General features: G+C 59.6%; 217 protein-coding genes, 2 tRNA genes, 5 pseudogenes and 1 riboswitch (2 of these 225 running past the window's edge). Of the genes and pseudogenes, 137 read left to right on the plus strand and 87 right to left on the minus strand.

What is annotated here, in order from left to right:
* The 4 genes in view from ctaD to PFAS1_RS18360 are tightly spaced (at most 13 nt apart) and all read left to right on the plus strand, a layout consistent with a single transcriptional unit that may run on beyond the window.
* Nucleotides 1–277, plus strand: partial view of a cytochrome c oxidase subunit I gene (ctaD, locus tag PFAS1_RS18345; RefSeq protein WP_076030041.1) — the 3' portion only. 1499 nt of this gene lie to the left of the window's left edge; the window shows 277 of its 1776 coding nt (coding positions 1500–1776); its start codon lies off the left edge, out of view; its stop codon occupies nt 275–277.
* A complete protein-coding gene (locus PFAS1_RS18350) occupies nt 274–966 on the plus strand; it encodes a cytochrome c oxidase subunit 3 (RefSeq protein WP_076030042.1) in 693 nt (230 codons plus the stop codon). Before ctaD ends, PFAS1_RS18350 begins: the two co-directional genes overlap by 4 nt.
* 6 nt (nt 967–972) lie before the next feature.
* Entirely contained in the window at nt 973–1686 is a 714-nt protein-coding gene (locus PFAS1_RS18355) for a heme-copper oxidase subunit III family protein (protein ID WP_076030043.1), read from the plus strand.
* 13 nt (nt 1687–1699) lie between these two features.
* Nucleotides 1700–2017, plus strand: a complete 318-nt coding sequence (locus tag PFAS1_RS18360) for a cytochrome C oxidase subunit IV family protein (RefSeq protein ID WP_076030044.1) — start codon at nt 1700–1702, stop codon at nt 2015–2017.
* Nucleotides 2018–2049: 32 nt separating this feature from the next.
* Here the strand turns inward: PFAS1_RS18360 and PFAS1_RS18365 are convergent, their stop codons facing one another.
* The 12 genes from PFAS1_RS18365 to PFAS1_RS18420 form a co-directional block, all read right to left on the minus strand.
* Nucleotides 2050–2610 (minus strand): NAD/FAD-utilizing enzyme apparently involved in cell division, encoded by a 561-nt coding sequence (locus PFAS1_RS18365; protein WP_076030045.1) that lies wholly within the window; start codon nt 2608–2610, stop codon nt 2050–2052.
* A 290-nt stretch (nt 2611–2900) separates the two neighbouring features.
* Nucleotides 2901–2974: transfer RNA gene (locus PFAS1_RS18370), tRNA-Gly, on the minus strand.
* A 179-nt stretch (nt 2975–3153) separates the two neighbouring features.
* Entirely contained in the window at nt 3154–4038 is an 885-nt protein-coding gene (locus PFAS1_RS18375) for an alpha/beta fold hydrolase (protein ID WP_076030046.1), read from the minus strand.
* Nucleotides 4039–4351: 313 nt separating this feature from the next.
* A complete protein-coding gene (locus tag PFAS1_RS18380) occupies nt 4352–5044 on the minus strand; it encodes a pseudouridine synthase (protein ID WP_076030047.1) in 693 nt (230 codons plus the stop codon).
* Between the two features lie 56 nt (nt 5045–5100).
* A complete protein-coding gene (locus PFAS1_RS18385) occupies nt 5101–5295 on the minus strand; it encodes a cysteine-rich CWC family protein (RefSeq protein WP_008153014.1) in 195 nt (64 codons plus the stop codon).
* Between the two features lie 254 nt (nt 5296–5549).
* Nucleotides 5550–7322 carry an allophanate hydrolase gene (gene atzF, locus PFAS1_RS18390; protein WP_076030048.1) on the minus strand — a complete coding sequence of 591 codons (1773 nt, stop codon included), beginning with the start codon at nt 7320–7322 and terminating at the stop codon, nt 5550–5552.
* A gap of 25 nt (nt 7323–7347) precedes the next feature.
* Nucleotides 7348–10995, minus strand: a complete 3648-nt coding sequence (gene uca, locus PFAS1_RS18395; protein ID WP_076030049.1) for an urea carboxylase — start codon at nt 10993–10995, stop codon at nt 7348–7350.
* Nucleotides 10996–11303: 308 nt separating this feature from the next.
* On the minus strand, nt 11304–11945 hold the full coding sequence (locus PFAS1_RS18400) for an urea amidolyase associated protein UAAP2 (RefSeq protein ID WP_076030050.1): 642 nt from the start codon (nt 11943–11945) through the stop codon (nt 11304–11306).
* Between the two features lie 11 nt (nt 11946–11956).
* Complete coding sequence (locus PFAS1_RS18405; RefSeq protein WP_076030051.1) at nt 11957–12682, minus strand: urea amidolyase associated protein UAAP1; 726 nt, start codon at nt 12680–12682, stop codon at nt 11957–11959.
* Between the two features lie 13 nt (nt 12683–12695).
* Nucleotides 12696–13484 carry an ABC transporter ATP-binding protein gene (locus tag PFAS1_RS18410; RefSeq protein WP_076030052.1) on the minus strand — a complete coding sequence of 263 codons (789 nt, stop codon included), beginning with the start codon at nt 13482–13484 and terminating at the stop codon, nt 12696–12698.
* Nucleotides 13481–14296, minus strand: coding sequence for an ABC transporter permease (locus tag PFAS1_RS18415; RefSeq protein WP_074874262.1), 816 nt, complete (start codon nt 14294–14296; stop codon nt 13481–13483). Before PFAS1_RS18415 ends, PFAS1_RS18410 begins: the two co-directional genes overlap by 4 nt.
* 16 nt (nt 14297–14312) lie before the next feature.
* The gene (locus tag PFAS1_RS18420; RefSeq protein WP_076030053.1) at nt 14313–15380 is read right to left on the minus strand and encodes a putative urea ABC transporter substrate-binding protein; all 1068 of its coding nucleotides are present in this window, start codon (nt 15378–15380) and stop codon (nt 14313–14315) included.
* Between the two features lie 62 nt (nt 15381–15442).
* Nucleotides 15443–15543: riboswitch (guanidine-I (ykkC/yxkD leader) on the minus strand.
* Between the two features lie 276 nt (nt 15544–15819).
* Between PFAS1_RS18420 and PFAS1_RS18425 the strand changes: the two genes are divergently transcribed.
* Both PFAS1_RS18425 and PFAS1_RS18430 read left to right on the plus strand, forming a co-directional pair.
* Nucleotides 15820–16062 carry a hypothetical protein gene (locus PFAS1_RS18425; RefSeq protein WP_074874264.1) on the plus strand — a complete coding sequence of 81 codons (243 nt, stop codon included), beginning with the start codon at nt 15820–15822 and terminating at the stop codon, nt 16060–16062.
* A gap of 167 nt (nt 16063–16229) precedes the next feature.
* Entirely contained in the window at nt 16230–16688 is a 459-nt protein-coding gene (locus PFAS1_RS18430; RefSeq protein ID WP_074874265.1) for a hypothetical protein, read from the plus strand.
* A gap of 59 nt (nt 16689–16747) precedes the next feature.
* On the opposite strand, the gene PFAS1_RS18435 is transcribed toward PFAS1_RS18430, so the two are convergent.
* On the minus strand, nt 16748–17851 hold the full coding sequence (locus tag PFAS1_RS18435) for an enoyl-CoA hydratase/isomerase family protein (RefSeq protein WP_076030054.1): 1104 nt from the start codon (nt 17849–17851) through the stop codon (nt 16748–16750).
* Between the two features lie 132 nt (nt 17852–17983).
* Between PFAS1_RS18435 and ung the strand changes: the two genes are divergently transcribed.
* Nucleotides 17984–18679, plus strand: a complete 696-nt coding sequence (gene ung, locus PFAS1_RS18440; RefSeq protein ID WP_074874267.1) for a uracil-DNA glycosylase — start codon at nt 17984–17986, stop codon at nt 18677–18679.
* A gap of 115 nt (nt 18680–18794) precedes the next feature.
* Here ung and PFAS1_RS18445 read toward each other — a convergent pair whose 3' ends face one another.
* From PFAS1_RS18445 to PFAS1_RS18465, 5 genes are read right to left on the minus strand one after another with little or no spacing between them, the layout of a single operon-like run.
* Nucleotides 18795–19835 carry an AbrB family transcriptional regulator gene (locus PFAS1_RS18445; protein ID WP_076030055.1) on the minus strand — a complete coding sequence of 347 codons (1041 nt, stop codon included), beginning with the start codon at nt 19833–19835 and terminating at the stop codon, nt 18795–18797.
* Nucleotides 19828–21342 (minus strand): tripartite tricarboxylate transporter permease, encoded by a 1515-nt coding sequence (locus tag PFAS1_RS18450; protein ID WP_074874269.1) that lies wholly within the window; start codon nt 21340–21342, stop codon nt 19828–19830. Before PFAS1_RS18450 ends, PFAS1_RS18445 begins: the two co-directional genes overlap by 8 nt.
* A gap of 1 nt (nt 21343) precedes the next feature.
* The gene (locus PFAS1_RS18455; protein ID WP_076030056.1) at nt 21344–21802 is read right to left on the minus strand and encodes a tripartite tricarboxylate transporter TctB family protein; all 459 of its coding nucleotides are present in this window, start codon (nt 21800–21802) and stop codon (nt 21344–21346) included.
* Nucleotides 21803–21861: 59 nt separating this feature from the next.
* Nucleotides 21862–22839, minus strand: coding sequence for a Bug family tripartite tricarboxylate transporter substrate binding protein (locus PFAS1_RS18460; protein WP_076030057.1), 978 nt, complete (start codon nt 22837–22839; stop codon nt 21862–21864).
* Between the two features lie 38 nt (nt 22840–22877).
* Entirely contained in the window at nt 22878–24170 is a 1293-nt protein-coding gene (locus PFAS1_RS18465; RefSeq protein ID WP_076030058.1) for an OprD family porin, read from the minus strand.
* Nucleotides 24171–24405: 235 nt separating this feature from the next.
* Between PFAS1_RS18465 and PFAS1_RS18470 the strand changes: the two genes are divergently transcribed.
* Nucleotides 24406–25077, plus strand: coding sequence for a response regulator (locus PFAS1_RS18470; protein WP_074874273.1), 672 nt, complete (start codon nt 24406–24408; stop codon nt 25075–25077).
* Complete coding sequence (locus PFAS1_RS18475) at nt 25070–26455, plus strand: sensor histidine kinase (protein WP_074874274.1); 1386 nt, start codon at nt 25070–25072, stop codon at nt 26453–26455. The genes PFAS1_RS18470 and PFAS1_RS18475 overlap by 8 nt, the downstream gene beginning before the upstream one ends.
* Nucleotides 26456–26575: 120 nt before the next feature.
* Here the strand turns inward: PFAS1_RS18475 and PFAS1_RS18480 are convergent, their stop codons facing one another.
* Both PFAS1_RS18480 and ygfZ read right to left on the minus strand, forming a co-directional pair.
* Nucleotides 26576–27397 (minus strand): HDOD domain-containing protein, encoded by an 822-nt coding sequence (locus PFAS1_RS18480; protein WP_076030059.1) that lies wholly within the window; start codon nt 27395–27397, stop codon nt 26576–26578.
* Nucleotides 27398–27431: 34 nt separating this feature from the next.
* Nucleotides 27432–28373: a CAF17-like 4Fe-4S cluster assembly/insertion protein YgfZ gene (ygfZ, locus tag PFAS1_RS18485; protein WP_076030060.1), complete on the minus strand. Its 942-nt coding sequence runs from the start codon at nt 28371–28373 to the stop codon at nt 27432–27434.
* 149 nt (nt 28374–28522) lie between these two features.
* Between ygfZ and PFAS1_RS18490 the strand changes: the two genes are divergently transcribed.
* A complete protein-coding gene (locus PFAS1_RS18490; RefSeq protein ID WP_007944081.1) occupies nt 28523–28777 on the plus strand; it encodes an FAD assembly factor SdhE in 255 nt (84 codons plus the stop codon).
* Nucleotides 28761–29213, plus strand: a complete 453-nt coding sequence (locus tag PFAS1_RS18495; RefSeq protein WP_076030061.1) for a protein YgfX — start codon at nt 28761–28763, stop codon at nt 29211–29213. Before PFAS1_RS18490 ends, PFAS1_RS18495 begins: the two co-directional genes overlap by 17 nt.
* Here the strand turns inward: PFAS1_RS18495 and nadB are convergent.
* On the minus strand, nt 29182–30798 hold the full coding sequence (nadB, locus tag PFAS1_RS18500) for an L-aspartate oxidase (protein ID WP_074874278.1): 1617 nt from the start codon (nt 30796–30798) through the stop codon (nt 29182–29184). The genes PFAS1_RS18495 and nadB overlap by 32 nt on opposite strands.
* Nucleotides 30799–31358: 560 nt before the next feature.
* On the opposite strand from nadB, the gene rpoE reads away from it, so the two are divergent.
* The 4 genes from rpoE (at nt 31359) to PFAS1_RS18520 (ending at nt 35132) form a co-directional block, all read left to right on the plus strand.
* Nucleotides 31359–31940 carry an RNA polymerase sigma factor RpoE/AlgU gene (gene rpoE, locus PFAS1_RS18505; RefSeq protein WP_076030062.1) on the plus strand — a complete coding sequence of 194 codons (582 nt, stop codon included), beginning with the start codon at nt 31359–31361 and terminating at the stop codon, nt 31938–31940.
* Nucleotides 31941–31970: 30 nt separating this feature from the next.
* A complete protein-coding gene (locus tag PFAS1_RS18510) occupies nt 31971–32558 on the plus strand; it encodes a sigma-E factor negative regulatory protein (RefSeq protein ID WP_076030063.1) in 588 nt (195 codons plus the stop codon).
* Between the two features lie 8 nt (nt 32559–32566).
* Nucleotides 32567–33523 (plus strand): MucB/RseB C-terminal domain-containing protein, encoded by a 957-nt coding sequence (locus PFAS1_RS18515; RefSeq protein WP_074874280.1) that lies wholly within the window; start codon nt 32567–32569, stop codon nt 33521–33523.
* A 181-nt stretch (nt 33524–33704) separates the two neighbouring features.
* Nucleotides 33705–35132 carry a DegQ family serine endoprotease gene (locus PFAS1_RS18520; protein ID WP_076030064.1) on the plus strand — a complete coding sequence of 476 codons (1428 nt, stop codon included), beginning with the start codon at nt 33705–33707 and terminating at the stop codon, nt 35130–35132.
* A 78-nt stretch (nt 35133–35210) separates the two neighbouring features.
* On the opposite strand, the gene PFAS1_RS18525 is transcribed toward PFAS1_RS18520, so the two are convergent.
* Nucleotides 35211–36644, minus strand: coding sequence for a M48 family metalloprotease (locus tag PFAS1_RS18525; RefSeq protein ID WP_076030065.1), 1434 nt, complete (start codon nt 36642–36644; stop codon nt 35211–35213).
* Between the two features lie 98 nt (nt 36645–36742).
* Between PFAS1_RS18525 and PFAS1_RS18530 the strand changes: the two genes are divergently transcribed.
* On the plus strand, nt 36743–36982 hold the full coding sequence (locus PFAS1_RS18530) for a sulfurtransferase TusA family protein (RefSeq protein ID WP_076030066.1): 240 nt from the start codon (nt 36743–36745) through the stop codon (nt 36980–36982).
* Nucleotides 36983–37013: 31 nt separating this feature from the next.
* On the plus strand, nt 37014–38084 hold the full coding sequence (locus tag PFAS1_RS18535; protein WP_076030067.1) for an AI-2E family transporter: 1071 nt from the start codon (nt 37014–37016) through the stop codon (nt 38082–38084).
* A gap of 141 nt (nt 38085–38225) precedes the next feature.
* On the opposite strand, the gene PFAS1_RS18540 is transcribed toward PFAS1_RS18535, so the two are convergent.
* Nucleotides 38226–38699, minus strand: coding sequence for a peroxiredoxin (locus PFAS1_RS18540; protein ID WP_076030068.1), 474 nt, complete (start codon nt 38697–38699; stop codon nt 38226–38228).
* 10 nt (nt 38700–38709) lie between these two features.
* The gene (locus tag PFAS1_RS18545; RefSeq protein WP_046055714.1) at nt 38710–39270 is read right to left on the minus strand and encodes a glycine cleavage system transcriptional repressor; all 561 of its coding nucleotides are present in this window, start codon (nt 39268–39270) and stop codon (nt 38710–38712) included.
* Between the two features lie 327 nt (nt 39271–39597).
* On the opposite strand from PFAS1_RS18545, the gene dapA reads away from it, so the two are divergent.
* The 5 genes from dapA to PFAS1_RS18575 all read left to right on the plus strand — a co-directional run bounded on the left by dapA (nt 39598) and on the right by PFAS1_RS18575 (nt 43287).
* Entirely contained in the window at nt 39598–40476 is an 879-nt protein-coding gene (dapA, locus tag PFAS1_RS18555; RefSeq protein WP_074874285.1) for a 4-hydroxy-tetrahydrodipicolinate synthase, read from the plus strand.
* 17 nt (nt 40477–40493) lie between these two features.
* On the plus strand, nt 40494–41609 hold the full coding sequence (gene bamC / locus PFAS1_RS18560; protein ID WP_074874286.1) for an outer membrane protein assembly factor BamC: 1116 nt from the start codon (nt 40494–40496) through the stop codon (nt 41607–41609).
* A gap of 4 nt (nt 41610–41613) precedes the next feature.
* Nucleotides 41614–42372 (plus strand): MBL fold metallo-hydrolase, encoded by a 759-nt coding sequence (locus tag PFAS1_RS18565; protein WP_008153089.1) that lies wholly within the window; start codon nt 41614–41616, stop codon nt 42370–42372.
* 28 nt (nt 42373–42400) lie between these two features.
* Nucleotides 42401–43114: a phosphoribosylaminoimidazolesuccinocarboxamide synthase gene (purC, locus tag PFAS1_RS18570; RefSeq protein ID WP_008034929.1), complete on the plus strand. Its 714-nt coding sequence runs from the start codon at nt 42401–42403 to the stop codon at nt 43112–43114.
* Nucleotides 43115–43197: 83 nt separating this feature from the next.
* Nucleotides 43198–43287 (plus strand) — tRNA-Ser (locus PFAS1_RS18575).
* A gap of 97 nt (nt 43288–43384) precedes the next feature.
* Here the strand turns inward: PFAS1_RS18575 and PFAS1_RS18580 are convergent.
* Nucleotides 43385–44632, minus strand: coding sequence for an MFS transporter (locus PFAS1_RS18580; RefSeq protein WP_076030069.1), 1248 nt, complete (start codon nt 44630–44632; stop codon nt 43385–43387).
* 217 nt (nt 44633–44849) lie between these two features.
* Between PFAS1_RS18580 and PFAS1_RS18585 the strand changes: the two genes are divergently transcribed.
* Nucleotides 44850–45176, plus strand: a complete 327-nt coding sequence (locus PFAS1_RS18585) for a hypothetical protein (protein ID WP_076030070.1) — start codon at nt 44850–44852, stop codon at nt 45174–45176.
* A gap of 290 nt (nt 45177–45466) precedes the next feature.
* Nucleotides 45467–45658, plus strand: a complete 192-nt coding sequence (locus tag PFAS1_RS18590) for a YegP family protein (protein WP_074874292.1) — start codon at nt 45467–45469, stop codon at nt 45656–45658.
* 58 nt (nt 45659–45716) lie between these two features.
* On the opposite strand, the gene PFAS1_RS18595 is transcribed toward PFAS1_RS18590, so the two are convergent.
* Nucleotides 45717–45923 (minus strand): hypothetical protein, encoded by a 207-nt coding sequence (locus PFAS1_RS18595; protein ID WP_076030071.1) that lies wholly within the window; start codon nt 45921–45923, stop codon nt 45717–45719.
* A gap of 233 nt (nt 45924–46156) precedes the next feature.
* Between PFAS1_RS18595 and PFAS1_RS18600 the strand changes: the two genes are divergently transcribed.
* Both PFAS1_RS18600 and PFAS1_RS18605 read left to right on the plus strand, forming a co-directional pair.
* On the plus strand, nt 46157–47080 hold the full coding sequence (locus tag PFAS1_RS18600) for a LysR substrate-binding domain-containing protein (protein ID WP_076030072.1): 924 nt from the start codon (nt 46157–46159) through the stop codon (nt 47078–47080).
* A 57-nt stretch (nt 47081–47137) separates the two neighbouring features.
* Entirely contained in the window at nt 47138–47503 is a 366-nt protein-coding gene (locus tag PFAS1_RS18605; protein WP_076030073.1) for a 5-carboxymethyl-2-hydroxymuconate Delta-isomerase, read from the plus strand.
* A gap of 3 nt (nt 47504–47506) precedes the next feature.
* On the opposite strand, the gene PFAS1_RS18610 is transcribed toward PFAS1_RS18605, so the two are convergent.
* The 3 genes from PFAS1_RS18610 to PFAS1_RS18620 form a co-directional block, all read right to left on the minus strand.
* Nucleotides 47507–48442: a LysR family transcriptional regulator gene (locus tag PFAS1_RS18610; RefSeq protein ID WP_076030074.1), complete on the minus strand. Its 936-nt coding sequence runs from the start codon at nt 48440–48442 to the stop codon at nt 47507–47509.
* Nucleotides 48443–48574: 132 nt separating this feature from the next.
* Nucleotides 48575–49492, minus strand: a complete 918-nt coding sequence (locus PFAS1_RS18615; protein ID WP_076030075.1) for a DMT family transporter — start codon at nt 49490–49492, stop codon at nt 48575–48577.
* 16 nt (nt 49493–49508) lie between these two features.
* Entirely contained in the window at nt 49509–50693 is a 1185-nt protein-coding gene (locus PFAS1_RS18620; RefSeq protein ID WP_076030076.1) for a cyanate transporter, read from the minus strand.
* A gap of 513 nt (nt 50694–51206) precedes the next feature.
* Between PFAS1_RS18620 and PFAS1_RS18625 the strand changes: the two genes are divergently transcribed.
* From PFAS1_RS18625 to PFAS1_RS18650, 6 genes and pseudogenes are all read left to right on the plus strand, one after another.
* A complete protein-coding gene (locus tag PFAS1_RS18625) occupies nt 51207–52589 on the plus strand; it encodes a glutamine synthetase family protein (protein WP_076030077.1) in 1383 nt (460 codons plus the stop codon).
* A gap of 179 nt (nt 52590–52768) precedes the next feature.
* The gene (locus PFAS1_RS18630; protein ID WP_076030078.1) at nt 52769–54418 is read left to right on the plus strand and encodes a phosphoethanolamine transferase; all 1650 of its coding nucleotides are present in this window, start codon (nt 52769–52771) and stop codon (nt 54416–54418) included.
* A gap of 10 nt (nt 54419–54428) precedes the next feature.
* A pseudogene (locus tag PFAS1_RS18635) lies at nt 54429–54704 on the plus strand (class I SAM-dependent methyltransferase); the annotation flags it as partial.
* A 123-nt stretch (nt 54705–54827) separates the two neighbouring features.
* The gene (gene rnd, locus PFAS1_RS18640) at nt 54828–55961 is read left to right on the plus strand and encodes a ribonuclease D (protein WP_076030079.1); all 1134 of its coding nucleotides are present in this window, start codon (nt 54828–54830) and stop codon (nt 55959–55961) included.
* Complete coding sequence (locus PFAS1_RS18645; protein WP_007898694.1) at nt 55958–56251, plus strand: YcgL domain-containing protein; 294 nt, start codon at nt 55958–55960, stop codon at nt 56249–56251. Before rnd ends, PFAS1_RS18645 begins: the two co-directional genes overlap by 4 nt.
* Before the next feature lie 120 nt (nt 56252–56371).
* Nucleotides 56372–57304, plus strand: a complete 933-nt coding sequence (locus PFAS1_RS18650) for a D-2-hydroxyacid dehydrogenase (RefSeq protein WP_076030080.1) — start codon at nt 56372–56374, stop codon at nt 57302–57304.
* 136 nt (nt 57305–57440) lie between these two features.
* Here the strand turns inward: PFAS1_RS18650 and PFAS1_RS18655 are convergent, their stop codons facing one another.
* Nucleotides 57441–58034, minus strand: coding sequence for a nitroreductase family protein (locus PFAS1_RS18655; protein WP_008153118.1), 594 nt, complete (start codon nt 58032–58034; stop codon nt 57441–57443).
* Between the two features lie 166 nt (nt 58035–58200).
* Between PFAS1_RS18655 and PFAS1_RS18660 the strand changes: the two genes are divergently transcribed.
* Together PFAS1_RS18660 and PFAS1_RS18665 are read left to right on the plus strand one after the other, a co-directional pair.
* Complete coding sequence (locus PFAS1_RS18660; RefSeq protein ID WP_076030081.1) at nt 58201–58650, plus strand: YcgN family cysteine cluster protein; 450 nt, start codon at nt 58201–58203, stop codon at nt 58648–58650.
* 88 nt (nt 58651–58738) lie between these two features.
* Nucleotides 58739–59968, plus strand: coding sequence for a hypothetical protein (locus PFAS1_RS18665; protein ID WP_076030082.1), 1230 nt, complete (start codon nt 58739–58741; stop codon nt 59966–59968).
* 119 nt (nt 59969–60087) lie between these two features.
* Here PFAS1_RS18665 and PFAS1_RS18670 read toward each other — a convergent pair whose 3' ends face one another.
* The 4 genes from PFAS1_RS18670 to PFAS1_RS18685 all read right to left on the minus strand — a co-directional run bounded on the left by PFAS1_RS18670 (nt 60088) and on the right by PFAS1_RS18685 (nt 62319).
* On the minus strand, nt 60088–60465 hold the full coding sequence (locus tag PFAS1_RS18670) for a YgaP family membrane protein (RefSeq protein ID WP_074874306.1): 378 nt from the start codon (nt 60463–60465) through the stop codon (nt 60088–60090).
* Nucleotides 60466–60556: 91 nt separating this feature from the next.
* Nucleotides 60557–61027: an RNA methyltransferase gene (locus PFAS1_RS18675; protein ID WP_007944014.1), complete on the minus strand. Its 471-nt coding sequence runs from the start codon at nt 61025–61027 to the stop codon at nt 60557–60559.
* A 185-nt stretch (nt 61028–61212) separates the two neighbouring features.
* On the minus strand, nt 61213–61584 hold the full coding sequence (locus tag PFAS1_RS18680; RefSeq protein WP_076030083.1) for a YajD family HNH nuclease: 372 nt from the start codon (nt 61582–61584) through the stop codon (nt 61213–61215).
* A 48-nt stretch (nt 61585–61632) separates the two neighbouring features.
* Nucleotides 61633–62319 (minus strand): spermidine synthase, encoded by a 687-nt coding sequence (locus PFAS1_RS18685; protein ID WP_076030084.1) that lies wholly within the window; start codon nt 62317–62319, stop codon nt 61633–61635.
* Nucleotides 62320–62417: 98 nt separating this feature from the next.
* Between PFAS1_RS18685 and PFAS1_RS18690 the strand changes: the two genes are divergently transcribed.
* Entirely contained in the window at nt 62418–62708 is a 291-nt protein-coding gene (locus PFAS1_RS18690; RefSeq protein ID WP_076030085.1) for a hypothetical protein, read from the plus strand.
* Here the strand turns inward: PFAS1_RS18690 and PFAS1_RS18695 are convergent.
* A complete protein-coding gene (locus tag PFAS1_RS18695; RefSeq protein WP_076031549.1) occupies nt 62705–63178 on the minus strand; it encodes a cyclic nucleotide-binding domain-containing protein in 474 nt (157 codons plus the stop codon). The two genes, PFAS1_RS18690 and PFAS1_RS18695, sit on opposite strands and share 4 nt — an antisense overlap.
* 210 nt (nt 63179–63388) lie before the next feature.
* Entirely contained in the window at nt 63389–65443 is a 2055-nt protein-coding gene (locus tag PFAS1_RS18700; RefSeq protein WP_076030086.1) for a S9 family peptidase, read from the minus strand.
* Nucleotides 65444–65658: 215 nt separating this feature from the next.
* Here PFAS1_RS18700 and PFAS1_RS18710 point away from each other — a divergent pair, with 215 nt between their 5' ends.
* Genes PFAS1_RS18710 through PFAS1_RS18720 form a run of 3 tightly spaced genes read left to right on the plus strand, consistent with a single transcriptional unit; the run spans nt 65659 to nt 67519 of the window.
* Nucleotides 65659–66156 carry an MFS transporter gene (locus tag PFAS1_RS18710; protein WP_074874310.1) on the plus strand — a complete coding sequence of 166 codons (498 nt, stop codon included), beginning with the start codon at nt 65659–65661 and terminating at the stop codon, nt 66154–66156.
* 31 nt (nt 66157–66187) lie between these two features.
* Nucleotides 66188–66964 carry a class II glutamine amidotransferase gene (locus PFAS1_RS18715; protein WP_074874311.1) on the plus strand — a complete coding sequence of 259 codons (777 nt, stop codon included), beginning with the start codon at nt 66188–66190 and terminating at the stop codon, nt 66962–66964.
* A 12-nt stretch (nt 66965–66976) separates the two neighbouring features.
* Nucleotides 66977–67519 carry a DUF2937 family protein gene (locus PFAS1_RS18720; RefSeq protein WP_074874312.1) on the plus strand — a complete coding sequence of 181 codons (543 nt, stop codon included), beginning with the start codon at nt 66977–66979 and terminating at the stop codon, nt 67517–67519.
* A gap of 137 nt (nt 67520–67656) precedes the next feature.
* On the opposite strand, the pseudogene PFAS1_RS18730 reads toward PFAS1_RS18720, so the two are convergent.
* Nucleotides 67657–68582, minus strand: a pseudogene (locus PFAS1_RS18730) (LysR family transcriptional regulator).
* Nucleotides 68583–68756: 174 nt separating this feature from the next.
* Between PFAS1_RS18730 and PFAS1_RS18735 the strand changes: the two are divergent.
* From PFAS1_RS18735 to PFAS1_RS18750, 4 genes are read left to right on the plus strand one after another with little or no spacing between them, the layout of a single operon-like run.
* Nucleotides 68757–70043 carry an MFS transporter gene (locus PFAS1_RS18735; protein ID WP_076030088.1) on the plus strand — a complete coding sequence of 429 codons (1287 nt, stop codon included), beginning with the start codon at nt 68757–68759 and terminating at the stop codon, nt 70041–70043.
* Nucleotides 70044–70103: 60 nt separating this feature from the next.
* A complete protein-coding gene (locus PFAS1_RS18740; RefSeq protein ID WP_076030089.1) occupies nt 70104–70856 on the plus strand; it encodes a 5-oxoprolinase subunit PxpA in 753 nt (250 codons plus the stop codon).
* Entirely contained in the window at nt 70853–71557 is a 705-nt protein-coding gene (locus PFAS1_RS18745; RefSeq protein WP_076030090.1) for a 5-oxoprolinase subunit B family protein, read from the plus strand. The genes PFAS1_RS18740 and PFAS1_RS18745 overlap by 4 nt, the downstream gene beginning before the upstream one ends.
* Nucleotides 71554–72480, plus strand: a complete 927-nt coding sequence (locus tag PFAS1_RS18750; protein ID WP_076030091.1) for a 5-oxoprolinase subunit C family protein — start codon at nt 71554–71556, stop codon at nt 72478–72480. Before PFAS1_RS18745 ends, PFAS1_RS18750 begins: the two co-directional genes overlap by 4 nt.
* A gap of 132 nt (nt 72481–72612) precedes the next feature.
* Here the strand turns inward: PFAS1_RS18750 and PFAS1_RS18755 are convergent, their stop codons facing one another.
* Both PFAS1_RS18755 and PFAS1_RS18760 read right to left on the minus strand, forming a co-directional pair.
* Nucleotides 72613–73791 (minus strand): vWA domain-containing protein, encoded by a 1179-nt coding sequence (locus PFAS1_RS18755; RefSeq protein WP_074874318.1) that lies wholly within the window; start codon nt 73789–73791, stop codon nt 72613–72615.
* Nucleotides 73792–73824: 33 nt separating this feature from the next.
* Entirely contained in the window at nt 73825–74670 is an 846-nt protein-coding gene (locus PFAS1_RS18760) for an AAA family ATPase (protein WP_076030092.1), read from the minus strand.
* Between the two features lie 204 nt (nt 74671–74874).
* On the opposite strand from PFAS1_RS18760, the gene PFAS1_RS18765 reads away from it, so the two are divergent.
* Both PFAS1_RS18765 and PFAS1_RS18770 read left to right on the plus strand, forming a co-directional pair.
* Complete coding sequence (locus PFAS1_RS18765) at nt 74875–75105, plus strand: DUF4160 domain-containing protein (protein ID WP_076030093.1); 231 nt, start codon at nt 74875–74877, stop codon at nt 75103–75105.
* Nucleotides 75093–75596, plus strand: coding sequence for a DUF2442 domain-containing protein (locus tag PFAS1_RS18770; RefSeq protein ID WP_076030094.1), 504 nt, complete (start codon nt 75093–75095; stop codon nt 75594–75596). Before PFAS1_RS18765 ends, PFAS1_RS18770 begins: the two co-directional genes overlap by 13 nt.
* Here PFAS1_RS18770 and PFAS1_RS18775 read toward each other — a convergent pair.
* Nucleotides 75593–76668, minus strand: a pseudogene (locus tag PFAS1_RS18775) (DUF748 domain-containing protein). The gene PFAS1_RS18770 and the pseudogene PFAS1_RS18775 sit on opposite strands and share 4 nt — an antisense overlap.
* 126 nt (nt 76669–76794) lie before the next feature.
* Between PFAS1_RS18775 and cysK the strand changes: the two are divergent.
* From cysK to PFAS1_RS18790, 3 genes are all read left to right on the plus strand, one after another.
* Complete coding sequence (gene cysK, locus PFAS1_RS18780; protein WP_074874323.1) at nt 76795–77769, plus strand: cysteine synthase A; 975 nt, start codon at nt 76795–76797, stop codon at nt 77767–77769.
* Nucleotides 77770–77980: 211 nt separating this feature from the next.
* Nucleotides 77981–78919 (plus strand): aspartyl/asparaginyl beta-hydroxylase domain-containing protein, encoded by a 939-nt coding sequence (locus PFAS1_RS18785; RefSeq protein ID WP_076030095.1) that lies wholly within the window; start codon nt 77981–77983, stop codon nt 78917–78919.
* 463 nt (nt 78920–79382) lie between these two features.
* Entirely contained in the window at nt 79383–80246 is an 864-nt protein-coding gene (locus PFAS1_RS18790) for a DMT family transporter (protein WP_076030096.1), read from the plus strand.
* Nucleotides 80247–80433: 187 nt separating this feature from the next.
* Here the strand turns inward: PFAS1_RS18790 and PFAS1_RS18795 are convergent, their stop codons facing one another.
* On the minus strand, nt 80434–81342 hold the full coding sequence (locus tag PFAS1_RS18795; RefSeq protein ID WP_076030097.1) for a DMT family transporter: 909 nt from the start codon (nt 81340–81342) through the stop codon (nt 80434–80436).
* Nucleotides 81343–81471: 129 nt separating this feature from the next.
* On the opposite strand from PFAS1_RS18795, the gene aceK reads away from it, so the two are divergent.
* From aceK to PFAS1_RS18815, 3 genes are all read left to right on the plus strand, one after another.
* Complete coding sequence (aceK, locus tag PFAS1_RS18800; RefSeq protein ID WP_074874327.1) at nt 81472–83190, plus strand: bifunctional isocitrate dehydrogenase kinase/phosphatase; 1719 nt, start codon at nt 81472–81474, stop codon at nt 83188–83190.
* A gap of 195 nt (nt 83191–83385) precedes the next feature.
* Complete coding sequence (gene hrpA / locus PFAS1_RS18810) at nt 83386–87297, plus strand: ATP-dependent RNA helicase HrpA (RefSeq protein WP_076030099.1); 3912 nt, start codon at nt 83386–83388, stop codon at nt 87295–87297.
* A gap of 344 nt (nt 87298–87641) precedes the next feature.
* Complete coding sequence (locus PFAS1_RS18815) at nt 87642–88763, plus strand: beta-ketoacyl-ACP synthase III (protein WP_076030100.1); 1122 nt, start codon at nt 87642–87644, stop codon at nt 88761–88763.
* 303 nt (nt 88764–89066) lie between these two features.
* Here PFAS1_RS18815 and PFAS1_RS18820 read toward each other — a convergent pair whose 3' ends face one another.
* Nucleotides 89067–90383, minus strand: a complete 1317-nt coding sequence (locus tag PFAS1_RS18820; protein ID WP_074874331.1) for a putative porin — start codon at nt 90381–90383, stop codon at nt 89067–89069.
* A 282-nt stretch (nt 90384–90665) separates the two neighbouring features.
* Between PFAS1_RS18820 and PFAS1_RS18825 the strand changes: the two genes are divergently transcribed.
* Nucleotides 90666–91790 (plus strand): GNAT family N-acetyltransferase, encoded by a 1125-nt coding sequence (locus PFAS1_RS18825; protein WP_076030101.1) that lies wholly within the window; start codon nt 90666–90668, stop codon nt 91788–91790.
* A 15-nt stretch (nt 91791–91805) separates the two neighbouring features.
* Here the strand turns inward: PFAS1_RS18825 and aqpZ are convergent, their stop codons facing one another.
* The 5 genes and pseudogenes from aqpZ to PFAS1_RS18850 all read right to left on the minus strand — a co-directional run bounded on the left by aqpZ (nt 91806) and on the right by PFAS1_RS18850 (nt 96982).
* Nucleotides 91806–92501 (minus strand): aquaporin Z, encoded by a 696-nt coding sequence (gene aqpZ, locus PFAS1_RS18830; RefSeq protein ID WP_076030102.1) that lies wholly within the window; start codon nt 92499–92501, stop codon nt 91806–91808.
* Between the two features lie 261 nt (nt 92502–92762).
* Complete coding sequence (locus tag PFAS1_RS18835; protein ID WP_076030103.1) at nt 92763–94595, minus strand: ABC transporter ATP-binding protein; 1833 nt, start codon at nt 94593–94595, stop codon at nt 92763–92765.
* Nucleotides 94596–94677: 82 nt separating this feature from the next.
* A complete protein-coding gene (locus PFAS1_RS18840; RefSeq protein WP_008153188.1) occupies nt 94678–95235 on the minus strand; it encodes a peptidylprolyl isomerase A in 558 nt (185 codons plus the stop codon).
* A 3-nt stretch (nt 95236–95238) separates the two neighbouring features.
* A pseudogene (locus PFAS1_RS18845) lies at nt 95239–96044 on the minus strand (alpha/beta fold hydrolase).
* A gap of 14 nt (nt 96045–96058) precedes the next feature.
* The gene (locus PFAS1_RS18850; RefSeq protein WP_074874335.1) at nt 96059–96982 is read right to left on the minus strand and encodes a LysR family transcriptional regulator; all 924 of its coding nucleotides are present in this window, start codon (nt 96980–96982) and stop codon (nt 96059–96061) included.
* Nucleotides 96983–97031: 49 nt separating this feature from the next.
* On the opposite strand from PFAS1_RS18850, the gene PFAS1_RS18855 reads away from it, so the two are divergent.
* From PFAS1_RS18855 to PFAS1_RS18870, 4 genes are all read left to right on the plus strand, one after another.
* Nucleotides 97032–97361, plus strand: coding sequence for a 3-phosphoglycerate kinase (locus tag PFAS1_RS18855; RefSeq protein WP_076030105.1), 330 nt, complete (start codon nt 97032–97034; stop codon nt 97359–97361).
* Nucleotides 97362–97631: 270 nt separating this feature from the next.
* Nucleotides 97632–98231, plus strand: a complete 600-nt coding sequence (locus PFAS1_RS18860; protein ID WP_076030106.1) for an FMN-dependent NADH-azoreductase — start codon at nt 97632–97634, stop codon at nt 98229–98231.
* Between the two features lie 343 nt (nt 98232–98574).
* Nucleotides 98575–99453 carry a carboxylate/amino acid/amine transporter gene (locus tag PFAS1_RS18865; protein WP_076030107.1) on the plus strand — a complete coding sequence of 293 codons (879 nt, stop codon included), beginning with the start codon at nt 98575–98577 and terminating at the stop codon, nt 99451–99453.
* Complete coding sequence (locus PFAS1_RS18870; RefSeq protein WP_076030108.1) at nt 99450–99950, plus strand: MepB family protein; 501 nt, start codon at nt 99450–99452, stop codon at nt 99948–99950. The genes PFAS1_RS18865 and PFAS1_RS18870 overlap by 4 nt, the downstream gene beginning before the upstream one ends.
* Nucleotides 99951–100061: 111 nt before the next feature.
* Here the strand turns inward: PFAS1_RS18870 and PFAS1_RS18875 are convergent, their stop codons facing one another.
* Complete coding sequence (locus PFAS1_RS18875; RefSeq protein ID WP_076030109.1) at nt 100062–101360, minus strand: mechanosensitive ion channel family protein; 1299 nt, start codon at nt 101358–101360, stop codon at nt 100062–100064.
* A 193-nt stretch (nt 101361–101553) separates the two neighbouring features.
* On the opposite strand from PFAS1_RS18875, the gene PFAS1_RS18880 reads away from it, so the two are divergent.
* On the plus strand, nt 101554–102900 hold the full coding sequence (locus PFAS1_RS18880; RefSeq protein WP_008153197.1) for a DEAD/DEAH box helicase: 1347 nt from the start codon (nt 101554–101556) through the stop codon (nt 102898–102900).
* Nucleotides 102901–102969: 69 nt separating this feature from the next.
* Here PFAS1_RS18880 and PFAS1_RS18885 read toward each other — a convergent pair whose 3' ends face one another.
* A complete protein-coding gene (locus PFAS1_RS18885) occupies nt 102970–103245 on the minus strand; it encodes a hypothetical protein (RefSeq protein ID WP_076030110.1) in 276 nt (91 codons plus the stop codon).
* Nucleotides 103246–103542: 297 nt separating this feature from the next.
* On the minus strand, nt 103543–104277 hold the full coding sequence (locus tag PFAS1_RS18890; protein WP_076030111.1) for a DUF899 domain-containing protein: 735 nt from the start codon (nt 104275–104277) through the stop codon (nt 103543–103545).
* 177 nt (nt 104278–104454) lie between these two features.
* Between PFAS1_RS18890 and PFAS1_RS18895 the strand changes: the two genes are divergently transcribed.
* Complete coding sequence (locus tag PFAS1_RS18895) at nt 104455–104847, plus strand: transcriptional regulator (protein WP_076030112.1); 393 nt, start codon at nt 104455–104457, stop codon at nt 104845–104847.
* Nucleotides 104848–104971: 124 nt separating this feature from the next.
* Here PFAS1_RS18895 and PFAS1_RS18900 read toward each other — a convergent pair whose 3' ends face one another.
* The 3 genes from PFAS1_RS18900 to PFAS1_RS18910 form a co-directional block, all read right to left on the minus strand.
* Nucleotides 104972–105841, minus strand: coding sequence for a DUF6279 family lipoprotein (locus PFAS1_RS18900; protein ID WP_076030113.1), 870 nt, complete (start codon nt 105839–105841; stop codon nt 104972–104974).
* Nucleotides 105842–105921: 80 nt separating this feature from the next.
* Nucleotides 105922–106638, minus strand: a complete 717-nt coding sequence (locus PFAS1_RS18905; protein ID WP_076030114.1) for a TorF family putative porin — start codon at nt 106636–106638, stop codon at nt 105922–105924.
* 219 nt (nt 106639–106857) lie between these two features.
* On the minus strand, nt 106858–107046 hold the full coding sequence (locus tag PFAS1_RS18910; protein ID WP_017337097.1) for a hypothetical protein: 189 nt from the start codon (nt 107044–107046) through the stop codon (nt 106858–106860).
* 351 nt (nt 107047–107397) lie between these two features.
* Here PFAS1_RS18910 and PFAS1_RS18915 point away from each other — a divergent pair, with 351 nt between their 5' ends.
* Nucleotides 107398–108234, plus strand: a complete 837-nt coding sequence (locus PFAS1_RS18915) for a CvfB family protein (RefSeq protein WP_008153208.1) — start codon at nt 107398–107400, stop codon at nt 108232–108234.
* A gap of 208 nt (nt 108235–108442) precedes the next feature.
* Nucleotides 108443–109375 (plus strand): DMT family transporter, encoded by a 933-nt coding sequence (locus PFAS1_RS18920; protein ID WP_076030115.1) that lies wholly within the window; start codon nt 108443–108445, stop codon nt 109373–109375.
* Here the strand turns inward: PFAS1_RS18920 and PFAS1_RS18925 are convergent.
* Nucleotides 109320–110501, minus strand: coding sequence for an MFS transporter (locus PFAS1_RS18925; RefSeq protein WP_076030116.1), 1182 nt, complete (start codon nt 110499–110501; stop codon nt 109320–109322). The genes PFAS1_RS18920 and PFAS1_RS18925 overlap by 56 nt on opposite strands.
* 103 nt (nt 110502–110604) lie before the next feature.
* Between PFAS1_RS18925 and ptrR the strand changes: the two genes are divergently transcribed.
* Both ptrR and PFAS1_RS30165 read left to right on the plus strand, forming a co-directional pair.
* Nucleotides 110605–111498: a putrescine utilization regulator PtrR gene (gene ptrR / locus PFAS1_RS18930; protein WP_076030117.1), complete on the plus strand. Its 894-nt coding sequence runs from the start codon at nt 110605–110607 to the stop codon at nt 111496–111498.
* Nucleotides 111499–111637: 139 nt separating this feature from the next.
* On the plus strand, nt 111638–111766 hold the full coding sequence (locus PFAS1_RS30165; RefSeq protein ID WP_007914492.1) for a PA1414 family protein: 129 nt from the start codon (nt 111638–111640) through the stop codon (nt 111764–111766).
* A 198-nt stretch (nt 111767–111964) separates the two neighbouring features.
* On the opposite strand, the gene PFAS1_RS18935 is transcribed toward PFAS1_RS30165, so the two are convergent.
* From PFAS1_RS18935 to speB, 5 genes are all read right to left on the minus strand, one after another.
* Entirely contained in the window at nt 111965–112690 is a 726-nt protein-coding gene (locus PFAS1_RS18935; RefSeq protein ID WP_076030118.1) for an MBL fold metallo-hydrolase, read from the minus strand.
* Nucleotides 112691–112775: 85 nt separating this feature from the next.
* Nucleotides 112776–114155: a sodium:solute symporter family protein gene (locus PFAS1_RS18940; RefSeq protein ID WP_076030119.1), complete on the minus strand. Its 1380-nt coding sequence runs from the start codon at nt 114153–114155 to the stop codon at nt 112776–112778.
* 168 nt (nt 114156–114323) lie between these two features.
* Nucleotides 114324–115835, minus strand: a complete 1512-nt coding sequence (locus PFAS1_RS18945) for a purine-cytosine permease family protein (protein ID WP_076030120.1) — start codon at nt 115833–115835, stop codon at nt 114324–114326.
* A gap of 54 nt (nt 115836–115889) precedes the next feature.
* Nucleotides 115890–116297, minus strand: a complete 408-nt coding sequence (locus PFAS1_RS18950; RefSeq protein WP_076030121.1) for a YybH family protein — start codon at nt 116295–116297, stop codon at nt 115890–115892.
* A gap of 9 nt (nt 116298–116306) precedes the next feature.
* Nucleotides 116307–117257, minus strand: a complete 951-nt coding sequence (speB, locus tag PFAS1_RS18955) for an agmatinase (protein WP_076030122.1) — start codon at nt 117255–117257, stop codon at nt 116307–116309.
* Between the two features lie 312 nt (nt 117258–117569).
* Here speB and PFAS1_RS18960 point away from each other — a divergent pair, with 312 nt between their 5' ends.
* Entirely contained in the window at nt 117570–118466 is an 897-nt protein-coding gene (locus PFAS1_RS18960) for a LysR family transcriptional regulator (protein WP_008153227.1), read from the plus strand.
* Nucleotides 118467–118480: 14 nt separating this feature from the next.
* Nucleotides 118481–119077: a tRNA-uridine aminocarboxypropyltransferase gene (locus tag PFAS1_RS18965; protein WP_076030123.1), complete on the plus strand. Its 597-nt coding sequence runs from the start codon at nt 118481–118483 to the stop codon at nt 119075–119077.
* Between the two features lie 154 nt (nt 119078–119231).
* Here PFAS1_RS18965 and PFAS1_RS18970 read toward each other — a convergent pair whose 3' ends face one another.
* Genes PFAS1_RS18970 through PFAS1_RS18980 form a run of 3 tightly spaced genes read right to left on the minus strand, consistent with a single transcriptional unit; the run spans nt 119232 to nt 124154 of the window.
* Nucleotides 119232–120608: an HlyD family type I secretion periplasmic adaptor subunit gene (locus tag PFAS1_RS18970; protein ID WP_074874415.1), complete on the minus strand. Its 1377-nt coding sequence runs from the start codon at nt 120606–120608 to the stop codon at nt 119232–119234.
* 9 nt (nt 120609–120617) lie between these two features.
* Nucleotides 120618–122777: a type I secretion system permease/ATPase gene (locus tag PFAS1_RS18975; RefSeq protein ID WP_076030124.1), complete on the minus strand. Its 2160-nt coding sequence runs from the start codon at nt 122775–122777 to the stop codon at nt 120618–120620.
* 18 nt (nt 122778–122795) lie between these two features.
* Complete coding sequence (locus PFAS1_RS18980) at nt 122796–124154, minus strand: TolC family outer membrane protein (protein ID WP_074874419.1); 1359 nt, start codon at nt 124152–124154, stop codon at nt 122796–122798.
* A gap of 591 nt (nt 124155–124745) precedes the next feature.
* Between PFAS1_RS18980 and PFAS1_RS18985 the strand changes: the two genes are divergently transcribed.
* Entirely contained in the window at nt 124746–130601 is a 5856-nt protein-coding gene (locus PFAS1_RS18985) for a retention module-containing protein (RefSeq protein WP_076030125.1), read from the plus strand.
* A gap of 183 nt (nt 130602–130784) precedes the next feature.
* On the opposite strand, the gene lapD is transcribed toward PFAS1_RS18985, so the two are convergent.
* The 4 genes from lapD to PFAS1_RS19005 form a co-directional block, all read right to left on the minus strand.
* The gene (gene lapD, locus PFAS1_RS18990; RefSeq protein WP_076030126.1) at nt 130785–132725 is read right to left on the minus strand and encodes a cyclic di-GMP receptor LapD; all 1941 of its coding nucleotides are present in this window, start codon (nt 132723–132725) and stop codon (nt 130785–130787) included.
* A 22-nt stretch (nt 132726–132747) separates the two neighbouring features.
* Nucleotides 132748–133455 carry a cysteine protease LapG gene (lapG, locus tag PFAS1_RS18995; RefSeq protein WP_076030127.1) on the minus strand — a complete coding sequence of 236 codons (708 nt, stop codon included), beginning with the start codon at nt 133453–133455 and terminating at the stop codon, nt 132748–132750.
* A 200-nt stretch (nt 133456–133655) separates the two neighbouring features.
* The gene (locus PFAS1_RS19000; protein WP_076030128.1) at nt 133656–134051 is read right to left on the minus strand and encodes a YbaN family protein; all 396 of its coding nucleotides are present in this window, start codon (nt 134049–134051) and stop codon (nt 133656–133658) included.
* A 10-nt stretch (nt 134052–134061) separates the two neighbouring features.
* Entirely contained in the window at nt 134062–134649 is a 588-nt protein-coding gene (locus tag PFAS1_RS19005; RefSeq protein ID WP_074874434.1) for a UPF0149 family protein, read from the minus strand.
* Nucleotides 134650–135000: 351 nt separating this feature from the next.
* Between PFAS1_RS19005 and recQ the strand changes: the two genes are divergently transcribed.
* The 4 genes from recQ (at nt 135001) to PFAS1_RS19025 (ending at nt 139908) form a co-directional block, all read left to right on the plus strand.
* On the plus strand, nt 135001–137127 hold the full coding sequence (recQ, locus tag PFAS1_RS19010; protein WP_076030129.1) for a DNA helicase RecQ: 2127 nt from the start codon (nt 135001–135003) through the stop codon (nt 137125–137127).
* Nucleotides 137128–137246: 119 nt separating this feature from the next.
* Entirely contained in the window at nt 137247–137681 is a 435-nt protein-coding gene (locus PFAS1_RS19015) for a MarR family transcriptional regulator (protein ID WP_074874439.1), read from the plus strand.
* A gap of 128 nt (nt 137682–137809) precedes the next feature.
* A complete protein-coding gene (locus tag PFAS1_RS19020; protein WP_076031550.1) occupies nt 137810–139588 on the plus strand; it encodes a type IV pilus assembly protein FimV in 1779 nt (592 codons plus the stop codon).
* Nucleotides 139589–139620: 32 nt separating this feature from the next.
* Nucleotides 139621–139908, plus strand: coding sequence for an Rdx family protein (locus tag PFAS1_RS19025; protein WP_076030130.1), 288 nt, complete (start codon nt 139621–139623; stop codon nt 139906–139908).
* On the opposite strand, the gene PFAS1_RS19030 is transcribed toward PFAS1_RS19025, so the two are convergent.
* Together PFAS1_RS19030 and PFAS1_RS19035 are read right to left on the minus strand one after the other, a co-directional pair.
* Nucleotides 139902–140795, minus strand: a complete 894-nt coding sequence (locus PFAS1_RS19030; protein WP_076030131.1) for a DMT family transporter — start codon at nt 140793–140795, stop codon at nt 139902–139904. The genes PFAS1_RS19025 and PFAS1_RS19030 overlap by 7 nt on opposite strands.
* 32 nt (nt 140796–140827) lie before the next feature.
* Entirely contained in the window at nt 140828–141634 is an 807-nt protein-coding gene (locus PFAS1_RS19035; protein ID WP_076030132.1) for a helix-turn-helix transcriptional regulator, read from the minus strand.
* A 127-nt stretch (nt 141635–141761) separates the two neighbouring features.
* On the opposite strand from PFAS1_RS19035, the gene PFAS1_RS19040 reads away from it, so the two are divergent.
* Complete coding sequence (locus tag PFAS1_RS19040) at nt 141762–142577, plus strand: UDP-2,3-diacylglucosamine diphosphatase (RefSeq protein ID WP_076030133.1); 816 nt, start codon at nt 141762–141764, stop codon at nt 142575–142577.
* A gap of 135 nt (nt 142578–142712) precedes the next feature.
* Here the strand turns inward: PFAS1_RS19040 and PFAS1_RS19045 are convergent, their stop codons facing one another.
* On the minus strand, nt 142713–143303 hold the full coding sequence (locus PFAS1_RS19045) for an HD domain-containing protein (RefSeq protein WP_076030134.1): 591 nt from the start codon (nt 143301–143303) through the stop codon (nt 142713–142715).
* A gap of 27 nt (nt 143304–143330) precedes the next feature.
* On the minus strand, nt 143331–143642 hold the full coding sequence (locus PFAS1_RS19050; RefSeq protein WP_076030135.1) for an Mpo1-like protein: 312 nt from the start codon (nt 143640–143642) through the stop codon (nt 143331–143333).
* A 161-nt stretch (nt 143643–143803) separates the two neighbouring features.
* Here PFAS1_RS19050 and PFAS1_RS19055 point away from each other — a divergent pair, with 161 nt between their 5' ends.
* Nucleotides 143804–144865 (plus strand): AraC family transcriptional regulator, encoded by a 1062-nt coding sequence (locus PFAS1_RS19055; RefSeq protein WP_198044919.1) that lies wholly within the window; start codon nt 143804–143806, stop codon nt 144863–144865.
* On the opposite strand, the gene PFAS1_RS19060 is transcribed toward PFAS1_RS19055, so the two are convergent.
* On the minus strand, nt 144822–146276 hold the full coding sequence (locus tag PFAS1_RS19060) for a TrkH family potassium uptake protein (RefSeq protein WP_076030137.1): 1455 nt from the start codon (nt 146274–146276) through the stop codon (nt 144822–144824). The genes PFAS1_RS19055 and PFAS1_RS19060 overlap by 44 nt on opposite strands.
* Before the next feature lie 122 nt (nt 146277–146398).
* Between PFAS1_RS19060 and PFAS1_RS19065 the strand changes: the two genes are divergently transcribed.
* Complete coding sequence (locus PFAS1_RS19065; RefSeq protein ID WP_076030138.1) at nt 146399–146962, plus strand: NAD(P)H nitroreductase; 564 nt, start codon at nt 146399–146401, stop codon at nt 146960–146962.
* Nucleotides 146963–147070: 108 nt separating this feature from the next.
* Here the strand turns inward: PFAS1_RS19065 and PFAS1_RS19070 are convergent, their stop codons facing one another.
* From PFAS1_RS19070 to PFAS1_RS19095, 6 genes are all read right to left on the minus strand, one after another.
* Entirely contained in the window at nt 147071–148405 is a 1335-nt protein-coding gene (locus PFAS1_RS19070) for a sensor histidine kinase (RefSeq protein WP_076030139.1), read from the minus strand.
* A 66-nt stretch (nt 148406–148471) separates the two neighbouring features.
* Nucleotides 148472–148909 carry a Spy/CpxP family protein refolding chaperone gene (locus tag PFAS1_RS19075; protein WP_076030140.1) on the minus strand — a complete coding sequence of 146 codons (438 nt, stop codon included), beginning with the start codon at nt 148907–148909 and terminating at the stop codon, nt 148472–148474.
* A gap of 219 nt (nt 148910–149128) precedes the next feature.
* Nucleotides 149129–149806, minus strand: a complete 678-nt coding sequence (locus PFAS1_RS19080; protein ID WP_027922300.1) for a response regulator transcription factor — start codon at nt 149804–149806, stop codon at nt 149129–149131.
* A 7-nt stretch (nt 149807–149813) separates the two neighbouring features.
* A complete protein-coding gene (locus tag PFAS1_RS19085) occupies nt 149814–150227 on the minus strand; it encodes an SH3 domain-containing protein (RefSeq protein ID WP_076030141.1) in 414 nt (137 codons plus the stop codon).
* 109 nt (nt 150228–150336) lie between these two features.
* Entirely contained in the window at nt 150337–150636 is a 300-nt protein-coding gene (locus PFAS1_RS19090; protein WP_076030142.1) for a YciI family protein, read from the minus strand.
* A gap of 1 nt (nt 150637) precedes the next feature.
* On the minus strand, nt 150638–151234 hold the full coding sequence (locus tag PFAS1_RS19095; RefSeq protein WP_076030143.1) for a septation protein A: 597 nt from the start codon (nt 151232–151234) through the stop codon (nt 150638–150640).
* An 87-nt stretch (nt 151235–151321) separates the two neighbouring features.
* On the opposite strand from PFAS1_RS19095, the gene PFAS1_RS19100 reads away from it, so the two are divergent.
* The 6 genes from PFAS1_RS19100 to rluB all read left to right on the plus strand — a co-directional run bounded on the left by PFAS1_RS19100 (nt 151322) and on the right by rluB (nt 156408).
* On the plus strand, nt 151322–152185 hold the full coding sequence (locus PFAS1_RS19100; RefSeq protein WP_033053481.1) for a PHP domain-containing protein: 864 nt from the start codon (nt 151322–151324) through the stop codon (nt 152183–152185).
* Nucleotides 152186–152198: 13 nt separating this feature from the next.
* Nucleotides 152199–152828 (plus strand): L-threonylcarbamoyladenylate synthase, encoded by a 630-nt coding sequence (locus PFAS1_RS19105; RefSeq protein ID WP_102616520.1) that lies wholly within the window; start codon nt 152199–152201, stop codon nt 152826–152828.
* Nucleotides 152829–153650, plus strand: a complete 822-nt coding sequence (locus PFAS1_RS19110) for a segregation and condensation protein A (RefSeq protein WP_076030144.1) — start codon at nt 152829–152831, stop codon at nt 153648–153650. It begins immediately after the preceding gene.
* A gap of 11 nt (nt 153651–153661) precedes the next feature.
* On the plus strand, nt 153662–154648 hold the full coding sequence (scpB, locus tag PFAS1_RS19115; RefSeq protein ID WP_076030145.1) for an SMC-Scp complex subunit ScpB: 987 nt from the start codon (nt 153662–153664) through the stop codon (nt 154646–154648).
* A 149-nt stretch (nt 154649–154797) separates the two neighbouring features.
* Nucleotides 154798–154989, plus strand: coding sequence for a DUF1289 domain-containing protein (locus PFAS1_RS19120; RefSeq protein WP_076030146.1), 192 nt, complete (start codon nt 154798–154800; stop codon nt 154987–154989).
* Between the two features lie 120 nt (nt 154990–155109).
* Nucleotides 155110–156408 (plus strand): 23S rRNA pseudouridine(2605) synthase RluB, encoded by a 1299-nt coding sequence (rluB, locus tag PFAS1_RS19125; protein ID WP_074874473.1) that lies wholly within the window; start codon nt 155110–155112, stop codon nt 156406–156408.
* Between the two features lie 184 nt (nt 156409–156592).
* On the opposite strand, the gene PFAS1_RS19130 is transcribed toward rluB, so the two are convergent.
* Together PFAS1_RS19130 and PFAS1_RS29760 are read right to left on the minus strand one after the other, a co-directional pair.
* Nucleotides 156593–157558, minus strand: a complete 966-nt coding sequence (locus PFAS1_RS19130) for a M29 family metallopeptidase (RefSeq protein WP_076030147.1) — start codon at nt 157556–157558, stop codon at nt 156593–156595.
* 69 nt (nt 157559–157627) lie between these two features.
* Nucleotides 157628–157765, minus strand: a complete 138-nt coding sequence (locus tag PFAS1_RS29760; protein WP_008156111.1) for a hypothetical protein — start codon at nt 157763–157765, stop codon at nt 157628–157630.
* Between the two features lie 929 nt (nt 157766–158694).
* Between PFAS1_RS29760 and PFAS1_RS19135 the strand changes: the two genes are divergently transcribed.
* Together PFAS1_RS19135 and arfB are read left to right on the plus strand one after the other, a co-directional pair.
* On the plus strand, nt 158695–160116 hold the full coding sequence (locus PFAS1_RS19135; RefSeq protein ID WP_076030148.1) for an amino acid permease: 1422 nt from the start codon (nt 158695–158697) through the stop codon (nt 160114–160116).
* Between the two features lie 221 nt (nt 160117–160337).
* Nucleotides 160338–160751: an alternative ribosome rescue aminoacyl-tRNA hydrolase ArfB gene (gene arfB, locus PFAS1_RS19140; protein WP_008010994.1), complete on the plus strand. Its 414-nt coding sequence runs from the start codon at nt 160338–160340 to the stop codon at nt 160749–160751.
* Here the strand turns inward: arfB and PFAS1_RS19145 are convergent.
* From PFAS1_RS19145 to phhA, 6 genes are all read right to left on the minus strand, one after another.
* Nucleotides 160748–161962, minus strand: a complete 1215-nt coding sequence (locus PFAS1_RS19145; RefSeq protein ID WP_076030149.1) for an MFS transporter — start codon at nt 161960–161962, stop codon at nt 160748–160750. The genes arfB and PFAS1_RS19145 overlap by 4 nt on opposite strands.
* A gap of 105 nt (nt 161963–162067) precedes the next feature.
* Nucleotides 162068–162250, minus strand: a complete 183-nt coding sequence (locus PFAS1_RS19150) for a hypothetical protein (RefSeq protein WP_076030150.1) — start codon at nt 162248–162250, stop codon at nt 162068–162070.
* A 75-nt stretch (nt 162251–162325) separates the two neighbouring features.
* Nucleotides 162326–162457 (minus strand): hypothetical protein, encoded by a 132-nt coding sequence (locus PFAS1_RS30170; RefSeq protein WP_008156098.1) that lies wholly within the window; start codon nt 162455–162457, stop codon nt 162326–162328.
* A 282-nt stretch (nt 162458–162739) separates the two neighbouring features.
* Nucleotides 162740–163933: an amino acid aminotransferase gene (locus tag PFAS1_RS19160; protein WP_076030151.1), complete on the minus strand. Its 1194-nt coding sequence runs from the start codon at nt 163931–163933 to the stop codon at nt 162740–162742.
* A complete protein-coding gene (locus tag PFAS1_RS19165; protein ID WP_008030478.1) occupies nt 163933–164289 on the minus strand; it encodes a 4a-hydroxytetrahydrobiopterin dehydratase in 357 nt (118 codons plus the stop codon). Before PFAS1_RS19165 ends, PFAS1_RS19160 begins: the two co-directional genes overlap by 1 nt.
* Nucleotides 164290–164393: 104 nt before the next feature.
* Nucleotides 164394–165179, minus strand: a complete 786-nt coding sequence (gene phhA / locus PFAS1_RS19170) for a phenylalanine 4-monooxygenase (protein WP_076030152.1) — start codon at nt 165177–165179, stop codon at nt 164394–164396.
* 280 nt (nt 165180–165459) lie between these two features.
* Between phhA and PFAS1_RS19175 the strand changes: the two genes are divergently transcribed.
* The 49 genes and pseudogenes from PFAS1_RS19175 (at nt 165460) to PFAS1_RS19415 (ending at nt 215992) form a co-directional block, all read left to right on the plus strand.
* Nucleotides 165460–167019 carry a sigma-54-dependent transcriptional regulator gene (locus PFAS1_RS19175; RefSeq protein ID WP_076030153.1) on the plus strand — a complete coding sequence of 520 codons (1560 nt, stop codon included), beginning with the start codon at nt 165460–165462 and terminating at the stop codon, nt 167017–167019.
* Nucleotides 167020–167379: 360 nt separating this feature from the next.
* Complete coding sequence (locus PFAS1_RS19180; RefSeq protein ID WP_074874487.1) at nt 167380–168120, plus strand: flagellar basal body rod protein FlgF; 741 nt, start codon at nt 167380–167382, stop codon at nt 168118–168120.
* 45 nt (nt 168121–168165) lie between these two features.
* The gene (flgG, locus tag PFAS1_RS19185) at nt 168166–168951 is read left to right on the plus strand and encodes a flagellar basal-body rod protein FlgG (protein WP_076030154.1); all 786 of its coding nucleotides are present in this window, start codon (nt 168166–168168) and stop codon (nt 168949–168951) included.
* A 52-nt stretch (nt 168952–169003) separates the two neighbouring features.
* Complete coding sequence (gene flgH, locus PFAS1_RS19190; protein ID WP_074874489.1) at nt 169004–169699, plus strand: flagellar basal body L-ring protein FlgH; 696 nt, start codon at nt 169004–169006, stop codon at nt 169697–169699.
* Nucleotides 169700–169726: 27 nt separating this feature from the next.
* Nucleotides 169727–170815 (plus strand): flagellar basal body P-ring protein FlgI, encoded by a 1089-nt coding sequence (locus PFAS1_RS19195; protein ID WP_056742131.1) that lies wholly within the window; start codon nt 169727–169729, stop codon nt 170813–170815.
* Nucleotides 170816–170826: 11 nt separating this feature from the next.
* A complete protein-coding gene (gene flgJ, locus PFAS1_RS19200) occupies nt 170827–172128 on the plus strand; it encodes a flagellar assembly peptidoglycan hydrolase FlgJ (RefSeq protein WP_076030155.1) in 1302 nt (433 codons plus the stop codon).
* A gap of 23 nt (nt 172129–172151) precedes the next feature.
* Nucleotides 172152–174161 (plus strand): flagellar hook-associated protein FlgK, encoded by a 2010-nt coding sequence (flgK, locus tag PFAS1_RS19205; protein WP_076030156.1) that lies wholly within the window; start codon nt 172152–172154, stop codon nt 174159–174161.
* A gap of 13 nt (nt 174162–174174) precedes the next feature.
* Nucleotides 174175–175749, plus strand: a complete 1575-nt coding sequence (locus PFAS1_RS19210; RefSeq protein ID WP_076030157.1) for a flagellar hook-associated protein 3 — start codon at nt 174175–174177, stop codon at nt 175747–175749.
* A gap of 311 nt (nt 175750–176060) precedes the next feature.
* On the plus strand, nt 176061–176990 hold the full coding sequence (locus tag PFAS1_RS19215; protein ID WP_076030158.1) for a ketoacyl-ACP synthase III: 930 nt from the start codon (nt 176061–176063) through the stop codon (nt 176988–176990).
* A gap of 254 nt (nt 176991–177244) precedes the next feature.
* A complete protein-coding gene (locus PFAS1_RS19220; protein ID WP_076030159.1) occupies nt 177245–178684 on the plus strand; it encodes a flagellin N-terminal helical domain-containing protein in 1440 nt (479 codons plus the stop codon).
* Between the two features lie 74 nt (nt 178685–178758).
* Entirely contained in the window at nt 178759–179115 is a 357-nt protein-coding gene (locus PFAS1_RS19225) for a flagellar protein FlaG (RefSeq protein ID WP_076030160.1), read from the plus strand.
* An 82-nt stretch (nt 179116–179197) separates the two neighbouring features.
* Nucleotides 179198–180553, plus strand: a complete 1356-nt coding sequence (fliD, locus tag PFAS1_RS19230; protein WP_076030161.1) for a flagellar filament capping protein FliD — start codon at nt 179198–179200, stop codon at nt 180551–180553.
* 155 nt (nt 180554–180708) lie between these two features.
* Nucleotides 180709–181101 carry a flagellar export chaperone FliS gene (gene fliS, locus PFAS1_RS19235; protein ID WP_076030162.1) on the plus strand — a complete coding sequence of 131 codons (393 nt, stop codon included), beginning with the start codon at nt 180709–180711 and terminating at the stop codon, nt 181099–181101.
* Between the two features lie 25 nt (nt 181102–181126).
* Entirely contained in the window at nt 181127–181420 is a 294-nt protein-coding gene (gene fliT / locus PFAS1_RS19240; protein ID WP_076030163.1) for a flagellar protein FliT, read from the plus strand.
* Between the two features lie 173 nt (nt 181421–181593).
* On the plus strand, nt 181594–183069 hold the full coding sequence (locus tag PFAS1_RS19245) for a sigma-54 dependent transcriptional regulator (RefSeq protein ID WP_076030164.1): 1476 nt from the start codon (nt 181594–181596) through the stop codon (nt 183067–183069).
* 110 nt (nt 183070–183179) lie between these two features.
* Nucleotides 183180–184403 (plus strand): sensor histidine kinase, encoded by a 1224-nt coding sequence (locus PFAS1_RS19250; protein WP_076030165.1) that lies wholly within the window; start codon nt 183180–183182, stop codon nt 184401–184403.
* 5 nt (nt 184404–184408) lie between these two features.
* Nucleotides 184409–185794, plus strand: a complete 1386-nt coding sequence (gene fleR, locus PFAS1_RS19255; protein ID WP_076030166.1) for a sigma-54-dependent response regulator transcription factor FleR — start codon at nt 184409–184411, stop codon at nt 185792–185794.
* A 260-nt stretch (nt 185795–186054) separates the two neighbouring features.
* Nucleotides 186055–186384: a flagellar hook-basal body complex protein FliE gene (fliE, locus tag PFAS1_RS19260; protein ID WP_076030167.1), complete on the plus strand. Its 330-nt coding sequence runs from the start codon at nt 186055–186057 to the stop codon at nt 186382–186384.
* 14 nt (nt 186385–186398) lie between these two features.
* Nucleotides 186399–188183, plus strand: a complete 1785-nt coding sequence (gene fliF, locus PFAS1_RS19265; RefSeq protein ID WP_076030168.1) for a flagellar basal-body MS-ring/collar protein FliF — start codon at nt 186399–186401, stop codon at nt 188181–188183.
* Nucleotides 188176–189195 carry a flagellar motor switch protein FliG gene (gene fliG, locus PFAS1_RS19270; RefSeq protein ID WP_007894195.1) on the plus strand — a complete coding sequence of 340 codons (1020 nt, stop codon included), beginning with the start codon at nt 188176–188178 and terminating at the stop codon, nt 189193–189195. Before fliF ends, fliG begins: the two co-directional genes overlap by 8 nt.
* A gap of 7 nt (nt 189196–189202) precedes the next feature.
* Nucleotides 189203–190012, plus strand: a complete 810-nt coding sequence (gene fliH, locus PFAS1_RS19275; RefSeq protein WP_076030169.1) for a flagellar assembly protein FliH — start codon at nt 189203–189205, stop codon at nt 190010–190012.
* Complete coding sequence (fliI, locus tag PFAS1_RS19280; protein WP_074874549.1) at nt 190002–191360, plus strand: flagellar protein export ATPase FliI; 1359 nt, start codon at nt 190002–190004, stop codon at nt 191358–191360. The genes fliH and fliI overlap by 11 nt, the downstream gene beginning before the upstream one ends.
* Before the next feature lie 6 nt (nt 191361–191366).
* Entirely contained in the window at nt 191367–191816 is a 450-nt protein-coding gene (fliJ, locus tag PFAS1_RS19285) for a flagellar export protein FliJ (RefSeq protein WP_033055981.1), read from the plus strand.
* 193 nt (nt 191817–192009) lie between these two features.
* A complete protein-coding gene (locus PFAS1_RS19290) occupies nt 192010–192309 on the plus strand; it encodes an STAS domain-containing protein (protein WP_074874554.1) in 300 nt (99 codons plus the stop codon).
* Between the two features lie 5 nt (nt 192310–192314).
* A complete protein-coding gene (locus PFAS1_RS19295) occupies nt 192315–194021 on the plus strand; it encodes an ATP-binding SpoIIE family protein phosphatase (RefSeq protein WP_076030170.1) in 1707 nt (568 codons plus the stop codon).
* Nucleotides 194022–194051: 30 nt separating this feature from the next.
* Nucleotides 194052–194420: an Hpt domain-containing protein gene (locus tag PFAS1_RS19300; protein ID WP_074874558.1), complete on the plus strand. Its 369-nt coding sequence runs from the start codon at nt 194052–194054 to the stop codon at nt 194418–194420.
* An 83-nt stretch (nt 194421–194503) separates the two neighbouring features.
* Nucleotides 194504–195856 (plus strand): flagellar hook-length control protein FliK, encoded by a 1353-nt coding sequence (locus PFAS1_RS19305; RefSeq protein ID WP_076030171.1) that lies wholly within the window; start codon nt 194504–194506, stop codon nt 195854–195856.
* Nucleotides 195857–196085: 229 nt separating this feature from the next.
* Entirely contained in the window at nt 196086–196586 is a 501-nt protein-coding gene (fliL, locus tag PFAS1_RS19310; RefSeq protein ID WP_076030172.1) for a flagellar basal body-associated protein FliL, read from the plus strand.
* A gap of 9 nt (nt 196587–196595) precedes the next feature.
* Entirely contained in the window at nt 196596–197564 is a 969-nt protein-coding gene (gene fliM / locus PFAS1_RS19315) for a flagellar motor switch protein FliM (protein WP_076030173.1), read from the plus strand.
* A 72-nt stretch (nt 197565–197636) separates the two neighbouring features.
* A complete protein-coding gene (gene fliN, locus PFAS1_RS19320; protein ID WP_076031551.1) occupies nt 197637–198095 on the plus strand; it encodes a flagellar motor switch protein FliN in 459 nt (152 codons plus the stop codon).
* 59 nt (nt 198096–198154) lie between these two features.
* Nucleotides 198155–198556, plus strand: a complete 402-nt coding sequence (fliO, locus tag PFAS1_RS19325) for a flagellar biosynthetic protein FliO (RefSeq protein ID WP_076031552.1) — start codon at nt 198155–198157, stop codon at nt 198554–198556.
* A complete protein-coding gene (fliP, locus tag PFAS1_RS19330; protein WP_074874566.1) occupies nt 198556–199314 on the plus strand; it encodes a flagellar type III secretion system pore protein FliP in 759 nt (252 codons plus the stop codon). Before fliO ends, fliP begins: the two co-directional genes overlap by 1 nt.
* A complete protein-coding gene (gene fliQ, locus PFAS1_RS19335) occupies nt 199311–199580 on the plus strand; it encodes a flagellar biosynthesis protein FliQ (protein ID WP_007948918.1) in 270 nt (89 codons plus the stop codon). The genes fliP and fliQ overlap by 4 nt, the downstream gene beginning before the upstream one ends.
* Nucleotides 199581–199583: 3 nt before the next feature.
* On the plus strand, nt 199584–200366 hold the full coding sequence (gene fliR, locus PFAS1_RS19340; protein WP_074874568.1) for a flagellar biosynthetic protein FliR: 783 nt from the start codon (nt 199584–199586) through the stop codon (nt 200364–200366).
* A gap of 3 nt (nt 200367–200369) precedes the next feature.
* Nucleotides 200370–201508: pseudogene (gene flhB / locus PFAS1_RS19345) on the plus strand (flagellar biosynthesis protein FlhB).
* A 179-nt stretch (nt 201509–201687) separates the two neighbouring features.
* Nucleotides 201688–203817 carry a flagellar biosynthesis protein FlhA gene (gene flhA, locus PFAS1_RS19350; RefSeq protein ID WP_074874572.1) on the plus strand — a complete coding sequence of 710 codons (2130 nt, stop codon included), beginning with the start codon at nt 201688–201690 and terminating at the stop codon, nt 203815–203817.
* An 11-nt stretch (nt 203818–203828) separates the two neighbouring features.
* On the plus strand, nt 203829–205157 hold the full coding sequence (flhF, locus tag PFAS1_RS19355) for a flagellar biosynthesis protein FlhF (protein WP_076030174.1): 1329 nt from the start codon (nt 203829–203831) through the stop codon (nt 205155–205157).
* Between the two features lie 114 nt (nt 205158–205271).
* Nucleotides 205272–206102, plus strand: a complete 831-nt coding sequence (gene fleN / locus PFAS1_RS19360) for a flagellar synthesis regulator FleN (protein ID WP_008001746.1) — start codon at nt 205272–205274, stop codon at nt 206100–206102.
* The gene (fliA, locus tag PFAS1_RS19365; RefSeq protein WP_074874576.1) at nt 206099–206839 is read left to right on the plus strand and encodes an RNA polymerase sigma factor FliA; all 741 of its coding nucleotides are present in this window, start codon (nt 206099–206101) and stop codon (nt 206837–206839) included. Before fleN ends, fliA begins: the two co-directional genes overlap by 4 nt.
* Before the next feature lie 167 nt (nt 206840–207006).
* Nucleotides 207007–207378, plus strand: coding sequence for a chemotaxis response regulator CheY (locus tag PFAS1_RS19370; protein WP_003183998.1), 372 nt, complete (start codon nt 207007–207009; stop codon nt 207376–207378).
* Between the two features lie 30 nt (nt 207379–207408).
* Complete coding sequence (locus PFAS1_RS19375) at nt 207409–208197, plus strand: protein phosphatase CheZ (RefSeq protein WP_074874578.1); 789 nt, start codon at nt 207409–207411, stop codon at nt 208195–208197.
* Between the two features lie 14 nt (nt 208198–208211).
* Entirely contained in the window at nt 208212–210449 is a 2238-nt protein-coding gene (locus PFAS1_RS19380) for a chemotaxis protein CheA (protein WP_076030175.1), read from the plus strand.
* 49 nt (nt 210450–210498) lie between these two features.
* Nucleotides 210499–211635, plus strand: a complete 1137-nt coding sequence (locus PFAS1_RS19385) for a protein-glutamate methylesterase/protein-glutamine glutaminase (protein WP_076030176.1) — start codon at nt 210499–210501, stop codon at nt 211633–211635.
* Nucleotides 211635–212375: a flagellar motor protein gene (locus tag PFAS1_RS19390; RefSeq protein ID WP_074874584.1), complete on the plus strand. Its 741-nt coding sequence runs from the start codon at nt 211635–211637 to the stop codon at nt 212373–212375. Before PFAS1_RS19385 ends, PFAS1_RS19390 begins: the two co-directional genes overlap by 1 nt.
* A 15-nt stretch (nt 212376–212390) precedes the next feature.
* Nucleotides 212391–213281 (plus strand): flagellar motor protein MotD, encoded by an 891-nt coding sequence (gene motD, locus PFAS1_RS19395; protein ID WP_076030177.1) that lies wholly within the window; start codon nt 212391–212393, stop codon nt 213279–213281.
* A 42-nt stretch (nt 213282–213323) separates the two neighbouring features.
* Entirely contained in the window at nt 213324–214112 is a 789-nt protein-coding gene (locus tag PFAS1_RS19400) for a ParA family protein (protein ID WP_076030178.1), read from the plus strand.
* Nucleotides 214113–214140: 28 nt separating this feature from the next.
* Nucleotides 214141–215025 (plus strand): CheW domain-containing protein, encoded by an 885-nt coding sequence (locus tag PFAS1_RS19405; RefSeq protein ID WP_076030179.1) that lies wholly within the window; start codon nt 214141–214143, stop codon nt 215023–215025.
* An 88-nt stretch (nt 215026–215113) separates the two neighbouring features.
* Complete coding sequence (locus PFAS1_RS19410) at nt 215114–215599, plus strand: chemotaxis protein CheW (RefSeq protein ID WP_008155806.1); 486 nt, start codon at nt 215114–215116, stop codon at nt 215597–215599.
* Nucleotides 215600–215992, plus strand: coding sequence for a DUF2802 domain-containing protein (locus tag PFAS1_RS19415; protein WP_056742068.1), 393 nt, complete (start codon nt 215600–215602; stop codon nt 215990–215992).
* A gap of 121 nt (nt 215993–216113) precedes the next feature.
* Here PFAS1_RS19415 and PFAS1_RS19420 read toward each other — a convergent pair whose 3' ends face one another.
* On the minus strand, nt 216114–216443 hold the full coding sequence (locus PFAS1_RS19420; RefSeq protein WP_076030180.1) for an EscU/YscU/HrcU family type III secretion system export apparatus switch protein: 330 nt from the start codon (nt 216441–216443) through the stop codon (nt 216114–216116).
* Nucleotides 216440–218014, minus strand: coding sequence for a flagellar hook-length control protein FliK (gene fliK / locus PFAS1_RS19425; RefSeq protein ID WP_076030181.1), 1575 nt, complete (start codon nt 218012–218014; stop codon nt 216440–216442). Before fliK ends, PFAS1_RS19420 begins: the two co-directional genes overlap by 4 nt.
* A gap of 197 nt (nt 218015–218211) precedes the next feature.
* Here fliK and ccmA point away from each other — a divergent pair, with 197 nt between their 5' ends.
* The 9 genes from ccmA to ccmI all read left to right on the plus strand — a co-directional run.
* Complete coding sequence (gene ccmA / locus PFAS1_RS19430; RefSeq protein WP_076030182.1) at nt 218212–218847, plus strand: cytochrome c biogenesis heme-transporting ATPase CcmA; 636 nt, start codon at nt 218212–218214, stop codon at nt 218845–218847.
* Entirely contained in the window at nt 218844–219512 is a 669-nt protein-coding gene (gene ccmB / locus PFAS1_RS19435; protein ID WP_076030183.1) for a heme exporter protein CcmB, read from the plus strand. The genes ccmA and ccmB overlap by 4 nt, the downstream gene beginning before the upstream one ends.
* A gap of 82 nt (nt 219513–219594) precedes the next feature.
* A complete protein-coding gene (locus PFAS1_RS19440; RefSeq protein ID WP_074874599.1) occupies nt 219595–220350 on the plus strand; it encodes a heme ABC transporter permease in 756 nt (251 codons plus the stop codon).
* A complete protein-coding gene (gene ccmD / locus PFAS1_RS19445) occupies nt 220347–220523 on the plus strand; it encodes a heme exporter protein CcmD (RefSeq protein ID WP_007894243.1) in 177 nt (58 codons plus the stop codon). Before PFAS1_RS19440 ends, ccmD begins: the two co-directional genes overlap by 4 nt.
* Nucleotides 220520–220975, plus strand: coding sequence for a cytochrome c maturation protein CcmE (gene ccmE / locus PFAS1_RS19450; RefSeq protein WP_074874600.1), 456 nt, complete (start codon nt 220520–220522; stop codon nt 220973–220975). The genes ccmD and ccmE overlap by 4 nt, the downstream gene beginning before the upstream one ends.
* 3 nt (nt 220976–220978) lie before the next feature.
* Nucleotides 220979–222967 (plus strand): heme lyase CcmF/NrfE family subunit, encoded by a 1989-nt coding sequence (locus tag PFAS1_RS19455; RefSeq protein WP_076030184.1) that lies wholly within the window; start codon nt 220979–220981, stop codon nt 222965–222967.
* Nucleotides 222964–223500 (plus strand): DsbE family thiol:disulfide interchange protein, encoded by a 537-nt coding sequence (locus PFAS1_RS19460; RefSeq protein ID WP_074874602.1) that lies wholly within the window; start codon nt 222964–222966, stop codon nt 223498–223500. Before PFAS1_RS19455 ends, PFAS1_RS19460 begins: the two co-directional genes overlap by 4 nt.
* Complete coding sequence (locus PFAS1_RS19465) at nt 223497–223970, plus strand: cytochrome c-type biogenesis protein (protein WP_076030185.1); 474 nt, start codon at nt 223497–223499, stop codon at nt 223968–223970. Before PFAS1_RS19460 ends, PFAS1_RS19465 begins: the two co-directional genes overlap by 4 nt.
* Nucleotides 223963–224840, plus strand: partial view of a c-type cytochrome biogenesis protein CcmI gene (ccmI, locus tag PFAS1_RS19470; protein ID WP_076030186.1) — the 5' portion only. Its footprint extends 325 nt past the window's final position; 878 of the gene's 1203 nt are visible here — the first part of the coding sequence; it begins with the start codon at nt 223963–223965; its stop codon lies off the right edge, out of view. Before PFAS1_RS19465 ends, ccmI begins: the two co-directional genes overlap by 8 nt.

The following is a 224840-nucleotide window of genomic DNA, read 5'->3' on the forward strand; positions in this document are numbered from 1 at the left end:
GTTGCTGTTCCTGTTCAACCTGGCCTGGAGTGCATTCAAGGGCAAGCCCGCAGGCAGTAATCCCTGGGGCGCGGCCAGTCTGGAATGGCAAACGCCGAATACCCCGCCGATACACGGTAATTGGGGCGCGAAGCTGCCGGTCGTGCATCGTTGGGCCTATGACTACAGCGTGCCGGGAATAGAGCAGGATTTCGTTCCGCAAACAGTCTCCGCCGAGGAGTTGGAGCAGATGCGGCAACAGAGTGCCGGAACCAGGATAGCGGACGTTAAAACATGAGCAGGTTGCTATTGAGAAACGCCGATGGCGCTGACCCCGGCGGCAGCTGGAATCGCGATCCGGAGGGTATTCAGGCGGGTGAAGGTGCCGATCGAAACCAAATCGCAAGAACCGGCCTGCGCTTATTCCTGGTCGTGGTGAGTTCGTTATTCTTTCTCTTCTTGCTCGCCTTTATCGCCCGTTCACAAATGAATGATTGGTTACCCCTGACAGAGCCCATGGCACCGTTAGCCAATCTTTCGCAGCTATGGCTGAACTCGGCTTTTCTGGTATTCAGTTGCGTCGCACTGCAGTGGTCGCGTATGGCCGCGCGACGGGCGCAACCGGGTGCAGCTGTGACTGGTTTTGCGTTGGCGGGCGTATTCGCCATTGCTTTTCTGGTGGGGCAACTCTGGGTCTGGCAGCAGTTTGTCGCCTGGGGTTACTTTCTCGCCAGCAATCCGGCCAACAGCTTCTTCTACCTGTTGACCGGCCTGCATGCGCTCCACCTGCTGGGCGGGTTGATAGCGTGGGGCATAATCGTTGCTAAATTCCTGCAGCGCGTACCATTGCCGCAACTCAGCGCCAGCGTAGAGTTGTGTGCCATCTATTGGCATTACTTACTGGGCCTTTGGTTCGTGCTCTTCGCTTTGCTGGCCAGCACGCCGCAAACCTACGAAGCGATCGCCAGATTCTGCGGCCTGAGGTGAACAGCCATGGCATCGCATCCACTTGCCCCAGGCGAGTCCAGTTCATCCAATCCATCCGGCTTGTCGCCTGTAGCCGGGTGGCAGGGCATCGCCAACGACTGGTCCTCGGATAAGGAGGCTTTCAAGCAGGTGCCTTGGGGCAAGGCGATGATGTGGATATTCCTGCTCAGCGATACTTTTATATTCACCTGTTTTTTAACCGGCTACATGTCGGTACGCATGACCATCACCACCGCCTGGCCGAACCCCAGCGAAGTGTTCGCATTGACGATCGGCGGTCAGTCGATCCCACTTATTCTGATCGCCATCATGACTTTTGTGCTGATCAGTAGCAGCGGCACCATGGCCATGGCCGTCAATTTCGCCTACCGCCGTGATCGCGCGAAAACCGCTGCCCTGATGCTGGCGACCGCTGCCTTGGGTGTGACCTTCGTCGGCATGCAGGCATTCGAATGGACCAAGCTCATCGCAGAAGGCGTGCGTCCCTGGGGGAACCCCATGGGGGCGGCGCAGTTTGGCGCCAGCTTTTTCATGATTACCGGTTTTCACGGACTGCACGTGTCAATCGGTGCCCTCTATCTCGGCATTGTGGCGCTGAAAGTATGGCGGGGAGATTATGAGCGCTCCGGAAACTATCAGAACGTCGAGATAGCCGGGCTTTACTGGCACTTCGTGGATTTGGTATGGGTGTTTATTTTTGCTTTCTTCTATTTATGGTAGAGGAGCACGGGTGATGGCACACGCTCAAGGTCAGCAACATCCAATCAGCTTGTACCTTAAAATCTGGGGGCTGTTATTCGTCCTCAGCACGCTGTCGTACCTTGTCGACTATTTCCAGTTCCATGGTTACCTTCGGTGGTCCCTGATTATCACTTTCATGTTGTTGAAGGCAGGTTTAATTGTCTCCATCTTCATGCATATGGCCTGGGAACGGTTGGCGATGGTCTACTCCATATTGGTGCCACCTTTGTGTTTGCTGGTACTCGTCGGACTGATGGCCACCGAAGCGGATTATGTTTTCCTCAGTCGGGTCATTTCCTTCGGCCAATAAGCAGCTTCCGGGTGGCCATCAGTCTCCAGGAGCTAACCCGATATCACTCGCTTGAACTGATGCCATTTGTGCTGCCAGGCGACTGTCCAGTGGGGGGCAGCCGTTCCTGTGCCAGCAATCTCCAGCGCGGGGTGATGTTCGATAACCCCGTCCAATACCGACTCCTGAGCCGGCTCGACATCTACGAAGAAAATATGTTTCCCCTCTTCTACCACCTGTTTAAAACTGCGGAAGTGAGTGTTTGGCACCTGAATACCAAAAAAACCGCCTTCCCAGATGCAGAAGCCGCATACAACAACGGCAAGAAAGACAAAAGGCGTCCAGCCGGCGGCGGATTCGGTCCAGCCCTGCCAATAGGCGACGCCAAGAACCAGCGCCGCGAGGGGCACACCGATCACTGCACCAATTTCGCCAGAGTGGACAACATCCTGTTCCATTAACGAGTTGATTTCGTGAAGGTGATGTTGTTCAACTTCGGCAACGTGTTGACTGAGCACATGAATTTGCTCGGAATTGATGCCGCTGGCTTCCAGCTCATTTTCAACGGCTTCAAGATCGTCGAGATTGTTGCTGATGTAATAGTGTCGATTCATGCCACACCTCCCATCTCGTGCTTGCCGTAGACCTCCTTAGTCTTGCAGCGCCAATCGAGATTTGCAGTCGGTATCAACCCCCGTGGGCAACGCTGTACGCTTCATTCAAAACCATAAAAAGTATAGCACTGCATATCATTGGGGCATGGGGACGGGAAGCATGCGTTCTGCGCTCCTGGCATTTCCCCGGCAACCCAAATCCAGGGCACAAAAAAACCGGTCACAACGGACCGGTTTTTGTGTTCTTGCGTCTCCCGTCAAAAACATCCTGACGTGAGACAAAATTCGGTTGGAGCGGGTGAAGGGAATCGAACCCTCGTTATCAGCTTGGGAAGCTGGAGTAATGCCATTATACGACACCCGCTGAGCGGCTGACTTTGTACCAGATGTGGCCGTGGAAATGAAGTTTTTCTTTGCGTGGGACGGCTTTAGCGCAAAAGAAACAAAAGCAGAGACCGCATGACGGTCTATCGCGGGCAAGCCTCGCTGCTACAGGAATGCATTCAACACCGTAGGGCGAAGCTTGCTCGCGATGACACTGTTTCAGATGGCCAATGCATGTTGGTCCTGGACGTAGTGATAACGCGGTCGACTTTCGTGTTGTGAAGGTTTCAGGAAGCCCAGCAATGCGTTGCGGCTATCTCGGCAAGCTGCTTTGTGTTCCATGTCGAGAAAGTGGCCGGTGGCCTGCAGGGTGGTGAAAGTCGCGTGTTGCACATGATTGGCGAACAGTTGGGCACCGTCGGCAGCGGTGTACTCGTCCCATTCGCCGTTCATGAACAGCACTGGCACGTTGACTTTCTCCGCGGCCTTGAGGAAGCACTGGCGATCACTGTGCAGCAGATCGCTGATGTGGAAGTGCATCTGCCCGTATTCATGCTCGGCCAGGGAACTGACGTGCCGATAATTGAAGCGCTTGAACAGGGTCGGCAGGTGTTTGCCGATGGTGCTGTTCACCAGGTTGCCCACCCGGTCACCGTCCCGGCTGCCGAGGTAATCGATGCCGCGCTCGAGGTAGTCGAGCATGTGCGCGTTGATCTCCGGAGAGAACGAGCTGATCACGGCTTTTTCGATGCGCCGTGGCTGGTGGGCCAGGGCGACCAGGGTCGCGGCGCCACCCCAGGAAAACGACAGCACGTGTTCGGCGGCGAAGTGGTCGATCAGCTCCAGGAGGATCTGCCCTTCGATTTCCTTGGTCAGCAATTTCTCGTGCAGGTTGTGGGCTTTCGACTTGCCCGCGTAGGGCTGGTCGTAGCAGACCACATTGAATTGCGGGTGAAGGTTTTTCACGGTCTGTGCAAACGACGCAGTCGTGGCCATCGAGCCGTTGACCAGAATAATGGTCTTCTCTGCGGCGTCTGCGCGATAGAACTCCGTGTAAACCCGATACTGACCCTGTATATCCAGCACAGCGATTTCTGGCCTCATGTCATAAGACTCCAAGCAAGCGGGTATGCGCGCAAATGAGATTGCACGAGTTTTGTGACAGGTAGGCATACGCCTGGAATTTGAGAGGCCCATGTCGATCCAATGCAGTCCGGTCGACGGGTATTGTTATTGGCGGGCAGTCTGCCGGGGGAAAGCGGAACCTGAGGGTTCTCTACCGGCAAAAAGTTTCTTAGAAGTATGTTGTGACTCGTCGGTCACATTTCGGCCGACGTCCTGATTCAAGCAGGGGTCACGTCATCGCGCAAGTATCTTTGGAAAATTGTTCGACAACTTCTGCTGAGCGGTCGTCTGCTTAGATCAATTGAATCTCTTCGGTGCGTAATGCGCGGTACTCGCCCGGTTTCAGGGCACTGTCGAGCACCAGCGGGCCCATGCTTTCGCGGTGCAGGCGCAGCACCTTGTTGTCGAAATGGCCGAACATCCGCTTCACCTGATGATAACGACCCTCGACGATGCTCAGTCGTGCGCAGGTTGGACCGAGTACGGCCAGCTCGGCGGGCTGAGTGGTGAGGTCTTCGAAGGCGAAGTACAGGCCTTCGGTGAATTTCAATGCGTATTGCGGGCCAATCTCTTGCTCGGTCTCGACGTAGTAGACCTTGGGCAGTTTGGTTTGCGGCTGGGTCAGGCGTCGCGACCAACTGCCGTCGTTGGTGATCAGCATCAGGCCGGTGGTGTTGAAGTCCAGGCGCCCGGCGATGTGCAGGTCTTCCTTGTCCGGCTCATGGATCAGGTCGAGCACGGTCGGGTGTTGCGGATCGCGGGTGGCACTGACGCAGCCAGTCGGTTTGTGCAGCATGAAGTAGCGTGCAGGCTTGCCGACTTGCAGCAGCTCATCGTCGAGTTCCACGCGGCTGAATTCCAGTACGTCGGCGTGAGGGTCGCTGACGACTTTTCCGTCGATCCTGACACGCTTTTCCACCAGCAACAGACGTACCTGCTTACGGTTGAAGCGCGGCAGGTTGCTGAGGAAGCGGTCGATGCGCATGGCGAGGGATCGGCTGGAAAGGAGGGCGTATCTTACGTGATCGGTTGTGCGGTTGCTTACAGCTGCGCCTCGACTTGCGCGCAGCGTGGGCACAAGCAGGATTTGTCGCGCAGTTCGGGCGGCAGTGCTTCGAGCACCGCCGGGTCGATGCTGACGCCGTAGCACCAGCAGGCCCGATCGGCGGTTCGCGGGTCGGCCAGGGTACAGTCGTTGGAGGCGCCGCAGGCCGGGCAGAAATCTGGCTTATTCATGTAGGGTTATTCATAACTGGAGTGAGGCATTTCCACGCAGGTGCGGTTACGGCCGGCTTGCTTGGCCCGGTACATCGCATGATCCGTTCTCGACAGCAGCGTGTGCAAGGTGTCATCGGTCAGCAGGCAGGCATTCTAAAGGCACTGCCGGGAAATAACTGCTCGATGTGCTGGGCGAATGATCGTTCACACGTCCCTGAGTCGATCGTTCCCACGCTCTGCGTGGGAATGCCGCCCGGGACGCTCCGCGTCCCTTATTGAGCGAGGTAACGCCGCCATCCGCCTAAATGGCTGATATTGGCTGCTCCCTCCAACCCATACGCCTCACAAATAAACCCGCTTTCCCAACGCCCATCCGCCAATTGCACCTTGCCCAATCCCAACGGCGCCGGAATTCCGGTCAGAAAAGAACCCAACTCACTGCTTGGCAACTCCCACACTTCCACCGCAATCGCCACACCCCCGTCCTTCACGCGAACCATTCCGGGACGAAACGGCGGGCCGCCGGCCAAGGCATACAGTTGATAGTCCGGCGAGCTGAACGTCGTCTCCACCAGTCGAGCTCCGCGCTGCTTCAATTGCCAATTCAGCGCCAGCCCATCCAGATGCGCACCACACACCACCAATCGCGCCCGGTCATTACGTGCGACAGCCGACGGAACCGGTGTCGCCAAACCTTGCTGGCGCTGCAACGCATCCGCCACACCCAACAAATACTGATCAGTAAACGCCCGCCCGAACAACGTCACACCCCACGGCAAACCATTGCCCATGAAACCGCTGGGCACGGCGACGGCGGCGTAATCGAGCAGGTTCATGAAGTTGGTGTAGTAGCCCAGTTCCGAATTGCGCAGCACCGGCTCGGCGTCCAGTTCCGCCAGTGTGACGGGGCGGCCAATGGTGGGGGTGAGCACGCAGTCGAGGCCGTCCAGCGCCTGGTCGCACAGGGCTTTCAGCGCTTGCAGGCGGTACTGGGCGCGGAAGGTTTGCACGCCGTTCACCGCTGGCGCCTTGGCCAGCACCGCGCGAATCACCGGCAGTACGGCTTCAGGGTTTTGCTCCATCAATTCGCCGGCGACGCTGTAGCGCTCAGCCACCCAGGGGCCTTCATAGAGCAAGCGTGCCGCTTCGAGAAACGGCGACAAATCCAGTTCCACGGCATCACCGCCCAAGGCTTTGAGCTGATCGATGGCGTCGCCGAACAACAACGGGCCTTCAGGGCAACCGAAGAACGCCAGATCCTGAGCACGGGGCACGCCGAAGCGGAAGGGGCGAGGTGCACCAAACGCCGAGCCGTCATTCCACAACGGATTACTGCGGCTGTATTCATCGCGCGGATCAAGGTGCGCAGTGAGCGCGAGCAACTGACTGGCTTCCCGAGCCGTCGCGGTGAACGTGGTCACGCAATCGAGGGTGCGGCAGGCCGGCACGACACCGGCCGTGGAGATCAACCCTTTGCTGGCTTTCAACCCCACCAGATTGTTCAGCGCCGCCGGCACACGGCCGGAGCCCGCCGTGTCCGTGCCCAAGGAAAAACTCGCCACGCCGAGCGCCACCGCCAGCGACGACCCGGCGCTGGAGCCGCCCGACGGATACTCCGGCAACACGCTGTTTGGGCACGCACCATACGGTGAGCGACTGCCGTTAAGGCCGGTGGCGAATTGATCAAGATTGGTCTTGCCCAACGGTATCGCCCCCAGCGCCAGCAACTGCTCGACGATGGTCGCCGAACGCTCCGGCACGTAGGCAAATGCCGGGCACGCCGAGGTCGTCGGAATGCCCGCCAGATCAATGTTGTCCTTGATCGCGAATGGCACGCCGAACAGCGGCAAGCTGTCGAGGTCGCGACCGTCGAGTGCGGCGAGGTACGGTTCCAGTTCTTCAACACTGAGCAAGTGGATGAACAGGTGATAGTCCGGGTTCAATGCCGCGGCTTTATCGCGCAGGCTCAGCAGCAGTTCACGGGGCGTGATGTTGCCGAGGCGATAAGCGCCGCGCAGGGCGTCGAGTTGCAGGTTGATGTTCATCGCGTTAGTCCTTTTCAAAATGGGTTCACTCAAGTTCCAGCACCACGACGCGCTGTCCGGCGCGCACGGCCGAACCCGGCTGCACGCGAATCTCGCGTACCACTCCGGCCACGGGCGCGAGCAATGGGATTTCCATCTTCATCGACTCCAGAATCACCAGCACATCACCCGCGGCAACCCGGCTACCGGTTTCAACCTGAACCTGCCAAAGGTTGCCGGCGATGTGGCTGTCGACGCTCTGTTGACCGCTGGCCAGCGGCGCGTCGTCGGTGATTTCCGGTACCAGTTCTTCACTGTCGAAATGCGCCTGACCGCTGGCGATCCAGCGCTCGCGCTCGGCGTTGAACGCACCTTTTTGCTGGTCGCGAAACGCGGCAATGCTCTTGGCTTCCTTCGTCAGGAAGGATTGGTAATCCGCCAGATTCAGCTGACTGTGCTCGATGTTCAGATCGAAGCGCCCGAGGGGGAAATCCCGTCGAATGCGCAGCAGTTCATCGGCACTGACCGGGTAGAAACGGATCTGATCAAAGAAGCGCAGCAGCCACGGTTTGCCATCGAATGCGGCGACCTCGCGATAACGATTCCACATCTGCAACGTGCGGCCGACGAACTGATATCCGCCAGGGCCTTCCATGCCGTACACGCACATGTAAGCGCCACCAATGCCCACCGAGTTTTCTGCGGTCCAGGTACGGGCCGGGTTGTATTTGGTGGTCACCAAGCGATGCCGCGGATCGAGCGGCGTGGCCACCGGCGCACCGAGGTAGACGTCGCCCAGGCCCATCACCAGGTAGCTGGCGTCGAACACCGTGCGCTGCACTTCGTCGAGGTTCGGCAGGTCGTTGATGCGGCGGATGAACTCCAGATTGCTCGGGCACCACGGGGCGTCCTTGCGCACGGTGGTTATGTATTTTTCGATCGCCAACTGGCAGGCCGGGTCGTCCCAGGACAACGGCAGATGGACGATGCGCGAGGGCACTTGCAGGTCCTTGGCAGCGCACACGGCGTCCCACTCGCCAGCGACGATGCCGAGCAGATCGGCCAGCGGCAGTTGTTCGGGCTGGTAGTGCACTTGCAGCGAGCGGATGCCGGGGGTGAGGTCGATGACGCCGTGCAGGTTTTGGCTTTCCAGGGCTTGCATCAGTGCGTGGGCGCGGAAGCGCAGGACCAGGTCCAACTCAGGTGCGCCGATTTCCAAAAGCAAATGTGTGTCGCCGGACAGTCTCGCCACCAGTCGAGTACTTCCCTGACCCAAATCCAACACCACCGGCGACACAATCCCTTGTGGGAGCAGGCTTGCTCGCGAAGAGGGTGTGTCAGTCGACATTGATGTATCTGACATACCGCTTTCGCGAGCAAGCCCGCTCCCACAGGGGGTATTCCATTTCAGGGCGAGGGTGCGGGCGGTCTTGAGATCGACGGGGAGGAACTGAACCTTGTCCCCAGCCTTGAGTTGCCCAAGCTGCCAAAGATCCGCCTCGATCACCGTCACCGGGCAGACAAACCCGCCGAGGCTAGGGCCGTCGGGACCGAGGATGACCGGCATGTCCCCGGTGAAATCCACCGCACCAATGGCATACGGATTGTCATGGATATTCGACGGATGCAGACCCGCCTCGCCACCATCGGCGCGCACCCATTCAGGCTTCGGCCCGATCAACCGCACGCCGGTTCGGCTGGAGTTGAAATGCACTTCCCACTGGGTGGCGAAGAAGGTGCCCATGTAGTTTTCGGTGAAATATTCCGGCGCACCATGAGGGCCGTAGATCACCCGGATTTGCCGCACGATGGGCAGCTCGCTGACGTGTTCTTCAGGCAGTTGAAGACCGCTGCTGCGATCGCTCAAAGCAAGGGCGTGCAACACGTCCCCGGCTCGCAACGCGCGCCCGCCATGCCCACCAAATTGACCGAGGGTGAAGGTGCTTTTGCTGCCCAGATAATCTGGTACTTGCACGCCGCCGCGCAGGCACAGATAGCTGCGGGCGCCTGCACCGGCAATCGTGCCAAGGCTCAACGTAGCACCCGCCGGTACCAGCAAAGACGTGTTCATCGGCACCACATCACCATTAAGGCTGAGTGGAATCACGGCCCCGGTCACCGCCACCACCGCGTCACAATTGAAGCGCAGCAGCGGCCCGCTCATGGTGATTTCCAGCGCAGCGGCGCCTTCGTCGTTGCCTAGCAAAAGGTTGCCCAAACGCAACGCACGACTGTCCATCGGCCCCGACGGTGGCACGCCCACGGCCCAGTAACCGAGACGGCCGGGATAGTCCTGAACGCTGGTTTGAGTGCCGGCGCTGAGTACCTCAAACGTGTTGGCCTGATAGACCAAACCTTCCAGGCAACGGGTCCACGGCTGGCCGCTGGCGAAGGGCACATCGAGCAGAATCTGCCGCAAGTAATCGCGGTTGGTTTCTACCCCGTAGAGGAGGCTGTCGCCCAGCGCTTGATGCAGATCGGCAGCGGCTTCTTCGCGGGTCGGCGCCCAACTGATGACCTTGGCGATCATCGGATCGAAGTACGGCGGGATCTCGCAACCGGCCTCGACCCAGGTGTCGATACGCAGGTGTTTGCCATCGGCGGCAGGGAAGTTCACGGCGGTCAGCAAGCCTGGGCTTGGCTGAAAATCCCGGCCCGGATCTTCCGCGTAAAGCCGTGCCTGAATCGCATGGCCGCAGGCTTTCAAACCTTGGCTCAACGTGCTCAACGGTGGCAAATCACCCGCCGCCAGTTCGACCATCCAGCGCACCAGGTCCACGCCCCAGACTTGCTCGGTGACGCCGTGCTCCACCTGCAAACGGGTGTTCACTTCGAGAAAGTAGAAACGCTGAGCCTCGCTGTCGAAGACGAATTCGACGGTGCCGGCGCTGCGGTAATTCACCGCTTTCGCCAGTTTGATCGCCGCCGCGCAGAGCTCTTCGGCCATGCCCTCGGGGAGGTTCGGTGCCGGGGTTTCTTCTAGGACTTTCTGGTTGCGCCGCTGCACCGAGCAGTCGCGCACGCCGAGGGCAATCACTTCGCCCAGGCCGTCGCCGAACACCTGGACTTCCAGATGGCGGGCGCGCTGGATGTACTTTTCGATGAACACCCCGGCGTCGCTGAAGTTGTTCTGGCCGAGGCGTTTGACGGCTTCAAAGGACTCGCTCAACTCGGCCGCACTGCGACACACGCGCATGCCGATGCCGCCACCGCCGGCGGTGCTTTTGAGCATCACCGGGTAGCCGACCTGTTCGCCAGCCATCAGCGCCGCGTCGAGGCTGTCGAGCAACTCGGTGCCTTCGAGCATCGGCACGCCGTGTTGCTTGGCCAAGGCACGGGCGGTGTGCTTGAGGCCGAACACCCGCAGCTGCTCTGGTGTCGGGCCGATGAAGGCGATGTTGGCGGCTTCGCACGCTTCGGCGAACGCGGCGTTTTCCGAGAGAAAACCGTAGCCGGGATGGATCGCCGTGGTGCCGGTGGATTTGGCGATATTGAGGATTTTTTCGACAGCCAGATAGGTACCGGCGGCTGCGCCTTCACCGAGGCTGTGGGCTTCATCGGCCTGCAAGATATGCAAACTGGCGGCATCGGCTTCGGAGTAAACGGCAACGCCCCGGACCTGCAACTCACGCAGGGTGCGCAGGATGCGGCAGGCAATGGCGCCACGGTTGGCAATCAGGACTTTTTCGAACATGGCATAACCCCTGGAGGCGATAGCGCATCAGCCTCGACCTGGGATGCGGGCCGTCCCGCAGTTTTTCGATAAGCGCCGAGGTCGTCCCCGACGGCAGAATCAATTCACTCAAAAACACCACCGTCCCCCCTGTGGGAGCGGGCTTGCTCGCGAAGGGGCCAGCACATTCAACATTGATGTCGACTGACACTCCGCCTTCGCGAGCAAGCCCGCTCCCACAGTTGATTAATGGTGTTTGGGCTGTTTGAGGCACTGGCCTGAACGGGCCTGACAAAGGGCAAACAACCATCGACGCAACCGCGCGAATTTCAGTTCCATACCAGCAGCTCCGCAGGGGTCGGGTTGTAGGCGTTGCACGGGTTGTTCAGTTGCGGGCAATTGGAGATCAGCACGATCACGTCCATCTCGGCCCGCAGGTCGACGTATTTGCCCGGCGCCGAAATCCCGTCCTCAAACGTCAGCCCGCCATCCGCCGTGACCGGCACGTTCATGAAGAAGTTGATGTTCGGTCCGATGTCGCCCTTGCCCAATCGCCCGTCGTGGACGCAGGCTCGCAGGTAGTTGTCGCGGCAGCTGTGCATGTAGCGTTTCTCCAACGCATAACGCACGGTGTTGCTCTCTTGCGCGCAAGCGCCGCCGAGGGTGTCGTGACGGCCGCAGGTGTCGGCAACGATGGTCAGCATCGGCTTGCCGAGGTTGGAATAGAGCACGCTGCCGGTGCTCAGGTAGACGCTGTTCTGTCGGCGCAAGGTGCGTTGCACGTCGTAGCGCTCCTTTGGGTTGGCGACGCTGTAGAACAAGGTGTCGACCGCCTGGTTGCCTTCCAGGTCGAGGATGCGCAAGGTCTGGCCGGCCTTGACCTCCATCAGCCATGGTTCCCCGGCGGGGATGGTGGCGCGGTAGATCGCGGTTTCGGGCAGCTGTTGAGCGGTAGCGATTGCGAGTGACATGGCAGCGATCCTCAGGCGAACAGACGGTCGGTGTTGATGAAGCCGCGCTCGTTTTCCGGGCGCGAGGTGCGGCAGTGTTCGGCGACGCTGGCGTCAGCGTTCATCCAGCTGAGTTTCAGCGGTTTCGGCGCGTATTCAGGCGAAGGGTCCATCGGATGTTGCAGCGCGGTGAGCACCACCAGCGTGTCCATCGGCGCATACAACTCGATGTAGTCGCCGGCCTTGGAATTGCCTTCGACGAAGTGGAAATGTCCGGCTTCATCGACATTCACGCGACTGAACAGGTTGAGGGTCATCAGCAAATCGGACAGGCCCAGCCCCCACTTGCCCAATTCCACCAACAGGTTGTCGGTGCCGTTGCGGAAGAAGCCGTTGCGCAGTTCCTGATAGCGCCCCGCGCCGTATTTTTCCGCGACCTCTTCAGCGCAGAGCACACCGCCGAGGCTGTCGCTCCAGCCGCAGGTGTCAGCGGTAATGGCGGCCAGCACGCGGCCCATGTCCGAATACAGGCAATGGCCGGTGGTGAGCTTGGCGGTGTGTTGGCATTTGAGGCTGTCGGGCAGGTTCAGGCGTTCGGTTTTTTCGTTGGCGTTGAGCAGCGTCAGGCTGACGTTGGCACCGCCACGCAGGTCGGTCAGGCGCAGCAGTTGACCGCGTTTCAGGACGAAGGAACGATGGCCGCCGCCGGGGAGCATTTCTTCGGCGAAGGGCGGGAACAGTTGAGTCGAATCAGTCATATGAAAAGTCCTCTTAAGCGGTACGAAGCGTACCTGCCAGGTCAGCCGGCAAGGCGTCGACGGCGGCGCGATGGGCGCGGCGGTCGCTGTTCAAAGGGATGTCGTAAGTGATGCGCGCGCCATAGGCGCCGGGGGCGTGCGGGTCGAGACGGACCTTGTCGAACACCAGCAGGCGAGTGCCGAGGCTGAAGCCTTCGGACAGGTCATGGGTGACCATGAACACCGTCAGTTGCGTCTCGCGCCACAGCTCCAGCAGCAAAGCGTGCATGTCCTTGCGGATGCCCGGATCGAGGGCGCCGAACGGTTCGTCGAGCAGCAACACCCGAGGTTTCATGATCAGTGCCTGGGCAATCGCCAGTCGTTGTTGCATGCCACCGGAGAGCTGCGCCGGGTACTTGTCCAGCGAGTGGCCGAGGCCGACTTTGTGCAGCAGCACTGAGGCTTGTTCGCGTGCATCTTTTTTAGCGCTGCCGAACAACCGCCCGAGCAGCGGCGAGCGCGGCAGTTCGAGGCCCAGGGCGACGTTGTCCAGCACCGTTAAATGCGGGAACACCGAGTAGCGCTGGAACACCACGCCACGACTGGCATCTGGCTCGCCGGCCAAGGCCTGGCCATCCAACAAAATCTCGCCGCGACTGGCGCGTTCCTGGCCCAGCAATAGCCGCAGGAAGGTCGACTTGCCGCAACCCGACGCACCGACCAAGGTGCAGAATTCACCTTCGTTGACGTTCAGGTTCAGCCCTTCGAGCACCACCTGATCGGCGTATTGCTGCCAGACATTTTTCACTGTGATGAAGCTCATGCGCGGGCCCCCTCATACCAAGGGAACGCCCGTTGGGTCAGGCGTTTCAGGCCCCAATCCATCAGCCAGGCGAGCAGGGTGATCCACACCACGTAGGGCAGAATCACGTCCATCGCCAGGTAGCGGCGCACCAGGAAAATCCGGTAACCGAGGCCGTCGGTGGAGGCGATGGCTTCGGCGGCGATCAGGAACAACCACGCCGAGCCAAGCATCAGTCGCAGCGAGATCAACAAGCGTGGCAACAGTTGCGGCAGCACCACGCGCAGCATCAGCGTCCAGGTCGAAGCGCCGAGGGTCTGGGCCTTGATCAGCAGCTCGACGGGAATTTCCCGGGCGCGTTGCTCCAGATCACGGGCCAGGCACGGGGTGATGCCGATCACGATCAGCATCACTTTCGACAATTCCCCCAAGCCGAACACGATGAACAGAATCGGCAGGATCGCCAGCGGCGGCACCATCGACAGCACTGTCAGTAACGGCGACAACGGCGCGCCAAACAGTGGCAGCGTACCGGCGGCGATGCCCAGGCACAGCCCGGCCAGCGCGCTGATGCCAAGGCCGATGGCCAGGCGCCGCAGGCTGGAGGCGGTGTCTTGCCAAAGTAAATAGTCGCCAGTGCGGGAGTCGGCGGTGAACGCCAGGCGTTTCACCGCGTCGGTCATCTGCACGGCGCTCGGCAGCAGCTTGTCATTGGGGTTGTCCGTCAGCCGCTCAGCCGAGCCCATGAAGTAGGCGAACAGCACCAGGGCGAACGGCAGGATCACCAACAGCAGGCGACTCGGGCGATCCGGGTGGCGATTGATCAGGCGCATGGCCAGGTCCTCCTGATTACAGCTTCGCGTCGGCGGCCATCTGCACGTAGGTCGGGTCGAAGCGCAGCTTGAGGTTGGTCTTGTCGCCGCTGGTCACGCCGTTGGCGAAGGCCATGCCGACTGCGCTGGTGTCCTTGGCGCCTTCACCGAGCAAGCCGTGCTGGAACGAAAACTCGGCGACTTTGCGCATGGTTTCCGGCAATTGCTTGCTGGTGGTGAACGCCAGGGCTTCTTTGGGGGTGGCGAACAGTTTGGTGGTGTCCAGTTGCGACTGGAAGCCGGCCAGATCGGTGCCCGAGGCTTTGGCCATGTGTTCGAGGGCGGCTTTGCTGGCGGCGTTTTTCGCGTTCATCAACTCGACCACTTCGAACCAGGCGCCGGTCAGGGCTTTGCCCAGGGCCGGGTTGTCTTTGAGGGTGGCGCTGTTGACCACCATCATGTCCATGATTTCGCCGGGGATCTGACTGGAGTTGAACACTTCGGTCACCGCAGGCTTGGCCTTGATGTCCGAAAGCATCGGGTTCCAGGTGGTGACGGCGTTGACCTGATCGGTGTTGAAGGCCGCCGAGATGTCGGCGTCGGAGGTGTTGACCACTTTCAGGTCTTTCTCGGTGAGATCAACCGAATCCAGCGCCCGGGCCAGCAGGTAGTGGGAAACCGAGAGTTCCACCAGATTGACGTCCATACCTTTGAGGTCGGTGACTTTCTTGCCGTCACCCTTGAGCACAATGCCGTCGTTGCCGTTGGAGAAGTCGCTGACGATCAGCGCGGTGCTGTCGACGCCACCGGCCGCCGGAATGGTCAGCGCATCCATGTTGGTCATGGTGCAGCCATCGAACTGGCCGGCGGTGTATTGGTTGATGGATTCGACGTAGTCATTGAGCTGCACCACATCAATCTTGATGCCGTACTTCTTCGCCCATTTATCGACGATGCCTTGGCTGCCGGCGTATTCCCAGGGCATCCAACCGGCGTAGATGGTCCAGCAGACGCTGAAGTGGTCTTTCTGTGCGGCCTGGGACGAGACGCTCACGAAGGCTGCGAAAGCAGCGGCGAGCAGGGCGGGTAAACGAAGCTTGAGCATGGGTGGTTCTCCAGTTGATCAAGGGCGGGCAGGAGTCAACGCGGCACCGTGAACGGTGGCTTGTCTCCCGGGCTTTTATCCCGCCGTGTAACCTCAACTGGAGGTCGCCAACTCTCGGACCAGCCACTCGCCTTAGCGAGCCGGAACCCTAGTCAGCCATTGCAAATTGTGGTGCTGCGAACCTGTGATGACTCCTGCACGTCTTTGTTAAAGCGAGAGCCGTGCCAACTCCGCTCGAGCGCTCTAGCGTGGGCGTTTACGCAATTGGCGCGCTCGCAAGAGGTGGCGGCGTTGCCTTGTGATGGTGCATGGGTGCACCGCAATGGATCGGGCCGGCCGCTGATCTGAAGGTCCAGGCGGTTCGGTACTCGGCGCAGCGTTGCCAGTCAAAACAGGTGTCAGCCGGCGTGTTCCGGCTGTGGTCTTTCAGGAGGCCGCCATGTTTCGTCGACTGTTGTTCGGTGTTGTACTCGGTCTGGGATTGTCCGGCTGCTACTACTACTCCGGGGGCTACGATGTGTATTCCGCGCCTTATTACTATCCCGGCTATTCGCCCTATCCCTACTATTACGGCCCGCGCCACTACCACGGCCCGCGCTTTTATGGTGGCTATCGTTACTACTATTGGGGTGGGCATTCGCCACGTCATTACCGAGGTGGATATCGTGGTGGCCACCATTAATCAGCGGATGAATGGATGAAAAACCTTTCATCGGTGACTTGTTTCAATCTGTTTCGCGAACGCACCAGATTTGGAAAACGATGTCTGATCTTTCGACAGTCACCGAATAATTGACTGTCGCCTGCCAGCGTCGCTGGTGTGGCTCACTCGCGGTCCAGGAGGCCGCCATGTATCTGCGAATTCTTCTGATTGCTGTATTGGGATTGTCTCTTGGTGCATGCGTGCCCTATTCCGATGGAGGAGCCAGCTATTACCGTTCCGAGGTCTATACCTCGCCAGCCTATTATTCCGGTGGCGGGCCTTACTACTCAGGTGGCGGCGGTTACTACACGCAACCTCGCCGGTACTACGCACCGCCAGCGCGGTATTACCAGCCAACGCCGCGGTATTACCATCAGCCGCGGGTTTATCAACCGGCACCACGCTATTACCAGTCGTCGCCACGAGCCGATTACCGGGCTCATCAGAATCGCGGCTGGGATGGCCATAACCGTGGCGGTTGGGATGGCCGCAACCGCGGTGGACGGAGCAACGACTATCGCGGACATGGCGGACGCGACAACCGTGGTGGACGAGGCGACCACAACAGTCGCGGCGAGCACAATGGACGAGGCGGCCACCGTTAAACACTCATAAAAAAGCGGCGCACGAAGCGCCGCTTTTTTATGCCCAGATTTCAGTATTCCTACAGATCGGCCAGAGGATGCCGGCCTTCCCAGGCCTTGTGGAAATGCGCTTCTACCACTGCATCCGGCAGGGTATTGATGTCTGGCCAGTGCCAATGGGGTTTTTGATCCTTGTCGATCAACCGTGCGCGCACCCCTTCGCTGAACTCAGGATGACGGCAGCAGTTGAGGCTCATGGTGTATTCCATCTGAAAGACCTGCGCCAGCGACATGTGCCGGGCGCGGGCGATCTGCTCCCACACCAGATGCGCGGTCAGGGGTGAGCCTTCGCTCATGGTTTTCGCGGCACGGCTGAGCAGCAGATCGGTGCAGTCACGCAACTGGCTGATGGCCTTCCAGGCGCAGCGCACGTCACTGACATCCAGCAGCTCATCGATCTGTTGGCGACGTGGCAGCCACTGGGCTTCGGGCATTTGCGCGATGGCTTCCTGCTGCAAGGCCTTGAGCAGGCTGTTCAGCTGCATTGGCGTCTGTTCCTGCCAATTCAACTGCAGCAGGCCTTCCATCAGATCTTCCTGTTGTTCATCGAGCAGAAAACGGTCGGCCAGGTCGAGATCGATCGCATCGCGACCGTTCATATGGGCGCCGGTCAGGCCGAGAAACAATCCGAGCTTGCCAGGCAGCCGCGACAGGAACCAGCTGGCCCCGACATCCGGGTACAAACCGATACTGATCTCCGGCATCGCCATGCGGGTGCTCGGCGTGACAATCCGGATGCCCGCCCCTTGCAACAGCCCCATGCCGCCGCCGAGCACATAGCCATGCCCCCAGCAGATCAGCGGTTTAGGATAGGTGTGCAGATTGAAGTCCAGGCGATATTCCGCCGCAAAGAAAAGCGCGGCCAGCGGCTGCACCTCGCCGGGATGGGCACGACAGGCTTCCACCAGGCTGCGGACTTCGCCGCCGGCGCAAAAGGCTTTGGTACCTTTGCCGCGCAGTACGACGCAGACGATTTGTGGCTCTTTGGCCCAGACGTCCAGTTGATCGCGCAAGGCGTTGATCATCGGCAAGGACAGGGCATTCAGGGACTTTTCGGCATCCAGGCTGGCGACTCCGATGCGTGCGCCGTCGGTGCCAGTGAGTTCTTCGAAGTGCAGATTCATCGTGACCTCGATCGGGAATTTGAGCGTTCAGTATGATCGTTATGTAGGAAAGTGCCGGATCTGCGTCAGATCAATTGACAAGCGTGATGGGCTTTCCTAGGGTTCGCCCCATTGTTTTTGCCGGATGTAACCATGACTGCAGACGACCGTATCAAACTCGAACCGAGCTGGAAGGAGGCACTGCGTGCCGAATTCGACCAGCCCTACATGGCAGAGTTGCGCAATTTCCTGCAAGAGGAGCGCGCGGCAGGCAAGGAAATCTACCCGCCAGGACCGATGATTTTCAACGCGCTCAATTCGACGCCGCTGGATAAAGTCAAAGTCGTCATCCTTGGCCAGGACCCGTACCACGGTCCGGGGCAGGCCCACGGCTTGTGCTTTTCGGTGCAACCAGGCGTACCGGCGCCGCCGTCGCTGGTGAACATCTATAAAGAGTTGAAACGCGATCTGAACATCGACATCCCGACCCACGGTTGCCTGCAAAGCTGGGCTGACCAGGGCGTGCTGATGATCAATACCACCATGACCGTGGAGCGCGCCAACGCCAATGCGCACAAGGACAAGGGCTGGCAGTTTTTCACCGATCGGATCATCGAAGTGGTCAGTGAACATCAGCCGCATCTGGTGTTTATGCTGTGGGGCGCCCATGCCCAGAGCAAGCAGAAACTGATCGATGCCACCAAACACCTGGTGCTGACGTCGGTGCATCCATCACCGCTGTCCGCCTATCGCGGCTTCCTTGGGTGCGGGCACTTCAGTCGAACCAATAAATATCTTGAGCAGAATGGCGAGACGCCGATCGAATGGCGGTTACCACCGGTCGCGTAATGATCGTTCCCACGCTCTGCGTGGGAATGCAGCCCGGGACGCTCTGCGTCCCATCCAAAGCCGAACGCGGAGCGTCCGTTGAGGCATTCCCACGCGGAGCGTGGGAACGATCAGGTTAGGGGGAGTCGGGCACCCGATTCCAATACTTGAACAACGGCTCCGCCAGAAACAACACAAACAACAGCCGCATCACCTGCATCGCCGTCACCAGTGGCACCGACAACTGCAATGTCTCTGCCGTCAGGCTCATCTCCGCAATCCCGCCGGGCATCATGCCTAACGTCAGCGAACGCAAATCCAGATGCGTCAGCGCACTCAACCCCAATGCTGCCAGCGTGGCGATCAACATGCTCAGCACCGTGCCGATCAAGGTCCGCCCCATAAAAGAAGGCGCCCGCCGGAAGAACTGCCGATTGAAATGACACCCCAACCCGCTGCCAATCAGCCATTGGCCGATCTGGCTGCCGCCATTGGGCAAACTGATGTGCAGATCCCAGCCAATACTCACCGCCGCACTCACCAGCAACGGCCCGAACAGCCACGGATTGGGTTGACGCAGACGCTCCCAGAGCCAGGCGGCGAGGGCGCCCGCCGGGAATAGAAGTGCCAGCCAGCGCCAGTCAACGGAAGTGGCATGGGACAGCGGTGCACCGTCACCCAGCCAATACTTGAACGCCGCCGGCACACACAGCACTACCACCAACACCCGCAGACTTTGCCCCGCCGCCACACGACTGAGCACTGCGCCGTTACGCGCGCCGAGGTTGACCATCTCCCCGGAGCCGCCGGGCATGCTGGAAAAGAACGCGGTGGCGCGATCTTCACCGGTACGCCGCATCAACCAGACCCCGACCACCGCCGAGAGGCTGGTGACCAAAGCACCGAAGAAGATCAGGCCGAAGTGGCTCAGGACCTGCTCCATCACCACCGGGGTGAAGTGCAGGCCGATGCCGATGCCGACAATCCACTGGCCGCACTTGCGGCCGCCAGGGATTTCCGCCAATTGCCAAGGTGTCAGGCAACGCACCAGGATGATCGCCAGCAACGAGCCGACCATCCACGGCAGTGGCCAGCCGATCTGGCTGGCCAGGTAACCGCCCAGCAGACCGACCAGCGGGGTTCCCCACCAGGCTTTGAAGGGTGTTCGATCAGACATCGGCGATAACGCGCCGGGCGACCGAACGTTTGCGCCAGATTCGCAGGATCGGCATGAACAGCATGATTGCGGTCAGTACCCAGACACCGAAGGTGATCGGGCTCGACCAGAGGATTTCCAATGCGCCATTGGAGATCGACAGGGCGCGACGCAGGTTCTGCTCCATCAGGCCGCCAAGGATGAAGCCCAACAGAACCGGCGACAACGGGAAGTCCAGCTTGCGCAGGATGTAACCGAAGATGCCGATGCCGATCATCAGGAACAGGTCGAAGGTAGTGGCATGCACCGCGTAGACGCCGATCCCGGTGATGATCGCAATCACGGGCACCAGCGCCCAGTTCGGCACGGCCAGGATGCGCGTGAAGATGCGAATCATCGGGATGTTGAGGATCACCAACATGATGTTGGCGACGAACAACGAAGCGATCAGGCCCCAGACAATGTCCGGTTGCTGTTGGAACAACAGCGGGCCCGGGGTGATGTTGTACAGCGACAGCGCGCCGATCATCACCGCCGTGGTACCGGAACCCGGAACGCCGAGCGTCAGCATCGGCACCAGGGCACCGCAGGCTGCGCCGCCGATGGCGGTTTCCGGCGCCGCGAGGCCACGCATGTCGCCTTGGCCGAAGGTGCCATTGGCGCCGGCGATACGTTTTTCGGTCATGTAGGCCACAGCGCTGGCCAACGTGGCGCCGGCACCCGGCAACACGCCCATGATGAAACCGAGCAGACCGCAACGGATGTTCACCAAAAAGACAGCCGAGGCTTCCTTGAAGTTGAACATCATCCGGCCGGTCGCTTTCACCGCTTCCTGGCCGCGATGGGTTTTTTCCAGCAGCAGAAGGATTTCACTGATGGAGAACAAGCCGAGAACCAGCACAACGAACTGAATGCCGTCGGTCAAGTGGATGTTGTCCCCGGTGAAACGGTACACGCCGCTGTTGGCATCGATCCCGACAGTCGACAAAAACAAACCGATCAGCGCGGCGATAAAAGTCTTCAGTGGTCGATCGCCGGCCATGCCACCAAGACAGACAATCGCGAACACCATCAGCACGAAATACTCTGCCGGTCCAAAGGCAATCGCCCATTTCGCCAGCAGCGGGGCGAACAGCACCATGCCGCAAGTGGCGATGAACGCGCCGATGAACGAACTCCACGCCGACAGCGACAACGCTACACCGGCCAGACCCTTGCGGGCCATCGGGTAACCGTCGAGGGTGGTCATGACGGTGGACGCTTCGCCTGGAATGTTCAGCAGGATCGAACTGATCCGGCCGCCGTATTCGCAACCCAGGTACACCGCCGCCAGCAGGATCAGCGCCGATTCCGGCGGCAGACCGAGGGCGAACGCAATCGGAATCAGCAACGCCACGCCGTTGATCGGGCCCAGGCCTGGCAACAGCCCGACGACGGTGCCGATCAGGGTGCCGCACAGCGCGGTCACCAGGTTGTACGGGCTCAGCGCGACGCCGAAACCCTGACCCAAATAGCCAAGAGTATCCATATCAGTTCTCCAGAACGTCGAGCACGCCCAGTGGCAGTGGCACGTCCATCACCTTGTCGAACAGCAGATAAAGACCGATAGCCATCAGGCTGATGATCACCGTGCTGGGTAGCCAGCGGCCGCCATACAGGCGTGCCATGGGGATTCCAATCAGAATGCTGGCGACGATGAAACCAAGGGGTTCGAAGGCCCCGGCGAACACCAGCAACAGCAGTACGCAGATGCCGATCTTGATCAGGGTTTCACGGTCCAGTTTCGGGTCATCGTCACTGTGCACAATCGGTGTCGGACGAAACGCCATGTACAGCAAACCAAGGCCCATCAGGCCGAGCATCAATAGCGGGAAGGCTCGCGGCCCCACCGGTTCGTAGGAAAAAGACGCTTGATACGGCCACGCCATCAGCGCCAGGCCAACACAGACCAGCAACAGCGCTGAAGCAAAAATGCGTTGTAAGAGCATAGGAAACTCCTGTGCTGCGGCCCCGCAGAACGGGGACCGTAGCCGCTAGACAGAGGCGATCACTGAATCAGGCCGAACTCTTTGGCCAGCACTTTGTAGTCCGTGACCTGCTTCTTCACGTAGGTGTCCAGCTCCGGGCCGGTCATGGCGAACGGGAACAGTTCACGCTGATCGCGCAACGTGGCGAACTCCTCGGAAGCCAGCAGCTTGTCGAACGCGTCTTTCCACCAGGCGTAGTCTTCGTCGCTGACCTTTGGCCCGAGGTAGAAGCCGCGAACCACTGGCCAGACGATGTCGTAGCCTTGCTCTTTGGCGGTCGGAATATCTTTCATTTCCGGCTCGTCCAGACGCTTCTCGGAGAACACGGCCAGCAGGCGCATGTCGCCGCTCTGGATGTGCGGCATGGAGTCGGAGATGTCGGTGCTGCCGACCTGGATGTGGCCGCCGAGTAGCGCAGTGGCGATTTCACCGCCGCCTTCGAGGGCGACGTAACGCAGGTCGCGCGGGTTGATCCCGGCTGCCTTGGCGATCAGGGCGGTTTGCATCCAGTCCTGGCTGCCGACGGTGCCGCCGGAGCCGATCACCACTTTGCTCGGATCTTTCTTCAATGCCTGAACCAGATCGTCCAGGGTCTTGTAAGGCGAATCGCTTTTTACCGCGATGGCGCCATAGCTTGTGCCGACGGCGGCAAGCCAGCGGACGTTGGTTTCATCGAAACGGCCGAATTTGCCTTGGGCCAGGTTCAGCAGCGAACCGCTGGACCACGCCACCAGCGTGCCGGCATCGGCCGGACGCTGGGCGACCACCGCGTTGTACGCGACCGCGCCGACACCGCCGGGCATGTAGGTCACGCGCATCGGCTTGGTCAGCAATTTCTGATTCACCAGCGCGCTTTGCGCCAGTTTGCAGGTCAGGTCGAAACCGCCGCCTGGCGAGGCCGGGGCGATGCATTCCGGGCGTTTGGGTTCGGCGAGCAATTGGCCGGCGAAAAGCAGGGCGCTGGCGGTGAGAGCAACTTTACGCAGTGACAGGTTCATTCAAGTCTCCTTGGAGTTTTTGTTATGGACGTACTGAATTACCAAAGGGCAACGCTATAGCTCACCAGCAGACGCACTTCATCGGCATCGCGAGCGGAATAGTTGGAACGGTAAGTGGCATTGCGCAGGCGCACAGCGACATCCTTGAGCGCGCCGCTTTGTACGACGTATTTGATTTCGGTGTTGCGTTCCCACTCTTTGCCTTCGTCGCCGTTCTTGAGCTTGATGTTGTCACCGCTCAGGTAACGACTCATGAAACTCAGGCCGGGAATGCCGAGTTTGGCAAAGTCATAGTCGTAGCGAGCCTGCCAGGAACGTTCTTCGGCGCCGGCAAAGTCGTTGATCTGCACGAAGTTGACGAGGTACGGGTCACTGCCATCGACATAAGGGAAGGCACTGTCGCCGGACATGTGCTGATAGCCAGCGCTGAATTTATGTCCGCTCAAGGCGTAGCTCACCAGGCCGTTGAGGGATTTGTTGTCGATCTTGCCGCCACGGGCTGCGCCTTCGTCGTCACTGATAGCCAGGCGCAGATCGGTGCCGAACGTGCCGGGGCCGAACGGTTGCGAGGCGACCACGCCAAGGAAATGCTGGTTATAGACTTCATCGAGTTGGGCGAAGTGGTAGCTGCCGATGATTTTGTCGGTGAACTTGTAATCCACGCCGCCAAAATCAAAGTGCTTGCCGGCCACGGTGCCGGCGAAACGGCTGTTCTTGTTGTTGAGGGCGATGTCCTCGAAGTCGGTGCTGTCGCGGTCCTTGGCTTTCTCCAGGCGCCCGCCGGTGAAGGTCAGGTTCTTGATCTCTTTGGAGGTCAGCAGGCCGCCTTCAAAGGTCTGCGGCAGAATGCGCCCGTCGTTGGCTTTGAGAATCGGCAATTCCGGAATCAGGCTGCCGATTTTCAGTTCCGTGGCGGAGATTTTCATTTTGCCGGTCAGGCCGAGCTTGGAATATTCATCCGCCGCGCGCCCGTCGTCATGGGTCGGCAACAGACCGGTGCCTGTGCGATCCGGACTCGAATCGAGTTTCACCCCCAGCATGCCCAGCGCATCGACACCGAACCCCACGGTGCCGTCGGTGTAACCCGATTGCAGGTTGAGCATGAACCCCTGGGCCCATTCGTCCCGCTTGGATTGCTGGGCGCTGGTACCGTCGCGAAAGTCGCGGTTGAAATACATGTTGCGGGTTTCGAAGGTTGCCGTACTGTCTTCGAAGAAGGCAGCCTGGCTCAACGGCGAAAAGCCGGCGAGGGCGGCGGCGCTGGCAAGGGCGGTATGGCTGAGACGGGAAAAGCGAGCAGGCGGGCAAGCCTGGAGCTGCATGGACAGCATCTTGAAGTACTCCGTTTTATTGTTCTTATTGGCGAAAACGCTTCGAGGCGTTTTTCGTAGCGCTATTGCGGTAGCGCACGGCAGTCGAAACTGTCCGTGGCTGGACTCTAACCGGCCAACCTTTCGCTAACCTTTCAGAAGACTTTCACGGTTTTCGGGCTTCACAGCGGCGGTTGCGGCTGTAAACTCCGCGCCAAAGAATGGCGTCGGCCATCCCTGAATGAGGTAAGGATCCATGCGTGTTCTGCTCGTCGAAGACCATCTGCAGCTCGCCGAAAGTGTCGCCCAGGCGCTCAAGAGCACGGGGCTGACCGTGGATGTGCTGCACGACGGCGTGGCGGCCGACCTGGCGTTGAGCAGCGAGGAATACGCGGTGGCGATCCTCGACGTCGGCCTGCCGCGCATGGATGGTTTCGAAGTGCTGGCGCGCCTGCGAGCGCGGGGCAAGAACCTGCCGGTGTTGATGTTGACCGCCCGCAGCGACGTCAAGGATCGGGTCCATGGCCTGAACCTGGGCGCTGACGATTACCTGGCCAAACCTTTCGAACTGACCGAACTCGAAGCCCGGGTCAAAGCCTTGCTGCGCCGCAGTGTGCTCGGCGGCGAACGCTTGCAGCGCTGCGGCGTGCTGGCCTATGACCTGGACACCAGGCGCTTCACCCTCGGCGAAGAGTTGCTGACCCTGACCTCCCGCGAGCAGGCGGTGCTCGAAGCGCTGATCGCCCGTCCGGGCCGGGTGATGAGCAAGGAGCAATTGGCCTCGCAAGTCTTCGGACTGGACGAAGAGGCCAGCCCTGACGCCATCGAGATCTATGTCCATCGCCTGCGCAAAAAGCTCGACGGCCAACCGGTCGTCATCGTCACCTTCCGCGGTCTCGGCTACTTGCTGGAAAGCCGCGATGCATAAGCCCAGCAGCCTGCGTTGGCGGTTGCTGTGGAATCTGGCGTTGTTGCTGGTGGTGTTGATGCTGGCCAGTGGTTTGAGCGCTTACTGGAACGGTCGCGAAGCGGCCGACACCGCCTATGACCGGACCTTGCTGGCCTCGGCGCGGACCATTGCGGCGGGCGTCTCCCAGCGTGACGGTACGCTGAGCGCCGACGTGCCCTACGTGGCCCTCGACACCTTCGCCTACGACAGCGCGGGACGGATTTTTTACCTGGTCAATGACATCAATCAGAAGCTGATCTCCGGTTACGAAAACCTTCCGCCACCGCCGCCGGGAACGCCGCGCACCGATGATTACCCGGCGCTGGCGCGTTTCTATAACGCCAAGTACCAGGGGCAGAACGTCCGTGTGGTGAGCCTGCTCAAACCGGTGAGCGAGCCGAACATGAACGGCATGGCGGAAATCCGCGTGGCGGAAACCGATGAGGCGCGGGTCAGCATGGCCCGCAGCCTGGCGGCGGACACGTTGTTGCGTCTGGGCATGCTGGCGGTGGGTGCGTTGTTGTTGGTGTGGTTTGCGGTCAGCGCCGCGTTGCGTCCGCTGGAACGCTTGCGCACCGCGGTGGAAGAGCGTCAGCCGGACGATCTGCGGCCATTACCGTTAGTGGAAGTGCAGCACGAGTTGTGGCCCTTGGTGCGTGCGCTCAATCACTTTACCGAGCGCCTGCGCGGGCAGTTCGAGCGTCAGGCGCAGTTCATCGCCGATGCCGCCCATGAACTGCGTACTCCCCTGGCGGCGCTGAAGGCGCGACTGGAGCTGGGGTTGCGCTCGACCGAACCCGAAACCTGGCGCAGTACATTGGAAACCGTCGCCCAAGGCACGGACCGTTTGACCCACCTTGCCAATCAATTGCTCTCGCTGGCACGGGTCGAAAATGGCGCCCGGGCCATCGCCGAGGGCGGCGCGCAGTTACTTGACCTCAGTCAGTTGGCTCGCGAACTCGGCATGGCCATGGCGCCGCTGGCCCACGCACGTGGTGTGGCGCTGGCGCTGGAAGCGGATGAACCGGTGTGGTTACGCGGCGAGCCAACGCTGTTGAACGAACTGTTGAGCAATCTGGTGGATAACGCGCTGGCCCATACACCGTCGGGGGGCAACGTGATTCTTCGGGTCACGGCACCGGCCGTGCTGGAGGTCGAGGACGACGGCCCAGGCATTCCTCTTGAAGAACGCGATCGGGTCTTCGAGCGCTTTTACCGACGCAACCAGCAGGTGGCCGGTTCGGGGTTGGGGCTGGCGATTGTTGGCGAGATCTGCCGCGCACACCTGGCTCAAATCAGCCTGCACGATGGCGAGCAGGCGGGGTTGAAGGTGCGGGTCAGTTTTATCGCCGGGTAGGTTTGTAATGTCTGGACTGGCCTCATCGCGAGCAGGCTCGCTCCCACACTGAATCTTTGTAACACCGAAGTTCCCTGTGGGAGTGAGCCTGCTCGCGATGAGGCCGCTGCAATTCCTCGATCAGTAAAACATCGACCGCGACTCTTCCAGGTCGCGGCACATCGCCTCGTTCTCCGGATCAATTCCCAGCTTTTTAAACGCCGGCACGCTGAATGCATCGATACGGGCGAGAGGATGGTCGGTGTCCTTGTGGCAATACAGGCTGGCCACTTGCACCAGATCGACATAGTCGACCCGCTCTGACTGTCGATTGAAGTCCAGATAAAGCCCCGGCACCTGTACCAGCATCTCCGGAAACTCCCAGACCCTGAGCAGCTTGTCGCCGAGCAGTGGATGAATGTGGTCGATCACATGGTTGAGGCTGACCGGGTCAGCCAGCAGTTCATAGTGATCTTCGGCGTAGGTCAGGATCGGCAATACACCGATCTGATGCACCAGTCCGCCAAGGGCTGCCTGGTCGGGCTTGAGTTGCGTGTAGCGGCGGCACAATGCATAGCTGATCCCGGCGATTTCCAGGCTTTTGCGCCAGACATCGCGCATTTTGTGTTCCACCACCTCGGAGCGGGCATGGAAAATCTGTTCCATGACCAGGCCGATGGCCAGGTTGCTGCTGTAATTGATGCCCAGTCGAGTGATTGCCGTGTGCAGGTCAGTGACTTCCTGGGTCGCACGCAACAGCGGGCTATTGACCACCTTGATCAGACGCGCCGACAGCGCGGTATCGCGGCCGATCACTTTGCTCAGGGTGCTGACACTGATTTCCGGGTCTTCGGCGGCCTTGCGAATCTGCAGGGCCACTTCCGGTAACGTTGGCAGAACCAGGTCATCGTTATCGATGGCCTCAACCAAATCCTGTTGGACCTTTTCCGCCAGCTCGCTCATTTCGTTTCTCTAGGTATTGCGACAAATGCTGCTGTTAACGCTGGATTTCGCGATCGCGATCCAGTTCGTAAGGCAGGTCGAGCAGGTGCAGGGCTGGCCCTTCGAGCGCGTCCAGATGGATATCACCTCCTTCTGCTGCTTCGGCTTGCAGCACGGCCAGGAGTTCAATGTTTTGCCCGGCGTTAGCGGCCAGCACCACTTCGCCGATAGAGCTGCCGTGGGTAGGGGAAAACAATTGGGTGCCAGGTTCAGGCAACTCGTTGGCGTCCAGTGCCAGGCGATACAAGCGACGCTTGAGTTTGCCCAGATACTGCATGCGCGCGACGATTTCCTGGCCGGTGTAGCAACCTTTCTTGAAGCTCACGCCTCCCACGGCTTGGAGGTTGAGCATCTGCGGGATGAACAACTCGCGAGTGCTCGGCATGACCTGACCGATCCCGGCGCGAATCTGGCCCAGCAGCCATTGATTCAGAGCGCCTTCGGTCAATACGGCGGACAGCTTGCCCTTGATAAGGTCGGCCTGGTCGGCTTTGATCCAGAGTTCGGCGCGTTCCGGCGAGACGCGAATGGCGATCAGGCCGTCATTGCGCGCGACGCTATCGGTGTCAGCAGGAAGATCAAGACCGAGGCTGATCAGTGCCGCATCGCCATGGTCGATGCCGAAGCGGACCCAGGCTGCGCTTTCGTCGGTCAGTTTGGATTTGGAAAATACGGCGTACTTTTTCAGGTCCGCCAGCTGCGGTTCCAGCAGTTCGCTGGCCATGGCCATCAGAACGCCATCGCCTTCGAGCAGGATGCGGAAACTCGACTGCATCCGGCCTTTCTGCGTGCAGCGGGCGCCGAGGCTGGCCTGGGTGTCACTCAGGTAATTGAGGTTGCAGGTCAATTGGCCTTGCAGGAATTTGCCGGCATCCGCGCCGCGTACTGCGAGAACGCCTTCGTGAGACAGGGTGCAGAAAAAAGCAGAATCGGCCATGGGTCATCGCAGGGTAAAGAGTCTGGGGGACATCATAAGGGGGCGCTCTTGAAATGGGTAGTTCACAAAGGTTCATTGGTGGCCGACCAAAGCCGAGTGTTCGACTGCGCCTGGGGCTGTATACTTGCCGCCTATTTGAGGAGCGCTCCATGGTCGAAGATGTTGAACTGAATCGCCTCTACTGGCACAGCCGCCGCGGCATGCTTGAGCTTGACGTGTTGCTGGTACCGTTCGTGAAAGAGGTCTATCCGCACCTCAATGATGTCGACCGCGATTGCTACCGCAAGCTGCTCGAATGCGAAGATCAGGACATGTTCGGCTGGTTCATGGAGCGCGCCGAATCGGAAGATCCGGAGCTTCAGCGCATGGTTCGCATGATTCTGGATCGTGTCCAGCCCAAGTAATGCGTTCGAATGCCGCTGGCATGCCTCACGGCAATTGCTGGCGGCGTATCTTCTGGCCCAGCTGTTCGCGCTGGGCTCGCTGTGTCTTCTCTCTCTCCCGGTCTGGGCCAGTCTGCTCGGCGCTTTTTGCTGTCTGGCTCACGGCGCCTGGGCGTTACCGCGACAGATTCTGCTGACACACCCAAGGGCATTTCGCGGCTTGCGTCGCAATGCCGATGGCTGGCAGTTGTGGAATCAGGAGGCGGGTTGGCAATCGGTGCAGCTACGACCGGACAGCCTGGCGCTACCTTTGCTGGTTGTGCTGCGTTTTCGCCTGCGGGGTGAACGACGGGGCAGGGCGATTTGTGTGCCCCGTGACTCGCAGGCGGCGGATCTGCATCGGCGCCTGCGGGTTCGGTTGACGTTCAGTCGACGTAGGTGGGCGGCACCAGAATAGTGTCCAGGGCAATCGGCAGCATGTTCGGGTAGTCGAGGGTGTAATGCAGGCCGCGACTCTCCTTGCGTTCCATGGCTGACTGGATCATCAGTTCGGCCACTTGGGCCAGGTTACGCAGTTCGATCAAGTCCCGACTGACCTTGTAGTTACTGTAGAACTCGTCGATTTCATCCAGCAACAGACGCACGCGGTGCTGTGCCCGTTGCAAGCGCTTGTTGGTGCGCACAATGCCGACGTAGTCCCACATGAATCGCCGCAGTTCGTCCCAGTTGTGCGCAATGATCACGTCCTCATCGGAGTCGGTGACCTGGCTCGCATCCCAGACGGGCAGGGCAACCGGAATCGAAACCTGCGGCAGCTGCTCAAGAATGTCCGCCGCCGCCGAGCGCGCGTAAACGAAACACTCCAGTAACGAGTTGCTGGCCATGCGGTTGGCACCGTGCAGGCCGGTGAAGCTGGTTTCGCCAATGGCATATAGCCCGGGCACGTCGGTGCGACCCTGCTGATCGACCATCACGCCGCCGCACGTGTAGTGCGCCGCCGGCACCACTGGAATCGGTTGTTTGGTGATGTCGATGGAGAATTCGAGGCAGCGTTCGTACACCGTCGGGAAGTGAGTCTTGATGAACGCTTCCGGTTTGTGGCTGATGTCCAGATAGACACAATCGACGCCCAGGCGCTTCATTTCATGGTCGATGGCCCGGGCGACAATGTCGCGTGGGGCCAGCTCGGCGCGAGGGTCGAAGCGTTGCATGAAGCGTTCGCCGTTGGGCAGCTTCAGGTGTGCGCCTTCGCCGCGCAGGGCTTCGGTGATCAGGAAGCTCTTGGCTTGCGGGTGATACAGGCAAGTGGGATGGAACTGGTTGAATTCCAGATTCGCCACCCGGCAGCCCGAACGCCAGGCCATGGCAATGCCATCACCGCAGGCGCCGTCGGGGTTGCTGGTATAGAGATAGACCTTTGCTGCGCCGCCCGATGCGAGGATCACAAAGCGAGCGGCGTAGGTGTCGACTTCACCGGTCCCGCGATTGAGGACGTAGGCGCCAAGGCAGCGATCACCTTCAAGGCCCAGGCGCTTTTCGGTGATCAGGTCGACCGCAACCCGTTGCTCCAGCAGTTCGATGTTCGGTCGTTGCCTGGCCTTGTCGAGCAAGGTTCTGAAAATCGCTGCGCCGGTGGCATCGGCGGCATGGATGATGCGCCGATGGCTGTGACCGCCCTCGCGGGTCAGGTGGAACTCGAATCCGCCATCTTCGGTGCCGGATTGTTCATCGCGCGTGAAGGGCACACCTTGGTCGATCAGCCATTGAATCGCCTCTTTACTGTGCTCGACGGTAAAGCGCACGGCGTCTTCGTGGCACAGGCCACCGCCAGCGTTGAGGGTGTCATCGACATGTGATTCAACGGTGTCGGTGTCATCCAGGACGGCTGCGACGCCACCCTGAGCCCAGAAAGTCGAGCCATTGGCGAGATCGCCTTTGCTCAATACGGCGATGCGCAAATGACCGGGCAAGGTCAGCGCAAGGCTCAAGCCGGCAGCACCGCTGCCAATTACCAGAACATCGTGTTGAAACTGTTGGCTCATTTCAGGATTCCGCTCAAAGCGACCCGGGTCGGGGTTGGCGCAAGACACCTGGATCGGCGAGTCAAGACAGCCACACAGCCCTCTAGTATATAGAGAGGGGGAGCGGCACAATAGCGAGCACACATGGCATAGTGAAACTACTGTGACAGCAAATACCTGACGTTTCGTCGGATGGTTTTTCGGCTGTCTCGGCGACAAGACGACTGTATCAGCGATTTAACAGTCTTTTTCTCTTCGCGGTTGCACAATGTCGGTCTTGCGCAGCTATAAATATTTGGAACTTTTGCCAAAGGCCCGGGCTCAATAGACCGTTGCCTGATTCAAGGGACAGTATCGGCTTCAACGCGGGATCTGTGATTTTTGATCCGTGTCGGTGAATCCGATGACAAGATTATTCGCGCAGCCGGGTTAACCCGCGCTGCGCTTTTCGTGCGTGCCAAATCAGAGCCCGCAGGAAACTTGCTTGGAGGGGGAGAACTTTTGCGAAAAGCCCGAGTCTATGTTTGCAAGTCTGGTCGTTTAGTTATGCAAGCCTCCTCCGAGTTTATCGAGGAGTGTTCATGCTAACCCAGGAAGAGGATCAGCAGCTGGTCGAGCGCGTTCAACGCGGCGACAAGCGAGCTTTCGATCTGCTAGTGCTGAAATACCAGCACAAAATTCTCGGGTTGATCGTGCGTTTCGTGCACGACACCCATGAAGCCCAGGATGTGGCGCAGGAAGCCTTTATCAAGGCGTACCGTGCACTTGGAAATTTTCGCGGAGACAGCGCGTTTTATACGTGGCTTTACCGCATCGCCATCAACACGGCGAAAAACTATCTGGTTTCACGCGGCCGTCGGCCGCCGGATAGCGATGTCAGTTCCGAGGATGCAGAGTTCTACGATGGCGATCATGGCCTCAAGGATCTCGAGTCGCCAGAACGTGCATTGCTGCGGGATGAGATCGAAGGCACCGTCCATCGAACCATTCAGCAACTGCCAGAAGATTTGCGTACGGCTTTAACTTTACGTGAATTCGATGGTCTGAGTTACGAGGACATTGCGGCGGTCATGCAGTGTCCGGTGGGTACCGTGCGCTCCCGGATTTTCCGCGCTCGGGAAGCCATCGATAAAGCCCTGCAGCCGTTGTTGCAGGGAAACTGAGACAGCGGCGACAGCCAAGAGAGGAACGCCATGAGTCGTGAAGCCCTGCAGGAATCGCTGTCCGCAGTGATGGATAACGAAGCGGACGAATTGGAATTGCGTCGGGTATTGAATGCCTTTGACGATGTTGAAACCCGTGATACCTGGGCTCGTTATCAAATCGCTCGGGCAGTTATGCACAAGGATTTGCTGCTTCCACGTCTGGATATCGCTGCGGCAGTCTCTGCTGCGCTGGCTGACGAAGCCGTACCTGCAAAAGCCACCCGTGGACCATGGCGCAGCCTGGGTCGCCTGGCGGTCGCTGCTTCGGTAACCCTCGCCGTACTGGCAGGTGTTCGTCTGTATAACCAGGACGAGATTGCTGGGGTCGAACTGGCTCAACAATCCAGTCAACCAGGTCTGGCCGTTCCTCAGGTCAAGGGTCCAGCTGTATTAGCAGGCTACAATGAGAGTTCGGACGCCACTGGCCCTATGGCCAACGGCGTATTGCAAGGTCAGCCAGGCTGGCACGACCAGCGTCTGCCAGGCTACTTGCGCCAACATGCTCAACAGGCTGCACTGAAAGGTACTGAGAGCGCTCTGCCTTACGCTCGTGCAGCAAGTCTGGAAAACCGTTAAGGAGGATCATGCGCGCCATCCCTCTACTTACGCTTCTGCTCGGTGGCTGGTTTGTTGTTCCAGCCCATGCTGATGAAGCCCAGGACTGGTTGACCCGTCTGGGCCAAGCCGAGCAACAGCAAAGCTTTCACGGTACATTCGTCTACGAGCGTAGCGGTAGTTTCTCTACCCACAACATTTGGCACCTCGTCCAGGATGGCAAGGTCCGCGAGCGTTTACTCCAGCTCGACGGCTCGGCACAGGAAGTCGTGCGCATTGATGGACGTACTCAATGCGTCAGCGGCATTCTGATCGCAGGACTCGGAGATTCCCCCAGCTCCGCTGCTCGTGCACTCGATCCACAAAAGCTCAAGAATTGGTACGACCTTGCCGTCATTGGCAAGTCGCGTGTGGCTGGGCGTGCGGCAGTAATCGTTTCACTGAAACCTCGTGATCAACATCGCTACGGTTTTGAATTGCATCTGGATAAAGAAACCGGCCTGCCTCTCAAATCATTGCTTCTGAATGAACGTGGGCAGTTGCTGGAGCGATTCCAGTTCACACGACTGGATACCGCCGATGTTCCTTCCGACCGCGACTTGCAGCCTGGCCCCGATTGCAAAACCATCGCCCTCGACAGTGACAAGGCCTCTGCAATCAAGTCCGCGCAAGTATGGCGTTCGGACTGGTTACCACCAGGTTTCGAGCTGGCCAGCAGTACTTCCCGCAAAGATCCAGAGACCAAAACCCAAGTCAACAGTCTGATGTATGACGATGGTCTGGCCCGTTTCTCGGTTTTCCTTGAGCCGTTGAATGGCGCAACAATTACCGACACTCGCACCCAGTTGGGGCCGACCGCTGCAGTTTCCCGACGCTTGACTACCCCGCAAGGCGAGATGATGGTGACCGTGGTCGGTGAAATTCCGATAGGCACCGCCGAACGGATTGCGCTGTCCATGCGCAGCGACGCCACTGCAACCAAGTAGCGAGCTGAAATCGAAATGTTTGGTGAGCATTTCAACTTGCAAATATCCCCGAATTTTTTTATAGGTCAGAGCCTCTCGGCTCTGGCCTTGTTTGTTGTTCCCGGAACAAAAATACCGGCGTATCGTTCCCGGTGTTCCTTGCTCCATATCGCTTAACCATGCTCGTCGTAACGGGAGCCGTATGTCGATACCACGCTTGAAATCTTATCTTTCTATTTTTGCCACTGTGCTGGTGCTGGGCCAGGCGGTCGCTGTTCAGGCGGTCGAGTTGCCTGACTTCACTCAGTTGGTCGAGCAGGCCTCGCCCGCGGTGGTAAACATCAGTACCACGCAGAAGCTGCCGGATCGCAGAGTGAACGAGCAGATGCCCGACCTTGAAGGCTTGCCGCCCATGTTGCGCGAGTTCTTCGAGCGCGGTATGCCGCCACAGCCGCGTACGCCACGCGGTGATCGTCAGCGTGAAGCCCAATCCCTGGGTTCGGGTTTCATCATCTCGTCTGATGGCTACATCCTGACCAACAACCATGTGATTGCCGATGCAGACGAGATCCTCGTTCGCCTCGCTGACCGCAGCGAACTGAAAGCCAAGCTGGTAGGCACCGATCCGCGCTCCGACGTGGCCCTGCTGAAAATCGAAGGCAAGGATCTGCCAGTCCTCAAGCTCGGCAAATCCCAGGACCTGAAGGCCGGCCAATGGGTCGTGGCGATTGGCTCGCCATTCGGTTTCGACCACACCGTGACCCAAGGGATCGTCAGCGCCGTTGGTCGCAGCCTGCCGAACGAAAACTATGTGCCGTTCATCCAGACCGACGTGCCGATCAACCCGGGCAACTCTGGGGGGCCGCTGTTCAACCTGGCCGGTGAAGTGGTCGGCATCAACTCGCAGATCTACACCCGATCAGGCGGCTTCATGGGCGTGTCGTTCGCGATCCCGATCGACGTAGCCATGGACGTTTCCAATCAGCTTAAAAGCGGTGGCAAAGTCAGCCGTGGCTGGTTGGGTGTGGTGATTCAGGAAGTGAACAAGGATCTGGCCGAGTCGTTCGGCCTGGAGAAGCCAGCCGGCGCGCTGGTGGCTCAGATCCAGGACGACGGTCCGGCTGCCAAGGGTGGCCTGCAGGTAGGGGATGTGATTCTGACCATGAACGGTCAACCGATCGTCATGTCCGCCGATCTGCCACACCTGGTGGGCGCGCTGAAGGCCGGCTCGAAAGCTGATCTGGAAGTGATTCGTGACGGTAAGCGCAAGAATGTCGAGTTGACTGTCGGCGCTATTCCGGAAGAAGGCAAAGAGCTGGATTCGCTGCCGAAATCTACCACCGAGCGCAGCAGCAATCGACTGGGTGTTTCCGTGGTAGAGCTGACGGATGAACAGAAGAAAACCTACGACCTCAAAGGCGGCGTCGTGATCAAGGAAGTCCAGAGCGGACCTGCTTCACTGATTGGCCTGCAGCCAGGCGATGTGATCACTCACCTGAATAACCAGGCAATCGGTTCCGCCAAGGAGTTCACGGATATTGCCAAGGCGTTGCCGAAGAATCGCTCGGTGTCGATGCGGGTTCTGCGTCAAGGTCGCGCCAGTTTCATTACCTTCAAACTGGCTGAATAATCCGGTTGTTGGCTAAATAAAAAACCGCCTCGAAAGAGGCGGTTTTTTTGTGCCTGTCTTTTTTGTTTGAAAGGCAGATCAGCCCATCATGTCCTTGATCATGCGTTCCTGTTCCATCAGCTCTCGTTGCCGTGCATCGATACGCGATGACAGCGGGAAGTTGGTGCCTGCCTTGCGCTTGGCGAAGTCCAGTTGCTGAATGGCCTGGCGGTAATCCCCGACCAGGGCGAAATACTCGGCGCGGGCCTGATGCAGGCCGATGATGTTGCCTGACAGACCGCGAGTCTCGGCCACCATGTACCAGACGTCCGGATCGTCAGGACGGCTCTTGAGCAGATTCTCCAGTGCTTTTTCCGCATCAGGCGCACGGTTCTGTTTGAGCAGCAGGTCAACACGCACCGAATTCAGCGGATAGTTGCCGGGATACTGCGTCAACATTCGGTCAACCCGAGCCTGGGCGTCCGGCAGACGATTGTTGGTGAGGTCCAGATCGACCTGCGCCAGGTTGTAGATGATCTCGTTCGGCGATTTGGCCAGAAGCCCCTTGAGGTTTTCTCGTGCTTCATTCAACTGGCCGCCCTTGATCTGGGCGATGGCCAGGCCATAGCGAGCGACATCATTTTTCGGATTTTCTTCAAGCTGGGCACGAAAGCGTTTGGCGCCCAGGCCTGGGGTTTCTTCATAGATCAACTGGACCCGTGCACGAATCAGCTGATAGCGCATAGAGTCTTCGATGCCGCCGGGTTTTGCCTGTTCGGCACGGTTGCGCGTGTCAGCGATCCGCGACTCGGTCACCGGGTGAGTCAGCAGAAATTCCGGTGGCTTGGCGTCGAAGCGGTATTGGCGCGCCAATCGCTCGAACATGGTCGGCATCGACCGCGGGTCGTAACCGGCCTTTTCCAGGTTGAGGATGCCAATGCGGTCAGCTTCCTGTTCGTTCTGGCGAGAGAAACGCCGCTGTTCCTGAATGGCTGCCGCCTGAGTGCCCGCAATGGCCGCGATCCCGGCATCGCCGGCGCCGGCTGCGGCAATCACGATCCCGGCCAGCAGCGCGGCCATCATCGGCACCTGCATGCGCTGTTGTGCTTCGACGCCACGGGCGAAGTGGCGCTGCGACAAGTGAGCCAATTCGTGAGCGAGTACCGAGGCATATTCACCTTCGGTCTGGGCATTGAGAAACAGGCCGCCGTTGACCCCGACAATGCCGCCTGGTGCGGCGAAGGCGTTGAGTTGCGGGCTGTTGATCAGGATGAACTCCAGGCGCCGGTCATTGACCTGGCTGGTCTCTACCAGCCTGTAGACACTGGATTCGACGTAGTCCTTGAGCTGTGGATCGTTGAGCTGCGAAACCTGGCTGCGCAACAGCGCCAGCCAGGCGCGGCCCAACTGATGTTCCTGTTGCGGCGAGACAATGGCAGAACTGGCGTCACCGAGTGACGGCAGGTCGTCGGCGAAGCCCGGTGAGGCGAGCAGGCAAGCGAGCGTCAGCAGGGAAGGGCGCAAAAAAGTCATGCACAAAGCCTTAGTCGACAAAGACCTTACTGTAGCCGGACACTACGCTTCGGACCAGATATTCTAGCCGCTCGACCACCTGCCCCCGGAGTGATGCAATGACCGACGCTGTAGCCCATGACGCCGAGCTCGACGCCAGCGGCCTGAATTGCCCCTTGCCGTTGCTCAAGGCCAAGATGGAACTCAATCGACTGGCCAGCGGCGCAGTGCTGAAGATAATTGCCACCGATGCGGGCTCGCAGCGCGACTTCCGCACCTTTGCCCGATTGGCCGGTCATACCCTGCTTCGTGAAGAAGATGACGCGGGTGTTTACCGCTACTGGTTGAAAAAAGCCTGAATTCTACTGCGTTCGTTTCTAAGGAATATTGATGTTCAAAGTGTTACGCGACTGGATTCAGCGCTACTTCTCCGATGAAGAGGCCGTGGTGCTGGCGGTTCTGCTGTTTCTGGCGTTTACCGCCGTACTGACGCTGGGCGGCATGCTTGCGCCAGTGCTGGCCGGGATGGTGCTGGCGTATCTGATGCAAGGGTTGGTCGTCAATCTCGAACGCCTGCGCATGCCGGGCGGGGTGGCGGTGGGATTGGTCTTTGCGTTGTTCATGGGGCTGTTGCTGGTGTTCATCGTGATTGTGGTGCCGTTGCTCTGGCATCAGTTGATTACGCTGTTCAACGAGTTACCCGGCATGCTCGCCAAATGGCAGTCGCTGTTATTGCTGCTGCCCGAGCGCTATCCGCATCTGGTGTCCGATGAGCAGGTGCTGCAGGCCATCGAAGTGGCGCGGGGCGAGATCGGCAAGTTCGGTCAGTGGGCGCTGACGTTCTCGCTGTCGAGTCTGCCGTTGCTGGTGAACATCATGATCTACCTGGTGCTGGTGCCGATCCTGGTGTTTTTCTTTCTCAAGGACCGGGAGATGATCGGTCAGTGGGTGCGGGGTTACTTGCCCCGTGAGCGGGCGCTGATTACCCGCGTCGCTCATGAAATGAATCGGCAGATCGCCAATTACATTCGCGGCAAGGTCATCGAGATTTTCATTTGCGGTGGCGTGACCTACATAGGTTTTGTGGTTATGGGCCTCAACTACGCGGCGCTGCTGGCATTGCTGGTGGGCGTGTCGGTGGTGGTGCCTTATGTCGGGGCCGTGGTGGTGACCGTGCCGGTCATGCTGATTGCGCTGTTCCAGTGGGGCTGGAGCGATCAGTTCATCTATTTGATGGCGGTCTACGGAATCATCCAGGTGCTGGACGGCAACGTGCTGGTGCCGCTGTTGTTCTCGGAAGCGGTCAATCTGCATCCGGTGGCGATCATCTGCGCGGTGCTGTTGTTTGGCGGGCTGTGGGGCTTTTGGGGTGTGTTCTTTGCGATTCCGCTAGCAACCTTGTTCAAGGCCGTACTGGATGCGTGGCCGCGCAAAGAGCCTGTGGTGGCGCCGTTGCTTTAACTGCGAACAATGAATGTGCGATGGGAGCCGGGCCTCATCGCGAGCAGGCTCGCTCCCACATTCAACCGCGTTTGTCTGGACAACTCGGTCAACTGTGGGAGCGGGCTTGCTCGCGAAGGCGTCCTGTCAGGCGCAAAAAACCTAAGCCTTGTTCAACGCCTGAGCCGCAGCCAGAACAGCATCCACATGCCCCGGCACCTTCACACCACGCCATTCCTGACGCAGCACACCGTCCTTGTCGATCAGGAACGTGCTGCGATCAACGCCCATATATTCCTTGCCATAGAGCTTTTTCAGCTTGATCACGTCGAACTGCTGGCAGAGCGCCTCTTCCTTGTCGCTGATCAGCTCGAAGGTGAACGCCTGCTTGGCCTTGAAATTTTCGTGTGATTTCAGGCTGTCGCGAGACACGCCAAAGACTTCGGTGTTGGCGGCTTTAAAGGCGTCGAGCTGGTCACGAAAGCCCTGGCCTTGAGTGGTGCAGCCTGGCGTGCTGTCCTTTGGATAGAAGTAGATCACCACCTGCTTGCCTTTGAGGTTCGCGAGGTTGACGGTCTGCCCGTTGGTGGCGGGTGCTTCGAAGTCGGCAACCGGTTGGTCGATGGCAACGGCCATGAAAGCTTCCTTACATTGGGTTTTGTGGGCGCCACGGTTCGATCAGGGCATCCAGGTTCAGCGCGTCGGCGAAATCCAGGAACTGATCGCGCAGCCAGCTGATCTGCACGCCGGCCGGCAAGGTCACGGTAAACGTGGCATTGAGCATGGTGCCGCCGGTTTGCGGAGCCTGATAGGTGTCGCAGGTCAGGTTTTCCAGTTCGACGTTGTGGTCCATGAAGAACTGGCACAGCTCGTTGATGATGTCCGAACGGTAAGCCGAGCTGACATAAGCGACGTATGGCAGGGCTTGAGGACGATTCTCCAGCGCCGCGCTACGCACTACGTTGACCGTAAAGGCGTGCTTCTTGGCGAGGCTCGACAGGCTGCCTTCGAGGCGCGCCAGGGCGTCCCAGCTGCCGGAGATCTCGAGGATCAACGCACTGCACTCGCCATGACGCGTCAGGCGAGAGGTGACCACGGCACAGCGGTTTTCATGGCTGGCGCGGCACAGGACGTTAGTCAGCTCCATGGGGTTGGCGCCGAGGGCACTGATGACAAGGAATTGTTCGCGAACTGTGGGGGTGGACATGCAGCATTCCTAAAGCGATGAGCGGTCGGTACGACCAAGGGCTTTTTTCCGGGAACGAGCCTGCGGATGCGAATTCAGAAAACCCGAGCCACAAGGTTGCAACATGCTCCAGTGAGGCAGGAGCGAGGGGCGGCAACGCTGGATCGGGGCTTGTGATGCCGAAAATGGAGGCTGGAACCCGGCGTACGAGCTTATCAGTACCGATCAAAGTCTGAAGGGTAGCGAAAAGCAGCGCCAAGGGGAATGGCAGCAGCGCAGTACTTCGCTTGTACAAGCATCTTGGCGCCAGTACCATTACCGCTCTCTTTTTCCGGCAGGAGCGGTTTCATGATTGCGGGCAGTATGGTGGCACTGGTCACACCCATGGATGCACAAGGGCGTCTTGACTGGGACAGCCTCAGCAAACTCGTGGACTTCCATCTTGAAAACGGCACCCATGCCATTGTCGCGGTCGGTACTACCGGCGAGTCGGCAACCCTCGATGTAGACGAACACATCGCGGTCATCAAGGCCGTGGTCAAGCAGGTCAATGGTCGTATTCCGGTCATTGCCGGTACCGGCGCCAACTCGACCCGCGAAGCCGTGGAACTGACCCGCAACGCCAAAGAGGCCGGCGCCGACGCCTGCCTGCTCGTCGTTCCGTACTACAACAAGCCGACCCAGGAAGGCTTGTACCTGCACTTCAAGCACATTGCCGAAGCGGTCGACATCCCACAGATCCTCTATAACGTTCCTGGCCGCACCTCCTGCGACATGCAGGCCGAGACCGTGATTCGCCTGTCCACTGTGCCGAACATCATCGGTATCAAGGAAGCTACCGGCGACATGAAGCGTGCCAAGGCAATCCTTGATGGCGTGAGCAAGGACTTCATCGTGCTGTCCGGCGATGATCCGACCGCTGTCGAGCTGATCCTGATGGGCGGCAAGGGCAACATCTCCGTCACCGCCAACGTCGCCCCGCGCGAAATGGCCGACCTGTGCGAGGCGGCGCTCAAGGGCGACGCCGAGACTGCACGGGCAATCAACGAAAAATTGATGCCGCTGCACAAGGATCTGTTCATCGAAGCCAACCCGATTCCGGTGAAGTGGGCTTTGGTCGAAATGGGCCTGATGCACGAAGGCATTCGCCTGCCGCTGACCTGGCTGAGCGCACCTTGTCATGAAACGCTTCGCACGGCCCTGCGCCAGTGCGGCGTCCTGGTTTAATTGAGGAAGTACTACGCATGAAGCGATTGGCCGGACTTTCCGCACTTGCCTTGATCATCTCCAGCACCAGTGGCTGTGGATGGGTCTGGGGCCCGGAAGGTTATTTCCGTGACCGCGGTAGCGATTACCTGGAAGCGCAACAGACTGCACCCATGCAACTGCCGCCGGATGTCAGCACCGCCAAACGTCTGGATCCGCTGTTGCCGATCCCGCGCAACGTGGCCGATGACTCCGTCAAGGGCGAGTACATCGTTCCTCGTCCGCAACCGTTGTCGGCAGCGGCTGACGCCAGCGCCTACTCGCTGCAAAAGACCGGTGATTCGCGTTGGATCGTCGCTCAGAACCCGCCGGCCGAAGCCTGGCCAGTGGCCGTGCAGTTCTTCCAGGACAACGGTTTCCGTCTGGACGAACAGCGTCCGCAAACCGGCGAATTCACCACCACCTGGCAGCATTCCGACGAGCTGTCCGCAGCGATGGCCAAGCGCCTGAGCGCAGCCGGTGTCGGCGCTGACAGCGAAACCCGCGTGCGGGTCCGCATCGAGCCAGGCGTGCAGCGCAACACCAGCGAAATCTACGTGGTCAGCGCCGAGCGTCCTGCCGGTAGCACCGCCGACGTGGCCTTCACCAACCGTTCGGTCAACACTGGCCTGGACGCGGCACTGGTCGACGACATGCTCGCAAGCATGAGCCGCACTTCGGAGAAGGGCGGTTCGGTCTCCATGCTGGCTTCGCGTGACGCCGATACGCCAAGTCGTGTCAGCCTGAGCGAAGATGGCAGCGGTAACCCTGTCCTGAACGTCGGCACCGACCTGGATCGTGCCTGGTCGAGCGTCGGTCGTGCGTTGGAACAGGGCGAGTGGCGCGTTGAAGACATCAACCGCAGCCTGGGTCTGTACTACATCAACCTGGCCGAAAAAGCCGAGAAGAAGGACGAGAAGCCAGGTTTCTTCAGTGGTCTGTTCGGCAGCAAGCCGGACAAGGAAGAAGTTGAAGCCCGTGCCGAGCGTTATCAGGTTCGCCTGAGCAAGGTTGGCGAAAACGTCCAGGTCACCGTCGAGAAAAACATCAACACCGTGGCGCCGGCAGATGTGGCGCGCAAGGTATTGAGCGTGATTCAGGACAATCTGGGCTGATCACATGCGTTTTGCCGTTCTCGGCAGCGGTAGCCAAGGGAACGGCACGCTGATAGCCAGCGCTGACACGTATGTGCTGGTGGATTGTGGTTTCTCCCTGCGGGAAACCGAAAAACGCCTGCTGCGCCTGGGTGTGAACCCTGCGCAGCTGAGCGCGATACTTGTGACCCACGAACATGCCGACCACGTGCATGGCGTGGGTTTGCTGTCTCGGCGCTACAATCTGCCTGTCTACCTCAGTCGCGGTACCCTGCGCGGGATGCGCAAACCGATTGAACCGGCTGGCCTACTGGCCGGCGGCGAGCAACTGCAGATCGGCGCACTGAGCATCGGCGTCATTGCCGTGGCCCATGATGCACAGGAACCGACGCAATACGTCTTCAGTGACGGTGAGCGGCGTTTCGGCCTGTTGACCGACCTGGGCTCGTATTGCAACAAGGTGCTGGACGGTTATCGGGACCTCGATGCGTTGATGATCGAGTCCAACCATTGCCGTGACATGCTGGCTCGCGGTCACTATCCGTACTTTCTCAAGCAGCGGGTAGGCGGTGAGCTGGGGCATTTGAACAACCATCAGGCGGCATTCCTGGTGTCCGAGTTGGGCTGGCAAGGCCTGCAACACCTGGTCCTGGCCCATCTGAGCAGCAAGAACAACCTGCCGCAGCTGGCCCGGCAATGTTTTGTCGACACCCTCGGGTGCGACCCGGACTGGCTGCAACTGGCCGATCAAGATTCAGGGCTCGACTGGCGACACATCGCCTAGCCCACCTACTTAGCAAGCGGAGCCCATCATGGAAAAACGTGAAGAACTCTACCGCGGCAAAGCCAAATCGGTTTTCAAGACCGACGACGCTGACCGCTTGATCCTGCTGTTTCGCAACGACACTTCGGCGTTCGACGGCAAGCGCATCGAGCAGCTCGACCGCAAAGGCATGGTGAACAACAAGTTCAACGCCTTCATCATGCAGAAACTCGAAGCAGCCGGCGTGCCGACCCAATTCGACAAACTGCTGGGCGACAATGAATGCCTGGTGAAGAAGCTCGACATGATCCCGGTCGAGTGCGTCGTGCGTAACTACGCCGCCGGCAGCCTGGTCAAGCGCCTGGGCGTTGAAGAGGGCATGAAGCTCAACCCTTACACCTTCGAACTGTTCCTGAAGGACGACGCCAAGGGCGACCCGTTCATCAACGAATCCCACGTCGTGGCTTTCGGTTGGGGCACCGCCGAGCAACTGGTTCGCATGAAAGAACTGTCGCTCAAGGTCAACGAAGTCCTGAGCAAACTGTTCGACGACGCCGGCCTGCTGCTGGTCGACTTCAAACTGGAATTCGGCGTGTTCTCCGACGGCTCCATCGTCCTGGGCGACGAATTCAGCCCGGACGGCTGCCGCCTGTGGGACAAGGCCACCGGCAAGAAAATGGACAAGGACCGCTTCCGTCAGGGCCTCGGTGACGTCATCGAAGCCTACGAAGAAGTCGCCAATCGTCTGGGCGTACCGCTTTAATCGACGCAAGCATCTGATAGCACGGAAAAATTTCGCTTAGGGGGTTCGCTTCCGGCGAAAGTGTTGTTATGATGCGCGCCGTTGGAGAGATGCCAGAGTGGCCGAATGGGACGGATTCGAAATCCGTTGTACCTTCACCGGTACCTAGGGTTCGAATCCCTATCTCTCCGCCATTATTGAACAAGACTAAGCCCCTGAAATTGTTAAAGATTTCAGGGGCTTTTTCGTTTCTGGCGTTTCGTTTAGGGCAAATTTGCAGCCTGCTCTTTCCTATCGAACCAGAACTCTCGTCTTGATCACCCACAATCCCAACAAAGTCAGAACAGCAAAGCCGCCACCCATCAGGAAAGTGGCTTGGAAGCCTATCGTGTCCCACAGCGCTCCAGCGATGACGCTGGCCAGCAGCAAGGCCAATCCGGTTAACAGATTGAACATGCCAAATGCCGTTCCGCGCAATTCAGCCGGTGCGCAATCGGCGATCAGGGCGGCGAATATCCCTTGGGTAAAACCCATGTGCAGGCCCCATAGAACGACGCCGACGACCAGGCCTTCGATACCCGGCGCGAACGCCAGGGTCAGGTCGGCAGCAATCAGCAAAATCAGACCTGCGCCGAGCACCGCCACGCGGCTGACACGATCAGACAAGGCCCCGGCGGGATAGGCTGACAGTGAGTAGGCCACTCCCATCAGAACAAGCACCGCTGGCGCCCACATCGGCGCGAGCCCGACGGACTGGCCGCGCAGTATCAGAAAGGCTTCGCTGAAACGCGCCAGGGTGAACACCGCAGCGACACCCACCACCCACCAATAGCCAGCGCCCAGTCGGGCTAATTCCCGCCGGCTCAAAGGCGCACGCACCCGACGCGTTCCTTCCGCTTGTTTGGGCTCGTGAACGAACACCAGCAGCACTGCGACGGCAAGGAAGGCCGGAATGACGGCGACCCAGAACACAGTCTGGAAGTGGTTCGCGGTCAGCCACATCAATCCGATCGCCAGCAACGGTCCCAGGAAAGCACCCACGGTATCCAGAGTTTGCCGCAGGCCGAAAGCTGCCCCCCGTATCGCGGGCGGTGTGATGTCGGCCACCAATGCATCGCGCGGGGCGCCGCGAATACCTTTGCCAATGCGGTCGATAAAGCGAGCCCCGATCAGCCAGTCCAGCGAGCCCGCCAAAGGAAAGATCGGTTTGGACAGTGCCCCCAGGCCATAGCCCAACGCCGCGAGCAGTTTGCGCTTGCCCAATCGATCGCTGAGTGCCCCGGAGAATACCTTGGTGATCGAGGCCGTAGCCTCGGCAATACCTTCGATGAGACCCACCGCCAAGACGGAGGTCCCGAGCACGGTGACCATATAGAGCGGCAACAAGGCATGGATCATCTCTGAGGAGATATCCATCAGCATCGAGACGAAGCCCAACGCCCAGATGCCGCCAGGCATGGTGCGCCAGGCATTGGCAGTTGACGTCTTCTCGGCTGGCGCAATAACCGAAGTGCCATCCGACTTGTCCGTGGTTTTCATCATGAGCCTCGTAAGTCTGTTTGGCATAAGCATCTGATAGCGCGTCGTACCCCCGCAGCCGCGTTGCCGCTAACTCCGCCAAGATACGCTGGATCGATGAGTGATTTCGATCAGACAGTTGCGCCGAGCTCACATCAGCATTTTCTGGTTTTCGGTGTAACTCTGGTCATTAGCTATCATGCAATACAGGGCAAATCACCGGATGTCGGGGGGATGCATGAACAGATGGCGACGGTTTTGGGTGTTTGTGAAGCTGGTGGCCGCATTCACGGCATGCCTGACCGTTGCCGTTCAGGCTTTTAGCTACATGTTGGAAAGCCCCGATGCAGCGCAGGTGCACCCGTTGAGCATTTTGGTGGTTGGACTGATCTTTGGTTTCATCACCTATGGAATCCTTTCACTGATTGAAAGGGCTGTGCGGGGTTTACTGCCCCATCCTGACCCGGCTCAGCCTCAAGCAGAATTTAAAGAAGTTGACGTGCTGATGGAAGAACAACCTTTGGCCTTGTCAGCTGACGATTCTTCCCAACAGAAAAATCAGTGAACAATCTGTAAGGCATGTATTACCGGGCGATCATCAAGGGTTCGAATCAGCGTTTTTACGTCGGACCAGGCAGTATCGCAGCGTAAGAAAAATATGCCTTTTCAAGGGAAAAGTTACTCAGCGCAGTCACCCAATTTACCGCCCCCCGAATCTATTGGTTGTCCCGTCAATCAAGGCTGTATCTGCGAAACATTCCCTGACATTGAAAGACCCTGCTGCAAAAAAACCTCATCTACTCTCGTTTCGCAGATCACTGATCTGCCGTCATCAGCAATCGCAAGGAGCGAGCAATGTATTTTGAGATTTACAGGCAAACCCGTGGCACCGCACAGACCGGCAAAGGTCAATGGCGATGGCGTTTGAGGGCGGGTAACCATGAAACGATTGCCAGCGGGGAGGCTTACGTCAACAAGTCTGATTGTGTGCATGCCATCAGCTTGATCAAAGGGACTCACGATCAGACGCCGGTCAAGGAAATCTAGTCTTCAGACGGTGAAGCTGCTCAGTCAGAGCAGCTTTGTTTTGATCGAGTGGCTTTCCTTATGGTTGTGAATGCCCCAGTTTTCGTTTGATCAGGTCGTAGACATCCTTGTGGGTGGAGTTGTGCAGGGAATTATCCTTGCAGGCCGACTTGAGGAACGTTTTAACCTCGTCCTTTGCGTGTGGGTAAAGGCCGGCGACGTAATCGGCTTCATGGTCCTGGGTGCAGTTGAAATGTTTGTCGTCTTTCGCTTTATCTCTAGCCATGATTAGGCTCCCTTGAGTTCAAATGGATGTCGATAGCCAGGGCCGATTTGCCCCAAACGTTGCTGAGCTTAGTGGCGCAAGCGAGTCCCGCCATACGAGCAACGAAATCAGGAACGGGATGTAGGATTGGTCGGGGGTCTGCATTTTCGTTAAACGAAATGTGCTTGAGTCGCATAGACGCCGATTGCGACAGCTACCTAAACTGCCTTCGGATTTGGGAGCGGGGTCAGTGGATGAATCGTAACGAACTACGCAAGGCCGACATCAACCTGATGGTGGTGTTTGAAACGCTGATGCTCGAGCGCAACGTCACCCGGGTGGCGGAAAAATTGTTTCTCGGCCAGCCAACCATCAGTTCGGCGCTCAATCGCTTGCGCACATTGTTCAACGACCCGCTGTTCATTCGCGTCGGCCATCGTATGGAACCGACGGCGCGGGCCGAGGAGATTATTCTGCACCTGTCGCCGGCGCTGGATTCGTTATCGGTGGCATTGAGCCTGACCCATGATTTCGACCCCACCAGCAGCACCATGACCTTTCGTATCGGGCTGTCGGACGATGTCGAGTTTGGCCTGCTGCCGCCATTGCTGCGTGCCTTGCGCCAGGAAGCACCCAAGGTGGTGTTCGTGGTGCAGCATGTCGATTACTGGCGGATTCCGGACTTGCTGGCGTCGGGCGATATCACCGTTGGTATCAGCCAGACTCGCGGGCTGCCTGCCAATGCCAAGCGCAAATTGTTACGGCACATCCTGCCCAACATTTTGCGCGCGGATGCATCGGACACACCGCTAACGCTGGATGAGTATTGCGCGCGACCGCACGTACTGGTTTCCCACACCGCCAATGTCAGTGGCTACGCCGATGAGTGGCTGGCGGAGATTGGTCGCACGCGCCACGTGGTCCTGTCCGTGCCGCAATACAGCTCGTTGCCGGCCTTGCTGGCCGGGACCGATCTGATTGCCAGTCTGCCGGACTACGCCGCCGAAGCGATGGCCGCGTCCGGCCAGCTGTTCAAGGAACCGTTCCCGTTCAAGACGCCTACTCTGGACCTCTCGATGGTCTGGCTCAGCCATGTCGATACCGACCCGGCCGAGCGCTGGTTGAGGTCACGGCTGGAGGCGTTCATGAGTGAGCGCGCGGTTTTACCGCCCGAGTGAGTAGGGCGATGCTGTGATATATGTACGATCTTTCTGCCCACTTTCAGGAGCTCAGTCATGCCTCACCTGCACATGGAATACACCGCCAACCTGCCCGAGCTCAATGCTGACGTGGCGTTGATCCGACTCAACAATGCGTTGGTGGCTTCCGGTCAGTTTGCTGCCGAATACGACATCAAGAGCCGAGCGGTGAAGGTTGAGACGTTCAAGGTCGGCACGTTGTCAGGTGAGCGAGCCTTTGTGCACGTGAAACTGGCGCTGTTGAGCGGTCGTTCGCCACAGATCAAGCAGCAGTTGTCCGAAAGTTTGCTGGCTGTGGTGCAGGAGCTATGTGAATGGCCGACGGGCATTGAAGTCCAGCTGGCCGTCGAAATCCTCGACATTGATCGAGAGTCTTACACCAAGATTGCCATCAGCCACTGAGTTTCAGGCCATTTCCTGCTCGGTGCAGGCCTTGACCACTTGCTCGCGCAGCCAGGTGTTGGCGCTGTCCTGATCGACATTCTGGCTCCACTGCATGTCGAGGCTGAATCCCGGCAAGCCGTTGGGCGCTTCGCAATGTTTGAAGATCGCGTCGTTGGCCAGCAATTGCTGGATACGCCGAGGCAGGGTCAGGATGAAGTCGGTGCCGGTGATCATCTTCAGTGCCGCGCTGTAGCTGTTGGAGCGCGCGACGATCTGGCGTTTTTGCGCCTGCTGCGCCAACCAGCCGTCAACCATGTTGGTGCTGGACGTCCAAGGTGTCGGGAACACGTGCCGGCGTTCAACAAAGGCTTGCAGGCTTAAACGCCGCTCCGGTGGTGAGGCACGTTTATCGAAGACACAGACCAGGTCGTCCTCCAGCAGCATCCGGGATTTGAAATCGCCGTGACTGCGATGAAAGTTCGGGCCGAAGCAAATCACCAGGTCCAGGCTGCCATCGCGCAGTTCTTCGGCCGGAATGTCGGTTTCGAACTTGTGCATGTTGACCATCACTGGAAGGTCGGCGAGATCGAAGCTTTTCAACAGGCGCGGCAGGATCAACTGCTCGAAGTATTCCGGTGCGCAGATATTGAAGGTGACGGGTTGCAGGGTTGGATCGAATGCTGGCGCACCGGCGTGACACAGGTTGATGCTTTCCAGGATCTTCAGCACGTGGGTGTACATGGTGCTGGCTTTGTAGGTGGGACGCATACCCGCTCGGGTATTGATGAACAGTTCGTCTTCGAAACTGGTGCGCAGCTTTTTCAGGCAGTAACTCACGGTGGACTGGCTGACGCAGAGCGCCTCGGATACACCGGTGACGCTGCTTTGCTCATACACGGCGATAAACACCATGAGGTCCTGCATATCGAGCTTTCTAAGCAAGTTACTGTTCAACATCCGTTTCGTCTCGCTGTGCTCCTTGCGCTGACTGTGCGCAAACTTGTGCGACAGATCCTAACGGAACGATGGTGCCAGGAGAATGCCTTGTAGGCTTTTTCATGGAAAGTTGTGGGGCAATTCCAGCGGTCTTCAGCCCTGAACGGCTGCAGGCGCCCCGCGGCGACTGGACATCAGCAAGGCCCACATACCGATTCCGACCAGCAGCGCGCCGATGATTTCCAGCGGCAGTGGCGGCTGACGGAACCAGAACCAGTGAAAAACGGTGAGGAGCAGCGTGCTCAGGTAAATGTAGGAAATGACCGAGGAAGGGGCGATAACGCCGATGGCCCGATGCAGCAGCCAGAAGGTCGCCAGCGTGGCGAACACCGCCAGGTAAACCAGCCACCAGAAATCGTTCACGGTCAGCAATGACGCAGATCGCCAGCCGCCGCTGAATCCGCAGAATGCCAGCAGAAACAACGCGCCGAACAGCATGTTCCAGAAAGTCATGCCCACCGGGCCGCGCCCCTTGAGACTGCGGGCCTTGAGTCGTTGACTCAGGGGCGAGTAAAGCGCCATCGCCACGCAACCGACGCCATACACCGACACTGCATACAGCGATGGCAGCTCACCAGGGTCTGCGCCTTTCAACACCAGCAACACGGCCCCGGCAGCGGCCATCAGCATCGGCAGCACCCGCTGTTTCAGGTGGCTGTCGGGCATCAAAACCGCTTCGAACAGCAATGTCAGCAGTGGCACCAAGGTGAACATCGTTCCGGTGTTGACGGCCGAGGTGTAGCGCAACGCCTCGAACAGCGAGCCGAAATACGCCGCCAGCAGCAAGCCGAGCACGGCATGGCCGAACAGTCCGCGGACGGTCATGGCGCTATCGCCCTTGAACAGCAACAGCGGCAAAAACACCAAGGCGCAGAACAGCAGGCGCAAACCGGTCAGCAGGATCGGGTCGATGGCCTGGCTGACCTGTGCTGCCGCCGAGAACGATGCAGCGATCAACAGTGCCCAGAGCAACATGCCGAGGTGAGCGGCGGCGAAGCCAGTGTGTTTCATGATGTGGGTTCCCGGGTCAGCGAATGTGTTGGGCGTAATGCCGCGGATCGAAGCGCAAGACCATCAGGACCATCACTGCCATGACGCCGGTCAGTGACCACCAGGCCCATTCGAAGCTGCCGAGCTGGTCGCGGATCATCCCGGCAATCAGCGGCGAGAGACCGGCGATCAGGTAGCCGATGCCTTGCACGAACGCAGTCAGGCCACCGGCACGCTGGGGATTGTCCAGATGATCCAGGGACACGATCAGGCTCATCGGGAACAGACCGCCGATGCCAAGCCCCAGCAGACAGGGCCACAACAGAGTCAGGTGTTGCGGGCTGAGAACAAGCCCGCAGAAACCGGCCATGATCAGCGCCAGCAACACCACCAGCACCACGCGCCGGTCACGGCTGCGGTTGGCGATGGCCGGTGTCAGCAGGCCGGACAACACTTCCATGGCGGTCAGGAAGCCCAGCAGCAACCCGGCGTTTTGTTCGCTCCAACCTTTTTCCACGTAGTACGGCGCCAGCCAGGCCAGCACACAGGTGTAGGACGCAGTACCCAGGCCGAAGAAGATTGCGAGCAGCCAGGCGCGGGAATTGCCGAAGAACGACCCATTGCGCTGCGCCTGAGCAGGCTGCGCCGGCAGCCTTTCACGTTGCACGCACCAAAACAGCAGCGCTACCAGCGCCAGCGCCGCCCAGATCGCCAGGCCCACACGCCAGCTGCCAGTGCGGATCATCACCAGCGGCGCAAACGACGCCGCAATCGCTGCGCCGCCCATGATCGATGTGACGTAGAGCCCCATGCACACGGAAACGTTGTCGCTGAAACGGGATTTGATCAGCGCCGGTATCAATGCCTGGATCAGCGCGATACCGATACCCGCCAGCACGGCGCTGAGGATCAGTTCGGCCGCGGAATCGAGGAATAACCGCGACACCGTGGCCACGCCGATGATCAGCAGCGAGAGCACCACGGTGCGTTGTTCGCCGATTCGTTGGCTGACGCCCAGCCCAAAGAACATCGCCAGCCCCATTGCCATCACTGGCAGCATGGTCAACAACGAGGCCAGGCTGAAACTGAGCGCAATGTCACCGCGAATCGCCGACAGCAAAGGACCGACGGCGGCCATGGAAGGCCGCAGGTTCAGGGCGACAAGAATGATGCTAAACATCAGCCAGACGGCGGGGCGGGAGATTGCGCGAACGTTTTCCATCTATCGGACCTTGAATGACAAGGCGCCGATTAGGCGCGCGAGGCGTGCGGGCGGCAAATCAGAAAGTCCCAAGCAGTATTTAGAAATTAAATAACACTGCCGCGAAACAGCATCCTTGTGAGAGCGGGCTTGCTCGCGAAGGCGGCGTGTCAGCCACATGAGTATCGACTGACACACCGCTTTCGCGAGCAAGCCCGCTCCCACATTGGATAAGTGGTGTCTGGAGATGATTGTTTAGTCAATCCGCAACCAAAGTTCTTCAAATCCTGATTTAACGACTTAACCTCTCGTGTGACGCTGCGGCTCATCTGTTTCCTGTGGTTCTTTCTATGGACGGTTGTCCCGTCGCACTTCCCTCCGAATTAGCCTTTTGGGCGCTGTGGCACTGCCGCCACGCGCGCCCACCGGATTCCTGCATTTCCCGTTGATTGTTCTGACAGGTCCCGCGCTAAGCGCCGGGATCAAAGCGGCGACGCCTGTGCGTTTGCCTGACGCGGAAATAAGAGAATTCCCATGAGTGTTACCACGACATCTTTCGCCTCCAAGCAAGAAGCCCTGACCTTTCTGGATCAGAACCCGGATATCGAGATGTTCGAGTTGTTCATCCTCGACAACAACGGTGTACCGCGGGGCAAGTTGCTGCACCGTGATGAGTTGCTTGCGGTGTACGAAAGCGGACGGCCATTGCCGAGCACCATTCTTGGCCTGACCATCAATGGCGATGACGTGGAAAACTCCGGCCTGGTCTGGGACGTTGGCGATATCGACTGCCGGGCGTACCCGATCAGCGGCAGTTTGACGCGCATGCCCTGGCGGTTGATTCCTACGGCGGCGGTGCAGGTCAGCATGCACCCGAAGGAGGGCATGCCCGCGACGGTTGCCGATCCACGGCATCTGCTGGCGAAAGTCATCGAAGGCTTGCAGGCCGACGGCTATTACCCGGTGATGGCGGCGGAGCTGGAGTTCTACCTGCTGGATCAGCAGCGCGACAGCAACGGTCGGCCGCAACCGGCGCGGGATGTCGATGGCGGTCGTCCGCGCGGGACGCAAGTCTACGGATTGCGTGAACTGGAGCAGATCGAACCGTTTCTGGCTGATCTCTACAGCGCCTGCAAACTCCAGGGCATTCCGGCGCGCACGGCGATTTCCGAATACGCACCGGGACAAGTGGAAATCACCCTCGAACACCGTACCGACGCCTTGCAGGCGATGGACGAAGCGGTGCGCTACAAACGACTGGTCAAGGGCGTGGCACACAAGCACGGGATGACCGCTTGCTTCATGGCCAAACCGTTCGATGACCTGGCGGGCACTGGCATGCACATGCACGTCAGCCTGGCGGACAAGGAGGGCAACAACCTGTTCGCCAGCGAAGCCCCGGAAGGCACGCCGCTGCTCAAACAGGCGGTTGGCGGGATGCTCAGCACCTTGCTCGATTCGTTGCTGCTGTTCTGTCCGAACGCCAACTCTTACCGTCGCTTCCAGACCAACAGCTATGCGCCGCTGGCACCCACGTGGGGCGTGGACAATCGCACCGTGAGTTTGCGCGTGCCCGGCGGGCCGGCGTTTTCCCGGCATATCGAACACCGCATCTGTGGCGCCGACGCCAACCCGTATCTGGCGGCTGCGGCGATTCTGGCCGGGATCCATCGCGGTATTCGCGAACAACTCGACCCTGGGGCGCCGGTAGAGGGCAATGGCTACGCCCAGGCCACGGAACTGTTGCCGACTGACTGGCTGACCACATTGCGGGCGCTGGAAGGTTCGAACTGGGCACGGGAAGCGTTCGGCGGGGAGTTCCTCGGCGTGTACCTGGCGGTAAAACGTGCCGAGTATCGACAGTTCATGGGCGAAGTCGGCGAGCAGGACTGGCGCTGGTATTTGCATCAAGCCTGAACAGAACCTGAACCATTCTCAAATCAGTCAAGAGTCTTGGTCTAATGCCACGAGCCAACTAATCGTTGGCTTCTTTTTCACAAAAAATTGAGGGTTGGCTACCTAAAATTAGTGCAATCGCGGTAAATGAAGTTTTCACATTTACCGATGGCACTTCTTTTCAGGAACAGCCGATCATCATGTTGAAGATTAAAGCCGTGCGCCCCGAGTGGGTGACACTGATTGCCAGTGCCTTTCTATTAATGGGGTTCAATCTTGTTCTCTGGCAGCATCTGTTTGAGATCACGGCATCTGACGGTCAAGGCATCGTCATGCGCGTGGCGTTCGGCTTGATGATCCTGGCGGCCTTCAACATTGTACTGACCCTGCTGGCGTTCCGGTTTGTGCTCAAGCCGGTGTTGACCCTGCTCTTCATGATCAGCGCCGGAGTGGCGTATTTCACGAGCCAATATGGTGTTTTGATTGACACCGGCATGTTGCGTAACTTTGCGCAAACCAATGCGACAGAAGTGCGGGACTTACTCTCGATCAAGTTACTTGCCTATATAGTTTTGCTCGGGGTTTTGCCGTCCTTTTTATTATGGCGAACGCCGGTTAGTTACCGTCACTGGCACCGTGAGCTACTCAGCAAAGTTCTCGTGAGTGTCGCGTCAGTTGCTGTGATCGGTGGGGTTGCGCTGGTTAACTATCAAGGCTTGTCCTCATTGTTTCGCAATCACCATGAGTTGCGCCTGATGGTGGTGCCGAGCAACTACATTGGCGCCTCGGCCGGCTATCTGCGTGAGCAGGTCGCCTCTGCGCGGCAACCCTTCGTCACGCTGGGCGAAGATGCCCAGCGAAATCCCGCCTGGCAAACCCACGGCCGCAAATCCCTGACCGTGCTGGTGGTGGGCGAAAGTGCCCGGGCCGAGAACTTCGGCATCCTGGGGTATGACCGTGACACCACACCCAAACTGGATAAAGAAGCCGGCCTGATCGCTTTTACCGATGTGCATTCCTGCGGTACGGAAACAGCGGTGTCGGTGCCGTGCATGTTCTCCGACATGGGCCGCAAGAATTACAACGCGAGCAAGGCAAAAAACGAGGAAGGCCTGCTGGACGTACTCAAGCACGCGGGGCTCGACGTGATCTGGCGCGATAACCAATCAGGCTGCAAAGGCACTTGCGATCGAGTCACCCTCGACGACGTCAGTAACCTCAAGGACCCGGTACTGTGCGCCAATAGCGAATGCCGCGATGAAATCCTGCTGCAGGGTTTGCAGCACTTCATCGATACGCTGGATAAAGACACGGTACTGGTGTTGCACCAGATGGGCAGCCACGGTCCGGAGTATTTCAAGCGCTACCCGAAAGAGTACGAACACTTCACCCCGGTTTGTGAAAGTAACGCCCTGAACAATTGCAGTCGCGAAAGTATCGTCAATGGCTACGACAACACCCTGGTGTATACCGACCACGTGCTGTCCACCCTGATCGATTTGTTGCGTAGCAATCAGGACAAAGTCGACACCGCGATGCTCTATCTGTCGGACCACGGCGAATCCCTGGGCGAGTACAACTTGTTCCTGCATGGCACGCCTTACATGCTGGCGCCGGAACAACAAAAACATGTCGCGATGCTGGCCTGGTTTTCCGACAGCTATCAAAAGTCGTTCTCGGTGGACACCCATTGCCTGCAACTGAGTCGCGAAAAGCCCTTGAGCCAGGACAACCTGTTCCATTCGATGCTTGGTTTGCTGGAGGTCAAGAGCAAGGTCTACAACCAGGACCTGGATATGTTTGCCGGATGTCGCGGTGCGGTGATCGACGGCGTTCTGGCCAAAGAGTAAGTGCTTCACCCTTTTTTGCATGCAGCTGTTTCAACACTTCGCCTGTCCCGAGTATCGTTTGGCAATGCTCAAGGAGTTCCATCGGGTCCGTCGCGATACGGTGATTGTGGCGGTACCGGTCGATGCACATTCCAAAGGCTACCGTACGAAGGCCGCTCGACCGTTGGCCAGCAAGGCCGACGTGGAAGCCGAGTTCAATCGCGCAGGTTTGCGCTTGCTCAGTCATCAGGACTTCCTGCCCGGCTGTGCGCGGATGCGTGTCTACGTACTGCGTAAGGCCCGCTAGTCTCCGCTTGTCAGACATTTCTTGCTGTTTGGCAGGCATTTTCGCTAAAGCTCTTGTTCAGTGAATGCGCGGAAATCGCCGGGGGCGATATATACTGCGCGCCATTCTTCAAGGGAGAGCCGTGTGGCCATCGATATTCACTGGATTCGCGACAACGATAGCCTCGGTCAGTTATGTGCCGAGTGGCAGCAGCTGCCATTCGTTGCCCTCGACACCGAATTCATGCGGGTCGACACCTTTTATCCGATTGCAGGCCTGCTGCAGATCGGCGATGGCGTACGCGCTTACCTGATTGACCCGCTGACCATCGACAACTGGCAGCCGCTGGCCGCGTTGCTGGAAAACCCGGCCGTGGTCAAAGTCGTCCATGCGTGCAGCGAAGACCTCGAAGTCCTGCTGCGCCTGACCGGCAGCCTGCCGGCGCCGCTGTTCGACACCCAACTGGCCGCCGCTTACCTGAACCTGGGTTTCTCCATGGGCTATTCGCGGCTGGTGCAGGAAGTGCTCGGCATCGACCTGCCCAAGGGCGAGACCCGTTCCGACTGGCTGCAACGTCCACTTTCCGATACCCAAATCAGCTACGCTGCCGAAGATGCTTTGCATTTGGCGGAAGTTTTCGTACAGCTTCGTCCGAAGCTTTCTGATGACAAGTACGCCTGGGTCCTGGAAGACGGCGCCGAGCTGGTGGCCAACCTGCGCCGCGAAGTTGATCCGTATGAGGTCTATCGCGAAGCCAAGCTGGCCTGGAAGCTTTCTCGCGCCCAGCTCGCCGTGTTGCGTGAACTGTGCGCCTGGCGCGAGCGCGAAGCCCGCGCCCGTGACCTGCCGCGCAACCGCATCGTGCGTGAGCATTCCCTGTGGCCGTTGGCACGGACTCAGCCGGACAACCTCGGCGCGTTGGCAAAAATCGAAGACATGCACCCGCGTACCGTGCGTCAGGACGGCGAGTTTCTGCTTGATCTGATCAAGCGCTCTGGCAGTGTGTCGCCTGATCAATGGCCGCCTGCGGTGCCGGAGCCTTTGCCGATGGACGCCGCCGCACTGGTCAAACAGCTGCGTGCGATCGGCCAGGCCGAAGCAGAACGCTTGAACATTGCGCCGGAACTGATGCTGCGCAAGAAAACCCTGGAAGCGCTGCTCAAGAGCGGCTATCCCAACGGTCCTTACCAATTGCCTGATTCGCTGCGTGGCTGGCGCCGCGAATTGATGGGCCAGGCGCTGCTCGACAGCCTGGCCACCGCCGGAGAACAGCCTTGAAACGTATTTGCTCCATCTATCGAAGCCTGAAGAAAAACGAGATGTACCTCTATGTGCTCAAAAGCGATGCACTGGAGCGCGTTCCGGAAAGTCTGATGGCCGCCTTCGGCAAACCGCATCACGCCTTCGACCTGGTGCTGACCCCCGAGCGCAAACTGTCGCGCGAGGACATCACCGTGGTGCTGGAAAACCTTGAGAAGCAGGGTTATCACTTGCAGATGCCACCGGCCGAAGACGAGTACATCGAACATTTGCCGGAAGAATTGCTGCGCCGCAACGACCCGATGTGACCGGCAGACAGGCTCTGTTCAGAGCCTTTATGAAACACTGGAATGATTTTGGCGATGGCCAGGGCGATGGAGCGTTACTCCGTCGGTGGCCGTCTGCTCTGTTTTTGAAAGGTTTGAACCATGCGCGTGCTGATTGCTGAACACGACCACCCGGTGTACGCCCAGCTGTTGCGTCAAGCAGCGCCCGACCTGGAAGTGCTGACCAGCGGCGACTCCGCCGAACTGGCCAGCCTGGCCGCTGATTGTCCGATCTGGCTCGGTCAGCCGGACCTGCTGGCGACCTTGCTGCGTCAGGGGCACGAGCCACAATGGCTGCAATCGACCTGGGCGGGCATTACGCCGCTGCTGGCCGATGGCTTGCCACGTCACTATCGCCTGACTCGGGCGGTAGGGATTTTTGGTCAAGTCATGGCCGAATACGTGCTGACCTACATGCTCGGCCACGAGCGCGAAGTGCTGCCGCGGCTGGTCAGCCAGGTCGAGCGCAAGTGGGACAGTCGCCAGGGCCAAAGCCTGGCCGGTCGCAAAGTGTTGATCGTTGGCACCGGTGATATCGGTCAGACCGTGGCGCAGTTTCTTCTGCCGTTCGGCGTCGAGTTGTACGGCATCGCCAGCGAAGCCCGCGAGCAGGCGCCGTTTGTCGAAGTCGGGGCACTGGCTGATCTGCCGCGTCTGGTGGGTGAAGTCGATTACGTGATCAATCTGCTGCCGAATACGCCAAACACCCACGACCTTTACGACGCGACGCTGTTCAAGCAGTTCAAGCCGACCGGGTTGTTCATCAACGTCGGGCGTGGCGTGGCGGTGGTCGATGCGGACCTGGTGGAGGCCTTGAAGGAAGGGCATCTGGCGGGTGCAGTGATCGACGTCTGCCGTCAGGAGCCGCTGCCGCAACGTCATCCGTTCTGGACCGCCTGGGGCCTGCTGCTGACCGGCCACAGTTCGGCACCGACCTCGCCATCGATGATGGTGAACCTGTTTGTCGAGAACCTGCGGGCGTATCAGGCGGGTGAGGCATTGCGCGGGGAAGTGGATTTCAATCGCGGGTATTGAATTACACCGACGATCGTTCCCACGCTCTGCGTGGGAATGCATCCCGTGACGCTCTGCGTCACATCTCAAAGCGGAACGCGGGGCGTCCCTGCCGGCATTCCCACGCAGAGCGTGGGAATGATCGGGTTCAGCGCGCTTAGAGGGTGAAGTCGCCTTCAGCCGCCAACTCGCTCAGCGGGCGACGCGGGCTTGGCTCTTCGCGTGCTTGCAGGTACTCCGCCAGCGTCGCTTTGTCGCCCAGTTTGCCCACCGCTACCGCAGCGTGCAGTGCATAACCCTCTGGAATGTTCAGCTCCTTGCGAGTCAGGTCCTGGTCGAAACCGGCCATGCCGTGGGTGTGCCAGCCGCTGATGCTCGCTTGCAACGCCAGGTGGCCCCAAGCGGAACCGGTGTCGAAGGTGTGCCACAAGGCCGGGGTTTCTTCGGTAGCGCCAGGCACCGCGAAGGTGGTTTTCGAGATCACGATCACCAGTGCCGAGGCGTGCTGCGCCCAGCCGCGGTTGAACTCATTCAACAGGCCCAGGAAACGCTCCCAGTTTGGCGTGTCGCGACGCGCGTAGAGAAACCGCCAAGGCTGCGAGTTGTACGCCGATGGCGCCCAGCGCGCGGCTTCGAAGAAGCTCAGCAGGGTTTCTTCCGGGATGCTTTCGCCGGTAAAGGCGCGAGGCGACCAACGGTCGGTGAACTGAGGGTGGATGGCATAGTCGGCAACGCGTGGGTTAGCGCTCATCGAGTGATTCCTTGCTACGTTTGAAAGAGTGGGGCGACGCAAAACCCTACTGGGCGGCGCAATAACTGACAAGCTCGTTCTTACCGGCAGTCGCCAACGCTTGGCCCACAAGGGCCTTGGCACTAGACTGGCGGCCTTTTCACCACCTGATGTTGATGCTTGAGCCATGGCCGCCAAAGTCGAACCGTTCTGGATACGCAAAACCCTCGATCAACTCGATAAAGAAGAGTGGGAATCGCTGTGCGACGGCTGTGGCCTGTGCTGCCTGCAAAAGCTCGAAGATGAAGACGACAACAGCGTCTATTACACGCGTATCGCCTGCAAACTGCTGGACCTGAAAACCTGTCAGTGCACCGATTACCCGAACCGCCGCGATTTCGTCCCCGACTGCATCCAGCTCACACCGGGCAAGGCCGATGAGTTCAAATGGCTGCCGCCGTCCTGCGGCTATCGACTGGTCAGCGAAGGCAAGGACCTGCCACTTTGGCATCATCTGGTGTGCGGTGATCGCGATGCTGTGCACCACGCGCAAATTTCCCAGTCCGGGCGCATGCTCGCCGAAGGCAGCGTGGCTGATGACGATTGGGAAGACCATCTGATTTTTCGGGCGGGTTGATTCCTCCACAAAATTTGTAGTGTTTGCTGGTATTCAGGGCTGCTACGCAGCCCAGCGCGAGCAAGCTCGCTCGCCACAAGGAGTGGGTATGGCTGTGGGATTTCGGCTGGCGTTGGCCTTTGGGCTTTTGGCCCTGGGTTCGCCCGCGTGGGCAGCGAAGAAGGTTGATCTGGATTACCACGTACGCCTGTTGCCGCAAAGCGATCAGGCCGAAGTGCGGCTGACCCTGGCTCAGGGCGCGGCGGTGCGCAGTCTGGATTTCGACCTGGGCGATGGCAGTCACTACAGCGATTTCAAGGCCGACGGCCAATGGCAGCTCACGCCGGGCAAGCAGGCCCGTGGTGTCTGGCGTCCGGCCGCCGACAAGGCCAGCCTGACCTACCGCGTACGCATCAGCCACGGGCGCAAGAGCGGCAGCTTCGATACGCGCATGACGCCAACCTGGGCATTGATGCGCGGCGACGATCTGGTGCCGGCGGCCAAACTCGATCAGCAGGACGGCATCGAGTTGGTTTCACGCCTTGAGTTCGAATTGCCCGCAGGCTGGAAAAGCGTTGAAACCGCCTGGCCGCGAATCGGCAAGAACAAATTCCGGGTCGATAACGTATCTCGCTTGTTCGACCGGCCCACGGGCTGGATGCTCGCCGGCCACCTCGGCAGCCGTCGCACGCGGCTTGGGGAAACCGAGGTCACCGTTGCCTCGCCTCAGGGCCAGGGCATGCGCCGCATGGATGTGCTGACGCTGCTGACCTTTGTCTGGCCGCAAGTGCAGGCGGTGTATCCCCGTCATCCCGCCAAATTGTTGATCGTCGGTGCCAATGACCCGATGTGGCGCGGCAGCCTGGGCGCGCGTGAATCGATCTACCTGAACACGCGTCTGCCGCTGGTCAGCGAAAGCGGCAGCAGTGCGCTGGTGCGGGAATTGGCGCAGGTGTTCGGACGGATCAACGATCAGCAGCGCAGTGACTGGATCAGCGAAGGATTGGCCGAGTATTACGCCATTGAACTGGTGCGCCGCGCCGGCGGCATGAGCGATGAGCGGTATGAGGGTCTGCAGAAGAAGTTGGCCAAGGATAGCCAGAAGGTCACGACCTTGCGTGCTGAGCAGGTCAGCCCGGCGCAGGTGTCGAAAGCGGTCGTGTTATTGCAGGAGCTGGATCGCGAGATTCGCCTGAAGACCCGCAACAAGCGTTCGCTGGATGATGTGTTACGCGGGGCGATTCGTTTGCAGAGCGTGGATACCAAGGAGTTTGTTCAGCTGGCCGAAAGCATCATTGGTGAATCTTCCCAAGTACTCGATAGCTCGCTCCTGAACTGATCGTTCCCACGCTCTGCGTGGGAATGCATCCCGTGACGCTCTGCGTCACCTCCAGAAGCGGAACGCGGAGCGTCCCTGGCGGCATTCCCACGCAGAGCGTGGGAACGATCAGTTCTAGGTCAAGCCCCGGGTTTAGGCGACTTCAACGAATCATCGCCGGTCACTGTGGCGGTATTGGTCGCCGCTTCGGCATTCGCCTTCAACCGGTTCAACTCTTCACCCGCCCGCTGAATCTTCGCCCGCACGTTGTTCATGTCCTGACGGCTTTTCTCCAGCAGGCTTTTCGCCGAACTGTGCCCGGTAATGCCCCGCGCCAGGGCCACGCCGCCGATCGCCACTTGAATCAAGCCGAATACACCGCCGCGACGCAGGCCCTTGCCGACCATGATCACACCGCCGGCCAGGGAACCGATGCGTTCCCAACCCTGCACGTTCTGCTCAGTGTGAGTCTGGAACGGGGTGGATTCGATGCGTTCTACGCGTTTGAGCTCGCTCATGATCTGTCTCCTGGCTGGAATGCTGCTTCAAGAATAGATATTTAAGCTGACTGCCAAGGCGGGCGGCTTGTTCCATCGAATGTGCGGTGAATCAGCGGAATTTTGCCCCGGAGCGGGTGTTGAGTCCCTTGGACATGCGGTCATAGAGCACGACGTTGACGGTGGCCGCCAGGTTCATGCAGCCAGTGGTCGGGATGTAGACCACGTCTTCGCACCAGTCGCGAATCTCTTTATCCAGCGAGCCGTCTTCCGGGCCGAAGATGTACAGCGCGCGGTCCGGATGGGTGTATTCCGGCAGCGAACGGGCACCGTCCACCAGTTCCACGGCGACCGGCACGCAGCCCAGCGGCAGGATTTTCTTCAGATCGTCGATGCCGATCAGCGGAATGTCGTAGTGGACGCGCTTGGTGTCGGTGACGAAATCGGCGGCGCGTTCATAACGCTTGCCGGTGTAAAACACGGACGCCACGCCATAACAGCCAGCGGCGCGCATCACCGAACCGACGTTCTCCGGTGATTTGGGGTTATACAAACCAATGCAGCTGTACCGTTTGTCTGCCACGAGCGGGGTGCCTTCGGGGAAAAAACGGCGATTATACGGGGATATTGGGGGAGGGGTGGTCAGTGATCGTTCCCACGCTCTGCGTGGGAACGCCTCAACGGACGCTCCGCGTTCGGCTGTGAAAGGGACGCGGAGCGTCCCGGGCTGCATTCCCACGCAGAGCGTGGGAACGATCAGTTAGCGGGTTACTCGTCTTTCTTCATCAGGCCGGCCAACGCGGCAAACGGGTTATGCGTTGCCTTGGCGATTGTCGGCGAGCTCAGCGAGCCTTCACCGAAATACTGTTGATCGGTGTACCGCGAGTGTTCGTTGTCGTGGCAATACAGGCACAGCAATTCCCAGTTCGAGCCGTCCTGAGGGTTGTTGTCGTGGTTATGGTCGCGGTGGTGCACGGTCAGTTCGCTCAGGCGCTTGCCGGAAAACTCACGGGCGCAGCGACCGCACACGTGCGGGTACATTTTCAGGGCCTTGTCGCGGTAACCCATTTCCTTGTCGCGCTGGTTGTCGGCAAGGATGCGGTCCAGTTTCGACGTGTTGGTCGGTGTTGACGAACTCATGGGTTCACCTTTGTAAAAGACTAATGACGGTATTAAACGCAGTTTAGCTCAGCCCTTGAGCTTCTCGGCAATCCAGATGGTGTGACGGGTGCCTTTGTTGCCGTGGGCGAAGACCTGGACTTCCTCGGCCTTGAAGCCGGCCTTCTTCAGTTTGTCGGAAAACTGTCGGTCAGCGCTCGCGGACCAGACGGCCAGCACGCCTTTGGGCCGCAGGGCCTTGGCGCAGGCGCTCAGGCCGCCAGCGGAGTAGAGCCAGCTGTTGGCCTTCTGGGTCAGGCCTTCGGGGCCGTTGTCGACGTCGAGCATGATTGCGTCGAAACCTTGCGGCTCGGCTTGCAGGACGTTGGCCACGTCTTCCATGCGAATGACCGTGCGCGGGTCCAGCAGCGGGTTCCCGGCTTTCTCACCGAGCGGTCCACGATTCCACTCCACCACGCCCGGGACCAGTTCGGCGACCACCACTTCAGCGGTCTTTCCCAGGTGCTTGAGGGCCGAGGCGAGGGTGAAACCCATGCCCAGGCCGCCGATCAGCACGCGCGAATTCGGCCGGCCGGCCACTTTACGGCACGGGATCTCCGCCAGAGCGTCTTCCGAGCCGTGCATGCGGGTGTTCATCAGTTGCCCGCCGTCGCCGCCCTGAATCTTGATGACGAAATCCTCACCGTATTCGAACAGGCACAAGGCACCGCCATTTTCAGGAATTGGAGTGGTGTCGAGCAGAACGAAACGTTTCATGGGACTCACTTGAGGAGAAATTGGCATAAGAGGGAGAAGGCAAACACGCGCAGTTGGGAGTAGCCTGCAAAAAGACAACAAGGCCAACGGAGCCATTGATGAAGCGCACCATTCTAACGGTCATTGCCTTGGCCGCGCTCTCGATAACTGCAGTGCAGGCCCAGCAGCTGCAAACCATTCCGACCAGCCCTGCGCCGCTGCCCGGTTCGCCCGGCACCGCGACCCCGACACCGTACCCGCAAATCACCCCGACCAGCGCACCCAAGGTCGGGCCCGGCAGTGGCGGTCCGCCGTTGGTGCCGATTGAAATGCCTGGCCCGCCCGCCAAGGACCAGCCACTGCCGGTGCCGGAGCAAAACCCGTCGAAAGCCAAACCGCCCGGCGGTTAAACCTGCTGCGAGAGCAGTTGCCCATCGGCCATGCGCAAGCGTTTGGAGAGGGAAACGGCAAGGGCGCGGATGATTTTGGCGGCGATTTTCGGCGCATCGTTGAGCATCTTTTCCAGCGAGTCCTTGCCCAGGTTGAGCAACTGGCAATTGCTGGCGGCCACGCAGCTGGCCGAGCGGCGTTCGCCGTCGAGTACGGCCATTTCGCCGAACGCCCGACCGCTGCGCAACGTTGCCATGGTCACCAGGTGCCCGTCGCTGTTGGTTTTCTGCACCGCCACCTGGCCGGTGTGGATGATGCACATGAAGCTGCCGGCATCGCCCTCATGGAAAATCTCTTCGCCCTGAGCAATGGTGCTGATGCTGAAATAGCCCGAAGCCGTGGCGAAGTCCGCCGGCAGCAGTTGATCGAACAGGCCACAGTCCATCAGCCAGTCGCGAATTTCGTTGTTCAGTAAGGTCGGTTCTGACATGTCGTCACGGTCTTTTTCTTGTGTCTGTTGCAGGCTCGAATTCGAAATCACCGCAATTCCCTTGTGGGAGCGGGCTTGCTCGCGAAGGCGGTGTGCCGGACAACATTAATGTTGAATGTGATGGCCTCTTCGCGAGCAAGCCCGCTCCCACAGGGGGATGTATGGTGTATCGGTGTTCGGTGTTAAGACCGACACGCCGGGCCAAGTTCCTCAGGCGATGCCCAAAACCTTGAAAACAAATGCGTATTCGAGTGCTACGTCACGTAATCCCTGATACCGACCGCTCATCCCGCCGTGCCCGGCACCCAATTCGGTCTTGAGCAGCAGGGGATTTGTGTCGGTTTTGGTCGCGCGTAATTTCGCCACCCACTTGGCCGCCTCCCAGTACTGCACGCGACTGTCGTTGTAGCCGGCGATCACCAGCATCGCCGGATAAGCTTGTGCGGTGACGTTTTCGTACGGCGCGTAGGCCTTGATCCGATCATAGACGTCCGGTTCTTCAGGATTGCCCCACTCGTCATATTCGGTAACGGTCAACGGCAGGTCCGGGTCGAGCATGGTGTTCAGCACGTCGACGAACGGCACTTCGGCAATCGCAGCAGCAAACAACTCCGGCCGCTGATTGAGCACCGCGCCGATCAGCAGGCCACCGGCGCTGCCGCCGCTGATCGCCAGTTGCTGTGAAGTCGTGAAGCTATTGGCGATCAGGTGTTCGGCGCAGGCGATGAAGTCGCTGAACGTGTTGTGTTTGTGTTCCTGCTTGCCGGCGCGATACCAGGCTTCGCCCAGTTCACCGCCGCCACGCACGTGAGCGATGGCGAACGCTACGCCACGGTCCAGCAGACTCAAGCGGGCGTGGGAGAACCACGGGTCGAGGCTTTCGCCATAAGCGCCATAGCCGTACAGATAAAGCGGCGTCGGCTTGCCGAGTGCTTCGCGTTTGACGACGAGGCTGATCGGCACTTTCGTACCGTCAGGTGCGGTCGCCCACAGGCGCTGACTGACGTAGGCATCGGCGTCGAACGGGCCAAGTACCGGGGTTTGCTTGAGGACTTTCTGCTCGCCGTTGCCCAATACCAACTGGCGGATTTGCGCCGGGCGGTTCAGCGCTTCATAGCGCAGGCGGATCCTGTCGCTGACGAACTCCAGACTGTTCTGTACATGAAGGCTGTAGGCCGCGTCCGGTAATTGCACGCGGTAGCTCGGCAGGTCTTGCGGATGAACTTCGATGATCGGCAAGCCACCCTCACGCAAGCTCAGGGTCATGGCACCGGCATTCAGGCTCATGCCTTCGATCATCACCGTGTCGCTGTGCGGGATCAGGTTTTGCCAGTCGGCCTCGGTCGGTGCCACGCCGGTGTCGGCGGCGTGGTACAGGGCAAAGTTGATGCCGTCGCGATTGGTGCGAATGAACCAGGTCCATTGACCGTCGAGCGCGCCGTGGTCGACGTCGTACTCATGGTCTTCAACCCTCGGAGCGATGCAGGTAAAGGCTTGCTGCGGCTGGAACGCGTCGAGCACCCAGACTTCGTTGGTGGTTTTGCTGCCCAGCGACAGCAGCAATTGCTGCTCGGAACTGGAGCGGTAGCAATGCATGAAGAATCGACCGTCCGGCTCATGGAACACTTCTTCGGCCGCCGTACCGTCCAGCCGATAGCGGAACAGTTTGTGCGGGCGATGGGTGTCGTCCAGCTCGCCGAAGAACAGCGTCAGGCTGTCATTGGCCCAGGTCATGCTGCCGTCGCAATCCTGGAATTCCAGTTCACTGACACGGCCGTTGGACAATTCCTTCACGAACAGCGTGTAAATCTCATCGCCGGTGGCGTCGATGCTGTAGGCCAGACGCTGGTGGTCCGGGCTGATGCTGAAGGCGCCGAGGGAAAAGAAGCCGCCGTTGGCCAGTTCATTCGGGTCCAGCAGCAGCTGTTCCTGGCTTTCGTCGAGCTGCAGGCTGTTATCGGCCGGGCGCGGGCAGCGGTAGTGACGGGCATATTCATCACCGGCCGTGGTGCGCGTGTAATACAGGTATGGGCCCCAAGGGGAGGGGAGGGACAGGTCGGTTTCGAGAATCCGGGCCTTGATCTCTTCGAACAGAGTTTCACGTAGCCCGGCCTGATCGGCGGTTTGCGCCTCTTGGTAGCGGTTTTCCGCTTTCAGGTAGTCGAGCACCGCGGGGGTGTCGCGCTCCTGCAGCCAGGCATACGGGTCGTCGCCTTCGGCCTTGTGGGCGATGGGAGCGTCGGAAACGTTGACGGATAGGGGCATGAAGGGCTCTCGAACAATGTACGGAATAAGGGCTTCGCAACGTGTGGGAGCGGGCTTGCTCGCGAAGGGGCCAGCACGTTCAACATCTCTGTTGACTGACACACCGCTTTCGCGAGCAAGCCCGCTCCCACAGGGGATGCGTTTTACAGACTGGTATTGGGGCAGCCTGACGTGCGAAAAGTCGTTACTATAAGCGCCTCTTTGCCTGCCTTGCCATGGACACCATGACCGAGAACGACTATCTGATCGCTTGGGGCCTCTACGCCTTCGCCGCTTTGGGCTGCCTGTTGGTGTGGATGCGCATTACCCGCTGGATGTGGCGCTGGCTGCGTGAGCCGCTACGGCTATTGGTTGCCGTGTTGCTGTTCTGCCCGACCATCATTGATCCGGTGAAGGAAAAAGTTGCCCCGGCCATCGCCATTACGGCCCTTGACCTGATGTTCAAGGTCGGCAACAACGCCTGGCGCGCGGTTTCCGACCTGTTCATGTACGGCATGATCGCCTTCGGCATTTACCTGGTATTCGTGGCGATCCGTTTCCCTATCGAACGTGCGGCCAACGCTCGCAAGGAACAGGCCGCCGCTGCCAAGGCTGCGGCCCGGGCCGATGAACCTGAAGAGGATCATCCATTCGGCGGTGCGGGCGACGATCGTTACGGTCGTCCACCGGTGCCGAGCAACCCTCAGCGAATGCGGGTCGAACCGCGACTGTAACCTGCCCCTGCCTTTCAGCGAGAATCCGAGCATGTGTGAGTTATTGGGCATGAGCGCCAATGTCCCGACCGATATCGTGTTCAGCTTCACCGGGCTGATGCAGCGCGGCGGCCGCACCGGTCCGCACCGTGACGGCTGGGGCATCGCTTTTTACGAGGGCCGTGGCCTGCGCCTGTTTCAGGACCCGGCGGCGAGCTGTGAGTCCGAAGTCGCGAACCTGGTGCAGCGCTATCCGATCAAGAGCGAAGTGGTGATCGGGCACATCCGCCAGGCCAATGTCGGCAAGGTCTGCCTGTCCAATACCCATCCGTTTGTACGTGAGTTGTGGGGCCGTAACTGGTGTTTTGCCCATAACGGCCAACTGGCGGACTTTCAACCGATCAAGAGTTTTTACCGCCCGGTCGGCGATACCGACAGCGAAGCGGCGTTCTGCGATTTGCTCAACCGCGTGCGCGCCGCGTTCCCGGAACCGGTAGAGGTCGAAGAACTGCTGCCAGACCTGGTAGCCGCCTGTGCCGAATACCGCAGCAAAGGCGTGTTTAACTGCCTGCTCAGCGATGGCGACTGGTTGTTCTGCTATTGCTCGACCAAACTGGCGCAAATCACCCGTCGCGCGCCCTTCGGCCCGGCGCGCTTGAAGGACGTCGATGTGATCGTCGATTTCCAGGCCGAAACCACGCCCAACGACGTGGTCACGGTGATCGCCACCGAACCCTTGACCGAAAACGAAACCTGGACCCGCTACGAACCGGGCCAATGGAGCCTTTGGCGACGCGGTGAATGCGTCAGCCAGGGCAAGACCGAATAAGGATTTCCCTTCATGTTGCTCAGTTATCTACGGCTGGTGTTGTTCGCGGCGGGCCTGTTGATCGGTGTCCAGGTGCCGGGGTTTATCAGCGACTATGCCAAGCGCGTCGAAGCGCATCTGATTGAGGCGCAAACTGGTCTGAGCGGTTTTCAGGGCACGGCGAATCAGTTCTTCAAGGGGGACATGCAGGCATTGGTGGCTCATTACCGCGCCAGTGAAGACCCGATCTTTCGCAGCGATGCCGACAGCCTGAGCACCTTGCTCACCCGTCAACTGGCCCTCGATAAACAGTTCCAGGCCATGCAAGGCCCGTGGTACATCCGCTTGCTGCAGGTCGCACTGGCGGCCGATCCGGATATTCGCAAGGAAACCTGGAACGGCTACAGCTATCAGATCCTGCTGACGCCGGAAGCGATGATCTGGGGCATGAGCGGGGCGTTGCTGTTGTCGTTCGGCATTGAATGCCTGTTCCGTCTGATCGACTGGGTGGTGCTGGGTGGCAAACGCCTGCGCCAGAGCCGGCCGATCGAAGACCGGGATGTGCGCGGGTTGTAATGAGCGCCACCGACCTGTCGAGTGATCGTTCCCACGCTCTGCGTGGGAATGCCTCAACGGACGCTCTGCGTTCGGCTCTGAATGGGACGCGGAGCGTCCCGGCTGCATTCCCACGCGGAGCGTGGGAGCGATCAATTTCAGCTCACCGAAGGTTTGCTGAGGACGATGTAGTTTTCACCCACCTTCTTCGCATACCCGTCCAGCACTTGCTGACATAACGAAACAATCTCCTCGACCCACTCCACGCCCACCCGCCACGACACCACCACCTGCAAATTCGGTGGCCGTTGGTAGATGGCCAGCAAGGTCAATTCCCCCGCGCCAGTTCCTCGGCGACCAGCACCGGTGGCAGCGCACCAATACCGAAACCGTCCCGCAGCAACCGGGTGATCGCCGATACCGAGTTCACGCAGTTCAATCGTGGCGTCAGGATGCCGTTGGCCTGCATCAGGGCGAGAATTTCCTGATGCGGATGGGAGTTTTTCGAATAGGTAATGATCCGTTCCCGCGCCAGGTCGGCAATGCCGGAATACTCGCGGTTGTAGATCGAGTTCGTAGCCACAATCCAGCCCATCGGGTGACTGGCCAGTTCAAGGCTGCGCACACTTTCCTGACGCAACAGGTCGGTTTGCAGGATCAGATCGAGAAAGCCTTTTTGCAGCTGATCGCAGAGGTTGAGCGCGGTATCGGCCACCAGCTCGATTTCCACCAGTGGATAGTGATCCATCATTTGCGCCACCAACGGGCTCAACCAGGTGTGGATGACGGTGTCCATGACACCGATCCGGACCCGTCCGACCTTGCTTGAGCGCGTTTCGATCGAGTGCTTGAGCGCCTGCATCGTATCCATCATCTGCTCGGCATATTCGAGCACTTTCAGGCCTTCGGGCGTCAGGCTCACGCCGCGAGAATCGCGCAGGAACAGCTTCACCCCGAGCTCGCCTTCGAGCACGGCAATGCGGCTGGAAATCGACGCCTGGGTAGTGAAGAGCTTGTCTGCCGTCAGGCGAAAACTCTTGAGTCGGGCGACCCAGACAAAGGTCTCGAGAAACTTCAGGTTCATGGGGGTCAGCTCTTGCGACCCGCCTGAGGGATAAGGTTTTCTTATGTCTAGGGCGGGGTTTTATTAGTTGGACGTAACAGGGCAAGGAGCCCAAAAATCAGGCCATCCGGTCCCCACGATAGGCGTCGTCGGGGTTCAGAACAATACCAATAAAAATTAGCGCGGAGATTTGCCATGAGTGCGCCCGACACGCTCGACATCCCCAAAGCCACGGTTCACCCGGGACCTTTCGACTGGTACCGCAACATCAATCAGCAGGAACGTCGCACGTTCTGGAGCTGCAAGATCGGCTATGGCCTGGACGGCATGGACACCCAGATGCTCAGCTTTGTGGTGCCGACCCTGATTGCGATGTGGGGCATCACCACCGGCGAGGCCGGGCTGATTCACACCAGCACCTTGATCGCCTCGGCCATCGGCGGTTGGGTGGCGGGGATTCTCTCCGACCGCATCGGTCGCGTCCGCACTTTGCAACTCACCGTACTGTGGTTCGCCTTCTTCACCTTCCTCTGCGGTTTCGCCCAGAACTACGAGCAACTGCTGATCAGCCGCACGCTGATGGGCTTCGGTTTCGGCGGCGAATGGACCGCCGGCGCGGTGCTGATGGGTGAAGTGATTCGTGCCAAGGACCGCGGCAAAGCGGTGGGCATGGTGCAATCCGGCTGGGCATTGGGTTGGGGACTGACGGCGATCCTGTATGCGCTGCTGTTCTCGGTACTGCCGCCGGAGGACGCCTGGCGCGCTCTGTTCCTGCTTGGCATCGTGCCGGCGATCTTCGTGATCTTCGTCCGCCGACTGGTCAAGGACCCGGAAATCTATCGCGAAGCCAAGGCCAAGCAAGAACCCAGCAACCCGGCAAAGTTCTACGAGATCTTCGCTCCCGGCATCCTGTTCACCACGATTCGCGCGTCGGTACTGACCACTGGTGCCCTCGGCGGTTACTACGCGATCACCTCCTGGTTGCCGACCTTTCTGAAGAACGAACGCGGTTTGAGCGTACTCGGTACGGGCGGTTATCTGGCGATGGTGATCGTCGGTTCCTACGTCGGTTACGTCATCAGTGCGTATTTGACTGACATCCTCGGGCGTAAGAAGAACTTCATTCTGTTCGCGGTCGGCTCGTTCACCATTGTTCTGCTCTACACCCAATTGCCGGTCAGCAATGGCGTGATGCTCTGGCTGGGCTTTCCTCTGGGCTTCTTCGCTTCGGGGATTTTCAGTGGCATGGGCGCGTTCTTGACCGAGCTGTTTCCAACGCGGATTCGCGGTTCCGGCCAGGGCTTTTGCTACAACATCGGCCGGGCGCTGGCGGCATTGTTCCCGCTGTTGATCGGTTTGATGAGCCAGAAGGTGCCATTGAGCGTGGGAATCGGTGCTTTTGCGGCGGTGTCCTACGGGGTGGTGATCCTTGCGGCGCTGAGCCTGCCGGAAACCCGTGGCAAGCAACTCGAAGCCGAGTAACTGATAATCTGCGGGCAAATGCCTACAGCTAAAAGAATAAAACCTACAGGAGTGTTCACCGTGAACCGCCTGCTATTGAACTGCGACATCGGCGAGAGTTTCGGCAACTGGACCATGGGTCTGGACGCCGAGGTCATGCCCTTCATCGATTGCGCCAACATCGCCTGCGGCTTCCATGCCGGCGACCCGAGCATCATGCGCAAGACGGTCAGCCTGGCCTTGAGCAACGGCGTGCAGATCGGCGCACATCCGGCGTATCAGGATCTGGTCGGCTTCGGCCGTCGTTCCATGGCCTACACCGCCCAGGAACTTCAGGACATTGTGCATTACCAGATCGGCGCTCTCGACGGCATTTGCCGGGCCCAGGGCGGGCGGGTGAGTTACGTCAAACCGCACGGCGCGATGTACAACGACATGATGGCCAACCCGGCGCAGTTGCGCGCAGTGCTTCAGGCTGTGGCGGCCTATGATCGCCAGTTGCCGCTGATGTTGATGGCCACTCGCGACAACAGCGCAGCCCAGCAATTGGGCGATGAATACGGCGTGACCCTGTGGTTCGAAGCTTTCGCCGATCGTGCTTACGACAGCGCTGGAATGCTGGTTTCGCGACAACTGCCAGGCGCAGTGCATCACGATCCCGAGACAATCATCGAACAGGCGCTGACCATTGCTCGCGGCGGCAACCTTACGGCCAGCGATGGCAGTGCCTTGCGCTTGCAAGCCAACACCCTTTGCGTACACGGCGACAATGCCAGTTCGGTAGCCGCCGTGCGGCGTATCCGCGAAGCACTTGATCAGCAGAGCGCGCCATGAACCTGCGGGTAGAAGTGGTGGCGCTGGATTGCTTGATGGTCCGTCTGTTCGATGAAATCAGCGAGGCCAACATGCCGTGGATGCTCGCCGCCAGCGAAAGTCTGCGTGCTGCGTTCGCCGGGCATCTGATCGATTTGGTGCCGTCCTATACGACGTTGATGGTGCATTACGACCTGACCGCGTTGAGTCCGGCCCAGGCTCGGGAGCTGATCGCCGAGGCCTTGATCGATTTGTCGCCCAACGCCTGCACCCCCGGCAAATGCCATGTGTTGCCGGTCTGGTATGACTTGAGCGTTGGCCCGGAGTTGAGCCTGTTGTCCCAGCGCAGCGGATTGGCCGTGGATGAAGTGATCCGCCGCCACAGCGAGCGCGAATATCAGGTGTTCGCCCTGGGTTTCGCGCCGGGTTTCGCCTTCATGGGGCTGGTGGAAGAAGCGCTGGCGGCGCCGCGTTTAAACACTCCGCGTAAAAAGGTGGCCGCGGGAAGCGTCGGCATCGCCGAACGGCAAACCGCCGCTTACCCGGTGGTGTCTCCCGGTGGCTGGAATCTGATCGGCCGCACCCCGGCCAAATTGTTCGACCGCGAACGCGACGGCTACAGCCTGATGCAACCGGGCGATACGGTGCGCTTCGAAGCCATCAGTCATGCCGAATTCATCAATCTGGGCGGTGATGACACGCCGTTGGAGGCGCAGGCATGAGCCGTCTATCAATAGAAGCGAGTACACCGCTGTGCCTGTTGCAGGACGCTGGCCGTTTTGGCGTGCGGCATCTGGGCGTGACCCAGGGCGGGGCGGCGGATTGGCGATCGATGTCTTGGGCCAATTGGTTGCTGGGCAATGCCCTGGATGCACCGGTGATTGAAATCACCCTCGGCGGGTTCACCGTCGTTGCCGAAGAAGATTGTGTGCTGGCGTTGGCCGGCGCGGATCTGGGGGCGCAGGTGGATGGCGAGGCGTTGGCGCCGTGGCGCAGTTTCAGGCTGAACAAAGGTCAGCAGTTGCAATTCATCCAGCCACTGCTTGGCGCCCGGGCTTATTTGGCGGCCCCGGGCGGATTTGATGCGCCAAAGGTGTTGGGCAGTAGCGCAACGGTGGTCCGTGAGGAACTCGGTGGGCTTGACGGTATGGGCCGGGCGTTGGCCAAAGATGCGCAGTTGAGCTACTCGGGCAGCTCGCTGCTTTTGCTGCGGGAATTGGCGCCGGAACAGGTGCCGGATTTCAAACTCAACGCGCCGCTGGACCTGGTCCTTGGTGCGCAGATCGGCGAGTTCAGTGGCCAGAGTTCGTTTGACGCGTTCAACAGTGTCTGGACCCTCGACAGCCGTGCCGACCGGATGGGCATCCGCTTGCTGGGAACGGCATTGCAGTATCAGGGTAAGCCGATGATTTCCGAAGCCATCCCGCTGGGGGCGGTTCAGGTGCCGCCGGACGGGCAGCCGATTGTGCTGCTCAATGATCGGCAGACCATTGGCGGCTATCCGCGATTGGGGGCGTTGACGCCGTTGGCATTGGCGCGGCTGGCGCAGTGTTTGCCGGGGGCGAAGGTGCGGTTGAAGCCGGTGGTGCAGGATGTCGCGCATCGCGAACACGTCGAATACCTGCGTCGGTTTGCCTCGCACTGATCGTTCCCACGCTCCGCGTGGGAATGCCGCCCGGGACGCTCCGCGTCCCTGTGACGCGGAGCGTCACTTGATGCATTCCCACACAGAGCGTGGGAACGATCAACGATCAGCAGTGTGGGAACGATCAGCGCTCTATTTGGAAAGAAACCGCATCCCTTCCTCCAACCCCCGCAACGTCAGCGGGTACATCTGGTCGTTAATCAAGTCCCGCACGATGTTGGTCGACGACGTATAGCCCCACGTATCTTTCGGATACGGGTTGATCCAGATGACCTTCTTGTACTTCTCCATGAACCGTTGCATCCACACATAACCCGCCTCTTCGTTCCAGTGCTCGACGCTGCCGCCGGCCTGGGTGATTTCGTACGGGGCCATGGCGGCGTCACCGATGAAGATCACTTTGTAGTCGGCGCCGTATTTGTGCAGCAGGTCCTGGGTCGAGGTGCGCTCGGAGGTGCGGCGCATGTTGTTCTTCCACACCGATTCATAAACGAAGTTGTGGAAGTAGAAGTACTCCAGGTGCTTGAACTCGGTCTTGCAGGCCGAGAACAGCTCTTCGCAGATCTTCACGTGGGCGTCCATCGAGCCGCCGATGTCGAACAGCAGCAACAGCTTGACGGTGTTGCGTCGCTCCGGACGCATCTGGATGTTCAGCAGCCCGGCATCGCGCGCGGTGTGGTCGATGGTGCCATCGATGTCCAGCTCTTCCGCCGCACCCTGACGGGCGAATTTGCGCAGCCGTCGCAGGGCGACCTTGATGTTGCGCGTGCCCAGTTCCACCGAGTCATCGAGGTTCTTGTACTCGCGCTGATCCCAGACCTTGACCGCTTTGCCCTGGCGTTTGCCGGCATCGCCGACCCGAATGCCTTCCGGGTTGAAGCCCCCGGAGCCAAACGGACTGGTGCCGCCCGTGCCGATCCACTTGTTACCGCCGGCATGGCGTTCTTTCTGTTCTTCGAGGCGTTTCTTGAACTCTTCGATCAGCTTGTCCAGGCCGCCGAGGGACTGGATCGCCGCCCGCTCTTCGTCGCTCAGCGAACGCTCGAATTCCTTGCGCAACCAGTCTTCCGGGATCAATGCCTGAAGATGATCGTCAAGTTTTTCCAGGCCGTTGAAATAGGCACCGAACGCCCGGTCGAACTTGTCGAAATGCTTTTCGTCCTTCACCAGAATGGCCCGGGACAGGTAATAAAACTCGTCCATGTCGGCGAAGGTCACGCGCTGCTTCAGCGCGTTGATCAGGTCCAGCAGCTCCCGTACCGAGACCGGCACCTTGGCTGCGCGCATTTCATTGAACAGGTTAAGCAGCATGGCTATCGCCCTCTATCTTGTTAAACAGAGGGATCAGCGAGTGCCGCGACGGCTCATGAACGCCAGACGTTCAAGCAACTGCACGTCCTGTTCGTTCTTCACCAAAGCGCCGGCCAGCGGTGGAATGGCCTTGGTCGGATCGCGCTCGCGCAGTACCGCTTCGCCGATGTTGTCGGCCATCAGCAGCTTCAGCCAGTCAACCAGTTCGGAGGTCGATGGCTTTTTCTTCAGACCCGGCACCTTGCGTACGTCGAAGAACACGTCCAGCGCTTCGCTGACCAGGTCTTTCTTGATGTTCGGGTAATGCACGTCGACGATCCGCTGCATCGTGACGCGGTCCGGGAAGGCGATGTAGTGGAAGAAGCAGCGGCGCAGGAAGGCGTCCGGCAGTTCTTTTTCATTGTTGGAGGTAATGATGATGATCGGGCGTTTCTTGGCCTTGATGGTTTCGTCGATCTCGTAGACGTAGAACTCCATCTTGTCGAGTTCTTGCAGCAGGTCGTTGGGGAATTCGATGTCGGCCTTGTCGATTTCGTCGATCAGCAAAATCACCCGCTCTTCGGATTCGAAGGCTTCCCAGAGCTTGCCCTTTTTCAGGTAATTGCGAACGTCGTGGACCTTTTCCGTGCCCAGTTGCGAGTCGCGCAGACGGCTGACCGCGTCGTACTCGTACAGGCCCTGATGCGCCTTGGTGGTGGATTTGATGTGCCAGGTGATCAGTCTGGCGCCGAAGGACTCGGCCAGTTGCTCGGCGAGCATGGTCTTGCCGGTGCCCGGTTCGCCCTTGACCAGCAGCGGACGCTCCAGCGTGATGGCGGCGTTGATCGCCAGCTTCAGGTCATCGGTGGCGACGTAGGCCGGGGTGCCTTCGAACTTCATCTGCTAATCCTCGAACGGTAAACGCCGACCTGAGCGAAGCAGGGCGGGGCGCAATAGTGGGTCAGGTCCGACTATAACGCGCAGCCCGGTCGACTGTGAACGCAGACGGCTTATTCAGTCTCTGAATGGGGCGTCACATCTTGACTCAGTCTCGGCCCCTAGCCAGTATTGAGCTATCGCCATTTTGGCGATAGCTTGCGGGGCATGTCTACTAAATACCGATTTCGCGATACGTACCGCATTCAGTTGCGCGAGAAGGACCACCCGCCGCCCCATGTTCACCTGACCGGCGGCGGGCTCGACGTGATGCTTAGCCTTGAAACCGTCGAAGTGATGGTAGGCAAGGCGCCGCCGCTGATTATCAAGGAAGCGCTGGCGTGGGTCAGGGCCCATCAGGTGCAATTGCTGGAGGATTGGAAACGATGTTACCCATGAAACGGCCACGGCTGTCGTCCGTGCAGGTGTTGCCGGATTACCGCCTTATGCTGACCTTTATCGATGGTCAGCAACTGAACCTCGATTTGAGTCGGGACCTGCGCGCCTATCCAGGGTTGCAACCCTTGTTGGAGATGAGCGCTTTCAATGGGGCAACCCTGGGCGACGATGGCTGGAGTGTCGATTGGCCTGAACTGGACATCCAGATCGGCGCAGACACCCTGTATCTGGATGCTCTCGCACAAAATGCAGTGGACGAAAACACCCGGATCTTCATCGACTGGCGTGCGCGCACCGGGTTGCCGCTCAATCAGGCGGCCGAAGCGCTGGGGGTCAGTGCCCGCAGCATCACGCGCTACAGCAGTGGTCGAGAAGCCGTCCCGCGATCGTTGGCGCTGGCCTGCCTGGGTTGGGACTTCTTGCAGCAGCAATCGAACCCGGCGCGGGCGGCTGAAGAAACCGGTCGTTACACCGTTATACGTAAGCCTTAACCGGCGTCCGGCTTGGGCCGTTCGTATTGGGCGTTGAACGCCTGGACGAAGCCGTTGCGCAAAATCTGCAAAAAAGCCTCGAATGCGCTGATATCCCGCTGATGCACGCTGCCCCTGAGTTGGACACGAGTGGCGAACTGGTTTTTCGGCTGGTTCTTCAGCACATTCTCGGTGCCCCCACGAGTGCTTCCCAGATGGAGCGAAAAATCCCTTTGTCTTTGTTTTCCACGTCCTGTTGCCAATTGAATACATCGACGTCCTTCAGCAGCGGTTTGATGTAACCCGTCAATTGAGCTTTTTTAGCCTCGGCTTCAATGACCACATCTCCGTGACCGGCATTGAAGTCGAACTTGCCATATGCCGAAGCGAAGTCGTTCATGCGTTTGAGTTCGATGTTTTTGACCCGCAGGCGAAACTCGAAATCTTCAAAGTTGCTTAAAGGGTCGAAGGTCGCGGTGGTTTCCAGCGGTGCGTGTCCCAGCAACAGGGCTTTGCCTTCGAAACGGGCGTCACGTTTGCCTTTGGTGTCGACCACGTTGGTCAGGTTGTAAATGCTGGCGTTGACCTGGGTGGCATTCATGTTCACGGGCGGTTTTGAATTGAAGTTTCGAAAGGTCACCCGCCCGTCGTTGATCCGCACTTCGTTCAGGGTTATCGGCAGCAGTTTTTCCAGTTGTGCCCGCCAATCGGTGCCTTGACCGGTCTGGGAGTTTTTCTTGTTGGCACCGCCGTCGACGAAGTTCACCTCGGGTTTGTCAAACTGCGCCTCGGCCACCACGGCGTGGTCATACCAGAGCGAGTGCCAGCTGACGGAGAGGTCAATCAATGGCGCGTTGACGAAAGGCACGGGGACCTTGCCATTGACCTTGACGATTTTCAGTCCGTTGATTTTGTAGGCGCCACGCCACAAAGCCAGGTCTACGTCGGTAATCTGGCCGCGATAGTCACCCATGTTCGCCAATCTCTCGTTGAGGTAATCGCGCACCAGATAGGGCAGGGCGACATGCAGGGCAATCAGCAGCACAACGAGGCCGGCGAGGGTCCATAGGGGCCAACTGTATCTGCGTTTCATGATGGCAAATCTCTGGCGTTGTAAAGCCATTGACTGCGGCGGTTACAGGACGTTCGACTGACTGGACGACCAAGGGCAACAGGCATACCTTGGAGAGCTTATTTAACGCTGTATAAGGACCCAGCCATGAGCCGTATCTACGCTGACAACGCCCATTCCATCGGCAATACACCGCTGGTGCAGATCAACCGTATCGCCCCGCGCGGCGTGACCATCCTGGCCAAGATCGAAGGGCGTAACCCTGGTTATTCGGTCAAGTGCCGGATCGGTGCGAGCATGATCTGGGACGCCGAAAGCACCGGCAAACTCAAGCCGGGCATGACCATCGTCGAACCGACCTCAGGCAACACCGGTATCGGCCTGGCGTTCGTTGCTGCGGCTCGCGGTTACAAGCTGATGCTGACCATGCCGGCATCCATGAGTATCGAGCGACGCAAAGTGCTCAAGGCTTTGGGCGCCGAACTGGTACTGACCGAACCGGCCAAGGGCATGAAAGGAGCGATCGAAAAGGCGGCTGAAATTGTCGCCAGCGCCCCGGCGACCTACTTCATGCCGTCGCAGTTTGAAAACCCGGCCAACCCGGCCATCCACGAAAAAACGACGGGACCGGAAATCTGGAACGACACCGACGGTGCAGTCGATGTACTGGTGGCAGGCGTCGGAACAGGTGGAACCATTACCGGGGTTTCGCGGTATATCAAGAATACCCAGGGCAAGCCGATTATTTCGGTGGCCGTGGAACCTGTGGTGTCGCCGGTCATCACCCAGGCAATAGCCGGTGAAGAAATCAAGCCGAGCCCTCACAAGATCCAGGGCATCGGCGCCGGTTTTGTGCCGAAGAATCTTGATCTGTCGATGGTCGATCGGGTTGAGTTGGTCAGCGATGAGGAATCCAAGGCCATGGCCCTGCGCCTGATGCAGGAAGAAGGGATTTTGAGCGGCATTTCCTGCGGCGCCGCCATGGCGGTGGCCGTCCGCCTGGCGGAAACCCCGGAAATGCAGGGCAAGACCATCGTGGTAATCCTGCCGGATTCTGGTGAGCGTTACCTGTCGAGCATGCTGTTCAGTGATCTGTTTACCGAGCAGGAGAATCAGCAGTAGGCGTTGCGATTTCAGATTCAGCGGGGAGGGGTTGATTCGGGTCAGCCCCCGTTCAGGAACCTTGTGTTAAGAAGTGCGTCATTGCGCATTTCTTGACACTGCATGTCGAGAAACACGGGATTCTTCCCGAGGCCGGTCATGTTGATCATGGCTGGCTGCCACGTCGGGTAAATGGCGTTGTGCGAAGTTGTCTACTATCAAGGAGTTGTTGATGACCGTTTCATTTGCCGCAAAGACGTCGCTTTTGTTGCTGTTCTTTGGCAGCACTCTCTACGTGCACTTGCGCGGCAAGTCGCGTTTGCCGGTCTTGCGTCAGTTCGTCAACCACTCGGCGTTGTTCGCGCCTTATAACGCCTTGATGTACCTGTTCTCCAGCGTGCCATCCAAACCGTATCTTGACCGCAGCAAGTTCCCGGAACTGGATGTGCTCAAGGACAACTGGGAAGTTATCCGCGACGAAGCGATGCATTTGTTCGACGAGGGTTACATCCGCGCCGCCGAAAGAAACAACGACGCCGGGTTCGGTTCGTTCTTCAAGAAAGGCTGGAAGCGCTTTTACCTCAAGTGGTACGACAAACCACTGCCATCAGCCGAAGCCCTGTGCCCGAAAACCGTGGCACTGCTCAGCCGCATTCCCAACGTCAAAGGCGCCATGTTCGCGTTGCTGCCAGGCGGCAGCCACCTCAACCCGCACCGTGATCCGTTCGGCGGTTCCCTGCGTTATCACTTGGGGCTATCGACGCCGAACTCTGATGATTGCAGGATCTTCGTCGACGGTCAGGTCTACGCCTGGCGTGATGGCGAAGACGTGATGTTCGACGAAACCTACGTACATTGGGTCAAGAATGAAACCGACAAGACTCGGGTTATCCTTTTTTGCGACATCGAACGACCGCTGAGCAACCGCCTGATGACTCGTCTCAACCGCAGGGTCAGTGGCTTTTTGGGTCGCGCCACTGCACCGCAGAATCTTGAAGATGAACATGTTGGCGGGATTAATCATGTTTACGCATGGAGCAAGCATTCCAGTGACAAGTTCAGTGGTGCGATCAAACAATGGAAGCGTCGCAATCCCAAGGCGTACCGCGTGCTGCGGCCGGTGCTCGCAGTGCTGGTGTTGACGTGGTTGGGGTATTGGTTATTTGGGTAATCTCGATTCCTGAATGAAAAAAACGCTCCTTAGGGAGCGTTTTTTATGCAGCCTGTTCGCCACGGGATTGGTGTAAGACGCTTGCTCATGGGTTCTTCAGCCAAGTCATTGCATCCATGTCAGTCGCTGGTTATAGTCGGCGCTCGGTGAGTTTCATGACTCACCTCCCGAGCCCTCAAAAAAGATCAGCCCAATGCCTGCTTCCCTCATCAACGCGGTAGTCGATTCAGCGGTCAACGCTGGCGTCGTGCCGTGCGGGAATCAGCAGCCTGCGCAGATCAGTCATTACCCCCCACCTGTCAGTAGCACGCCGGTGTGCGCAGTCGTATCACCGCCAGGCGTTGGCTTCTCGGGCTGATCAGCTTTTTTCTGCTGTTCCTGTGCCCCTCTGAAAAGCGCCTGAAAAACTACTGAATTTCAGCTTCGGCTGAGTTGGCTTTTTGCCTGACTACAGGTGGTATCCATGTTTGTCCTTTCGAAACAATCCGCGCTCGCGGCGGCGTCCACGAGCCTGTTCGTTCTGCTGTGGAGCAGCGGGGCGATCTTCTCCAAATGGGGCCTGGCCCACGCGTCACCCTTTGCTTTTCTGTTGATTCGCTTCGCTATTGCAATCTGCGGATTGGTGCTGTTGATGCCGTTGCTCAAGCTCAAGCTGCCCAAGGGCGGCAGGCCGATGGTGTATGCGATGGCCACGGGTGTGGTGTTGCTGGGGGCTTATCAGATTTTCTATCTGCTGGCGCTGGACCTGAAAGTCACACCCGGCGTCATGGCGACGCTCATGGGCGTGCAGCCGATTCTCACGGTGGTGATCATGGAGCGCCAGCGATCAGCCAGCAGGATGTTTGGTCTGGCGCTGGGGTTGGCCGGGTTGATCATGGTGGTTTACCAAGGCATCGGTCTGGCCGGTATGTCGCTGGCCGGGATGCTCTTCGGTTTGCTGGCGCTGGCGAGCATGACGTTCGGTTCGATCATGCAGAAGCGCATCACCGACAATCCCCTCGGCACACTGCCCGTGCAGTACCTGGCGGGGCTGTTGCTCTGCGGAGTCTTCGTGCCGTTCCAACCTTTTCATTTCGAACACAGCACCGGTTTTATCGTGCCGGTGTTGTGGATGGGATTGGTCGTGTCGGTACTGGCAACCTTGCTGCTGTATCGCTTGATCGCCCGGGGCAACCTGGTGAATGTCACTAGTCTGTTTTACCTGGTGCCGGCGGTCACGGCGGTGATGGACTACCTGATTTTCGGCAACCGGCTGGCGGCGTTGAGCATGCTGGGCATGTTGCTGATCATCGTTGGATTGGTGTTCGTATTCCGTAAAAACGCTTGAAGCAAAACAAGGCGCTGCAGAACGCCAATCCGCAGGGGATTCGGCGGCTGGTGGATGGCGAGGTGAGTCAGTCAGCTTTGTAGCGTCTGAACAATCGCCTTCGCGAGCAAGCCCGCTCCCACAGGTTCAGCGCAATCCCTGTGGGAGCGAGCCTGCTCGCGATGGCGTCATCAGCCGCACCACAACTCTACTTGGCCGCCACCCCGACAGCCTTCACCACCGAAGGCTTCAACACCAACCACAACGCCGCCGCAATCAACACCCCGCCATAGATGTGCGCCATCGACAACGGCTCATCCAGCAACAACGCCCCCCACAGCACCCCGAACGGCGGAATCAGAAAGGTCGTGGTCATCGACTTCACCGGCCCGACCGAGCTGAGCAGGCGGAAGTAAATAATGTACGCAAGCGCCGTACACACCAGCCCCAACCCCAGCAGCGACAACCAGACATTCCAGCCGCCCCAGCTCTCCGGTGGCTGGCTGATCACGCTGTAACCGAACAGCGGCAACAGAAACAACGTCGCACCCAGCATGCTGCCTACCGCCGATAGACGACTGTCGAGGCCACCGGCGTGATCGAGCCAGCGCCGCGCAAGGAAACCGGCGAAGCCGTAGCAGGTCGTGGCGAGCAGGCAGGCGAGGGCGCCCATCAACAGTTCCATGTCGAACGCCACCGGACCGGCTCGGGTCAGGATGCCCACGCCAAGCAGCCCGAGGAACACGCCGCCAAGCTTGGCGGCGGTGAGCCTTTCGTGGAAGAACAGACCGCCGATCAGCACGCCCATCAGTGGCGTGGTCGCGTTGAATATCGCCGAATAGCCGGCTGGCAGCACTTGCGCGGCTACTGAATAGAGGGTCGCCGGTATCCCGGAGTTGATCACTCCGAGCAGCATCACGGTTTTGAGTTTTCCTTTGAAATCCCAGCTGATACGCATCAGCCCGAGGATCACCAACAGGCCGACCGCGGCAATCGATACGCGGAAAAAAGCAGTGGGGATTGTGCCAATCACCGGGGCGATGATGCGCATGAACAGAAAGCTCGCGCCCCAAATGGCGGCAAGTGATAACAAACGCAGGGTATCGACGGGGTTCACAGCGCGTTCCTTCCTTGATTGGCGCGCAAGTGTCGCGCCAGTCCCGACGCAAGGCAATGGTTGCGTTGCGTAACGAAGGGCCACTAAGCTCAGGCCCCACGATAAGAATCAGCCGCCGAGGTTTTACCTATGCCGCAGCAATGGCCAGCCGCCGACATCGCCCGAATGGTCCTCGATGGCTTTGACGATTACCGCGAGCATTTCCGCCAGATCACTGACGGCGCCCGAGCCCGCTTTGAACAGGCCAAGTGGCAGGAGGCGCAGGTCGCATCGGCGGCGCGGATCAATCTGTACGAAGAAAAAGTCGGCGAAACGGTGGCACGACTGCGCATCGCGTTTGACGCTGAAACGCTGGACGTCAGCTGCTGGCCGTTGGTCAAAAGCGCTTACATCAAACTGATCGACCTGCGCTTCGACGATGAACTGTCCGAAACCTGGTACAACTCGATCTTTTGCGGGCTGTTCAGCCACGACCTGATCAGCGACGGCTGCATGTTCATCCACACCACCCGGCCAAGCCTGCGTCGGGCCCGCGCCGCACAAACCCGCACCTACAAACCCCAGGGCCAGTTGTCCGGCATGCTCGCGAGCATTTTTGCCGACTACCGCTTCAGCGAGGATTACGCCGACCTGGCCGGCGACGTGCGCCGCCTCGAGGCACAACTGCGCGAAAACCTGCCGGACTGGGTCTGCAAGGACCCGGAATTGAGCGTCGAACTGTTTTCCTCAGTGCTTTACCGCAACAAAGGCGCGTACCTGGTCGGGCGCATCTACACCCAGGACGAACAATGGCCGCTGGTAATTCCGCTGTTGCACCGCGAAGGCCGCGGGATTCAGATTGATGCGCTGATCACCGACGAAGCGGACGTGTCGATCATCTTCTCGTTCACTCGTTCGTATTTCATGGTCGACGTGCCGGTGCCAGCGGAGTTCATCGGTTTCCTCAAACGCATCCTGCCGGGCAAGCACATCGCCGAGCTGTACACCTCGATCGGCTTCTACAAACACGGCAAGTCCGAGTTCTACCGGGCGCTGATCAATCACCTGGCCAACACCGACGACCAGTTCATCATGGCTCCGGGCGTGCGTGGCATGGTGATGAGCGTGTTTACCCTGCCGGGCTTCAACACCGTGTTCAAAATCATCAAGGACCGCTTCTCGCCGTCGAAAAACGTCGACCGCGCCACGGTGATCGAGAAGTACCGCTTGGTGAAAAGTGTCGACCGGGTCGGGCGCATGGCCGACACCCAGGAATTCTCCGATTTCCGTTTTCCGTTGAGCAAGTTCGAGCCGGCCTGCCTGCAAGAATTGCTCGAAGTGGCCGCGTCCACTGTGTCGGTAGAGGACGACACCGTGCTGATCCGCCACTGCTGGACCGAACGTCGGATGACGCCGTTGAACCTGTATCTGGAGAACGCCAACGACGCTCAGGTCCGCGAGGCGCTGGAAGATTACGGGCTGGCGATCAAGCAACTGGCGGCGGCGAACATCTTTCCCGGCGACATGCTGCTGAAGAACTTCGGCGTCACGCGTCACGGGCGGGTGGTGTTTTATGACTATGACGAGATCTGCTTCCTGACCGAGGCCAACTTCCGACATATCCCGCAACCGCGGACGCCGGAAGACGAGATGGCGTCGGAGCCGTGGTATTCGATCGGGCCGCTGGATGTGTTTCCTGAAGAGTTTCCGCCGTTTTTGTTTGCTGATTCGGGGCAGCGCAAGTTGTTCGATCAGTTGCATGGTGAGCTTTACAACGCCGATTACTGGAAAAGCCTTCAGGAAGCCATTCGCGCCGGAAAGGTGATTGATGTGTTCCCGTATCGGCGCAAAGGCCTTGATAACGAATAACCCTCACCGCCACACCTGACACCGATCGTTCCCACGCTCCGCGTGGGAATGCCTCCCCGGACGCTCCGCGTCCGCTCTTGGGACGCAGAGCGTCCCTTGCTGCATTCCCACGCGGAGCGTGGGAACGATCACAGCAGAGCGCAAATCTGCGACAATCCGCCCCCCTGCGCCACTAGACGACTTATTGCGTACCTGATGACTGACGAATCGCCTTCCATCGACAAACTGCTGAAAAACCTCGATCACGCCATGCTCGCCGACCGCCACCGGCTGCGGCGGCAGTTGCTTGAGCTGCGTAAAAAACCTGACGAGGCCAAGCTGGCCCAATGGGTGACGCGCATGCAGGCGTCCTGTGATCAGGTGCTGGCACGGCGGGCCAGCCTGCCGGTGATTCGTTACGACGACAGTTTGCCGATCGCCGCCAAGCGCGACGAAATCAAGGCAGCGCTGCTCAAGCATCAGGTGCTGATCATTGCCGGTGAAACCGGTTCGGGTAAAACCACCCAGTTGCCGAAGATCTGCCTGGAAATCGGGCGCGGTCAGCATGGCCTGATCGGCCACACTCAGCCCCGTCGAATCGCCGCCCGCAGCGTGGCGAGCCGGGTCGCCGAAGAACTGGCGACGCCGTTGGGTGCGCTGGTCGGCTATCAGGTGCGGTTCGAGGACCAGAGCGATTCCAACACCCTGATCAAACTGATGACCGACGGCATCCTGCTGGCGGAAACCCAGAACGACCGCTACCTCGAACGCTACGACACGATCATCGTCGACGAAGCCCACGAACGCAGCCTGAACATCGACTTCCTGCTCGGTTACCTGAAAACCCTGTTGCCGCGTCGTCCAGACCTGAAAGTCATCATCACTTCGGCGACCATCGACCTGGAGCGCTTCTCCAAGCACTTCGATGACGCGCCGATTGTCGAAGTCTCCGGCCGCACCTTCCCCGTGGAAACCTGGTACCGCCCGCTGACCCTGGAGCAGGACGAAGAGGGCAACCGCGTCGAGGACGACTTGACCGTGGATCAGGCGATCCTCGCCACCCTCGACGAAATCGCCGCGTTCGAACGCAGCGAGCGCAAGAGCCCTGGCGACGTGCTGGTGTTCCTGCCCGGCGAGCGCGAGATTCGCGACGCGGCGGACATGCTGCGCAAGGCCCAGCTCAAGCACACCGAAATTCTGCCGCTCTACGCACGACTGTCGCCGGCTGAACAGCAGCGGATTTTCCAGTCGCACCCAGGACGCCGCGTGGTGTTGGCGACCAACGTCGCGGAAACCTCGCTGACGGTGCCGGGCATTCGTTACGTAATCGACAGCGGCACCGCGCGCATCAGCCGTTACAGCTACCGCGCCAAGGTCCAGCGCCTGCCCATCGAAGCGATTTCCCAGGCCAGCGCCAACCAGCGTAAAGGTCGCTGTGGGCGTGTCGAGCCGGGTATTTGCATTCGCCTGTACGGCGAAGAAGATTTCATTGGCCGGCCGGAATTTACCGATCCGGAAATCCTGCGCACCAACCTCGCGGCGGTGATTTTGCAGATGTTGCATCTGCGCCTCGGCGAGATCACCGATTTCCCGTTTATCGAGCCGCCGGATGGCAAAGCCATCAGTGACGGTTTCAACCTGCTGCAAGAACTCTCGGCGGTCGACCGCAATAGCCAGCTGACGCCGCTTGGCCGCCAATTGGCGCGCTTGCCAGTGGACCCGCGGATGGGCCGCATGTTGCTGGAAGCGGCGAAACTCGGCAGCTTGCAGGAAGTGCTGATCGTCGCCAGCGCCATGTCGATTCAGGACCCGCGCGAGCGTCCGCCGGAACGTCAGCAAGCGGCGGATCAGGCTCACGCGCAATGGAAAGACGTGGACTCGGACTTCGCCGGGCTGGTCAATCTGTGGCGCGGTTTCGAAGAACAGCGCCAGGCCCTGACCGCCAGCCCGCTGCGCAATTGGTGCCGCAAGAATTTCCTGAATTACCTGCGTCTGCGCGAATGGCGCGACTCCCATCGGCAGTTGAGCCTGATCTGCCGCGACATGCAGTTGAGCCTCAATAAAGAGCCGGCGGATTATCCGAAACTGCACAAAGCCGTGCTCTCGGGGCTGCTCAGCCAGATCGGCCAGAAAACCGATGAAGGCGATTACCTCGGTGCGCGTCAGCGGCGTTTCTGGATTCACCCGTCATCGGGCCTCGGTAAAAAGCGTCCGCAATGGCTGATGGCCGCCGAACTGGTGGAAACCACCAAGCTCTACGCGCGGATGGTTGCCAAAATCGACGCCGACTGGATCGAGCCGCTGGCCGGGCACCTGATCAAGAAAAACCACTTCGAACCCCATTGGGAGAAGAAGCGCGGTCAAGTCGTGGCCTTCGAGCAGATCACATTGTTTGGGCTGATCGTGGTCGGTCGCCGGCCGGTGCATTACGGGCCGATCGACCCTGTCACGTCCCGTGAGCTGTTCATTCGTGAAGGTCTGGTACGCGGCGAGATTCAGTCCAAGGCCAAGTGCCTGACCGCCAATGCGCAACTGCTGGAACAGCTCGACGAACTGGAAGCCAAGGCGCGCCGTCGCGACATTCTGGCCGACGAAGAAACCCTGTTCGCCTTCTACGATGCGCGACTGCCGGCGGAGATCCACCAGACGGCGACCTTCGATAGCTGGTATCGGGTCAACAGCCAGAAAGACCCGCAGTTGCTGATCATGCGCGAAGAAGACGTGCTGGCCCGCGAGGCGAGTGAAGTCACCGCTTTGCATTACCCGGACACCTTGCACATCGGTGATCTGGAGTTGGCGCTCAGTTACCACTTCGAACCGAACCACCCGCGCGACGGCGTGACCCTGCGCGTGCCGGCGCCGTTGTTGCCGATGCTGCCGCCGGAGCGCCTGGAATGGCTGGTGCCGGGCGTGATCGAGGCCAAGTGCATTGCGCTGGTGCGCAACCTGCCTAAAGCCCTGCGCAAGAATTTCGTACCGGTGCCGGACTTCGTCAAAGCCGCATTGCAGCGCATGACTTTCGCCGAGGGCTCGTTGCCTCAAGCGCTGGGCCGCGAACTGCTGCGCATGACCGGTGCGCGGGTCAGCGATGAAGCCTGGGCCGAAGCATCGCAGCAGGTCGACAGTCATTTGCGGATGAACCTGGAAATCGTCGACGGCCAAGGCAAGTTCCTCGGTGAAGGGCGTGATCTGGCGGAACTGACCGCACGCTTTGCCGAAGCCAGTCAGGCCGCACTGGCCGTGCCGCAAACCGCGAAAAACCAGCAACCGGTTGAGCCGAAAGTGTTTGCCGCCGTCGCCGAGAAAACCCAGCAGAAGATCGCGGGGCTATCGATGACGGTGTATCCGGCGTTGGTGGAGGAGAGCGGCACGGTCAAGGAAGGACGTTTCTCGACGCCGGCCGAAGCCGAGTTTCAACATCGCCGCGCCTTGCAGCGATTGCTGATGCAGCAACTGGCCGAACCGGCGAAGTTCCTGCGCAGCAAGTTGCCGGGGTTGACCGAACTGGGCCTGATGTACCGCGACATGGGGCGCATCGACAGTCTGGTCGAAGACATCCTGCTGGCCAGCCTCGACAGCTGCATTCTCGACGGCGAAGACCCGCTGCCACGGGATGGCGCCGGGTTGGCGTCATTGGCCGAACGCAAACGCGGTGGCTGGACCGAGCACGCCGAGCGCTTGGCCAAGCTGACGCTGGAGATTCTCAAGCTCTGGCACGGCCTGCAAAAACGCTTTAAGGGCAAGATCGACCTGGCGCAAGCCGTGGCGTTGAACGACATCAAGCAGCAGCTCAGTCATCTGGTGTATCCGGGCTTCGTCCGGGAAACCCCGATGCAGTGGCTCAAGGAGTTGCCGCGTTATCTGAAAGCGGTCGAGCAGCGCTTCGAGAAAATCGGCGCCCAGGTGCAGAGGGATCGGGTCTGGAGCGGCGAGTTGTCTGGCCTGTGGACGCAATATCAAACCCGCGCCAACAAACATGCCCAGGAAGGCAAACGCGACCCGCAATTGGAGCTCTATCGCTGGTGGCTGGAGGAATACCGGGTTTCCCTGTTCGCCCAACAACTGGGGACCAAGGTGCCGATCTCCGACAAGCGCCTGAACAAGCAGTGGACCCAGGTCGAACCCTGAACCCGAGACTTGTGCAATACCTGTGGGAGCGAGCCTGCTCGCGATGGGGCCATCACATTCAACATCTATGTCGACTGTGATGCCGCCATCGCGAGCAGGCTCGCTCCCACAGGTTTTTGTATTGCCTGGTAGGTGGGAGTCATCCAGCAAAAAGGCGCCAAAACCCATTGTTTATGGCAAACTTCGCGCCTATAAACGCCGGCCCCGCAGTTTTGAGCCTTCACAGGTCCGGGCGGATCGGAATAAAGCGATGCCAGGTTTGCTCCTCCTGACGGGAGCAGACTCTTTGTGTGTTGGTACGTCGGTGCCAACACTTTCTGCCTGAACAGATTAGAGAAACGACCATGCATAACGTCGTCATCAGCGGCACCGGCCTGTACACCCCGGCCAACAGCATCTCCAACGAAGAGCTGGTGCAGTCTTTCAACGCTTACGTCGCGCTATTCAACGCCGACAACGCCGATGCCATCGCGCGCGGTGAAATCGAAGCGTTGACCGAGTCCAGCGCGGCGTTTATCGAAAAGGCGTCTGGCATCAAAAGCCGCTTTGTCATGGACAAGGAAGGCATCCTCGACCCGCAACGCATGGCGCCACGCCTGCCGGAACGCTCGAATGACGAGTGGTCGGTGCTTTGCCAAATGGCCATCGGCGCCGCCGAGCAAGCCTTGCAGCGTGCTGGCAAGACCGCGGCGGACATCGACGGCGTGATCGTCGCCTGCTCCAACCTGCAACGGGCCTATCCGGCCATCGCCATCGAAGTCCAGGAAGCCTTGGGCATCCAGGGTTTCGGTTTCGACATGAACGTCGCCTGCTCCTCGGCGACCTTCGGCATTCAGGCTGCGGCCAACAGCGTGCAACTGGGCCAGGCCCGGGCGATCCTGATGGTCAACCCGGAAGTCTGCACCGGTCACCTGAACTTCCGTGACCGTGACAGCCACTTCATCTTCGGCGACGCCGCGACTGCGGTGATCATCGAACGTGCTGACCTGGCGACGTCCAAGTACCAGTTCGACATCGTTAGCACCAAGCTGCTGACCAAGTTCTCCAACAACATCCGCAACAACTTCGGCTTCCTCAACCGCGCGGCGGAAGAGGGCATCGGTACCAAGGACAAACTGTTCGTGCAGGAAGGCCGCAAGGTGTTCCGCGATGTCTGCCCGATGGTCGCCGAGCTGATCGCTACGCACCTGGAAGAGAACACGCTCAACATCGGCGACGTGAAACGCTTCTGGCTGCACCAGGCCAACCTCAGCATGAACCACCTGATCGTCAAGAAACTGCTGGGCCGCGAAGCCACTGAAGAAGAAGCACCGGTAATTCTCGACACCTACGCCAACACCAGCTCCGCCGGTTCCGTGATCGCGTTTCACAAGAACCAGGACGATCTGGCTGCCGGTTCGCTGGCCGTGCTCAGCTCGTTCGGCGCCGGTTACTCGATTGGCAGCGTGATTCTGCGCAAGCGCTGAGTTTGGCTTAAAAGATCGCAGCCTGATTTTTGGCGAGGACACTTTCCTGTGGCGAGGGAGCTTGCTCCCGCTCGGCTGCGAAGCAGTCGTAAAACCAGCGAGTGCGTTTTGTCTGGAGGAATACATGGGGCCGCTTCGCGCCCCAACGCGTGCAAGCTCGCTCGCCACAAAGGTCCGGCTGTGTTGCGGGAAAATGAAAACAGCCTCGCGTTGGTCTATCGGACGGATGATGGGGACCGATAGACCAACGCGAGGCTGTAAAAAAGAGCTCGGGCTTCCTTGCCCGAGTCGTGGAGCGGGGAATCAGAACTTCGCTTCGGCATCCAGTTGCAGGGTGTTGATGTCCGAATCTTTCAGGTTGGCGTTGGTGTAGTCAGAGTTAGCCATGAAGTACGTCGCACCCAGGGCGAAGTTCTTGTCCAGCTCGTAACTCACTTTCAACTTGCTGCCACGCGAACCGGTGAAACCGTTGGCGAAGTCGGAGTCGGTGAAGGCGCCGACCACCGCGTTACGCTGCACGTCGCGGTAGTTGTAGTCCACTGCGAAGCCGTAGAGCTTGGTCTTCACACCAGCCAGCCAGGCAGAGTCCTGATCGTTGCTGGCGTCTTGGTTGTTCACGTACTGACCGTACAGCGAGAGCGGCATAGGCAGGCCACTGATGTCGAGCTGACCAAAGCCTTCGTACAGTTTGAATTGCTCGTTCGGGCTGTTGCCGTTGATCGCCAGTGCGGCTGGAATGCTGGTGCCGCCTGAGCGGATATCGTCGTCGTTGTCGTAGCCGTAGACGCTGCCACCCAGGGTCAGTTTCAGGTTGTCGGTGATAGCGAAGCGCGCGCCCAACTGGCCGGCGTACAGGCGCAGGTCGTGTTTGAACTGCACACCGTCGCCATCGACGTTGTCCTTGAGGGTGTAGTGACCGGCGCTACCGAACAGCTCGGTGCTGGCGCCCAGCGGGTATTTGTAAGCCACCGACAGGCCTTCGGGGCTGATGTCGCTATCCCAGATGATGTCGCCCATGCTCACCCATTGCTGCGGCATCTTGCCGCCAACGATGTGCAGGTTCTTGATGGCGTCCGGGTGGTAGTCGACGTAACCCTGGTCCAGCCAGATCTGCTTCTTGTCGAAGTAATTGTCCAGACTCTGGTTGGTGGAGCGCGCGTCGTCATTGTTGCCGGTGGCGATACGGATGCCAGTGTCGACTTGCGGGTTGATCGTGCTGTAGGCACCCAGGCGGGCACGAATGCGCTGACGATCCTGGTCTTTGTTGTTTGAAACGCCATCGTTGTGGACGTTTTCCTGACGGAAACGCACGTCACCCTTGAATTGGGTCTTGGCGGCCCACGCCAGTTTCTGGTCGAAGGTACTCAGTTCATTGGTTTTCTTCGCAGTCGCTGCGATCTGCTCGTTGGTCTCTTGTTGAGCCTGGCGGGCGATTTGCTGGTCTTTCTGATCCTTGGCCAGCTCGGCTTGCAGTTCGGTGTACTGCGCAGGCGAAATCGAGCCGTTTGCCTTGAGCATGTCGAGCAGTTTGGCGTCGACTGCGGCGCTGGCCGGAACACTCATGGCCAGCAGCAACCCACCACACAAGGCCGCCGCAGTTTTCGTGGAAGCAAGACGCATATCAATCTCCGAAGATGTAATGGGATGACTGAGCCATCCAGGACACAACCGACCGTTGAGGACGGAAAACGGTGACCAGGTTTAGAACCCGGCGCTCTAAAAACAGGCGCCAGTATCGCGATGGTTTATGACAGGGCAGTGGCAAAGTGATGGCGTCTCGATGACGATGCAAAGTCGTCGAGAACTATTGAGCTAGAGCGCTGTCGTCGAATTGCTCGTGTGGATTTTTTGGCGATGGGCGATACTCGCCGGGCTTTCACGCAAAGAAGTAGGGAAGAACTGATGCCGCTGCAACGTCTGGAAAGTCTGTCCGAAATCGCGTCGCAGACGTGGGATGCCCTGGTGCCCGAGAATCAGCCCTTTCTGCGCCACGCCTTTCTCAGTGCGCTGGAAGACAGCGGTAGCGTCGGCCCGCATTCCGGCTGGCAACCCGAGCATTTGTTGCACATCGAAGGCGATCGCCTGATTGCCGCGTTGCCCAGTTATCGCAAATGGCATTCCTACGGCGAGTACGTGTTCGATCACGCCTGGGCCGATGCCTGTGAGCGTGCGGGGATCGATTACTACCCCAAGCTGCTGACGGCTGTGCCGTTCAGTCCGGTCAGCGGCCCGCGTTTGCTGGCGGCCACGCTCGAGGACGGTTTCGAACTGTTGAAAAGCCTGCCGGGCTACCTTGAAATCGAACAACTCTCCAGCGCCCACATCAACTTCACCGATCCGTTCACTGACGCCGCCTTGGCCGAGCAGCCAGGCTGGTTGCAGCGAATCGGCTGTCAGTACCACTGGCAGAATCGCGGCTATCGGGATTTTCAGGACTTCCTCGACGTCCTTAGTTCGCGCAAGCGCAAGCAGATGCGCAAGGAACGCGAACAAGTGGCGGGGCAGGGCATCGATTTCGAATGGCTTGAAGGTCGGCAACTCGATCAGGCGCAGTGGGATTTTGTCTATGCCTGCTACGCCAACACCTACGCAGTGCGTCGGCAAGCGCCGTATCTGACGCGGGAGTTTTTCAGTTTGCTGGCCGAGCGTATGCCAGAGTCGATTCGTGTGGTGTTGGCCAAGCAAGGCTCACGGCCGGTGGCCATGGCCTTCAGTCTGGTGGGTGGCGACAGTATTTACGGTCGTTACTGGGGCTGTCTGGCGGAATTCGATCGTCTGCACTTCGAGACCTGTTTCTACCAGGGCATGGACTACGCGATTGCCAATGGCTTCCAGCGTTTCGACGCCGGTGCTCAGGGCGAGCACAAGCTGATTCGCGGGTTCGAACCGGTGATCACGCATTCATGGCACTACTTGCGTCATCCCGGCCTGAAAGCTGCCGTCAAAGACTTCCTGCAGCAAGAGCGCGTGGGCGTGCTGGCGTATGCCGAGGAAGCGAGGACGGCCTTGCCTTACCGGCAAGACTGATCCTCGCCCTGGGCTTCAGCTGCTTTCCTTGCCCAGCCATCGATACGTCACACCGCCGATCACCGCACCGAGCAGCGGCGCCACCCAGAACATCCACAATTGCGCGATGGCCCAGCCTCCGACGATCAGCGCCGGGCCAGTGCTGCGTGCCGGGTTGACCGAGGTGTTGGTGACAGGAATCGAAATCAGGTGAATCAGCGTCAGGGCCAGGCCGATGGCGATCGGTGCCAGCCCGGCGGGGGCGCGCTTGTCGGTGGCACCGAGGATGATCAGCACGAACATCGCCGTCATCACCAGCTCACAGACAAAGCCTGCGGCCATCGAGTATTTGCCGGGAGAATGCTCGCCGTAGCCGTTGGAAGCCAGACCGTTGGCGAGGTCGAAGCCTTCCTTGCCGTTGGCGATGTAGTAGATCAAGCCCGCCGCGATAATCGCGCCAATCACCTGAGCGATGATGTAGGCGGGCAGCTCTTTGGCGGGGAATCGACCGCCGACGAACAAACCGACCGAGACGGCGGGGTTGAGATGGCAGCCGGAAATATGACCAATGGCGAATGCCATGGTCAGTACCGTCAGACCAAAGGCCAGGGCCACACCCAGCACCCCGATCCCCAGCGGAGAAGACGCAGCCAGGACCGCACTGCCGCAACCTCCCAACACCAGCCAGAACGTACCTAACAACTCAGTGACTGAACGTTTGAACAGAGACATGAGAGCGTCCTTGATAGGCTTCCTATCGAGACTGTATCGAGTGATGCATCCTGCACATTTACGACAGGCCCATCTCCAGAACCTTGGCTGATTACAGCAGGGTTTTGGTGGATTTCCAGCAGTCGGGAGGGGGGCAAGATCGTTCCCACGCTCTGCGTGGGAATGCAGCCCGTGACGCTCCGCGTCACTGGACGCGGAGCGTCCCTTGAGGCATTCCCACGCAGAGCGTGGGAACGATCATCATCTCGGCGACCGACAAATTTAATCTATGCCGACAAACCCACCCGTCTGGTGCTGCCACAACCGCGCATACAAACCGCCATGGGCCAGCAGTTCGGCGTGGCTGCCGGTTTCGGCGATCTTGCCTTTTTCCAGCACCACCAGCCGGTCCATGCGGGCGATGGTGGAGAGCCGGTGGGCGATGGCAATCACGGTTTTGCCCTGCATCAGGGTTTCCAGGCTTTCCTGGATCGCTGCTTCGACTTCCGAATCCAGCGCCGAGGTGGCCTCGTCCATGATCAGGATCGGCGCGTCCTTGAGCAGTACGCGAGCAATCGCAATCCGCTGACGCTGGCCGCCGGAGAGTTTCACCCCGCGCTCTCCGACGTGGGCATCAAAACCGGTGCGACCTTCGGAGTCCGACACAAATGGGATGAACTCGTCGGCGCGGGCCTTGTGCACCGCCGCCCAGAGTTCGGCGTCGGTGGCGTCGGGTTTGCCGTACAACAAATTGTCGCGGATCGAGCGATGCAGCAGGGACGTGTCCTGGGTGATCATGCCGATGCGCTCACGCAGGCTTTCCTGGCCGACTTCGGCGATGTTCTGGCCGTCGATGAGGATGCGTCCGCCCTGCACGTCATAGAGGCGCAGCAGCAGGTTGACCAGGGTTGACTTGCCGGCGCCGGAGGGACCGATCAGGCCGATTTTCTCACCGGGCTTGATGGTCAGGTTGAGGTCGCCGATGATCCCGCTCTTCTTGCCGTAGTGGAAATCCACGTGCTCGAAACGCACCTCGCCACGGGTGACCGCCAGCGGTTTGGCCTGCTCGCGGTCGGTGACGCTGACCGGTTGAGAAATGGTCTGCAAACCGTCCTGGACCATGCCGATATTTTCGAAAATGCCGGTGACCACCCACATGATCCAGCCGGACATGTTGACGATGCGGATCACCAGGCCGGTGGCCAGGGCAATCGCGCCGACGGTGATCAGCGACTGCGTCCACAGCCACAGGGCCAGGCCGGTGGTGCCGACGATCAGCAAGCCGTTCATGCTGGTGATGACCACGTCCATGCTGGTGACCACCCGGCCGGCCAGTTGGGCTTTTTCGGTTTGTTCCTTGATCGCTTCGCGAGCGTATTGCTGCTCGAAGTTGGTGTGGGCGAACAGCTTCAGGGTCGTGATGTTGGTGTAGCCGTCGACGATCCGCCCCATGAGTTTGGAGCGTGCATCGGAGGACACCACCGAACGTTCCTTGACCCGTGGCACGAAGTAGCAAAGGGCACTGATGAAGGCGACGATCCAGGTCAGCAGCGGGATCATCAGGCGCCAGTCGGCTTCGGCGAACAGCACCAGCGAGCTGATCGCGTAGATCAGCACGTGCCACAGCGCGTCCACCGCTTGCACAGCCGAATCGCGCAGCGAGTTGCCGGTTTGCATGATGCGTTGGGCGATGCGCCCGGCGAAGTCGTTCTGGAAAAAATTCAGGCTCTGTTTGAGCACATAACTGTGGTTCTGCCAGCGGATCAGGCTGGTCATGCTGGGGCTCAGGGTCTGGTGCACCAGCAGGTCATGCAGACCGACAAAAATCGGCCGGAAGACCAGGGCTACCACCGCCATCCAGGCCAGCTCGATGCCGTGTTCCTTGAAGAAATCGACGTTAGGCGTGCCTTGGGTCAGGTCGATGATGCGACTCAGGTAGCTGAACAGCGCCACTTCGATCAGCGCACCGATCAGGCCGACGAGCAGCAGGACGGCAAAACTCGGCCAGACCTGCTTCAAGTAATAGGTATAAAAAGGCAGAACCCGATCCGGCGGAGCGGCCGTCGGGGCCTCGCGGAAAATGTCGATCAGTTTCTCGAAACGGCGATAAAGCATCAGTTCTCCGCCCGCGCACGGGCTCTCCTTTGAACAGTGTGAGCGGCGCACTCCGGCAGCCGCTCAAGACTTCCTGTGTAGCTTAGTCGATGACTTTGGCCGACTTGATGAACACAGGGTCGGCTGGCACATCTTTCATGCCGCCACGGGTGGTGGTTTGCGAGTTGACGATGACGTCCACCACGTCCATGCCTTTTACGACTTTACCGAAGACCGCATAGCCGTCACCGCTGTCGAGGAAGTCATTGTCCTTGACGTTAACGAAGAACTGGCTAGTGGCCGAATCAGGATTGGAGGTGCGGGCCATGGACAGCGTGCCACGGACGTTGTGCAGACCGTTCTTGGACTCGTTCTTGATCGGTGCCTTGGTTTCTTTCTGCTGCATTTGTTGAGTGAAACCACCACCCTGGATCATGAACCCGGGAATTACCCGATGAAAAATCGTGTTGTTGTAGAAGCCGCTGTTGACGTAATCAAGGAAGTTCTTGGTACTGATCGGCGCCTTGACCGGGTCCAGTTCGATTTCGATCTGGCCATTGGTGGTCTCCAGCAGCACGTGCGGCGCCTTGGCGGGCGTTGCGGCCATCAGGTTGGCGGCAAACAGAACGGAGCCAGCGACGAGGGCGATTTTTTTCAGCATGGGTCAGTGATCCTGAGTGAGGTGGTGTCGACTGCGGTGAGAAACTCGAGCAGCGTTTGGTTGAATATTTCGGGTTGATCCAGCGGGGTGGCGTGGCGCGAATCGGCGATCACCACCAGCCGCGCATCGGGCAGCAGTTTTACATAGGTCTCTTTCAGCGAGACCGGTGTGTAGTCACGGTCGGCGCTGACGATGAGGGTTGGACAGGACACCTTCGAAAGTCGTTCCTGAACCCCCCAGCCAACGATTGCATCGAAGCTGGCGAGATAAGCATGTTTGTCGTTTTTTGCCCAGCGCTTGGCCATTTTTTGTCGTAAATCTGCCTGTTCCGGTTTGGGAAACAGCTTGCCTCCAAGCGCGGTGCCGATGGCGCCGAGACTGAGAACGCGCATCAGGCTCCAGCGCTTGAACCACTGCCAGTAATCGTCGCGGCTGCGCAGTTTGACCTCGGGCGCGCTGTTGACGATGCACAGGCTTTTGAGCAATTGCGGCTGGTCCACGGCCAGTTGAAAACCGATCATGCCACCCATGGACAGGCCCACGTAATGAGTGGGGCCCAGGTTCAGGTGTTCAATGAGGGCGACCAGATCGGCGCTGAACCCGGCGATGCTGTAGGGCTCGCGGGGTTTGTCGGAGCGACCGTGGCCGCGTACATCCGGGACGATCACCCGGTAGCGGGTCGACAACGCCGGGATCTGTTTTTCCCAGTCCAGGGTGCTGGAGCCGAGCCCGTGGACCAGCAGCAACGGCGTGCCGTGGCCATATTCCTCATAGTGCAGGTTGCAACCTTCGTGTTCGAAATAGGCCATGCATACACTCCTTGTCAGGCTTGTTCAGGGGCGGCGAAAGGGGCATCCAGCGGCGCGGTATCAAAGGTGCGCAGCAGTTCGATGAGAATCTGCGTGGCCGGACCCAAGGGTTTGTCCTTGTTCGAGTACAGGTAGAAGCTCGGGTTGCGGCTGCCTCCCTGGTCCAACGGTAGCAGCTTGAGCAGGCCTTCCTTGATTTCCCGTTCAATCATGTGCCGAGGCAACCAGGCGAAACCCAGGCCGCTGCTGACAAACGTTGCCGCGGTGGCCAGGCTGCCGACGGTCCAGCGCTGTTCCGCGCCGAGCCACCCGACGTCCCGTGGTTGCTGCCGGCCAGAGTCGCGGATTACTACTTGCAGCTGGCTTTCCAGGTCCTGGAAATTCAGTTCGCGGTTGAGGCGATGCAATGGATGCTCGGGATGGGCAACCGCCACGAATTCGACGTCGCTCAATTCCGCGCCCAGATAACCGGGAATGCTGAAGCCACTGATGGCCAGATCGGCCACGCCTTCGAGCAAGACTTCTTCCACACCCGACAATACTTCTTCGCGCAGACGCACCCGACAGCCACGGCTTTGCGGCATGAACGCGGTCAAGGCGCGAACGAGGCGGGCGCTCGGGTAGGCGGCGTCGACCACCAGCCGCACTTCTGCTTCCCAGCCTTGTTCCATGTGATGGGCCAGGTCTTCCAGCTGGCTGGCCTGTTTCACCAGTTGCCGCGAACGGCGCAGCAGCACGCCGCCGGCTTCGGTCAGCACCGCTTTGCGGCCGTCGATGCGCAACAGCGGCACGCCGAGTTGGTCCTGCATGCGCGCTACGGTGTAGCTCACCGATGATTGCGAGCGGTGCAGCGCTTCGGCGGCCTGGGCGAAACCGCCGTGGTCGACCACGGCCTGTAACGTTCGCCATTGATCAAGGGTCACGCGGGGCGCTTTCATGAATAGCTCCTCTTGTCCTAAGCTGGCAGTCCATATTGGAGACTGCTGAATGAAAAAGCTTTGTAGTGTGGTATCGGGTTGTGTGTTGCTGGCGGTGCTGCCGCTGACGGCGTTTGCCTATCCGATCGACGTTGAAAAACAGCTGAACGGCATGAGCATCGACTACAACGCGTATGACACGGATAGCGACATCGCCTCCATTCAGGTGAACAACTACGGCACCACCGATGCGGCCTGTAAGGTAGTTTTCAACAATGGCCCGGAAGCGCCACGCACCCGCAATATCGAAGTCGCCGCTGGTAAGCACAAAAATGCCACCGCCAAGTTCAACCGAAGCATCATCAAGATGCGTATCAAGCTGACCTGCACCCCCAAATGACATGTGGCGAGGGGATTTAGCGAAACGTCGCACCGCCCCGTTGGGCTGCGAAGCAGCCCCAAATTCTCTGATGTACCAAAGATCTTGTGAGTGCTACGCGCTCAAACGGGGGCAAGCCCCCTCACCACAGCCCGCTCCCACAGGGCATGCTCTGCTTATAAACGAATTTATTGATGGGTTATAGCAGTTATTTGCGCTTTTTCATCGATTTAACTCTGTTTAACCTTCACTCCATCGACTTACAACATTCTCAGATGGAGGCTACATCCCATGTCCCGCGTTCTGATCATCGAAAGCAGCGCTCGTCAGCAAGACTCGGTTTCGCGTCAACTGACCCAGACCTTCATCAGCCAGTGGCAAACCGCGCACCCGAACGACTCAATCACCGTTCGTGACCTGGCCGTCAACCCGGTGCCGCACCTGGATATCAACCTGCTGGGCGGCTGGATGAAACCTGCCGAACAGCGCAACGACATCGAACAGGTTTCCCTGGAACGCTCCAACCTGTTGACCGATGAATTGCTGGCCGCCGATGTACTGGTCATGGCCGCGCCGATGTACAACTTCGCCATCCCGAGCACCCTTAAAGCCTGGCTCGACCATGTGCTGCGTGCCGGTGTGACCTTCAAGTACACCGAAACTGGCCCGCAAGGCCTGCTCAGCGGCAAGCGTGCCTACGTGCTGACTGCCCGCGGCGGAATCTACGCCGGCAGCACCGCGGATCACCAGGAACCCTACCTGCGTCAGGTCATGGCGTTCATCGGGATTCACGACGTGACGTTCATTCACGCCGAAGGCATGAATCTGGGCGGTGACTTCCAGGAGAAAGGCCTGAGCCAGGCCAACGCCAAGCTTTCCCTCGTCGCCTGAGGCTTTAATCGCCAGATAATCCCTTGATGTTCAAGTGATCTGGCGCAACCCCTTCATGGCTTTACGCGCATCGACCTCCCTTTGCACTTGTTGCTCCTGAGTGCTGTAGCCCGATTGAACGCTTTAGCGAGATCGGGCTTTTTTTGCCTGCTATTTAGTGAATGAGCACACCCCCCCGTGGGAGCGGGCTTGCTCGCGAAGAGGCCGTGTCAGTCGACATCAATGTTGAATGACATATCGCTTTCGCGAGCAAGCCCGCTCCCACAGGGGGTTGTGTATGGGCGGGTGTTCGCGATAACGGGCAAAACCCGCTATCGTCGCCGCCATTCGAAATGAGGCGACCATGGGCTATCTACTTTTTGTCACGCTGATCCAGGCGTTTTCCTTCAGCTTGATCGGCGAATACCTGGCCGGTCATGTCGACAGTTACTTCGCGGTGCTGGTGCGAGTGGTACTGGCGGGGCTGGTGTTCATTCCGTTGACCCGCTGGCGTTCGGTTGAGCCGGCGTTCATGCGCGGCATGCTGCTGATCGGCGCGTTGCAATTCGGCGTGACTTACGTCTGCCTGTACCTGAGCTTTCGGGTGCTGACAGTGCCGGAGGTGTTGCTGTTTACCATCCTCACGCCGCTACACGTGACCTTGATCGAAGATGCGCTGAACCGGCGCTTCAACCCGTGGGCACTGGTCGCGGCACTGGTGGCGGTGATGGGCGCGGCGGTGATTCGCTACGACCGGATCAACCCGGATTTCTTCATGGGGTTCCTGCTGCTGCAACTGGCCAACTTCACCTACGCCGCCGGGCAAGTGCTCTATAAGCATCTGGTGGCCCGCCATCCGAGCGATTTGCCGCATTACCGGCGCTTTGGTTACTTCTACCTCGGGGCATTGGCGGTGGCGTTGCCGGCGTTTCTGTTGTTCGGCAAACAGAACTTCCTGCCCGAAGCACCGCTGCAATGGGGCGTGCTGATATTCCTCGGGCTGGTCTCGACGGCACTCGGGTTGTACTGGTGGAACAAAGGCGCGTGCCTGGTGAATGGCGGGACGCTCGCGGTGATGAACAACCTGCATGTGCCGGTGGGGTTGCTGATCAATCTGCTGATCTGGAATCAGCATGAAGAACTGGGGCGGTTGTTCCTCGGTGGATCGGTGATTTTGATGGCGGTGTGGATCAGTCGGTTGGGCGTCAGGCGAGAAGTGCTGCCGTTGCGGGAACGGGCATGACGGACCTGATCGCCGCCATCGAGCAGATCTATAAGCCCGCAGGCATGACGTTAACGGATGAAGCTTGGCGCGAGGAGGAGAGTGCCGAATACGGCGCCTGTCGCTTTAGCCTCAATGGCCAGGTGATTGTCTTCCGGGTGGCGAAAACCACGCCGACCAAGATCGGTCAGTTCGTTACGCTGTGGAAGCGGCCAACGCCGACCGGCGAAATTGCACCGCTCGACAGCGGCGATGGCGTCGCCTTTGTGGTGGTGAGCGTTGCTGATGAAACCCGTCACGGGCAGTTTGTGTTTGACCGGGAGATATTGGCGGCCAAAGGGGTCATGTCGATTGATGGTGAAGGCGGCAAGCGAGCGATTCGCGTGTATCCGCCGTGGTCCAGGCCCGTCGCTAAACAGGCAGTCAGGACGCAGCAATGGCAGCTGAAGTATTTCCTCGCGCTGGACCAAAGCGGTCATGCCGACCCCGTTCAGGTACGCCAACTCTTCAGAACATAGACACTAAACCCTGTGGGAGCGGGCTTGCTCGCGAAGGCGGCGGGTCAGTCAGCCTCATTGTCGAATGACACACCGCTTTCGCGAGCAAGCCCGCTCCCACAGAAGGCGGTATCACATGATGTGTTTTTCGGGTTCAGGAATATGGCTCGCGCCCAACATCGCCGGCAACAACCCCGCCCGCAAATCCCCGCCACTGGGCTGCTGATAAAGGCTCAAGCCAAACTCCGGCAACACCGCCAGCAAGTAATCGAAAATATCCCCCTGAATCCGCTCGTAATCCGCCCACACGGTGGTGCGGGTGAAGCAGTAGATTTCCAGCGGAATGCCCTGGGCGGTGGTTTGCATCTGGCGGACCATGCAGGTCATGTTCGGCTGAATCTCCGGGTGACTCTTCAGATACGCCAGCGCATAGGCGCGGAACGTCCCGATATTGGTCATCCGCCGACGGTTGGCCGACATCGCCGCCACATTACCCTGGGCCTCGTTCCAGGCCTTGAGTTCAGCCTGCTTGCGACTGATGTAGTCGGTCAGCAGATGCACCTGAGCCAGTTTTGCCTCTTCGTCGTCGCGCACAAACCGCACGCCGCTGGCGTCGATGAACAGGCTGCGCTTGATCCGTCGTCCACCGGATTGCTGCATGCCGCGCCAGTTCTTGAACGACTCGGACATCAGGCGCCAGGTTGGAATCGACACAATCGTCTTGTCGAAATTCTGCACTTTGACTGTGTGCAGCGTGATATCCACCACGTCACCGTCGGCACCGACTTGCGGCATCTCGATCCAGTCGCCGACCCGCAGCATGTCGTTGCTGGTCAGCTGCACGCTGGCGACGAACGACAGCAGAGTGTCTTTGTAGACCAACAGGATTACCGCCGACATGGCGCCCAGCCCTGACAGCAGCAATAGCGGCGAACGGTCGATCAGCGTGGCGACGATGATGATCGCGCCAAACACGTACAAGACCATTTTCGCCAGTTGCACGTAGCCTTTGATCGAGCGGGTGCGGGCATGTTCGGTGCGCGCGTAGATGTCGAGCAGGGCGCTGAGCAGCGCACTGATGGCCAGCACCAGGAATAGAATGGTGAACGCCAGCGCTACATTGCCAAGGAAGATCAGGCTGGTCTTGCCCAGCTCCGGCACCAGGTGCAAGCCGAACTGGATCACCAGCGAGGGGGTGATCTGCGCCAGGCGATGAAAGACCTTGTTATGCCGAAAGTCATTGATCCAGTGCAGCGCTGGCTGGCGACCGAGAATTTTGGTCGCATGCAGAATGAGGAAGCGCGCCACTCGTCCGAGGGCCAGCGCAACCACCAGCAATACCACCAAAGCCAGGCTGGAATGCAGGAGCGGGTGCTGATCAAGGGCACCCCAAAGGTCTTGGACGTTGAGCCAGAGCTGTTTGATATCCATGGGTAAAAACGGTTCTTCTGTAGGACGCGACGGGGCGATTAGAGCATTTAAGACGCTTTGGATGACGTTTGAGGACAAAAGAGGCAACAAAAAAACCACTGTTTAGCGCCGTTTGTATAAAGAAACTCGGCCTGAGCGCTCGAAACCGTTACCCTATGCAGCTGTTTTTTTGTATTTCTTCGAGGTAGCACCCGTGTTTTCCCAATTCGCCCTGCACGAACGCCTGCTCAAAGCCGTGGCCGAGCTTAAATTTGTCGAGCCAACGCCTGTGCAAGCAGCGGCTATTCCGCTGGCGCTCCAAGGGCGTGACCTGCGGGTGACAGCGCAAACCGGTAGCGGCAAAACCGCTGCATTCGTTTTGCCGATCCTCAACCGCTTGATCGGCCCGGCCAAAGTCCGCGTCAGCATCAAGACCCTGATCCTGCTGCCGACCCGCGAGCTGGCCCAGCAGACCATCAAGGAAGTCGAGCGCTTCGCTCAGTTCACCTTCATCAAGTCCGGCCTGATCACCGGCGGTGAAGACTTCAAGGTCCAGGCCGCCATGCTGCGCAAGGTGCCGGACATTCTGATCGGTACGCCGGGCCGGATGATCGAGCAACTGAACGCCGGCAACCTCGACCTCAAGGAAGTCGAAGTACTGGTCCTCGACGAAGCCGACCGCATGCTCGACATGGGCTTTGCCGAAGACGTCCAGCGTCTGGTGGAAGAGTGCACCAACCGCCAGCAGACCATGCTGTTCTCCGCCACCACCGGTGGTTCGGGCCTGCGCGAGATGGTCGCCAAGGTACTGAACAACCCTGAGCACCTGCAGCTCAACAACGTCAGCGATCTGAATGCGACCACCCGTCAGCAGATCATCACCGCTGACCACAACCAGCACAAAGAACAGATCGTCAACTGGCTGCTGGCCAACGAGACCTACCAGAAGGCCATCGTGTTCACCAACACCCGGGCCATGGCCGACCGTATCTACGGCCGCTTGGTGGCGCAGGAATACAAAGCGTTCGTCCTGCACGGTGACAAAGACCAGAAGGATCGCAAGCTGGCCATCGACCGTCTGAAGCAGGGCGGCGTGAAAATCCTCGTCGCCACCGACGTCGCCGCTCGCGGCCTCGACGTGGAAGGCCTGGACCTGGTGATCAACTTCGACATGCCGCGCAGCGGCGACGAATACGTTCACCGCATCGGTCGTACCGGCCGCGCCGGCAACGATGGCCTGGCCATCTCGCTGATCTGCCACGGCGACTGGAACCTGATGTCGAGCGTCGAGCGCTACCTCAAGCAGAGCTTCGAGCGCCGCACCATCAAGGAAGTCAAAGGCACCTACGGCGGACCGAAAAAGGTCAAGGCCTCGGGCAAAGCCGTTGGCGTGAAGAAGAAAAAAGTCGACGCCAAAGGCGACAAGAAGAAAACCGGCGCCAAGGCCCCGACCAAGCGCAAGATCGCCAACCGCCCGAAGACCGACGCCCTGTCGCTGGTCAGCAAGGACGGCATGGCGCCGCTGAAACGCCGCAAGCCGGAAGCGCCGGCTGCTGAATAAGCAGTTCTAGCGACCCATAAAAACCGGACCCAGGTCCGGTTTTTTTATGCCTGGGATTCCTGAGCCGGATCAACCCTCGGTTTTCTTCTCCGCGGAATCCAGCTCCTTCAATCGCTGATCGATCAACTGGCACTTGTCCGGCAGATCCTTGCTGGCCGTCCCCAGATCCATTTTCTGCAACTCGGCGTTGATCTCCTTGGCTTTGGCTGGGTTTTGTTCGGTGAGCTTGGCGACTTCCTTGGCCAATTGTTCGCGCTTGATGGTGGCTTCCTCGGGAGTGCAGGCCCAAGCGGGAAGGGCGCAGGCGAGGGTAGCGGCGAAGGTGAGTTTCAGCAGGGTTTTCATAGGTTGGGCCTCGGTTCCGGTTAAGGCGGGTTATCCGGTTGAGGGGTGGGATGTGGGAAAAGTTCAGTGGCAGAGGCGGGCATCCTGTAAGGCGCCTCAGGCAAACGGCAGTAACTACAGAACACCACGCAACGGGAGCGAGCCTGCTCGCGATAGCGGTGTATCAGTTGATATCAAAGTTGAATGTTAGTCAGTCATCGCGAGCAGGCTCGCTCCCACAAGGAATTTGTAGTGTTCATGGGGACTGTATCCAGCCGGGACCAAGCCCCCGATAGCTGTGCCTCGACCCCTTAAGGTCTACCCTCCATGGCAGCAACTGGCCGAAGCCTTGTCATCATACTGATCATGAAGCCGCACCCATTCCATGATTTCCTCTTCGTTGCGGCCCTTGGGCGTGAGGTCGAGGTAGTTGTAGGCGCCGACCAGTAGGTCCAGACCGCGGGCATAAGTGGAATAAGTGTGGAAAATCTCCCCCGCTTCATTGCGATAAAACACGCTAAGGCCGGGAAGTTCTTCTTCGGCGCCGTCGGAGTTTTCGTAGTTGTAGGTGGCTTTGCCGGCGGTGACGTCTTCGGCTCGGGCGGAGACGCCAAAGTCGTAGTTGAAATCGCAGCCTTCTGACGACACCCAATCGAATTTCCAGCCCATGCGTCGTTTGAAGGCTTGGAATTCGGCGAACGGTGCGTGGGAAACCGCCACCACGGCGACGTCATGATGGGCCAGGTGTTGGTTGGCGCCGTCAATGTGATCGGACAGGAATGAGCAGCCGGAGCAGCCTTCTTCCCAGCCTTTGCCAAACATGAAGTGGTAGATGATCAACTGGCTACGACCGCCGAACAGGTCCGCCAGTTTCAGTTCGCCGTTCGGGCCCTGGAAATGGTAGTCCTTGTCGATTTTCACCCAAGGCAGGGCGCGGCGTTTGGCGCTGAGTTTGTCTCGCTCTTTGGTGAAGGCTTTTTCGTGGGCCAGGTGTTGCTTGCGGGCGACGAGCCATTCTTCTCGGGAGACGACGGGATGATTCTGAATGTTCATTGGGATTCTCCTGCGGGATGCTGGGAGGGGACTTACACAGCCTAGTCGTTTGGCCTACGCCCAATTCGACATACCGCCGGTCGGTGCTGTTCAAAACCTCGGCTGAACGGCTACGAACCGCGCCGGTCACAACCTATGAAGGCCATCTCACTTGCGGGCACCGGAGGTTGAATCAGGATGACGACTTATAACTGGGATTTGATTGAACGCTTGCTGCATGAGGTGCAGAACGGCGCTGGCCACACTTTCACCCCTCGGCCTTACGCTGAGCAGTATGCGGCGGAGAAAGCGTCGAAAGGTGAGCCGTTTGAGAACCTGGATCACCTGAAAACGGTAGCGGGCGAGTACGAAAAATTACTGCTGCTGCGAGGTTATATCGAGCCACGGCCAGAAGATCAGGGTGGCAATGGCGAGAACTACATTTTGACGCCTCGGGGCTCGAGTTTGTTGAGCCTGATCGACAGCAGTATTCCGGGGAATGACCATCCGCGGCAGGTGTTGGATGAGCAGGAAGATGCACTGGATGAGGTGAGGTTTGATCAGATCGCGTCGAGGGCGCAGATTGCCTGACGATTACCCCAGAACTCCTGTGGGTGTGAGCCTGCTCGCGATTGCGGTACATCAGTAACATCATTGTTTACTGATACACCGCAATCGCGAGCAGGCTCACTCCCACAGGGGATTTGCGTTGCGCTTAGCTCTGTTGTGCTGCTTTCAGGCACTTCAAATCGTTGAAGTCCTTGCGCACACCTTCTATTTTCTTCAGCAGCCGCTGGCGCTGTTCCGGTGTGCTGTCGGCCATCAAGTCCACAAATAATGCCCGGGCCTGGGCTTCGGTGCTGGCGAAGGCCTGGCGATAAGCGGGCGTCCACAAACTCTCGCGATTGACCAGAAGCGTCTCGATTCGCTGTGGGAATTCTGGACTCTGGCGCTGCGCAACCGCCGCACTGAACTGCTTCTGCCAATGGCCGCGGTTGGCGATCCATTGCGTATTCTGGTCACCCAAGGCGTTTGACCACGCGACAACACGCCGCTGCTGGGTTGCGCTGAGCGGGCCGAGCCAGTCGTTCAGGCGTTTTTCCATGCGCTGGCTGCGGGCCTTGATCTGTTGGTCGAGAGACGGCTTGAGGTATTGCTCCTGGCGTTTACGCTGGTCCTTGGCGAAGGCCTCGTTCATTTCCGCGACTTGCTGGTCATTCAGCCCCTGCAACAGCTCAATGGCCGACGGGGTGATTTCCCGGGCGGTCTGGGCGATGGCGGCTTTGGCTTCCTGGGTGCGGGTTTGCAGTGCGGCTTCGGTGACCTGGTTGGTTTCTACCATCACTTGCAAGCGATCCAGCCAGTCGAGGTAGCCCGGCAATTGCGTGGTGCAGTGCCAGCTCAGGTGCTCTTTGAGGCGCTCATTAAACCAGTCTTTTTGCTCCCCGTTCATGTCCAGGTAGTCGCTGAGCGTCCACGGAATGATCACGTCGAGGTTGCGATAGGCCAGGCCCACGCGGCTGCACGCACCGAGGGCGAGACTGAGGGTGATAACGACGGCGAGACACTTCAACCAGCGCGACATGGGCGAATCCTTTGCGAAGTCCTGGCTTTTTTAATGGGCTTTTCTATGTGAACGCAGGATAAGCCTCGCAGTTCAGCTGATCAGTAAAAGGCGCGTTCGGCCTTGAGGGTGACCAACCCGTCGCATTGGCTGTTGTGCCCGGAATAGGCGGAGCAACTGCTGCCGCTCAAGTTGGAGTCACTGTAGATCAGGTCCAGATCGACGCCCATGAACGGGCGGGAAAGTTGCACTGACCAGTCGGTGAAACTGCCTACATACCCACCGTCGACGGACACCGGCGTGTTGAGCTGGTGGGTGGTGTATTTCATGCTGATCCCGATGCCAAATGGCTGATTGCCACCGAGGTCGGCGAATACGGTGCTGTTCTGTTTGTCCGGGTCGTTGCTGAAGGCTGCGCCGAAACGGCTGCCCAGAAAGGTCAGGCCACCGAAAAGCTCTTGGCTGTCGAGGGTGTCCACTTTCGGATAGCTGTAACGGATCAGGCCGACTTCGTACCCGAGGCTATTATCGAAAGGCTGTTTAAACCCCATGTAGGAGTCGACTTCAAGGTTGGCCCCTGGCGTTAAACCCATGCTGGGTGCCCATTGGCCCACGTAAAAACCGCTGTCATGACTCAGGTCGAGCCCTCCGTGGAACGAGCCGGTGCTGGAAGGTTTGACCAGCCCCTGGGCCATGCTTCGGCTGGGGGTGGTGCCAAGTTTGAGATCGAAGTCGCCCAGCTCACGCTGAAAGATTTGCGCATTGGCGACCGAACACGACAACAGGGTGCCGAGCAATAAATAGGAGGGTTTGAGCATGCGTCACTCCATGACAGCGAGGTGCAGGCACTAAAAACCTACTGAAACGCGTGATCTAGACGTGTGCAAGCATACCGGCGAATGCTCGGCATCGAAGGCCGTTCGTCGATTTTTGAAATATTGGTTTGTTTGCGGGGGTGTTGCGAGGAGGGTTCCAGTCCAAGCGCTTCGAAGCTCAAAGCGCTTAGGGACCAGGTGACGCGGCGGATCTTGGGGAAGTTACTTCTTGCCCAGGGTGATCTGCTTGGACGGGCCAAACGTCTGGCCGCTGACGCCTTTGGCAATTTGCTGGATCTCTCCGCCGGACTTGAGGAACGCAGCAATCTGGTTGTTGATCGATTCGCTGGTTTCAACGGCTGGAGCTGGCTTTGCTTTGCTGTTGGATGCTTTTACACGCATGGCGGCCATTAACCTATAGAAAATTAACTTGGCCAGGCATCGTACAGGAAATACTTGACAATTGCTTGGTAAATATCCTCCCGAAATGTACGGGGCAGATGAAGAATTAATCACAAGTTATTGTTCTGAATAGGCCTATAAGCTGCTGTTTTAACTAAGAACGATCGTCAAAAATTACAGTTCTCGGCCTGGCGGACAGGGGCGAAAATCTCCAGGATGGCCTGACGAGCGGCCTGGCGCTTGCGGTAAAACCCAGGAAAATTGAGCCCTTCAGAGGATTTTCTCGCGCCACCGGGCTGGCTAGCGAACGCGGCCCGCAAAACCGGGTAGAATGCCGCCCACGCAATGAGGGTATTGGAAATGGCTTTAGTCGGGCGCTACAACAGTTTGCAAGTGGTTAAACACACTAACTTCGGTTTATATCTGGACGGTGGCGCGGATGGCGAAATCCTCCTGCCTAATCGTTATATTCCCAAAGATATTCCCAGCGAAGATGAAGACTGGCTCAACGTTTTTGTTTATCTGGACAGCGATGACAAACTCATCGCAACTACCGAAAAGCCGAAAGTTCAAGTCGGTGAATTCGCCAGTTTAAAAGTCGTTGAAGTCAACAGCATCGGTGTTTTCCTGGATTGGGGTTTGCCGAAGGATCTGTTGCTGCCGTACTCCGAAGAAAAACGTCAGATGACCGCCGGCGAGTATGTCGTGGTACACGTCTACCTCGACAAGCACACCCGCCGCATCACCGCGACGGCGCGTCTGGACCGCTACCTCGACAAGACTCCGGCCAACTACACCCCTGGCCAGGAAGTTGATTTGCTGGTTGCCGAAGCCACCGATATGGGTTTCAAGGCGATCATCAACAACAAGCACTGGGGCCTGATCCACAAGAACGAAATCTTCAAGTTCATGCGCGCCGGTAAAGAAGAGAAGGGCTTTATCAAAGAAGTCCGTGCCGACGGCAAGATCAGCCTGAGCCTGCAACCGGTAGGCGAAGAAGCCGCCACCAGCCTGAACTCGAAGATTCTCGCCAAGTTGCGTGACAACAATGGCAGCCTGCCGGTCAGTGACAAGAGCGACCCGACGGTGATCAGCAGTATGTTTGGCGTGAGCAAGGGCAACTTCAAAAAGGCCATTGGTGCGTTGTACAAGAACGGCCAGATCGTCATTCACGCCGATCGCATTGAGCTGAGCTGACTGAGCCCTCGGCGTGCATTGAGCCACGCTCAACGCACAATGACGCCGGGAGAGATTTAAAGGTCTCTGGCAGACTCTTTTTTCTGTCCATCTGGTTAATAATCGACAGCCTGATTTTTCGCCCCGGCGCCGCTTGTTTCGCGAGCAAGCCGGGGCTTTGTTTTGACTGTCGAGTGACTGCCATGTCCTGTTTTGTCGAGAAAGTCCTGTGAGCGCCACCCGGCGCAGCGCCGATGGGTTCGCCCTGCAAGTGATGATTGGGTTGTGCCTGATCTGGGGTGTTCAGCAGGTGATGATCAAGTGGGCGGCGCCAGACATCGCACCGGTCATGCAGGCCGCCGGGCGCTCGGGTATTTCCGCGTTGCTCGTAGGATTGTTGATCTGCTGGAAGGGCGGTTGGGATCAAGTGGGCAACACCTGGCGCGGTGGACTACTGGCTGGCGCGCTTTTTGGCCTGGAGTTCTTCTTCATTTCCGAAGGCCTGCAACTGACCACGGCCGCGCATATGTCGGTGTTCCTTTACACCGCGCCGATCTTCACCGCATTGGGCGTTCATTGGCTGTTACCGAGTGAGCGTTTAAGGCCGGTCCAGTGGCTGGGGATTTTTCTCGCCTTCGTCGGGATCGCCATCGCCTTTGCCGGTGGGGTCTCGTGGGACAACCTCGATCACCGCATGTTGATGGGCGATGCGCTAGGCGTGCTGGCTGGCGCGTCATGGGGAGCAACCACGGTGGTGGTGCGCGCCTCTCGCCTGTCGGAAGCGCCGGTGACCCTGACACTGTTCTATCAATTGATTGTCGGTTTCGTTGGCCTGTTGCTGATCGCGATCCTCAGCGGCCAGGTCACTCACGTCAGCCTGACCACCGTGGCGGTGGCCAGTGTGTTGTTTCAGGGATTGGTGGTGTCGTTCTTCAGTTACCTGACTTGGTTCTGGTTGTTGCGCCGTTATCTGGCGGCGAATCTGGCGGTGTTTTCGTTCATGACGCCGCTGTTCGGCGTCACGTTCGGCGTGGTGCTGCTGGGCGAAGAGCTGAGCGTCAACTTTGTTGTCGGCGCGGTGCTGGTGTTATTGGGCATCACCTTTGTCAGTGCTGAGCAGTGGGTGCGCCGTCGCTTGCGCAAAGCCCTTGGGCAGAGCTGACCGGGCGCAGTAACAGACCGCCAGCGACAATCAATCCGCTACCGGCGAACACCAGCGCGGGCTGCAGTCCACCGCTGAAGTGGCTGCTCAATGCGGCCAGCAACGGCCCGGCGAGTTGGCCCACGGCAAAGCATGCCGTCAGCAACCCGGCGTTGCGCTGGGTGGCGTGGGGCGCCAGTTCCCGGGAACGTTGCATCACCAGCTGCATGCAGGCCAGGAACGGCGTGCCGCAAAGGATCACGCCCAACGCCAGGCCTGGGCCGCTGCCCAACAAGCAGGCGAAGACCCCGGCGGCTTGCAGCCACAATGTCGCCATCAGCCAATAACGAGTGCCATGTGGGCGTTGTCGACGCAGACTTACCAGCACCACCCCGATGGCCGAAGCAAGACCAAAGCAAGGCCAGAACAAATCGGCCAGCCATTGGCCATGGAACTGCGCGTTGGCCATTTGCGAGAGGAAAGTGGCCGGAATGATGTAGCCCAAACCGTAAAGCCCATAGACCACGCCTAAACGGCCGATGCCATGATTGCCCGAGCCAGCGACGCTGGGAGCGGCGGTCACGGTTGTGGCCGGTCGCGGCAGGAACGGCAGAATCCCCAGCAGCATTGCCAGCCCTACGCCGGCATATACCAGCCACAAGGCTGCAGACGTCTGCCCCAGAAGGTTCGATCCCAAGGCCAGCAAACCCGTCAGAAAAATCCCCAAACCCGGTCCGGCAAATACCAGGGCGCCAAGCCGTGGGCGTCCGGCCGCCGCGGCCAGTGGCTGGCTCAACGCAGTGATCATCACCAGCACCCAGGCACTGGCCACCCCGGTGCCGAACCGCAGCACCAGATGGGACCAAAAGCCGTTGGCCCAGAACGAAGCCAACGTCAGCAATACACAGAGCCATAAACCGCCCAGCAACCGTCGACGCACTTGCTCGGGACGGCGAGAGAACATCGCGTCCACTGCACCAATGAAATAGCCGAGGTAGTTGGCCGCGGCAATCAGACCGGCGGCGGTCAGGTCGATCTGACCTTCGCTGAGCAGGTGCGGCAACTGCGGCGTGAGGGCGAAACGCCCGATGCCCATGGCCATCATCAGGGCGATGAAACTGGCGAGCAAGCGAATCAGAGGAGGCATGGTCTGAATTTCAGCTGAGGATTAATGACCGTCAGGCTAGGACTGATTGACTTTCTTTTAAAATGAATAATAGTGAGTAACTTGTTCTGGTTTGGAGAAAGGTTTGGAATTCAGCCAATTGCGGATTTTCCAGGCAGTAGCGGAGGAAGGTTCCATCACCCGCGCTGCCGAACGCCTGCACCGGGTGCCATCAAATCTGTCGACCCGGCTTAAACAGCTCGAAGAACAACTCGGCGTAGAACTGTTCGTGCGTGAACGTCAGCGTTTGCAGTTGTCTCCTGCGGGAAAAGTCTTGCTGGACTACACCGCCAAGCTGTTCAATCTGCGCGACGAAGCTCAAGCGGCGGTGCAGGGTGGGCAGCCTGCCGGGGACTTCGTGCTCGGCACCATGTACAGCACGGCGGCGATTCATCTGCCAGGGTTGTTGGCGCGTTATCACCGCACTTACCCGGCGGTGAACCTGCAAGTGCAGTCCGGGCCAAGTGGCGAATTGCTTGAAGGTTTGCTCACCGGGCGTCTCGATGCGGCGCTGGTGGACGGTCCGCTGGAGCTGGCCGGGCTCGACGGCGTGCCGTTGTGCGACGAACGGCTGGTGCTGATCAGTGAGGCCGATCACCCACCGATCCTCAGCGCGCTGGATGTGGAAGGGCGGTCAGTGTTCACTTTTCGGCAGGGATGTTCCTACCGCATGCGCCTGGAAGCCTGGTTCTCCCATTACCACGCGGCCATGGGCCGGGCGATGGAAATCGAGTCTTATCCGGGGATGCTTGCCTGCGTGATCGCAGGCTCAGGCGTGGCGCTGATGTCGGTGTCGATGCTCGCCAGCCTGCCGGGCCGCGAAAGCGTGGCGGTGCATCCGTTGGTCGAGCCATTTGCCAGTGCCACCACGTGGCTGATGTGGCGCAAAGGCATGGTGGGGGCGAACTTGAATGCCTGGCTTGAACAGCAACAATTGGTCTATCCGTCTGCGCCGAGTCAGGCTCGGGAGATGGCTTGAACTATCGGTCAGGTATTTTGATCAATTCAGTAACAGATCATTGCGACTTTGGGCGAGCATTGCGTAGGACTTCGGACTATTATCAGTGCGAAGTGGCTACAGAATTTTGGTCACTCGGCACTACCCTGAAGGGGGCACCATGAAAGAGAAAATCCAAAACTGGCTGCACGATCTGGGTGTTGCACTCGGTTTGATCGAACCACCTCTGCAACCTGTGCCTATTCGCACCGACGACGAACAACGCCGACGCCAGCAGCGCCGCCGGTAACTATCGGCCTGGTTGTGGCGAGGGAATTTATCCCCGTCGGGCTGCGAAACAGCCCCCAGACCATCAACCGGGTTGAATCTAGTTTCCAGCGTCAGTCGATTTGCGACTGCTTCTCAGCCGGACGGGGATAAATCCCCTCGCCACAGGACGGCGTGTCCACTGGTTAATACTGATTAGCAACCGGCGACACACCCCGCATCAGGCGTGCAAGCGCTGCCACTCGTCAATCATCGTGCGCAAATACTCCCCGGAAAAGCTCCCGAAGTGCCCGCCGTGCACCGTGCGGATCGACAACTCGCGCAAACGTTGCAAGCTGCGGGCGTAGTCGTCGAGGTCGGAATGGTAGGCGTCTTCGATCAGCGGCCCGTCGTAGATGATGTCGCCGCTAAACAGGGTCTCGGTCGCCGCTTCGTAAAGGCTGATCCCACCCGGTGAATGCCCTGGTGTGTGCAGTACTTGCAACACGCGGTTGCCCAGATCCAGCACGTCACCTTCTTCGATCAAACCTGTGGCCGGTGCAGCTTTGACCCGATACTCGGCGTAGCACAACGGGCAATCCGGGTGCGCCTCGAACATTTCATCGCCGACAAACGCCGCGCTCAAGGTGTTTTCACCGTTCGGTGACGCGAGGATCTGCGCTTCAGCCGGATGCACCAGTCGTTCGGGGAATTCGTGATGCCCGGCGATGTGGTCGAAATGGCAATGACTGGCCACGGCGACCAGCGGCCGTTCGGTGATCCATGGCAGTTGCTCGCGCAGGCTGACCAGCCCGGAGCCGCTGTCGAGCAGCAGGTCCTTGTCGCGGCCCTGAATGTGCCAGAGGTTGCAGCGATAGAAGGGGCGGATGTAAGGCTCGTGAATCAATCGAATGTCGTCACTGAGCTGTTTCACCTCAAACCACTGATCGCGAGAAACAATCTTCATCAAAGGTTTTCTCCAGACGAAAAAAAACGGGTGTGGCAACCGACGCCACACCCGTCGAAGAAAGCATCAAGTCGTTATGGAAAGCTTAGGCGGCGCTGGCCACCCCTGCCGGGCGACGGGACAGCAAGCTGACCACCACGAAACTCACCAGGCCTACGCCGAGGCTGTAGTAGATCGGGGTGTTGGCGTCCATACCGTCCTTGAACATGAACACCAGTGCGGTGGCGAAGCCCAGCGCCATGCTGGTGATCGCACCGGACGTCGTGGCGCGTTTCCAGTAAATGGCACCCATCAACGGGATCAGCATGCCGCCCACCAACAGGTTGTAGGCCAGGGTCAGTGCGCTGATCACATCATTGACCACCAGAGCGATACCCAATACGGCGATGCCGGTCAGCAGGGTAAACAGGCGATTGACGCTTACGTTCGATTGTTTGCCGCCGCGCAGTTTCGGCAGCAGATCTTCGGTCAGGGTCGTGGATGCGGCGAGCAGGCCGGCGCTGGCGGTGGACATCATGGCCGCCAGTGCCGCAGCGATGACCAGCCCCCGGATGCCGTCCGGCAAGGACACTTTGACGATGGCGGCAAAGGCATTGTTGACGTTGTCCAGATCCGGAATGAGCACATGAGCAGCCATGCCGATCAGCGCACACACCAGGCCATAGACAATGCAGTAAATCCCGGCCGATGTACCGGCGTACCTGGCGACTTTTTCGCTTCGTGCGGTGAACACCCGTTGCCAGATGTCTTGACCGATCAGGATGCCGAAGAAGTAGATCAGGAAGTACGTAATGATGGTGTCCCAGCCGATGCTGGTGAAGTTGAAGCTGGCGGCCGGCAATTGGGCAACCAGTTGATCCCAGCCACCGACACGGTACAGGCAGATCGGCAGCAACAGGAACATCAGACCCACGGTCTGGATCCCGAACTGGACGATGTCGGTCAGGGTCAGGGACCACATGCCACCGATGGTCGAGTAAATCACCACCACACCGCCGCCGAGCAGCACCGAGAGCCAGAACGGCAGACCGAAAAGCACTTGCAGCACGGTGCCGATCGCCAGGATCGAGGTCACACCGATCATCAGCGCATAGGCCAGCATGATGGTTGCGCTCGCGGTACGAGCCATCGGGTTGTAACGCTTTTCCAGCACCTGGGTAACGGTGAAAACCTTCAGCTTCAGCAGCGGTTTGGCGAGGAACAGGTTCAGCGCGACGATCCCGCAACCCAGGGCGGCGCACAGCCAGAAACCGGAGATGCCATGAACGTAGCCCAGACGCACGGTGCCGACGGTGGATGCACCGCCCAGAACGGTAGCGGCCATGGTGCCCATGTAGAGACCAGGGCCGAGGTTGCGACCGGCGACCAAATAGTCTTCGTGGGTCTTGGCCTTGCGCATGCCGTAGTAGCCGAGTACCAGCATCGCGGCGGCGTAGATGAGTACGACGAATAAATCCAAAGCCATGATGGCGTGTCTCCGATTGTCTTTTTTATGGTGAAACAAAGGTGGTTCTGTGGACCGGCCCCTGTGGGAGCGAGCCTGCTCGCGATAGCGATTTATCAGTCACATCAATGTCGGATGTGCCGCAGTCATCGCCGGCAAGCCGGTCTCGCTCCCACAGGGGTGTCGGTGTCAGGCGGGCTGACGTAGTTCAGGTTTTGCCATGGTGCTTGCACCCTTGCTGCGTGGATCGTTTGGGCCAAACACCGCGGCCGATTCCGGGAACAGGCTCAGCAGCGTCAGGTACACCACGGACGCCAGGCCAAGTGTGACCGGCAGGCTGATGTCGATGCCGCCGGCCAGTTCGCCGAGCGGACCCACGAACTGTCCAGGCAGGTTCACAAAGCACAAGCCCACCGCGGCACTCGGGATCCAGGCACCCAGACCACGCCAGTTCCAGCCGTGCGTGAACCAGTAGCGACCACCTTTCTCGCCGCGGGTGAACACTTGCAGGTCATCCGGGCAGTAGAAGCCGCGACGCACCAGCAGACCGATGATCATGATCACCATCCATGGGGTGGTGCAGGTGATGATCAGCACGGCGAAGGTCGACACGCTCTGCACCAGGTTCGCCGCAAAGCGCCCGATGAAGATGAAAGCAATCGACATCACACCGATCAGCAGCGTGGCCTTGACTCGTGACAGCACACGAGGGAACACGCTGGACATGTCCAGCCCGGTGCCATACAGCGAGGTGGTGCCGGTGGACATGCCGCCGATCACCGCGATCAGGCACACCGGCAGGAAGAACCAGCTCGGTGAAACCGCCAGCAGACCGCCGACGTAGTTGTTGGCGGCGATGTAGTCCGGCGCCTTGATCGCTACGATGGTGGCGGTGGCGAGGCCGAACAGAAACGGGATGAAGGTCGCGATCTGCGAGATCACCACGGCGGCCATGATCCGGCGCTTGGAGGTGTCACGCGGGATGTAGCGCGACCAGTCACCGAGGAACGCACCGAAGGAAATCGGGTTGCTCATCGCCACCAGCGCCGCGCCGATGAAGGCGGCCCAGAAACCCGGTTGGCCCATGCTGACGGAGCCGGCGTAATTCACATCGAACGGCCCTGCGAAGGCGAAGATGCCCAGCAGAAACAACAGGCTGGCGCTCCACACGGCGATCTTGTTGACCCACAGCAGGAAGCGGAAACCGTAGATGCACACCGTCAGCACCAGGATTGCGAACAGACCGTAGGCCAGGCCCAGGGTCAGGTCGGTTTCCGGCAGGCCGATCAGCCGTTTGGCGCCACCGATCAACGCGTCGCCCGAACTCCACACCGAGAGCGAGAAGAAGGCGATGGCGGTCAACAACGACAGAAACGAACCGATGATCCGCCCGTGCACGCCGAAGTGTGCACCGGAAGACACGGCATTGTTGGTGCCATTGATCGGGCCGAACAGGCCCATTGGCGCGAGGATCAGCGAACCCAGCAACACGCCTAGCACAATCGCCCAGACGCCCGCCTGGAAAGACAGGCCGAACAGGACCGGGAAACTGCCGAGCACGGCGGTGGCAAAAGTATTGGAACCACCGAAGATCATCCGGAACAAATCCGTCGGGCCTGCGGTGCGCTCACTGTCCGGGATCTGTTCGACCCCGTGGGTTTCGATTTGCGTAAGGCTTTGGTCTTTGTTGTTGTTATTCATGATCAGCTCCGATCATAAAGGCGCGCTCATCGTGTGTGAGCGTCACCTGTTTGGCTAAGGGGGTGGCAGCCCTTCCGGCATCGCGGACAAATGTTCGTGGCAGGCCAGCCATAGGCCTTGTTGTTGTCGGCGAAACACAATGGTCTCGCGCTCCTGGCTGAAGTGTTGCTCCCCTTGCATGCGCAGCTCGGTGGCCACGTCATGGATGAAAATCGCCACGTCACCCTGCAGGCTGACGAAGGCGTTGCTTGAAGTACACGAAAGCACTTCGAAGCCATCCTCCGAGCGCCAGGTGTCCCACAACGCCTGATAGGCATCGCGCGACAGCAGGGGCTGCTCGAGGGTGTAGAACACGAAGCTGGCGTCGGTGCTGAAGGCGCCGAAGTAAGCTTCGCGATCGTTACGGGCAAAGGCGGCTACCAGATTGGCAGCGGCCTGGAGTACCTGATCACGTTCGTTCATGACCGATCCTCAGCGGTGGACCACGCCAGGCAGTACGCAGAGCATTTCGTACAGCAGGTTGGCGGCCAGCAGCGAGGTGTTGCCGGTGGTGTCGTAAGCGGGCGAGACTTCTACCAGATCGCAGCCGACCAGGTCGAGGCCTTGGCAGCCGCGAACGATTTCAATTGCCTGAATGGTCGTCAGACCACCGATTTCCGGGGTGCCGGTACCTGGCGCCCAGGCGGGATCGATGCCATCGATGTCGAAACTCAGGTACACCGGACCGCCGCCGACTTTCTCGCGAACTTCGGCCATCAGCGGGGCCAGGGATTTGTGCCAGCACTCTTCGGCCTGAACCACACGGAAGCCCTGGTTGCGGCTCCAGTTGAAGTCGTCTGCGGTGTAGCCCTGAGCGCGCAGGCCAATCTGCACCACGCGGTCGCAATCCAGAAGACCTTCTTCGACAGCACGACGGAAGGTGGTGCCGTGGGCGATTTTCTCGCCGAACATGTGATCGTTCACATCGGCGTGAGCGTCGATGTGCACCAGGCCGACCTTGCCGTGTTTCTTATGAATCGCACGCAGGATGGGCAGGGTGATGGTGTGGTCGCCGCCGAGGGTCAGGGGGATCACATTGTGTTCGAGGATCTTGTGGTAGGACTCTTCGATGATCCGTACCGCGTCCAGCAGGTTGAACGTGTTGATCGCTACGTCACCGATGTCGGCAACCGACAGCGAGTCGAACGGTGCAGCGCCGGTGGCCATGTTGTACGGGCGAATCATCACCGATTCGGCGCGGATTTCGCGAGGCCCGAAACGGGTGCCTGGGCGCAGGGAAGTGCCGATGTCCAGCGGGACGCCAACGAAGGCAGCATCCAGACCGGCAGCGGTTGGCACATGGGGAAGTCGCATCATGGTGGCGATGCCGCCGAAGCGCGGCATTTCATTGCCGCCCAGTGGTTGGTGAAGAATCTTGTCCACGGGTAAGGCCTCATCGTCGTTGTTTTATTTATGTCGGTTGCGCAGGTCGGGGAGACGCAGGCACCGCTGTGGGGCGATTCTGCGAAATGTAGTGGCCGGGAAGAATCGCTACGGGCAAATACTTAGTTCAGATTTTTCTAAACTAATGAGGATGGCGACGATAGACTTCTGCGCATGATCGTTCCCACGCTCCGCGTGGGAATGCATCCACGGACGCTCCGCGTCCCGCTATTTCGTGTAAGTGACGCAGAGCGTCACGGGCTGCATTCCCACGCAGAGCGTGGGAACGATCAAATATTGCTGGAGATCCTCATGGCCAACGCATTACCCGACCTGAAACTGTTGCGCATCTTCGTCAGCGTGGTTCGCCATCAGGGGTTCGCCAACGCCCAGCAAGAGCTCAACCTCTCGACCTCGGCCATCAGCACTTACATGAGCCAGCTCGAAGCAGCCCTCGGCCTGGTCCTCTGCCATCGCGGCCGCGGTGGTTTCAGCCTGACCAGCAAAGGCGAACTGTTCCATCAGGAAACCCTGCGCCTGCTCGGCGAACTCGAAGGCTTCGAGCAATACGCCGCCGCCCTCAAAGGCGAACTGCGCGGCACCTTGAACCTCGGCGTCATCGACTCCACCGTCAGCGACAAGGCCTTGCCGTTTGCCGAAGCCATTGGCGCCTACAGCCAGGAACACCCGGCCGTGCATTTGCATTTGTCGGTCATGAGCCCTTACGAACTGCAACTCGGCGTGCAGGACAACCGCCTCGACCTGGCCATCGGCGCGTTCTCCACGCGCATGAGCGGTTTGGTCTATATGCCGCTGTATCGCGAACAACACTGGTTGTATTGCAGCAGCCGCCATCCGCTGTTCACCGAACGGCGCATCCCCGAGCAAGTCATTACGCAGCAACGCATGGTTGGCCGCGGCTACTGGAGCCAGGCAGAACTGGCACGTCACGGCTTCAAGCACAGCGCGGCGACGGTGGAAAGCATGGAGGCGCAGCTGATCCTGGTGCTGTCGGGCGCCTACATCGGTTACTTGCCGGAGCATTACGCGCAGGCCTGGGCCGACAAGGGCGATTTGCGGGTGCTGCTGCCGGCGACCTTCGGCTATCAGGCGCCGTTTTCGATGATCGTGCGTCGTGGTCGCAGCCGCGAGCCGTTGATCCAGACCTTTCGCGATTTGCTCAAAGCACAACTGAATCAGGCCGCTTAACGGAAACACAAGTCATGTCCAGAATCCAATGTCCGCGCTGCCTGCGTCCGCACACTCACTGTTTGTGCCCACTGATTCCGAGCCTCGACAGCCGCACCCGAGTACTTCTGTTGCAGCACCCAAGCGAAGTGAACCATGCGCTGAACACGGCGCGGTTGGCGGCGTTGGGGTTGAAGAATGCCGAGTTGATCGTTGGCGAGGTGTTCGAGGCTTTGCCAGCGCTGTTGAATCAACCGGGTTATCAGGCGCGGCTGCTGTTTCCTGCCGATGATGCGCAGCCATTGCAGGCCTACGCGGCAAATGATCTGCCGTTATTGCTGGTCGTCCCCGACGGCACCTGGCGCAAGGCGCGCAAGATGCTGCACCTCAACCCGCTGCTGGCGGCGCTGCCGAGGGTGACGTTGGCGCAGGGGGCGGTGTCGAGATATCGATTGCGCAAGGCACCAGGGCCGGGGGCGTTGTCGACGGTGGAGGCGATTGTTCAGGCGCTGCAGACCCTTGAAGCACCGACCTCGTTCGAACCGTTGTTAAAACCGTTCGAAGCGTTGATCGAGGGGCAGATTGCGGCGATGGGGGAGGAGACCTTTCGACGCAATCATGGGCCGAAATAGTCGTTGTGATTGAGGGCCTCATCGCGAGCAAGCCCGCTCCCACATTTGATCGCATTTCTCCTGGAGGAACTCGGTCGAATGTGGGAGCGGCGGTGCGACGATTCGACTTGCTCGCGAAGACGGTAGAACAATCACAGAAAATCCCGGCCAGAGACTAACGTTCGCGCATCGCCTCGGTCCGGGCTTTAAGCACCGGTTTCAGCAGATAATCCAGCACGCTCTTCTCCCCGGTGATGATGTCCACCGTCGCCACCATCCCGGGAATGATCAGCAACGGTTTCACATCCCCGCCCAAGTGATTCTTATCCGTCCTCACCTGAATCAGGTAGAAGCTGTTGCCCTTGTCATCGGTAATCGTGTCCGCGCCAATCAACTCCAGTTTCGCGGTCAATCCTCCATAAATCGTGTAGTCATAAGCACTGAACTTGACCATGGCTTTTTGGCCCGGGTGCAGAAACGCCACGTCCTGCGGCCGGACCTTGGCTTCGATCAGCAAGTTGTCTTCAATGGGCACGATTTCCACCATGTCGCTGCCCGGCTGGACCACGCCGCCGATGGTGTTGACCTTCAGCACTTTGATAATCCCATGCACCGGCGACACCACCGTGGTGCGGGTTACGCGGTCATCGATAGCAATGCTCGATGCGGTGATTTTCGACAGGTCGGTGCGTTTTTCATTCAGCTCTTTCGCCGCGTCGGAGCGGAAGGATTGTTCGGACTCGTCAATCTTGCTTTTGATCTCATTGATCGCCGATTCCGCACGGGGAATCGCCAGGGTCGTGGCGTTCAATGAACCGCGAATCTCCACCGCGCTACGTTTGAGTCGCAAGATTTCCACCGGCGAAACCGCCCCGCTGCCCACCAGCGGCGCGGACATGTTCATCTCTTGCTGCAGCAGCGCCAGGCTTGAACTGTATTGGCCCTGTTTCGAGCGGAACTCGGCAAGTTCCTGGGCTTTTTGCCGAAGTTGCTCACTCAGGGTGCGCTGTTCGCTGGCCAGTCGACGTTGCCGTTGTTCGTACAGCGAGCGTTCGTCCTCGGCCACTTGCGGTGCCTTGGCGATCACTTCGGGGGACAGCTTGAACGGCCGGCCTTCCGCTTCGGCCGACAGCCTTTCGACTTGAGCGGTCAGCGCATAACGGTCGGCCTCGCTTTCGCCCTTGTTCGACAGGAATCGAGTGTCATCGAGGCGCAGCAGGGTGTCGCCCTTGTTCACCATTTGCCCTTCACGAACGAAGATTTCAGTGACGATGCCGCCCTCCAGGTTCTGGATCACTTGAACCTTGCTCGACGGAATCGCCTTGCCTTCGCCCATGGTCACTTCCTGCAGCACCGCGAACCTGGCCCAGACCACCGCCGTGATAATCAGCGCAGCGGCCAGCCACACGGTGATCCGCGACCAGCGTGGTGAATCCTGCAATGAGGCGCCCGCAGTTTCCGGCATGAATTCGCTTTCGGCGCTTTTGCTGAAACTGCCGAAGTAGCCGCGCGGTTTCGAATTGGACGAGGTGTCGGACGATGAACGCGCCATGGCCAGCTCCTAAACCGTCGCAGAGCCGACACGGCCCTTGCGCAGTGCATCGATGACCACTTCTTTCGGGCCGTCGGCGACGATCCGCCCGTTGTCCAGCACCACCAGCCGATCCACCAGGCTGAGCATCGAGGTGCGGTGGGTCACCAGCAGCAGGGTTTTGCCCTGGACCCAGCGGTGGAGTTTTTGCCGCAGAACGTCTTCGCTGCTGTTGTCCATGGCGCTGGTGGGTTCGTCGAGCAACATGATCGGCGGATCCAGCAACAAGGCGCGGGCCAGCAACACTGCCTGGCGTTGCCCGCCGGACAGCAGTTGTCCGCGTTCACCCACTGGCCGGTCGAAACCTTGCGGATGCTGACGGGCCAGCTCGGTGACCCCGGTCAGTTCGGCGACTTCGAGCATCCGTGCATCGCTGATGTAGCGTGCGCCGAGGGTCAGGTTGTCGCGCAAGCTGCCGGCCAACAGCGGCAGGTCATGGGCGACGTAACCGATTTGCTGGCGCAGGTCGGCGACATCCAGTTGCCGCAGGTCCAGGCCATCGAGCAGCAGTTGGCCTTCTTCGGGGGCGTAGAACCCCATCACCAGCCGCGCCAAGGTACTTTTGCCCGAGCCGCTGCGGCCGATGATGCCGATCCGTTCACCGGGTTTCACGCTGAAGCTGATGTTGGCCAGGGCCGGCGCGTTCTGGCCGTTGTAGTGGAACGTCACATTGCTGACGTCTATCGCGCCTTGCAGTTGCGTGCGTTCCAGCGGCCGTTGCCTGGCGTCGCGCTCCTGTGGCAAGGACATCAGCGCATCGGTGCTTTTCATGGTCAGTTGCGCTTGCTGATAGCGCGTGATCAAACCGGCAATCTGCCCCAGCGGCGCGAGTACCCGGCTGCCGAGCATGTACGTCGCGACCAGCGCGCCGACGCTGAGGTTGCCGGCGATGATGCTGTAGACCCCGGCGACGATGGTCGCCATGCCGCAGAATTGCTGGATGAACAGCGTGCCGTTGGTGGCCAGCGCCGAGAGGTTGCGCGCATGGCTGTCGAGGCGGGTGAGGGCGCCGTGGGTGCTTTCCCATTTGTGCTGGCGTTCGCTTTCGGCACTGCAGGCCTTGAGGGTTTCCAGGCCGCCGAGGGTTTCGATCAGCAGCGCCTGGCGTTCGGCGCCCAGGGCCAGGCTTTTCTGAACGGTGTCGCGCAGGCGGACCTGGATCACCATCGCGAAGATGATCGTGAGCGGAAACGCCAGTAACGGAATCACCACCAGCCAGCCACCGAGCAGGCCGATCACTACCAGCATCAGCACGGCAAAGGGCAGGTCGATCAGGCTGGTGAGGGTCACGGCGGTGAGGAATTCCCGCAGACCCTGGAAGTCATGAATGCTTTGGGCGAAACCACCAATGGTCGCCGGCCGGGCTTTCATCGCCATGCCGGTGATGCGTTCGAACAACGTGGCGGAAAGGATCACGTCGGTTTTCTTCCCGGCGGTGTCCAGCAGGTGCGCGCGCACCACCCGCAATACCAGTTCGAAACCGGTGCCGATCAGCAAGCCGATCGACAGCACCCACAACGTCGACGTGGCCTGGTTCGGCACCACCCGGTCGTAGGTCTGCATCACGAACAGCGGCACCATCAGCCCCAGCAGGTTGATCAGGAAACTCGCCAGAATCGCGTCGCTGTACAGCCACTTCGACAACTTCAAGGTGTCGCGAAACCACGCCTCAACCCGTGGCACCAAGGGCGAGCGCAAGTCTTCCAGTTCATGCCGTGGCCGGGCGAACAAGGCCTGGCCGCTGTAATTCTCGGCCAGTTCATCCCTGCTGACCCATTGTTCACCGCCATCGGCTTCGCTCGGCAATATCAACAGCTGCCCGTCATCGCCGAAGCGTCGCAGAATGGCCGTTCGGCCGTTGTTGAGGATCAGCATTATCGGCAGGTTGAGGGCGCTAATGTCCGCCAGTTCACGACGCAGCAATCGCGCCTGCAAACCGGCCCGGGCCGCTGCGCGAGGCAGCAGGTCCAGGCTCAAGCGTTGTTTGTGCAGGGGCAGCCCGGCACTCAGGCTGGCGCGACTGACTGTCGCGCCGTGGAGTTTGCAGAGGATCAACAGACCATCCAGAAGCGGGTCATCGAAGCTCAGACGCGGATCGACACCCCTGTTGCCGGGTTCCATGCTGGTCACATTGATCTCTCCATAGACCTACTTCAGTTCAGGCAGACGGGCTTCGTTTTTTACTTCCGTGGAGGCGATCGCATCGGCGGGCAATACCACCCGTTGTTTACTCAGCAACTGACCCATGTTCGCCAGCACGCGGTACATCGAGAACTCCTCGGTGTAGCGCACTTCGGTATAGCGGCGGTTGGCGTTGTAGAGCTCGTTTTCACTGTCCAGCAGGTCGAGCAGGGTGCGTTGGCCTAGGCCGAACTGGTCCTGATACGCCACGCGCACGCGTTGGCTGGTATCGGCATATTCGCGGGCAGTCGGGGTTTGTTTCTTGGCGTTGACCATGGCGTTCCAGGCCAGGTGAATGTTCTCGTTGAGTTGGCGCAGGGCATTGTTGCGGATGTCCATCGCCTGGTTGATCTGGTGCGCATCGGAAGCCAGGCGAGCCTTGTCGCTGCCACCGCGGAACAGGTTGTAGTTCATCACGATGCCGACTCGCCATTCGTTGTCATGGCCTTCATCGCCCTGCACGTTGTTGTTGGCACCCACGGCGGCTTCGGCGTCGAACCGAGGGTAGAACGGCGACTTGGCGACTTCGTACTGGCTCTCGGCTGACTGCACATCGGCCTGGGCGGATTTCAGGTACGGGTTGTTTTCCACCATGCTTTGCTGGGCTTCCTGCAAGGTGGCGGGCAGTTCGCCGCGGGTCGAGGGCGGGGTTTCTAGCTCATCGGGCAGGCGCCCCACGACGGCGTAGAAGTTCGATTCGGCATCCGCCAGATCGACTTCAGCGGTATCGAGGTTGTTTTGTGCCAGTGCCCGGCGAGCGACGGACTGGTCGGAGTCGGCGGTGCTGCCGATACCACGCTCGGTGCGCAGGCCGATCTGATCGTTGACCCGCATGTGAGCTTGCAGATTGTTCTTGGCCAAGGTCACCAGCTCGCGGCGCTTGAGCACTTCGAGGTAGACCTCGATGGTACGCAGGGCCAGATCCTGAGCGGTGCCCTGAGCGTAATAGGCCCGGGAATTGACCACGCCTTTGGTGCGCTGGACTTCGTTGGCGGTATTGAAGCCATCGAAGAGCATCTGCCGCAGACGCAATTCCGATTGGGTGTAGGTGAGGATTTCGGTGTGGTGATTACCGAGTGCCCGGGTGCTGGTGTTATCGCTGTACCCGCGCCCGTACGCGGCATTCAGATCAACCGATGGATAAAATCCTCCCTTGGCGACTTTCACTTGTTCATCGGCCGAAAGGCGGCTGTCTACGCGCGAGGCCAGCTCCGGGTGGGTCGCGATGGTGCTCTGGATCGCCTCCGTCAATGACATGGCCTGAGCTTGAGAAGCGCAGGCCATGGCCAGCAGAATTGCGCTGCAGAGGGGGGTTAATACGCGCATGGGTGCCTCTCCCTGATTCCTAATGATGCTTATTAGTCGCCAAATATTTGACGACATTTATAGTGAAAACCGTTTCATGCTTGTAACAACAGAGCTAAGAACATTTTGGGGAAAACCATAGAAGAATTTCTCATAAGGCTTATGCCAAAAAAAACTTATGCGCTCCGAAAAATCCAGCACATTGTTCACTGCGAAAGCCCTTGATTTACGAGCGTTAGGGCGCTCATCGGGGCTTGAGGAAAGTTCCAGACCAACAATCGATAAAGGGCGGGGAAGTGCTGGAGGGGAGGGAAGCGGACAGTTTTTAGGTGACGGTTTTTTGTCACCTTGATGAATCAAAACTGTTACGCATCGCTCAAAAGGCGACTTGTTGTGCAAGAGGATCCCGATGCCATTGATTGCAGAGGGTTTTTATCCCGCAGCAGACACGTCGCCCGCGAGCGGCACGCTTGGCGAGAACGGCGCCAGGGCAGCGGCTTACTCGACGTAACCGCGCCCGCAGGTGATTTCGCCAGGCAACCCGTTGTAGCCAGGAGCACGTTCTTCGCAAAAACAGGATGCCGACAGTGGTTGGCAGCGGAGGAAGTGCACATGGCTACGCTCATCGGTACTGTCAGTAAGGTCATTGGTCAGGTGTTTGCGCAGGCGAGCGATGGCACCCGACGCGCGCTGATCGAAGGGGACCGGTTGTTCGCCGGCGATCAACTGGTCACCGGTGCCGAAGGCGCGGTGGCGGTTCATCTGCACAATGGCCAGGAACTGACACTTGGGCGCGGCAGCAGCATGGAGATGACGCCTCAGCTTCTCGCCAATCAGCCCTCCCCTGTAAAGCCCCCTGAACCGGTGACGCCGACCCACGCGCAATTGAGCGATGTCGAGCGCCTGCAAAAAGCAATCGCCGCTGGCGACGACCCGACCCAGACGGCTGAAGCCACGGCGGCCGGACCGGGTTCGACCGGCGCACCCGGTGCACTGGGCGGGGGCCACTCGTTCGTCATGCTTGAAGAGGTGGGCGGGCGGGTCGATCCGACGATTGGTTTTCCTACTGCGGGCTTCAACGGTATTCCCGAGTTTCCCCTGGCACGGCGGGAGGGAGATCCGGACAACGGAGATAACGGCGACGTCGGCGCTGGTGCTGGTGCTGGTGCTGGTGCTGGTGGTTCAGGTGGCTCCGGAGGGACAGGCGTTCTTCCCGTAACACCCGTTGTTCCAGATGTGCCGAACAATCCGGTGACCCTCACCGGCCTGTCGGTGGCAGGGGGCGAACTGACCCTCAATGAGGCCAATCTGGCCGACGGTTCGGCACCCAACCCTGGGGCACTGACCAAGTCCGGCACGTTCAGCGTGTCTGCGCCTGACGGGTTGACCAGCCTGAGCATCGGCGGGCTCAACGTGATCAGCGGTGGCGTTGCCGCAGGCTTGCCGCAATCGATCACCACCCCGTTGGGCAACACCCTGACCGTCACCGGCTACAACCCGGCCACGGGGGTTGTGAGTTACAGCTACACCCTCAACGACAATGAAGACCACCCGGCCGGTGACGGCACCAACACCCTCAGCGAACACTTCCCCGTGGTGGCCGGCGACAGCAATGGCGATACCACCACCGGTTCCCTGGACGTCAACATCACCGACGACGTGCCCAAGGCGGTCGATGACAACAATGCCAACAACGCGTCGGAAACCCTGGTGACCCTGGCCGGCAGTGTGCTGCCCAACGACGTTCAAGGCGCTGACCGCATTCCTGCCGGACCCGAGAGCGGGCCAGTGGTTGGCGGCACGTTCAATGGTAAATACGGCACCCTGGTGCTCAACGCCAACGGCACCTACACCTACACCCTGAACACCAGCGACGCCGACTTCAAAGCCTTGCACGCAGGTGGCAGCGGGACCGAAACCTTCACCTACACCCTGACCGATGCCGATGGCGACACCAGCACTGCCAAGCTTGTGCTGAACATCCATAACAACGATGACCCGGTCACGATTGGCGGACTGAACGTTGAGGGCGGCGAACTCACTGTCTACGAAAAAAACCTCAGTTACGGCACCGACCCTGATACCCAGGCCCTGACCCAGAGCGGCACCTTCACCGTCAACGCACCGGATGGCCTGCAATCCCTGACCGTGAGCGGCGTTGCGGTGGTCAGCGGTGGAGTGGCGGCAGGTTTCCCGCTATCGGCCACTACCTGGACGGGCGCCACCTTCACCATCACCGGTTACGACCCGGCCACGGGCGTGGTGAGCTACAGCTACACCCTGAATTACGACAGCGACCACCCCACTGCCAACGGCGCCAACAGCCTCTATGAGAACTTCGACGTCGTCGCCACCGATATCGACGGCAGCACGGCGACCGGGCAAATCAACATCAACATCGTCGATGACCTGCCGACCGCCAACCCCGATGCGGTCTCGGTCGCAGAGGGCGGCATCATCAGCGGCAGCGTGTTGGGGAATGACGTCACCGGCGCCGATGGTCCCGCAGCAGGGGGCGCGGTGGTTGGCGTGCGTGCCGGTTCCGACACCTCGACTCCGGTCATCGGCGGCCTCAACAGCCAGATCAACGGCACCTACGGTTACCTGACGCTGGAAGCCAATGGCAACGCCGTCTATCACAGCAACCCGAACGTCGTCAGTGGCCCCGGCGCGACCGACGTGTTCACCTACACCATCCGCGATGCCGACGGTGACCAAAGCACCACCACCATCACCATCGACGTACACAACAGCAGCATCAGAGCGGTCAGCGACAGCGACGTGACCGTCTACGAAAAAGCCCTCGACCTGAACAAGGATGGCCAGGACCTGGCGCCCGGCACCGTTACCGGCAGCCTGCCGGGTAATACCGGCGAAACCGCCAGTGGCACCCTGGTCGGTTCGGTCAGCGGCGCGGTCGGCGCGATCACCTACAGCCTGGTCGGCAGTGCCACCGGCACCTTCGGGCAAATCCTGCTCAATCCCGATGGCTCCTACACCTACACGCTGACGTCGGCGCCCAGCACCACGCCGAACGCCAACGACGGGCCGAACATCGTCAGTGAAAGTTTCACTTACAAAGCCACCGACGCCTTGGGCAACAGCACCACCAGCACCATCGTGGTCAAGATCGTCGATGACCTGCCGACGGCTCATGCCGACGAGGCTTCGGTCGCCGAAGGCGGTATCGTCAGTGGCAACGTGTTGTGGAACGACATCGGCGGCGCCGATGGCCTCGCCGTCGGTGGCGCGGTGGTCGGCGTGCGCGCCGGTTCCGACACCTCGTCCCCGGCCGTGGGCGGCCTCAACACTCAGATCAATGGCACCTACGGTTACCTGACCCTGGACGCCTACGGCAACGCCGTCTACCACAGCAACCCGAACGCCGTCAGCGGCCCCGGCGCGACCGACGTGTTCACTTACACCATCCGCGATGCCGACGGTGACCAAAGCACCACTACCATCACCATCGACGTGCTCAACAGCTGCATCACGGCGGTCAGCGACAACGACGTGACCGTCTACGAAAAAGCCCTCGACCTGAACAAGGACGGCCAGGACCTGGCGCCCGGTACCGCCACCGGCAGCCTGCCGGGCAACACCGGCGAAACCGCCAGTGGCACCCTGGCCGGTTCGGTCAGCGGCGCGGTCGGCGCGATCACCTACACCCTGGTCGGCAGCGCCACCGGCACCTTCGGGCAAATCCTGCTGAATCCCGATGGCTCCTACACCTACACGCTGACGTCGGCGCCCAGCACCACGCCGAACGCCAACGACGGGCCGAACATCGTCAGTGAAAGTTTCACTTACAAAGCCACCGACGCCTTGGGCAACAGCACCACCAGCACCATCGTGGTCAAGATTGTCGATGACCTGCCCACTGCTCATGCCGACGAGGCTTCGGTCGCCGAAGGCGGCGTCGTCAGCGGCAACGTGTTGTGGAACGACATCGGCGGCGCCGATGGCCTCGCCATCGGTGGCGCGGTGGTTGGCGTACGCGCCGGTTCCGACACCTCGACCCCGGCCGTGGGTGGTCTCAACACTCAGATCAACGGCACCTACGGTTACCTGACGCTGGACGCCAACGGCAACGCCGTCTACCACAGCAACCCGAACGCCGTCAGCGGCCCTGGCGCGACCGACGTGTTCACCTACACCATCCGCGATGCCGACGGTGACCAAAGCACCACCACCATCACCATCGACGTGCTCAACAGCTGCATTACGGCGGTAAGTGACAGCGACGTGACCGTCTACGAAAAAGCCCTCGACCTGAACAAGGACGGTCAGGATCTGGCGCCCGGTACCGTCACCGGCAGTCAGCCGGGCCTCACGGCTGAAACCGCCAGTGGCACCCTGGCCGGTTCGGTCAGTGGCGCGGTCGGCGCGATCACCTACACCCTGGTCGGCAGCGCCATCGGCACCTATGGGCAAATCCTGCTCAATCCCGATGGCTCCTACACCTACACGCTGACCTCGGCGCCCAGCACCACGCCGCACGCCGACGATGGCGAGAACACCGTCAGCGAGAGCTTCACCTACAAAGCCACCGATTCCTTGGGGCACTCCACCACCAGCACCATCGTGGTCAAGATCGTCGATGACCTGCCGACCGCCAACCCCGATGCGGCCTCGGTCGTGGAGGGCGGTATCGTCAGCGGCAACGTGCTGGCGAACGACTTCGGCGATGCCGATGGCATTGGGGTGGTCGGTGTGCGGGCCGGTTCCGACACTTCGACCTCAGCCATCGGCGGTCTGAACAGCCAGATCAACGGCACCTACGGTTACCTGATGCTGGATGCGGCGGGCAACGCGGTTTACCACAGCAACCCGGACGCCGTGAACGGTCCCGGTGCGACCGACGTGTTCACCTACACCTTGCGCGATGGCGATGGCGACGAGAGGACCACCACCATCACCATCGACGTGAACAATAGCTGCATCATCGACAACGGCGGCGACCAAAACCCAATCATTGCGAACGCGCCACCCGTGGCGGTCGATGACCACATCATCACCAACGTGCTGTCGGGCAACATCGTGGTACCGCAAGCGTTGCTGCTGGCCAATGACACCGATGCGGATAAGGATCCGCTCACCGCATCGCCAACCTCATTCAATACCGGTTGGATTGCCAAAGGCGCGGACTTCACCGGCACCAATCAAAACTTCAGCTTCACCGGCGGTAACGAGCAGGCGGTGACCCTCGCCCGCAGTGCATTCGTCGCCAACACGGCAGCCATGACGGCGGTGCTGGTGGTCAGCGGGGCGCTGGGAGCGGTCAACAACACTCACGATCAGGACCACATCAGCGTCGACCTCAAACAGGGTGAAACCCTCAACCTGAATCACAATCTGCCAGCCGCTCATGTCGCCATGGAGTACTCGATCAACGGCGGCGCATGGATCGCCCTCGCGGACGGGCAAACCCTCACCGCAACGTCGGACAGCACCTACCAGATCCACATCACCAACACCGACAACCCTGGCCCGGGCAACAGCGGGAAGGGCGCAGAAAACTACCAACTGACCATGACCGTCAACTACGCCGGCGCCCACGACATCGCGCCAGATGCCCACGGCACTTACACCGCCAACGACAGCCATGGCGGCAGCGACAACGCCGCGGTCACCATCACCTATCAGGACGGCCACACCCTCACCGGTACGGCGGGCGACGATGTACTGGTGGCGGGCGCCGGTAATAACGTGATCAATGCCGGCGACGGCGACGACGTACTCACCGCCGGTTCCGGCAACAACGAAATGCACGGCGACGCCGGCAATGACTTGCTGTACAGCGGTGCGGGCAACGACCTGCTCGACGGCGGCACCGGCGTCGACACCGCGAGCTATGCCCACGCCACCGCCGGGGTTACGGTCAATCTGGGCGTGCTCGGTGCGCAAAACACCGGGGGCGCCGGGACCGACACCCTGACCGCGATCGAAAACCTGACCGGTTCCAGCTTCAACGACAGCCTCACCGGCGACAACAACAGCAACATCATCAATGGCGGCCTGGGTGAGGACATGCTCAACGGTGGGGGCGGCGACGACTTCCTCATTGGCGGCCTGGGCAACAACACCCTCACCGGCGGCAGCGGTGCCGACACCTTCCAGTGGCTCCAAGGCAACAGCGGCCACGACGTGGTCACCGACTTCACGCCGGGCATCGACAAACTCGACCTGTCGCAACTGCTGCAAGGGGAAAACAGCACCGCGGCGTCGCTGGATGACTACCTGCACTTCAAAGTCACCGGCAGCGGCGACTCACTGGTCACCAGCATCGACGTCAGCGCCATGGCGGGCGCCGCGCCGAACCAGACCATCGACCTGGCGGGTGTGAACCTGGCCAGCCATTACGGCGTAACGCCGGGGGCGGGTGGGGTGATTGCAGGGGGGCAGGATACGGCGACGATTATCAACGGGATGTTGAATGATCATTCGTTGAAGGTGGATACGGTGTGATCTGACGGCTGAAACGACAAAACCCGCGATCCCGGTGATAGGGGATTGCGGGTTTGATCGTTCCCACGCTCTGCGTGGGAATGCCTCTCCGGACGCTCCGCGTCCGCTTTTGGGACGCAGAGCGTCCCTTGCTGCATTCCCACGCAGAGCGTGGGAACGATCATTTACGAGTGGTCGAGCCGCTCACATCGGCTCCGGCGGCCCAATCAACCGCCCCATCACCCCAAACAATCCCAATTCCCGGATCACCTCCAGTTCTCCTTTGGTCTCGACCATCTCCGCAATCAACGGCAAATCAATGCTGTTGGTCGCCCGGAAAATCGCCTCGATAAACAGCCGTTTATCACTCTGCTCATCAATGTGACGGATGTACGCGCCATCAATTTTCAAGTAAGCCAGACCCAGTTGAGCCAGGTTGCCGATCTGGCCGAAGCTGCCGCCGAAATGCTGCAGACCGATGCGGTAACCGGTGTTGAGCAGGCTGTGGCTCAGGCGTTGCAGTTCTTCCTGAGGTGGCAGTTGGCGTTCGTCGATTTCCAGAATCAGCAGGGGGGCAAGTTCGGGCAGCGATTCGAGCATGTCGAGGATGTGTTGCAACTGTGCGGGATCGCGCAGGGTGCTGCCGGACAGGCTTAACGCCAGGGGCCAACGATTGATGATGAGGTAGTCGAGGGTGGCTTCGAGCATGGCCAGGTCGAATCGGGCCGACCAGCCGAGTCGCTCGATCCACGGCAGGAAATGCCCGGCGGCAATGGCCTCGCCCTGCGGGTCGAGCAGGCGGGCGAGCACTTTGTGATGCAGCACCTGGCTGGTATCGGCGCATTGCACCACCGGCTGGAAATACAACTGCATTTTGCCTTGGTTCAGGGCGTCGTCGATCCAGGTTTGCCAGTCGTTTTGGGACGGGTTCGGCGCGGTGACGGAATCGGCCAAGTGGACCCACGGGCGCTCGGGATGTTGCCGGGCTTCGGTCAACGCCTGGTCCAGTCGCGTCAGTACGTCACTGGCGGGCTCGCCGGGGTGGTAAGGGGCGATCCCCAAGTGCGCCACCGGCATGGCGTCGCTGGCGCCAGTCAGGCGCAGGTTTTCCAGGGTGGCGCTGACTTCGCTGGCCAGGCGTGCAGCGTCGGTGCTGTCCAGCCCTGGCGTCAGCAAGCTGAATTCACCGCCGCGATTGCGCGCCGCAAGCCAGGTGCGACGTTCCGGTGGCTCAGTCAGGCGCTTGAGCAATTCGCCGACGGCGCTGATCAATGCATCGGTGCGCTGGCCGCCCAAGCGCTGATTGAGACCGGCCAGATCGTTGATCCGCAGCATCAGCAAATGACCATCGCTGCTCTGCTCGGACACCAGCAATTCGTCGGCCAGCTCTTCATCCAGCAAGCGCCGATTGGCCAGGCCCGTAAGGCTGTCCTGATAGGACTCGGCCCGCAGCTTTTCACTGCGTGCGACCTCTTCGGCGAACAGTGCCTTGAGCTTCTCGACCATCTGGTTCATGGCCAACACCACGCGTTTCAACTCCGGTGTGCGCGGCAGTTTCGGCAGACTGATGAACTCGCGTTTGCTGATGGCTTCGGCCTGCCTGACCATGGTGTCGAGTGGCCGAAATTGTCGGCGCAGCAACCAGCCACCAAACACGGCACTGAGCAGGCCGCACACCAGCAACCAGATCAGGCTGCCGAGGGTGCTGTCCCAGAGTTTGGCCAGGGCGAATTGCGGATTGCTCAGCACTTCGACCCGTGCCGCCTGGACCCAGCCACGCATGATCAGCGCTTCGCCACCGGGTGGGTGCAGGTCGACCAGGTTCACAAACCAGTTGGGAACGCCTTCGATTTGCCCCGGCACAGTGCGCTCTACCAGTACCTTAGAATTCTCGATGTTGATGATTCGAATACTGCTGAAATAACCGCTGTCGAAAATCGAGCTGACCATTAATTCGATCATCGCCGGGTCATCGATCTGCGCCGTCAACGACAAACCCAACGCGGTGGCGGCGTCCTGGGCATGGGAGCGCAACTGGCCGAGCATCTGCTCGCGAGAGCTTTCCAGGCTGACAAAAAAACTGCCGCTGAACGCCACCAGCAAGAACAGGCAGATAGCGAGAAACAACTGTTTACGCAGTGACATGAATCGCTCCTTGCTCAGGTGGCTAGCCGTCGCCCACGGCGAACCCTTCGGCCTGCATCTTTTTCAGTACGTCCTGCCAGCGCGACAGTTTTTTCGAGTCGCTGCTGCGTTTGCCGCCATTGGCTCCCGGCAAGTACAGGCCTTCTGCGTTGAAGGCGTACACCGGCAGCAAGTCTTTGCGTTGGGAGGCGGGGCGGACTTCGCCGATCAAGTTGTCCAGCACCAGCGGATCGGCCGTGGGGCTGTTGTAGAACGTCAGCACCATGTGTGCCTGGTTCTGGGACAGGGCTTTGACGTAGGTGATGCGCAGCTTTTCGCTGGGAATTCCCAGGTGGCGCAGGCTGAAATATTTCGCCAGTGCGTAGTCCTCGCAATCAGCGGCACCTTTGATCAGGGATTCGACGGGCGTAGCCCAGTAATCGGTCTGATGCCAGATGCGGGTGTCGTCCAGAAAGCTCAGTTGCTGATTGAAGAAGCGATTGACCGCGTTCAACTGCTCGCGCTCGGAGCCGTTGGCTTCGCTACTGAGCATTTGACTCCAGGCCTCGATCCTTCCGCGTCCCGGGCCGAGGGTGCCGTAGCGATCTTCGGCGGTTTGCAGAATCTGCGTAAAACTCCAGTTGGCCCCGACACTGACCAGGCTGGTCGACAGGAAAGTGATCAGCAACAGCCATCCGCCGAGCCGAAGTCGGAGCGTTGTCCATCCTGGGCTACGCGGACTGCGGGACATGTCTGGCCGCTCGGGTGCAGATGCCTGAAGTCTAGGCGGTGTTTTTTGAAAGGTAGGGTTGATCGTCGGGTCAGTTCGCGGACTGATCGTTCCCACGCTCCGCGTGGGAATGCATCCAGTGACGCTCTGCGTCCCAGCGTCGAAGGGACGCGGAGCGTCCCGGGCGGCATTCCCACGCGGAGCGTGGGAACGATCAGGGCTCAGGGTTTGCGCAGGGTTTTCTGTTTGAGGATGTAAAGGGTCACCAGCACGGCGCTGGTCAGCATGAACCCCCGCGCCCACGGCAGGGGCACCAGATAGCAGGAAAGCAGGATGCTCGCCCACATCAGGCCGATGGCGTAGACCTTGCCTTTGAGCGGGATGCCGTTGCCGCTCAGGTAATCGCGAACCCACGGCCCAAGCCGCGGATGTTCAATCAGCCAATGATAAAAGCGCGGCGAACTGCGGGCGAAGCAGGCGGCCGCCAGCAGCAGGAAGGGCGTGGTGGGCAATACCGGCAGGAAAATCCCGATCACCCCCAGCGCTACGCTTAGCCAGCCGATGGCCAGCAGCACGTAACGCAACATCAGGGAGCGGTTGCCTATGGGGTTGTCCATAGGCAAAACCTTAGTGGTGACGAGGCTTGAGGATCGCCGGTTTTTCGTCTGGCGCCTGGCACAGCAGGTACAGCGCGGTCAGGGCTTCCGGGATCTGTACGATCATGTCGTCCATCAGGTTGGCGTCTTTGGCGATATCTTCGAACTCCGGCTGTTCGTCGAACAGACCCGAGCCGACCATGATCGGCAGCAGCATTTCGCTGACTTCGTCTTCGGCGGTTTCGAACCAGGCGGCTTCGCGCAGGAACACGCCTTCCATGAAACCGATGCACCAGCCGCGCAGGTCGGAGTCATCCGGCTCTTCGCCCAGGTCCAGGTCGCAGGGCAGCTCGAACTCTTCATCGGACGCCAGTTGGCGAGCGATGTGAGCCTTGAGGGCCAACAGGGTGGATTCGATCGCTTCACGCTCGGTGTCGTCGGCGTAATGCGGCTCTTCGGCGAAGAGGGCGTCGATCCATTCACGGTCGGGAACGGGTTCGGAACAGATCGACAGCGCAGTGAGGTAGCCGTGGGCGGCCACGTAGTCCAGCGCCTCGTCATGCAGTTCGTCGGCGTCGAGGAAGACTTGCAGGCGGGTTAGTTGCTCAGCGAAGGACATTAAAGGGCTACCTTGGGAATTAAACAGATGCGGGAATTCTAGGCCTTCTTGAGCGCTTGGGCCAGCCGCGCGGCATTTTTGCACCCATGCAGGAGTATGGAGTGCCGCAATCCCTGTGGGAGCGAGCAGGCTCACTCCCACAGGTTGCACGCGGTGTTCGTCCTTGTGTGTCCTATCAGCGGCACCCTTTGCCGGACATCGCTCGGGTATACTCCCGCGTTTTGTGATGCCCTGCCGGCGTCGCGGCTGAAATGTGAAGCGTCATGCAATGCGCGCTTACGATTTGTCGGTGCAGCCTTCGTGGTTCTGAACCAGCCTTGCAGGGATGTTTTTGTGATTTTTGGAGTTTCTATGCTCGAACAGGCTCAACGCGTCCTCAAGGACATCTTCGGCTACGACAGTTTCCGTGGCCGTCAGGGTGCAATCATTGAGCGCGTGGCCAGTGGCGGCGACGCCCTGGTGCTGATGCCTACCGGTGGCGGCAAGTCCTTGTGCTTTCAGGTGCCGGCGCTGTTGCGCGAAGGCCTGGCGGTGGTGGTGTCGCCGCTGATCGCCCTGATGGACGACCAGGTCGCCACCCTCGAAGAGCTGGGCGTCGCGGCGGCGGCATTGAACTCCACGCTCAGCGCCGAGCAACAGCGCGACCTGGCGGCACGGATCAAGCGAGGTGAAGTGAAAATGCTTTATCTCGCGCCCGAGCGTCTGGTTCAGCCACGGATGCTGGCGTTCCTGCAAAGTCTTGAAATTTCCCTGTTCGCCATCGACGAAGCCCACTGCGTGTCCCAATGGGGTCACGACTTCCGCCGCGAATACCTGCAATTGGGCCAGTTGGCGGAATTGTTCCCCAACGTCCCGCGTATCGCCCTGACCGCGACTGCCGACAAGCGAACCCGGGAAGAAATCGTCGACCGCCTTCATCTTCAGGATGCCGAGCGTTTCCTGTCGAGTTTCGACCGCCCCAACATCTTCTATCGCATCGTGCCCAAGGAGCAGCCGCGCAAGCAGTTGCTGGCGTTCCTCGCCGAGCGGCGCAGCGATGCCGGTATCGTCTATTGCCTGTCGCGCAAAAAGGTTGATGAGGTAGCGGTGTTCCTCAGCGAGCAAGGTTTCCCGGCGCTGCCTTACCATGCCGGTCTGCCTAATGACACGCGGGCCCATCACCAGAAGCGCTTCCTCAATGAGGAAGGCCTGATCATGGTGGCCACCGTGGCGTTCGGCATGGGCATCGACAAGCCCAACGTGCGCTTCGTCGCTCACCTCGATTTGCCAAAATCCCTAGAGGCTTACTACCAGGAAACCGGTCGCGGCGGCCGTGACGGTCTGCCGGCGGATGCCTGGATGGCCTACGGCCTGCAAGACGTGGTGATGCTCAAGCAGATGTTGCAGAACTCCGAGGGTGACGAGCGCCACAAGCGTCTGGAGCAGCACAAGCTCGACGCCATGCTCTCGCTCTGCGAAGAAACCCGCTGCCGTCGCCAGACGTTGCTGGCCTATTTTGACGAAGACATGCCCGAACCCTGCGGCCATTGCGACAACTGCGTCGATGGCGTGCAGACCTGGGACGCCACCGAGCCAGCCCGTCAGGCACTGTCGGCGATCTACCGCACCGGCCAACGCTATGGCGTCGGCCATCTGGTTGACGTGTTGCTGGGCAAAGACAATGAAAAAATACGCAGCTTCGGTCATCAGCATTTGTCGGTATACGGTGTAGGCAAAGCGATGGGGGAGAGTGAATGGCGCTCCTTGTTCCGACAGCTGGTTGCCCGTGGTCTGGCGGACATCGACCTGGAAGGCTACGGCGGCCTGCGCCTGAGCGACACCTGTCGACCGCTGCTCAAGGGCGAAGTGACCCTGGAGCTGCGTCGCGACCTGAAGCCGCAAACCACGGCCAAAAGCAGCAAGAGCCAGGCGAGCCAACTGGTTCGCGGCGAAGAGCGCGAACAGTGGGAAGCCTTGCGCGCCCTGCGTCGAAAACTCGCCGAAGAGCATGGCGTGCCGCCGTACGTCATCTTCCCCGACTCGACACTGTTGGAAATGCTCCGCAGCCAACCGACCTCGCTGGCGGAAATGGCCACGGTCAGCGGCGTTGGCGCGCGCAAGCTGGAGCGCTACGGCGAGGCCTTCCTCGAAGTTCTCGGCGGGCAAGTCGAGGCACCGAAAGTGGTGGCCGACCTGCGCCACGAACTGATCACCCTGGCCCGAGCCGGCATGACCCCGTTGCAGATCGCCGGTCAGCTGCAATGCTCGGAAAAGAACGTCTACACCCTGCTCGCCGAAGCGATTGGCAAGCAGCAGTTGTCGCTGGAGCAAGCGCTGGATCTGCCTGAAGAGTTGATGGGCGAAATCCAGGATGCGTTCCTCGACGGCGAAGGCGAATTGCCGCCTGTGTCGGAGATTGCCGCACTGTTCGCCGGGAGAGTACCGGAAGGCGTTTTGTACTGTGTTCGGGCGGCGCTGCAATCCGAATTCGAGATTTAGGTGATCTGCCACATAGATGTAACGATTCAGTACAGGGCAAGCCTTGCCTATGGCCAAGGGTCATGCTTAGCTGACTAATAATTAGTTTTTCTTTATTTCAGTCTAATCATGAGTGTTTTATGCCGTTAACCGAACAACACCGCTTTGGCATGCAACTGGCCCAGATGTCGCGTGGCTGGCGTGCCGAACTGGACCGCCGCCTGGCTGGCCTGGGTCTGTCCCAGGCGCGCTGGCTGGTGCTGCTGCACCTGGCGCGTTTTGATGATGCGCCAACCCAACGTGAACTGGCGCAGAGCGTCGGGGTAGAAGGGCCGACCCTGGCTCGTCTGCTCGACAGCCTCGAAAGCCAGGGGCTGGTGCAACGTCAATCGGTGCTGGAAGACCGTCGGGCAAAGAAAATCGTCCTCTGTGCCCCGGCTCTTCCCTTGATCGAACAAATTGAAACCATTGCCACCCAACTGCGCCACGAATTGTTCGATGGCGTCGATGAGGCAGACTTGAAGGTCTGCATGCGGGTCCACGGGCACATTCTGGCCAACCTGGAAAAATCTTGAGGCATAAACGCCCCCAGGACTTTTGAGATACCCCGTTGGGCAGACTATAAAGAACTACTTGGCAATATCGTGTTCGTACCGGATGTGCGAACGCGTACAAGATGGTTCTGGTTATCTAAGGGATGCTCATGCTCGATAGTTGGCACGTGGCTTTACGGTGTTGCGCCAGGCTGTTTCTGGTCGGTGGCGCTGTCACTTACTCGGCATTGGCGCCCGCGTTGGGCTTGGGTGAAATCACCCTGCATTCGGCGTTGAATCAGCCGTTGCGCGCCGACATCGCACTGGAAGATGCCGCAGGTCTGGCGGAGGGGGAGTTCTCGGTCAGCCTGGCGACAGCGGATGAATTCAGTCGCGCCGGCATCGATCGGGTGTTCTTCCTCAATAATCTGAAATTCACGCCGGTCCTGCGCGGCAACCGCAGCCTGATCCGGGTGAGCTCCAGCAAGCCGGTCAATGAGCCTTTCCTGAATTTCCTGGTGCAGCTCAATCAACCCAATGGGCGGGTGCTGCGCGAATACACGGTGCTGATCGATCCGCCGGGTTCGCCGGGGATTGTTCCCGTGACTGACGAACCGGTTACCGACGTTCAATCCTCTGACTTCCCGACGGTTGCGCCGGCCGTCGAGAAACCACCTGCGACGAAAAGCAAAAAATCGCTACCCCCTCCTGCCGCCGCGCCGGTAAGTGATCCTGTCGCCGAACAATTGGCCGCCAGCGTGCTGCAAAACCAGCAGTTGCAAGCAAGCATCGATGAACTGACTGCGAAGCTTCAGGCCCAGGAAGAGCTGGTCGCCGGGCAGAAAAAGCAGGTGACGGAACTGCAAACCCAATTGGCGGAAATCACGACCGCAGCGGCGGAGCCGGTTGCCCCCGTCGTTGTGGCTCCCGCGCCGGCCATTGCTGAAGAGCCTGAGGCCACTAACTGGGGGCTGATTGTCGGGTTGCTGGCGGTGGCGGTTCTGGTGTTGCTGGGATTGTTCGTTCGGCGTCAACGACAACAGGTTCAGGCATTGCCTGACGCCCTGCCTGTTTTGCCGTCACGGCATGAACCGGTGCTCGATCGCACTGTAGAACCGGTTGCCCAATCATCAACGGTGCAACCGGCAACTGAATCGGGCGAAGAGTCGCCCGCAGGCGATGTGCTTGAAGGGGTCGAAATCTACCTGGCCTATGGCCGTTTTTCCGAAGCAGCCGGTTTGTTGCGTGAGGCGCTGAGCAAGGAGCCGCAACGCACGGACCTTGCCGTTCAGCTGTTGGAAGTCTTGGGTAAACAGGGTGACGCACCCGCCTATGAAGCACAGGAAAACAACCTGCGTGACGCCGGATACGACCTGCAAGAACTTCAGAATATTCGCGCCCGACACCCGAAACTGGGCAGTGCAGCACCGTTGGCCGCTGCAGCGTCAATGACTCCCCCCAAGGCTGCGATTGCCGAAGCGGCGCCCAACGATGAGTTCCAGTTGAACCTGGATGACCTGTCAATGGATTCGAGCTGGGACCTCATCAGCCCTTTTGAGCACTCGCCGTCCGCCGCGAAACCATCGAGCGAATCCGCCCCGGTCGAGCCGCCTTTTGTCTCGAACCTGCACGTCTTGCCCGAGGTGTTTGAAATGCCCGACGAGCCGATACTGGACGAGCCCGAACTTGAATGGGTCGCCGAGCCTGACTCGCAGTCTCTGGATGACGCCTTTCTCAACGAGTTCAACGATCCTGGCCAGTCGCTGGAACTGGAACCGCTGAATCTGGAGCCGGCCGAACCGAGCAGCGCCGACAAACTCGAAAAAGCCCAGACCTGCATTGACGACGGCGATGTGAACAGCGCCATCGAACTGCTCAACGAGTTGCTCGAGGAAGGCAACGAGCCGCTTAAGCAGACAGCCCGGAACCTGCTCGCCGGGCTATCATAGCGGCGCCCTCTGGCTCAGGAGTTTCGCCGATCATGACTGCACGCAAACCGGAAATCATTATCACCTATTGCACGCAATGCCAGTGGCTGTTGCGTGCTGCCTGGCTGGCCCAGGAACTGCTCAGCACGTTTGGCGACGACCTCGGCAAAGTGTCGCTGGTGCCCGGCACCGGTGGGGTGTTTCACATTTTCTGCGACGATGTGCAGATCTGGGAGCGCAAGGTTGACGGCGGTTTCCCGGAAGCCAAAGTGCTGAAGCAGCGGGTCCGCGATCAAATTGATCCGGACCGCGACCTGGGACACAACGACCGCACTCAGTGAGAAGCGACTTCTGCCGCAACAGTCTTCTTGCTTGACGCGCCCGAGAGGCGGCTGGAGACCACGATCGCCACGATGATCAATGCGCCACCGATCAACATGCGCAGCGTCGGATTTTCATCAAACAGCAGCCAGGCCATGGTGATGCCGTAAACCGGCTCCAGGGCGAAAACCACGGCAGCGGTCCGCGCCTTGATCACTGCCAGACTGGCGACGAAAAGACTGTGAGCGACGCCGGTGCAGAACACCCCGAGCAAACCGATCCACAACCAGTCGATGGTGCGCACTTCGCTTAACTGCGGTGCCGCCAACGGCAACAGGCACAACGCGACCACCACGTTCTGACACAACGCAGCCTGCACCGCCGGGATTCGCCCGGCGCTGGCGCGGTTGGTCAGCGATAGCAGTGAGAACAGCAAACCTGAGCCCACCGCCCACAGCAGACCCATTGTGGCGCCGCTGGCCAGATCGAAATCAGGGGTGACCAATACCAGCCCGATACTGACCAGCACCACCAGCAGGATTTCGTTGGCGCGAATTCGCTCGCGGAAGATCAGTCCTTCAAGGATTACGGTAAACGCCGGGAAGCTGGCGAACCCCAGGGTCGCGATCGCCACGCCTGCGACTTTTACCGCAATGAAAAAACTTACCCAATGCCCGGCCAGCAGTAAGCCGCTGAGCAACAGTCGGCGCCAGTCCACTGCCTCGAGTTTCTGCCAGCGAGTCGCACTGGCGAATCGTGCAAAAACGGCTAATGCCAGCACAGCGAACGCGGCACGCCCGAAAACGATGACGGCGGGAGAGGCGGCAGCCAGTTTGCCGAAGACACCGGTGAGGCCGAACATCAATGCGCCAATATGCAAAGCGCCGAGGGCGGTACGGGGAGTCATTGCAATCCTTGAAAAACGTATAAAACCAGGCCCTACATTGAACCGCGCAACGTCCCGTTGTGTCTGTCGCCAGACTCGCGTCCTTTGTCGCCAACCTCGCGCCGCATTTTTCCAGGCGATGCCCCAAACTCCCGCAACACCGCCGCCGCGAAGGCGCTCTGGGAACTGTAACCGACCCGACTGGCAATCTCGCCGATCGGCAGCGCCGAATCCCGCAACAAGCCCACGGCCATGTGCAAACGTCGACTGCGGATGTAATCCATCGGTGTCTGCCCGCATTCCGTAACGAACCGCGCATGCAGCCGAGCGCTGGACAGACCGGCGATACGCGCCAGGTCGGCGACTTGAAGTGGGTAGGCTGCGTACTGATCGATGTGCGCGTTCAGCGCCGCATAAGGCAGGCGCCGACCGCCGATGATCTCGGGTCTGGCGTTGTTGAGGCTGGCCAGCAACAACACCGCGCCTTGTTGCGCGATCAGTGGATCGTTGACCTGACTGCCCGCCAACCAACTGACCAATTGGCTTTGCCCTGCATCCAGCGGCAGACGGCCGGCGTGGTCGAGCAAACGACGGCTGGCCTCGGCGTGATCACCCAGGGACTGAACAACCCATTGGTCATTGGGCACATCCAGCACCAGGCAACGGCTGCCATTGGCACTACCGCAGGCGTGATGGAAACCGGACGGCACCACCACGAAACTCTGTTGAATCACCTGACTGCCACGCCCGTCGACCTCGAAATCCAGCGCACCCGACAGCCCGAACACCAGTTGCGCGTGGTCGTGACTGTGGACGATCAGGTCGTGGGTGTATTGGCGAAGCGTGAGGATCGGTCTCATCGCAGGTCTCCTGGTGAAGTGCGGCCAGTCTACACCGGCCGGGTGCTGTCACAGGACTGACTCGCCACTGTCATAGGCAGTTAACCCGTGCGGCGCAAGCTTGCAAAAACTATCCAGAGGGTTGCCCATGACCAGCGCCGAGCTCGCCAAACCCAGTCGTAAGCAACGTGTGCGGACCTTGTGGATTTCCGATGTGCATCTGGGCACCCGGGATTGCCAGGCCGAACACCTGTCGCAGTTCCTCAAGGGCTACCACGCGGACAAGATCTACCTGGTCGGCGACATCATCGATGGCTGGAAGCTGCGCGGCGGCATGTACTGGCCTCAGGCGCACACGAATGTGATCCGCCGCTTGCTGACCATGAGCAAGCGCGGCACCGAAGTAATCTACGTCACCGGCAACCACGACGAATTCCTGCGCCGCTATTCGAAGCTGATTCTGGGCAATATCCAACTGGTGGATGAAGCCGTGCACGTGACCGCCGATGGTCGACATCTTCTGGTCATTCATGGCGACCAGTTTGATGTGATCACGAGGTATCACCGCTGGCTGGCCTTTCTCGGCGACTCGGCCTACGAATTCACCCTGACTCTCAACCGCTGGCTCAACCATTGGCGCGCACGCTATGGCTACGGTTACTGGTCGCTGTCGGCGTATCTCAAGCACAAGGTCAAAACCGCGGTCAGCTTCATCAGCGATTTCGAAGAAGCCATCGCTCACGAGTGCGTCAAGCGCGAGTTGCATGGTGTGGTGTGCGGGCACATCCACCATGCCGAGATACGCAAAGTCGGCGCGGTCGATTACCTCAATTGCGGGGATTGGGTGGAGTCTTGCACCGCGCTGATCGAGCATTGGGATGGCTCGATCGAGTTGTATCGATTGGCGGATGCGCAGGCGCGGGAGGCCGAGTTCAAGGCCATCAAAATCGCGGAGCCAGCTTAAATCATTAGAGATGTGGTGTATGGATAGGCCTCTTCGCGAGCAAGCCCGCTCCCACAGGGGATGTGTGTACGACACAAATCCAATGTGGGAGCGGGCTTGCTCGCGAATGGACTGCGCAGCAGTCCCCAGGATTTATCAGGCTGGCGAATGTTCTTCCATCGCCGCCTTGTAAATCGAGTGCTTGGGCTGCGCAAACAACCGCTCCATCATCGGTTCAAAGAAGCTCAGCGGCAGCGTGTCATACGCTGGATCAAACGCCGCTGCGTCGTATTTGGCGCAAAACTCAATGGTCGCCTGATACTGCGGATGCCCGCTGAATTGCTCGCGCAGATGCCGATCCATCCCTAGATGATGGAAGAAGTAATACCCCTGGAAAATGCCGTGCTTCTCGACCATCCACAGGTTCTCGGCGCTGACGAACGGCTTGAGGATTGCCGCAGCGATGTCCGGGTGGTTGTAGGAACCCAAGGTGTCGCCGATGTCGTGAAGCAGCGCGCAGACCACGTATTCTTCATCGCGGCCATCACGCCAGGCACGGCTGGCGGTTTGCAGGGAATGGGTCAGACGATCCACCGGGAAGCCGCCGAAATCACCTGCCAGTAATTTCAGGTGCGCCACAATCCGTGTCGGCAATTGCCTCGCATAGGCACTGAAATCTGCGGCGATGATCGCCCAGTCTTCCTGCGTGCCGTCCTGCATGTGGGTGAAGCGGGCATTGGCATTCATCGGCTGTCCTCCTGTGGTTCGTTGGCCCTAGAACGGCACGCGACCCAGAATCATGTCCCGGTACATGACGAAATCACCGAGCAGGCTGTAAAACGGATGTTGAAAGGTCGCGGGACGGTTCTTCTCGAAAAAGAAATGCCCGGCCCAGGCGAAGCTGTAACCCGCCAGCGGAAGGGCCCATAACAGCAGCCAGGCGCCACTGCCGATGGCCAGGGCCAGGATGAAAATTACCAGCGTCGTGCCGATAAAGTGCATTCGTCGGCAAGTGCTGTTGCTGTGTTCGCTGAGGTAATACGGGTAGAACTCAGCGAAGCTATTGAAACGCTTGATGTTTTCCACGACTGCGATCTCTGTGGTGATCGAACTGACATGCAAGATGTTCTGCGGGTAGCTTATTTGAGTCTAGAGTGATCATTGGCATCAGCCAGTGACAATAGGCGCCACTTTAGTATCCTTCGGAAATTGGCCGTAGCATGCGGCTCATCATGTAAGTGGACGACATGAGCGAACGAACGACTTCTGCAAGCTGGGCGATGGGGATTGTCAAAGCACTGGAGATGGACGGTCTGGATTGCCGGGTGCTGTTCAAACAGCTGGGGCTCGACTACGCGGCGCTGGATGATCCGGACGCGCGCTTCCCGCAAGATTCCATGACACGACTGTGGCAACGCGCAGTTGAGCTGTCCGGCAACCCGGCGATTGGCCTGAACATGGGCAAGGTGGTGCGACCGGCCTCCTTCCATGTGGCGGGCTACGCCTTGATGTCCAGCCAGACCCTGGCCGAAGGCTTTCAACGGCTGGTGCGTTATCAGCGGATCATTGCGGAAAGTGCCGACCTGAGTTTCCGATTGCTGGAAGAAGGCTACGCGCTGATTCTGACGGTCCACGGCGACCATCTGCCGCCGACCCGGCAGAGTGCCGAAGCGTCACTGGCTTGTGCCCTGGCGCTGTGCGGCTGGTTGACCGGACGCACCCTGCAACCGCGCAAGGTGCTGCTGCAAGGTGATGAACCCGTCGATATCGAGCCCTATAAACAAGCCTTTCATGCGCCTTTGGTGTTCAACGCACCGTATGACGCCTTGATCTTCGAGCGCGCTGACATGGAGGCACCGCTGCCTACCGCCAATGAGGCGATGGCGCTGCTGCATGACCGGTTTGCCGGTGAATACCTGGCGCGGTTTTCCGAGAGTCGCGTGACCCATAAGGCGCGGCAGGTGCTGTGCCGTTTGCTGCCCCAGGGCGAGCCCAAGCGCGATACCGTGGCGCAGACGCTGCACCTGTCGCAACGCACCTTGCAGCGACGCTTGCAGGAAGAGGGCACGAGTTTTCAGACGTTGCTGGACGACACCCGGCGTGAACTGGCTGAGCAATACCTGGCGCAGCCGACCATGACCCTGCTGGAAATTGCCTACCTGTTGGGGTTCGCCGATCCGAGCAATTTCTTCCGCGCCTTCCGGCGCTGGTTCGACACCACACCCGGCGAGTACCGGACGCGGTTGATGGGCGCGCTTGCGCCTGTCAGTGACGCCAGAACGCCGGAATACACAGAACAAACACCGTAATGATCTCTAGTCGGCCCAGTAGCATGCCGAACGAGAGAATCCACTTGGCGGCGTCCGGCAGTGTGGCGAAGTTGCCCGCCGGGCCAATGGTCTCACCCAGTCCCGGACCGACGCCGGACACTGTGGCGGCCGCGCCGGTGAGGGCGGTCATCCAGTCCACGCCGAGCAGCGACAACAGCAGCGCGATCACGCAGATGGTGATGGCGAAGAAGAACGAAAAGGTCAGAATCGAGCGCACGATCTCTTCATCGAGACGGTGACCGTTGTACTTCTGCTTGATCACCGCGCGCGGGTGAATCAACTGGTTAAGGTTGGCCTTGAGCAGAATGTACGCAACCTGGAAGCGGAAAATCTTGATCCCGCCAGCGGTCGAGCCCGAGCATCCGCCGATAAAGCCCAGATAGAAGAACAGCATCAGCGAGAAATTGCCCCAGAGGCTGTAGTCCCCCAGCGCAAATCCTGTGGTCGTGACCACCGAGGTCACGTTCAGCGCCACATGCCGTAATGCCTCCAGCCAATGCAACTGGGTGGTCCACCAATACCAGGTGCCGAGCACCAGCCAGGTCACCAGCAACATGCCGAGCAAGCCTTGAACCTGCTCATCCTTGATCAGTGCTTTGCGGTTACCGCGCAAGGTCGCTACATACAGGGTGAACGGCAGGGCACCAAGAATCATGATGACGATCGCGACCCAATGCACTGCAGGCTCCGGCCACTTGGCCAAAGACTGGTCGGAGGTCGAGAAACCACCGGTGGAAATCGCTGACATCGCGTGGTTGATCGCATCGAACGGACTCATCCCGGCCCACCAGAACGCCAGGCTGCCGAAAATGGTGATGCCGACGTAGGCCGCAACGATCAAACGCGCCACCATGTGCGAACGGGGCATGACTTTTTCGGAACGGTCTGACGACTCGGTCTGAAACAGCCGCATGCCGCCGATGCGCAGCAATGGCAGAATCGCTACCGCCATGCCGATAAAGCCGATGCCGCCGATCCAGTGCAGCAACGAGCGCCACATCAGTATGCCGGGAGACATGTTGTCCAGGCCCGTGAGCACTGTCGCCCCGGTGGCGGTAATCCCGGACATGCTTTCGAAGAACGAGTCGGTATAGCTGATGTGCTGTGTCAGCAGGAACGGCAGCGCGGCGAAGATGCACACCACCAGCCAGCTGCTGACCGTCAGCAGGTACATGTCTCGCGGACGCAGGTGTACATGTTCCGGGCGACCGGGGATGACCAGCGTGAGGCCCGCGAGAAAGGTAATCATGCTCGCCCAGAGGAACGACGGCAGGTCGCCGGTGCGGTCGAACACCACCAGCGTGCCCATGGGCACGACCATGGCGATGGCCAGGGTGATCAGGAAGATGCCGATGATGAAACCAATGAGACGTAAGGTCGGCAACGACATGAAGTCCGCTCGGGCTGAAATAGGGAAGGGCGCCATTCTACCTGTGGCGCCTGCCATGTAAACCGGCGCCGCCTGCGCAGTTGCAGCTAGAATAGCCAAACATTTTTTTCAGGAGGTGGCCGATGCAGGCTCTCGACGCTTTGCTCAACCGTGTTTCCGTTCCACGACTGATAGAACCGGCGCCCACCGCAGAACAGCGGGAAGTGCTGTTTGGCGCCGCAATGCGAGCACCAGACCATGGCCACTTGCAGCCTTGGCGTTTCCTGACCGTCGAAGGCGCGGCGCGCGAGCAAATGGGCGAGTTGCTGGCCGAGGCGGCGAAGCTGCAGGACGGTGAAGTGTCCGAGGCGGTACTGGATAAGGCGCGTAATGGTCCACTGCGTGCGCCACTGGTGGTGGTGGTGATCGCGCGGTTGCAGGATCACGTCAAATATCCGAAGTCCGAACAACGGCTGGCGGCGGGTTGTGCCGCTCACGGGATTTTGCTGGCGGCTTATGCGCAAGGGATTGGCGCGGTATGGCGCACGGGCGAACTGGCGTATTCGGAACATGTGGCCAAGGGCTTGGGCCTGGCTGAAGGGGAAGAAGTGATCGCGTTCCTTTACCTCGGCACGCCGCAGAAGGAACCGCGCGTGGCGGAGAAAGTCGACCTGGCCGAATTCGTCAGCGCCTGGCCAGCCGCGTAAGGATCGTTCCCACGCTCTGCGTGGGAATGCCTCAAGGGATGCTCCGCGTTCCAATGGGACGCAGAGCGTCCCGGGCTGCATTCCCACGCGGAGCGTGGGAACGATCATCTAAGTGGCGACTCCCGGCACTAACGGTAATTCGAGGCTGGCGATGAACCCGCCATCGGGATGATTAGCCAGCACCAGACTCCCGCCATGCCGTTCCGCCGCACGGCGCGCAATCGCCAATCCCAAGCCATGGCCGGCCGCCGTCTGCCCCGGTGCCCGGTAGAACGGCTCGCCCAATTGGCTCAAATGCGCAGCCTCTACACCCGGGCCATGATCGCGCACACTGACCACAATCCGCTCACCCTGGCGCACCGCCTGCATTTCAATCGATTGCCCCACCGGGTTAAACCGTTGAGCATTACGCAGCAGGTTGTCGACGGCGCGCTCGATCATCGTCGGCCAGCCTTTAAGGTTCAGATTCGACTCGGCCTCAAGGTGCACGTTCTGCTCCGGCGAACCCAATTGAGCATCCTTTTGCAACGTGTTGATCAGCGCATTGAGATCAATCTCTTCAGCGCTGGCGTTGTCGGCATCGACCCGCGCCAGAACCAGGATTTCGCTGATCAGCGCTTCCAGTCGGTCGCACTCTCGAGTGAGGCGCGGCCAGAGTTTTTGCCGTTCTTCAGGGTTGGCTCGCTCGGCCAGTGCCAGCGCGATGCGCAGCCGGGCAAGCGGCGAACGCAGCTCGTGGGACACATCCCGCAGCAACTGCCGCTGGCTGCCGATCAGACTTTGCAGGCGCGCGCCCATGCGGTTGAAGTCGTTGGCCAGCACGCCGAATTCATCGCGCCGGTTGGCCAGTTTCACCAGGCTGTTTTGTTGGTAAGTGGTTTGCCCCAGGTCATGCACCGCGCCGCGCAAGCGATTGAGTGGGCGAGTAATGGACATTGTCACGAACAGGCTGAACAAGGTCAGGACCACCAGCGCGATACCCAGTGCACTCAGCGGCCAGAGCAGGCTTTCGCGGTGCCACGCGTCAAGTTCGGGGTGCGGAATACGGTAGATCAGCAGGTAAGTGTCGCCGGTTTTTGCGCTGGTGTACTCATCGGTCAGCCGGCGCCATGGCAGGCGGCGGTCGTCGTTGTTCTGGCGCGCTTCGAAGGCGGCCGCCCGGCGTGGAAAGGTACCGCGCACCAGCGGATCGCCGCTCTCATTGAGCACTTGAACGTCGATGTGATACTGGCGCTTGCGCTGTTCCAGAATGTCCTGGGCCGCGTCTTCACCCTGTGATTCGTAGGTTTGCGTCCACTGTTCGGCCAAAGTATTGAGGCCTGGATGGCGGCTGAGAATCCACGCGTCCTGGTTGAGCATGTGCCCCAGCAGAATGGATAGCCCTGCAACCAGAGCGATGGCCAACCAGAAGCTGGCCAGAATACGCCAGAACAATGAGCGCACAGAAACTCCTCAGCAAAGAAAGCCCAACGGCGATTAACCGTCGGGCTGTGATATGACGCTAGAACATTACTGCGCCTTTTGCGGCTGTTGCGCTTTCCAGGCCTTGAACTCGGCCCATTCGGCGCGACGTTCAGCCTGTTTTTTCTGGATCTCGTCGAATTGCTTCTGTTGATCCGGTTTCAGCAAGGCACGCACGTCGGCTTCGGCTTTCTTGTGGTTGGCCGCCATCTCGTCTTTCAGGGCTTTCTGATCGGCTGGCGAGAGTTTTTCCAGGTATTTGTCGACCACTTGCTTACGTTCACGCATCTGCTCGCCCATGATTTTGCGGATCTGCTCGCGCTGTTCGCGGCTCAGGTCCAGCTGGCTGTACGGGCCTTTGCCGTGCATGCCGTGCATCTGACCGCCATGGTGTGAGCCGTCCATCGGGCCGGCACCTTCAGGCATGGCCATGGCAACGGTCGGCAGGGCGGCAGCGAACATCAGAGCGATAAGAGTCTTGCGCATGGTGAATCTCCTTGTCTCGTTCCCGGTACGTTCCGGATGAGTACAGATTACGCAGATCAAGGTCAGCGGCGGTCAGCGGAGCGTAAAGCTTAGGTAAAGACGAATTCTCGCCGACCTGACAAAACTTACAGCCATCGTAGGAGCACGGCTTGCTGGCGATTGCGTCCTTGAGATAGTCATCGCCGGCAAGCCGTGCTCCTACTGGGGATATGTTCGGGATTAGAGGCTGTAGTAATAGCCGCGGCTGCGCAGGGCCACGATGCGTGGGCGGCCGTCGGGGTGCGGGCCGATCTTTTTGCGCAGGTTGCTGACGTGCATGTCCAGGCTGCGGTCGTACAACGTCAGTTTGCGGCCGAGGGCGATTTGCGCCAGTTCCTGTTTGTCCAGCGGCTCGCCGGGTTGCTTGAGCAGGGCTTCGAGCAAGCGGCTTTCGGAGACGGTGAGGGTGAACTCCTGTTCATCGATGCTGACCACGCCGCGCACCGGACTGAAACACAGGTCGCCCAGTTCGAGCTGACTGGACACCGCTGCCGGATGACTGCGGCGCAACACGGCGCGCAGTCGGGCGGTCAGTTCCCGTGGGTCGCATGGTTTGGCCAGGTAATCGTCGGCGCCGAGTTCCAGGCCGAGGATGCGGTCCAGCGGCTCGCCGCGAGCCGAAAGCATCAGCACCGGCAAGTCCGGGTGATCGCTGCGCAATTGCTTGAGCAGCTCCAGGCCGCTGCCATCCGGCAGCATCACATCCAGCACCACGGCTGCCGGCGATGTTTCGGCCAGTGCGCGACGGGCGCTCTGACCATCGTGGCAGGCGCGGACCTGAAAGCCTTCCTGGCTCAGCCAACTGCTCAGGAGCTCACACAGCTCCTGGTCATCATCAATTAATAACAGCTCGCTCATGACTCACTCAATTTAGCCATTGCCTACGTTTTCTGGTGGCACCACTGGCGAAGATACCGCAGAGCAGCGCCAATAGCGCTACCCCGGCGCCGATGACGAACCACTGTTGCTGATCGGTCAATAGACGCGGCAGCGAGCTGCTGGCCTGGGCTTCCTTGAGTTGCAGCTTGAGACGCTGATTCTCTTGGCGCAACCGGCTCAGCTGGGCGCTTTCGCGTTCGGCATCGGTATTTTGCAGCTGTTTGCTCAGTTCTTCTCGTTGCTGTTCGCTTACCTTCAAGCGCTGTTGCAACTCGGTGATCTGGCTGCCGGCGCTCAGGGACAGCGGTGTCGAGCTGCCGCCCTCGGCGCTTTCTTCACCGTGGGCAGGGGCCACAATCGACAACGTCACCAACATCAGACACAACGGACCTTTGCGCATCGCCACTCCTGATTCCAATACGAGTATTGGGCAGGTTGTCGGCCGGCAAACGAGAATAATGAGCGTTGAGAGCGCGATGAACCGATAAGGTTCATCGTGCGGGGAGAAATTACGGCAGGACTTGCTTGAACGGCTTGACCGAAACGTTGGCGTAGACACCTGCGGCGATATACGGATCAGCGTCGGCCCAGGCCTGTGCGGCGCTCAGGGAGTCGAACTCGGCGACGATCAGGCTGCCGGTGAAACCCGCGGCGCCCGGATCATTGCTGTCGACTGCCGGGTGTGGACCGGCCAAAACGATGCGACCTTCACCTTTGAGCGTTTGCAGGCGCTCAAGGTGTGCAGGCCGTGCGGCCAGGCGGGCTTCCAGGGAGTTGGCGACGTCTGTGGCAATGATTGCGTAAAGCATGTCAGTCCTCGGTTTTTGGCGTAGTGGTATCGGCGTCATGCAGGTGGCGGGACAGGTAGATACCCTGCGCGACCAGGAACAGCAACGTCATGCCCAGGCTGCCGAAGACTTTGAAGTCGACCCAGTATTCCTGGAACGTGAACGCGACGAACAGGTTGGCGGCACCGCAAAACAGGAAAAAGCCGATCCAGGCGATGTTCAGGCGAGTCCAGACCGGCTCCGGCAGGGTCAGCGCGTGGCCCATGATGCGTTTGATCAGCAATTGCTCGCCGATGAAGTGGCTGCCGATGAACGCCAGGGCGAACAGCCAGTTCACGACCGGCGCTTTCCATTTCAGGAAGGTTTCGCTGTGGAACGCCAGGGTCAGGCTACCGAAGACCAGGCAGGCGATGAGGGTCAGCCACTGGCTCTTCTCCAGCTTGCGCTGCTTGATGAACAGCGTGCCGTAAACCACCAGGGAGCTGAGGATCAGCATGGCAGTGGCGCTGTAGATACCGCCTACAGTGACCTCGTGACCAGCGATGTCGACGACCCGGGGATCGAGTTTAAAGACGATGAAGAACAGCAGAAGCGGGATGAAATCGACGAATTGTTTCACAGTGGCAGCCAGAAGCAGGATGTGGCGGCATAATAACAAACATATGGGCGCGCGATAGCGTCAGCTGATTTGAGGTAAAAAAGTCCTGTGAATGTTGATTTGCACTGCCATAGCACGGCCTCCGATGGCGCTCTCGCGCCTGCAGTACTGGTTGCGCGTGCGTTTGAGAAAGGCGTGCGAGTCCTGGCCTTGACCGATCACGACACCCTCGAGGGCCTCGACGAGGCTCGCAGTGCGGCGACCGCGCTGGGGATGCAACTGGTCAACGGCGTCGAGTTGTCCTGCACCTGGGGCGGCGCGACCATTCACGTGCTGGGCTATGGTTTCGACGTCAACGCTGTGCCGTTGGTCGAAGCCATCGCAAAATTGCACGATGGCCGCTGGCTACGGTCCGAAGAAATAAGCCGCAAGTTGGCGTTGAAAGGCATGCCGGGTGCGCTGGAAGGTGCCCGGGCCATCCAGCAGGAACTGGGCGACAGCGGCAACGCGCCGGCCCGCCCGCATTTCGCCGACTGGATGGTGCGTGAAGGTTTCGTCAAGGATCGCGCCGAAGCGTTCCGCAAATGGCTGGGCGCCGGCAAGCTGGGGGACGTCAAGCAACACTGGCCGACCCTGGAAGACACGGTCGAAACCCTGCGTGCCGCCAAGGCCTGGGTCAGCCTTGCGCATCCGTGGCACTACGATTTCACTCGCAGCAAGCGTCGCCGGCTGATTTCTGACTATATTCAAGCTGGGGGCCACGCTATCGAAGTGGTCAATGGCCATCAGCCCGCCGAGCAAGTGGGCAGCCTGGCGATTCTCGCCCGTGAGTTCGGTCTGCTGGTCAGCGCCGGCAGTGATTTTCATGGCCCTGGAGGCTGGTCCGAGATCGGTGAGTACCGCCCGCTTCCGGAAGATTTGCCACCACTGTGGTGTCGATTCAAACATGACCCAATTATTGCCGCCGTCTGAACAGGTAGAGAATGTGAGTCAATTTTTCCAGATTCATCCGGAAAACCCGCAAGCGCGCCTGATCAAACAGGCTGTCGAGATCATCCGCAAAGGCGGGGTGGTGATTTATCCCACAGACTCCTCCTACGCCATTGGTTGCCAGATCGGTGACAAGAATGCCGTGGAGCGCGTGCGTCGGTTGCGTGGTCTGGATGACAAGCACAACTTCGCCCTGATTTGCAGCGATCTGTCGCAACTGGGGCTGTTCGCCAAGATCGATACCGGTCTTTTTCGCTTGCTCAAGGCCCACTTGCCGGGTCCGTATACCTTCATTCTCAACGCCACCCGCGAAGTTCCGCGGCTGTTGTTGCACCCGAAAAAACGCACCATCGGCCTGCGCGTACCGAGCCATCCGATTGCCCTGGCGCTGCTGGAAGAACTCGGCGAACCGCTGATGAGCGTGACCCTGATCATGCCCGGCGACACCGACCCGATGACCGATCCTTACGAAATGCGCCAGTTGCTCGAGCATCAGGTCGACCTGATCATCGACGGCGGTTTCGGCGGGATCAAGGCGTCCACCGTGATCAACCTCGCCGACGGCGAGCCGGAAGTGATCCGTGTGGGTTGCGGCGACCCGACGCCGTTCATGGCCGAGGCGTAGATGTCTGCAGTAGAACCCGTGGTTGACAGTCAGGCCGGAGCCCAGCAAGAGCTGCCCTTCGCGATGGTCTATGGCCAGGCGGTCATGGAAATGCCGCTGGACCTGTACATTCCGCCGGATGCGCTTGAGGTCTTTCTCGAAGCCTTCGAAGGCCCCCTCGACCTGCTGCTGTACCTGATCCGCAAACAGAACATCAACATCCTCGACATTCCTGTGGCGGAAATTACCCGGCAGTACATGGGCTATGTCGAGTTGATGCAGTCGGTGCGCCTGGAACTGGCCGCCGAGTACCTGGTCATGGCCGCAATGCTGGCCGAGATCAAATCGCGGATGCTGCTGCCGCGTGCCGAAACGATCGAAGCCGAAGAAGATGACCCGCGTGCCGAACTGATTCGCCGCTTGCAAGAGTACGAACGCTTCAAGGCCGCAGCCGAAGGCATCGATGGCCTGAGCCGTGTGGGTCGTGACGTGATCGTCCCCAAGCTCGACGCCCCGGAAGCCCGGGCACGCAAGCTGTTGCCGGACGTGCGTCTTTCAGAGCTGTTGTTGTCCATGGCAGAAGTGTTGCGCCGTGGCGACATGTTCGAAAGTCACCAGGTCAGCCGCGAGGCACTGTCCACCCGCGAACGCATGAGCGATGTGCTGGAGCGCCTCAAGGGCGGCGGTTTCGTGCCCTTTGCCGAGCTGTTCACCGCTGAGGAAGGACGTCTGGGGGTGGTGGTAACCTTTATGGCGATCCTCGAACTGGTCAAGGAATCCTTGGTCGAGCTGGTACAGAATGAGCCGTTCGCAGCGATCCACGTGCGGGCCCGAGCCGAATAACGAGTTGAATCATGAACCTGACTGACCCCCGCGAGCTGGCGCCATTGCTTGAAGCCTTTCTGTTGGCCTCGGGAAAACCGCAATCGCTTGAACGCCTGTTCGAACTCTTTGAAGAGGGCGAGCGGCCGGACCCGGCGGTCTTCAAGAAAGCCCTGACGATTCTCGCCAAGTCCTGCGACGGCCGCGCCTTCGAGCTGAAGGAAGTGGCCTCCGGGTATCGCTTGCAGATCCGCGAAAAGTTCTCGCCGTGGGTAGGACGTTTGTGGGAAGAGCGGCCGCAGCGCTATTCCCGCGCCATGCTCGAAACCATTGCGCTGATCGCCTATCGCCAGCCGATCACCCGGGGCGAGATCGAAGACGTGCGGGGTGTGGCGGTCAACAGTCACATCGTGAAAACCTTGCTGGAGCGCGAGTGGATTCGCATCGTCGGCTACCGCGACGTGCCAGGTAAACCAGCGATGTTTGCCACCACCAAGGCCTTTCTCGATCACTTCAACCTGAAAAACCTCGACGATTTGCCGCCGCTGGCCGAATTGCGCGAGCTTGAGCCTGATCCGGTGCTCGATTTCGACGACGCGCCGGTGCCTGCCGCACTGCAAGAGTTGGCCGACGCCAGCGCCGAGCCGGAAGAGCCGAAGGAGGAAACCAGTTTCCATACGCTGTTGCTGGAGCTCGACACCATGGAGGAAGGGCTCAAGACTGACTTCGACGATCTGTTGCGCGATGGCGAGGTGAGCGGGACCGAAGAGATTCTGGACCTGCCCGAGCCTGTGAGCGAAGTTGAACTTCAGGTCGAGCCCGAAGCCACAGTCGAAGAAGAGCGGGAAGAAGAGCAGGAAGATGATGTGCTTGGCGTTGCCGAAGCTCGTGAAAAACTCTTGGCCGCTGTCGCCGCCCTTGAACAACACAAGCCCGAGCCCGAATTGACCGACGAAGAAGCCGAAGCCCGGGCCCTTGCCGAAGCGATCGAGGCCGAACGCCGCGAATTCGACGACTGATCCCGATCCTGAGAACAGTGGAGATTCTCTGTGGGAGCGGGCTTGCTCGCGAAGGCGGTGGGTCAGGTAACAATTATGTCGACTGACACTCCCTCTTCGCGAGCAAGCCCGCTCCCACAATGGTTTTGTGGTGTTGCCTGGAGTTTTCGATGAGCTCAACCAAAGACCCGTGCATCAGCGTCTGTAAATTCACCGACGACATCTGCATCGGCTGTGGCCGCAGCAAGCGCGAGATCAAGGCGTGGAAGAAACTCGACAAAGTCGACAAGCGCACGGTGCTGGCCGAAGCGTCGCTGCGGCTAATCAAGCTCGGCGCCACCGGTCGGCGGAAAAACAGGTAAGTCGCCATTGATCAGCTAGTCTCTGATGCGCGAACGCTCCCATGAGCGTATGATTCGCGACCCTTCGGCGATCCCTTCGCCAAGTACCCCGTTTTACAGACCACACCGGGAGGTGCCCAGATGAGTATCAAAGACCAGAAAGACGACCAGGAAATCGGCCCAGCAGGCGAAAAACTGCAGAAAGTCCTCGCCCGTATCGGCGTCGGCTCGCGCCGTGACGTGGAAGCCTGGATCAGCCACGGCCGCATCAAGGTCAATGGCAAAGACGCCACCCTCGGGCAGCGCGTCGACATGCACGACGCCATCACCATTGATGGCAAGGTGATCAAGCGCGAAGAAGCCGCCGAGTCGGTACGCCGCGTGATCATGTACAACAAGCCGGACGGCGAAATCTGCACCCGCCTTGATCCGGAAGGTCGTCCGACCGTTTTCGACAAGATGCCGAAACCAAAAGAAGGTCGCTGGATCAACATCGGTCGTCTGGACATCAACACTACCGGCCTGCTGATGTTCACCACCGACGGTGAGCTGGCCAACCGCCTGATGCACCCTTCCTACGAAATGGACCGTGAATACGCGGTGCGTGTCCGTGGTGAAGTCGATGACGAGATGATTGAGCGTCTGAAAGCAGGCGTCGTCCTCGAAGACGGCCCGGCCAAGTTCACCGACATCAAGCAGGCGCCAGGTGGCGAAGGTTTCAACCACTGGTACCACTGCGTGGTGATGGAAGGTCGCAACCGCGAAGTCCGTCGTCTGTGGGAATCCCAGGGCCTGGTGGTCAGCCGTCTGAAGCGTGTGCGTTTCGGTCCGGTGTTCCTCAACTCCGACCTGCCGATGGGCCGCTGGCGCGAAATGAGCCAGTACGAAGTCGATATTCTGAGTGCTGAAGTCGGCTTGACCCCGGTGGCCATGCCGCAGATGAACGCCAAGAGCAAAGACAAGCTCGATCGCATGCAGCGTAAATCGTCGCGTCCGATGGGCAAGACCGAGCGCGTGCGTTCGTTGCGTCCAGCCATCGGTAACCAGACTGCTGCTACGCCGCGTGATACTCGCGAACCGCATATCGAAGGCGAGCGCCCAGCCCGCAAGCCAGCTGCACCTCGTGCTGACGGCGAGCGCGGTCCACGCACGCCACGTCCGGCCAATGGTCGCACCGAGCGCGGCGAAGGCCGCGGTGCGCCAAGCGGTGGTCGTAGCGATCGCGGTGCTCCGGCCGGTCGTGGCGAGTCTCGTGGTGAGTCGGGTCGCGGTACGCCTGTGGCAGACCGTCCTTCCGACACCAAGCGCCCGGCCAAGGCTCCGGCGAAGAAGCGTCCAGGCATCGTTCTGGTCGACAAGGACGCGCCATCGGGCAAGCGCCGTGGCGCGCCAGCCGGTTCGGGCCAGCGTCCGGGCTTCGGTCGTCGCAAGCCTGAGTAATCGTTAAGCGCCCCATGAAAAACGCCAACCTTCGGGTTGGCGTTTTTTTTGTCTGTTTTTCTGATCGTTCCCACGCTCCGCGTGGGAATGCAGCCCGTGACGCTCTGCGTCACATCTCAAGAGCGGACGCAGAGCGTCCATTGATGCATTCCCACGCGGAGCGTGGGAACGATCAGTCGATCAGTCAGAACACAAACCGCCCATCAAACACCGGCTCATCATCCAGCGCCAACACGCCGCTGGAGAAAATCAGGTCCAGATGATGGCTACCCTTCGCGCCACCGCCCAATCCCAGGTGCAGCCCGCAATGGCGCTCCTCGAATCCGGCATTGCGCGCATACAACGCCTTAACGCCTTCATTGGTGCCGATCCCCAACTCCTCAATTCGTCGATTGGATGGATTGGCCTCCAGGTACTTGTTGAAGTCATGTTCCAGCCCCGGCACCTCGGTGGCGATTTTGCTGATGGTCGAGTTCTCGATCCACAACTCCAGCGGTGACTCCAGCACCCCGTATTTGCGGGCAAACGGGATAGTGCTGAGAAAAGTCCCCATGAACTTGACCCTGCCATTAATGGCTTCGCTGTGCGTAGCAATCTCACCAGGTGCCAAATCGAAGTTGCCGACACCGTTGATGTCGGTCCACTTCTTGATGCTGCTCAACGGTGTTTCAAACCACGAACCGTGATCATCCTTGAAACTTAACGTGGTGGCATGGGACATGCGCTGGATCAAGTGGCTGTTCAACCCGGCAATGCGCTGCGGGGTGACACTGAACGTGTCGTAGAAGTAATCGCCGTAATCCTTGAACAGCAGCGACTTCTTCCAGTTCTCGGCCATGACGCCTTGCAGCGCGCGGACAAAATCCGGGCCGTCCGGGCGTGGATTGGGCAGTGTGGAAGAGTCGTAGAAGAAAATGTACAGATCACTGTCGGCAATCGTCTGGGCCAGCAATTCCGTGGGTTCCAGGTCCAGTCGCATTGCGCTGAAACTGAAGCGAGGGCTGGCACCGGCCTGTTCGGCGATGGCGCTCGTCAGTGCATGGTAATCAGCTGTGTGGCCGATCAATACCTTCGCCGGAGTGATGCCGACAAGGGCAGGGTGATGTTCGAGGTAGTAAAGGAAATGCGAAATGGCGCGTTGCTTATCCATGTAGTCCTCCCTGACAAACCGAGAAAAAGTGGCAGGCACAACCGGCCGGATCGTGCCTGCCGGGATGTCTTACAGAGGCCACATCGCCGTGCCGAACGGAACAACCGCATCGGCTTGCATCATTTCAACGGCGGCGTCATGGGTCGGTGCTTCAAACCAATCGTCCAGTTGCAGTTCAGTTTCCAAGTCTTTTTCAAGTGCTTGCATTGCGAATCTCCTAGATGACTTTTTCGGTAAGTGCAGCGGCGCGTTTTCAGTCATTGAACAACCCGCCAACTTGCTGATCGATGCGTCTCGGCAAGTCGCTGAAAACCTAGTTCACAGGTTTTTAAATTGCAAAAAAATAATCAAATAAGATTTGTTTGAACTTTTTATTCTGTTTTTTATCGGGCAATTTGTTAATAAAAAACAAAAAACTAACTCGACCTTTCCCTACGGAAACGTCCTACCGTCAATTTGCAGTCAACATACAGTCAGATCTGATTCGGCAAATTTACGTTACGGCTTGTAAAGAAATACTGACGAAATCAAGCCTCAAAGCCCTTGGTTTGACGCTTGCGCAAGGGATGTAAGGAAAACCTTCCGCCAAGCAGCCATTCAGGCCGTGCGCAGGGCTCTGGCCCGCTTGTTTCAGGCGCGGTTGAAGGGTGAGATGCGCCCCATGCCTGTCGTGCAGGTGCATAACAAGAAGGAGGCGCAATGTACGCCGTGACTTATCTCCATCTCCCCCGTGGAGCGGTTTTTCCATCGTTCCCATCGATGACCCGCAAAGGTCTGACTCAATTTTTGCAGCCGCCCGAGAACCTCGTGGCGGACACAGGCAATCCCGGCAAATGACACGCTGATCCAGCAGTGTCTGGTAGCAGGGGGTTACAGGTGTACAATGCGCCGCGTTTTAACTGTGACCTCCTGCGCATCTGCGCAAACCTCAAGGCTATCCGCCTTGTTCACTCCGTTGCGCCACAAGCGTGTCGGGTTCGATTTCGTCACAGATAAAAACAAACAGGTGACGCATGACCGTTGTAAAAACGCTGAACTCCTTTTGCCTTCGCTGGGGTTTGATCGGCGCTGCTTGAGATCGCACCCGAGCAGCAACGTCTAACGAACATCATCAAACCTTGCGTGAGACCCTTTTCATGAGTGGACAAAACTCGCATTCAGGCGAGCTGAAACGCGGCCTGAAAAATCGCCACATTCAACTGATCGCCCTCGGTGGCGCGATCGGTACCGGGCTGTTCCTTGGCTCGGCCGGTGTACTGAAATCCGCCGGCCCGTCGATGATCCTCGGCTACGCCATCTGCGGCTTCATTGCTTTCATGATCATGCGCCAGCTTGGCGAAATGATCGTCGAAGAGCCAGTCGCCGGTTCCTTCAGCCACTTCGCCCATAAATACTGGGGCGGTTTCGCCGGCTTCCTGTCGGGCTGGAACTGCTGGATTCTGTACATTCTGGTGGGCATGTCGGAGCTGACCGCGGTCGGCAAGTACATTCACTACTGGGCGCCACATATCCCGACCTGGGTCTCGGCAGCCGGTTTCTTCGTCTTGATCAACCTGATCAACCTGGCCAACGTCAAAGTCTTTGGTGAGGCGGAGTTCTGGTTCGCGATCATCAAGGTCGTGGCCATCGTCGGCATGATTGCACTCGGCAGCTATCTGCTGGTCAGCGGCGACGGCGGCCCCCAAGCCTCGGTGACCAACCTGTGGGTCCACGGCGGTTTCTTCCCGAATGGCGTCAGCGGTTTGGTGATGGCCATGGCGATCATCATGTTCTCCTTCGGCGGCCTGGAAATGCTCGGTTTCACTGCAGCGGAAGCTGACAAGCCGAAAACCGTGATCCCGAAAGCCATCAACCAGGTGATCTACCGGATCCTGATTTTCTACATCGGCGCGTTGGTTATCCTGCTTTCCTTGACGCCATGGGACAGCCTGTTGACGACCCTGAATGCGTCGGGCGATTCCTATAGCGGCAGCCCGTTCGTGCAGGTGTTCTCGATGCTCGGCAGCGACACCGCTGCGCACATCCTCAACTTCGTGGTCCTGACCGCGGCGCTGTCGGTGTACAACAGCGGCACTTACTGCAACAGCCGCATGCTGCTAGGCATGGCCGAGCAGGGCGACGCGCCGAAAGCCTTGTCGAAGATCGACAAGCGCGGCGTGCCAGTGCGTTCGATCCTTGCTTCGGCGGCGGTGACATTGATTGCCGTTTTGCTGAACTACCTGATCCCGCAAAATGCGCTGGAACTGTTGATGTCGCTGGTGGTTGCCACCCTGGTGATCAACTGGGCGATGATCAGCTTCTCGCACTTCAAGTTCCGCCAGCACATGAACAAGACCAAACAGACGCCGCTGTTCAAGGCCCTGTGGTACCCATACGGCAACTATGTTTGCCTGGCATTCGTGGTGTTCATCCTTGGTGTGATGCTGCTGATTCCCGGCATCCAGATCTCTGTGTATGCGATTCCGGTATGGGTTGCGTTCATGTGGATTTGCTACGGCATCAAGAACAAGCGCAGCGCCCGGCACGCACTCCAGGCTGCGGGTTCCGTAGCGAAATAATGTAAGCGCAGACACAACAAACCCGGCCATGTGCCGGGTTTGTTGTTTTCGGGTTTTACACAAATCCCTTGTAGGAGTGAGCCTGCTCGCGATAGCGGTGTGTCAGTCAACATCTTAGTTGCCTGACACACCGCTATCGCGAGCAGGCTCGCTCCTACAGGGACCGCATTCTTTCAGTTTATTCGCGGTATCCTGAGCGCCCTGAACCCGGACGCTTTTCCATGCTGGTGATATCCAACAACGTGCATCTGCCGGATGCCGAGATCGAATTGACCGCCATCCGCGCCCAGGGCGCCGGTGGGCAGAACGTCAACAAGGTTTCCAGTGCCGTGCACCTGCGCTTCGACATTCCGGCCTCGTCCTTGCCCGAGTTCTACAAGGAACGGCTGCTGGCGTTGCGTGACAGTCGCATCACCAGCGAAGGGGTGTTGATCATCAAGGCCCAGCAATATCGCACGCAAGAAGCCAATCGCGCGGACGCGCTGGAACGGCTGACCGAGTTGATTCTCAGTGCCACCAAGGTCGAGAAAAAACGTCGCCCGACCAAACCGACCCTCGGTTCGAAGAAGCGTCGGCTCGAATCCAAGACCAAGCGCGGAAGCATCAAGGCCGGGCGTGGCAAGGTCGATTTTTAGCGGGCTTGGCGTTCTTCCCGGTACTTTTCATCGAGATGCTTCGGCGCCTGCCGGTACAAGTAGACACTCAGTGCCAGACCGCTCAACGCAGCGAGTGCAGCGAACAGGAAGATCGAGGCGAAGCCAAAACCTGCCGCAATCGCACCCGCCACCGGCCCGGTGATCCCCAGCGATAAATCGATGAACAATGAATAAGCCCCGACTGCCGCGCCACGGCTCGAGGCCGGCACCAGGTTGACCGCTTCCACCCCCAGCGCGGGGAACACCAGCGAGAAACCGAACCCGCTCAGCGCTGCACCGGCCAGTGCCCAATGAGCGTCCGGCGCCAGCCATAGCAGCAGCAAGCCGAGGGTTTCCACCGACAGGCAGGCAATCGCCACGCGAAAGCCGCCGAGGCGGTTGATCAGGTTGCCGAACAACAGCCGTGCACCGATGAAACTGGCACCGAACAAACTCAGGCACAGCACCGCGTTGTCCCAGTGCTGCGTGGCGTAATACAACGTGATGAAAGTCGCGATAGTGCCGAAACCGATGGAACCCAGCGCCAGACCGCAACCATGTGGCAGCACGCGCCCCAGCACATGCATGAACGGCAGACGCTCACCGACCACAATTGGCGCAGCGGTCTTCGGCCAGGCCAGCACCAGGCCGAGGACGGCCAGCAACACGATGCTCACGCCCATGCTCCACAAACCCAATTGACTGACCAGCAGCACGCCCAGCGGTGCGCCGACCGCCAGTGCGCCGTAACTGGCGATGCCATTCCAGGAAATGACTTTGGCGGTGTTCGCCGCGCCAACCCGACCGATGCCCCAGCCAATCGAGCCAGAACCCACCAGGCTTTCCGCGCTGCCGAGTACCAGACGGCCGATCAGCAGGCTGATCAGGCTCAAGGTCGGCAGGCTTTGGGTCCAGGCCGAAATCAGCATGAACACGCCGCTCAAGCCGCAACCGGCGAGGCCGTACATCACGGCGAGTTTGCTGCCCTTGTTGTCGATGATTTTCCCGGCATACGGACGGCTGAGCAGGGTGGCCAGGTATTGCACGCTGATCACCAGGCCAGCGATCACGGCACCGAAGCCCAGATCGCTGTGGACGTAGCCTGGCAACACCGCCAGGGGAATGCCGATATTCAGATAGCCGATGAAGGTGAACAGGACGATGGAAACGACTTGCAGCGTGACCGCCAGGGGGCGCTGGTTTTCAGACATGGGTAAAGATCCACGGGAAAGCAGGATAGATAGGCTGCTTATGATAGCGGCGCGAGCGGCTGCGGGTCGTGGAAAAAGTAAAACTATTTGCCGGACGGGGATGAATCAGGGTTTGGCGGGTGCGACCAGATGCGTGGTGACCAGGGCGGCCAGGGCGTTTTCTTCGCTGCCGAAACGGGCGAGCAACGCGGCGCGTTTTTCGGGGGACAGACGATTCCAGATCTCGATCATCTTCTCGGTGGTGCCGATCAAGACGCTGGCTTGGGTATCGGAGAAGTCGTCGGTCATGATGGGGCTCAAGGGTTCAGGCGGTGTGGAAAGCGCATGTTAGCGCTTTCCACACGGTCTGGCATTGCAGGTGAATCAGTCTTCGCTGTCGGCCTTGCGGCGTTCAGTGGCTTCTTTCGGCTCGGGCTGTTGAGCCCCGGCTTGTTGCGTGGGCGTCTGCTCAGTTTCGTGCAGGCTTGGGAAGGGGAGATTAGGGATCTCGTGCATATCGCGCTCCTCGCAAAGTCTGTTGATAGATCTGGTAGATCCGCGCTTTTAAAAAGCTTGGGGAGGATACAGCAGAAGAAATGACAAATAGACTTTTATATCCAATTGTTGCGACGGATGGGATTGTCTAGACAGGTCTGCGGCAGTGGCGCAGACGATCGTTCCCACGCTCTGCGTGGGAATGCAGCCCGGGACGCTCTGCGTCGCTTTAAAGCCGAACGCGGAGCGTCCGTCGAGGCATTCCCACGCGGAGCGTGGGAACGATCAGTGGTGCGATAGGGATTACTTGCAGACTTCGGCGATGGCTTCGGCCAGCAGATCCAGGCGCGTCGCATCGATTCCGGCGACGTTGGCCCGGCCGGTACCGACCATGTAAACGCTGTGATGATCCCGCAGTTGTTTGACTTGGTCCGGCGTCAAACCGGTGTAGGAAAACATCCCGCGCTGCACGCCGATGTGCGCAAAGCGCTCGCGCAAACCATGAGGTTCAAGCGCTTCAACCAAACCGCTGCGCAATTGGGCGATACGCAAACGCATGGCTTCCACTTCGTCGGCCCAGAGGCTTTTCAGCTCTGGATCACCGAGGATGGTCGATACGACAGCAGCGCCATGATCCGGTGGTGTCGACCACAGGTTGCGGGCGATGTTGGCCAGTTGGCTGCGGATATCCACCAGCTTGTCAGCGGTTTTCGCGCAGACAATCAGCGCACCGGTGCGATCGCGGTACAGGCCGAAGTTCTTCGAGCAGGAGCTTGTGATCAGCACTTCCGGCAACGCGGCAGCGAACAACCGGGTCGACCAGGCGTCCTGTTCCAGGCCATCGCCGAAGCCCTGGTAGGCGAAGTCGATCAGTGGCACCAGATCGCGACTGCGCACCACGTCCAGCACTCGGCGCCAGTCGTCATGGGACAGATCGAAACCGGTCGGGTTATGGCAGCAGGCGTGCAGCAGCACCACATCGCCTTTCGGCGCCTCGTTGAGGGTGGCGAGCATCGCTTCGACATCGAGGCGGTTATCGCTGCCCACGTACGGGTAATGACTGACCTTGACCCCGGCTGCCGCGAAGATGGTTTCGTGGATCGGCCAGGTCGGGTTGCTCAGCCACACGCCACGGCCCGGCAGGCACTGGGCGATGAAGTCGGCACTCAAGCGCAGCGCGCCGGTGCCGCCCGGTGTTTGCGTCGCCCCGGTCCGTTGTTCGGCAATCAGCGGGGAATCGGCGCCCAGCACCAATTCAACGATGGCCTTGCCGAACGCCGATTCACCGTGGCCACCGATGTAGGTCTTGGTGGTCTGGCGATCCACCAGACGTTGCTCGGCGAGTTTCACGGACTGGGGAATCGGTGTCAGGCCTTGGGCATCTTTATAGACGCCCACGCCGAGGTCGAATTTGCGCGGATTGGGGTCCTGCGCATAGGCCTCCATCAGGCCGAGAATCGGGTCGCCGGGTACTCGGCCGATGGCGTCGAAATGCATTATTTGCGGCCCTCGGCGTCCTTCGCCACTTCGTCAGTGCGCGCGGCCATGATGAAGTCATTGCGATGCAGGCCCTTGATGGAGTGGCTCCACCAGGTCACGGTGACTTTGCCCCACTCGGTCAGCAGGCCTGGGTGGTGACCTTCCGCCTCGGAGATTTCACCGACGGCGTTGGTGAACGCCAGTGCGTGTTTGAAGTTCTTGAACAGGAAAACTTTTTCCAGCTGCATCACGCTGTCGCGCACTTCAATGTTCCAGTCAGGAATCTGTTTGATCAGTACCGGCAGTTCTTCGTCGCTGACCTGAGGGGCATCGGCGCGGCAGGCTTCGCAATGGGCTTGGTTCAATGTGGACATGATGGGTTCCTGAAATCGAATTATTGGAAATCGGCCGTCAGTGTCACCACGCTAAACCAAAGCGTCGGTTCCTGACAGGCTCACTTGATTCTAAAAGCTGCGGATCACGCAGCCTTTGGCGGAAATTTCGGTGTGTGCAAGCCCAACTGCATGCCTTGCTTGACCATGCCCATGATGTCTTCGTGGGCGAGGTCGAACAGACGCTTGAGGTTCGGCAGGACAAAGTACAGCGGTTGCAGGATGTCGATGCGATACGGCGTGCGCATGCATTCCAGCGGATCGAAGGCCTGATGCTCAGGTTCGTCTGACAGGCAGTAAACGGTTTCTTTCGGCGAGGAGAGAATGCCGCCGCCGTAGATGCGCAGGCCTTCAGCTGTATCGACCAGGCCGAACTCGATGGTCATCCAGTACAGGCGCGCCAGGTACACGCGTTCTTCCTTGGAAGCCTGTAGGCCGAGTTTGCCGTAGGTGTGGGTGAATTCGGCAAACCAAGGATTGGTCAGCAGCGGGCAGTGGCCAAAGATCTCGTGGAAAATGTCCGGCTCTTGCAGGTAATCCAGCTCTTCGCGGGTACGAATAAACGTCGCCACCGGAAACTGCTTGTTGGCGAGCAATTCGAAAAAGGTCTGGAAGGGGATCAGTGCGGGTACCCGGGCAACCTGCCACCCGGTGGTTTCACCGAGGACCTTGTTGATCTCGCCGAGTTGCGGAATGCGGTCGTGGGGCAGACCGAGTTTTTCGATACCGTCCAGGTATTCCTGGCACGCACGACCCTCGATCACTTTCAGTTGGCGAGTGATCAGCGTGTTCCACACCGCGTGTTCTTCGGCGGGGTAGTCGATAAAACCTTGCGCATCGGGCTCGCGAGCCACGTATTGCGTCTGCTTCATGCTGCTCTCCTGCTAGGGGATTCGTTCTTGTTGTGTGTACAGCTATGGACCTAGAAATACCTCAGAAATGCAGTGTTGCAGCGCCCGAGTCGCGCTGTGCGTAGGAAAAATCGTCGATTTTTGTAAAGTAATCGTTACGGATCGACTGAAATGGCGCAGGGATTGAGATTGGCGGGTTTGAAATGGCGTGCAGGTGTCACATAATCTTGACGACTAAGTTGGTGTCTGCGCAGAAAAATCCCTGCTCAGGCCCTCGATCACTCCTGTTTCGGGCCTTTTTATGCGTATCAAAGTCCACTGCCAGAACCGCATCGGTATCCTGCGCGACATTCTCAACCTGCTGGTCGAGTACGGGATCAACGTCGCTCGCGGCGAAGTCGGCGGTGAGCATGGCAACGCGATCTATCTGCACTGCCCGAACCTGATCAACATTCAGTTTCAGGCGTTGCGTCCGAAGTTTGAGGCGATCGGCGGGGTATTCGGCGTCAAGCGCGTAGGGCTAATGCCTAGCGAACGTCGGCACATGGAACTCAATGCGTTGCTCGGCGCCTTGGAATTTCCGGTGCTATCGATCGACATGGGCGGCTCGATCGTCGCGGCCAACCGCGCGGCGGCGCAGTTGCTCGGCGTGCGGGTTGATGAGGTGCCGGGGATTCCGTTGTCGCGTTACGCCGAGGATTTCGACTTGCCGGAACTGGTGCGCGCCAACAAGTCGCGGATCAACGGCTTGCGGGTGAAAGTGAAGGGCGACGTGTTTCTCGCCGACATCGCGCCACTGCAATCGGAGCATGACGACAGCGAAGCCATGGCCGGTGCCGTACTCACGTTGCATCGCGCCGACCGGGTCGGTGAGCGCATCTATAACGTGCGCAAGCAGGAACTGCGCGGTTTCGACAGCATTTTCCAAAGCTCAAAGGTGATGGCCGCGGTGGTGCGCGAAGCCCGACGCATGGCGCCGCTGGATGCGCCGCTATTGATAGAAGGCGAAACCGGTACCGGTAAAGAGTTGTTGGCGCGTGCCTGCCACCTGGCGAGTCCGCGGGGGCAGTCACCGTTGATGGCGCTCAACTGCGCCGGCCTGCCGGAATCCATGGCTGAGACGGAGCTGTTCGGCTACGGCCCCGGCGCTTTCGAGGGGGCGCGGGCCGAGGGTAAGCTCGGTCTGCTGGAGCTGACGGCAGGCGGTACGCTATTTCTCGATGGTGTCGGGGAAATGAGCCCGCGTTTGCAGGTGAAATTGCTGCGCTTCCTGCAGGACGGTTGCTTCCGTCGTGTGGGCAGTGATGAAGAGGTTTACCTGGATGTGCGGGTGATTTGCGCGACGCAGGTCGACCTGTCCGAGTTGTGCGCGCGGGGTGAGTTTCGCCAGGATTTGTATCACCGCTTGAATGTGCTTTCACTGCACATCCCGCCACTGCGCGAATGCCTCGATGGTTTGACGCCGCTGGTGGAACACTTCCTCGATCAGGCCAGTCGGCAGATCGGTTGCCCACTGCCGAAACTGGCGCCAGCGGCGATGGAACGGCTCAGTCACTACCATTGGCCGGGCAACGTCCGACAATTGGAAAACGTATTGTTCCAGGCGGTTTCCTTGTGCGAGGGCGGGACCGTCAAGGCCGAACATATTCGACTGCCGGACTACGGCGTGCGTCAGCCACTTGGCGATTTCTCGCTCGAGGGCGCGCTGGACGAGATTGTCGGGCGTTTCGAGAAAGCGGTGCTGGAGCGTTTGTATTCCGAGCATCCGAGCAGTCGGCAACTGGGTAAGCGGTTGGGGGTTTCGCATACCACTATTGCCAATAAGTTGCGTGAGTATGAAGTCGGCAAAGAGCCGGGCTAAACAGCTTCTTTGGCGAGGGGGCTTGTCGGAACGCCGCATCGCCCCGTTGGGTTGCGAAGCAGCCCCTTGCAATCTTTCAGATCCGTCGAGTTGTCCGTAATTACGACTGCTGCGCAGCCGAACGGGGGCAAGCCCCCTCGCTACAGGGAATTGAGTCGGTCATGAAGGCCGGCTCTTGCCACCTTCCGGCATAACACCGCCGGTTTTTCGTCTTCGACACAATCCTCCAATCCCTCCTGAACCCCTCAAGTCCTTTGTTTGCCGGGCCCTGCGCCGTCAGAAAAAAGTTGGTCTGCAAATTGCTTGTGGCTCAGCAGTACAGCGGTGGACGGCAAACGTCCGGCATGCAGAGGAAAGAGTGTGGACAAGTACCTTTATGTGGCAATGACCGGCGCCAGCCAGAATGCACTGGCGCAGAAGGCTCATGCGAACAACCTGGCGAACATCTCCACCAACGGCTTCCAGAAAGACCTGGAACAGGCGCGTTCGATGCCGGTGTTCGGTGACAGCTTTCCGGCGCGTGCGTTTGCCCTGTCCGAACGTCCGGCCACCGATTTCTCCCCTGGCGCATTGGTGCAAACCGGTCGCGACCTCGATGTCGCGGTGCAAGGCAATGGCTGGATCGCCGTTCAGAACCCTGATGGCGGCGAAAGCTACGTGCGCACCGGCAGCCTGAACGTCGACGCCCTGGGCGTGCTGCGGGCCGGCAACGGTATGCCGGTGATGGGCAATGGCGGGCCGATTGCCGTGCCACCCGAGCAGCAAATCGAAGTGGGCGAGGACGGCACCATCAGCATTCGTGCGATGGGCGAAGGTCCGCGCGTGATGGCGGAAGTCGACCGCATCAAACTGGTCAACCCGGATTTCAAGAACATGACCAAAGGCCTGGACGGTTCGATCCACACCAAGGACGGCAAGCCGGCGCAGGCCGATGCCGACGTCAAACTGGTGTCCGGTTTCCTTGAGTCGAGCAACGTCAACGCCGTGGAAGAGATGACTTCGGTGCTGGCCCTGGCCAAGCAGTTCGAGCTGCACATCAAGATGATGAACACCGCCAAAGAAGACGACCAAGCCATGGCTCGGGTCTTGCAGATCAGCTAATTATCAGAACGTCGCGCCGTAAAACAGGCGCACGAGGAGAATCGAATGCTTCCGGCTCTATGGGTTGCCAAAACAGGTCTGTCCGCCCAGGACACCAACCTGACGACCATTTCCAACAACCTGGCCAACGTGTCGACCACGGGTTTCAAACGTGACCGCGCCGAGTTCCAGGACTTGCTCTACCAGATCAAACGCCAGCCAGGCGCCCAGTCGACCCAGGACAGCGAACTGCCGTCGGGTCTGCAAGTGGGTACCGGTGTGCGCATCGTCGGCACCCAGAAAAACTTCACCGCCGGCAGCCTGCAAACCACCGAGCAGCCGTTGGACATGGCCATCGACGGTCGCGGTTTCTTCCAGATTCTGCAGCCGGACGGCACCACGTCCTACACCCGTGACGGTACGTTCCACCTCGATTCCAACGGCCAGATCGTCAATTCCAGTGGCTTCGCCCTGGAGCCGGCCATTGTCATCCCGAACGATGCCCAGACCTTCACGGTCGGTCGCGACGGCACCGTGTCCATCACCGTTACCGGCAACCCGGCCTCCCAGGTGATCGGCAACCTGCAAACCGCCGACTTCATCAACCCGGCCGGTCTGCAGGCGGTAGGCAACAACCTGTTCCTGGAAACCGCGGCCAGCGGCGCGCCGCAAGTCGGTACCCCGGGCCTGGCCGGTTTCGGCACCACGCTGCAGAACACCCTGGAAACCTCGAACGTCAGCACCGTTGAAGAGATGGTCAACATGATCACCACTCAGCGCGCTTACGAGATGAACTCCAAGGTGATCTCCACCGCCGACCAGATGCTCTCGTTCGTAACGCAGAATCTGTAATCAAGTCTATGAGGCGGCCATGAGGTCGCCTGCAACACCGTGAGGTAGGGTCATGAATCGCTTCGTATCTGTTCTGGCACTGAGTGGGGCCGTCGTGCTCGCGGGCTGCGTTGCCCCGCCGCCCAAGCCCAATGACCCTTACTACGCCCCGGTGTTGCCGCGCACGCCGCTGCCGGCTGCCGCCAATAACGGCTCGATCTACCAGGCCGGTTTCGAACAGAACCTGTACAGCGACCGCAAGGCGTTCCGGGTCGGTGACATCATCACCATCACCCTGAATGAACGCACCCAGGCCAGCAAGAACGCCAACTCGCAAATTGGCAAGAACAGCAAGACCGACATCGGCCTGAGCTCGTTTTTCGGTGGCGGCCTGAGCACCAGCGATCCAGTGGGCAGCGGTAGCCTGAGCCTGGATGTCGGTTACGAAGGTGACCGCGCGACCAAGGGCGACAGCAAGTCCGGGCAGAGCAACAGCCTGACCGGTTCGATCACCGTGACCGTCGCTGACGTGTTGCCCAACGGCATCATCGCCGTGCGCGGCGAGAAATGGCTGACCCTCAACACCGGCGATGAGCTGGTGCGGATTGCCGGTATGGTTCGATCCGATGACATCGCCACCGATAACACTGTGTCGTCGACCCGCGTCGCCGATGCGCGCATCACCTACTCGGGCACCGGTGCATTTGCCGATGCGAGTCAGCCAGGCTGGTTCGACCGTTTCTTCCTCAGTCCGCTGTTCCCTTTCTAGGTGGCCACGTTGAATTTCAAAAGCCTCATGGTGGCCGCTCTAATGCTGTCCGCAGCGTTCAACGCTCAAGCCGAACGGCTGAAGGATATCGCCAGTATTTCCGGCGTGCGTTCCAACCAATTGATCGGCTACGGCCTGGTGGTCGGGCTTAACGGCACCGGCGACCAGACGACGCAAACCCCGTTCACCCTGCAGACCTTCAACAACATGCTCTCGCAGTTCGGCATCAAGGTGCCGCCGGGTTCGGGCAACGTGCAGTTGAAGAACGTCGCGGCGGTATCGATCAGTGCCGATTTGCCGGCGTTCGCCAAGCCGGGGCAGCAGGTCGACATCACCGTATCGTCCATCGGTAACTCCAAGAGCCTGCGCGGCGGCACCTTGCTGCTGACGCCGCTCAAGGGGATCGACGGCAATGTCTATGCGATCGCCCAGGGCAACCTGGTGGTCGGCGGTTTCGACGCCGAAGGTCGAGACGGTTCGAAGATCACCGTTAACGTTCCGTCGGCCGGTCGTATCCCGGGTGGTGCGTCGGTCGAGCGTTCGGTGCCGAGCGGTTTCAACCAGGGCAACAGCCTGACGCTGAACCTCAACCGTTCGGACTTCACTACCGCCAAGCGCATCGTCGACAAGATCAATAACATGCTCGGCCCTGGCGTTGCCCAGGCCATCGACGGCGGCTCGATTCGCGTCAGTGCGCCGCTTGATCCGAGTCAGCGCGTCGACTATTTGTCGATCATCGAGAACCTTGAAGTCGACCCGGGTCAGGCGGTGGCGAAAGTCATCATCAACTCGCGGACCGGTACCATCGTGATCGGCCAGAATGTAAAAGTCTCCCCGGCCGCCGTGACCCACGGCAGCCTGACCGTGACCATCACCGAAGACCCGATCGTCAGCCAGCCCGGCCCTCTGTCCAATGGGCAGACGGCGGTCGTGCCGCGCTCGCGGGTCAACGCCCAGCAGGAAGCCAAGCCGATGTTCAAGTTCGGCCCGGGCACCACCCTCGACGAAATCGTGCGTGCGGTGAACCAGGTCGGCGCGGCGCCGGGTGACTTGATGGCCATCCTCGAAGCCCTGAAACAGGCCGGCGCGTTGCAAGCCGACCTGATCGTGATCTGAGGACGGCGACCATGGATATGCGCAAGGGCGGATTGGGGGTCAGCAGCAGCGATTCGGGTTCCTATTCGGACTTGAATCGCTTGAACCAACTCAAGGTCGGCGACAAGGACAGTGACGCGAACATGCGCAAGGTTGCGCAGGAATTCGAGTCGCTGTTCCTCGGTGAAATGCTCAAGTCCATGCGCTCGGCCACCGACGCGCTGGGCCAGGACAATCCGCTCAACACACCGGCAGCCAAGCAATACCAGGAAATGTACGACCAACAGTTGGCTGTTTCCATGTCCCGTGAGGGCGGCGGTATTGGTCTGGCTGACGTGCTGATGCGTCAGATGTCGAAGAACAAACCGCTGGCTCCGGGCGAGGCCGCTGCTGCGTCAGCCGCCAAGCAAGCTGCCGCGAAAGCCGCCGTGGAAACCCCGATTGCCGCCGGCACGGTCGCCACCCACGGTCCGCTGTCGCGCCTCAATGGCGAGCGTCCGTTGTGGGCTTCGCGCTCGGTGAAGTCGCCGGCAAGTGCGGGCGAAGGCACTCATCGCAATGATATGGCGCTGATCAATCAGCGACGTCTGGCGCTGCCGCCAAAACTGGCCGACCGCTTGCTCGCAGGGCTGGTGCCGTCGGCATCGATTCCTGCCGCGACCGCCACGACGGCACAGAACAACATCCAGATGCCGCAGAGCATCAAGACCGGCGCCGGTCCGCTGTACAACGGCGATTGGCTGGCTTCGCAAACGGATACGACATCCAGCGGGCGCCTGCAGGTTTACGGTCGTGCCATGGCGCAAATACCGCTGGCACCGGCGAAGAAAGCGTTCAGTTCCGCCGACGAATTCGTCAACACCATGCTGCCGATGGCCAAAGAGGCCGCCGAACGTATTGGCGTCGATCCGCGTTACCTGGTGGCGCAGGCCGCCCTGGAAACCGGTTGGGGCAAATCGGTCATGCGCGCCCAGGATGGCAGCAGCAGTCACAACCTGTTCGGCATCAAGGCCAGCAGCAGTTGGAAGGGCGAATCGGCACGGGCAATCACCAGCGAATTCAGGAATGGCGAGATGGTCAAGGAGACGGCGCAGTTCCGTTCCTATGACTCTTACAAGGACAGCTTCCATGACCTTGTGACGCTGCTGCAAACCAACAATCGCTATCAAGATGTTGTGAAGTCGGCCGATAACCCAGAACAGTTTGTGCGCGAGTTGCAAAAGGCCGGTTACGCAACCGACCCGGACTACGCAAGCAAGATTTCGCAGATAGCCAAGCAGATGACGAGTTACCAGAACTACGCTGCGGCGGGCGCTACCACCACGCCTCTATAGGCATAAGCTATAAGGTCTGAACCATGAGTTTGCTCAATATTGGGATGTCGGGGCTGGCTGCTGGCCATTCCTCATTGCTGACTACCGGCAATAACATCGCCAACGTCGACACCGCCGGATACTCGCGCCAGCAAACTGTGCAGAGCACCAAAGGCTCTGTTCAGAACGGCAATGTATTCATCGGCACCGGTACGACGCTGGCCGATGTGCGCCGGGTGTACAACAGTTACCTCGATGCCCAGTTGCAGACCACCACTTCGCTCAATAGCGATGCGCAAGCGTATCTGGGGCAAGCCACGCAAGTGGACAAGCTTTTGTCCGATAGCGGCACCGGTATTACCAAAACGCTGCAATCGTTCTTCTCGTCGTTGCAAACGCTGTCCGCCAACTCCAATGACAGCGCTGCACGTCAAGCGTTGTTGACCAATGCACAGGGGTTGAGCAGTCGCTTCAATGCCATCTCCCAGCAATTGAATCAGCAAGGCACGTACATCAACGATCAACTGGGTTCGATGGCTGATCAGGTCAATAAGTTGGCGGCGACTGTTGCGGCCTACAACAAGAAAATCAGCGAGGTCAGTGGTTCGGGCGGCATGCCCAACGACCTGCTGGACCAGCGCAACGAGACCGTTCGCCAGCTCTCCGAGCTGGTGGGCACGCAGGTCTCCGAAACCAACGGCAGAATAGATATTTATTTGGGCAGCGGTCAGCCGCTGGTCATCGGTGATACGGCCAATACGTTGCGCGTGGCGGCTGACAAGAATGACCCTACCCGGTCCTCGATCATCATGGATCGCGGCAGTTCGACGATTGATATCACTTCCCGGGTCAGCGGCGGCGAGATGGGCGGCCTGTTGCGTTACCGCGATGACGTGCTGACGCCCGCCGTCAACAACCTGGGTCGCATCGCCATGGTGGTGACCGATCAGGTCAACAAACAGTTGGGGCAGGGGCTGGATCAGAACGGCAATTTCGGCTCGGCGCTGTTTAACGACATCAATAGTCTAAAGGCCATCAGCCAGCGCAGTATCGCCAATGCCAGCAACAATCCGGCGTCCGGCAACCTCAACGTCACCATCAAAGACACCAGCAAGCTGGCGGCCAGCGATTACCAGGTGACCTTCACCAGCGCCACGGACTACAGCGTGCGTCGTCTGTCGGACAATACCGACATGGGCAGCTCCACCCTGGGCGCGACCCCTGCACTGGTCATTGATGGTTTCAGCCTGAGCCTCAACGCTGGCCCGGTGAGCGCAGGCGATACCTTCAAAATTACCCCGACACGCAGTTCCGCGGCGGACATGACCACCGTCATGACTGATACCAAGACCTTGGCCACAGCCGCTCCGCTGACGTCCGCCAAGGCCTCGGGCAATGACGGCACCGGTGCTGTCAGCCAGCCAGCGTTGAGTACTGCCCTGGATATCTACGATCCGGTACAGCGCCTGGAAGTACAGACGGCGGTCAAGGCGGCGATGCCTGTTCGCCTGCTCATGACCAGCAGCACCGCTTATGAGATGTTCGACGCCAAGGGCGCTAGCATCGGGACCGGCAGCATCGTGCCTGGTCAGAACAACGATCTGAGTATTTCGGTGCCTTACACGGACGCCGGGGGCGCTGCGAAAACCTTCAAGGTCGCGATGACCGTCAGCGGCAGCCCTGCCAAGGACGACAGTTTCAATATCTCGATGACTGCGCCGGACAGCACCGACAACCGCAATTCGCAAGCGCTGCTCGGTTTGCAAACCAAGGCCACGGTTGGCGCAAACGCCACCAGCCCCGGCGTAAGCTTCACTGAGGCCTACGGCGGTCTTGTCTCCTCGGTCGGCTCCATGACCAAGCAGGGTCAACTGGATGCCACGGCGACTGACACCATCCTGACCCAGGCCAGAAACTCACGTGATTCACTGTCAGGTGTCGACCTCGATGAAGAGACCGGCAACCTAGTCAAATACCAGCAGTACTACTCGGCCTCTTCGCAGATTATCAAGACTGCGCAGGAAATTTTCAGCACTCTGATCAATGCCCTTTAAGGAGCCGTAGAACATGCGTATTTCTACTGCACAGTATTATGCGACGACGGCAGCCAACTATCAGCGCAACTTCAACAACCTGCTGAAGTCGGCCGAGCAGGCCAGCAGTGGCGTGAAGCTCACGACGGCGGCGGATGATCCCGTAGGTGCAGCCCGTTTGCTTCAACTCGATCAGCAAAGCGCGATGCTGGGCCAGTACACCACCAACATCAGCGCGTTGAACACCGCTCAGGCGCAGGAAGAAAGCGTGCTGGACAGCATCAACAACGTGCTGCAAAAAGTCAGCGAGTTGGCGGTGCGTGCCGGTGGCGGTTCGTTGAACGACGATGACCGCAAATCCATTGCGGCCGAACTGGGCGCATCCGAAGATCAATTGCTGAGCCTGATGAACAGCAAGGACGCCAACGGCAAGTACATTTTTTCCGGCGCCAGCAACAACACTCAGCCCTTCGCGCGCAATAGCGACGGCACCTACAGCTATCAGGGCGACCAGACCCAGCTGCAATTGAAGATCGGTGACTCGATGTCGCTGGGGCTCAACGATACCGGTTGGGACGTGTTCCAGCAGGCCATCAACGCCAGTCGCAGTGCGAGCACCATGACTGTTCCGACCGTTGATGACGGGCGGGTGTCTCTTTCGCCAGGGTTAGTGACTTCCGGTCCCTCCTTCGATGCGAGCTTCCGCAGTGGCGAGCCTTACACACTGTCGTTTACCAGCAGTACTCAGTACGTGATTAAGGATGCCGGAGGCAATGACGTAACTGCCGAAGCGACTCAGGGTGGGGCTTTCGACCCTAAAACTGAGGGTGGTTCCGAGATCAATTTCCGCGGTGTGACGTTTGCTCTGGATATCACCTATCAAAGTGGCGACAACGACGGCAATGCGGACGCGGTAATTGCTGGCCACAGTTTCAAGTTGACGGCAAAGCCCGACAGCTTCGTCAGCACCCGTGCTCCGGGTAACACCTCGACTACGCTGGTTACCCAGACGTCGGTGACCAATGCGGCAGATTACAAGAGCTTTTTCCCCGAGGGTGGGGCGGTTCTGAAGTTCACCAGCCCGACTACTTTTGACCTGTACGCCCGACCGTTGACAGCTGGCAGCGTCCCGGTCACTTCCGGCACCGTAGCCGCTGGCGTGGCGACGGCTGCTGGTGTCAGCTTTACCCTCGGTGGTACGCCGGCGGCGAGTGACCTGTTCGACGTCTCGGTCAATACTCACCAGACCCAGAACGTACTCGACACCATCAGCCAGCTGCGTCAGGCGCTCGAAACGCCGACCTTGGGCAGCCCGACAGCGCAGCGCAACTTGGAAAATACGGTGGCTTCGGTCATCGCCAACTTGAGCAATGCCAAGAATCAGGTCGACCTGACCCGGGGCGCAATCGGTGCGCGGGGGAATGTGATGGATATGCAGAGTGCGCAGAATCAGAGCACGGGGTTGATCAACACATCGACGCAAAACTCGATCGTGAACACCGATCCGGCGGAAGTGCTGACGCGTCTGACCTTGCAGCAGACCATGCTGCAAGCGGCACAACTGGCATTCTCGAAGATTTCCCAGCTGGGCCTGTTCAACAAGCTTTGAGTCGGTCTTGACCGCTCGCGGCCAGTCCCTGTCATAGGGGGCTGGCTTTTTTTTGCATTTTTTTTAGTGAGGCAGGGTGGGGCGGAGCAGGGCTTGTGCCACAAAATCAAATAAAGCACCGATCTCTGAGTGACCCGCCAGTCAAAACGCGCATCTTCACTGTATCCTGTCTGCGGGCGGTGAAGGTGGTGGGCCTGCTCAATGTGATCCTTGAGTCCCAACGTTGCCTCCTTTGGGGGCTGAGCCCCGACTGTAGACGCCCTCGATTCAGCGAGCGGCGATATTCAGCTGTTTATTATTGGGAAGCCATAATGATTGGCATAAAAAATATAGCGAGTTACGTGCCGGCAGCCGGGGTTGACAACTACGCCCAGGGTGCAAAGTTCGACAAGGACGAAACCTTCATCCTTGGCAAGATCGGCTCGGCGTTTTTGCCGCGCAAGGGTGCCGATCAGGAAACTTCGGATCTGTGTGTCGAAGCAGTCAATGCCCTGTTCGCCGCCAGTCCCGAACTCAAGCGTGAATCCATCGATTGCTTGATCGTGGTCACCCAGAACGGTGACGAAGAAGGCCTGCCGCATACCGCTGCGATCGTTCAGGACAAACTGGGTCTGCCAACCCATGTCGCCGCGTTCGATATATCCCTGGGCTGTTCCGGTTACGTGTACGGCATCTATGCCCTCAAGGGGTTCATGGAAGCGACGGGGCTGAAAAATGGCCTGCTGGTGACGGCTGATCCGTACTCGAAGATTGTCGACCCGGAAGATCGCAATACCACCATGTTATTTGGCGATGCCGCTACGGCAACCTGGATGGGCGAGGGCGCGGTCTGGCAACTGGGCAAGGCGAAGTTCGGAACTGACGGTTCCGGCGCAGCGCACTTGAAGGTCAGCGACGGGGTGTTCTTCATGAACGGTCGACAGGTGTTCAACTTCGCACTGCTGAAAGTTCCAGCTCATTTGCATGAGTTGATCGATGAGTCCGGTCTGCAGGCTGGCGATATCGATGCCTTCTGTATACACCAGGGCAGCGCGGCCATCGTGGATGCAGTCGCCCGTCGCTTCGAAGAAGGCGAGCCAGAGAAGTTCATCAAGGACATGCTCGAAACCGGCAACACGGTGTCTTCGAGTATTCCGCTGCTGTTGCAGAACCACGTGTTCGATTCCAAGTGGACCCGTGTGGCCCTCAGTGGTTTCGGGGTAGGCCTGTCGTGGGGCTCGGCGATTATCTATCGCGGTTGATGGGTCATACGTAGCAGTCGACACAAAAAACGCCCGGTAACGAAAGTTACCGGGCGTTTTTGCGTTTTTCTGGCGCTGAGTTTCTGGCTCTAAAGCCTTGAAAGTAAAGGGCTGGCACCCTGCCATTAAAAATTTCGAAAAAACCCCTCAAGCAAAGTGTTTTCACGACGATAACTATTACGAAGGTTCTCTAGGCCACACCCGGCGGTTGCCAGGGCCGGAAGCCGCAGTACCCATCCAACGAGGATTTCGTCATGGCTTTATCTGTAAATACCAACATCACCTCCCTGGGCGTTCAGAAAAACCTGAACAAGGCTTCCGACGCTCTGAGCACCTCGATGAGCCGTCTGTCTTCTGGCCTGAAAATCAACAGCGCTAAAGACGACGCCGCTGGCCTGCAGATCGGCAACCGTCTGACCAGCCAAATCAACGGCCTGAACACCGCTGTAAAGAACGCCAACGACGGTATCTCCATCGCTCAGACCGCTGAAGGCGCGATGCAGGAATCGACCAACATTCTGCAAAAAATGCGTACCCTGGCTCTGCAATCCGCTAACGGTTCGAACAGCGCAGAAGACCGCGCCTCGCTGAATGCTGAATTCGCACAGATGAGCGCTGAGCTGACCCGTATCTCCGAAACCACTACTTTCGGCGGTCGTAAAATCCTTGACGGCTCCTTTGGCACCACCGCTTTCCAGGTTGGCGCGAATGCAAACGAAATCATCAACGTAACCCTGGGCGACGTTTCGGCTTCGAAACTGGGTTCCAATGCGGTGACCAGCACTCCAGTTGTTCCATCGGCTACCGCAACCACTGCTGGCGCTATCCGCGTTGTTGGTAACGGTCAGGACGTTGAAGTTGCTGTTGCTGCAAGTGCATCGGCGAAAGATATTGCCGCAGGCCTGAACGGCGCTGTATCTGGCATGAGCGCTACTGCTAAGACCACAGCTTCTTTCGGTCTTGCTGCTTCGCTCACCACGCCTATGAGTGTTGATATTACGGTTGGTACCGGTACTGCTGTGAGCTTGACCGGTATTACTTCCTTGGAAGGTATGGCTGATCAGCTGTCGTCAAACTCCTCCAAGTTGGGTTTGACCGTCAACTATGACGACGTCAAGAAAACCCTGAGCGTGACTTCGGCTAGCGGCGAAAACATCAGCTTCAGTAACTTCGGTGGTACTGCTGGTGAACTCGTGGTATCCAACAGCGATAAACTCGAAGCTGCTGGCACTGGCAACTCCGTTGCTGTTATCAACGCTCTTGTTGTGAGCGGCACTGTATCTGTTGATGCTTCCAAGTCGTTCTCCTTGCTGGATGATGCTGCTGCCTCGGGTTCTGTAACCGATTTCTTTGGCGCTACATCCGTTGCCTCCAAGCTGTCTAGCATTAACGACGCCGATATCACCACTGCTGACAATGCCCAGAAAGCTCTGGCTGCGATTGACAAGTCCATTGCCTCGATCGACTCCCAGCGTGCTGACCTCGGTGCGATCCAGAACCGTTTCGACAGCACCGTCGCCAACCTGCGCAGCATCGCGGAAAACTCCACTGCTGCCCGCAGCCGTGTACAGGACGCCGACTTCGCTGCTGAGACTGCTGAACTGACCAAGCAACAAACCCTGCAACAGGCTTCCACCGCGATCCTGTCCCAGGCTAACCAACTGCCATCCGCTGTACTGAAGCTGCTTCAGTAATCTAGGCGCCTGGTCAGTAACGGGGGGTGCGTTTACGTGCCCTTCCGTTTTTTACATTGTGAGAGGTGTTGGACATGGATATGAGCGTCAAGCTGAACTTGTCTTATCCTGCGCCTTCAGCGCAAAGCAGTATTGCAATAGCTCCCGCTCCGTCAACGTCAACGTCTGCGCCAACCGTGCCTGAGGCTGAAAAGGTAAAGAAACCTGAGCGAGCCGAATTGGAACAAGCGGTGAGTGATATCCAGGCTTTTGTTCAGTCCATTCATCGGCAGCTGGACTTCTCCATCGACGACACGACCGGTATTGTCGTAGTCAAAGTTATAGCCTCGCAAAGTGGCGAAGTGGTGCGCCAGCTCCCTTCTGAAGCCGCTTTAAAGCTGGCACAAAGCCTGAGTGATGCCAGCAGTCTGCTATTCGACGCACGGGCATGATTCTGGCATAAGACGGGCTTGGGTCCGTTATTGAAGGGTTGTTCGTCAAGAAATCGGCGGCCACCGGATAAGGAGAGAAAAGATGGCGAGTTCAATAATCAGTGGTATCGGGTCTGGGGTCGACACTGTTGGCATCGTGAAGGCTTTGGTGGATGCTGAGAAAGCGCCCAAACAAAAGCAGATCAACACCCTGACGGCGACCACGAGTACGACACTTTCCGCTGTTGGATCAATCCAATCCGCATTGGAAGCTTATCGCACGGCACTTGCTGCGATGAACAAGCCTGAAAACTATACCGGCCTCGTCGGTTCTTCTTCGAAAGACACTGTGGCAAAGATGACGGTTTCGGCTGGGGCATCCACCGGTAACTACGAGTTGCATGTCGATAATCTGGCGACAGCTTCGAAGATTTCCAGCAAGGTTTTCACGGGCGGCCCTACGGCCATCGTCAACAATAGTGCTAATCCGAGCAGTTTGATAATTGAACAGTCTGGTAAGGCTCACAACGTCAGTATCCCGGCTGGCGCAACATTGCAGGAAACCAGGGACGCGATCAACTCGCAATTGGCCTCCACAGGCATCAGTGCGAACGTCCTGACAGACTCCAACGGTTCCAGGCTGATTCTGAGTTCCTCTGTTACGGGCAAGGATACCGACCTGGTTGTCAAGGGAGATTCAGGGCTGGAGACTGGCACAACAGTCGTTACAGCGCCCCAGAACGCGTCGTACACCATTGATAAAATCGTCATGGAGTCCTCCACCAATACTATCGCTGCGGCTGTCAGTGGCGTGAGTGTTCAATTGGTAGGCACTGGTGATTCCACGATTTCTGTGGTGAGCAGCGATGATGCTCTGAAGACTTCGGTCAAAGGTTTTGTCGATGCCTATAACACGCTGATGACGGCGATCAATGCCACCACCAAAGTTTCGGTTGCTGCCGATGGTAGTACCTCGGGTGGCGGGCTAACAGGTGATGCTTCTGTTCGCAGCCTGGTGTCTTCTATCCGCAACGAATTAGTTACCCCGTCTGGCTCGGGCGTCAGTAAGACGCTCTCGGAATTCGGTATCAGTACCGCTCAGAAAACCGGGTTGCTCGAATTCGACGATAAAAAATGGACCAAGGCGCTGGCCAGTAATGGTTCTAGTCTTGCCGGCATCATGACTGGCAAGGATGGTCTTATCTCGCGTATGACCAAAGCTACCGAAAGTTTCGCACTCAGCAAGACTGGCGCTTTCGCGTCGCGTACGGCAGCACTCAGCCAAACGCTGGAGGATTTGACCTCGCAGCAGGCAGCCCTCGATTCCCGTATGGCGTCATTGAGCGACACGCTGACCAAAAAATATACCGCAATGGATACTCTAGTAGCCAAGCTTAAAGCGACCAGTTCAAGCATCATGACAACCCTGAATGCCTTGAACAAAGTCGGTTCCGATTAAATGCTGTCAGAGTCGCAAAGCCCAGACATGCCTGAGCGCATGGCCTGGGCTTTTTGTTGTGAGGGTCGACCTAAAGCTTTTCGAATTTGGGCCGACATAAAGTTTAAGCATTTATTCACTTTCAAGCCGCGAGTTGCGCGCCAGAGGTAGAAAGCATGAACCCCATGAGAGCCCTTCGCCAGTACCAGAAGGTCAATTCCCACGCACAGATTTCCGAAGCCAGCCCTCATCGTCTGGTTCAGATGCTCATGGAGGGGGGGTTGGACCGCATGGCTCAGGCAAAGGGAGCCTTGGCGCGGGGTGATATCGCTCAGAAGGGTTTGATGATCGGCAAGGCGGCAGAAATCATTGGCGGACTGCGTCAAGGTCTGGAAGCTGACAAAAGCACTAATCCGGAGAGCATTAAGGAATTGGATGGCCTTTATGCCTACATGATGGATCGTCTTACTGAAGCCAACCTTCGTAATGATGCCAATATCATCGACGAAGTGTCGGGCTTGCTTGTGACTATCAAAAGTGGCTGGGACGCGATCGCGGCAAGCGAATAGAGAGCGTGAGCTCCGAGGAGTTGAGATGAGTGCGGTGCATCGAATTCAACAAACCCGACACGCCTTGGTCGACGCGCTTGCAGCGCGCGACTGGCAAGCCATCAGCGAGCTGGACATTGAGTGTCGTCAGGTGGTCAGCGATGCCTTGGTGGATGGAGCGGAGGATGAGGCTGAGCTGAGGAGCAATCTTGAGCAGTTGTTAGATTTATATCAGCAGCTATTGACCGTGAGTACGGGCGAGCGCCAAGCGATCGTCGACGAGATGTCGCAGATCACCCAAGCGCAGAAGGCGGCAAAGGTTTACCATCTGTTCGGCTAATTAATCCCCGGTTAATCCAAACATAGTGCGCCATAAATTTGACTGTGCACGGTTTTTTGACTTAACTAGTGGCTGATTCCAGATTTCAGGCGTCTACAGGCATAACGTGTCTGCAAGCGTCTAGCTTGCCCCCTCATTTCGGGCATTGAGTTGACTAGGGAAGTTGCTATTGCATGTGGCGTGAAACCAAAATTCTGCTGATTGATGACGATAGCGTCCGCCGCCGCGACCTGGCGGTGATTTTAAATTTTCTTGGCGAAGAAAATTTACCCTGCGGTAGCCATGACTGGCAGCAGGCTGTCGGCTCATTGTCATCAAGTCGTGAAGTAATCTGTGTCCTCATCGGGACGGTCAATGCTCCTGGTGCACTTGTGGGCTTGCTAAAGACACTCTCAACCTGGGATGAGTTCCTTCCGGTTTTGTTAATGGGCGATAATTCTTCCGTTGACTTGCCTGAAGACCAGCGTCGCCGAGTGCTTTCGACCCTCGAAATGCCACCCAGCTACAGCAAATTGCTCGACTCCCTGCACCGTGCCCAGGTCTATCGCGAGATGTACGACCAGGCCCGCGAGCGCGGTCGTCACCGTGAACCCAATCTTTTCCGCAGTCTTGTCGGCACCAGCCGGGCGATTCAACACGTCCGTCAGATGATGCAGCAAGTCGCCGACACCGACGCCAGTGTGCTGATCCTCGGTGAGTCCGGGACCGGCAAGGAAGTGGTCGCGCGTAACCTGCACTATCACTCCAAGCGTCGTGACGCGCCGTTCGTGCCGGTCAACTGCGGGGCGATTCCGGCCGAGTTGCTGGAAAGCGAACTGTTTGGCCACGAGAAGGGTGCCTTCACCGGGGCAATCACCAGCCGCGCCGGGCGTTTTGAACTGGCCAATGGCGGCACGCTGTTCCTCGATGAAATCGGCGACATGCCGCTGCCGATGCAGGTCAAGTTGCTGCGCGTATTGCAGGAGCGCACCTTCGAACGCGTGGGCAGCAACAAGACCCAGAGCGTCGATGTGCGGATCATCGCGGCAACCCACAAGAACCTCGAAAGCATGATCGAGGTCGGTACCTTCCGCGAAGACTTGTACTACCGCCTGAATGTGTTTCCGATTGAAATGGCGCCTCTGCGCGAGCGTGTCGAAGACATTCCGCTGCTGATGAACGAGTTGATCTCGCGCATGGAGCACGAGAAGCGTGGTTCGATCCGTTTCAACTCGGCAGCGATCATGTCGTTGTGCCGTCACGGTTGGCCGGGCAACGTCCGCGAACTCGCCAACCTGGTGGAGCGCATGGCGATCATGCATCCGTATGGGGTGATCGGCGTGGTCGAGTTGCCGAAGAAATTCCGCTATGTCGACGACGAAGATGAGCAACTGGTCGACAGCTTTCGCAGCGATCTTGAAGAGCGCGTGGCTATCAACGGCCATACTCCGGACTTCTCCGCCGGTGCCATGCTGCCGCCGGAAGGTCTGGACCTGAAGGACTACCTCGGTGGTCTGGAGCAAGGGCTGATTCAGCAGGCGCTGGATGATGCCAATGGCATCGTGGCGCGCGCGGCAGAGCGGCTGCGTATTCGTCGCACCACACTGGTGGAAAAGATGCGCAAGTACGGTATGAGCCGTCGTGACGGTGATGAACAGGCGGATGATTGACGCCTGTTTTTCAAGTCCTTCATTTATAGGCGGTTTTTTTTAGGCACGGGTATTGCTACATCCCTCGCAACGTTCCGTTTCACTGACGGTCAGCCAAGCGAGAGAGCACGATGCCCCAAGCCGCCCAGATGTCTCCTGTCCCTGACGCTTCGGGACAACCGTCGTCCGTAGAGCAGGCGAGCCGGCTTGGCCTTGAGCAGGCGTTTTCACTGTTCAGCCAGATGTCGAGCCAATTGACCGATTCCTACAGCATGCTCGAAGCCCGGGTCACCGAGCTCAAGGGTGAGCTGGCGGTGGTCAGTGCCCAGCGCATGCAGGAGCTGGCGGAAAAAGAACGCCTGGCCAACCGGCTGCAAAACCTCCTTGATCTGTTGCCCGGCGGCGTCATTGTCATTGACGCCCAGGGCATCGTGCGCGAAGCCAACCCCGCTGCCTGCGAGCTGCTCGGTCTGCCCCTTGAAGGCGAACTGTGGCGTCATGTCATTGCCCGCTGCTTTGCGCCCCGTGAAGACGACGGTCACGAAATCTCGCTCAAGGACGGTCGGCGTTTGTCGATCTCCACTCGCTCGCTGGATGCCGAGCCCGGGCAGTTGGTGTTGCTCAACGACCTGACTGAAACCCGTCATCTGCAAGATCAGCTGGCCCGCCACGAACGTCTGTCGTCGCTCGGTCGCATGGTCGCGTCCTTGGCTCATCAGATTCGTACTCCCTTGTCCGCCGCCTTGCTCTACGCCAGTCATCTGACTGAGCAAGCGTTGCCGGTCGAGACCCAGCAACGTTTTGCCGGGCGCCTGAAAGAGCGCTTGCATGAGCTGGAACATCAGGTTCGCGACATGCTGGTGTTTGCGCGCGGCGAGCTGCCGCTGACCGATCGCGTCACGCCAAAAACGCTGATGCAGTCGCTACAGGCGGCCGCATTGACCCATGTCCAGGACCTGCCGATTCGCTGGCAATGCGACAGTCATGCGGGCGAGTTGCTGTGCAATCGCGACACGCTGGTCGGGGCGATCCTGAACCTGATCGAGAACGCCATTCAGGCCAGCGCCGGCGATGTGCGTTTGAAAGTCCATTTCTATACCCGTGACAACAACCTGCGTGTTGCGGTCAGCGATAGCGGTAGTGGCATCGATACGAAGGTACTGGCGCGTCTGGGTGAACCCTTCTTTACCACTAAAACCACCGGAACCGGCCTCGGCCTGACCGTGGTCAAGGCAGTGACGCGTGCTCATCAAGGACAATTGCAGCTGCGCTCGCGGCTCGGTCGCGGCACGTGTGCGCAGGTGATCCTGCCGCTTTTTTCGGGTGAAAAGCCCAGCGCTCAGGGCGCGGAGTGAAGGACATGGCAATCAAGGTTTTACTGGTCGAGGATGACCGCGCGCTACGCGAAGCACTGGCCGATACGCTGTTGCTCGCCGGTCACGATTTCAAAGCTGTCGGCTCGGCGGAAGAGGCGCTGGCAGCGGTCGGTGCCGAGGCGTTCAACCTGGTGCTGAGCGACGTCAACATGCCGGGCATGGACGGCCATCAACTGCTCGGATTGCTGCGCACTCGTCAGCCGCAGCTGCCGGTGTTGCTGATGACCGCTCACGGTGCTGTCGAGCGGGCGGTCGATGCCATGCGTCAGGGCGCGGCGGATTATCTGGTCAAGCCATTCGAGCCCAAAGCCTTGCTCGATCTGGTGGCGCGGCATGCGCTGGGCAGCCTCGGCGCGACCGAAGGCGAGGGGCCTGTAGCGTTCGAGCCGGCCAGTGCGCAATTGCTGGAATTGGCCGCACGGGTGGCGCGCAGTGATTCCACGGTGTTGATCTCCGGCGAGTCCGGGACCGGCAAGGAAGTGCTGGCGCGTTACATTCATCAGCACTCTCACCGCGTCAGTCAGCCGTTCATTGCAATCAACTGTGCAGCGATCCCGGACAACATGCTCGAAGCCACCTTGTTCGGTCACGAGAAGGGTTCGTTCACTGGCGCCATCGCCGCGCAGGCCGGCAAGTTCGAGCAAGCGGATGGCGGCACGATCCTGCTCGATGAAATCTCCGAAATGCCCCTGGGTCTGCAGGCCAAGTTACTGCGGGTATTGCAGGAGCGGGAAGTCGAGCGAGTCGGCGCTCGCAAGCCGATCACGCTGGACATTCGCGTGGTCGCCACCACTAACCGAGACCTGGCCGGTGAAGTGGCTGCGGGGCGTTTTCGTGAAGACCTTTACTATCGCCTGTCGGTGTTTCCACTGGCCTGGCGTCCGTTGCGCGAACGTACCGCCGACATCCTGCCGTTGGCTGAGCGTCTTCTGGCCAAGTACGTCAATAAAATGAAGCATGCCGCGGCCACACTGTCGCCCGAGGCTCAGGCGTGCCTGATCGGTTATCCATGGCCGGGTAATGTGCGTGAGCTGGATAACGCGATTCAGCGGGCGCTTATCCTACAGCAGGGCGGATTGATTCAGCCTGAAGATTTCTGTCTGGCCGGGCCGGTCGCCTGTGCGCCGTTGCCAGCCTTGGCGCCAACGTCCCTGCGAATCGTGGAGGTCGAATCCGAGTCGGCCGGGGCGCTGGGGGATGACCTGCGTCGCCGTGAGTTCCAGATGATCATCGACACTTTGCGCTCCGAGCGCGGCCGCCGCAAAGAAGCCGCCGAGCGCTTGGGCATCAGCCCGCGCACCTTGCGATACAAGCTGGCGCAAATGCGCGACGCCGGAATGGATGTGGAAGCGTACCTGTTCGCCACCTGAAAGTTGACGCAAGCAACACTAACAAAATGTGGGAGCGAGCCTGCTCGCGAAGGCGGCGTGGCAGATACATAAGTGTCGACTGACACTCCCTCTTCGCGAGCAGGCTCGCTCCCACATTTGTTTTGCAGTGATTCATGGTTAAAGCAAAACCTTGATGGCTTTTGTTTGGAGCTGCCACGGAGCTGGCACCCTTGTTGCTAACACCTCACTACCCGCCGAGTGAGTGTCAAAAAATTGCGGGTCGCCAGAGAGAGTAGACCATGAGCCAAGGTATTGAATTTAATCGATTGATGTTGGACATGCGGTCCATGCAAATGGATGCCATGTCTGCGTCGAAATCGACTGCCGCTGTTCCTCAAATGAGTGGCAGCAGCTTTTCCGACATGCTCGGTCAGGCCGTCAATAAAGTGAACGAAACCCAACAGGCGTCCACTCAGTTGGCCAGTGCCTTCGAGATCGGCAGGAGCGGCGTAGACCTGACGGACGTGATGATTTCCTCGCAGAAGGCTAGCGTGTCTTTTCAAGCGTTGACCCAAGTACGCAACAAGCTGGTTCAGGCATACCAAGACATCATGCAGATGCCGGTTTAAGGACGATTTGAGTCATGGCAGAAGCAGCCGCCGATAATGTTCCGGCCAAGGCCACTCCAATAGACGGCAAGCCGCCGCTGTTCGGGTTGTCCTTCCTGGAAAACCTCTCCGAGATGACCATGTTGCGTCAGGTGGGCCTGTTGGTCGGCCTGGCTGCGAGCGTGGCGATTGGCTTTGCCGTGGTGTTGTGGTCCCAGCAGCCGGACTATCGGCCTCTGTACGGCAGCCTTGCCGGTATGGACGCCAAACAGGTCATGGATACCCTGGCCGCAGCCGACATTCCCTATACCGTTGAACCGAACTCCGGAGCCTTGCTGGTCAAGGCCGATGACCTGTCCCGTGCGCGAATCAAACTCGCGGGCGCTGGTGTCACTCCCAGCGATGGCAACATCGGTTTTGAGATTCTCGACAAGGATCAAGGCCTGGGCACCAGCCAGTTCATGGAAGCGACCCGTTATCGTCGCGGCCTCGAAGGTGAACTGGCTCGCACCATCTCCAGCCTGAACAACGTCAAGGGTGCCCGCGTGCACCTGGCGATTCCGAAAAGTTCGGTGTTCGTGCGCGATGAACGCAAGCCGAGCGCATCGATTCTGGTGGAACTGTACTCCGGTCGCTCGCTGGAGCCTGGCCAGGTACTGGCGATCATCAACCTGGTGGCCACCAGCGTTCCCGAACTCAGCAAATCCCAGATCACGGTTGTCGACCAGAAAGGCAACCTGCTGTCGGATCAGGCGGAGAATTCCGAACTGACCATGGCCGGCAAGCAATTCGATTACAGCCGTCGCATGGAAAGCATGCTGACTCAGCGCGTGCACAACATTCTGCAACCGGTGCTGGGCAACGATCGCTATAAAGCCGAAGTCTCGGCCGATGTGGATTTCAGCGCTGTCGAGTCGACCTCCGAGCAATTCAACCCGGACCAACCGGCGTTGCGCAGCGAGCAGTCGGTCAACGAACAGCGTACCGCCAGCAATGGCCCCCAAGGTGTGCCGGGTGCCCTGAGCAATCAGCCGCCCGCGCCGGCTTCCGCACCGCAAACCACCGGTGGCGCTGCCGCGTCGGCCGGCATGGTGCAGCCAGGCCAGCCACTGCTCGATGCCAACGGTCAGCAAATCATGGACCCGGCCACCGGCCAGCCAATGCTGGCTCCGTACCCGGCGGACAAGCGCCAGCAGTCCACCAAGAACTTCGAACTCGACCGTTCCATCAGCCATACCAAACAACAGCAGGGCCGTTTGAATCGCCTGTCGGTGTCGGTGGTGGTGGATGACCAGGTCAAGATCAACGCGGCCAACGGTGAAACCACCCGTGCACCATGGACCGCCGATGAATTGGCGCGCTTCACTCGCCTGGTACAGGACGCCGTCGGCTTCGACGCCAGCCGTGGCGACAGCGTCAGCGTGATCAACATGCCGTTCTCCGCCGAGCGCGGTGAAGTGATTGCCGAAATTCCGTTCTACTCCCAGCCGTGGTTCTGGGACATCGTCAAGCAAGTGCTGGGTGTCTTGTTCATCCTGGTGCTGGTGTTCGGTGTGCTGCGTCCGGTGTTCAACAACATCACCGGCGGCGGCAAAGACAAACAGCTGGGCATCGGCAGCGACGTCGAGTTGGGTGGCATGGGCGGCCTGGACGGCGAACTGGCCAACGACCGCGTCAGTCTCGGCGGCCCGACCAGCATTCTGCTGCCGAGCCCGAGCGAAGGCTATGACGCACAGTTGAACGCAATCAAGAGTCTGGTGGCAGAAGATCCGGGGCGCGTGGCCCAGGTCGTGAAAGAGTGGATTAACGCAGATGAGTGATAACCGAGCCGTTGCCGCCAAACTGACCAAGGTCGACAAAGCCGCGATTCTGCTGCTATCCCTGGGTTCCACCGATGCTGCCCAAGTGCTGCGCCACATGGGGCCCAAAGAGGTCCAGCGTGTGGGCGTGGCCATGGCCCAAATGGGTAACGTGCACCGCGAGCAGGTCGAGCAGGTGATGAGCGAGTTCGTCGACATCGTCGGCGACCAGACCAGCCTCGGCGTCGGCTCCGATGACTACGTGCGCAAAATGCTCACCCAGGCCCTGGGCGAAGACAAGGCCAACGGCCTGATCGACCGCATCCTGCTGGGCGGCAACACCAGTGGCCTCGACAGCCTGAAGTGGATGGAACCGCGCGCCGTCGCCGACGTGATCCGTTACGAGCACCCGCAGATCCAGGCGATCGTGGTGGCGTATCTCGATCCGGACCAGGCCGGCGAAGTGCTCGGCAACTTCGACCACAAGGTACGTCTGGACATCATTTTGCGGGTTTCCTCGCTGAACACCGTGCAACCTGCGGCCTTGAAAGAACTCAACCAGATTCTCGAGAAGCAGTTCTCCGGCAACTCGAATGCTTCGCGCACCACCCTGGGCGGCATCAAGCGTGCGGCCGACATCATGAACTTCCTCGACAGCTCGATCGAAGGTCAGCTGATGGACTCGATCCGCGAAGTCGACGAAGACCTGTCCGGTCAGATCGAAGACCTCATGTTCGTGTTCAACAACCTGTCCGATGTCGACGACCGCGGTATCCAGGCGTTGCTGCGCGAAGTGTCTTCCGACGTGCTGGTGCTGGCCCTCAAGGGGTCGGACGAAGGCGTCAAAGAGAAGATCTTCAAGAACATGTCCAAACGGGCGGCCGAACTGTTGCGCGACGACCTCGAGGCCAAAGGCCCGGTGCGCGTCAGCGACGTGGAAACCGCGCAGAAAGAAATCCTCACCATTGCCCGCCGTATGGCCGAAGCCGGAGAAATCGTTCTCGGCGGGAAGGGCGGCGAAGAGATGATCTAAGGTCACTATGTCGTCCAAACATGATGAGTCCAACACCGACCTGATCCGCGGCAAGGACGTCGGCGGTTTCGACGTCTGGTCGCTGCCCAGTTTCGATCCGTTCGTGCCGGAACCCGAGCCGGAACCTGAGCCCGAGCCGCCGGAAATGGAAGAAGTGCCGCTGGAGGAAGTCCAGCCACTGACCCTTGAAGAACTCGAAAGCATTCGCCAGGAGGCCTACAACGAAGGCTTCGCCACGGGCGAAAAAGAAGGTTTTCACAGCGCCACGCTCAAGGTCCGCCAGGAAGCCGAGGTGGCCCTGGCCGCCAAGATTGCCGCTCTGGAACAACTGATGGGGCATTTGTTCGAGCCTATCGCCGAGCAGGACACCTTGATCGAAAAGTCCCTGGTCGACCTGGTGCAGCACATCACCAAACAGGTGATTCAGCGCGAACTGGCCATCGACTCGACGCAGATCGAACACGTCATGCGCGAGGCCCTAAAGCTCTTGCCGCTGGGCGTGGGCAATGTGCGGCTGTACATCAATCCGCAAGATTTCGAACAGGTCAAAGCCCTGCGCGAACGCCATGAAGAAACCTGGCGCATCGTCGAGGACGAGGCACTGTTGCCCGGTGGTTGCCGGGTCGAGACTGAACACAGTCGCATCGATGCCACGGTCGAAACCCGCGTTGCGCGGGTCATGGACAAACTGTTCGATCAGTTGCACGAACAGGTCTTGCACCCGGCCGAGCCGGATCTGAGCCTGGAACTGCCGATCAGCGACAAGCCAGCGGTCGCGCCGGTCGAACCTGAACCGGACGTTCTCGATGCGCCTTGATCGCACCAGCTTCGCCAAGCGCCTCGGCAGCTACGCCGAGGCCACGGAGCTTGCAGGCGCGCCGATCCTGGAAGGCCGCTTGCTGCGCATGGTCGGCCTGACCCTCGAAGCCGAGGGTTTGCGCGCCGCCATGGGCAGCCGCTGCATGGTGATCAACGACGACAGTTATCACCCGGTGCAGGTCGAAGCCGAAGTCATGGGCTTCTCCGGCAGCAAGGTGTTTCTGATGCCGGTCGGCAGCGTTGCCGGCATCGCTCCCGGTGCCCGCGTGGTTCCTCTGGCCGATACCGGCCGTCTGCCAATGGGCATGAGCATGCTCGGGCGGGTGCTCGATGGCGCCGGTCGCGCGCTGGACGGCAAGGGCGGGATGAAGGCCGAAGACTGGGTGCCGATGGACGGCCCGACCATCAACCCGCTCAAGCGTGAACCGATCAGCGAGCCGCTGGACGTGGGTATTCGTAGCATCAACGGTTTGTTGACGGTCGGTCGCGGTCAGCGTTTGGGCCTGTTCGCCGGTACTGGCGTGGGCAAGAGTGTCCTGCTGGGCATGATGACCCGCTTCACCGAGGCCGACATCATCGTCGTCGGACTGATCGGTGAGCGAGGTCGTGAAGTTAAAGAATTCATCGAGCACATCCTCGGTGAAGAAGGGCTCAAGCGCTCTGTCGTCGTGGCCTCGCCGGCGGACGATGCGCCGCTGATGCGCCTGCGCGCTGCGATGTACTGCACGCGAATCGCCGAGTATTTCCGCGACAAGGGCAAGAACGTCCTGTTGCTCATGGACTCGCTGACCCGTTTCGCCCAGGCCCAGCGGGAAATCGCCCTGGCCATTGGCGAGCCGCCAGCGACCAAGGGCTATCCGCCATCGGTGTTCGCCAAGCTGCCGAAACTGGTGGAGCGGGCCGGTAATGCGGAGAAGGGTGGCGGTTCGATCACCGCGTTCTACACCGTTTTGTCCGAAGGCGATGATCAGCAGGACCCGATTGCCGACGCCGCACGAGGCGTGCTCGACGGGCACATCGTGCTGTCCCGGCGCCTGGCCGAGGAAGGCCATTACCCGGCCATCGATATCGAAGCGTCCATCAGCCGGGTCATGCCGTCGGTGGTTACGCCGGAACACATGATGCGCGCCCAGTATTTCAAGCAGCTGTGGTCGCGTTATCAGCAGAGTCGAGACCTGATCAGCGTCGGCGCCTACGTCGCGGGTGGCGATCGGGAAACCGACCTGGCGATCTCGCTGCAACCGCAGTTGGTGAAATACCTGCGCCAGGGCCTGAACGACAGCATCAGCCTGGGGGAAAGCGAAGCCTATCTCGGCACGATTTTCGCTCCCGCGGCTGGCGGCTAACCGGCCATGGCCCAGAGCCGCGCCTCGCGCCTGGCCCCCGTGGTCGAAATGGCCGAAAAGGCCGAGAAAACAGCGGTCCTGCGTCTGGGGCACTTTCAGGGGCAGGTCCGTCTGGCCGAAAGCAAACTCGCCGACCTCGAAGCCTTTCGTCTCGACTATCAAGAGCAGTGGATTGTGCGCGGCAGCAGTGGCGTGTCGGGCCAATGGTTGCTGGGTTATCAAGGCTTCCTGGCGCAACTGGGGACCGCCATCGACCAGCAGCGACAAAGCCTGGTATGGCATCAAAACAACCTGAACAAGGCGCGGGAATCCTGGCAGCAGGCGTTTGCCCGGGTCGAAGGCTTGCGCAAATTGGTGTTGCGCTACATGGATGAGGCGCGGCGGCTGGAAGACCGGCGTGAGCAGAAGCTGCTGGATGAGTTGTCCCAGCGGTTGCCGCGTCAGGATCCCTATTGAATCAGCTGGACCGCGTCATCGTTCTTCGCGGGCAAACCTCGCTCCTACGGGTTTTGCAGCGTGAACAACACCGATCCTGCGCTCGCCCGCGAAGACGTACTCCAGGATTGCGCCACTTACCAGCCTTGCCCCCATCCCTGCCAAGTGCTAAACCTTGTACACGTACGTTCACCAATGACAAGGAAGCCGTTAAATGTCAGTCGTTACAGAAGTCTCAAAAGATGGGCAAAAGCTGACGATATCGGTCAAGGGACGATTCGATTTCGCCAAGCATCAGGAATTTCGTGAGTCCTATGAGGACAAGAAACTCTCCGCAGTCGTCGTCGACTTGAAAGAAGCGACCTACCTCGACAGTTCGGCGCTGGGCATGTTGCTCTTGCTGCGTGATCACGCTGGTGGCGACAATTCCGATATTCGCGTCGTTAACAGTAGTACCGATGTGAAGAAGATCCTCGCCATCTCCAACTTCGACAAACTGTTCGACATCAGTTGAACGGCATGCAGTCTCCGTTCGAACCGCTGACGATCCTGATCGCCGAAGACAGTGCGGCCGATCGCATGCTGCTGTCGACCATCGTTCGTCGCCAGGGGCATGAGGTACTGACGGCTGCCGACGGTGCGGAAGCCGTTGAAGCGTTTCGCCAGCAACGACCACAACTGGTACTCATGGACGCGATGATGCCGGTGATGGACGGTTTTGAGGCGGCCCGGCAGATCAAGGAGTTGGCCGGGGAAACCCTGGTGCCGATCATCTTCCTCACCTCGCTGACCGAAAGCGAAGCGCTGGCCCGCTGTCTGGAGGCCGGGGGCGACGACTTTCTGGCAAAGCCCTACAACCAGGTGATCCTCGGCGCCAAGATCAAGGCGATGGATCGCTTGCGACGATTGCAGGCCACGGTGTTGCAACAGCGTGACCAGATCGCCAGGCACCACGAGTACCTGCTCAACGAACAGCGCGTGGCCAAGGCCGTGTTCGACAAGGTGGCCCACTCCGGCTGCCTGAGTGCGCCGAATATTCGCTACCTGCAATCGCCTTATGCGTTGTTCAACGGCGATCTGCTGCTGGCCGCGTTCACCCCCGCCGGCGACATGCACGTGCTGCTCGGCGATTTTACCGGTCACGGTTTGCCGGCCGCAGTCGGTGCCATGCCCTTGGCCGAAGTTTTCTATGGCATGACCGCCAAGGGATACGGCCTGTCCGAAACCCTGCGCGAGATGAATGCCAAGCTCAAGCGCATCCTGCCGGTGGACATGTTCTGTTGTGCAACGATGCTGTGCCTGAGTTTTCAGCGACGCTCGGTGGAGGTCTGGAACGGCGGAATGCCGGACGGTTACCTGCACAGCATCGCCAGCGGTGAGCGAACGCCGCTGGCGGCTCGGCATTTGCCGCTCGGCGTGCTGAGCCCGCAATCCTTCGATGACCGCACCGAGGTGTTTCCGATGGCGGTCGGGGATCGGGTCTTCCTGTTGTCCGACGGGGTGATCGATACCTGCGATGCCAACGAACAGCTGTTTGGTGTGGAGCGGTTGCAGCAGGTGTTTGCGGCCAATCGTCAACCTGATGAACTGTTCGAAGAGATCGAGCAGGCGTTGCGGGACTTTCGCGGCGAGGCCCGTGATGACGTGAGCATGGTCGAGGTCAGTCTGCTGGAGGCTGCACAACTGAGCCCGCCGGCGCTGGTGTATTCCGACAGTGGTCAGTCCTGCCCGCTGGACTGGTCGGTTAGTTTCGAATTTCGCGCCGCCACGCTCAAACGCTTCAATCCGCTGCCGTTTCTTCTGCAATTGCTGCTCGAGGTCCACGGTCTGCGGGCTCAGAGCGGGGCGCTCTACAGTGTTTTGGCCGAACTGTATTCCAACGCCCTGGAGCATGGGGTGCTGGGGCTGGATTCAAGTCTCAAGCGCGATGCCTCGGGTTTCACCCGCTATTATCAACAACGCAATACACGCCTGGACGCGTTGCAGGACGGCTATGTGCGGGTGCATTTGCAGGTAACACCCAAGGGCGAGGGCGGCTGCCTGATTGTTCGGGTTGAAGACAGTGGCAAGGGTTTCGATGTCGCACGAGTAATGGAACGCCCCGTCGACGGTGTCCGTCTGTCGGGACGTGGCGTCAGTCTTATCCGTCAACTGGGCCACAACGCGAGTTGGTCCGATGATGGCCGAAGTGCCCGCGTGGAGTTTTTCTGGGAGGCTCTGGCATAATCCACGCATTCTTGATCAAGGAGTGAGCAAGTGGCTGACACACATCTGGACCGCGACATACTGAACGCGCTGCAAGAGGTGATGGAGGATGAGTATCCGATGTTGCTGGATACCTTTCTCGCCGACTCCGAAGAGCGTTTACGCATCTTGCGCAAGGCTGAAGATGCCGCGCAACTCATGAATGCCGCCCACAGCTTCAAGGGCAGCAGCAGCAACATGGGCGCTATTCACCTGGCTGAGTTGTGCCATGAGCTGGAGCAGCGCGCCAAGCAAAAAAGCCTAGCCGGCATTGAAAAGCTGGTGGACGAAATTGATGACGAATTTGCGTTTGTCCGGCCGCTCTATGAAGCAGAGCGTCAGCGCTCGATCTCTGGCAATGAGACCGTTCGGCGCTTTTAGCGCCAGTCACTCAAACCTGGCGCGACCTTTGCAATAATCTCCGTCAACTGTACCTACGATCCCAGTGCAGCGGAGACCGTTCCATGCCCGTTACCCCCAATATGCTCCTTCAGGCCGCCGCGCAGGCCAAGACTCAAGCCGCCTCCGCCAATACACCGGCGCTGGCCGCTGAGCCTGGGGACAAGGCATCCAGCTTCGCTCAGGTCTACGCCAATCAAGCCCGGAACAAACCCTCTGCGGTGGGTGATGGATCGGCCAGGCCGATACACGATAAAGCGCCGGACAGCCCCGATAAAAAGGACGTCAGCAACGACAAGTCTGCCGCCCCGGAACCGGCGGTTGCCGATAGCGGCAAATCCTTGCCCGCCGATAAACCGGCGCAGGCTGACGACAAGGCCGCCAGCGATGACGGGGCGGAGGCTGTGCAAACGCCGGTCGCTGATGCCGCGCCCGTTGACCTGACGCTGGATCCTGCGTTGATGCAGGCCGTACAGCCTGCGGCGCCAACGCCGCTACCGGCCGCTCCGCCCGTTGTGGTCACCCCGCCACCGCAGGTCGAGGTGGCTGTGACGGCAGTAACGACTCCGGTCGTTGCAAGCACTGACACCGATTTTGATCCCGAAGCCGATCCCCTCGACGCACTGCCCGCCGTGCGCATGGCCATGGAGCAGGGCGGCCATATTTCGGCGGCGAGTCAGGCCCAGCCAAAAGCGGCACCGACCTCGGCCCAGGCTCAGGCCGATGGCGAGTCCACCTCGGCGCAGAACTTCGCCGCCGGCATGGCGAGCATGCTCGATGTGCAAGCCGACAAGGACAGCACCGGCCAGGGCGGCGACAAGGCCTTCAGTGGTCTTATCGATGACGGTCTCAAGGATCTGAAGTCCGCGAGTAGCGATACCCGGGTCGACGATTTCGCCAACCGTCTGGCGGCACTGACCCAGGCGGCCACGCCGAAAACCGCCAACGCTTTGCCGGTGAACCAGCCGATCGCCATGCATCAGAGCGGCTGGACCGAAGAAGTCGTGAACCGGGTCATGTACCTGTCCAGTGCCAATCTCAAGGCCGCCGACATTCAGTTGCAACCGGCGGAGCTGGGGCGGCTGGACATTCGGGTGAACATGGTTCCGGATCAGCAGACCCAAGTGACATTCATGAGTGCCCATCCAAGCGTTCGTGAAGCGCTGGACGGGCAGATGCATCGCTTGCGTGACATGTTTGCGCAACAGGGCATGGGCCAGGTCGACGTCAATGTGTCCGACCAGTCCCGCGGGTCGCAGCAAGGCCAGGATCAGGCTCAACAGAGTCAGGGTGGACGCACCAGTGCCAGTGGCGGTCGCCTTGATTCGATGGATGACGAGCTCACCCCAACCGTTGCCGAAGTGGCGCCTGCGGCTACCAGCGTGATCGGCTCCAGCGCCGTCGACTACTACGCCTGATCAAATCAGGCATCAAAACCTGTGGGAGCGAGCCTGCTCGCGATGAGGCCATAACATTCAACATCGTCGTTGACTGTTACATCGCCATCGCGAGCAGGCTCGCTCCCACAGTGGTTTGTAGTGTGCTTCAGATTGCCGTCACCCATCTCCCTACAGACGCTTCTGGCATAACACTTGCTCTTGCCTTGCCGTGCGACTGTGAAAACCCGAATAGTGACGGATTATTGGCATGGCGAAGAGCGAAGCAGCAGTAAAAGACCCCGCAACCAAAGGCAAACTCAAGCTGATCATTGTGATCGTGGTAGCCCTGCTGCTGGCGATCGGTTTGTCCGTGGGAGCAACCTGGTTCTTCATGCTCAGCGCCCAGAGCAAACCTGCCGCCGCGGCTGAAACCGCCCCGGTCGGCAAGCAGCCAGCGATTTTCGAGCCCATGGCTCCGGCCTTTGTGGCCAATTACAACCAGAACGGTCGTCAGCGCTACATGCAGGTGAGCATCACCATGCAGGGGCGCAATCAGGCCGATCTGGAAGCGCTCAAAGTCCACATGCCTGTCATCCGCAATAACCTGGTCATGCTGTTCTCGGGGCAGGACTTCGCCACGCTGGCATCGCCGGTCGGCCAGGAAATGTTGCGTCAGAAAGCCACGGCCAGCGTCCAGGAAGTGGCGCAGAAAGAACTCGGCAAAGTGGTCATCGAACAGTTGCTTTTCACTAATTTCGTACTGCAGTAGGAACACGACATGGCCGTGCAGGACCTGCTGTCCCAGGATGAGATCGATGCGCTGTTGCATGGCGTCGACGATGGTCTGGTACAGACCGATACCGCTGCTGAACCCGGCAGTGTCAAAAGCTACGACCTGACCAGTCAGGATCGCATCGTCCGTGGGCGCATGCCGACCCTGGAAATGATCAACGAACGTTTCGCCCGTTACACCCGCATCAGCATGTTCAACATGCTGCGCCGCTCGGCGGACGTTGCCGTCGGTGGCGTGCAGGTGATGAAGTTCGGCGAATACGTGCACTCGCTGTACGTGCCGACCAGCCTCAACCTGGTCAAGATCAAACCGTTGCGCGGCACTGCGTTGTTTATCCTCGACGCCAAACTGGTGTTCAAACTGGTGGACAACTTCTTCGGCGGCGACGGCCGACACGCGAAGATCGAAGGGCGTGAATTCACCCCCACCGAATTGCGTGTAGTGCGCATGGTGCTGGAACAGGCCTTCGTCGATTTGAAAGAAGCCTGGCAGGCGATCATGGAAGTGAACTTCGAGTACATCAACTCGGAAGTGAACCCGGCCATGGCCAACATCGTCGGCCCGAGCGAAGCGATCGTGGTGTCGACGTTCCACATCGAACTAGATGGCGATGGCGGCGACCTGCACGTGACCATGCCCTACTCGATGATCGAACCTGTGCGCGAAATGCTCGACGCCGGCTTCCAGTCGGATCTCGACGATCAGGACGAACGCTGGGTCAACGCCTTGCGCCAGGACGTGCTGGACGTTGACGTACCGATCGGTGCCACGGTTGCCCGTCGCCAGTTGCGCCTGCGGGACATTCTGCACATGCAGCCGGGCGACATTATCCCGGTCGAGATGCCGGACGAGATGATCATGCGCGCCAACGGCGTGCCTGCGTTCAAGGTCAAGATGGGGTCGCACAAAGGCAACCTCGCGTTGCAAGTGATCGAGCCGATCGAGCGCCGCTGACCGGCGCTCCCAACCCCCTGTGCTTTTAACTGACGGCTCCTGATTGAAGGGATGCCCGCCGAGGACAAATTGATGGCTAACGATATAAACACCCAGGACGACCAGGCGCTGGCTGATGAATGGGCTGCGGCCCTGGAAGAAACCGGCGACGTCGGGCAGGACGACATCGACGCCTTGCTGGCCGCCGACGCCGCCAGTTCGCCGTCCAACCGTCTGCCGATGGAAGAGTTCGGCAGCGTGCCGAAAAACCACGAACCGGTCACCCTCGACGGTCCGAACCTGGACGTGATTCTCGATATCCCGGTGTCGATTTCCATGGAAGTCGGCAGCACCGATATCAACATCCGCAACCTGCTGCAACTCAACCAGGGTTCGGTGATCGAGCTCGATCGCCTGGCCGGTGAGCCGCTGGACGTGCTGGTCAACGGCACGCTCATCGCCCACGGCGAAGTAGTGGTGGTCAACGAGAAGTTCGGCATCCGCCTGACCGACGTGATCAGTCCAAGCGAACGCATCAAGAAGTTGCGCTGAGTGAAAAAGGTTCTGGGGGTTTGCCAGGGTTGGTGCTGCTGGCCTTGCCGTTCAGCGTTATGGCTGCCGAGCCGGTGGCGACGGCTGCCAGCGCCGCTGCACCCGCGGTCAGCAGCGGTGTGGCCGGGCAATTGACGCAGCTGGTGTTCGGTTTGCTGCTGGTGCTGGGGTTGATCTTCTTCCTCGCCTGGTTGCTGCGCCGGGTCCAGCAGGCCGGGCCGGCCGGCAAAGGGCAGGTGATCGAGCTGATCGGTTCCCGCGCGCTCGGCCCGCGTGACCGTCTGATGCTGGTGCAGGTCGGCAACGAGCAGATTCTGCTTGGCTTGAGCCCCGGCACCATCACCGCGTTGCACGTGCTCAAGGAGCCGGTGCAAGTGCCCAGCGGTACTGAAAAAGCGACCCCGGAGTTTGCCCAGCGCCTGATGGAGCTGATGGGCAAGGATCATAAGGATAAGAAGTAATGGGTGCGCTACGCATCATCTTGACGCTGGCGCTGATGCTGGCCGCGCCACTGGCGTTCGCCGCCGATCCGTTGTCGATCCCGGCGATTACCCTGGGTACCAATGCCGAGGGTGCTCAGGAGTATTCGGTCAGCCTGCAAATCCTGCTGATCATGACGGCGCTGAGTTTTATCCCGGCGTTCGTCATGCTGATGACCAGTTTCACCCGGATCATCATCGTCTTCTCGATCCTGCGTCAGGCCCTGGGCCTGCAACAGACGCCGTCGAACCAGATCCTCACGGGCATGGCGCTGTTCCTGACCCTGTTCATCATGGCGCCGGTATTCGACCGGGTTAATCAGGATGCCTTGCAGCCGTATCTGGCGGAGAAACTCACCGCTCAAGATGCCGTGGCCAAGGCGCAGGTGCCGATCAAGGATTTCATGCTCGCCCAGACTCGCAGCAGCGATCTGGAGTTGTTCATGCGCTTGTCCAAACGCACTGATATCGCGTCGCCGGATCAGGCGCCGCTGACGATTCTGGTTCCGGCGTTTGTCACGTCCGAACTGAAAACCGCGTTCCAGATCGGTTTCATGATCTTCATTCCGTTCCTGATCATCGACCTGGTCGTGGCCAGTGTGCTGATGGCGATGGGTATGATGATGCTCTCGCCGCTGATCATTTCCCTGCCCTTCAAGATCATGCTGTTCGTGCTGGTGGATGGCTGGGCGTTGATCATCGGCACCCTGGCGAGCAGCTTCGGCGGTGTATCGCCATGACGCCGGAAGTTGCGGTAGACATCTTCCGGGAAGCGCTGTGGCTGACCACCATGATGGTTGCCGTGCTGGTGATTCCGAGTTTGCTCGTGGGCCTGTTGGTGGCGATGTTCCAGGCCGCGACCCAGATCAACGAACAGACCCTGAGCTTCCTGCCGCGTCTGCTGGTGATGCTGGTGACGTTGATCGTCGCCGGTCCGTGGCTGGTGCAGACCTTCATGGAATACATCCTGCAGTTGTACGGCAGTATTCCTCAGGTCATCGGTTAAACCATGTCGCTGCTCCAGCTGACCGATACCCAGATCAGTACCTGGGTGGCGACGTTCATGCTGCCGCTGTTTCGTATCGGTGCCTTGCTGATGGTCATGCCGGTTTTCGGTACGACCCTGGTGCCTACGCGAGTGCGCCTATATTTCGCCTTGGCGATTACATTGGTCATCGCCCCCGGCCTGCCGCCGATGCCGCCGGTCAATGCGCTGGACTTGAGCGGTTTGCTGCTGATTGCCGAGCAGATTCTTGTCGGTGCCGTGCTGGGTTTCTCCTTGCAACTGTTCTTCCAGGCCTTCGTGGTCGCCGGGCAGATCGTCTCCATTCAGATGGGCATGGGTTTCGCTTCGATGGTCGATCCCACCAACGGTGTGTCGGTGGCGGTGATCGGGCAGTTCTTCACCATGCTGGTGACGCTGTTGTTCCTGTCCATGAACGGCCACCTGGTGGTGTTCGAAGTCCTTACCGAAAGCTTCACTACGCTGCCGGTCGGTAGCGGGTTGATGGTCAATCACTTCTGGGAGTTGGCCGGCAAGCTCGGCTGGGTCCTCGGTGCTGCGCTGTTGCTGGTGTTGCCGGCAATCACCGCGTTGCTGGTGGTCAACATTGCCTTTGGCGTGATGACCCGGGCTGCGCCCCAGCTGAACATCTTTTCTATCGGCTTCCCGCTGACGCTGGTGCTCGGGCTGTTCATTGTCTGGGTCGGGCTGGCGGACATTATCAATCAGTATCAACCGCTGGCCTCCGAGGCCTTGCAGTTGTTACGCGAACTGGCACGGGCGCGCTGAGTCATGGCTGAGAGCGAAAGTGGTCAGGACAAAACAGAAGACCCCACCGAGAAACGCAAGAAGGATTCTCGCGAGAAGGGCGAGATCGCGCGTTCCAAGGAACTAAATACCTTGGCCGTCATGCTTGCCGGCGCCGGTGGATTGCTGATTTTTGGCGGAGCCCTGGCCCAGGATCTGATGGAGCTGATGCGTATGAATTTCTCGCTCTCGCGGGAGGTGATTCTGGATCAGCGTTCCATGGGTACTTACCTGCTGCATTCGGGGCAGATTGCCCTCTTCGCGATTCAGCCGGTAATGATTACCTTGCTGCTGGCGGCGTTGATCGGGCCGATTTCTCTCGGCGGCTGGCTGTTCGCAGCGGGTTCCATGGCGCCCAAGTTCAGCCGTATGAACCCCGGCGCGGGCCTGAAACGGATGTTCTCGACCAAAGCGTTAGTGGAGCTGCTCAAGGCGCTGGCCAAGTTTTTCATCGTGTTGTTCGTGGCATTGGCCGTGTTGTCCTCGGACATCGACGATTTGCTGCGCATCGCTCATGAGCCACTGGACATGGCGATCATCCATAGCCTGCAATTGGTGGGTTGGAGCACGTTGTGGATGGCCTGCGGGCTGATCATCATCGCCGCAGTGGACGTGCCGGTGCAGCTTTGGGAAAGCCACAAGAAACTGCTGATGACCAAGCAGGAAGTACGTGACGAGCATAAGGATCAGGAAGGGAAGCCAGAAGTTAAACAGCGCATTCGCCAGTTGCAGCGCGAAATGTCCCAGCGCCGGATGATGGCGGCGATCCCCGATGCCGATGTGGTCATCACCAACCCGACCCACTACGCCGTAGCGCTCAAGTACGACCCGGACAAGGGGGGGCGCCGATGCTGATCGCCAAGGGTAGCGACTTCCTGGCCTTGAAGATCCGTGAAATCGCGGTGGCCAACGAAGTGCTGCTGCTTGAGTCGCCGGCACTGGCGCGTTCGATCTACTACTCCACCGAACTTGATCAGGAAATCCCTGGCGGGCTCTACCTTGCCGTCGCCCAAGTGCTCGCTTACGTCTACCAGATCCGCCAGCACCGTGCCGGCAAGGGTAAGCGCCCGGATCCGCTGAAGGGCGACCTGCCGATTCCACCGGATCTGCGCCGCGATTCCTGATAACACCTCAATTCCTGTGGGAGTGAGCCTGCTCGCGATGGCGTCAGCCCTGGCAATGCAAATCTCCCGGATACACCTCTATTCCAAACCCCTGTGAAAGTTGGAAGGCTTCTTGCAGTAGCCGCTCTGCGCCCGCTTCAGGCGTCAAAAAAGTTTGCTTTAAGGAACGGGGAAAACCGGTGGATCGCTCTCAGTTATTCAACACTGCACGCACAAACGTTGCCGACCTGAGTCGAGGCAATCTGGGTGTGCCGTTGTTGCTGCTGGTCATGCTGGCGATGATGATGTTGCCGGTGCCGCCATTCCTGCTGGACGTGTTCTTCACCTTCAACATCGCGTTGTCGATTGTCGTGTTGCTGGTCTGCGTTTATGCGTTGCGGCCACTGGATTTCGCGGTGTTCCCGACCATCCTGCTGGTAGCGACCCTGTTGCGACTGGCGCTGAACGTGGCCTCCACGCGAGTGGTGATGCTCCACGGTCAGGACGGCCATGCCGCCGCCGGTAAGGTGATCCAGGCCTTCGGCGAGGTGGTGATCGGCGGTAACTACGTGGTCGGTATCGTCGTCTTCGCGATTTTGATGATCATCAACTTTGTCGTGGTGACCAAGGGTGCCGGACGGATTTCCGAGGTGAGCGCGCGTTTCACCCTCGATGCGATGCCCGGTAAACAAATGGCGATCGACGCCGACTTGAACGCCGGTCTGATCGACCAGAACCAGGCCAAGCTGCGCCGGATGGAAGTGGCTCAGGAAGCCGAGTTCTACGGTTCCATGGACGGTGCCAGCAAGTTCGTTCGCGGTGACGCCATTGCCGGCCTGCTGATTCTGTTCATCAACCTGATCGGCGGCATGGCGGTCGGTATCTTCCAGCACGGCATGACCTTCGGCGATGCCGGTCGGGTGTACGCCTTGTTGACCATCGGTGACGGTTTGGTGGCGCAATTGCCATCACTGCTTTTATCGACAGCTGCGGCAATCATGGTGACCCGTGCTTCCGGCTCGGAAGACATGGGCAAGCAGATCAATCGCCAGATGTTCGCCTCCCCCAAAGCGTTGGCGGTGGCGGCGGGTTTGATGGCGGTGATGGGCCTCGTGCCGGGCATGCCGCACTTTTCCTTTCTCAGCATGGCAGCCCTGGCGGCTGGCGGCGCGTACCTGTTCTGGAAGAAGCAGAACGTGGTCAAGGTACAGGCCCTGCAAGAGGTCAAGCGTCAGCAGGAATTGCTGCCATCGCCGGCTCGCGCTCAGGAAACCAAGGAGCTCGGCTGGGATGACGTCACGCCGATTGACATGATCGGCCTGGAAGTCGGCTACCGGCTGATTCCGCTGGTGGACCGTAATCAGGGTGGGCAGTTGCTGGCGCGGATCAAGGGCGTGCGCAAAAAGCTGTCCCAGGATCTGGGCTTCCTGATGCCGACCGTGCATATCCGTGACAACCTCGACCTGGCGCCAAGTGCCTACCGCCTGACCCTGATGGGGGTGATCCTGGCCGAAGCGGAGATTTACCCGGATCGCGAGCTGGCGATCAACCCTGGCCAGGTCTACGGCACGCTCAACGGCATTACCGCCAAAGATCCGGCTTTCGGCCTGGAGGCGGTCTGGATCGAAATCAGCCAGCGTGCCCAGGCCCAATCCCTCGGTTACACCGTGGTCGATGCCAGCACGGTAGTGGCAACCCACTTGAACCAGATTCTCTACAAGCATTCGAGTGAGTTGATCGGTCACGAAGAAGTGCAGCAACTCATGCAATTGCTGGCCAAAAGCTCGCCAAAACTGGCCGAAGAGCTGGTGCCGGGCGTTGTGTCGCTGTCGCAGCTGCTCAAGGTATTGCAGGCGTTGCTGGCCGAACAGGTGCCAGTGCGCGACATCCGCAGCATTGCCGAAGCCATCGCCAACAACGCCAGCAAGAGTCAAGATACTGCCGCGCTGGTGGCCGCGGTGCGCGTCGGCGTATCCCGCGCAATCGTCCAAAGCATTGTAGGCACTGACTCCGAGCTGCCAGTGATCACCCTGGAGCCAAGGTTGGAACAAATATTGCTCAATAGTCTTCAGAAGGCAGGACAAGGCTCGGAAGAGGGTGTTCTGCTGGAGCCAAGCATGGCTGAGAAACTGCAACGTTCGTTGATCGACGCGGCGCAGCGTCAGGAAATGCAAGGTCAACCGGTGATTCTGCTGGTCGCCGGTCCGGTTCGCGCGATGCTGTCGCGATTCGGCCGATTGGCAGTCCCGGGTTTGCATGTGTTGGCTTACCAGGAAATACCTGACAACAAGCAAGTGACCATCGTTGCGACAGTAGGGCCCAACGGCTGAGGTAGTGGTTTATGCAAGTTAAGCGTTTTTTCGCCGCCGATATGCGTCAGGCCATGAAACTGGTTCGTGATGAGCTGGGCGCTGATGCCGCCATCATTGGCAACCGCCGGATCGCCGGTGGCGTCGAGCTGACGGCTGCCCTGGATTACAAATTGTCGGCGCTGGCCCCGCGCGTTCCGAACATGGAACTCGAAGACGAGCTGCGCAAGACCCAGTCGCGGATCGTCACCGCCCAGGCCGAACTGAGCCTGCGCAGCGAGGGCGAGAGCGACAAATCCACCAATCGCCAATTGTTCGCCGGCCTGCCACTGACCGCCGCCGAGCCGCTGATCGAACCGACGTACACCGAACCCCATCGTCCTGCACCGGTTGCGGCACCAGCCTCTGGTGGCGTCGACCCACGGGCGTTCGACTCGATGCGTTTCGAGCTCAACAGCCTGCGCGAACTGATGGAAGTGCAACTCGGCTCCCTGGCCTGGAATCAGCTGCAAGGCAGCCGTCCGGCCCAGGCCAATCTTTGGCGTCGCCTGCAACGCATCGGCCTGTCCGGTCCGTTGTCGCGCGATTTGCTGGCGCTGATTACCGATATTGAAGAACCTCGTCAGGCCTGGCGCATGTTGCTGGCACACCTGGCGCGGATGATCGCCACACCGGAAGTCGAGCCTCTGGAGGAGGGCGGCGTGATTGCCATGGTCGGTCCTGCCGGCATGGGCAAGACCACTACCCTGGCCAAGCTCGCGGCCCGTTACGTGCTCAAGTACGGCGCGCAGAATATCGCGCTGGTCAGCATGGACAGTTTCCGTATTGGTGCTCAGGAACAACTCAAGACGTTGGGCCGGATCCTCAATGTGTCGGTGACTCACGTGGATCCGGGGCAGTCACTGGTACAGGCGCTGGAGCCCTTGCTGCGCAAACGCGTGGTGCTGATCGATACCGCGGGCCTTCAGGCCAGCGATCCGGCACTGCGCATGCAGCTCGAAAGCCTGGCCGGTCGTGGCATCAAATCGAAAAATTATCTGGTTTTGGCAACCACCAGCCAGAAACAGGTTCTAACGGCCGCTTATCACAGTTACAAGCGTTGTGGGCTCGCTGGCTGCATCCTGACTAAACTGGATGAAACGGCAAGTCTGGGCGAGGTGTTGAGCCTGGCCATCAGTCATGAACTGCCGGTGGCCTACCTGACCGATGGCCCGCGGATCCCGGATGATTTGCATCTGCCGCGTCGTCATCAGTTGGTCAGTCGCGCCGTAAGCGTGCAAATGCAAGAAGAACCCAGCGAAGAAGCCATGGCTGACATGTTCGCTGATATTTACCACAGCCCGACCAAGCAGGTCGGCTGAGGTATTAATGACAGTTTTTGTACCTACATCGATGGTCTGCCATGCATTGTTCAGTTAATGAACGCGCAGCCAGTAATGTGGCCTCCGTCTAAGTAAGACAAGGTAAAGAAATTCATGGGCAGCATGCATCCCGTACAGGTGATCGCGGTGACCGGCGGCAAAGGTGGCGTCGGGAAAACTAACGTGTCAGTGAACTTGTCCCTGGCTCTAGCTGAGCTCGGTCGGCGCGTCATGCTGTTGGACGCCGATCTGGGGCTGGCGAACGTCGACGTCCTGCTGGGACTGACACCCAAACGTACTTTGGCCGATGTGATCGAAGGCCGCTGCGAGCTGCGCGACGTACTGTTGCAGGGCCCTGGCGGCATCCGTATCGTCCCGGCCGCGTCCGGCACACAGAGCATGGTTCATTTGAGCCCGGCCCAGCACGCCGGCCTGATCCAGGCGTTCAGCGATATCGGCGACAACCTCGACGTGTTGGTGATCGACACCGCGGCGGGCATCGGTGACTCGGTCGTCAGTTTCGTCCGCGCAGCGCAAGAAGTCTTGCTGGTGGTCTGCGACGAACCGACCTCGATCACCGACGCCTACGCACTGATCAAACTGCTGAACCGCGATTACGGCATGAACCGCTTCCGCGTCCTGGCCAACATGGCCCAGAGCCCGCAGGAAGGGCGCAACCTGTTCGCCAAGTTGACCAAGGTCACGGATCGCTTCCTGGACGTCGCCTTACAATACGTCGGCGCGGTGCCTTACGACGAAAGCGTGCGCAAGGCCGTGCAGAAGCAGCGCGCCGTCTACGAAGCCTTCCCGCGGTCCAAGTGTTCACTGGCGTTCAAGGCCATTGCACAGAAGGTCGATACCTGGCCGCTGCCTGCCAACCCGCGTGGGCACCTGGAGTTTTTCGTCGAGCGCCTCGTGCAACAGACCGCAGGACCTGTGCTATGACAGCCGGTGGCTACAACCTTTACAAGAAGTCGGCACGTGACGCGCAGTACGAGCTGATCGAGCGTTACGCGCCACTGGTTAAACGCATTGCCTACCACTTGCTGGCGCGTCTGCCGGCCAGTGTCCAGGTCGAAGACCTCATTCAGGCCGGGATGATCGGCCTGCTTGAAGTGTCGACCAAATACGACGCCAGCAAAGGCGCGAGTTTCGAGACGTACGCGGGCATTCGAATCCGCGGCGCGATGCTCGACGAAGTACGCAAGGGGGACTGGGCGCCACGTTCGGTCCACCGCAATACCCGGATGGTCAGCGACGCCATTCGCTCGATTGAAGCTAAAACCGGCCGTGACGCTAAAGATCACGAAGTTGCGGCCGAACTCCAATTGAGTCTCGACGATTATTACGGGATTTTGAACGACACCCTGGGCAGCCGGTTATTCAGTTTCGACGATCTGTTGCAGGACGGCGAACACGAAGGGCTGCACGAGGATGGCGCCAGTGCTCATCTGGAGCCGTCACGCGATCTGGAAGATGAACGCTTCCAGGCGGCGCTGGCGGACGCGATTGCCAATTTGCCGGAGCGTGAGCGACTGGTGTTGGCGCTGTACTACGACGAAGAGTTGAATCTCAAGGAAATCGGTGAGGTCCTGGGGGTCAGCGAATCTCGGGTCAGCCAGTTACACAGCCAGTGCGCGGCCCGTTTGCGGGGGCGTTTGGGGGAGTGGCGAGCGCGCTGAAGGCAGTGTGGGGACACTGCGAACGCGGCTGGTGAGGTGTTGAACCCTGCCGGTCACGATCTGTTGTGCTCCAGACAGTCATTGAGTGCTTTGCCGGATTGATTGAAATGGCGCGTCCAGGTGCTGGGCGCGTTTAAGACTGCTTGGAGGTCGAATTGAACAAGAACATGAAAATCCTCATCGTTGATGACTTCTCAACGATGCGGCGGATCATTAAAAACCTGTTGCGTGACCTTGGGTTCACCAACACGGTCGAGGCCGACGATGGCACTACTGCCATTCCGGTTCTCAACAGCGGCAGCATCGACTTTCTGGTAACAGACTGGAACATGCCTGGCATGACCGGTATCGACCTGCTGCGCCACGTGCGTGCCGATGAAAAGCTCAAGCACCTGCCGGTGCTGATGGTGACCGCTGAAGCCAAGCGCGAGCAGATCATCGAGGCAGCCCAGGCCGGTGTTAACGGCTATGTGGTCAAGCCCTTCACGGCCCAGGCGTTAAAAGAAAAAATCGAAAAGATTTTCGAACGCATCGGTTGATGTGCGAAGCCACTGCGCCACGGGGGAGCTATGGAGCATAACGAGTCTTCACAGGGCGATTTCGAATCGACTCTGAAAAAACACGCGGTCGAACTGGTCGAAAGCCTTGAAAAAGGCAGGTTCGGCGACGCTGTGCAACTGATCCATGAGCTCAATCAGACCCGTGACCGTGGCCTGTATCAAGAGGTGGGCAAGCTCACTCGCGAGCTGCATAGTGCGATCGTCAATTTCCAGATTGACCCGAACATGCCGCAAGCCGAGGAAGTCTCGCAGATCACGGATGCCACCGAGCGTCTGGGTTATGTAGTCAAACTGACCGAAGCCGCGGCCAACCGCACCATGGACCTGGTGGAAAACGCCACGCCGCTGGTCAACGGCCTGAGCAACGAAGCCCAGGCCTTGAGCACCGACTGGGGACGGTTCATGCGTCGCGAAGTCGGGGCTGAAGAGTTCCGCGAGCTGGCTCGGCGAGTCGACGGTTTCCTGACACGCAGCAGCGAAGACAATCGCGTTGTGTCGAGCAACCTCAACGACATTCTGCTCGCTCAGGATTACCAGGACCTCACCGGTCAGGTGATCAAGCGCGTGACCCAACTGGTCACCGAAGTTGAAAGCAACCTGCTCAAGCTCGTGCTTATGGCCAGTCAGGTGGACCGCTTTGCGGGCATCGAACATGACCGTGAAGCGATGCTGGCAGAAAAAGATCCGCAAAAACATCTCTCTCAGGGTGAAGGTCCGCAGATTCATGCCGATAAAAGAGAAGACGTTGTGTCCGGTCAGGACGATGTAGACGATTTGCTTTCCAGCCTTGGATTCTAGGAGCACCCCTACACATGAGCTTCGGCGCCGATGAAGAGATCCTTCAGGATTTCCTGGTTGAGGCCGGCGAGATTCTAGAGCAACTGTCCGAACAGCTGGTCGAGCTTGAAAGCCGACCTGATGATGCGGACTTGCTCAATGCAATTTTTCGCGGTTTTCACACTGTAAAAGGAGGCGCCGGCTTCCTCCAGCTCAACGAGCTGGTGGAGTGCTGTCACATCGCCGAGAACGTGTTCGACATCCTGCGCAAGGGTGAACGTCGCGTCGACTCGGAACTGATGGACGTGGTTCTCGAAGCGCTGGATGCGGTGAACGGCATGTTCACCGAAGTCCGCGAGCGCAGCCCGATCACGGCTGCCACGCCAGAATTGCTGGCGGCACTGGCCCGTTTGGCCGAGCCGAAAACCGCCGATGAAACGGCACCGGTCGCCGACGTGGTGGAAGAACCTGCCGCCGAGAGCGAGTCGGGTGACATCACCGATAACGAATTCGAACAACTGCTGGACTCGCTGAACGCCGTCAAGGCTCAGGCAGAAGCCCCGGCAGTTGTGCCAGCGCCGAGCAGCAATGCAGCGGGCAGCGACGAAATCACCGATGCCGAGTTCGAGTCGTTGCTCGATCAACTGCATGGTAAAGGCCAGTTCGCCGTCGACGCCGTAGCCCCGGCGCCAGCCGCACCGGCTGCCCCGAAAGCGCCAGGCGACAGCTCCGATATCACCGACGACGAGTTCGAAGCACTGCTCGATCAGCTGCACGGCAAGGGCAACTTTGCCGTTGATGCGCTGGAGTCGGCCATTGCTGCGGTCCCGGCCCCGGCTGCGCCTACCGCAAAAGCGGCTGGCGGCGATCTGATCTCCGATCACGAGTTCGAATCGCTGCTCGACGAATTGCACGGCAAAGGCAAGTTCACTGAAGTAGGCACTGGCGCCGCTGTTTCGGCACCTGTCACCAAGGCTCCTGCCGCTGCAGCGAAACCTGTCGCCAAAGCGCCCGAGCCGAAAGCCGAAGCGCCGAAGCCTGCTGCTGCCCCGGCCCCGGCTCGTGCCGCGTCCGCGCCTCCAGCGGAAAAACCGGCCAGCGAAGCCGAGACCACCGTGCGCGTCGATACCGCGCGTCTCGACGAAATCATGAACATGGTCGGCGAATTGGTACTGGTGCGTAACCGTTTGGTCCGTCTGGGCCTCAACAGCGGCGACGAAGCCATGTCCAAGGCCGTGTCGAACCTCGATGTGGTCACGGCCGACCTGCAAACCGCGGTCATGAAGACCCGGATGCAACCGATCAAAAAGGTCTTCGGGCGCTTCCCGCGTCTGGTTCGCGACCTGGCTCGCCAGCTCAAGAAAGAGATCAACCTGGAACTGGTCGGCGAAGAAACCGACCTCGACAAGAACCTCGTCGAGGCCCTGGCCGACCCGCTGGTCCACTTGGTGCGCAACTCGGTCGACCACGGTATTGAAGAGCCGGCCGAGCGTGAAGCGATGGGCAAGCCGCGCAGCGGCAAGGTGATCCTGTCCGCTGAACAGGAAGGCGACCACATCCTGCTGTCGATCTCCGATGACGGCAAGGGCATGGACGCCGACGTTCTGCGCGGCATTGCCGTGAAGAAAGGCTTGATGGACAAGGATGCAGCCGATCGTCTCAGCGAGTCCGATTGCTTCAACCTGATCTTCGCGCCGGGTTTCTCGACCAAGACCGAAATTTCCGACGTCTCCGGTCGCGGTGTGGGCATGGACGTGGTGAAAACCAAAATCGCCCAGCTCAACGGCACCATCAATATCTACTCGACCAAGGGCAAGGGCTCGAAGATCGTCATCAAGGTCCCGCTGACCCTGGCGATCATGCCGACGCTGATGGTCATGCTGGGCAACCAGGCGTTTGCGTTCCCGCTGGTGAACGTCAACGAGATCTTCCACCTCGACCTGTCGCGCACCAACGTGGTGGACGGCCAGGAAGTGGTGATCGTGCGGGACAAGGCGCTGCCATTGTTCTACCTCAAACGCTGGCTGGTCAGCTCCGCCGCTCACGAAGAGCAGCGCGAAGGCCATGTGGTGATCCTTTCGGTGGGCACGCAGCGGATCGGCTTCGTCGTCGATCAACTGGTGGGCCAGGAAGAAGTGGTCATCAAGCCATTGGGCAAAATGCTCCAGGGAACCCCGGGCATGTCCGGCGCCACCATCACCGGTGACGGCCGCATTGCGCTGATTCTCGATGTTCCGAGCATGCTCAAGCGTTACGCCGCACGGCGTATTTGATTCTGGTGGGGCGGGGCGACTGAGCCTCGCTCCGCCTAACGGAGTGTTTATGGCAGTTAAAGTCCTGGTGGTGGACGATTCGGGGTTTTTCCGCCGCCGCGTCTCGGAAATTCTTTCAGCGGATCCGAATATCCAGGTCGTCGGCACGGCGACCAACGGAAAAGAGGCGATTGATCAGGCGCTGGCCCTCAAGCCAGACGTGATCACCATGGACTACGAGATGCCGATGATGGATGGCATCACGGCAGTGCGGCACATCATGCAGCGCTGCCCGACCCCGGTGTTGATGTTCTCCTCGCTGACCCACGAAGGCGCTCGGGTCACCCTTGACGCGCTGGACGCTGGCGCGGTGGATTTCCTGCCGAAGAATTTCGAAGACATCTCCCGCAACCCGGAGAAGGTCAAGCAACTGCTGTGCGAAAAGATTCTCAGCATCTCGCGCAGTAACCGTCGCGCCAACACCTACAGCGCTCCGGCACCTGTCGCCGCACCCGCCCCGACGCCTGCACCTTCGAGCGTCAGCAGCTACGGCAGCAGCGCGCCTGCGCGTCCGGCACCGGCGCCGATTCCGGCGCGTACACCTGCGCCAGCCTCGTTGTCGTCGTCGCCAGCGCCGAAACGCAAAGCCTACAAACTGGTCGCCATCGGTACGTCCACTGGCGGCCCGGTTGCCTTGCAGCGGGTGCTGACCCAGTTGCCGGCCAATTTTCCCGCACCGATCGTATTGATCCAGCACATGCCGGCGGCCTTTACCAAGGCCTTCGCCGAGCGTCTGGACAAGCTCTGCCGCATCAGCGTCAAGGAAGCCGAGGATGGCGACATCCTGCGTCCGGGCCTGGCGTTGCTGGCGCCGGGTGGCAAGCAAATGATGATCGACGGCCGTGGCGCGGTGAAAATCCTGCCGGGCGACGAACGCCTGAACTACAAGCCGTGCGTGGACATCACCTTCGGTTCCGCGGCCAAGTCTTACGGTGACAAAGTTCTGGCGGTCGTATTGACCGGTATGGGCGCCGATGGTCGTGAAGGCGCGCGTCTGCTCAAACAGGGCGGCAGTGCAATCTGGGCTCAGGATGAAGCCAGCTGCGTGATCTACGGCATGCCGATGGCCATCGTCAAAGCCGAACTCGCCGACGCGGTGTACAGCCTGGACGATATTGGCAAGCATTTGGTCGAGGCTTGTATCTGATGGATGTTTTAAGCCTCATCGGGATCATCATGGCGTTCGTCGCCATCATTGGCGGCAACTACCTTGAAGGCGGTCACCTCGGTGCCCTGGCCAACGGTCCGGCGGCGTTGATCGTTATCGGCGGAACCGTCGGTGCGGCGCTGCTGCAGTCACCGATGAGCGCCTTCAAACGCGCCATGCAGATTCTGGCCTGGATCCTGTTTCCACCTCGCGTAGACCTCGCCGGTGGCGTCGATCGCGTCGTCAACTGGAGCCTGACCGCACGCAAGGAAGGCCTGCTGGGTCTGGAAGGGGTGGCCGACGCCGAACCTGATAACTACTCGCGCAAAGGCCTGCAACTGCTGGTGGACGGCGCCGAGCCGGAAGCGATTCGCAGCATTCTGGAAGTGGATTTCTACACCCAGGAAAGCCGCGACATCGAAGCCGCCAAAGTCTTCGAAAGCATGGGCGGCTACGCGCCGACCATCGGCATCATCGGTGCGGTGATGGGTCTGATCCACGTCATGGGCAACCTGGCCGATCCCTCGCAACTGGGTAGCGGCATTGCCGTGGCCTTCGTCGCGACCATCTATGGCGTGGCCAGTGCCAACCTGGTGCTGCTGCCGATTGCCGCCAAACTCAAGGCTGTTGCTTTGCGGCAGTCGCGTTATCGCGAAATGTTGTTGGAAGGCATTCTGTCGATCGCCGAAGGTGAAAACCCTCGCTCTATTGAGTTGAAGCTTCAGGGCTTCATGGATTGATGGGAGACATGGACCATGGCACGTCGTCGGCAACCTGAAGAACACGTAAACCATGAACGCTGGCTGGTTTCGTACGCCGACTTCATTACGTTGCTGTTCGCTTTCTTCGTGGTGATGTACTCGATCTCTTCGATCAACGAAGGCAAGTACAAGGTTATTTCCGAAGCGTTGATCGGGGTCTTTACCGACTCCGACCGCGCCCTCAAGCCGATCCCGATCGGTGACGAGCGACCGCAGACCGTGACCCCGGCCAAGCCGCTGGTTAAAGACGCCGAGCAGGTCGACGCCGGTATCGCGGGTGCCAGCGATCCGCTCAAAAGCATCGCCGACGACATCAGCGCCGCGTTCGGCGACCTGATCAGCTCCAACCAGATGACCATTCGCGGCAACGAGTTGTGGGTCGAGATCGAACTCAATTCCAGCCTGTTGTTCGGCAGCGGCGACGCCATGCCCAGCGACATTGCGTTCAACATCATCGACAAGGTTGCCGCGATTCTGAAACCGTTCGACAACCCGATTCACGTCGAAGGGTTCACTGACGATCAACCGATCCGCACCGCGCAGTACCCAACCAACTGGGAGCTGTCCTCGGCCCGTTCGGCGAGCATCGTGCGCATGCTGGCGATGCAGGGTGTGAACCCCGGTCGCCTGGCGTCGGTGGGTTACGGCGAGTTCCAGCCAGTAGCCAACAACACCACTGCCGAGGGGCGGGCGCGTAACCGTCGCGTGGTGCTGGTGGTGTCACGAAATCTTGATGTACGCCGCAGCCTCACGGGTACCGGAACGGCCAATGCGAAACCGGATGCCGCGTTGAAGCGTGCTGGCACACAAACTGCACCGACCCCGGTCAAGTCGCCGGGACGAGAGAGCGCCGTCAATTCTCCGTCACCCGCATTAATACGTTGAGCTATTTCTCGGTCGGCATTTCGACCGGGAGGAACAATCCGAATGAGAGTCTGGGCCGTTGCCAATCAAAAGGGTGGTGTTGGTAAAACCACTTCCTCTATCGCTTTAGCCGGTTTACTGGCCGAGGCGGGCAAGCGCGTGGTCGTGGTCGATCTCGACCCCCACGGCTCCATGACCAGCTACTTCGGTTACGACCCCGACAGCCTGGAACACAGCAGCTACGACCTGTTCCTGCACAAGGGCAGTGTGCCGCAAGGTTTGCCCGGTCAATTGTTGTTGCCCACCAGCCACGAGAGTATTTCCCTGCTGCCATCAAGCACCGCACTCGCGACCCTCGAGCGCCAGTCGCCGGGGCAGAGTGGCTTGGGCCTGGTGATTGCCAAGAGCCTGGCGCAACTTTGGCAGGACTTCGATTACGCCGTGATCGACAGCCCGCCGTTGCTTGGCGTGCTGATGGTCAATGCCTTGGCGGCGAGCCAGCAATTGGTGATTCCGGTGCAGACTGAACACCTGGCGGTCAAAGGCCTGGAACGCATGGTCAATACCCTGGCGATGATCAATCGTTCGCGTAAACAGGCGCTGCCGTTCAGCATCGTGCCGACCCTGTTCGACCGCCGCACGCAGGCTTCTCTCAGCACGCTTCGGGTGTTGCGCGACAAGTACCCGGAAGAAATCTGGCAAGGCTACATCCCGGTCGATACCCGCTTGCGCGACGCCAGCCGTGCCGGCGTGACGCCTTCGCAGTTCGATGGCAAGAGCCGTGGCGTTCTTGCTTACCGTGCACTGCTCAAGCATTTGCTGGCGGCACAACTTGTCCCGGCGGTGGCCTGATGAACACAGCTCCTACGGTGGTGCGCGCATGAACCGGCCGGTGAAGGTCACCTCGCGCCCGCAGCTGGCGCTCCAGTCTTATCTGGACAGCTTGCTGATGGAGGCGACTGAAGAGTTGCCGCTGGAAGTCGAAGCACTGGTTGAAGTCATTGAGGTTGTCGAAGCGGTCGAGGTTGAAGCGGCGCTGGACGAGTTCCAGGCAGCGGTGCTCGAAGAGCAGGCTCGCGATGCGCAGAAACCCGCCGTGGTTGCCGCGCCGGTAGCAGCGCCGGTGGCGAAAGCACCGGTAGCCGTGATCGAAGCACCAGCGCCGGTTCTCGCGCCGGTCTCGACCATCGCACCGCTGCTGCAAGCCTTGGTGCCACCAGTGGTCGAAGTCCACCGGCCACCGAGCAACACGCCACCACCCGTGGAAACCGATGGTCGCCCGTCCTGGGCTGCCGAGCCGTTCGAATGCCTGTTGTTCGACGTCGCCGGGCTGACCCTGGCAGTGCCGCTGGTGTGTCTGGGTTCGATTTATTCGTTGGCCGGCCACGAGCTGACACCGCTGTTCGGTCAGCCGGAATGGTTCCTCGGGATCCTGCCGAGCCAGGCCGGCAACCTGAAAGTATTGGACACCGCGCGTTGGGTCATGCCCGATCGTTACCGCGACGATTTCCGTCAGGGCCTGCAATACGTTATTTCGGTTCAGGGCTACGAATGGGGGTTGGCGGTGCATCAGGTCAGCCGCTCGTTGCGCCTGGACCCGAACGAAATCAAATGGAGAAGTCACCGAGGTCAGCGGCCATGGCTCGCCGGCACGGTGATTGAGCACATGTGTGCGCTGCTGGACGTTTCCGCCCTGGCCGAGTTGATCGCCAGCGGCGGGGCAAAGCACATGAGCGGTAGCAAGCCGCTACACAAACCGACATAGCTGCCGACATAACAAGTACGCGACGGCATTGTTGAATGCCGCCAACAGAACACACACCGCCAGAAGCGGTTTTTCGAGGGGTCAGGGTATGAGTAATCAAGCGACGAATGCAAAAGGTTCCGAAGATCCGATCCTGCAATGGGTAACCTTCAAACTGGACAATGAAACCTACGGCATCAACGTGATGCGCGTTCAGGAAGTCCTGCGTTACACCGAGATCGCCCCGGTCCCGGGTGCCCCGAGCTACGTGCTGGGCATCATCAACCTGCGCGGTAACGTGGTCACCGTGATCGACACCCGCCAGCGCTTCGGCCTGATGAATGCCGAGATCAGCGACAACACCCGAATCGTCATCATCGAAGCCGACAAGCAAGTCGTCGGGATCATGGTCGACAGCGTGGCCGAAGTGGTTTACCTGCGTCAGTCGGAAATCGAGACCGCGCCGAACGTCGGTAACGAAGAATCCGCCAAGTTCATTCAAGGCGTGTGCAACAAGAACAACGAACTGCTGATCCTGGTCGAGCTGGACAAGATGATGAGCGAAGAAGAATGGTCGGACCTGGAGAACATCTGATTGATTCTTGAGGTTGCGGTCATTGTCCTGTTCCTCTTTTGGGCAGGCACGCTGGCGATGTTTCTGGCGTACATACGAGGCCAACGACTGATCGCTGCGCAACAGGCCCAGGGCGATGCGTTGCGCGATCAGCGCATCAAGGACCTGGCCAAACGCGTCGAGGACTACCAAAGCGGCAACGTGCGCATGGGTGAAGACCTGCACGAACTGCGCGCGGTGGTTGGCCCGTTGCCGGACAAACTGGCTCAGCTGGAACAGCGCGATCCGTCGAGCCTGTCGTTTGCCCAAGCGGCAAAACTGGTCGGTATGGGCGCAAGCGTCGATGAACTGACTCAGTCCTGCGGCTTGACCCAGGCTGAGGCGGAGTTGATGAGCAAGTTGCACAAGAACTGATGCCTACCCAAGATCGTTCCCACGCTCTGCGTGGGAATGCCTCTTGGGACGCTCCGCGTTCCGCTGTCGAATGTGACGCGGAGCGTCACGGGCTGCATTCCCACGCAGAGCGTGGGAACGATCAATAGTCGTCGCCGCGATCGGTTATGTCTTTCTCGACCATCGGCGCATTCGGATCCTGCCCTTCGGGGAACTTACCCTTCAAATTCCAAGCAAACGCAATAATCTCGGCAATCGTCCGATACAACTCTTCCGGAATACTCTCCCCCAATTCCATTCGCGCCAGCAGTTTTACCAACTCGGGGTTCTCGTAAATCGGTACTTCGCATTCGCGGGCAATCTTCAGGATGGCTTCGGCCAGTGCTTCGTCACCTTTGGCCGTGAGGGTAGGGGCGTGGCTGCCGTCATACTTGAGGGCGACGGCCTGGCGCGGGGTGTTGGGGTTTTTCATGCGGTTTCGTCGACCCAGCGTTGTTCGAGGCGGGTTTGAGGGCCTTGTGGCGGTGTGCCGAGGTGGCAATCGAGATCGCCGACATTCAGGCCGGACGCCAGCAGCCGTTGGCGCAGTTCGGCCAGATGACTTTCGATCAGGCTGGCGGTGTACGGGCGTTCGGCCCAGAGCTGGCTGGACAGGCTGCCTTTGATCAGTTGTGCCTGTATTTGCAACGGGCCCAAGGGCTCCATGTCGAACGCCAGGTCCACTCGCCACAATTGTTGTTTGGGTTCGCGCTCGTCGCGGCGTTCGTTTTGTTGTTCTTTCTCGGGTGCTTCTTCGCGCTGGAACTTGACCTGCAACGGCACGATGTCCTGCAGATTGCGCATCGGGATTTCCAGTTGCCACGTGCTCATCAACCGACCGTCGTCAGTGACGCCGGTCTGTTCCAGGCTCGACAGTTGATGGCTTTGCAGGCGTGAAACCGCCGCGGCTGCCAAACGCAGCAAGTGCTCGAGGTCGCCTTCGCCGTCCGTGCTTTTGAGCAGGCGCTCGGGCAGCGGGAAGCTGGTTGGCTGCGGTTTGGCGCTGACCTGACCGAGCATGCCGAGGGCGCTGCGCACGAAGTGCGGCATGGCCTGGGCCAATGTGTTGGCGGCAATGATCGCGTTGAGATTGGTGTTGGCCGGCAGGCTTGGGGTCAATTGTGCGATCAGCTTGAGCAGATCACCTTTCATGTCCGGGGCCAGTGACGGGTTCTGACCGCTGAGCAATTTGGCTTCAAGGAACAGCCCACTATTGGCCAGTGCCTGGGCCAGCCCCTTTGGCGTGCTGAGTTGTTGAACATCGGGCAGGCCGGCGAGCAACTTGTCGACGGCGGCACGCAGGTCACTGGACGTCTGGTTCGAGGACGGCAGGTTTTGCAGGAGTTTGAGCAGGCCATCCAGCGAGCCTTGGCGACTCTGTTGACTGACCAGTTGTTGGCTCACCGCCAATTGCTCCTGGCGGCTGCTCAACGGCACGAACTTCAATGTCTGGGTGTCCTGCACCAGCGCGCTCAGCAAGGTGCCGATGCGCAGGGGCGTGGGGCTGTCGATGTTCAGGGTGCTGCCGCTCAACGCGGTGTTGAGCAAACTCACCATCGAGCGAAACACCGTCGGCTGGCCCGGCACCTGTGGCAACACCTGAGAGGTCAGCACTTTGCCTTGCAGCAGGGTGCCGACGGGCAGTTGCGCCGTGTCGATACGTGTGAGAGTGGCGACGCTGGAGGCAATGGCCTGTTGCACGGTGACGGCCAAATTACCCGCCGACGGCTGAGTGATCGCCAGGCTGGTGCCCTGAGGCAGTGGTTGGCTGCTGGTGGCCTGGACCGTGGTCTGACGGCCGCTGTCGAGGGTGACCTTGAGCAACAGTTGAAAGGTTTGATCCGCCTGCTTGAGCGACAGCACTTCGGCCTTGGCGGTCTGACCGGCCGCGATCAGGCCCTCCATTGGCGTCAATAACTTAAGCAGGTCGCCACTCACCACCAGCGGTCGCGACGTCGCGGGCGCGGTTTGCGGTAGCGGAAGGATGTTCATTTCGCCTGTCATACGCGGTCACAACCTGAGGAAATTGCCCTCTTTAGAGTAGGGCATGGCATGTATAATGCCGCCCCGTTGTATCCGGGGCGCTGAAAACATTTCAAATACTTGATCCAGCTCCTTAGAACGGGCCGCCAATGCATTTATCCTGCATATCTTTAACGGCCGCTCCACTGCCGACTTGAACCCAAAAGGCCCGTGATCTCTTGACCAGTCCTGTCCTGCAAACCGTTGCCCTCGCCTGTGAGCGAGACCTTCGGCTGCTCTTCGAAAATCTCGAATTGAGACTGGCCAGTGGCGAAATGTTGCAAATCAGCGGCCCCAACGGCAGCGGCAAGACCAGCCTTTTACGTCTGCTTTGCGGGCTGATGCAGCCGACTGCCGGCCAGGTGCTGCTCAACGGCCAGCCCCTGAACGAGCAACGCTTTGAGTTGGCGCGCAACCTGCTGTGGATCGGCCATGCCGCCGGGATCAAGGATTTGCTGACGCCGGAAGAGAATCTGAGCTGGCTGTGCGCCTTGCATCAACCGGCCTCCCAGGAGGCGATCTGGCAGGCGCTGACGGCTGTGGGACTGCGCGGTTTCGAGGATGTTCCTTGCCATACGCTGTCTGCCGGACAGCAACGGCGGGTCGCGTTGGCGCGGTTGTACCTGGAAAGCCCGCCGTTATGGATCCTCGATGAGCCGTTCACCGCGCTCGACAAACAAGGCGTGGCGCAACTCGAAGAACACCTGGCCGCACACTGCGAGCGCGGTGGCATGGTGGTCTTGACCACTCACCACACGTTGACCCGGATGCCGACCGGCTATCGCGACATTGACCTGGGGAATTGGGCCGTATGAGTGTTTTCGGCCTGTTGGTCGCCCGTGAAGCCCGATTGTTGTTTCGCCGTCCCGCGGAGTTGGCCAATCCGCTCGTATTCTTTGCGATCGTCGTTTCCCTGTTCCCGCTGGCGGTCGGACCCGAGTCTCAATTGTTGCAAACCTTGTCTCCAGGACTGGTCTGGGTAGCGGCCCTTTTATCGGTTTTGCTCTCGCTGGACGGGCTTTTTCGCAGTGATTTCGAAGACGGATCGCTTGAGCAGTGGGTCCTTTCGTCGCACCCCCTGCCTCTTCTGGTTTTGGCCAAGGTACTGGCACACTGGTCCTTCTCTGGCCTGGCACTGGTTTTGCTCGCGCCATTACTGGCATTGATGCTCGGTTTGCCAACCGCCTGTCTGCCGGTGTTGCTGTTTTCCTTGTTGCTGGGTACACCGGTGCTGAGCCTGCTCGGTGCGGTGGGCGCGGCCCTGACGGTGGGATTGAAGCGCGGTGGCCTGTTGCTGGCGCTGCTGATTCTGCCGTTGTACATCCCGGTGTTGATTCTCGGCAGTGGCGCCTTGCAGGCGGCATTGCAGGGCATGCCGGCGACCGGTTATCTCTTGTGGCTTGGTAGCCTGACCGCCCTGGCGATAACCCTGACACCTTTTGCAATCGCTGCTGGCCTGAAGATCAGCGTCGGCGAATAATGAGGTCTGGTTATTTTTTAACCAGTAAAGACCCTTTTTGGCTGCTTCGTGATGGCGAGCAGCAACCGTGATGGAAACAGTAATGAACTGGACCTGGTTTCATAAGCTTGGCTCGCCCAAATGGTTTTACGGCATCAGCGGCAAACTGCTGCCGTGGCTGAGTGTCGCGGCGTTGCTGCTGATCAGTGTTGGTGTCGTGTGGGGCCTGGCTTTCGCGCCGCCGGATTACCAGCAAGGCAACAGCTTCCGCATCATTTATATCCACGTTCCGGCCGCCATACTGGCCCAGTCCATCTACGTGATGCTGGCGATCTGTGGCATCGTCGGGCTGGTGTGGAAGATGAAACTGGCCGACGTCGCCCTGCAATGCGCCGCGCCCATCGGCGCCTGGATGACCGCCGTGGCGCTGGTCACCGGCGCGATCTGGGGCAAACCGACCTGGGGTTCGTGGTGGGTCTGGGATGCACGACTTACGTCCATGCTTATTCTGCTGTTTCTGTACTTCGGTCTTATTGCGCTGGGCAACGCGATCAGCAATCGTGACAGTGCCGCCAAGGCCTGCGCGGTATTGGCGATTGTCGGCGTGATCAACATCCCGATCATCAAATACTCGGTGGAGTGGTGGAACACGCTGCACCAGGGTGCGACGTTCACCCTCACCGAAAAACCGGCAATGCCCGTCGAGATGTGGCTGCCACTGCTGCTGACGGCGCTGGGGTTCTACTGTTTCTTCGGCGCGGTGCTGCTGCTGCGCATGCGCCTTGAAGTGCTCAAGCGCGAAGCCCGGGCGAGCTGGGTGAAAGCCGAAGTGCAGAACAGTCTGGAGGTCGCTCGATGAGTTTCGCTTCATTCGGCGACTTTCTCGCCATGGGCCATCACGGCCTGTATGTCTGGTCCGCCTATGGCATCAGCCTGGCGGTGCTGGCCCTCAACGTGGCGGCGCCAATCCTGGCCCGCAAGCGGTATCTGCAACAAGAGGCGCGTCGTCTGCGCCGGGAGAACGGCAAGTGAATCCGCTGCGCAAAAAGCGTCTTATCATCATTCTCGCGATCCTGGTCGGTGTCGGCGCTGCCGTCGGCCTGGCCCTGAGCGCCCTCCAGCAAAACATCAATCTGTTTTACACCCCGACCCAGATCGCCAACGGCGAAGCCCCGCAAGACACGCGCATCCGCGCTGGCGGCATGGTCGAAAAAGGTTCGCTGCAACGTTCCGGCGATTCGCTGGACGTGAAATTCGTCGTCACTGACTTCAGTAAATCCGTGACCATCACTTATCGCGGCATCCTGCCGGACCTGTTCCGTGAAGGGCAGGGCATCGTTGCCCTGGGCAAGCTCAACGCCGACGGCGTGGTGGTGGCCGACGAAGTGCTGGCCAAGCACGATGAAAAGTACATGCCGCCGGAAGTGACCAAGGCTTTGAAAGACAGTGGTCAATCTGCTCCAACGCCCGCGAAGGAGGGTTGATCGATGATGTCCGGACTGTTTATTCCTGAACTCGGCCACCTGGCCATGATTCTGGCGCTGTGTTTCGCGCTGGTTCAGGCCGTGGTGCCGTTGTTCGGTGCCTGGCGTGGTGACCGCTTGTGGATGAGCCTGGCCCAGCCGGCCGCCTGGGGGCAATTCGCGTTTCTGTTGTTCGCCTTCGGTTGCCTGACCTACGCCTTCATGGCCGACGATTTCTCCGTCGCCTACGTTGCCAGCAACTCCAACAGCGCCTTGCCGTGGTACTACAAGTTCAGCGCTGTGTGGGGCGCGCACGAAGGATCGTTGCTGCTGTGGGCGTTGATCCTCGGCGGCTGGACCTTCGCGGTGTCGGTGTTCTCCCGGCAGTTGCCGCAAGTGATGCTGGCGCGCGTGCTGGCGGTGATGGGCATGATCAGCACCGGTTTCCTGCTGTTCCTGATCCTCACCTCGAACCCTTTCGCCCGCATCCTGCCGCAGATTCCCACGGACGGTCGCGATCTCAACCCACTGCTGCAAGACATCGGCCTGATCGTTCACCCGCCGATGCTGTACATGGGTTATGTCGGTTTCTCCGTGGCCTTCGCTTTCGCCATCGCTGCACTGCTGGGCGGTCGGCTTGATGCGGCATGGGCTCGCTGGTCCCGTCCGTGGACCATTGTCGCCTGGGCCTTCCTCGGTATCGGTATCACTCTCGGTTCATGGTGGGCGTACTACGAACTCGGCTGGGGCGGCTGGTGGTTCTGGGACCCGGTGGAAAACGCCTCCTTCATGCCATGGCTTGTGGGTACGGCGCTGATTCACTCGTTGGCGGTCACGGAAAAACGTGGCGTGTTCAAGAGCTGGACCGTGTTGCTGGCCATCGCTGCCTTCTCGTTGAGCCTGCTGGGGACCTTCCTGGTGCGTTCCGGCGTGCTGACCTCGGTTCACGCCTTTGCGTCCGACCCCGAGCGCGGCGTGTTCATCCTGATCTTCCTGCTGTTTGTGGTCGGTGGTTCGCTGACGTTGTTTGCCCTGCGCGCTCCCGTGGTGAAGAGCCACGTTGGCTTCAACCTCTGGTCCCGGGAAACCCTGCTGCTGGGTAACAACCTGGTGCTGGTGGTGGCGGCCTCGATGATCCTGCTGGGCACGTTGTATCCGCTGATCCTCGATGCAATGACGGGCGCCAAGCTGTCGGTCGGCCCGCCGTACTTCAACGCACTGTTCATTCCGTTGATGGCCTTGCTGATGATGGTGATGGCGGTGGGCATGTTGGTGCGCTGGAAAGACACCCCGGTCAAATGGCTGATGAGCATGCTGACCCCGGTGTTGCTCGGCAGCGCCGCGCTGGCCGTGGTAGCCGGTGTCGCTTATGGCGATTTCAACTGGGCGGTGATTGCGACCTTCATGCTCGCTGCCTGGGTATTGCTGGCCGGTGTGCGTGACATCTTCGACAAGACTCGCCACAAAGGCCTGATCAAAGGCTTGCCGACCTTGACCCGCAGTTATTGGGGCATGCAGGTCGCCCACATCGGCATCGCCGTGTGCGCCCTCGGCGTCGTGCTGTCGAGCCAGAACAGTGCCGAGCGCGACCTGCGTCTGGCGCCGGGTGAGTCCATGGACCTGGGCGGTTACCAGTTCGTATTCGAAGGCGCCAAGCATTTCGAAGGCCCGAACTTCACCTCCGACAAAGGCACCGTTCGGGTGATCCGCAACGGCAAGGAAATCAGCGTGCTACACCCGGAAAAACGCCTCTACACCGTGCAGAACTCGGTGATGACCGAAGCCGGGATCGACGCCGGTTTCACCCGCGACCTCTACGTTGCACTCGGCGAGCCGTTGGGCGATGGCGCCTGGGCTGTGCGCGTTCACGTTAAACCGTTCGTGCGCTGGATCTGGTTCGGTGGTCTGCTCACCGGTTTGGGCGGGTTGCTCGCGGCATTGGATCGCCGTTACCGGGTCAAGGTGAATAGCCGTGTGCGTGAAGCGCTGGGCATGACGGGAGCCACGGCATGAGACGTTGGTTGATGCTGTTGCCCCTGGCGATTTTCCTGCTGGTGGCTGTTTTCCTTTATCGCGGTCTGTTCCTGAACCCGGCCGAGTTGCCTTCGGCGATGATCAACAAACCGTTCCCGGAGTTTTCCCTGCCGGCGGTGCAGGGCGACAAAACCCTGACCAGGGACGATATTCTGGGTAAACCAGCGTTAGTTAACGTCTGGGGCACCTGGTGCATTTCCTGTCGGGTCGAGCATCCGGTGCTGAACAAACTGGCCGAGAAAGGCGTGGTGATCTACGGCATCAACTACAAGGACATCAACGCTGACGCCTTGAAGTGGCTGGCGGAATTCCACAATCCGTACCAGTTGGACATCCGTGACGATGAAGGCACTTTGGGTTTGAACCTCGGCGTTTACGGCGCTCCGGAAACTTTCTTCATCGACGCCAAGGGCATCATCCGCGACAAGTTCGTTGGCGTGATCGACGAACAGGTCTGGCGTGAAAAACTGGCGGCCAAGTATCAGGCGCTGGTTGATGAGGCCAAGCCATGAAGCGCTGGATAGCCGCCGCGGTATTGGGCTTGAGCATGGCCGGCGTGGCGCACGCGGCCATCGACACCTACGAGTTCGCCAAAGAAGGTGATCGCGAGCGTTTTCGCGAGCTGACCAAAGAGCTGCGTTGCCCCAAGTGCCAGAATCAGGACATTGCCGATTCCAACGCACCGATCGCCGCCGATCTGCGCAAAGAGATTTTTCGCATGCTCGGCGAGGGCAAGGACAACCAGCAGATCATCGATTTCATGGTTGACCGCTACGGTGATTTCGTCCGTTACAAGCCTGCTCTGAACGCCAAGACTGCTGTGCTCTGGTTCGGCCCTGCCGGCCTGCTGCTGGGCGGTTTTGTGATCATCGCCGTGATCGTCCGTCGTCGTCGCGTGCAACGCGTTGACACCAAGGATGAGCTCTCTGCCGAGGAGCGTGAGCGCCTCGACCACCTGTTGGATAAAACCAAGAATGATTGATTTCTGGCTCGCTGCAGGTCTGCTGCTTCTGGTTGCCCTGAGTTTTCTGCTGATTCCCGTTCTGCGTGGTCGTCGCGCCCAGCTTGAAGAGGATCGTACGGCGCTGAACGTCGCGCTGTATCAGGAGCGTGTGGCTGAGTTGCAGACTCAGCAGGAAGAGGGCGTTCTCGACGCCACGCAAATGGACACCGGTCGCGCCGAAGCTGCCCGTGAATTGCTCGCCGACACTGAAGGCGTCGAGGCGCCTCGGGTGTCCCGCCTGGGCAAACCATGGCCCTTGCTGGCGGCGATTCTGGTGCCGGTGCTGGGTCTTGGCCTGTATCTGCATTTTGGTGCGAGCGACAAGGTCGAACTGACCCGTGAATTCTCCCAGGCGCCGCAGTCGATGGAAGAGATGACCCGTCGCCTGGAGCGTGCGGTCGCGGCTCAGCCGGATTCGGCTGAAGGCCTGTATTTCCTCGGTCGCACGTACATGGCTCAGGATCGCCCTGGCGATGCTGCGAAGATCTTCGAACGCACGGTGAGCCTGGCCGGTCGTCAGCCGGAGCTGTTGGGTCAATGGGCGCAGGCCCAGTACTTCGCAGACGGCAAGAAGTGGTCGGACAAGGTCCAGGCCCTGACCGACGAAGCGCTCAAAGCCGATCCGAAAGAAGTCACCAGCCTTGGCTTGCTCGGTATCGCTGCCTTTGAAAGCCAGCGTTATCAGGACGCCATCGACTATTGGAATCGCCTGCTGGTGCAACTGCCGCCGGAGGACGGTTCCCGCGCCGCGCTGCAAGGCGGCATCACTCGGGCCACCGAGAAACTCGAAGCCAGCGGCGGCAAGGTAGCCCAGGCGCCGGCTGCCAAGGTGGCGGCAGTGCTCAAGGT

The sequence above is a fragment of the Pseudomonas frederiksbergensis genome (assembly GCF_001952935.1).
Taxonomy (GTDB): Bacteria; Pseudomonadota; Gammaproteobacteria; order Pseudomonadales; family Pseudomonadaceae; genus Aquipseudomonas; species Aquipseudomonas frederiksbergensis.

Bases quoted from the DNA above. Each gene is read 5' to 3' on its own strand.
- PFAS1_RS18910 (WP_017337097.1), bottom strand. From the start codon at position 107,046: ATGGCCGCCATGCGTGTAAAAGCATCCAACAGCAAAGCAAAGCCAGCT.
- fliL (WP_076030172.1), top strand. From the start codon at position 196,086: ATGGCGAAGAGCGAAGCAGCAGTAAAAGACCCCGCAACCAAAGGCAAA.
- fliS (WP_076030162.1), top strand. From the start codon at position 180,709: ATGAACCCCATGAGAGCCCTTCGCCAGTACCAGAAGGTCAATTCCCAC.
- PFAS1_RS18945 (WP_076030120.1), bottom strand. From the start codon at position 115,835: ATGAATAACAACAACAAAGACCAAAGCCTTACGCAAATCGAAACCCAC.
- PFAS1_RS18415 (WP_074874262.1), bottom strand. From the start codon at position 14,296: ATGCGCCTGATCAATCGCCACCCGGATCGCCCGAGTCGCCTGCTGTTG.
- PFAS1_RS18735 (WP_076030088.1), top strand. From the start codon at position 68,757: ATGAGTGCGCCCGACACGCTCGACATCCCCAAAGCCACGGTTCACCCG.
- PFAS1_RS18750 (WP_076030091.1), top strand. From the start codon at position 71,554: ATGAGCCGTCTATCAATAGAAGCGAGTACACCGCTGTGCCTGTTGCAG.
- PFAS1_RS18700 (WP_076030086.1), bottom strand. From the start codon at position 65,443: ATGCCCCTATCCGTCAACGTTTCCGACGCTCCCATCGCCCACAAGGCC.
- PFAS1_RS18545 (WP_046055714.1), bottom strand. From the start codon at position 39,270: ATGTCCACCCCCACAGTTCGCGAACAATTCCTTGTCATCAGTGCCCTC.
- ccmD (WP_007894243.1), top strand. From the start codon at position 220,347: ATGAGTTTCGCTTCATTCGGCGACTTTCTCGCCATGGGCCATCACGGC.
- PFAS1_RS18425 (WP_074874264.1), top strand. From the start codon at position 15,820: ATGTTTCGTCGACTGTTGTTCGGTGTTGTACTCGGTCTGGGATTGTCC.
- PFAS1_RS19250 (WP_076030165.1), top strand. From the start codon at position 183,180: ATGCCCCAAGCCGCCCAGATGTCTCCTGTCCCTGACGCTTCGGGACAA.
- PFAS1_RS18360 (WP_076030044.1), top strand. From the start codon at position 1,700: ATGGCACACGCTCAAGGTCAGCAACATCCAATCAGCTTGTACCTTAAA.
- PFAS1_RS18690 (WP_076030085.1), top strand. From the start codon at position 62,418: ATGAAGCGCACCATTCTAACGGTCATTGCCTTGGCCGCGCTCTCGATA.
- motD (WP_076030177.1), top strand. From the start codon at position 212,391: ATGGCACGTCGTCGGCAACCTGAAGAACACGTAAACCATGAACGCTGG.
- PFAS1_RS19390 (WP_074874584.1), top strand. From the start codon at position 211,635: ATGGATGTTTTAAGCCTCATCGGGATCATCATGGCGTTCGTCGCCATC.
- PFAS1_RS19225 (WP_076030160.1), top strand. From the start codon at position 178,759: ATGGATATGAGCGTCAAGCTGAACTTGTCTTATCCTGCGCCTTCAGCG.
- PFAS1_RS18855 (WP_076030105.1), top strand. From the start codon at position 97,032: ATGAAAAAGCTTTGTAGTGTGGTATCGGGTTGTGTGTTGCTGGCGGTG.
- PFAS1_RS19165 (WP_008030478.1), bottom strand. From the start codon at position 164,289: ATGTCCACATTGAACCAAGCCCATTGCGAAGCCTGCCGCGCCGATGCC.
- PFAS1_RS18720 (WP_074874312.1), top strand. From the start codon at position 66,977: ATGTTGCTCAGTTATCTACGGCTGGTGTTGTTCGCGGCGGGCCTGTTG.
- flgH (WP_074874489.1), top strand. From the start codon at position 169,004: ATGAATCGCTTCGTATCTGTTCTGGCACTGAGTGGGGCCGTCGTGCTC.
- PFAS1_RS18905 (WP_076030114.1), bottom strand. From the start codon at position 106,638: ATGCTCAAACCCTCCTATTTATTGCTCGGCACCCTGTTGTCGTGTTCG.
- PFAS1_RS18900 (WP_076030113.1), bottom strand. From the start codon at position 105,841: ATGTCGCGCTGGTTGAAGTGTCTCGCCGTCGTTATCACCCTCAGTCTC.
- fliO (WP_076031552.1), top strand. From the start codon at position 198,155: ATGGCTGCCGAGCCGGTGGCGACGGCTGCCAGCGCCGCTGCACCCGCG.
- PFAS1_RS18965 (WP_076030123.1), top strand. From the start codon at position 118,481: ATGTCCAGAATCCAATGTCCGCGCTGCCTGCGTCCGCACACTCACTGT.
- fliD (WP_076030161.1), top strand. From the start codon at position 179,198: ATGGCGAGTTCAATAATCAGTGGTATCGGGTCTGGGGTCGACACTGTT.
- ung (WP_074874267.1), top strand. From the start codon at position 17,984: ATGACTGCAGACGACCGTATCAAACTCGAACCGAGCTGGAAGGAGGCA.
- arfB (WP_008010994.1), top strand. From the start codon at position 160,338: ATGCTGGTGATATCCAACAACGTGCATCTGCCGGATGCCGAGATCGAA.
- atzF (WP_076030048.1), bottom strand. From the start codon at position 7,322: ATGAACATCAACCTGCAACTCGACGCCCTGCGCGGCGCTTATCGCCTC.
- PFAS1_RS19370 (WP_003183998.1), top strand. From the start codon at position 207,007: ATGAAAATCCTCATCGTTGATGACTTCTCAACGATGCGGCGGATCATT.
- fliA (WP_074874576.1), top strand. From the start codon at position 206,099: ATGACAGCCGGTGGCTACAACCTTTACAAGAAGTCGGCACGTGACGCG.
- hrpA (WP_076030099.1), top strand. From the start codon at position 83,386: ATGACTGACGAATCGCCTTCCATCGACAAACTGCTGAAAAACCTCGAT.
- PFAS1_RS19065 (WP_076030138.1), top strand. From the start codon at position 146,399: ATGCAGGCTCTCGACGCTTTGCTCAACCGTGTTTCCGTTCCACGACTG.
- PFAS1_RS19175 (WP_076030153.1), top strand. From the start codon at position 165,460: ATGCGTATCAAAGTCCACTGCCAGAACCGCATCGGTATCCTGCGCGAC.
- PFAS1_RS19400 (WP_076030178.1), top strand. From the start codon at position 213,324: ATGAGAGTCTGGGCCGTTGCCAATCAAAAGGGTGGTGTTGGTAAAACC.
- PFAS1_RS18895 (WP_076030112.1), top strand. From the start codon at position 104,455: ATGACGACTTATAACTGGGATTTGATTGAACGCTTGCTGCATGAGGTG.
- PFAS1_RS18870 (WP_076030108.1), top strand. From the start codon at position 99,450: ATGACGGACCTGATCGCCGCCATCGAGCAGATCTATAAGCCCGCAGGC.
- PFAS1_RS19290 (WP_074874554.1), top strand. From the start codon at position 192,010: ATGTCAGTCGTTACAGAAGTCTCAAAAGATGGGCAAAAGCTGACGATA.
- nadB (WP_074874278.1), bottom strand. From the start codon at position 30,798: ATGAGCCAACAGTTTCAACACGATGTTCTGGTAATTGGCAGCGGTGCT.
- PFAS1_RS19110 (WP_076030144.1), top strand. From the start codon at position 152,829: ATGTCTGCAGTAGAACCCGTGGTTGACAGTCAGGCCGGAGCCCAGCAA.
- bamC (WP_074874286.1), top strand. From the start codon at position 40,494: ATGAAGCGATTGGCCGGACTTTCCGCACTTGCCTTGATCATCTCCAGC.
- lapD (WP_076030126.1), bottom strand. From the start codon at position 132,725: ATGTCACTGCGTAAACAGTTGTTTCTCGCTATCTGCCTGTTCTTGCTG.
- PFAS1_RS19030 (WP_076030131.1), bottom strand. From the start codon at position 140,795: ATGACTCCCCGTACCGCCCTCGGCGCTTTGCATATTGGCGCATTGATG.
- ccmB (WP_076030183.1), top strand. From the start codon at position 218,844: ATGAGTGTTTTCGGCCTGTTGGTCGCCCGTGAAGCCCGATTGTTGTTT.
- PFAS1_RS18475 (WP_074874274.1), top strand. From the start codon at position 25,070: ATGCATAAGCCCAGCAGCCTGCGTTGGCGGTTGCTGTGGAATCTGGCG.
- PFAS1_RS18655 (WP_008153118.1), bottom strand. From the start codon at position 58,034: ATGAGCGCTAACCCACGCGTTGCCGACTATGCCATCCACCCTCAGTTC.
- PFAS1_RS19305 (WP_076030171.1), top strand. From the start codon at position 194,504: ATGCCCGTTACCCCCAATATGCTCCTTCAGGCCGCCGCGCAGGCCAAG.
- PFAS1_RS19080 (WP_027922300.1), bottom strand. From the start codon at position 149,806: ATGAGCGAGCTGTTATTAATTGATGATGACCAGGAGCTGTGTGAGCTC.
- PFAS1_RS19055 (WP_198044919.1), top strand. From the start codon at position 143,804: ATGAGCGAACGAACGACTTCTGCAAGCTGGGCGATGGGGATTGTCAAA.
- PFAS1_RS19195 (WP_056742131.1), top strand. From the start codon at position 169,727: ATGGTGGCCGCTCTAATGCTGTCCGCAGCGTTCAACGCTCAAGCCGAA.
- PFAS1_RS18665 (WP_076030082.1), top strand. From the start codon at position 58,739: ATGGCTGTGGGATTTCGGCTGGCGTTGGCCTTTGGGCTTTTGGCCCTG.
- purC (WP_008034929.1), top strand. From the start codon at position 42,401: ATGGAAAAACGTGAAGAACTCTACCGCGGCAAAGCCAAATCGGTTTTC.
- aqpZ (WP_076030102.1), bottom strand. From the start codon at position 92,501: ATGTCTCTGTTCAAACGTTCAGTCACTGAGTTGTTAGGTACGTTCTGG.
- fliE (WP_076030167.1), top strand. From the start codon at position 186,055: ATGAGCCAAGGTATTGAATTTAATCGATTGATGTTGGACATGCGGTCC.
- PFAS1_RS19120 (WP_076030146.1), top strand. From the start codon at position 154,798: ATGAGCTCAACCAAAGACCCGTGCATCAGCGTCTGTAAATTCACCGAC.
- PFAS1_RS18590 (WP_074874292.1), top strand. From the start codon at position 45,467: ATGTATTTTGAGATTTACAGGCAAACCCGTGGCACCGCACAGACCGGC.
- PFAS1_RS30165 (WP_007914492.1), top strand. From the start codon at position 111,638: ATGAAAGAGAAAATCCAAAACTGGCTGCACGATCTGGGTGTTGCACTC.
- PFAS1_RS18630 (WP_076030078.1), top strand. From the start codon at position 52,769: ATGTTGAAGATTAAAGCCGTGCGCCCCGAGTGGGTGACACTGATTGCC.
- PFAS1_RS18860 (WP_076030106.1), top strand. From the start codon at position 97,632: ATGTCCCGCGTTCTGATCATCGAAAGCAGCGCTCGTCAGCAAGACTCG.
- PFAS1_RS19090 (WP_076030142.1), bottom strand. From the start codon at position 150,636: ATGCTTTACGCAATCATTGCCACAGACGTCGCCAACTCCCTGGAAGCC.
- PFAS1_RS19040 (WP_076030133.1), top strand. From the start codon at position 141,762: ATGACCAGCGCCGAGCTCGCCAAACCCAGTCGTAAGCAACGTGTGCGG.
- PFAS1_RS18660 (WP_076030081.1), top strand. From the start codon at position 58,201: ATGGCCGCCAAAGTCGAACCGTTCTGGATACGCAAAACCCTCGATCAA.
- PFAS1_RS19405 (WP_076030179.1), top strand. From the start codon at position 214,141: ATGAACCGGCCGGTGAAGGTCACCTCGCGCCCGCAGCTGGCGCTCCAG.
- cysK (WP_074874323.1), top strand. From the start codon at position 76,795: ATGAGCCGTATCTACGCTGACAACGCCCATTCCATCGGCAATACACCG.
- PFAS1_RS19150 (WP_076030150.1), bottom strand. From the start codon at position 162,250: ATGACCGACGACTTCTCCGATACCCAAGCCAGCGTCTTGATCGGCACC.
- PFAS1_RS19465 (WP_076030185.1), top strand. From the start codon at position 223,497: ATGAAGCGCTGGATAGCCGCCGCGGTATTGGGCTTGAGCATGGCCGGC.
- PFAS1_RS18470 (WP_074874273.1), top strand. From the start codon at position 24,406: ATGCGTGTTCTGCTCGTCGAAGACCATCTGCAGCTCGCCGAAAGTGTC.
- PFAS1_RS18480 (WP_076030059.1), bottom strand. From the start codon at position 27,397: ATGAGCGAGCTGGCGGAAAAGGTCCAACAGGATTTGGTTGAGGCCATC.
- PFAS1_RS19420 (WP_076030180.1), bottom strand. From the start codon at position 216,443: ATGAAAAACCCCAACACCCCGCGCCAGGCCGTCGCCCTCAAGTATGAC.
- fliI (WP_074874549.1), top strand. From the start codon at position 190,002: ATGCGCCTTGATCGCACCAGCTTCGCCAAGCGCCTCGGCAGCTACGCC.
- fliH (WP_076030169.1), top strand. From the start codon at position 189,203: ATGTCGTCCAAACATGATGAGTCCAACACCGACCTGATCCGCGGCAAG.
- fliJ (WP_033055981.1), top strand. From the start codon at position 191,367: ATGGCCCAGAGCCGCGCCTCGCGCCTGGCCCCCGTGGTCGAAATGGCC.
- PFAS1_RS18460 (WP_076030057.1), bottom strand. From the start codon at position 22,839: ATGAACCTGTCACTGCGTAAAGTTGCTCTCACCGCCAGCGCCCTGCTT.
- PFAS1_RS19295 (WP_076030170.1), top strand. From the start codon at position 192,315: ATGCAGTCTCCGTTCGAACCGCTGACGATCCTGATCGCCGAAGACAGT.
- PFAS1_RS18815 (WP_076030100.1), top strand. From the start codon at position 87,642: ATGCATAACGTCGTCATCAGCGGCACCGGCCTGTACACCCCGGCCAAC.
- PFAS1_RS29760 (WP_008156111.1), bottom strand. From the start codon at position 157,765: ATGCAAGCACTTGAAAAAGACTTGGAAACTGAACTGCAACTGGACGAT.
- PFAS1_RS18445 (WP_076030055.1), bottom strand. From the start codon at position 19,835: ATGTCTGATCGAACACCCTTCAAAGCCTGGTGGGGAACCCCGCTGGTC.
- PFAS1_RS18790 (WP_076030096.1), top strand. From the start codon at position 79,383: ATGTTTGTCCTTTCGAAACAATCCGCGCTCGCGGCGGCGTCCACGAGC.
- fliT (WP_076030163.1), top strand. From the start codon at position 181,127: ATGAGTGCGGTGCATCGAATTCAACAAACCCGACACGCCTTGGTCGAC.
- PFAS1_RS19160 (WP_076030151.1), bottom strand. From the start codon at position 163,933: ATGCATTTCGACGCCATCGGCCGAGTACCCGGCGACCCGATTCTCGGC.
- PFAS1_RS19135 (WP_076030148.1), top strand. From the start codon at position 158,695: ATGAGTGGACAAAACTCGCATTCAGGCGAGCTGAAACGCGGCCTGAAA.
- PFAS1_RS19145 (WP_076030149.1), bottom strand. From the start codon at position 161,962: ATGTCTGAAAACCAGCGCCCCCTGGCGGTCACGCTGCAAGTCGTTTCC.
- dapA (WP_074874285.1), top strand. From the start codon at position 39,598: ATGATTGCGGGCAGTATGGTGGCACTGGTCACACCCATGGATGCACAA.
- PFAS1_RS19075 (WP_076030140.1), bottom strand. From the start codon at position 148,909: ATGCGCAAGACTCTTATCGCTCTGATGTTCGCTGCCGCCCTGCCGACC.
- PFAS1_RS18940 (WP_076030119.1), bottom strand. From the start codon at position 114,155: ATGGCTTTGGATTTATTCGTCGTACTCATCTACGCCGCCGCGATGCTG.
- PFAS1_RS18350 (WP_076030042.1), top strand. From the start codon at position 274: ATGAGCAGGTTGCTATTGAGAAACGCCGATGGCGCTGACCCCGGCGGC.
- PFAS1_RS18365 (WP_076030045.1), bottom strand. From the start codon at position 2,610: ATGAATCGACACTATTACATCAGCAACAATCTCGACGATCTTGAAGCC.
- PFAS1_RS18820 (WP_074874331.1), bottom strand. From the start codon at position 90,383: ATGCGTCTTGCTTCCACGAAAACTGCGGCGGCCTTGTGTGGTGGGTTG.
- uca (WP_076030049.1), bottom strand. From the start codon at position 10,995: ATGTTCGAAAAAGTCCTGATTGCCAACCGTGGCGCCATTGCCTGCCGC.
- PFAS1_RS18405 (WP_076030051.1), bottom strand. From the start codon at position 12,682: ATGACTGATTCGACTCAACTGTTCCCGCCCTTCGCCGAAGAAATGCTC.
- PFAS1_RS18695 (WP_076031549.1), bottom strand. From the start codon at position 63,178: ATGTCAGAACCGACCTTACTGAACAACGAAATTCGCGACTGGCTGATG.
- PFAS1_RS18850 (WP_074874335.1), bottom strand. From the start codon at position 96,982: ATGAAAGCGCCCCGCGTGACCCTTGATCAATGGCGAACGTTACAGGCC.
- PFAS1_RS18980 (WP_074874419.1), bottom strand. From the start codon at position 124,154: ATGCGCGTATTAACCCCCCTCTGCAGCGCAATTCTGCTGGCCATGGCC.
- PFAS1_RS18875 (WP_076030109.1), bottom strand. From the start codon at position 101,360: ATGGATATCAAACAGCTCTGGCTCAACGTCCAAGACCTTTGGGGTGCC.
- PFAS1_RS19085 (WP_076030141.1), bottom strand. From the start codon at position 150,227: ATGCGCAAAGGTCCGTTGTGTCTGATGTTGGTGACGTTGTCGATTGTG.
- scpB (WP_076030145.1), top strand. From the start codon at position 153,662: ATGAACCTGACTGACCCCCGCGAGCTGGCGCCATTGCTTGAAGCCTTT.
- PFAS1_RS18585 (WP_076030070.1), top strand. From the start codon at position 44,850: ATGAACAGATGGCGACGGTTTTGGGTGTTTGTGAAGCTGGTGGCCGCA.
- PFAS1_RS19385 (WP_076030176.1), top strand. From the start codon at position 210,499: ATGGCAGTTAAAGTCCTGGTGGTGGACGATTCGGGGTTTTTCCGCCGC.
- PFAS1_RS19375 (WP_074874578.1), top strand. From the start codon at position 207,409: ATGGAGCATAACGAGTCTTCACAGGGCGATTTCGAATCGACTCTGAAA.
- fliK (WP_076030181.1), bottom strand. From the start codon at position 218,014: ATGACAGGCGAAATGAACATCCTTCCGCTACCGCAAACCGCGCCCGCG.
- PFAS1_RS19025 (WP_076030130.1), top strand. From the start codon at position 139,621: ATGACTGCACGCAAACCGGAAATCATTATCACCTATTGCACGCAATGC.
- PFAS1_RS19210 (WP_076030157.1), top strand. From the start codon at position 174,175: ATGCGTATTTCTACTGCACAGTATTATGCGACGACGGCAGCCAACTAT.
- PFAS1_RS18710 (WP_074874310.1), top strand. From the start codon at position 65,659: ATGGACACCATGACCGAGAACGACTATCTGATCGCTTGGGGCCTCTAC.
- PFAS1_RS18970 (WP_074874415.1), bottom strand. From the start codon at position 120,608: ATGGCGCGTTCATCGTCCGACACCTCGTCCAATTCGAAACCGCGCGGC.
- fliP (WP_074874566.1), top strand. From the start codon at position 198,556: ATGGGTGCGCTACGCATCATCTTGACGCTGGCGCTGATGCTGGCCGCG.
- ygfZ (WP_076030060.1), bottom strand. From the start codon at position 28,373: ATGGCCGATTCTGCTTTTTTCTGCACCCTGTCTCACGAAGGCGTTCTC.
- PFAS1_RS19060 (WP_076030137.1), bottom strand. From the start codon at position 146,276: ATGTCGTTGCCGACCTTACGTCTCATTGGTTTCATCATCGGCATCTTC.
- PFAS1_RS18385 (WP_008153014.1), bottom strand. From the start codon at position 5,295: ATGAATAAGCCAGATTTCTGCCCGGCCTGCGGCGCCTCCAACGACTGT.
- PFAS1_RS18465 (WP_076030058.1), bottom strand. From the start codon at position 24,170: ATGCTGTCCATGCAGCTCCAGGCTTGCCCGCCTGCTCGCTTTTCCCGT.
- fliF (WP_076030168.1), top strand. From the start codon at position 186,399: ATGGCAGAAGCAGCCGCCGATAATGTTCCGGCCAAGGCCACTCCAATA.
- PFAS1_RS18375 (WP_076030046.1), bottom strand. From the start codon at position 4,038: ATGAGGCCAGAAATCGCTGTGCTGGATATACAGGGTCAGTATCGGGTT.
- PFAS1_RS19000 (WP_076030128.1), bottom strand. From the start codon at position 134,051: ATGGACAACCCCATAGGCAACCGCTCCCTGATGTTGCGTTACGTGCTG.
- flgG (WP_076030154.1), top strand. From the start codon at position 168,166: ATGCTTCCGGCTCTATGGGTTGCCAAAACAGGTCTGTCCGCCCAGGAC.
- PFAS1_RS18515 (WP_074874280.1), top strand. From the start codon at position 32,567: ATGCGCGCCATCCCTCTACTTACGCTTCTGCTCGGTGGCTGGTTTGTT.
- PFAS1_RS18935 (WP_076030118.1), bottom strand. From the start codon at position 112,690: ATGAAGATTGTTTCTCGCGATCAGTGGTTTGAGGTGAAACAGCTCAGT.
- PFAS1_RS18625 (WP_076030077.1), top strand. From the start codon at position 51,207: ATGAGTGTTACCACGACATCTTTCGCCTCCAAGCAAGAAGCCCTGACC.
- PFAS1_RS18670 (WP_074874306.1), bottom strand. From the start codon at position 60,465: ATGAGCGAGCTCAAACGCGTAGAACGCATCGAATCCACCCCGTTCCAG.
- PFAS1_RS19380 (WP_076030175.1), top strand. From the start codon at position 208,212: ATGAGCTTCGGCGCCGATGAAGAGATCCTTCAGGATTTCCTGGTTGAG.
- PFAS1_RS19440 (WP_074874599.1), top strand. From the start codon at position 219,595: ATGAACTGGACCTGGTTTCATAAGCTTGGCTCGCCCAAATGGTTTTAC.
- fliM (WP_076030173.1), top strand. From the start codon at position 196,596: ATGGCCGTGCAGGACCTGCTGTCCCAGGATGAGATCGATGCGCTGTTG.
- fliN (WP_076031551.1), top strand. From the start codon at position 197,637: ATGGCTAACGATATAAACACCCAGGACGACCAGGCGCTGGCTGATGAA.
- PFAS1_RS18890 (WP_076030111.1), bottom strand. From the start codon at position 104,277: ATGAACATTCAGAATCATCCCGTCGTCTCCCGAGAAGAATGGCTCGTC.
- PFAS1_RS18755 (WP_074874318.1), bottom strand. From the start codon at position 73,791: ATGCTGCTTAACCTGTTCAATGAAATGCGCGCAGCCAAGGTGCCGGTC.
- PFAS1_RS19005 (WP_074874434.1), bottom strand. From the start codon at position 134,649: ATGTCCTTCGCTGAGCAACTAACCCGCCTGCAAGTCTTCCTCGACGCC.
- rluB (WP_074874473.1), top strand. From the start codon at position 155,110: ATGAGTATCAAAGACCAGAAAGACGACCAGGAAATCGGCCCAGCAGGC.
- PFAS1_RS18760 (WP_076030092.1), bottom strand. From the start codon at position 74,670: ATGAAGTTCGAAGGCACCCCGGCCTACGTCGCCACCGATGACCTGAAG.
- flhF (WP_076030174.1), top strand. From the start codon at position 203,829: ATGCAAGTTAAGCGTTTTTTCGCCGCCGATATGCGTCAGGCCATGAAA.
- PFAS1_RS18435 (WP_076030054.1), bottom strand. From the start codon at position 17,851: ATGAATCTGCACTTCGAAGAACTCACTGGCACCGACGGCGCACGCATC.
- PFAS1_RS18685 (WP_076030084.1), bottom strand. From the start codon at position 62,319: ATGAAACGTTTCGTTCTGCTCGACACCACTCCAATTCCTGAAAATGGC.
- PFAS1_RS18680 (WP_076030083.1), bottom strand. From the start codon at position 61,584: ATGAGTTCGTCAACACCGACCAACACGTCGAAACTGGACCGCATCCTT.
- PFAS1_RS18535 (WP_076030067.1), top strand. From the start codon at position 37,014: ATGTTCAAAGTGTTACGCGACTGGATTCAGCGCTACTTCTCCGATGAA.
- PFAS1_RS19410 (WP_008155806.1), top strand. From the start codon at position 215,114: ATGAGTAATCAAGCGACGAATGCAAAAGGTTCCGAAGATCCGATCCTG.
- PFAS1_RS18745 (WP_076030090.1), top strand. From the start codon at position 70,853: ATGAACCTGCGGGTAGAAGTGGTGGCGCTGGATTGCTTGATGGTCCGT.
- PFAS1_RS18915 (WP_008153208.1), top strand. From the start codon at position 107,398: ATGGCTTTAGTCGGGCGCTACAACAGTTTGCAAGTGGTTAAACACACT.
- PFAS1_RS18840 (WP_008153188.1), bottom strand. From the start codon at position 95,235: ATGCTGAAAAAAATCGCCCTCGTCGCTGGCTCCGTTCTGTTTGCCGCC.
- PFAS1_RS18770 (WP_076030094.1), top strand. From the start codon at position 75,093: ATGTTACCCATGAAACGGCCACGGCTGTCGTCCGTGCAGGTGTTGCCG.
- PFAS1_RS18410 (WP_076030052.1), bottom strand. From the start codon at position 13,484: ATGAGCTTCATCACAGTGAAAAATGTCTGGCAGCAATACGCCGATCAG.
- aceK (WP_074874327.1), top strand. From the start codon at position 81,472: ATGCCGCAGCAATGGCCAGCCGCCGACATCGCCCGAATGGTCCTCGAT.
- fliQ (WP_007948918.1), top strand. From the start codon at position 199,311: ATGACGCCGGAAGTTGCGGTAGACATCTTCCGGGAAGCGCTGTGGCTG.
- PFAS1_RS19460 (WP_074874602.1), top strand. From the start codon at position 222,964: ATGAGACGTTGGTTGATGCTGTTGCCCCTGGCGATTTTCCTGCTGGTG.
- PFAS1_RS18430 (WP_074874265.1), top strand. From the start codon at position 16,230: ATGTATCTGCGAATTCTTCTGATTGCTGTATTGGGATTGTCTCTTGGT.
- PFAS1_RS19130 (WP_076030147.1), bottom strand. From the start codon at position 157,558: ATGGATAAGCAACGCGCCATTTCGCATTTCCTTTACTACCTCGAACAT.
- recQ (WP_076030129.1), top strand. From the start codon at position 135,001: ATGCTCGAACAGGCTCAACGCGTCCTCAAGGACATCTTCGGCTACGAC.
- PFAS1_RS18450 (WP_074874269.1), bottom strand. From the start codon at position 21,342: ATGGATACTCTTGGCTATTTGGGTCAGGGTTTCGGCGTCGCGCTGAGC.
- PFAS1_RS18985 (WP_076030125.1), top strand. From the start codon at position 124,746: ATGGCTACGCTCATCGGTACTGTCAGTAAGGTCATTGGTCAGGTGTTT.
- PFAS1_RS18525 (WP_076030065.1), bottom strand. From the start codon at position 36,644: ATGACTTTTTTGCGCCCTTCCCTGCTGACGCTCGCTTGCCTGCTCGCC.
- phhA (WP_076030152.1), bottom strand. From the start codon at position 165,179: ATGAAGCAGACGCAATACGTGGCTCGCGAGCCCGATGCGCAAGGTTTT.
- PFAS1_RS19245 (WP_076030164.1), top strand. From the start codon at position 181,594: ATGTGGCGTGAAACCAAAATTCTGCTGATTGATGACGATAGCGTCCGC.
- PFAS1_RS19015 (WP_074874439.1), top strand. From the start codon at position 137,247: ATGCCGTTAACCGAACAACACCGCTTTGGCATGCAACTGGCCCAGATG.
- flgK (WP_076030156.1), top strand. From the start codon at position 172,152: ATGAGTTTGCTCAATATTGGGATGTCGGGGCTGGCTGCTGGCCATTCC.
- PFAS1_RS19220 (WP_076030159.1), top strand. From the start codon at position 177,245: ATGGCTTTATCTGTAAATACCAACATCACCTCCCTGGGCGTTCAGAAA.
- fleR (WP_076030166.1), top strand. From the start codon at position 184,409: ATGGCAATCAAGGTTTTACTGGTCGAGGATGACCGCGCGCTACGCGAA.
- fliR (WP_074874568.1), top strand. From the start codon at position 199,584: ATGTCGCTGCTCCAGCTGACCGATACCCAGATCAGTACCTGGGTGGCG.
- PFAS1_RS18355 (WP_076030043.1), top strand. From the start codon at position 973: ATGGCATCGCATCCACTTGCCCCAGGCGAGTCCAGTTCATCCAATCCA.
- fleN (WP_008001746.1), top strand. From the start codon at position 205,272: ATGGGCAGCATGCATCCCGTACAGGTGATCGCGGTGACCGGCGGCAAA.
- PFAS1_RS18950 (WP_076030121.1), bottom strand. From the start codon at position 116,297: ATGAACGAACGTGATCAGGTACTCCAGGCCGCTGCCAATCTGGTAGCC.
- PFAS1_RS18825 (WP_076030101.1), top strand. From the start codon at position 90,666: ATGCCGCTGCAACGTCTGGAAAGTCTGTCCGAAATCGCGTCGCAGACG.
- PFAS1_RS18715 (WP_074874311.1), top strand. From the start codon at position 66,188: ATGTGTGAGTTATTGGGCATGAGCGCCAATGTCCCGACCGATATCGTG.
- flgJ (WP_076030155.1), top strand. From the start codon at position 170,827: ATGGATATGCGCAAGGGCGGATTGGGGGTCAGCAGCAGCGATTCGGGT.
- PFAS1_RS30170 (WP_008156098.1), bottom strand. From the start codon at position 162,457: ATGCACGAGATCCCTAATCTCCCCTTCCCAAGCCTGCACGAAACTGAG.
- PFAS1_RS18420 (WP_076030053.1), bottom strand. From the start codon at position 15,380: ATGCTCAAGCTTCGTTTACCCGCCCTGCTCGCCGCTGCTTTCGCAGCC.
- PFAS1_RS19020 (WP_076031550.1), top strand. From the start codon at position 137,810: ATGCTCGATAGTTGGCACGTGGCTTTACGGTGTTGCGCCAGGCTGTTT.
- PFAS1_RS18600 (WP_076030072.1), top strand. From the start codon at position 46,157: ATGAATCGTAACGAACTACGCAAGGCCGACATCAACCTGATGGTGGTG.
- fliG (WP_007894195.1), top strand. From the start codon at position 188,176: ATGAGTGATAACCGAGCCGTTGCCGCCAAACTGACCAAGGTCGACAAA.
- PFAS1_RS19035 (WP_076030132.1), bottom strand. From the start codon at position 141,634: ATGAGACCGATCCTCACGCTTCGCCAATACACCCACGACCTGATCGTC.
- rpoE (WP_076030062.1), top strand. From the start codon at position 31,359: ATGCTAACCCAGGAAGAGGATCAGCAGCTGGTCGAGCGCGTTCAACGC.
- PFAS1_RS18510 (WP_076030063.1), top strand. From the start codon at position 31,971: ATGAGTCGTGAAGCCCTGCAGGAATCGCTGTCCGCAGTGATGGATAAC.
- PFAS1_RS18520 (WP_076030064.1), top strand. From the start codon at position 33,705: ATGTCGATACCACGCTTGAAATCTTATCTTTCTATTTTTGCCACTGTG.
- lapG (WP_076030127.1), bottom strand. From the start codon at position 133,455: ATGTCCCGCAGTCCGCGTAGCCCAGGATGGACAACGCTCCGACTTCGG.
- PFAS1_RS18380 (WP_076030047.1), bottom strand. From the start codon at position 5,044: ATGCGCATCGACCGCTTCCTCAGCAACCTGCCGCGCTTCAACCGTAAG.
- PFAS1_RS18565 (WP_008153089.1), top strand. From the start codon at position 41,614: ATGCGTTTTGCCGTTCTCGGCAGCGGTAGCCAAGGGAACGGCACGCTG.
- PFAS1_RS19215 (WP_076030158.1), top strand. From the start codon at position 176,061: ATGATTGGCATAAAAAATATAGCGAGTTACGTGCCGGCAGCCGGGGTT.
- PFAS1_RS18540 (WP_076030068.1), bottom strand. From the start codon at position 38,699: ATGGCCGTTGCCATCGACCAACCGGTTGCCGACTTCGAAGCACCCGCC.
- PFAS1_RS18530 (WP_076030066.1), top strand. From the start codon at position 36,743: ATGACCGACGCTGTAGCCCATGACGCCGAGCTCGACGCCAGCGGCCTG.
- PFAS1_RS18490 (WP_007944081.1), top strand. From the start codon at position 28,523: ATGGTCGAAGATGTTGAACTGAATCGCCTCTACTGGCACAGCCGCCGC.
- PFAS1_RS18650 (WP_076030080.1), top strand. From the start codon at position 56,372: ATGCGCGTGCTGATTGCTGAACACGACCACCCGGTGTACGCCCAGCTG.
- PFAS1_RS18765 (WP_076030093.1), top strand. From the start codon at position 74,875: ATGTCTACTAAATACCGATTTCGCGATACGTACCGCATTCAGTTGCGC.
- PFAS1_RS18605 (WP_076030073.1), top strand. From the start codon at position 47,138: ATGCCTCACCTGCACATGGAATACACCGCCAACCTGCCCGAGCTCAAT.
- PFAS1_RS18400 (WP_076030050.1), bottom strand. From the start codon at position 11,945: ATGTCACTCGCAATCGCTACCGCTCAACAGCTGCCCGAAACCGCGATC.
- PFAS1_RS18615 (WP_076030075.1), bottom strand. From the start codon at position 49,492: ATGAAACACACTGGCTTCGCCGCCGCTCACCTCGGCATGTTGCTCTGG.
- PFAS1_RS18595 (WP_076030071.1), bottom strand. From the start codon at position 45,923: ATGGCTAGAGATAAAGCGAAAGACGACAAACATTTCAACTGCACCCAG.
- PFAS1_RS18835 (WP_076030103.1), bottom strand. From the start codon at position 94,595: ATGCTTTATCGCCGTTTCGAGAAACTGATCGACATTTTCCGCGAGGCC.
- PFAS1_RS18455 (WP_076030056.1), bottom strand. From the start codon at position 21,802: ATGCTCTTACAACGCATTTTTGCTTCAGCGCTGTTGCTGGTCTGTGTT.
- PFAS1_RS18925 (WP_076030116.1), bottom strand. From the start codon at position 110,501: ATGCCTCCTCTGATTCGCTTGCTCGCCAGTTTCATCGCCCTGATGATG.
- PFAS1_RS19455 (WP_076030184.1), top strand. From the start codon at position 220,979: ATGATGTCCGGACTGTTTATTCCTGAACTCGGCCACCTGGCCATGATT.
- PFAS1_RS18865 (WP_076030107.1), top strand. From the start codon at position 98,575: ATGGGCTATCTACTTTTTGTCACGCTGATCCAGGCGTTTTCCTTCAGC.
- PFAS1_RS18610 (WP_076030074.1), bottom strand. From the start codon at position 48,442: ATGTTGAACAGTAACTTGCTTAGAAAGCTCGATATGCAGGACCTCATG.
- PFAS1_RS19045 (WP_076030134.1), bottom strand. From the start codon at position 143,303: ATGAATGCCAATGCCCGCTTCACCCACATGCAGGACGGCACGCAGGAA.
- PFAS1_RS18620 (WP_076030076.1), bottom strand. From the start codon at position 50,693: ATGGAAAACGTTCGCGCAATCTCCCGCCCCGCCGTCTGGCTGATGTTT.
- PFAS1_RS18785 (WP_076030095.1), top strand. From the start codon at position 77,981: ATGACCGTTTCATTTGCCGCAAAGACGTCGCTTTTGTTGCTGTTCTTT.
- PFAS1_RS18580 (WP_076030069.1), bottom strand. From the start codon at position 44,632: ATGAAAACCACGGACAAGTCGGATGGCACTTCGGTTATTGCGCCAGCC.
- PFAS1_RS18885 (WP_076030110.1), bottom strand. From the start codon at position 103,245: ATGAAAACCCTGCTGAAACTCACCTTCGCCGCTACCCTCGCCTGCGCC.
- PFAS1_RS18960 (WP_008153227.1), top strand. From the start codon at position 117,570: ATGGCCAACGCATTACCCGACCTGAAACTGTTGCGCATCTTCGTCAGC.